General features: G+C 68.0%; 192 protein-coding genes, 2 tRNA genes and 27 pseudogenes (1 of these 221 cut by a window edge). 122 read left to right on the forward strand and 99 right to left on the reverse strand.

The genetic code is table 11. The features are described from left to right. Positions 1-202 (forward strand): transglycosylase SLT domain-containing protein (locus tag ACIF83_RS35195; protein ID WP_399733077.1); only part of this gene is annotated, 202 nt, incomplete at its 5' end. Between the two features lie 308 nt (positions 203-510). Here ACIF83_RS35195 and ACIF83_RS35200 read toward each other — a convergent pair. Further along, positions 511-1139 (reverse strand): annotated as a pseudogene (locus tag ACIF83_RS35200) (SDR family NAD(P)-dependent oxidoreductase); the annotation flags it as partial. 255 nt (positions 1140-1394) lie between these two features. Here ACIF83_RS35200 and ACIF83_RS35205 point away from each other — a divergent pair. Then, positions 1395-1598, forward strand: a complete 204-nt coding sequence (locus tag ACIF83_RS35205) for a cold-shock protein (protein WP_381659069.1) — start codon at positions 1395-1397, stop codon at positions 1596-1598. 324 nt (positions 1599-1922) lie between these two features. On the opposite strand, the gene ACIF83_RS35210 is transcribed toward ACIF83_RS35205, so the two are convergent. After that, complete coding sequence (locus ACIF83_RS35210; protein WP_399733081.1) at positions 1923-2981, reverse strand: GlxA family transcriptional regulator; 1059 nt, start codon at positions 2979-2981, stop codon at positions 1923-1925. Between the two features lie 133 nt (positions 2982-3114). On the opposite strand from ACIF83_RS35210, the gene ACIF83_RS35215 reads away from it, so the two are divergent. The 9 genes from ACIF83_RS35215 (at position 3115) to ACIF83_RS35255 (ending at position 10766) form a co-directional block, all read left to right on the forward strand. After that, the gene (locus ACIF83_RS35215) at positions 3115-4071 is read left to right on the forward strand and encodes a proline dehydrogenase family protein (protein ID WP_399733084.1); all 957 of its coding nucleotides are present in this window, start codon (positions 3115-3117) and stop codon (positions 4069-4071) included. A gap of 177 nt (positions 4072-4248) precedes the next feature. Next, positions 4249-4656, forward strand: a complete 408-nt coding sequence (locus ACIF83_RS35220; protein WP_399733087.1) for a transposase family protein — start codon at positions 4249-4251, stop codon at positions 4654-4656. A gap of 97 nt (positions 4657-4753) precedes the next feature. Further along, positions 4754-5131, forward strand: coding sequence for a transposase (locus ACIF83_RS35225; RefSeq protein ID WP_399733090.1), 378 nt, complete (start codon positions 4754-4756; stop codon positions 5129-5131). Further along, the gene (locus ACIF83_RS35230; protein ID WP_399733093.1) at positions 5119-5514 is read left to right on the forward strand and encodes a transposase; all 396 of its coding nucleotides are present in this window, start codon (positions 5119-5121) and stop codon (positions 5512-5514) included. The genes ACIF83_RS35225 and ACIF83_RS35230 overlap by 13 nt, the downstream gene beginning before the upstream one ends. Before the next feature lie 729 nt (positions 5515-6243). Then, on the forward strand, positions 6244-6786 hold the full coding sequence (locus tag ACIF83_RS35235) for a GNAT family N-acetyltransferase (RefSeq protein ID WP_393484918.1): 543 nt from the start codon (positions 6244-6246) through the stop codon (positions 6784-6786). Between the two features lie 402 nt (positions 6787-7188). Continuing rightward, positions 7189-7362 (forward strand): hypothetical protein, encoded by a 174-nt coding sequence (locus tag ACIF83_RS35240; RefSeq protein WP_393484917.1) that lies wholly within the window; start codon positions 7189-7191, stop codon positions 7360-7362. 431 nt (positions 7363-7793) lie between these two features. Then, positions 7794-8366 (forward strand): GNAT family N-acetyltransferase, encoded by a 573-nt coding sequence (locus ACIF83_RS35245; RefSeq protein WP_393484916.1) that lies wholly within the window; start codon positions 7794-7796, stop codon positions 8364-8366. Between the two features lie 67 nt (positions 8367-8433). Further along, positions 8434-9294: a haloalkane dehalogenase gene (locus tag ACIF83_RS35250; RefSeq protein ID WP_399733098.1), complete on the forward strand. Its 861-nt coding sequence runs from the start codon at positions 8434-8436 to the stop codon at positions 9292-9294. A gap of 992 nt (positions 9295-10286) precedes the next feature. Beyond that, positions 10287-10766 carry a hypothetical protein gene (locus ACIF83_RS35255; RefSeq protein WP_399733101.1) on the forward strand — a complete coding sequence of 160 codons (480 nt, stop codon included), beginning with the start codon at positions 10287-10289 and terminating at the stop codon, positions 10764-10766. 644 nt (positions 10767-11410) lie between these two features. Here the strand turns inward: ACIF83_RS35255 and ACIF83_RS35260 are convergent. After that, the gene (locus ACIF83_RS35260) at positions 11411-12046 is read right to left on the reverse strand and encodes a BlaI/MecI/CopY family transcriptional regulator (protein WP_393484913.1); all 636 of its coding nucleotides are present in this window, start codon (positions 12044-12046) and stop codon (positions 11411-11413) included. A gap of 249 nt (positions 12047-12295) precedes the next feature. Here ACIF83_RS35260 and ACIF83_RS35265 point away from each other — a divergent pair, with 249 nt between their 5' ends. Both ACIF83_RS35265 and ACIF83_RS35270 read left to right on the forward strand, forming a co-directional pair. After that, positions 12296-12874, forward strand: a complete 579-nt coding sequence (locus tag ACIF83_RS35265; RefSeq protein WP_393484912.1) for a hypothetical protein — start codon at positions 12296-12298, stop codon at positions 12872-12874. Between the two features lie 784 nt (positions 12875-13658). Next, positions 13659-14027 (forward strand): hypothetical protein, encoded by a 369-nt coding sequence (locus ACIF83_RS35270; protein WP_393484911.1) that lies wholly within the window; start codon positions 13659-13661, stop codon positions 14025-14027. Between the two features lie 339 nt (positions 14028-14366). Here ACIF83_RS35270 and ACIF83_RS35275 read toward each other — a convergent pair whose 3' ends face one another. Both ACIF83_RS35275 and ACIF83_RS35280 read right to left on the reverse strand, forming a co-directional pair. After that, positions 14367-15575, reverse strand: coding sequence for an ISAs1 family transposase (locus tag ACIF83_RS35275; protein ID WP_399733105.1), 1209 nt, complete (start codon positions 15573-15575; stop codon positions 14367-14369). Between the two features lie 215 nt (positions 15576-15790). Then, on the reverse strand, positions 15791-17203 hold the full coding sequence (locus ACIF83_RS35280; RefSeq protein WP_399733108.1) for a M1 family metallopeptidase: 1413 nt from the start codon (positions 17201-17203) through the stop codon (positions 15791-15793). Positions 17204-17469: 266 nt separating this feature from the next. On the opposite strand from ACIF83_RS35280, the gene ACIF83_RS35285 reads away from it, so the two are divergent. Together ACIF83_RS35285 and ACIF83_RS35290 are read left to right on the forward strand one after the other, a co-directional pair. Next, complete coding sequence (locus ACIF83_RS35285) at positions 17470-17595, forward strand: hypothetical protein (RefSeq protein ID WP_393484908.1); 126 nt, start codon at positions 17470-17472, stop codon at positions 17593-17595. 371 nt (positions 17596-17966) lie between these two features. Further along, complete coding sequence (locus ACIF83_RS35290; protein WP_399733111.1) at positions 17967-18281, forward strand: hypothetical protein; 315 nt, start codon at positions 17967-17969, stop codon at positions 18279-18281. 74 nt (positions 18282-18355) lie between these two features. Here the strand turns inward: ACIF83_RS35290 and ACIF83_RS35295 are convergent. The 4 genes from ACIF83_RS35295 to ACIF83_RS35310 all read right to left on the reverse strand — a co-directional run bounded on the left by ACIF83_RS35295 (position 18356) and on the right by ACIF83_RS35310 (position 22903). Beyond that, positions 18356-18432: transfer RNA gene (locus ACIF83_RS35295), tRNA-Met, on the reverse strand. 731 nt (positions 18433-19163) lie between these two features. Further along, positions 19164-19601: an ester cyclase gene (locus tag ACIF83_RS35300; protein WP_399733114.1), complete on the reverse strand. Its 438-nt coding sequence runs from the start codon at positions 19599-19601 to the stop codon at positions 19164-19166. Positions 19602-20282: 681 nt separating this feature from the next. Further along, positions 20283-21620, reverse strand: coding sequence for a carotenoid oxygenase family protein (locus tag ACIF83_RS35305; RefSeq protein ID WP_399733117.1), 1338 nt, complete (start codon positions 21618-21620; stop codon positions 20283-20285). A gap of 2 nt (positions 21621-21622) precedes the next feature. Beyond that, positions 21623-22903: an MFS transporter gene (locus ACIF83_RS35310; RefSeq protein WP_399733120.1), complete on the reverse strand. Its 1281-nt coding sequence runs from the start codon at positions 22901-22903 to the stop codon at positions 21623-21625. A 136-nt stretch (positions 22904-23039) separates the two neighbouring features. Between ACIF83_RS35310 and ACIF83_RS35315 the strand changes: the two genes are divergently transcribed. Next, complete coding sequence (locus ACIF83_RS35315) at positions 23040-25703, forward strand: ATP-binding protein (protein ID WP_399733123.1); 2664 nt, start codon at positions 23040-23042, stop codon at positions 25701-25703. On the opposite strand, the gene ACIF83_RS35320 is transcribed toward ACIF83_RS35315, so the two are convergent. Beyond that, a complete protein-coding gene (locus tag ACIF83_RS35320; protein WP_393484901.1) occupies positions 25665-26039 on the reverse strand; it encodes a DUF2255 family protein in 375 nt (124 codons plus the stop codon). The genes ACIF83_RS35315 and ACIF83_RS35320 overlap by 39 nt on opposite strands. 107 nt (positions 26040-26146) lie before the next feature. Between ACIF83_RS35320 and ACIF83_RS35325 the strand changes: the two genes are divergently transcribed. Both ACIF83_RS35325 and ACIF83_RS35330 read left to right on the forward strand, forming a co-directional pair. Then, positions 26147-26404, forward strand: a complete 258-nt coding sequence (locus ACIF83_RS35325; protein ID WP_393484900.1) for a hypothetical protein — start codon at positions 26147-26149, stop codon at positions 26402-26404. A gap of 649 nt (positions 26405-27053) precedes the next feature. Beyond that, positions 27054-27179 (forward strand): hypothetical protein, encoded by a 126-nt coding sequence (locus ACIF83_RS35330; protein WP_399733126.1) that lies wholly within the window; start codon positions 27054-27056, stop codon positions 27177-27179. A 10-nt stretch (positions 27180-27189) separates the two neighbouring features. On the opposite strand, the gene ACIF83_RS35335 is transcribed toward ACIF83_RS35330, so the two are convergent. Continuing rightward, positions 27190-27912 carry a dienelactone hydrolase family protein gene (locus ACIF83_RS35335; protein ID WP_399733129.1) on the reverse strand — a complete coding sequence of 241 codons (723 nt, stop codon included), beginning with the start codon at positions 27910-27912 and terminating at the stop codon, positions 27190-27192. Between the two features lie 368 nt (positions 27913-28280). On the opposite strand from ACIF83_RS35335, the gene ACIF83_RS35340 reads away from it, so the two are divergent. Next, complete coding sequence (locus ACIF83_RS35340) at positions 28281-28817, forward strand: hypothetical protein (RefSeq protein WP_399733132.1); 537 nt, start codon at positions 28281-28283, stop codon at positions 28815-28817. Between the two features lie 582 nt (positions 28818-29399). Here ACIF83_RS35340 and ACIF83_RS35345 read toward each other — a convergent pair. From ACIF83_RS35345 to ACIF83_RS35360, 4 genes are read right to left on the reverse strand one after another with little or no spacing between them, the layout of a single operon-like run. Beyond that, positions 29400-29597 (reverse strand): hypothetical protein, encoded by a 198-nt coding sequence (locus ACIF83_RS35345; RefSeq protein ID WP_398141931.1) that lies wholly within the window; start codon positions 29595-29597, stop codon positions 29400-29402. After that, positions 29597-29998: a hypothetical protein gene (locus tag ACIF83_RS35350; RefSeq protein WP_399733135.1), complete on the reverse strand. Its 402-nt coding sequence runs from the start codon at positions 29996-29998 to the stop codon at positions 29597-29599. The genes ACIF83_RS35345 and ACIF83_RS35350 overlap by 1 nt, the downstream gene beginning before the upstream one ends. Positions 29999-30049: 51 nt before the next feature. Then, positions 30050-31513, reverse strand: coding sequence for an ATP-binding protein (locus ACIF83_RS35355; RefSeq protein WP_398141930.1), 1464 nt, complete (start codon positions 31511-31513; stop codon positions 30050-30052). After that, positions 31510-32208 carry a response regulator transcription factor gene (locus ACIF83_RS35360; RefSeq protein WP_393484893.1) on the reverse strand — a complete coding sequence of 233 codons (699 nt, stop codon included), beginning with the start codon at positions 32206-32208 and terminating at the stop codon, positions 31510-31512. Before ACIF83_RS35360 ends, ACIF83_RS35355 begins: the two co-directional genes overlap by 4 nt. A gap of 372 nt (positions 32209-32580) precedes the next feature. On the opposite strand from ACIF83_RS35360, the gene ACIF83_RS35365 reads away from it, so the two are divergent. From ACIF83_RS35365 to ACIF83_RS35380, 4 genes are all read left to right on the forward strand, one after another. Continuing rightward, positions 32581-34224: a protein kinase gene (locus tag ACIF83_RS35365; protein WP_399733140.1), complete on the forward strand. Its 1644-nt coding sequence runs from the start codon at positions 32581-32583 to the stop codon at positions 34222-34224. Next, positions 34221-35108: a hypothetical protein gene (locus ACIF83_RS35370; RefSeq protein ID WP_399733143.1), complete on the forward strand. Its 888-nt coding sequence runs from the start codon at positions 34221-34223 to the stop codon at positions 35106-35108. The genes ACIF83_RS35365 and ACIF83_RS35370 overlap by 4 nt, the downstream gene beginning before the upstream one ends. A 56-nt stretch (positions 35109-35164) precedes the next feature. Next, positions 35165-36172: a hypothetical protein gene (locus tag ACIF83_RS35375; RefSeq protein WP_399733146.1), complete on the forward strand. Its 1008-nt coding sequence runs from the start codon at positions 35165-35167 to the stop codon at positions 36170-36172. 155 nt (positions 36173-36327) lie between these two features. Beyond that, entirely contained in the window at positions 36328-36579 is a 252-nt protein-coding gene (locus ACIF83_RS35380; RefSeq protein ID WP_399733149.1) for a hypothetical protein, read from the forward strand. Between the two features lie 59 nt (positions 36580-36638). Here ACIF83_RS35380 and ACIF83_RS35385 read toward each other — a convergent pair. Then, positions 36639-36715: transfer RNA gene (locus tag ACIF83_RS35385), tRNA-Met, on the reverse strand. A gap of 938 nt (positions 36716-37653) precedes the next feature. On the opposite strand from ACIF83_RS35385, the gene ACIF83_RS35390 reads away from it, so the two are divergent. Beyond that, positions 37654-38070 carry a hypothetical protein gene (locus ACIF83_RS35390; protein WP_393479998.1) on the forward strand — a complete coding sequence of 139 codons (417 nt, stop codon included), beginning with the start codon at positions 37654-37656 and terminating at the stop codon, positions 38068-38070. 14 nt (positions 38071-38084) lie between these two features. Here ACIF83_RS35390 and ACIF83_RS35395 read toward each other — a convergent pair whose 3' ends face one another. Beyond that, positions 38085-38258: a hypothetical protein gene (locus ACIF83_RS35395; RefSeq protein ID WP_399733152.1), complete on the reverse strand. Its 174-nt coding sequence runs from the start codon at positions 38256-38258 to the stop codon at positions 38085-38087. 250 nt (positions 38259-38508) lie between these two features. Next, positions 38509-39049: pseudogene (locus tag ACIF83_RS35400) on the reverse strand (winged helix-turn-helix domain-containing protein). A 334-nt stretch (positions 39050-39383) separates the two neighbouring features. Between ACIF83_RS35400 and ACIF83_RS35405 the strand changes: the two are divergent. After that, the gene (locus ACIF83_RS35405) at positions 39384-39947 is read left to right on the forward strand and encodes a hypothetical protein (RefSeq protein WP_393480003.1); all 564 of its coding nucleotides are present in this window, start codon (positions 39384-39386) and stop codon (positions 39945-39947) included. A gap of 465 nt (positions 39948-40412) precedes the next feature. Beyond that, positions 40413-40568: a hypothetical protein gene (locus tag ACIF83_RS35410; protein ID WP_393480005.1), complete on the forward strand. Its 156-nt coding sequence runs from the start codon at positions 40413-40415 to the stop codon at positions 40566-40568. 218 nt (positions 40569-40786) lie between these two features. On the opposite strand, the gene ACIF83_RS35415 is transcribed toward ACIF83_RS35410, so the two are convergent. Beyond that, positions 40787-42544: an NlpC/P60 family protein gene (locus ACIF83_RS35415; protein ID WP_399733155.1), complete on the reverse strand. Its 1758-nt coding sequence runs from the start codon at positions 42542-42544 to the stop codon at positions 40787-40789. Between the two features lie 692 nt (positions 42545-43236). Here ACIF83_RS35415 and ACIF83_RS35420 point away from each other — a divergent pair. From ACIF83_RS35420 to ACIF83_RS35440, 5 genes and pseudogenes are all read left to right on the forward strand, one after another. Then, positions 43237-43402: pseudogene (locus tag ACIF83_RS35420) on the forward strand (IS5/IS1182 family transposase); the annotation flags it as partial. 305 nt (positions 43403-43707) lie between these two features. Continuing rightward, positions 43708-45744: a S8 family serine peptidase gene (locus ACIF83_RS35425; RefSeq protein WP_393480010.1), complete on the forward strand. Its 2037-nt coding sequence runs from the start codon at positions 43708-43710 to the stop codon at positions 45742-45744. A 132-nt stretch (positions 45745-45876) separates the two neighbouring features. Further along, positions 45877-46305, forward strand: a complete 429-nt coding sequence (locus ACIF83_RS35430; RefSeq protein ID WP_393480013.1) for a hypothetical protein — start codon at positions 45877-45879, stop codon at positions 46303-46305. 308 nt (positions 46306-46613) lie between these two features. Further along, a complete protein-coding gene (locus ACIF83_RS35435; protein WP_399733160.1) occupies positions 46614-46850 on the forward strand; it encodes a helix-turn-helix domain-containing protein in 237 nt (78 codons plus the stop codon). A 317-nt stretch (positions 46851-47167) separates the two neighbouring features. Further along, positions 47168-47353, forward strand: coding sequence for a hypothetical protein (locus tag ACIF83_RS35440; RefSeq protein ID WP_399733163.1), 186 nt, complete (start codon positions 47168-47170; stop codon positions 47351-47353). Between the two features lie 642 nt (positions 47354-47995). Here the strand turns inward: ACIF83_RS35440 and ACIF83_RS35445 are convergent. The 5 genes and pseudogenes from ACIF83_RS35445 to ACIF83_RS35465 form a co-directional block, all read right to left on the reverse strand. Next, positions 47996-49240: an SUKH-4 family immunity protein gene (locus ACIF83_RS35445; protein ID WP_399733166.1), complete on the reverse strand. Its 1245-nt coding sequence runs from the start codon at positions 49238-49240 to the stop codon at positions 47996-47998. Between the two features lie 740 nt (positions 49241-49980). Then, the gene (locus tag ACIF83_RS35450) at positions 49981-50331 is read right to left on the reverse strand and encodes a hypothetical protein (protein WP_399733169.1); all 351 of its coding nucleotides are present in this window, start codon (positions 50329-50331) and stop codon (positions 49981-49983) included. Between the two features lie 275 nt (positions 50332-50606). Further along, positions 50607-51048: pseudogene (locus ACIF83_RS35455) on the reverse strand (nucleoside deaminase). A gap of 64 nt (positions 51049-51112) precedes the next feature. Continuing rightward, the gene (gene cynS / locus ACIF83_RS35460; RefSeq protein WP_399733172.1) at positions 51113-51583 is read right to left on the reverse strand and encodes a cyanase; all 471 of its coding nucleotides are present in this window, start codon (positions 51581-51583) and stop codon (positions 51113-51115) included. Positions 51584-51726: 143 nt separating this feature from the next. Beyond that, positions 51727-52332 carry a carbonic anhydrase gene (locus ACIF83_RS35465; protein WP_399733174.1) on the reverse strand — a complete coding sequence of 202 codons (606 nt, stop codon included), beginning with the start codon at positions 52330-52332 and terminating at the stop codon, positions 51727-51729. 126 nt (positions 52333-52458) lie between these two features. Between ACIF83_RS35465 and cynR the strand changes: the two genes are divergently transcribed. Continuing rightward, positions 52459-53367 (forward strand): transcriptional regulator CynR, encoded by a 909-nt coding sequence (cynR, locus tag ACIF83_RS35470; RefSeq protein ID WP_399733177.1) that lies wholly within the window; start codon positions 52459-52461, stop codon positions 53365-53367. A 354-nt stretch (positions 53368-53721) separates the two neighbouring features. Then, positions 53722-54600: an amidohydrolase family protein gene (locus tag ACIF83_RS35475; protein ID WP_398141714.1), complete on the forward strand. Its 879-nt coding sequence runs from the start codon at positions 53722-53724 to the stop codon at positions 54598-54600. A gap of 119 nt (positions 54601-54719) precedes the next feature. Here ACIF83_RS35475 and ACIF83_RS35480 read toward each other — a convergent pair whose 3' ends face one another. Further along, the gene (locus ACIF83_RS35480; RefSeq protein WP_398141689.1) at positions 54720-55424 is read right to left on the reverse strand and encodes a DUF4097 family beta strand repeat-containing protein; all 705 of its coding nucleotides are present in this window, start codon (positions 55422-55424) and stop codon (positions 54720-54722) included. A 582-nt stretch (positions 55425-56006) separates the two neighbouring features. On the opposite strand from ACIF83_RS35480, the gene ACIF83_RS35485 reads away from it, so the two are divergent. The 3 genes and pseudogenes from ACIF83_RS35485 to ACIF83_RS35495 all read left to right on the forward strand — a co-directional run bounded on the left by ACIF83_RS35485 (position 56007) and on the right by ACIF83_RS35495 (position 59545). Beyond that, entirely contained in the window at positions 56007-57986 is a 1980-nt protein-coding gene (locus tag ACIF83_RS35485; RefSeq protein ID WP_399733180.1) for a tetratricopeptide repeat protein, read from the forward strand. Between the two features lie 281 nt (positions 57987-58267). Beyond that, the gene (locus ACIF83_RS35490; RefSeq protein WP_399733183.1) at positions 58268-58630 is read left to right on the forward strand and encodes a hypothetical protein; all 363 of its coding nucleotides are present in this window, start codon (positions 58268-58270) and stop codon (positions 58628-58630) included. 45 nt (positions 58631-58675) lie between these two features. Next, positions 58676-59545: pseudogene (locus tag ACIF83_RS35495) on the forward strand (IS5 family transposase). Positions 59546-59590: 45 nt separating this feature from the next. On the opposite strand, the gene ACIF83_RS35500 reads toward ACIF83_RS35495, so the two are convergent. After that, positions 59591-59815 (reverse strand): hypothetical protein, encoded by a 225-nt coding sequence (locus ACIF83_RS35500; protein WP_393480033.1) that lies wholly within the window; start codon positions 59813-59815, stop codon positions 59591-59593. Positions 59816-60219: 404 nt separating this feature from the next. On the opposite strand from ACIF83_RS35500, the gene ACIF83_RS35505 reads away from it, so the two are divergent. Further along, positions 60220-60459: a hypothetical protein gene (locus ACIF83_RS35505; RefSeq protein WP_393480035.1), complete on the forward strand. Its 240-nt coding sequence runs from the start codon at positions 60220-60222 to the stop codon at positions 60457-60459. 276 nt (positions 60460-60735) lie between these two features. Here the strand turns inward: ACIF83_RS35505 and ACIF83_RS35510 are convergent. From ACIF83_RS35510 to ACIF83_RS35530, 5 genes and pseudogenes are all read right to left on the reverse strand, one after another. Then, positions 60736-61342 (reverse strand): annotated as a pseudogene (locus ACIF83_RS35510) (IS5 family transposase); the annotation flags it as partial. After that, a complete protein-coding gene (locus ACIF83_RS35515) occupies positions 61339-62190 on the reverse strand; it encodes a methyltransferase domain-containing protein (RefSeq protein ID WP_399733187.1) in 852 nt (283 codons plus the stop codon). The gene ACIF83_RS35515 and the pseudogene ACIF83_RS35510, both read right to left, overlap by 4 nt. A 184-nt stretch (positions 62191-62374) precedes the next feature. After that, positions 62375-63343, reverse strand: a complete 969-nt coding sequence (locus ACIF83_RS35520; RefSeq protein ID WP_399733190.1) for an IS481 family transposase — start codon at positions 63341-63343, stop codon at positions 62375-62377. A 149-nt stretch (positions 63344-63492) separates the two neighbouring features. After that, the gene (locus tag ACIF83_RS35525) at positions 63493-63945 is read right to left on the reverse strand and encodes a nuclear transport factor 2 family protein (RefSeq protein ID WP_399733193.1); all 453 of its coding nucleotides are present in this window, start codon (positions 63943-63945) and stop codon (positions 63493-63495) included. Between the two features lie 68 nt (positions 63946-64013). Beyond that, positions 64014-64724 carry an SDR family NAD(P)-dependent oxidoreductase gene (locus tag ACIF83_RS35530; protein WP_399733195.1) on the reverse strand — a complete coding sequence of 237 codons (711 nt, stop codon included), beginning with the start codon at positions 64722-64724 and terminating at the stop codon, positions 64014-64016. 103 nt (positions 64725-64827) lie between these two features. Here ACIF83_RS35530 and ACIF83_RS35535 point away from each other — a divergent pair, with 103 nt between their 5' ends. After that, on the forward strand, positions 64828-65670 hold the full coding sequence (locus ACIF83_RS35535) for a helix-turn-helix domain-containing protein (protein WP_399733198.1): 843 nt from the start codon (positions 64828-64830) through the stop codon (positions 65668-65670). Between the two features lie 234 nt (positions 65671-65904). Here ACIF83_RS35535 and ACIF83_RS35540 read toward each other — a convergent pair whose 3' ends face one another. After that, a complete protein-coding gene (locus tag ACIF83_RS35540; protein ID WP_399733200.1) occupies positions 65905-66441 on the reverse strand; it encodes a hypothetical protein in 537 nt (178 codons plus the stop codon). 557 nt (positions 66442-66998) lie between these two features. Between ACIF83_RS35540 and ACIF83_RS35545 the strand changes: the two are divergent. After that, positions 66999-67314, forward strand: a pseudogene (locus ACIF83_RS35545) (transposase); the annotation flags it as partial. A gap of 305 nt (positions 67315-67619) precedes the next feature. On the opposite strand, the gene ACIF83_RS35550 reads toward ACIF83_RS35545, so the two are convergent. The 4 genes from ACIF83_RS35550 to ACIF83_RS35565 form a co-directional block, all read right to left on the reverse strand. After that, positions 67620-68009: a hypothetical protein gene (locus ACIF83_RS35550; protein ID WP_399733203.1), complete on the reverse strand. Its 390-nt coding sequence runs from the start codon at positions 68007-68009 to the stop codon at positions 67620-67622. A 231-nt stretch (positions 68010-68240) separates the two neighbouring features. Further along, positions 68241-68627 carry a hypothetical protein gene (locus tag ACIF83_RS35555; protein WP_399733206.1) on the reverse strand — a complete coding sequence of 129 codons (387 nt, stop codon included), beginning with the start codon at positions 68625-68627 and terminating at the stop codon, positions 68241-68243. Continuing rightward, positions 68614-69417, reverse strand: coding sequence for a hypothetical protein (locus ACIF83_RS35560; RefSeq protein ID WP_399733209.1), 804 nt, complete (start codon positions 69415-69417; stop codon positions 68614-68616). The genes ACIF83_RS35555 and ACIF83_RS35560 overlap by 14 nt, the downstream gene beginning before the upstream one ends. Positions 69418-69642: 225 nt before the next feature. Further along, positions 69643-70548: a LysR family transcriptional regulator gene (locus ACIF83_RS35565; RefSeq protein WP_143611723.1), complete on the reverse strand. Its 906-nt coding sequence runs from the start codon at positions 70546-70548 to the stop codon at positions 69643-69645. Positions 70549-70687: 139 nt separating this feature from the next. Between ACIF83_RS35565 and ACIF83_RS35570 the strand changes: the two genes are divergently transcribed. The 3 genes and pseudogenes from ACIF83_RS35570 to ACIF83_RS35580 all read left to right on the forward strand — a co-directional run. Beyond that, positions 70688-71506 carry a 3'(2'),5'-bisphosphate nucleotidase CysQ gene (locus ACIF83_RS35570; protein ID WP_393480065.1) on the forward strand — a complete coding sequence of 273 codons (819 nt, stop codon included), beginning with the start codon at positions 70688-70690 and terminating at the stop codon, positions 71504-71506. Between the two features lie 41 nt (positions 71507-71547). Further along, entirely contained in the window at positions 71548-72144 is a 597-nt protein-coding gene (locus ACIF83_RS35575; protein ID WP_399733212.1) for an NADPH-dependent F420 reductase, read from the forward strand. A gap of 208 nt (positions 72145-72352) precedes the next feature. Beyond that, a pseudogene (locus tag ACIF83_RS35580) lies at positions 72353-73195 on the forward strand (helix-turn-helix domain-containing protein); the annotation flags it as partial. Positions 73196-73415: 220 nt separating this feature from the next. Here the strand turns inward: ACIF83_RS35580 and ACIF83_RS35585 are convergent. Further along, positions 73416-73817 (reverse strand): nuclear transport factor 2 family protein, encoded by a 402-nt coding sequence (locus ACIF83_RS35585; protein ID WP_399733214.1) that lies wholly within the window; start codon positions 73815-73817, stop codon positions 73416-73418. Then, positions 73814-74812, reverse strand: a complete 999-nt coding sequence (locus ACIF83_RS35590; protein WP_399733217.1) for an NADP-dependent oxidoreductase — start codon at positions 74810-74812, stop codon at positions 73814-73816. The genes ACIF83_RS35585 and ACIF83_RS35590 overlap by 4 nt, the downstream gene beginning before the upstream one ends. Before the next feature lie 56 nt (positions 74813-74868). Between ACIF83_RS35590 and ACIF83_RS35595 the strand changes: the two genes are divergently transcribed. Together ACIF83_RS35595 and ACIF83_RS35600 are read left to right on the forward strand one after the other, a co-directional pair. Further along, positions 74869-75810 (forward strand): LysR family transcriptional regulator, encoded by a 942-nt coding sequence (locus tag ACIF83_RS35595; RefSeq protein WP_399733220.1) that lies wholly within the window; start codon positions 74869-74871, stop codon positions 75808-75810. Between the two features lie 494 nt (positions 75811-76304). Next, complete coding sequence (locus ACIF83_RS35600; protein ID WP_399733223.1) at positions 76305-76541, forward strand: hypothetical protein; 237 nt, start codon at positions 76305-76307, stop codon at positions 76539-76541. Positions 76542-76589: 48 nt separating this feature from the next. Here the strand turns inward: ACIF83_RS35600 and ACIF83_RS35605 are convergent, their stop codons facing one another. Next, complete coding sequence (locus ACIF83_RS35605; RefSeq protein WP_399733225.1) at positions 76590-77060, reverse strand: hypothetical protein; 471 nt, start codon at positions 77058-77060, stop codon at positions 76590-76592. Between the two features lie 307 nt (positions 77061-77367). On the opposite strand from ACIF83_RS35605, the gene ACIF83_RS35610 reads away from it, so the two are divergent. Both ACIF83_RS35610 and ACIF83_RS35615 read left to right on the forward strand, forming a co-directional pair. Then, positions 77368-77736 (forward strand): hypothetical protein, encoded by a 369-nt coding sequence (locus ACIF83_RS35610; RefSeq protein WP_399733228.1) that lies wholly within the window; start codon positions 77368-77370, stop codon positions 77734-77736. A 387-nt stretch (positions 77737-78123) separates the two neighbouring features. Continuing rightward, a complete protein-coding gene (locus ACIF83_RS35615; protein ID WP_399733231.1) occupies positions 78124-78693 on the forward strand; it encodes a carbonic anhydrase in 570 nt (189 codons plus the stop codon). Between the two features lie 468 nt (positions 78694-79161). Here the strand turns inward: ACIF83_RS35615 and ACIF83_RS35620 are convergent, their stop codons facing one another. Beyond that, positions 79162-79557 (reverse strand): hypothetical protein, encoded by a 396-nt coding sequence (locus ACIF83_RS35620; protein ID WP_399733234.1) that lies wholly within the window; start codon positions 79555-79557, stop codon positions 79162-79164. 315 nt (positions 79558-79872) lie between these two features. On the opposite strand from ACIF83_RS35620, the gene ACIF83_RS35625 reads away from it, so the two are divergent. After that, positions 79873-80514 carry an RHS repeat-associated core domain-containing protein gene (locus tag ACIF83_RS35625; protein ID WP_399733237.1) on the forward strand — a complete coding sequence of 214 codons (642 nt, stop codon included), beginning with the start codon at positions 79873-79875 and terminating at the stop codon, positions 80512-80514. A 37-nt stretch (positions 80515-80551) separates the two neighbouring features. Then, positions 80552-81369, forward strand: a protein-coding gene (locus ACIF83_RS35630) for an IS5 family transposase (RefSeq protein WP_399733240.1) whose coding sequence is annotated in 2 segments (ribosomal slippage) — positions 80552-80900 and positions 80900-81369 — 819 coding nt in all. Because the reading frame shifts where the segments join, the coding sequence is not laid out codon by codon here. An 829-nt stretch (positions 81370-82198) separates the two neighbouring features. On the opposite strand, the pseudogene ACIF83_RS35635 reads toward ACIF83_RS35630, so the two are convergent. After that, positions 82199-82408: pseudogene (locus ACIF83_RS35635) on the reverse strand (transposase family protein); the annotation flags it as partial. Between the two features lie 130 nt (positions 82409-82538). On the opposite strand from ACIF83_RS35635, the pseudogene ACIF83_RS35640 reads away from it, so the two are divergent. Both ACIF83_RS35640 and ACIF83_RS35645 read left to right on the forward strand, forming a co-directional pair. Next, positions 82539-83268 (forward strand): annotated as a pseudogene (locus tag ACIF83_RS35640) (transposase family protein). 2 nt (positions 83269-83270) lie between these two features. After that, positions 83271-84059, forward strand: a complete 789-nt coding sequence (locus ACIF83_RS35645; protein WP_399733242.1) for a WD40 repeat domain-containing protein — start codon at positions 83271-83273, stop codon at positions 84057-84059. Between the two features lie 346 nt (positions 84060-84405). On the opposite strand, the gene ACIF83_RS35650 is transcribed toward ACIF83_RS35645, so the two are convergent. Further along, positions 84406-84843: a hypothetical protein gene (locus ACIF83_RS35650; RefSeq protein ID WP_399733245.1), complete on the reverse strand. Its 438-nt coding sequence runs from the start codon at positions 84841-84843 to the stop codon at positions 84406-84408. 120 nt (positions 84844-84963) lie between these two features. Between ACIF83_RS35650 and ACIF83_RS35655 the strand changes: the two are divergent. Beyond that, positions 84964-85197: pseudogene (locus tag ACIF83_RS35655) on the forward strand (hypothetical protein); the annotation flags it as partial. 35 nt (positions 85198-85232) lie between these two features. Here ACIF83_RS35655 and ACIF83_RS35660 read toward each other — a convergent pair. From ACIF83_RS35660 to ACIF83_RS35675, 4 genes are all read right to left on the reverse strand, one after another. After that, positions 85233-86747, reverse strand: a complete 1515-nt coding sequence (locus tag ACIF83_RS35660) for an MFS transporter (protein WP_399733248.1) — start codon at positions 86745-86747, stop codon at positions 85233-85235. Beyond that, positions 86653-87027, reverse strand: a complete 375-nt coding sequence (locus ACIF83_RS35665) for a hypothetical protein (RefSeq protein WP_399733251.1) — start codon at positions 87025-87027, stop codon at positions 86653-86655. The genes ACIF83_RS35660 and ACIF83_RS35665 overlap by 95 nt, the downstream gene beginning before the upstream one ends. Positions 87028-87909: 882 nt before the next feature. Beyond that, entirely contained in the window at positions 87910-88389 is a 480-nt protein-coding gene (locus ACIF83_RS35670; RefSeq protein ID WP_399733254.1) for an HIT family protein, read from the reverse strand. A gap of 356 nt (positions 88390-88745) precedes the next feature. Next, positions 88746-89480, reverse strand: coding sequence for an HAD family hydrolase (locus ACIF83_RS35675; RefSeq protein WP_399733257.1), 735 nt, complete (start codon positions 89478-89480; stop codon positions 88746-88748). 239 nt (positions 89481-89719) lie between these two features. Between ACIF83_RS35675 and ACIF83_RS35680 the strand changes: the two genes are divergently transcribed. Both ACIF83_RS35680 and ACIF83_RS35685 read left to right on the forward strand, forming a co-directional pair. After that, positions 89720-90223, forward strand: a complete 504-nt coding sequence (locus ACIF83_RS35680) for a hypothetical protein (protein ID WP_399733260.1) — start codon at positions 89720-89722, stop codon at positions 90221-90223. A gap of 126 nt (positions 90224-90349) precedes the next feature. After that, entirely contained in the window at positions 90350-91159 is an 810-nt protein-coding gene (locus ACIF83_RS35685) for a leucine-rich repeat domain-containing protein (RefSeq protein ID WP_399733263.1), read from the forward strand. 915 nt (positions 91160-92074) lie between these two features. Here the strand turns inward: ACIF83_RS35685 and ACIF83_RS35690 are convergent. Then, complete coding sequence (locus ACIF83_RS35690) at positions 92075-92803, reverse strand: hypothetical protein (RefSeq protein ID WP_399733266.1); 729 nt, start codon at positions 92801-92803, stop codon at positions 92075-92077. A gap of 230 nt (positions 92804-93033) precedes the next feature. Between ACIF83_RS35690 and ACIF83_RS35695 the strand changes: the two genes are divergently transcribed. The 3 genes from ACIF83_RS35695 to ACIF83_RS35705 all read left to right on the forward strand — a co-directional run bounded on the left by ACIF83_RS35695 (position 93034) and on the right by ACIF83_RS35705 (position 94598). Continuing rightward, a complete protein-coding gene (locus ACIF83_RS35695; protein WP_393480087.1) occupies positions 93034-93321 on the forward strand; it encodes a WhiB family transcriptional regulator in 288 nt (95 codons plus the stop codon). Positions 93322-93972: 651 nt separating this feature from the next. Next, on the forward strand, positions 93973-94137 hold the full coding sequence (locus ACIF83_RS35700) for a hypothetical protein (RefSeq protein WP_399733269.1): 165 nt from the start codon (positions 93973-93975) through the stop codon (positions 94135-94137). A 257-nt stretch (positions 94138-94394) separates the two neighbouring features. Then, positions 94395-94598, forward strand: a complete 204-nt coding sequence (locus ACIF83_RS35705) for a cold-shock protein (RefSeq protein ID WP_381659069.1) — start codon at positions 94395-94397, stop codon at positions 94596-94598. A gap of 296 nt (positions 94599-94894) precedes the next feature. Here ACIF83_RS35705 and ACIF83_RS35710 read toward each other — a convergent pair whose 3' ends face one another. Further along, positions 94895-95224 (reverse strand): DUF805 domain-containing protein, encoded by a 330-nt coding sequence (locus ACIF83_RS35710; protein ID WP_399733555.1) that lies wholly within the window; start codon positions 95222-95224, stop codon positions 94895-94897. A gap of 294 nt (positions 95225-95518) precedes the next feature. Here ACIF83_RS35710 and ACIF83_RS35715 point away from each other — a divergent pair, with 294 nt between their 5' ends. Next, entirely contained in the window at positions 95519-96040 is a 522-nt protein-coding gene (locus ACIF83_RS35715) for a hypothetical protein (RefSeq protein ID WP_399733272.1), read from the forward strand. A gap of 15 nt (positions 96041-96055) precedes the next feature. On the opposite strand, the pseudogene ACIF83_RS35720 reads toward ACIF83_RS35715, so the two are convergent. Next, positions 96056-96274 (reverse strand): annotated as a pseudogene (locus tag ACIF83_RS35720) (IS5/IS1182 family transposase); the annotation flags it as partial. A 232-nt stretch (positions 96275-96506) separates the two neighbouring features. Here ACIF83_RS35720 and ACIF83_RS35725 point away from each other — a divergent pair. Continuing rightward, positions 96507-96650, forward strand: a pseudogene (locus ACIF83_RS35725) (IS5/IS1182 family transposase); the annotation flags it as partial. Between the two features lie 15 nt (positions 96651-96665). On the opposite strand, the gene ACIF83_RS35730 reads toward ACIF83_RS35725, so the two are convergent. The 4 genes and pseudogenes from ACIF83_RS35730 to ACIF83_RS35745 form a co-directional block, all read right to left on the reverse strand. Continuing rightward, positions 96666-97811, reverse strand: coding sequence for an MFS transporter (locus tag ACIF83_RS35730; protein ID WP_399733558.1), 1146 nt, complete (start codon positions 97809-97811; stop codon positions 96666-96668). 81 nt (positions 97812-97892) lie between these two features. After that, positions 97893-98361 (reverse strand): annotated as a pseudogene (locus ACIF83_RS35735) (protein-tyrosine phosphatase family protein). Between the two features lie 45 nt (positions 98362-98406). Then, positions 98407-99981, reverse strand: a complete 1575-nt coding sequence (locus ACIF83_RS35740; RefSeq protein WP_399733275.1) for a trypsin-like serine protease — start codon at positions 99979-99981, stop codon at positions 98407-98409. 47 nt (positions 99982-100028) lie between these two features. Next, on the reverse strand, positions 100029-100478 hold the full coding sequence (locus tag ACIF83_RS35745) for a hypothetical protein (RefSeq protein ID WP_399733278.1): 450 nt from the start codon (positions 100476-100478) through the stop codon (positions 100029-100031). A gap of 307 nt (positions 100479-100785) precedes the next feature. On the opposite strand from ACIF83_RS35745, the gene ACIF83_RS35750 reads away from it, so the two are divergent. Together ACIF83_RS35750 and ACIF83_RS35755 are read left to right on the forward strand one after the other, a co-directional pair. Beyond that, the gene (locus ACIF83_RS35750; protein WP_399733281.1) at positions 100786-104784 is read left to right on the forward strand and encodes a polymorphic toxin-type HINT domain-containing protein; all 3999 of its coding nucleotides are present in this window, start codon (positions 100786-100788) and stop codon (positions 104782-104784) included. A gap of 17 nt (positions 104785-104801) precedes the next feature. Continuing rightward, positions 104802-105131 carry a hypothetical protein gene (locus ACIF83_RS35755; RefSeq protein ID WP_393480147.1) on the forward strand — a complete coding sequence of 110 codons (330 nt, stop codon included), beginning with the start codon at positions 104802-104804 and terminating at the stop codon, positions 105129-105131. A 294-nt stretch (positions 105132-105425) separates the two neighbouring features. Here ACIF83_RS35755 and ACIF83_RS35760 read toward each other — a convergent pair whose 3' ends face one another. After that, entirely contained in the window at positions 105426-106190 is a 765-nt protein-coding gene (locus ACIF83_RS35760; RefSeq protein WP_399733284.1) for an NACHT domain-containing protein, read from the reverse strand. A gap of 552 nt (positions 106191-106742) precedes the next feature. Then, positions 106743-106886, reverse strand: a pseudogene (locus ACIF83_RS35765) (cold-shock protein); the annotation flags it as partial. Positions 106887-107356: 470 nt separating this feature from the next. On the opposite strand from ACIF83_RS35765, the gene ACIF83_RS35770 reads away from it, so the two are divergent. Beyond that, the gene (locus ACIF83_RS35770; protein WP_399733287.1) at positions 107357-108262 is read left to right on the forward strand and encodes an oxidoreductase; all 906 of its coding nucleotides are present in this window, start codon (positions 107357-107359) and stop codon (positions 108260-108262) included. Positions 108263-108637: 375 nt separating this feature from the next. On the opposite strand, the gene ACIF83_RS35775 is transcribed toward ACIF83_RS35770, so the two are convergent. Beyond that, positions 108638-109057: a hypothetical protein gene (locus tag ACIF83_RS35775; RefSeq protein ID WP_399733290.1), complete on the reverse strand. Its 420-nt coding sequence runs from the start codon at positions 109055-109057 to the stop codon at positions 108638-108640. Positions 109058-109148: 91 nt separating this feature from the next. Between ACIF83_RS35775 and ACIF83_RS35780 the strand changes: the two are divergent. Next, positions 109149-109299 (forward strand): annotated as a pseudogene (locus ACIF83_RS35780) (IS5/IS1182 family transposase); the annotation flags it as partial. On the opposite strand, the gene ACIF83_RS35785 reads toward ACIF83_RS35780, so the two are convergent. After that, positions 109274-109660: a VOC family protein gene (locus tag ACIF83_RS35785; protein ID WP_393480155.1), complete on the reverse strand. Its 387-nt coding sequence runs from the start codon at positions 109658-109660 to the stop codon at positions 109274-109276. The pseudogene ACIF83_RS35780 and the gene ACIF83_RS35785 overlap by 26 nt on opposite strands. Positions 109661-109799: 139 nt before the next feature. Then, a complete protein-coding gene (locus ACIF83_RS35790; RefSeq protein ID WP_393480157.1) occupies positions 109800-110150 on the reverse strand; it encodes an antibiotic biosynthesis monooxygenase family protein in 351 nt (116 codons plus the stop codon). A 450-nt stretch (positions 110151-110600) separates the two neighbouring features. Between ACIF83_RS35790 and ACIF83_RS35795 the strand changes: the two are divergent. Then, positions 110601-110792: pseudogene (locus tag ACIF83_RS35795) on the forward strand (IS5/IS1182 family transposase); the annotation flags it as partial. Between the two features lie 73 nt (positions 110793-110865). Further along, a complete protein-coding gene (locus tag ACIF83_RS35800) occupies positions 110866-111195 on the forward strand; it encodes a hypothetical protein (RefSeq protein WP_399733294.1) in 330 nt (109 codons plus the stop codon). A 25-nt stretch (positions 111196-111220) separates the two neighbouring features. Here ACIF83_RS35800 and ACIF83_RS35805 read toward each other — a convergent pair. Beyond that, positions 111221-111970: pseudogene (locus tag ACIF83_RS35805) on the reverse strand (transposase family protein). A gap of 211 nt (positions 111971-112181) precedes the next feature. On the opposite strand from ACIF83_RS35805, the gene ACIF83_RS35810 reads away from it, so the two are divergent. The 3 genes from ACIF83_RS35810 to ACIF83_RS35820 all read left to right on the forward strand — a co-directional run bounded on the left by ACIF83_RS35810 (position 112182) and on the right by ACIF83_RS35820 (position 114427). Then, positions 112182-112541 carry a hypothetical protein gene (locus ACIF83_RS35810; protein WP_399733561.1) on the forward strand — a complete coding sequence of 120 codons (360 nt, stop codon included), beginning with the start codon at positions 112182-112184 and terminating at the stop codon, positions 112539-112541. A 381-nt stretch (positions 112542-112922) separates the two neighbouring features. Then, positions 112923-113567, forward strand: a complete 645-nt coding sequence (locus ACIF83_RS35815; RefSeq protein WP_393480164.1) for a hypothetical protein — start codon at positions 112923-112925, stop codon at positions 113565-113567. Positions 113568-113716: 149 nt separating this feature from the next. Continuing rightward, positions 113717-114427 (forward strand): hypothetical protein, encoded by a 711-nt coding sequence (locus tag ACIF83_RS35820; protein ID WP_399733298.1) that lies wholly within the window; start codon positions 113717-113719, stop codon positions 114425-114427. Between the two features lie 797 nt (positions 114428-115224). Here the strand turns inward: ACIF83_RS35820 and ACIF83_RS35825 are convergent. Then, the gene (locus tag ACIF83_RS35825) at positions 115225-118158 is read right to left on the reverse strand and encodes a BTAD domain-containing putative transcriptional regulator (RefSeq protein WP_399733301.1); all 2934 of its coding nucleotides are present in this window, start codon (positions 118156-118158) and stop codon (positions 115225-115227) included. A gap of 406 nt (positions 118159-118564) precedes the next feature. On the opposite strand from ACIF83_RS35825, the gene ACIF83_RS35830 reads away from it, so the two are divergent. Beyond that, positions 118565-119080 carry a hypothetical protein gene (locus ACIF83_RS35830; RefSeq protein ID WP_393480170.1) on the forward strand — a complete coding sequence of 172 codons (516 nt, stop codon included), beginning with the start codon at positions 118565-118567 and terminating at the stop codon, positions 119078-119080. 671 nt (positions 119081-119751) lie between these two features. Here ACIF83_RS35830 and ACIF83_RS35835 read toward each other — a convergent pair. Together ACIF83_RS35835 and ACIF83_RS35840 are read right to left on the reverse strand one after the other, a co-directional pair. Next, positions 119752-120075 carry a hypothetical protein gene (locus ACIF83_RS35835; RefSeq protein WP_399733305.1) on the reverse strand — a complete coding sequence of 108 codons (324 nt, stop codon included), beginning with the start codon at positions 120073-120075 and terminating at the stop codon, positions 119752-119754. A gap of 19 nt (positions 120076-120094) precedes the next feature. Next, on the reverse strand, positions 120095-120781 hold the full coding sequence (locus ACIF83_RS35840; RefSeq protein WP_393480254.1) for an alpha/beta fold hydrolase: 687 nt from the start codon (positions 120779-120781) through the stop codon (positions 120095-120097). 151 nt (positions 120782-120932) lie between these two features. Here ACIF83_RS35840 and ACIF83_RS35845 point away from each other — a divergent pair, with 151 nt between their 5' ends. After that, a complete protein-coding gene (locus ACIF83_RS35845; RefSeq protein ID WP_399733308.1) occupies positions 120933-121946 on the forward strand; it encodes a helix-turn-helix transcriptional regulator in 1014 nt (337 codons plus the stop codon). A gap of 2019 nt (positions 121947-123965) precedes the next feature. Here the strand turns inward: ACIF83_RS35845 and ACIF83_RS35850 are convergent. After that, positions 123966-124298, reverse strand: coding sequence for a hypothetical protein (locus ACIF83_RS35850; protein ID WP_399733311.1), 333 nt, complete (start codon positions 124296-124298; stop codon positions 123966-123968). A gap of 1412 nt (positions 124299-125710) precedes the next feature. Further along, entirely contained in the window at positions 125711-126025 is a 315-nt protein-coding gene (locus ACIF83_RS35855) for a helix-turn-helix domain-containing protein (RefSeq protein ID WP_399733313.1), read from the reverse strand. 327 nt (positions 126026-126352) lie between these two features. Between ACIF83_RS35855 and ACIF83_RS35860 the strand changes: the two genes are divergently transcribed. Continuing rightward, entirely contained in the window at positions 126353-126838 is a 486-nt protein-coding gene (locus ACIF83_RS35860) for a hypothetical protein (protein WP_399733315.1), read from the forward strand. Between the two features lie 257 nt (positions 126839-127095). Here the strand turns inward: ACIF83_RS35860 and ACIF83_RS35865 are convergent, their stop codons facing one another. Further along, positions 127096-127746, reverse strand: a complete 651-nt coding sequence (locus tag ACIF83_RS35865; protein WP_399733318.1) for a response regulator — start codon at positions 127744-127746, stop codon at positions 127096-127098. Then, positions 127734-129017, reverse strand: a complete 1284-nt coding sequence (locus ACIF83_RS35870) for a histidine kinase (protein ID WP_399733321.1) — start codon at positions 129015-129017, stop codon at positions 127734-127736. Before ACIF83_RS35870 ends, ACIF83_RS35865 begins: the two co-directional genes overlap by 13 nt. Before the next feature lie 135 nt (positions 129018-129152). Between ACIF83_RS35870 and ACIF83_RS35875 the strand changes: the two genes are divergently transcribed. From ACIF83_RS35875 to ACIF83_RS35890, 4 genes are all read left to right on the forward strand, one after another. After that, positions 129153-129668 (forward strand): hypothetical protein, encoded by a 516-nt coding sequence (locus tag ACIF83_RS35875; protein ID WP_399733324.1) that lies wholly within the window; start codon positions 129153-129155, stop codon positions 129666-129668. A 718-nt stretch (positions 129669-130386) separates the two neighbouring features. Continuing rightward, positions 130387-130653, forward strand: a complete 267-nt coding sequence (locus ACIF83_RS35880) for a hypothetical protein (protein WP_393480189.1) — start codon at positions 130387-130389, stop codon at positions 130651-130653. Between the two features lie 12 nt (positions 130654-130665). Next, on the forward strand, positions 130666-132021 hold the full coding sequence (locus ACIF83_RS35885) for a helix-turn-helix domain-containing protein (RefSeq protein ID WP_399733327.1): 1356 nt from the start codon (positions 130666-130668) through the stop codon (positions 132019-132021). Positions 132022-132435: 414 nt separating this feature from the next. Further along, entirely contained in the window at positions 132436-132627 is a 192-nt protein-coding gene (locus ACIF83_RS35890; protein WP_399733330.1) for a hypothetical protein, read from the forward strand. A 384-nt stretch (positions 132628-133011) separates the two neighbouring features. Here the strand turns inward: ACIF83_RS35890 and ACIF83_RS35895 are convergent, their stop codons facing one another. Further along, entirely contained in the window at positions 133012-133617 is a 606-nt protein-coding gene (locus tag ACIF83_RS35895) for a helix-turn-helix domain-containing protein (RefSeq protein WP_399733333.1), read from the reverse strand. A gap of 1682 nt (positions 133618-135299) precedes the next feature. On the opposite strand from ACIF83_RS35895, the gene ACIF83_RS35900 reads away from it, so the two are divergent. The 5 genes and pseudogenes from ACIF83_RS35900 (at position 135300) to ACIF83_RS35920 (ending at position 139985) form a co-directional block, all read left to right on the forward strand. Beyond that, positions 135300-136013 (forward strand): DUF4232 domain-containing protein, encoded by a 714-nt coding sequence (locus ACIF83_RS35900; RefSeq protein WP_393480199.1) that lies wholly within the window; start codon positions 135300-135302, stop codon positions 136011-136013. A 63-nt stretch (positions 136014-136076) separates the two neighbouring features. Then, positions 136077-136431, forward strand: a pseudogene (locus ACIF83_RS35905) (IS5/IS1182 family transposase); the annotation flags it as partial. 493 nt (positions 136432-136924) lie between these two features. Further along, positions 136925-137413: a GNAT family N-acetyltransferase gene (locus ACIF83_RS35910; RefSeq protein WP_393480202.1), complete on the forward strand. Its 489-nt coding sequence runs from the start codon at positions 136925-136927 to the stop codon at positions 137411-137413. 1105 nt (positions 137414-138518) lie between these two features. Continuing rightward, the gene (locus ACIF83_RS35915) at positions 138519-138731 is read left to right on the forward strand and encodes a hypothetical protein (RefSeq protein ID WP_399733336.1); all 213 of its coding nucleotides are present in this window, start codon (positions 138519-138521) and stop codon (positions 138729-138731) included. Between the two features lie 72 nt (positions 138732-138803). Then, positions 138804-139985: a helix-turn-helix domain-containing protein gene (locus ACIF83_RS35920; protein ID WP_399733339.1), complete on the forward strand. Its 1182-nt coding sequence runs from the start codon at positions 138804-138806 to the stop codon at positions 139983-139985. A gap of 73 nt (positions 139986-140058) precedes the next feature. Here ACIF83_RS35920 and ACIF83_RS35925 read toward each other — a convergent pair. Further along, a pseudogene (locus tag ACIF83_RS35925) lies at positions 140059-140379 on the reverse strand (NAD(P)H-dependent glycerol-3-phosphate dehydrogenase); the annotation flags it as partial. 221 nt (positions 140380-140600) lie between these two features. On the opposite strand from ACIF83_RS35925, the gene ACIF83_RS35930 reads away from it, so the two are divergent. After that, entirely contained in the window at positions 140601-140825 is a 225-nt protein-coding gene (locus ACIF83_RS35930; protein ID WP_399733341.1) for a hypothetical protein, read from the forward strand. A gap of 292 nt (positions 140826-141117) precedes the next feature. Here ACIF83_RS35930 and ACIF83_RS35935 read toward each other — a convergent pair whose 3' ends face one another. Then, positions 141118-141393, reverse strand: a complete 276-nt coding sequence (locus ACIF83_RS35935) for a hypothetical protein (protein ID WP_393480211.1) — start codon at positions 141391-141393, stop codon at positions 141118-141120. Positions 141394-141484: 91 nt separating this feature from the next. Continuing rightward, positions 141485-141778: a DUF1330 domain-containing protein gene (locus ACIF83_RS35940; RefSeq protein WP_399733345.1), complete on the reverse strand. Its 294-nt coding sequence runs from the start codon at positions 141776-141778 to the stop codon at positions 141485-141487. Positions 141779-141966: 188 nt separating this feature from the next. Here ACIF83_RS35940 and ACIF83_RS35945 point away from each other — a divergent pair, with 188 nt between their 5' ends. Beyond that, the gene (locus tag ACIF83_RS35945; protein ID WP_398141919.1) at positions 141967-142869 is read left to right on the forward strand and encodes a LysR family transcriptional regulator; all 903 of its coding nucleotides are present in this window, start codon (positions 141967-141969) and stop codon (positions 142867-142869) included. 486 nt (positions 142870-143355) lie between these two features. Here the strand turns inward: ACIF83_RS35945 and ACIF83_RS35950 are convergent. Continuing rightward, positions 143356-145575 (reverse strand): annotated as a pseudogene (locus ACIF83_RS35950) (Helicase associated domain protein); the annotation flags it as partial. A gap of 883 nt (positions 145576-146458) precedes the next feature. Here ACIF83_RS35950 and ACIF83_RS35955 point away from each other — a divergent pair. Together ACIF83_RS35955 and ACIF83_RS35960 are read left to right on the forward strand one after the other, a co-directional pair. Next, positions 146459-146725, forward strand: a complete 267-nt coding sequence (locus ACIF83_RS35955; RefSeq protein WP_399733348.1) for a hypothetical protein — start codon at positions 146459-146461, stop codon at positions 146723-146725. Then, positions 146722-146982 (forward strand): annotated as a pseudogene (locus ACIF83_RS35960) (sigma factor-like helix-turn-helix DNA-binding protein); the annotation flags it as partial. The gene ACIF83_RS35955 and the pseudogene ACIF83_RS35960, both read left to right, overlap by 4 nt. Positions 146983-147407: 425 nt before the next feature. Here the strand turns inward: ACIF83_RS35960 and ACIF83_RS35965 are convergent. The 6 genes and pseudogenes from ACIF83_RS35965 to ACIF83_RS35990 form a co-directional block, all read right to left on the reverse strand. Next, positions 147408-147668: a hypothetical protein gene (locus ACIF83_RS35965; protein WP_399733564.1), complete on the reverse strand. Its 261-nt coding sequence runs from the start codon at positions 147666-147668 to the stop codon at positions 147408-147410. Positions 147669-148529: 861 nt separating this feature from the next. Beyond that, positions 148530-148982 (reverse strand): annotated as a pseudogene (locus ACIF83_RS35970) (TniQ family protein); the annotation flags it as partial. An 83-nt stretch (positions 148983-149065) separates the two neighbouring features. After that, a complete protein-coding gene (locus tag ACIF83_RS35975) occupies positions 149066-150085 on the reverse strand; it encodes a TniB family NTP-binding protein (RefSeq protein ID WP_399733352.1) in 1020 nt (339 codons plus the stop codon). A 47-nt stretch (positions 150086-150132) separates the two neighbouring features. After that, positions 150133-152406 (reverse strand): transposase, encoded by a 2274-nt coding sequence (locus tag ACIF83_RS35980; RefSeq protein ID WP_399733356.1) that lies wholly within the window; start codon positions 152404-152406, stop codon positions 150133-150135. Positions 152407-152499: 93 nt separating this feature from the next. Further along, positions 152500-153210 (reverse strand): hypothetical protein, encoded by a 711-nt coding sequence (locus ACIF83_RS35985; protein ID WP_399733359.1) that lies wholly within the window; start codon positions 153208-153210, stop codon positions 152500-152502. A gap of 133 nt (positions 153211-153343) precedes the next feature. Next, on the reverse strand, positions 153344-154300 hold the full coding sequence (locus ACIF83_RS35990; RefSeq protein ID WP_399733362.1) for a TniQ family protein: 957 nt from the start codon (positions 154298-154300) through the stop codon (positions 153344-153346). 206 nt (positions 154301-154506) lie between these two features. Between ACIF83_RS35990 and ACIF83_RS35995 the strand changes: the two genes are divergently transcribed. Together ACIF83_RS35995 and ACIF83_RS36000 are read left to right on the forward strand one after the other, a co-directional pair. Further along, on the forward strand, positions 154507-156951 hold the full coding sequence (locus tag ACIF83_RS35995; RefSeq protein ID WP_399733365.1) for a Helicase associated domain protein: 2445 nt from the start codon (positions 154507-154509) through the stop codon (positions 156949-156951). Between the two features lie 858 nt (positions 156952-157809). After that, the gene (locus ACIF83_RS36000) at positions 157810-159189 is read left to right on the forward strand and encodes a hypothetical protein (protein WP_399733368.1); all 1380 of its coding nucleotides are present in this window, start codon (positions 157810-157812) and stop codon (positions 159187-159189) included. A 48-nt stretch (positions 159190-159237) separates the two neighbouring features. Here ACIF83_RS36000 and ACIF83_RS36005 read toward each other — a convergent pair whose 3' ends face one another. The 3 genes from ACIF83_RS36005 to ACIF83_RS36015 all read right to left on the reverse strand — a co-directional run bounded on the left by ACIF83_RS36005 (position 159238) and on the right by ACIF83_RS36015 (position 161911). Next, positions 159238-159708: a hypothetical protein gene (locus tag ACIF83_RS36005; RefSeq protein WP_399733371.1), complete on the reverse strand. Its 471-nt coding sequence runs from the start codon at positions 159706-159708 to the stop codon at positions 159238-159240. 773 nt (positions 159709-160481) lie between these two features. Next, positions 160482-161117, reverse strand: a complete 636-nt coding sequence (locus ACIF83_RS36010) for a hypothetical protein (RefSeq protein WP_399733374.1) — start codon at positions 161115-161117, stop codon at positions 160482-160484. 185 nt (positions 161118-161302) lie between these two features. Next, positions 161303-161911, reverse strand: a complete 609-nt coding sequence (locus tag ACIF83_RS36015) for a hypothetical protein (protein WP_399733377.1) — start codon at positions 161909-161911, stop codon at positions 161303-161305. Positions 161912-162525: 614 nt separating this feature from the next. On the opposite strand from ACIF83_RS36015, the gene ACIF83_RS36020 reads away from it, so the two are divergent. From ACIF83_RS36020 to ACIF83_RS36045, 6 genes are all read left to right on the forward strand, one after another. Continuing rightward, positions 162526-162789, forward strand: a complete 264-nt coding sequence (locus tag ACIF83_RS36020; protein ID WP_399733380.1) for a helix-turn-helix transcriptional regulator — start codon at positions 162526-162528, stop codon at positions 162787-162789. Positions 162790-162962: 173 nt separating this feature from the next. Continuing rightward, positions 162963-163832, forward strand: coding sequence for a DUF6083 domain-containing protein (locus ACIF83_RS36025; protein WP_399733383.1), 870 nt, complete (start codon positions 162963-162965; stop codon positions 163830-163832). A 3-nt stretch (positions 163833-163835) separates the two neighbouring features. After that, positions 163836-164312: a hypothetical protein gene (locus ACIF83_RS36030; RefSeq protein ID WP_399733385.1), complete on the forward strand. Its 477-nt coding sequence runs from the start codon at positions 163836-163838 to the stop codon at positions 164310-164312. After that, positions 164309-165772, forward strand: a complete 1464-nt coding sequence (locus ACIF83_RS36035) for a UvrD-helicase domain-containing protein (RefSeq protein ID WP_399733387.1) — start codon at positions 164309-164311, stop codon at positions 165770-165772. Before ACIF83_RS36030 ends, ACIF83_RS36035 begins: the two co-directional genes overlap by 4 nt. Positions 165773-165824: 52 nt before the next feature. Next, the gene (locus ACIF83_RS36040; RefSeq protein WP_399733389.1) at positions 165825-167102 is read left to right on the forward strand and encodes an IS701 family transposase; all 1278 of its coding nucleotides are present in this window, start codon (positions 165825-165827) and stop codon (positions 167100-167102) included. Between the two features lie 327 nt (positions 167103-167429). After that, positions 167430-168815, forward strand: a complete 1386-nt coding sequence (locus tag ACIF83_RS36045) for a hypothetical protein (protein ID WP_399733392.1) — start codon at positions 167430-167432, stop codon at positions 168813-168815. Between the two features lie 90 nt (positions 168816-168905). Here the strand turns inward: ACIF83_RS36045 and ACIF83_RS36050 are convergent. Continuing rightward, a pseudogene (locus tag ACIF83_RS36050) lies at positions 168906-169150 on the reverse strand (transposase); the annotation flags it as partial. Positions 169151-169449: 299 nt separating this feature from the next. Between ACIF83_RS36050 and ACIF83_RS36055 the strand changes: the two are divergent. The 5 genes from ACIF83_RS36055 (at position 169450) to ACIF83_RS36075 (ending at position 176541) form a co-directional block, all read left to right on the forward strand. Further along, positions 169450-170055, forward strand: a complete 606-nt coding sequence (locus tag ACIF83_RS36055) for a hypothetical protein (RefSeq protein ID WP_399733394.1) — start codon at positions 169450-169452, stop codon at positions 170053-170055. Continuing rightward, complete coding sequence (locus ACIF83_RS36060; RefSeq protein ID WP_399733396.1) at positions 170052-170711, forward strand: hypothetical protein; 660 nt, start codon at positions 170052-170054, stop codon at positions 170709-170711. Before ACIF83_RS36055 ends, ACIF83_RS36060 begins: the two co-directional genes overlap by 4 nt. Further along, entirely contained in the window at positions 170711-175435 is a 4725-nt protein-coding gene (locus ACIF83_RS36065; protein ID WP_399733398.1) for a putative T7SS-secreted protein, read from the forward strand. Before ACIF83_RS36060 ends, ACIF83_RS36065 begins: the two co-directional genes overlap by 1 nt. 59 nt (positions 175436-175494) lie before the next feature. Continuing rightward, the gene (locus ACIF83_RS36070; RefSeq protein ID WP_399733401.1) at positions 175495-175899 is read left to right on the forward strand and encodes an SMI1/KNR4 family protein; all 405 of its coding nucleotides are present in this window, start codon (positions 175495-175497) and stop codon (positions 175897-175899) included. Positions 175900-176250: 351 nt separating this feature from the next. After that, a complete protein-coding gene (locus tag ACIF83_RS36075; RefSeq protein ID WP_399733404.1) occupies positions 176251-176541 on the forward strand; it encodes a hypothetical protein in 291 nt (96 codons plus the stop codon). A gap of 178 nt (positions 176542-176719) precedes the next feature. On the opposite strand, the gene ACIF83_RS36080 is transcribed toward ACIF83_RS36075, so the two are convergent. Beyond that, positions 176720-176884, reverse strand: a complete 165-nt coding sequence (locus ACIF83_RS36080; RefSeq protein WP_399733407.1) for a hypothetical protein — start codon at positions 176882-176884, stop codon at positions 176720-176722. A gap of 295 nt (positions 176885-177179) precedes the next feature. On the opposite strand from ACIF83_RS36080, the gene ACIF83_RS36085 reads away from it, so the two are divergent. From ACIF83_RS36085 to ACIF83_RS36100, 4 genes are all read left to right on the forward strand, one after another. Continuing rightward, complete coding sequence (locus ACIF83_RS36085; protein WP_399733410.1) at positions 177180-177812, forward strand: HNH endonuclease family protein; 633 nt, start codon at positions 177180-177182, stop codon at positions 177810-177812. A 284-nt stretch (positions 177813-178096) separates the two neighbouring features. Beyond that, complete coding sequence (locus ACIF83_RS36090; RefSeq protein ID WP_399733413.1) at positions 178097-178660, forward strand: hypothetical protein; 564 nt, start codon at positions 178097-178099, stop codon at positions 178658-178660. A 348-nt stretch (positions 178661-179008) separates the two neighbouring features. Continuing rightward, a complete protein-coding gene (locus ACIF83_RS36095; RefSeq protein ID WP_399733416.1) occupies positions 179009-179545 on the forward strand; it encodes a hypothetical protein in 537 nt (178 codons plus the stop codon). A 159-nt stretch (positions 179546-179704) separates the two neighbouring features. Beyond that, positions 179705-179983: a hypothetical protein gene (locus ACIF83_RS36100; RefSeq protein WP_399733419.1), complete on the forward strand. Its 279-nt coding sequence runs from the start codon at positions 179705-179707 to the stop codon at positions 179981-179983. 20 nt (positions 179984-180003) lie between these two features. Here the strand turns inward: ACIF83_RS36100 and ACIF83_RS36105 are convergent, their stop codons facing one another. From ACIF83_RS36105 to ACIF83_RS36115, 3 genes and pseudogenes are all read right to left on the reverse strand, one after another. After that, a complete protein-coding gene (locus ACIF83_RS36105) occupies positions 180004-180339 on the reverse strand; it encodes a hypothetical protein (protein WP_399733422.1) in 336 nt (111 codons plus the stop codon). A gap of 127 nt (positions 180340-180466) precedes the next feature. After that, positions 180467-180564 (reverse strand): annotated as a pseudogene (locus ACIF83_RS36110). Positions 180565-180792: 228 nt separating this feature from the next. Continuing rightward, the gene (locus ACIF83_RS36115; protein ID WP_399733425.1) at positions 180793-181062 is read right to left on the reverse strand and encodes a DUF3761 domain-containing protein; all 270 of its coding nucleotides are present in this window, start codon (positions 181060-181062) and stop codon (positions 180793-180795) included. Between the two features lie 1485 nt (positions 181063-182547). Between ACIF83_RS36115 and ACIF83_RS36120 the strand changes: the two genes are divergently transcribed. The 4 genes from ACIF83_RS36120 (at position 182548) to ACIF83_RS36135 (ending at position 193285) form a co-directional block, all read left to right on the forward strand. Beyond that, positions 182548-185886, forward strand: coding sequence for a LamG domain-containing protein (locus ACIF83_RS36120; RefSeq protein ID WP_399733428.1), 3339 nt, complete (start codon positions 182548-182550; stop codon positions 185884-185886). A 157-nt stretch (positions 185887-186043) separates the two neighbouring features. Then, positions 186044-192526, forward strand: coding sequence for an RHS repeat-associated core domain-containing protein (locus ACIF83_RS36125; RefSeq protein ID WP_399733431.1), 6483 nt, complete (start codon positions 186044-186046; stop codon positions 192524-192526). Positions 192527-192549: 23 nt separating this feature from the next. Next, positions 192550-192861, forward strand: a complete 312-nt coding sequence (locus tag ACIF83_RS36130; protein ID WP_399733434.1) for a hypothetical protein — start codon at positions 192550-192552, stop codon at positions 192859-192861. A 244-nt stretch (positions 192862-193105) separates the two neighbouring features. Then, positions 193106-193285: a hypothetical protein gene (locus tag ACIF83_RS36135; protein ID WP_399733437.1), complete on the forward strand. Its 180-nt coding sequence runs from the start codon at positions 193106-193108 to the stop codon at positions 193283-193285. Between the two features lie 455 nt (positions 193286-193740). Here the strand turns inward: ACIF83_RS36135 and ACIF83_RS36140 are convergent, their stop codons facing one another. After that, complete coding sequence (locus tag ACIF83_RS36140; RefSeq protein WP_399733440.1) at positions 193741-194289, reverse strand: hypothetical protein; 549 nt, start codon at positions 194287-194289, stop codon at positions 193741-193743. Positions 194290-194539: 250 nt separating this feature from the next. Between ACIF83_RS36140 and ACIF83_RS36145 the strand changes: the two genes are divergently transcribed. The 3 genes and pseudogenes from ACIF83_RS36145 (at position 194540) to ACIF83_RS36155 (ending at position 196488) form a co-directional block, all read left to right on the forward strand. Next, a complete protein-coding gene (locus ACIF83_RS36145; protein ID WP_399733443.1) occupies positions 194540-195124 on the forward strand; it encodes a hypothetical protein in 585 nt (194 codons plus the stop codon). An 841-nt stretch (positions 195125-195965) separates the two neighbouring features. Then, positions 195966-196298: pseudogene (locus ACIF83_RS36150) on the forward strand (repressor LexA); the annotation flags it as partial. Further along, positions 196264-196488, forward strand: coding sequence for a hypothetical protein (locus ACIF83_RS36155; RefSeq protein WP_399733575.1), 225 nt, complete (start codon positions 196264-196266; stop codon positions 196486-196488). The pseudogene ACIF83_RS36150 and the gene ACIF83_RS36155, both read left to right, overlap by 35 nt. 100 nt (positions 196489-196588) lie before the next feature. On the opposite strand, the gene ACIF83_RS36160 is transcribed toward ACIF83_RS36155, so the two are convergent. The 4 genes and pseudogenes from ACIF83_RS36160 to ACIF83_RS36175 all read right to left on the reverse strand — a co-directional run bounded on the left by ACIF83_RS36160 (position 196589) and on the right by ACIF83_RS36175 (position 200128). Then, entirely contained in the window at positions 196589-196942 is a 354-nt protein-coding gene (locus ACIF83_RS36160) for a hypothetical protein (RefSeq protein ID WP_399733446.1), read from the reverse strand. Positions 196943-197219: 277 nt separating this feature from the next. Further along, positions 197220-198014: a hypothetical protein gene (locus ACIF83_RS36165; protein WP_399733449.1), complete on the reverse strand. Its 795-nt coding sequence runs from the start codon at positions 198012-198014 to the stop codon at positions 197220-197222. 57 nt (positions 198015-198071) lie between these two features. After that, positions 198072-198494 (reverse strand): annotated as a pseudogene (locus tag ACIF83_RS36170) (DUF4158 domain-containing protein); the annotation flags it as partial. Between the two features lie 188 nt (positions 198495-198682). Beyond that, positions 198683-200128 (reverse strand): pentapeptide repeat-containing protein, encoded by a 1446-nt coding sequence (locus ACIF83_RS36175; RefSeq protein ID WP_399733452.1) that lies wholly within the window; start codon positions 200126-200128, stop codon positions 198683-198685. A 150-nt stretch (positions 200129-200278) separates the two neighbouring features. Between ACIF83_RS36175 and ACIF83_RS36180 the strand changes: the two genes are divergently transcribed. After that, a complete protein-coding gene (locus ACIF83_RS36180) occupies positions 200279-200500 on the forward strand; it encodes a hypothetical protein (RefSeq protein ID WP_399733455.1) in 222 nt (73 codons plus the stop codon). Between the two features lie 33 nt (positions 200501-200533). On the opposite strand, the gene ACIF83_RS36185 is transcribed toward ACIF83_RS36180, so the two are convergent. Then, positions 200534-200749, reverse strand: a complete 216-nt coding sequence (locus ACIF83_RS36185; RefSeq protein WP_399733458.1) for a hypothetical protein — start codon at positions 200747-200749, stop codon at positions 200534-200536. 534 nt (positions 200750-201283) lie between these two features. Between ACIF83_RS36185 and ACIF83_RS36190 the strand changes: the two genes are divergently transcribed. Next, positions 201284-201505, forward strand: a complete 222-nt coding sequence (locus ACIF83_RS36190; RefSeq protein ID WP_399733461.1) for a hypothetical protein — start codon at positions 201284-201286, stop codon at positions 201503-201505. A gap of 119 nt (positions 201506-201624) precedes the next feature. Here the strand turns inward: ACIF83_RS36190 and ACIF83_RS36195 are convergent, their stop codons facing one another. From ACIF83_RS36195 to ACIF83_RS36205, 3 genes are all read right to left on the reverse strand, one after another. Then, the gene (locus ACIF83_RS36195; protein ID WP_399733464.1) at positions 201625-202215 is read right to left on the reverse strand and encodes a hypothetical protein; all 591 of its coding nucleotides are present in this window, start codon (positions 202213-202215) and stop codon (positions 201625-201627) included. Positions 202216-202327: 112 nt separating this feature from the next. Further along, on the reverse strand, positions 202328-203011 hold the full coding sequence (locus ACIF83_RS36200) for a recombinase family protein (protein WP_399733467.1): 684 nt from the start codon (positions 203009-203011) through the stop codon (positions 202328-202330). Positions 203012-203200: 189 nt separating this feature from the next. After that, a complete protein-coding gene (locus ACIF83_RS36205) occupies positions 203201-204466 on the reverse strand; it encodes a competence protein CoiA family protein (RefSeq protein WP_399733470.1) in 1266 nt (421 codons plus the stop codon). A 745-nt stretch (positions 204467-205211) separates the two neighbouring features. Between ACIF83_RS36205 and ACIF83_RS36210 the strand changes: the two genes are divergently transcribed. After that, a complete protein-coding gene (locus ACIF83_RS36210) occupies positions 205212-205343 on the forward strand; it encodes a hypothetical protein (protein ID WP_399733473.1) in 132 nt (43 codons plus the stop codon). Between the two features lie 26 nt (positions 205344-205369). Here the strand turns inward: ACIF83_RS36210 and ACIF83_RS36215 are convergent, their stop codons facing one another. Next, positions 205370-205867, reverse strand: coding sequence for a hypothetical protein (locus tag ACIF83_RS36215; protein ID WP_399733476.1), 498 nt, complete (start codon positions 205865-205867; stop codon positions 205370-205372). A 776-nt stretch (positions 205868-206643) separates the two neighbouring features. Here ACIF83_RS36215 and ACIF83_RS36220 point away from each other — a divergent pair. Both ACIF83_RS36220 and ACIF83_RS36225 read left to right on the forward strand, forming a co-directional pair. Further along, on the forward strand, positions 206644-207120 hold the full coding sequence (locus tag ACIF83_RS36220; RefSeq protein WP_399733478.1) for a hypothetical protein: 477 nt from the start codon (positions 206644-206646) through the stop codon (positions 207118-207120). After that, positions 207117-207734 (forward strand): hypothetical protein, encoded by a 618-nt coding sequence (locus ACIF83_RS36225; protein WP_399733480.1) that lies wholly within the window; start codon positions 207117-207119, stop codon positions 207732-207734. Before ACIF83_RS36220 ends, ACIF83_RS36225 begins: the two co-directional genes overlap by 4 nt. Positions 207735-208112: 378 nt before the next feature. Here ACIF83_RS36225 and ACIF83_RS36230 read toward each other — a convergent pair whose 3' ends face one another. Beyond that, positions 208113-208382, reverse strand: coding sequence for a DUF3761 domain-containing protein (locus ACIF83_RS36230; protein WP_399733483.1), 270 nt, complete (start codon positions 208380-208382; stop codon positions 208113-208115). Positions 208383-208503: 121 nt separating this feature from the next. On the opposite strand from ACIF83_RS36230, the gene ACIF83_RS36235 reads away from it, so the two are divergent. The 6 genes from ACIF83_RS36235 (at position 208504) to ACIF83_RS36260 (ending at position 215149) form a co-directional block, all read left to right on the forward strand. Beyond that, on the forward strand, positions 208504-208707 hold the full coding sequence (locus ACIF83_RS36235; RefSeq protein ID WP_399733567.1) for a nucleotidyltransferase domain-containing protein: 204 nt from the start codon (positions 208504-208506) through the stop codon (positions 208705-208707). Then, positions 208631-208807 (forward strand): nucleotidyltransferase domain-containing protein, encoded by a 177-nt coding sequence (locus ACIF83_RS36240; protein ID WP_399733486.1) that lies wholly within the window; start codon positions 208631-208633, stop codon positions 208805-208807. Before ACIF83_RS36235 ends, ACIF83_RS36240 begins: the two co-directional genes overlap by 77 nt. A 261-nt stretch (positions 208808-209068) precedes the next feature. Then, positions 209069-209746 carry a hypothetical protein gene (locus ACIF83_RS36245; RefSeq protein WP_399733489.1) on the forward strand — a complete coding sequence of 226 codons (678 nt, stop codon included), beginning with the start codon at positions 209069-209071 and terminating at the stop codon, positions 209744-209746. 394 nt (positions 209747-210140) lie between these two features. After that, positions 210141-210479, forward strand: coding sequence for a hypothetical protein (locus ACIF83_RS36250; RefSeq protein ID WP_399733492.1), 339 nt, complete (start codon positions 210141-210143; stop codon positions 210477-210479). Between the two features lie 32 nt (positions 210480-210511). Further along, positions 210512-214327, forward strand: a complete 3816-nt coding sequence (gene fxsT, locus ACIF83_RS36255; RefSeq protein WP_399733570.1) for an FxSxx-COOH system tetratricopeptide repeat protein — start codon at positions 210512-210514, stop codon at positions 214325-214327. Positions 214328-214546: 219 nt separating this feature from the next. Beyond that, positions 214547-215149 (forward strand): DUF6000 family protein, encoded by a 603-nt coding sequence (locus ACIF83_RS36260; protein WP_399733495.1) that lies wholly within the window; start codon positions 214547-214549, stop codon positions 215147-215149. Here ACIF83_RS36260 and ACIF83_RS36265 read toward each other — a convergent pair. Continuing rightward, on the reverse strand, positions 215124-215690 hold the full coding sequence (locus ACIF83_RS36265; protein WP_399733578.1) for a hypothetical protein: 567 nt from the start codon (positions 215688-215690) through the stop codon (positions 215124-215126). The two genes, ACIF83_RS36260 and ACIF83_RS36265, sit on opposite strands and share 26 nt — an antisense overlap. Next, positions 215612-216808, reverse strand: a complete 1197-nt coding sequence (locus ACIF83_RS36270) for an ISL3 family transposase (RefSeq protein WP_399733498.1) — start codon at positions 216806-216808, stop codon at positions 215612-215614. Before ACIF83_RS36270 ends, ACIF83_RS36265 begins: the two co-directional genes overlap by 79 nt. Positions 216809-216987: 179 nt before the next feature. Here ACIF83_RS36270 and ACIF83_RS36275 point away from each other — a divergent pair, with 179 nt between their 5' ends. From ACIF83_RS36275 to ACIF83_RS36290, 4 genes are all read left to right on the forward strand, one after another. Then, entirely contained in the window at positions 216988-217425 is a 438-nt protein-coding gene (locus tag ACIF83_RS36275; protein WP_399733501.1) for an NUDIX pyrophosphatase, read from the forward strand. A 1024-nt stretch (positions 217426-218449) separates the two neighbouring features. After that, positions 218450-222001: a LamG domain-containing protein gene (locus tag ACIF83_RS36280; protein WP_399733573.1), complete on the forward strand. Its 3552-nt coding sequence runs from the start codon at positions 218450-218452 to the stop codon at positions 221999-222001. Between the two features lie 149 nt (positions 222002-222150). Further along, positions 222151-229083 (forward strand): polymorphic toxin-type HINT domain-containing protein, encoded by a 6933-nt coding sequence (locus ACIF83_RS36285; protein WP_399733504.1) that lies wholly within the window; start codon positions 222151-222153, stop codon positions 229081-229083. Continuing rightward, entirely contained in the window at positions 229080-229559 is a 480-nt protein-coding gene (locus tag ACIF83_RS36290; protein ID WP_399733507.1) for a hypothetical protein, read from the forward strand. The genes ACIF83_RS36285 and ACIF83_RS36290 overlap by 4 nt, the downstream gene beginning before the upstream one ends. A 423-nt stretch (positions 229560-229982) precedes the next feature. Here ACIF83_RS36290 and ACIF83_RS36295 read toward each other — a convergent pair whose 3' ends face one another. Then, positions 229983-230686: the 3' portion of a TIGR01777 family oxidoreductase gene (locus ACIF83_RS36295; RefSeq protein WP_399733510.1), read on the reverse strand. It continues 265 nt past the right edge of the window; the window shows 704 of its 969 coding nt (coding positions 266-969); its start codon lies beyond the right edge, outside the window — the gene reads right to left on this strand; it ends in the stop codon at positions 229983-229985.

The raw sequence follows: 230686 nt of genomic DNA on the forward strand, positions 1-230686 counted from the left end.
CGCCCAGAACAACTGGGACGTCAACGCGCAGAAGGGCACCCCGTCCAAGGGCCTGCTGCAGGTGATCGACCCCACCTTCAACGCCTACCACGTCGTCGGCACCGCTCACAGCGTCACCGACCCGGTGGCGAACATCACCGCGGCCGCCAACTATGCCGCCCACCGCTACGGTTCCATCGACAACGTCAACTCCGCGTACTGACGCGACGGGTAACAGCGCCGCGAGGCGTGCGCATCCAGCGCGTTCAGCGCAGTGGACAGGGATTCGCCTCGGCCACGGTGAAAGCCGGGCCAGGGCGCGCCGTCACCAACGTCATAGCGGCGGGGGAGCCGTCATCGACGCCGTCGCAGTCTCTCGAACGCCCCGGACGACGTGTGCGTGCTGTGAGGCTGTCCCGGAAATGTGCCGAGGCCGACACCAGCCAAGTCGCAGCTCGCCTCCCACAACCGCGCAGCGGTCCAGGCGTCGGCGAGGCCGAAGTACATCTGAGCCGGCGTGGAGCGGCCCTAGGCACGCTTGGGCTGGTAGTCCTTCCGGGACTGCAGGTCGGCAAGGTCTAGCCGCTCGGACTTCGCCGCGAAGCTGCCCATGGTCACGACGCGGGTCGCCGACGCGGCCGTCAGCAAAGGCATGAGCCAGTGGGGCAGCGTGAAGTGCCCGAGATGGTTGGTGCCGAACATGGGCTCGTGACCGGCCCGGTCTCCTTGCGCGGCGGGTCGTCGAGTGCGACGCCGGCGTTGTTGACCACCGCGTCGAGGCGATCCACATCCAGTGATTCCACCGCTGCCCTGAGCGACGAGAGGTCGGCGAGGTCCAGCCGAACGGCCCGTACCCCGTGCGCCGGGCACGCGCGAGCAGATCGAGCCCGTGGCGACTTCGGCCTTGGCGGGATCCCGGGTGCCCAGCACGACAGTGGCTCCGGTTCCGGACAGCTGCTCCGCGACGAAGTACCGATGCCGGCGTTGCCGCCGGTGACCAGGAAGACGCGGCCATCGGCACGCGGAAGCCGGCGGAGATCCCAGGGCAAGGGGGGAGGAGATGGACGACACGGCGGCTGGGCTCCCTTGCAGTCGAAGGCGGGACGCGACTGCTCATCGGGGCAGCTCGTGGTCCACGGTTTCAGCGGCCACCGACACATCGCCCATCGATCACCGACAGCCCCGCCGCACGTCCGACATCCTGCCCACAGGGCGATTCACCGAGCGGCGCGTTCCGATCTTGTTCTGTTGCTCTCTGGTGAGAGCCGGTTTCGCCGTGTAGCGTCGCTGTCAGATGTCGTGGTTCGCATTGCCCGCCCGCGCTCCGGCGTGGGCGTTTTGCTGTGCAGCGCGGGACCAGAACATCACCTTCGGGTCCGCGCGGTGCGGGTCCGATATCGACCGGAGGGCTCAGCATGGCCAGCGGAACCGTCAAGTGGTTCAACGCCGAAAAGGGTTTCGGCTTCATCTCCCAGGACGGCGGCGGGCCGGACGTCTTCGCGCACTACTCCAACATCAACGCCTCCGGCTTCCGTGAGCTCCAGGAGGGCCAGAAGGTGACGTTCGACGTCGGCCAGGGCCAGAAGGGCCCGCAGGCGGAGAACATCACCCCCGCCTGACCTCGTGCGGCTGCAGGTCCCGGAGTTATTCCGGGACCTGCAGCCGTATCCGCACCTTTGGGCTAGCGCCGCCGACCGCCGGGAGCCGACCCCGCTACGGGTCAGGGCATGACGGCATGACGGCATGACGGCATGACGACCGGAGTCTGGGTGATACCAGGCACGCACACCACGTCATCCGCGGCCAGCGGCCCGCGCACGACGAACTCCTTGTCATAGGGCATCTTCGATCTTGAGCCGTGCGCATCGCCTGGGCCGCTGACGTGCAGTCACGGCTGGTGACGGGCTTGCCGACCTGGTTCTGTTCACAAGACCGGACAGTGATCAGTCAGCACCTCGGGAGCTGCCACTCTGATGCGCTGTTCGACGTTCACGAGGACCGACAGCACTGCGCGGCGCTTGTGGGGCTGTGGGGGGTGCGGATCGTCGGCTGGTAGGCAGGGCTCTGAACGTGCGCCGGTATGCCTGGGGCGTCGTGCCGAGGTGTCGGGCGAAGTGGTGGCGGAGGTTGTCGACGGTACCGAAGCCCGTGCGGTGGGCGATCGCGGTTACTGGGGCGTCCGTGGTCTCCAGGTGGTGCTGCGCGAGCAGGACCCGCTGTCCGGTCAGCCATTGCAGCGGTGTGGTCCCGGTCTCCTGCCTGAAGCGTCGGGCGAAGGTCCGTGGGGAGAGGTGGGCACGGGAAGCCATTGCGTCGACGGTCAGGTCCTGGTCGAGGTTGGATTCCACCCAGGCCAGGACAGGGGCGAGAGACCCGGTCCCCTCCCGGGGGAGCGGGCGCTGGCGGTACTGGTGCTGGCCGCCGTCGCGGTGCGGGGGTGTGACCATGCGGCGGGCGATCGCGTTGGCGACGGCGCTGCCGTGCTCCTTGCGGATGAGGTGGAGGCAGGTGTCGACGCCGGCAGCGGTGCCGGCGCCGGTGATGACCGGGTCCTCGTCCACGTAGAGCACGTCCGACTCGACGTGGGCGCGCGGGTGGCGGCGGGCGAGTTCGTCGGTGTAGCGCCAGTGGGTGGTACAGCGTCGGTCGTCGAGCAGCCCGGCCTCGCCCAGGAGGAAGGCCCCGGTGCAGATGCTCAGGACACGAGCGCCACGCTTCACAGCGGCCCGCAGTTCCTCGGCCAGGCGGTCCGGCTGGCGCACGCGCGGGTCGTAGGCCGGGATGCAGATGAGGTCCGCCGAGGCCAGCCGCTCCAGGCCGTGACGGGTCCGCACCTCGAAGCCGTGGCGGGTCGGCACACTGTCGCCGGTGGCCGAGACAAGAGCGAAGTCGTACACGGGCAGCGCGTCGTCGCTGCGGTCAATCCCGAAGACCTCGCAGAACACGCCCAGCTCGAAGGCGTGGGCACCCTGGAGAGCCAGGACGGCGACGTCGTGAAGCATCGGTTCCCGATCCCCTCTTACGACGGTGGCAGGAACTTCAGCTTACCTGTCGTTTCTGCCACTCGCGGGTGGTAGGACCAGCCTGGAAGGCTCGCAGGCGTTCATCCATCCCGCGAACAGCTAGGCACAGCGCATGACTACGCAGACCCCTGCCACAAACGCCGCCCTCTCGTCACAGGTTGCCCAAGTCCTGCGTGGGCTCGCGCTCGACGAGGAGCTGAAGTGGCGCATCCCAGGTGACCCGGTTCTGGGCCCTCTGGCCCGCAAGGTCGCGCGGCGGTACGTGGCCGGTGAAACCCTTCCCGACGCCCTGGATCGGGCGCAGCAGGTCCTGGCCGTCGGCCACCGTGTGAACGTCGAGTACATGGGCGAGAGCTGCCGCGACCCGCAGCGAGCCACGGAAGAAACCGACACGTTCCTCTCCGCGGCCCGGCTGCTGCCACCCGGGTGCTCGATCTCCCTCGACCTGTCTCACATCGGCCTCGCCGTCGACGCTGAGCTTGCCCTTGCCAACGCCTCCCGCATAGCCCAAGCCACCGCCGACACCGGGCGGGAGATGGTGATCTCGGCTGAAGGCTCCGACCGTACCGACGAGGTGCTTGCCCTGCACCGCAAGCTGTGCAAGCAGTTCGACCATGTGGGCATCACCGTCCAGGCACGCCTGTATCGCACCGCAGACGACCTGCCGGAGCTGCTTTCCCGTCCCGGCCGCATCCGCCTGGTCAAGGGCGCCTTCCTCGAACCTGAGGCCATCGCCCACCGGCACGAGGCCCCGGCCCTGACCGCTGCCTATCTTGCGTACGCGAAACAGCTGGCCGACTCGGGCCATCTATGCTCCTTCGCCACCCACGACTGGGATCTGATCAACCGTATTGACCAGCACCTCGGCGGGAAGGGCCACAATTCCGCCCCTTGGGAGTTCGAGACCCTCCTCGGCCTCGGGCCCGACCACCTGACCGCCATGGCCGAGCGCGGCCACCCCACCCGGGAGTACATCGTCTTCGGCACGGAATGGTGGCTCTACGTCTGCAACCGCATCGCCGAAGACCCCCAGCGCCTGCTCCAAGCCCTCGTCGACGCGGCCGCATGACCAGACCACCTGATCCGGTCCCACGTCATCACGCCTCAGCTCACTGCCCTGCGAAGCGCCAGCTACCCGACGGTCAGAGTCGATCCACCGCAGCGACAGCCCCGGCCGCTGCTGCCTCGCTATCGATAGCGTGATCATTTCTGATCTCCGGGGCGAGATTAAGCAGGACCCACGGGCTTGCCCAACGAAGCGACATTGCTGCTCGGACTCGACAGGGTGTCCGTCGTACGGATCGAGCGGCTGGCCGACGGAACCCGTCGGGTGCACCTGGCCACGGCCGACGAGGCAGCCAGGGCCTGCCCGTCGTGCGGGGTATTCGCGACCCGGGTGAAGGACACGGCTATCACCCGGCCCCGCGACCTTCCCTACGGCGAGAGGGATCTGCAGTTCCGCTGGCACAAGCGCCGCTGGTGGTGCCGCGAGCCACTGTGCCCAAGGAAGTCGTTCACCGAGCAGCTCCCGCAGGTACCAGCGCGCGCCCGCCTCACCACCCGGCTGCGGCAAGCGGCCGGCCGACGCGTGGGCGACGCCGGCTCCACGGAATCCAGGCGGCCCGCGGCCTGCGACTGTCCTGGCCGGTGGTGATGGACGCCTTCGGCACCGCCGCCACCGAGGTCACCGTCGCCCCTCTGCCACCGGTTGCGGTGCTGGGGATCGACGAGACCCGCCGCGGACGCACCCAGTGGCGCCGGAACCCCGAAACGGGACGTGGGAGCTCGCCGCGGACCAGTGGCACACCGGCTTCGTCGACGCGAATGGGAACGGCGGCTTGCTCGGCCAGGTCGAGGGCCGCGCCCCCTCCGACGTGCTGGCCTGGCTCGCGACGACCCCACTTCAGTGGCGCACGCAGATCCGCTACGTTCCCATCGACATGTCCACCAGCTACCGTGCCGCGATCCGCACCGGCCTGCCGCAAGCCACCCTCGTTGTGGATGACCACTTCCATGTGGCCCAGCACGCGAACAAGATGCTCAACATTGTGCGCCGCCGCACCACCGCCACCCTGCGCGGCCGCGAAGACCTGACGGAGAAGCAGTTCACGCAGATGTGGACGCCCTGATGGACGCCGGCGACATCGGCATGACCCTGCTCACGAGGTGGATCGCGAAAGAGCGGCTGCGCGACCTGCTCGCGTTCGCACGCAGCGGTGCCGACCGCGAGCACGTCGGTCACGTGCGCTACAAGTTCCTCACCTGGTGCGCGGACTCCGGCATCCCCGAGGGCCGGCAGCTCGCCATCACGGTCGACTGCTGGTGGCCCGAGATCGCAGCGTGCATCGCCACCGGCCACAGCAATGCCACCAGCGAGGGCGTCAACCGCATCATCAAGCTCTGCGCGCGCAACGCCCACGGCTTCCGGAACCCGGCCAACCAGCGGCTACGCACACGCTGCGTCACCACCCGCCGGGTCCGCGGACACCTACGCACCGCTCAACTTCGATGACCCGTCATAGGGGAAGGGCAGGGCGTGCGTGAGGCTGTGCCACCAGGCCACGCCGTAGTACTTCGTGCCCAGGGCGTCGGTTGGCGCACATACCGTGGGTTCCGTATGACCGTCCAACAGGCCTTCAATGGCAGTGAGTTTGGGGCACAAGTCCGCGTCGGTCGGATCCTGCTCGTGACCGTGGCCGGCCCTGAAACGCCATTGCCGTCAGTCGTGGGTAGGGAAGCAGGGGAGACCCTTCGCCCGTACCGCGACCAGAGAACACCGTCTAGAGTCGCCGGGCATGCCGGCGCCCACGAGACGTGCTCCCCGATGTGGACGCTGGCCCAGGCCCCGGCGCAACTGGTCTCCTGTCCCCGCAGTCGCGCACCTCTACGACGCGCGCCGCGACAGCGGCTACCCGCACGAGCACGGTCCGTTGACCTTCGAGCAGCGGCGCAGGGGAGAGTACTCCTGCGAGGACTGGTCGGTGGGCGGCTACAGCCGGCTGAAGCCCGGCTACGGCGCGGCTCCGACTGCCGGCTGGAGCCGGGTCAAGAAGCGTTCCAGGTGTGCAGTTGACGGCCGATCAGGCCGACTCCGATCGCGCCGGACGCGGCGGACCAGAGAGACTGCCCCCGCTTCGCGATCACCGGCACCCGGTTCCCGCCAGCTGAGGCCAGCAGCCCGTGTATCGAAAGCGCCTGGTGAGGATGGCGGAGAGCCCATTTTGTGATCCAGAATGATTGGATGGTCACGCTTGAGACTCCCCGTTTGATCCTGCGTCGCTGGCGCGAGGAAGACGTTGCGCCCATGGCTGCCATCAATGCCGACCCCGAGGTCATGCGGTGGATCCGTGACGGCAGCGTCCGTGACGAACAGCAGACTCGCGGCGGGATCCAGGCATGGGAGAGCGAGTGGGAGTCACAGGGCTTCGGCCTGTTCGCCGTAGAGATCCGGTCTACTGGCGAGCTGGCCGGGTTCACCGGCCTTTCGGTGCCCGACTTCTTGCCGGAGGTGCTGCCGGCGGTTGAGGTCGGCTGGCGGCTGGGACGTTCACACTGGGGGCAGGGCTTGGCCACCGAGGCCGCTGCGGCCGCTATACGGTTCGGATTCGAAGAGCGAGGGCTGGAGCGGATCGTCAGCATCACTCAAGTGGGCAACGACGCCTCCGAACGGATCATGACCAAACTGGGGATGCATCCGGTCCGTGAGACCGTCAATCCCACCGGTGGTCGGCGAGTACGGGTGTTCGAGTTGTCGTCGGACCAGTACGTCACAACCACTCGTTGATGGCGGCAACGAGGACGGTAGCCTCGTAGCGAACCGCGGTTTTGTCGTACCTGGTGATCGACCGTCCGAGGCCGTCTCCTTCGTAGGTGACGCTGGGGTCGATGTCGGGGAGTCGGTCTCCGGGTTCGTCGGCGGCGAGCGGGGTGGAGGATTCGCTGCACGCGGTCGTCAGGTAGAGCCGTCCGTTCGTAGGTGGTGGGGCGGGTGCGCCGATCCACTATCCGTTAGCCGCCTGCCACTTGGTCAGGAGTCTTCTTCCCGCAGGGATGTCATCTGAAGCGGTAAGGCCGCTCGAACGTGGCTGTCCCACCAGACGGCCGGATCCCTGCTGCTGGAAAACCGTGCATGCCGTCCGCCCGTACACTCGCTACCCGTTTGGATCAACGGGAAAGGGACACAGCAGTGAACCAGCAGGACGGCATCTGGCCGACGCGCAGTGATGCGCCGATCTACGACAGGCTGGTGGCGGAACGCGGTGACATACCGGCTGAGGTGAACGCTGCAGCCGCACGGATTATGAGAGAGGCTGGCCGGACCACGGACTTCGGTCCGTTGCTGGGCATAGCGGCGGGCTGAGCAGCGCTCGAAGTGGCGCGGTCGCCGGAGCGCAGAGGTGTTCGCACATACATCAGTGTGTGAGGACACCTCTTCGAGTTCTGGAACTCTGGTGATCAAGTCCGAGCTGACCAGACCTGGTGACCGTCGTGCCCACCTCTCCTGCCCGGCTCTGAGAGGTCGTTAAGTCCGTTTCTGGTCGTGTCCTCGCCCGGATTGGGCGAGGACGCCTTTGCGGGTTAGACGTCCGAGGCTGCTTCGGGTGACGTTCGGGCTTGGGTCGCCGGTGGCCAGGCCGAGCAGTTGTGCCATTCGCGGACCCTGAATGCCTGGTCAGGGTGATGGTTGAAGGCGTGCACGATCTGCTGGTAGGCGGAGCCTTGGGTCGTGAGGACCGGATCGGGATGGCAAATCGGTGCTCTGCCGCCTCGTGAGGACGCAAGATGGTGCGCATGACTTTGGCCACCCCCATACTGCACACCGCTCGCCTGCGACTGCGCCCCTTCACCGACACCGACGCGGACCCCCTCTTCGCGCTGCACAGCAGCACCCACGTGATGCGCTACTGGGACTCCCCACCGTGGACCGAACGGGCCCGCGCCGAGCGCTTCATCGCGATGTGCCGGAAGATGGCGGACGAAGGCACCGGGGCACGGGTTGCCATCGACCGTGCTTCCGACGGGGCCTTCGTCGGCTGGTGCGTGCTGACCGGATGGAACCCGGACTACCGCAGCGCATCGTTGGGCTACTGCCTCGACGAGGCGATGTGGGGCCACGGCTACGCGACGGAGGCGGCGCACGCCTTGCTGCAGTGGGCATTCGACACACTGGACCTGAACCGAGTCCAGGCCGAGACCGATACGCGCAACGTGGCATCCGCCCGGGTACTCGAGAAGATCGGATTCGTGCGTGAAGGGACGTTGCGGGAAGACTGCGTCGTGAATGGCGATGTATCCGACTCGTGGGTGTTCGGATTGCTCAGGCGAGAATGGCGACCGGCGGCCGTGCCGATCCCAGCCCGCTAAGTCATTTCCGTGAAGGCCACGCGCGCTCGGGCACTACACATGTAGTCTGGCATCGGAGGGGGGACCAATGCTGATCGACTTCGTTCCCGACAGGAGTCTGTACCCTTTCGAGTCGCGCTGGTTTGACTCGTCCGTCGGCCGGGTTCACTACATCGACGAGGGGGCCGGGCCGCCACTGCTGTTCTGCCATGGCGCTCCGACGTGGAGCTTCCTATACCGTCAGATCGTGAAGGACCTGCGTGACCGGTACCGGTGTATCGCCGTCGACTATCTGGGTTTTGGATTGTCCGAACGCCCTGCGGGTTTCGGCTACACGATCGCCGAGCACACCGCGGTCCTCGGTGAGCTGATCGATCACCTGCAGCTCGACGGCTTCGTTCTGATGGGACAGGACTGGGGCGGACCCATCGGTCTGGGCGCGGTCACCGCCCGCGCGGATCGCGTGAAGGGCATCGTGCTGGGCAACACCTTGTTCTGGCCGACCGAAGCGATGGCCAATCGGGCGTTCAGCATGATCATGAGCAGCCGCCCGATGCAGCGGCGGATACTCGAACAGAATTTCCTCGTCGAGCGCGTCCTGCTCGCAGAGCTGGGGCGCAAGCTCGCTGCGGCCGAGGCCGACCACTATCGCACGGTGCAGCCCACCGCGGAAGCCCGGCGCGGACTCGCCATGATGCCCAAAGAAATTCGTGCCGCGCGCCCCCTGCTGGACCAACTCGCCCGAGACGTGCCCGTCCTGCTCGGCGACAAGCCTGCCCTGCTGGTGTGGGGGATGCGGGACATGGTGTTCCGTCCGAACGCTTGTATCCCGCGAATTCGTGCCGCCTTCACCGATCTCGACGTAGTCGAGTTGCCACGCGCGCGACACTTCATTCAGGAACACGCACCGGACGCGATCGCCGAGGCGATCGCGAAGCGGTTCCCGTGATTTTGATGGACGAACGCCACATTGATGTGGTGAAGCTCGACTCACCTTGGATCGAAACGACTGAAGGCGCACCTTGTGATCAGGCGGACTATACATCCCCCTGGTCTTCCGGCGCCCTTTCACACCCACGGCAGGGGATTGAATACAGCTTCTACTGAACTTGAATGCGTGATGTCGGTGAGTCCCCCGTGATCAGGCCGGTGCCTGCGAGGCGGCCGTCGACCAGGTCCGGGCGGTACTGGGTCTGTAGCAGGTGTCGTCCCATCCGGCTTCGACGGCGCGCCCGGGGCCAGGCGTTCGAGGGGTGCCAAAAACGAGAGCATCGCCCCCGGTGGCAGACATATGATCGGGTCGGTTGTCGGGGCGGAAGCTGAGCCGGGCTGTCGGATTCAATTCGAAGGCGCCGGCGCTCGCGCCTGACGTTGCGTCTGAGTCGAGGAGGACGGTTGACTCTGCGGAAGAAGGGCACCCGCCTGATCACCGTCGATGGCGTGGCCTACCGGTGGCGAGTGTCCGGCGGAGCCCGTTGCTGCACAGGGTGCGCGTCGGGGCGGTTCGACTTCGTGGTTGAGCAGGCCGATCAGAAGGGTGCGGTGTTGATGGCGGCGACATCGGCCTTTCCAGTGGTGCCGTCCATTGTCGGGGCGGGAGTTCGCGCCGCGCTCGATCACGGGTGGCAGCCGGCGCGAAGGGGACCGGCTTTCCGACTGACCGGGCTGGTGTAGACCGTCTCCAGGCCGCCGTAGGCCCGCGAGCGGATGGCGCATCCTGGTTACTGACACTGCGGCGACTGCCGGCGAGGCAGCCGCGTTTGAAGGTGCCGGCATCGTCGTCAAGACCGTCTGACACCGTTTCGAGGGTTGTGCCGTAGCGCGGACCAGGAAGGACCCGTCCGTCATCGGCTTGCCGGAGCAGGCCGGGTTCGCGCATGGGCACCGCCGTACCGCCGACTCTCGCGTTGCGGCTGTCGCAACGCGCGTGGGGTGCTGGTCATGCCGGAAGCGGAACAAGAAGCCACGCTGGGCTGGATCCGCTCGCTTTTCGCGGGCAGACGGGAGGCCGCTTGCGGTGAGTTCACCCTCCCGGTGCTGACGGGCGTGCTGCGTGTCCGGTGGCTGCGAGGCATCACGCCGGCACCCGAGTCTGACGTACGGTCGCGTGCGGGGATCTGCCGCGGTGAGTGTGCTGAAGCGGTGGAGACGGTCGGGGCGGACGCGGCCGGCCCGGCCATGCCGTCGGCCCGTAGTGTCGCCGTGGTCTGCCAGGCGGTGCCCGCCCAGGGCCTTGATGTTCAGCGGGGTGGCTGTCTGGATCGTCACCTCGCCGTTCGATGTCTGCATGTCGATGTCGCCGCCCTTGGCGTCCTTGCCGTTGACGTCACCGTTGGACGTGCGCAGTTTCACAGGGCCGTCGCGTTGTTCACCGCGATCTCGCCGTTGCTTGTCTGCAATCGACCGCGCCGACATCGGTGAGTGTGAGGCCATTGGTCGTAGGCTCGCGCCCACGACCTCAACTGCGATACGCCACACACCCCGCACGCGACCGTACGTCAGACTCGAGGAATGGCTGGTCGCGGGTGAACTGTGCTGGCTTCGACCGTGCCAGTCTCGCTACCAACCGTGCACCAGCGTGTGCGACGCCGAACACTCAAGGTAACGTCCAGGTCCAAGACGGCATTCCGGCGGTCCTGACCGGCATCCACACCGGCGACGCCGACGTCACCGTCGCCTTCCACGCCGACGCACCTCAGCCCGAGGCTGCTGAGCGGGACGAGATCGTCGAAGTCTCACTGCACTCGGTTACGGGAGTCCTCGTGGTGCGAGGTCTGATGGCCGACCTCGACGAAAGAGTTGCCTGCGCTGTCCTTTAACGGACCGGATGACTATCGGCTGCGCATCGATGCCCGTAGCCGGGGCACCGCCACCGACCTCGCCCCGGACGAGATCACCGAGTGGTACCTCAGCCAGGTATGGCCCGCACCGGCTCAGGGCGTGGTGGTGCTCCGCCAGACCGACAGCTACGGGCTACCGACAGCTACGGGGCTTCCGTCCGGGAGGGCTGACCAATGCCACACGACAGGCGAGCATGCTCACGCGAGCAGCCACGGGGCCGCGGACTATCCGGCAGCTTCGGGCTGGACCTCGTCTGTGGGTGCCGCTGCCGGCTCCGGCGCATGGGCGGCGGTGTAGAAGACGGAGCTGCCCTGCTTGGTCCGCTGGGCCAGGCTTTTGGCTACGAGGCTTTCGAGGGTGGTGCGTACGACAGTGGTCTTGATGTTGCGGTCGGGGTGCGCATGGCTGAGTGCCTCGGCGATTTCCGCCGCGGAGCGGGGTTCGCTCTGCTCGGTGAGGTGACGGTGGATGAGGTCGACCAGGGTGGTCGCTGTCCTTTTCGTGGCCGCCTTCTTGGCAACAGGATTCTTGACGGACTGCTTCTTGGCGGTGGGCGGCTTTGCGGTGGCAGTCTTCGCCGGTCGGCGAGTGCTGGGCGCAGCCGCGGGCCTCTTCCTGGGGGAGGGCACGGTGGTGCTGTCGGCTTTGGCGGGTTCAGAGGTCGGGGCCGTGACGCCGAGTGCCTTCTGCATGCTCACCAGCACGGTGTGGTCGCGCTGCAGCGTGGCCAGCTGCTTTTGGAATGCGGTGAGTTCTGCAGTGATGCGCTCTTGTTCCTTGACGTTGGCTTCCAGGTCGTTGGCCACTTGGCTGATGTACTGCGAAGTCAACTCGGTGTTGATGGTCGTGTCTTCGGACATCTGTCTCTCCTCGGTCGGTGGCCGGGTCGAAGCTCTGGCGAGCGGTTGCGGCGGGTCAGAGAAGATGTTCCGGCCGCAGAGTGCCCTGGTGCGGAGATGATACGGGTGGGAAGCCCTGTTTTTGCTGCTCGAGCAACACCTTGTTACCGCTGCCGCAGATAATGGGCCGTTATCCGTGGCCACTTGGGCTCGGCGAAAAGGGCGTCCGCGCAGTGGCGTCGCAGTGGACAGCAGGGGGAGCGAGGGGACATGGACGCAGCGGCAGTGGCCGGGATGGTGGGGGCGGTGGGCGGCAGCATGGCCGGGGCGATCGGCGGAGTCCTCGCCGCCAGGGTCACCGGACGCCAGACCGTCAGGGCTGCTGTCGAGGCTGCGAAGTCGCAGGCTGCCGCTGAGCATGCGCGCTGGGCGCGGGACCGGCGCAATACAGCATATGAACGGCTGCGCTCCGCGACCCAGGAACTCAGTACTGCCTATTGGCGGTACGAGAATCTTGCCGACGATTCCCCCGCGGACCTGCTCCGAGAGCGTGCCGGAGCCGTTGAAGACGCGTACTTGAACCTCCGGGCAGCGGTGCAAGAGGTGCGCGCTGCCGGACCCGATGACACCTGGTTCGTAAACGTCCTCCTTGCTCTGCTGGATGCGGCGAACAGGTGCCACTACGCGGCCACAGGCAGGGGACGCGTTCGCCATGAGAATGTGGGCGACTGCGGGGCAGACCTGGACACTGCCCTTGGTGAATTCGCCTGGAAAACCCACGTCTTCCTGACCGACCCGGACTTCGTGGCCCCCGACGAACCTCTGATCGGCGCCGACACGGACGGCTGACGACGGCGCCGGGGTCCCGTGATCTCACGCCGTGCCCGGAGTCGGGCCGGCCGGCCGCACGGCCGCATACGCGGATGACGGATGGTGGATGAGCCAGCTCACGACGGACGACACCCCGCGCCGGTCCAGAGCTTCGATCGCCCGACGGATCAGCGCTCGGGCGTCGGCCCGGTATACGGCCATGCTGCATAGTTGCTGAGGCGGTCGTCGTACACGTGGACGTCTCCCGCAGCCGTTGCTCGCGCGTGGGCGCGTCCATGGGGACGACGCCGAGGGAGACCTGGGGGAGGGCGTCGGCGGTCAGTGGGGCCGAGTTGCGCGGTCATGGCGTCGGCGCCGCACACCTGGGATCGGAGTGCTGCCTCTTCGACGACGAACACGAAGCGGCGGCCCGGCTCGTGGATGACGCGGCTGCGCTCGACGCCCCGCGTGCCAGTCCTCGGTGATGACGAGTCGGTCGTCCAGCACCCAGAAGGCGTTGGCCGTAGGGACCTTCAGGCGCCAGTGCGTGAAATCGGTGACCCTCCCCCTTACAGCCACTGCTGGCGGCGTATCCGGGACCGGACAGCTTCGTCGATGTGTCGAGGGTCCGCCTGTGGAGATCTGCGGAGCGGAGGAAGATCGCCCGAGCGCCCCCCGACCGGCCGCTGCGTTCCTTCCTCGGGACCGGCGGTGTCTGCAACGGCATGGACTGACCCAACTGCATTACAGCGCGCTGCCCGGACGGCTGACCTGGCGTCCCGGCTGCGCCGCGTTGTCAGTGCCCCCTGCGACGGTGGAGGACATGACGCCCACCACCGTGGAAGCTGTCCCCGACGTGCTCGTCGCGATGCTGCGCCGGCCCGTGTGGAACACCCTCGCCGAGCGGGCCGACGGTATCCGCCGCTCCCTGCCCGCATGCCCGGAGACGGCTGTGGAACGCCTTGCCTGGCTGCGGTCGCTGAGCCCTGAGCAGGCGCGTCGCGCCGCCCTCCTTGACCGCCTGGACGCTCTTTGTGAGCACCTCGCCGGCCGCCCGGCTCTCGGCCATGGCGCCGACGATCCGATGCCGGAGGCGGCCCTGCAGGAGGCCGAGGGGTTCAACCCTCAGCTTACGGCCCTCATCGCCGCCTACCGGGCCGCTCGTGGAGTTCCGGTTACCGCAGCCGAATAGTGCGGCCACCGCATGCCGCGTGGCGCCGACAGCAGTCGGCGATCTGAAGCGAGCAGTTCGCCACCCGCAGCATCGTCCGCTACGGGGCGGATCCCGGCGTGCATGGCGGCGTCGCGGCAGAAGCAGCAGCACTGTGTGGGGTGAGGCGGTCAAGGTTGGCGAGGAAGCGGGGCGGCACAGTCCACGACATCGTGCGCACCGGATGGAGAAGTGAACGACATGCGGTGCGCTCGACCCGGTGGGGGAGTGCCTTGCATCGTGCACAACTCATCGCGCCGCGCGCCCAGTACGCACCGGTACGCCCAGGGCCGCGTCGTTCAGGTGATGTGTCCTGGTTGATCACATGATGCCGAGGGTGATCAGTGGACGGTTGGCGTCGCGGGTGTGGTGGCGGAGTCCAGCGGCGATGTTTGTCTGGTTGCCGAGTCGGAGAGCGCCGATGGCCAGGTTACGCAGGGATGCCATGGCACGTGGAGCGGTGCCGGTGCGTACGCGGGAGGCGTCCTCGGCGTACGTGGTGTCCCTGACGTGGTGGATCTTGTTCTCGATGCCCCAGTGGCCGCGGACGCGGCGGGCGATCTCGGTTGCGTCGGCCTGCTCCGCGGTCAGGTCGGTCACCCCGTAGATGCGTTCCAGGGTGACCTTGCCGGTGGTGACGATCCGTCGGCGGCGCACGATCTGGACGGCCTGCACCGCGTGTGGGAACGCGATCCCGGCGACGGCGGCGGCCTTGATCCGGCGGATCTCGTCGCGGCCGTGCGCGGTGGCCCGCGTCTTGTCCAGGAGTGGCACTTCCCGCCATGGCAGGGCCTTCAGCCACTGGTGCAGGGTGGGCTGATTGCCCTTGATCAGCGCGATGTAGTGGGCGTGCTTGTCCTCGACGAGGAAGCGCGCGTGGGCGGTCTGCGAGTGGAGGGCGTCGAAGGTGACCACCGTGCCGTGCAGGTTGAGCGGGGCAAGCAGGGGCTGGAAGACGGTGATCTCGTTGGTCGTGGCGTCCACCTCGCGCTGGGCGGTGACCAGACCGGCCCCCGTCATCGCGGCGAGCAGATGGACCTGGGTGCCGTCGGTGCGGCGGGCACCGCGCACGGTCTTGCCGTCCACGGCGAGGGAGGGCAGGGGCCGCCGGTCGCTGTCGTTCTCCTCCTGGCCGGCGGCGCGTTCGCGCCCGGCGAGCCAACTTCCGACGGCTGTATCCAGCGCGTCGCCGTCGATGCGTTGGAGGACACGACGCACGGTGGCCTCGGCCGGGGCGACGGGGCCGCGGTCCGGCTCCCGGCATGGGCCACCGAGCCGGGCCAGGACGTTGGGCGGGGCGTCGGCGGCCCACTCCGCGATCGCGGCCAGGGACTTCGCTCCGGCCAGGACCGCGCACGCGGCCAGGGAGAGGACGAAGGCGAGCGAGTGGCGTCGGCCCTGGTCCCGGCGGGGATCGGGCACCTGAGCCAGGCAGGTCAGCAGGCCGGGGAGGTCATCGGGGACGGTCGGCGCGGTGTCGGCGAGTTGGCCCAGAGGGCGCGGGATGAGCGAGGATGAGCAGGCAGGCACGGTCTTCCGTCGTGGTGATCAGGGACTCGACACCTCATGATCACCGGAAGTCGTGCCTGCCTCCGCGTCAGCCCCCGCAGTCCTGCCCCAGCTCCTGAAGCCCAATCAACCCGGATGCACCGCCGGAACGACGCCGCCCTGCCCGCGTACCCCGTCGGTCACCGTCATCGTGGCGCCGACGGGGTACGCCCGTCACCCGCGAGCGGAGTGCGACTTCAGCGGATGCGGTGCTTCCGCCAGAAGGGGCCGAGGTCCCTGTGCGTCATCGACTGTGCGGCCTTCTTGAAGCCGGCGGTGGTGGAGACGCCGTACCAGTGGTCGTGGGCGTACTTCTTGATGAGGCGCGCCATGGTGCCGGCCCCGAGGACGTGCTCCAGGTCGGCCAGGACGCAAGGGCCGATCCCGTACACGACCTGGAAGTACTCGTCACGGTGTGTAGACCAGTAGGCCATCGAGTTGGTGAGCGCGGCGGTGGCGCTCGGCCAGGAGTCGTCCGGCGAGCACTCGAACCCGTCCCAGCGGTAGTAGCGCGCGTTGGCGTACTGAGCGAAACTCTCGTCCAGCCAGGGTGAGTTGTACTCGTCGTTGCCCACGACGCCGTACCACCACTGGTGGGCGATCTCATGGACGGTGGCGCCGCCCTCCTCCTCGGTGCCGAGGATGACCAGGCCGGGGTACTCCATGCCGCCGGCGAACCCGGGGGTCATCACGAGGTCGATCTCGCCGTACGGATAGCGGCCGAACTCCCTGCCGAACCGGTCGATGGCGGCGACGCCGTCCTTGCGGTTGAGGCGGACACCGGCGGCGGGCGTGTTCGGCGACCAGTACGACTTCACGCGCACGCCGTCGGGCGAGGTCTGGGTCGCGGTGCGGAACGGGCCCGCCGCCCATGCGAAGTCCCGCACCCGCTTGGCGACGCTGTGGGTGACCGTACGTCCGGTACCGCCGGGGCGGGTCCATGTGCTGCCGGTCGCCGGGACCTTGAGGGCGGACGGGTGGTCAAGGCGCACCCGGAAGTCGCTCGCCAGGGTGTAGAAGCTCTCGCCGTACGACACATACGGATCGAGGTGCCATCCCCTCGCGTCGTGCACGGCGAGGACCGGCAGCGCGTTGCCCAGGAAGCGGAACGCGCCTTCGCGGCCGAAGCGGTTGTTGAGTGCGGGCACGGTGAGGGCCAAGTCGAAGGAGACGGCCGTCCGCTCGCCGCGTGCGAGCGGCCTCGGCAGAGCGATGCGCAGCGCCGTGCACTTCACGCCGGGGCGGCCCGGAGTGCCGCCGCGCACGTGGGAGACGCGGACGGGGGACGGTCTTCCGGATGTCCCGCAGCCGTCCTCGCCATTGCCCCACAGGCGTATGTACACCTCACGCAGGGGCCGGCTGGAGGCGTTGCGGAAGGACACCGTCTGCCGGCCCGCCCAGTGGGAGCCGTCGGCGTCGGCGCGCAGCTTCACGTCGTAGCTGGGGCGGTCGGGCGTCGCGGGTTCGGCCGCTCTCACCGCGGCGCCGGGCGCCGGGCCGGACGGCGTGCCGGCCTCGGCCACGGTGGAGCCTGCTGTCGCGAGCAGCGCGAGCAGGGCGACCAGCAGACGGCGACCGGTTCTTGAGGGGCCCGTGGGCGACGAAGGCATGGCTGACGACATGACAGATGACATGCCAGCGGATCTTGTCACAGGGTTCCCCACGGCCGACACAGGCCCGCGCGAAGAGGGGAGGTCGGCTCCGCTTGGGCGGCGAAAATGCCAGGGTAGGCAGGGGATGTTCGCTGTACGTTGGCGCACAGTAAGGATCCCGGTTCAACCCATCCGCAGTTCATCCCCTTCAATGAGGCCTGGTCAGGGACACCACGTACGCCGAGGACGCCTCCCGCGTACGCACCGGCACCGCTCCACGTGCCATGGCATCCCTGCGTAACCTGGCCATCGGCGCTCTCCGACTCGGCAACCAGACAAACATCGCCGCTGGACTCCGCCACCACACCCGCGACGCCAACCGTCCACTGATCACCCTCGGCATCATGTGATCAACCAGGATACATCACCTGAACGACGCGGCCCTGCCGGTACGCCGCCGATCCCGGCGCAGTGAGCGTGGTGCGCGTCTGTCGGCACCCGGCGGTCTACGATCCGCGCGTGGGAACGCTTGCCGATCGCGCGGATGATGGTCGATTGCGCCCACAGGCAGGAATGGCGCATGCGCCGCACCCTGGAAGAAGCCGGTGTGGGCTACGTCCTGACGGGGCGAGGAGCGGTTGGCTCCGCGGCACAATGAATGCCCGCAAGGGACGGCCGCAGCACTGCGGGAGCAGGTGGCCCAGCGGCGGCATCGCACTCTTTCGGACAGTACTGGCTGGTAGGGGCAGTGCGGTGGGTGGTCCAGGGCATGATCGCAGTCATGTCCCGTGAGAGTGATGCTGCCTGCCTGGTGTGGGAGGTCCAGCTGTACGAGCCGTTCAGCCGTGTGTGGATCAGCAAGGGCTACGGACGTGCGACCACCGACGCGGACCCGGCCGAGTTCTGCCGTGCTGTCTTGGCCGGCCATCTCGCGCGCGGTCCGGTCCGATGTGGGGAAACGTTCCGCGCACTCGTCCGCACCGGCAATGGTGAGAGCCTGACCGTCACAGCGGACGAACTCCCCACCAGCAGTTGGACGGTGGATCCAGCACTCTGCCAGATGCTCCCCACCTACCTCCGCGACGCCCTCACCTGATCGCGTTTCACAGGCCCGGCGCCCCACATGCTTCCGGCCCTCCTCGACGTTGGTGTCGAGGAGGGCCGGTGCGTTGGTAGCGGGGACAGGATTTGAACCTGCGACCTCTGGGTTATGAGCCCAGCGAGCTACCGAGCTGCTCCACCCCGCGTCGGTACGCCCCAGCCTACGTCATGCGCCAGGCATTACCGGACACGGGCCGGGGCTCGACAGCCTCCCCGCGCCGCATCGACAGCCGCACTGACCGTGGGGAACGCGCGGTAGAACGCTTCCCCTGTGTGCGTATGCCGCACGCGGCCGCGCTGCGGTCGTCACCGTCTCGGTCCCGCGACTGCGTACGCCGCGGTGCCGGCAACCGTGAGGACCAAGGCCGTCCAGGTGTCCGCTGAGGGCCGGACGGCAGCAGTATCCAGCTCGCCGCCTGCATCGGCGTACTCGTCTGTGGCGGGGCAAAGAACGAGAACGAGAGCCAGGCGAAGGGCGGTGTTCAGGCGTACTCGCCGCCCGAGATCGTCGTGCTCAGAGCGACCAGTCCCATCAAGCCCGGGCTGTCCCGGACGACGAACGAGGTGGTGGTCATGTCCTCGCCCATCGCCTGCACTGTCAGCAGCACCGTGCCGACGACCGCGCCGCAGAGCAGCGCGTGTGCCGCTCTGCGGGGAACCCAGCGGATCGCGTCCGTGCGGCCCAGCGCGAGGTCCTGCCCGCTGAGCCCGATCGGGGCTGCCGTCGCCTCCGTGCGGCCGACTGGACCTCCGCGTGGTCGCCGCCAAGTCCGACGAACGGACCGCCGGACCATCGGATGCCCGGGGCCGGCCCCTGCCCGCGCCGCACCGGTGACAGTGCGGCGCGGGCGGATGAGGCAGACGGGCTGCCCGCTGTTCAGGACAGTTCACGGACCCCGAGTTGCTGTACGAACAGCAGGCTGTCGGCGTTGGCCCAGTACTCGGCGAGCATGCCGTCCTTGATCAGCAGGGTGTCGGTGCCGGTGAAGTGGACGCGGTTGCCCACGGCGTCGTCGGACGCGCCCGGGAAGCCTCCGGCGTAGGTGCCTTCGGCTGCCCAGCGGACCACCAGGAAGTCGTCAGTGGCGATCGGGCCGACCGTGATCTCGAAGCTGAGGTCGCGCAGGATGGTGTGGATGCCGCTCACCCAGCCGTTGAGGCCCTCGCGGCCGTGCACGGTGTCGTCGCCAGACCCGGTGATGGGGGCGGCGTGCGCGACGAAGTCAGGCGCGATGATCTTGTCGGTCTGGGACAGGTCGTTGTTCCACAGGTCCTTCCACGGCTCGGCGAGCGAGGCGTTGGCGGAAGCGGACATGGCAGTTCTCCTTCGTGGCGATGGGCTTCTTGCAGGACATGCGGTGCGCGGACTTTGCCGTGAGCCACAGGCTGTGGGCTGCCGCGACTGGCTGCGGCTCCAGTTGCGCCCATCGGCGCAGCGGGTGAGGACCGCGTCGATCCAGTCGAGGGCGAGCTGGTGGAAGGCGAGCATCGCGCCCTCGTGCCAGTGTTCGCCCGCGCCCTCGGCGTCGGTGAGCAGGATGTTTCGGTAGGGGCAGGTCGGGCTTCAGTGAGGCGGTGCGACTCGCCGTGGAAGGTCGCGTCGTTCTTCGGTGGCCGCCGCCGCGAAATAGCCCTCTTCCAGCACCGAGTCGTACCGGCCGTGGTAGATCAGCGTCGGCCGCGGCTCACCGAAGGCGTCCGGACCGAACAGGTAGCCGGGCAGCCTGGTCCCCTCGAAGGGGACGGAGACCGGTTCGGCTGGTGGTCCAACAGAGCAGTGGCCGCCGCGAAGGAGAACGCGTCGTTCTCGAACTGGCACTTCATGGAGGCTCCAGAGCTTGCTGTTGATGGAGGGCCCGGCGAAGCCGTCGAAGTCGATACCGGCGCCGTCTTCGGGTCGCCCGGCGGAGTTGCTGCTGACACGGCTGCTGCGGTGGGGTCGGAGCCCGGGCCGAAGCTGTGGGGGATCAGCGGCGGCCCGGGCGGCTTGGGTGGGTCAGGCAGGCAGTTCGGAATCGGGGATCCAGTGGCCGTGGATGCCGGCGGGCACCCTGCGGGGGAGTTCGACGGCGGCCACGGTGCTCAGGTCGCTCGCGTCCAGGACGAGCAGCTCCGAGGCGTCGGCCTTGAGGTCGCTGACGATGGTGAGCAGGTAGCCGTCGTCCTCGGCGGTCCCGCCCTCGGCGGGCGCGAAGACGGCCTCGCCGGGCATCCGGCCCTCGCCGTGCGCGAGCAGTTTCTCCTGGCCGGACCGTGTGTCGAACTTGACGGTGTGGTAGCCCGACAGGCCGGCGCCGGGGAACGCGATCGCGTAGCTGTAGCGGTAGGCCGAACCGGTGTGGGCGTCGTTGATCGACGGGAACTCGGTGGCCAGGTCGTTGAGGGACTCGGTGGTGACCTTGCCCCTGGCCGGGTCCATGATCCACCGGTAGAAGGTTGAGCCGGCGTCCGGGCTGGTGCCGTAGCCGGGAGCGCCGACCCACCACTTCCACGAGCTCTCCCAGGCGGAACGGTCGAAGCACGGTGCTTCGAGGACGATCCGGCCCTGCGCGTCGGTGTAGGCGTTGGTCACGTGCAACAGCGCTGCCTGGTCGGCCACTTCGAACCAGGTGGTCCTGCCCCCGGCGCGCGGCATCACGCCGATGCGCAGTGGGACGTCGTCGTGCCAGCGGTAGGGGATGCCGGACTGCTCGGCGTGGTCGAAGACCACCGGCGAGTTGATGAAGACGACGTGCTCGCGGGTGATGGCGAAGTCGTGCATGAGCGAGGGGCCGGAGCCGTCGATGACCTCCGAGCTGACGATGTCGCCGGAGGCGTCGGCCACGTAGTAGGTCAGGTACGGCGGGAAGGGGCTGTAGCTGAAGAAGTGCAGCTCGCCGGTCTCCGGGTCCTCTTTGGGATGGGCGGTCATCGCGCTGGTGAGCTTGCCGCCGAAGTCGTGGACGCCGATCGTGTCGAGGTCGGCGCTGACCTCCCAGGGCAGGTTGGCCTCCTGCAGGGCCAGGTAGCGGCCCCCGTGGAAGATGATGTTGGTGGCGGCGGCGCTGACTTCGAGTTCGGTTCCGGTGAAGGGCACGCCGTCCAGGTAGGGGGTGCGCACCCAGCGGTTGCGGTACCACTCGGCCCGGCCGCCCGTGAGGCGGACGCCGTGGATCATGCCCTCGCCGCGGAACCAGTGCGTGGGGGTGACGCCCGGTTTGGGGTTGTGACCGTTGCGGAAGTAGCGACCGTTCAGCTCAGGCGGGAGGGTGCCGCGTACCTTCAACTCGTGGCCGGTGATCTCGTCGGTGACGGGGGTGAAGTGGCCGCTGACATAGGGCTTGTCGAGAGTCATAATCATGCCTTTCGGGTCGAGAGAGCCGAGATGAGGAGGGTCAGGGCGGCGCAGGCCAGGAACGCCGCGGCGGAGGAGGGGAGCAGGGTCAGGAAGGACAGGCCGATGGCTCCGCCGATCTGCCGGGTGGCGTTGACCAGCCCGCCGGCCAGGCCGTTGTCAGCGGCCGGGACGCCCGTGGAGGACATCGCGGTGAGCCGGACGAAGGCCACCCCCAGTCCCATGCCAATGAGGAGCGTCGGGCCGAGCAGGTCCGCAAAGAAGGTGCCCTCGGCGGGAGTCCGGGACAGCCAGGCCAGTCCGGCCGCGAGGACCAGCAGGCCCGCGGGAAGCACAAGGCGGCCGGCGACCTTACCGGTGACCCATGACGAGACAGTGATCGTGAGGGCGAGCGGAAGCTGGGTCAACCCGGCCACCAGGGGCGAGTAGCCGAGGGCGCGCTGCTGATAGAGGGGCAGGAAGTAGAAAAGGCAGAGCCAGACCGCGCCCAGCAGGGCCATCAGCACGTTGGGCACCGCCACCACGCGCATCCGCGCCGGTAGCAGAGGGTCGGTGGCACGCCGCTGGAGCACCACGAACAGGCCGAGCAGCGCCACACCGGCCACGGCCAGCGGCCAAGGGCCTGACAGGCCGTAGGTGAGCGCGACCAGACCCGCCGTCACCGTCACCGCGCCCGGCGCGTCCAGGCTTCCGCCGCGCGGCCGGTCGGCCCCGACAAGCAGCCGGGTGGCCACCAGGACGGCCAAGGCGAAGGGCACCATCACGACGAACACCGCACGCCAGCCGTACAGGCTGGTGAGCAGCCCGCTCAGCAGCACGCCCGCCGCCCCGCCGGCACCGGAGACAGCGCCCCACACTCCGAGCGCGGTGCCACGCCGCTCCCTGTCGGGATAGATCGTCAGCACGAGGGCCAGTGCCGTGGGCGCCAGCAGCGCGGCGCCGATTCCCTGCACCGCCCTGCAGGCGATCAGCACGATCGCCGTGGGCGCCAGTGCAGCGCCCAGGGAGGAGAGTGCGAACAGGCCGATGCCGAGCAGGAACACACGGCGAAGGCCGTATACGTCGCCTGCGCGTCCGCCCGGCAGCAACAGCGCGCCGAAGACCAGTACGTAGGCGTTGACCGTCCAGGCCTGGCCCGTGTCCGACGGTGCGAGCCCGGCCCGGATCTGGGGCAGGGCGACGTTCACGATCGAAGTGCTCAGCACGACCAGGAACTGGGCCGTGGCCAGAACCGCCAGCGATGTCCAGTCGGTGGCGGTCGGTTGCTCTGCGGTGCGGGTCATGGCTCGACACTCACAGCGTGCGGTCGCCGCTCGCGTCGGTAGTTATTGCCTATACGACTCCTTGCGGGACGGCTTCTGGGCCACTGGGGTCTGTTCTGGATTCCCCTGCGGCACACAACCGCATAGGTTTTCGAGCATGCCCGAGACACACACGGATGAGCTGATCGGTCGTCAAGACGACATACGACAGCTCGACGCCCTACTTCAAGCGGCACGGGAGAGCCGGGGCGGCGCCCTGGTCCTGCGCGGTGAGCCGGGCATCGGCAAGAGCGCGCTGCTGCGTCACCTGGACGAGGCCGCGACCGGATTCCTCGTCATACAGGCGTCCGGTGCGGAGTTCGAGACGGAGCTGCCGTTCGCCGCGCTGCACCAGTTGCTCGCGCCCGTCGCCGACCGGTTGACGGCACTCCCTGCGCCGCACCGCAAGGCGGTGGAGATCGCTTTCGGCCTCGACACCGGCAGACCCGATCCGTTCCTGGTCGGCGTCGCGTCGCTGGGCCTCCTGGTGGAGGCAGTGCGGGAACGCCCGCTCCTGTGCGTCGTCGACGACGCACAGTGGCTGGACCAAGCATCGGCCAAGGCGCTGGCCTTCGTGGCCCGCCGGGTCGCGGCCGAGCCGATCGCCCTCGTGTTCGCGGCGCGCGAGCCGAGTCGCCTGCCCGAGCTGGACGAGCTGCCCGGCCATTGGCTTCAGGGTCTTGGCGAAGCGGATGCCCGCGCGTTGCTGGCCGCGGCGGTTCGCGCCCCGTTGGACGAGCGGGTGCGCGACCGCATCCTGGCCGAGGCGCGTGGCAACCCCCTCGCGCTGGTGGAGCTTCCCAGGACCGCCGGACTCGGCGGGATGGCGGGCGGATTCGCCCAACCCGAGTCGGTGCCCGGCGTGATCGAGCAGAGCTTCCGGTCCCGGCTGGAGCTCCTGCCGGCGGCGGCCCGGCTGCTGGTGACCGTCGCCGCCGCCGACCCGATCGGCGACCCCGGCCTGCTGTGGCGTGCGGCCGAGCTCCTGGGCATCGACGCGGCTGTCGCCGCGGAGTCTGCCCCGCTGGTCGAGTTCGGCACCCGGATCCGATTCAGTCACCCCCTCGCCCGCTCGGCCGCCTACCGCGCCGCGACGCCGGAGGAGCGGCGCAGGGCACACGAGGCCCTGGCCGCCGCGACCGACCCGGTCGCCGACCCCGACCGACGGGCCTGGCATCGCGCCCAGGCCAGTGCCGGCCCGGACGAGCAGGTCGCCGCCGAACTCGAAGCCTCCGCCGCTCGCGCCCGGGAACGTGGCGGTGTCGCGGCGGCGGCGGCGTTCCTCGAGCGCTCGGCCGCGCTCACGATCAGCCCGGTCCAACGCGCCGAGCGGGTCCTCGCCGCGGTCCACAACAAGCTCTCGGTGGGCGACTTCGACACAGCGGCCGAACTGCTCACCACCGTCGGGACCGACGATCCGAGCCAGGCCGCCAGGGCCGACCTGCTCCGCGGCAGGCTGTCGTTCGTCCGCCGCCGGGGAGACGAAGGCCCCACAAAACACCTCCTGCGCGCCGCCGCCCGGCTGGCGGCCACCGACCCCGCCTGGTCACGGGAGTGCTATCTGGACGCCGTCGAGATGGGCGTCCTGCTCGGCGGCCTCGATCACGTGGTGGACGCCGTCAGGAAGGCCCCGCCGTCGGGTGAGCCGGTGTCCGGCGCGGCGGCGGTCCTGACCGGCCTCACCAGCCTCGTCGGCGACGGACATCGGGCAGCGGGGGAGATCCTGAGGCCGATCGTCGGTGACGCCGGCCACGAGGTGTGGGCCAGACGGCCGTCACTGGGCTTCATGGTGGCCGCCGAACTGTGGAACCGCGACGCCATGTACGGCATCGCCACCCGTGCCGTGGCGGCCGGCCGAGAGTCGGGCTCCTTCCACGAACTGCCCATCGGACTGGCCATGCAGGCCACCGCGACCGTGCACACCGGCGACTTCGGTACCGCGACGGAGCTGATCTCCGAGGAGGAGGCGATCGCCGACGCCACGGGCGCGGCACCGTTGGTCTATCCGCGCCTCCACCTGGCCGCGCTGCGTGGACGGCGCAAGGAAGCCGTCGAACTGTTCGCGTCGGTGGACCATCGGATGAGCCTCAGCGTGCAGTGGGCGACGGCCGTATTCAGCAATGGCCTCGCCGACTACCCGGCCGCGCTGAAGGCGGCAAGGCAAGCGGTCGAGTACGGCGCCGTCGGCACGTCGAGCCTTGCCCTGCCCGAGCTGGTCGAGGCGGCCGTGCGATGCGGCGAGACCGAGATCGCCGCCGCGGCCCTCGCCTCCCTCCAAGAACGCACGCAGGCGGGCCGACAGGCGTGGGGCCTTGGCGTCGAGGCCTATGCGCGGGCCCTGGTGACCGAGGACGAGTCCGCCTACCAGGAGGCGATCGCTCTGCTCGACGACGGCGCACTGGTCGTCTACCGCGCGCGGGCGCAACTGCTGTACGGGGAGTGGCTGCGCCGCCAGGGCCGACGGCGTGACGCCCGGTCCGCGCTGCGGCCGGCGCACGAGGCGCTGTCCGACCTCGGTGTGGAGGCGTTCGCCGAGCGTGCCGCCGGCGAGTTGCGCGCCACGGGCGAGCAGGCTCGCAGCCGCACTTCGAAGGCATCGGACCAGCTGACGATGCAGGAGGTGCACATCGCACGCCTGGTTGCCGACGGCGCCACCTCCAAGGAGGTGGCGGCGAAGCTGTTCCTCAGTCCGCGGACGGTCGACGCGCACCTGCGCAACATCTTCCGCAAGCTCGGGCTCACCTCACGCAGGCAACTGCGAGACCTGCCCGACATTCGTTAGCCGCATGGTGGTGGCCGCGGCCTCGGGCCCGTTCATCGACTCCACGGGGCCGGGCCAGTTCGACCCGTACTTGGCCCGGTAGGCACCGGAGACGCGCTGGACGAGCTCGGGATCATCCACCGGTCGGAGGGTGACGGACAGCCGGACCCCGGCCACCTCCACCTCCGTGTCCGCATGCCGCAGGACCCGGCGGTACCAGGCACTGCGCCGGCCGAAAGCCGAGCGGACATACGCCTCCTCGTCGAGCACCACCACCCAGACCGTCCTGGGCGACCACCGGCCGTCCGCATGCCGTACCCACAGAGCGATCTCCGTGCGATCCATATAGGCGTTCATGGACGAACTTTCACCGTGCCGGCACTACGTACGCGTCGGTGGTCTTCACCTAGATAGGCGGGCTTCACCGACGCGAGAGCGGTGCTCTCGCGAAGAAGCTGAGTGTCATGACGAACATCGACATGACGAAGCCCGAAATCGCAATAGACACCGACACGCACACCCTTGAGGCGACCACTGACGTCGGGGCGCTTCACCACAAGGGCACCAAGAAGAACAACGGCGCGAAGAACAAGGCCAAGCGCCGCGTCGCCAAGGCACTGGCGTACTTCGCCCTGATCTTCTCCGGGCTCCTGGTTCTGGCCGAGCCGTGGCTGCTGATCCCGGTCGTCGCCCTGGTCCTGGCGATCTCGCTCTGGGACTGAACTCGGCGCCGCCGGGCCCGCCGCGCTGGCACCTGCACCTGCACCTGCACCTGCACCGAAAGCCCATCTGCCGCAAGATGCGCCAGGTCTGTGCTGGGCTGAAGCGCACATGTAAGCGCCGGGCGATCACGGTGGCCACCCGGGCCGGCAGTGCCCCCATACCGCCGTCCCGCCAGCGGGCATGCCAGGCATAGGCGGACTCTCGAGGAGTACGTCGACGGTCTCCCACACGGCTAGAGCCGACACAACGCCACAGCAACCGGACGGTGTGGCAGCCAATGCGTCCGAACCGCCATGAGCCGCTGCACGTCTCAGCGCACCGGCCGCAGCCCGCACACTGAATCACCAGTGCGGCCCCAAACGGCCAGTCCAGGACCGCGACCTCGCTGGTGTCCGGTCCGGCGGTCACGAGGATCCTGCGTCCGGTGTGGTCGCTGACTGCACACGTTGCTCTCCGCCGAGGAGGCCAACCGACGGAACGCCGCTCCCGAGGTGACGGAATGACCAGAACGGGGACAGCGGGCCGTGCGGCCGCGGCACGCGGTGTCCTTGGACAATGAAGCCGGTCACCCTGTCATCCGATCGAGGCGTTTGACACCGAACCCAGGCGTCCACGCCCTCGCGCCGCCCCGACCGGCCGGTACCGCCGATGGTCGGCACCGACGCGATCGGGGCGGTCGTGTATCTGCCGGCCACCGCCATCGAGGAGGGCCGGGACCTGTCCTCGTTGAACGGCACCCTGGCCTGCGCCGCCTACCGTCTGCTGCCGGCCTGACGTTCCGGCCTCACTGCAGGTGCCGGCCGAAGAACCGGTCCCCGTCCTCCACCTCGAACCACGGGGTGCCGACGTGTCCGCCCAGGTTGGCGTGCAGCGTCTTCTCCTGGGTGCCGAAGGCGTCGAAGAGGTCCAGGGCCCGCTGCCGGGGGTTCCCTTCGTCGTCCCACTGCAGCAGGAACAGCAGCGGAATGGTGACCTGCCGAGCCTCCTCGCGCTGGGCACGGGGCACGTAACCCCCGGCGAAGAAACCGGCGGCCGTGATGCGTGGCTCGACCACCGCCAGCCGGATGCCGACGGCGGTCCATCCCGAGTACCCGACCGGGCCGCCGATCTCGGGCAGCGCAAGGAGGGCGTCCAGGGTGGTGCGCCATTCCGGGACCGCCTTTTCGACCAGCGGGCCGATGAAGGACTCGAAGATCTCGTCGACCGGCTCGCCGGCCTGCATCGCCCGGCGGAGGTCGGCGCGAGCCTGCTCATCGGCGGTTGAACGGGGCCGGTCACCGCACCCGGGGGCGTCGATGGAGGCCACCGCGTAGCCGCACGCCGCGGAGTGCCGGGCCCGGGCCACCAGCCGGGATTGCCCCTTGGGCAGGCCGTTGTTGTGGGCCATCAGGATCAGCGGGGCCGGTGCGGCGGATTCAGGCGTCCACAGGGTGCCGGGGATCTCGCCGAGGGTGAATTCGCGTTCCAGGACGCCGTCGTCGAGGCGCTGTTCAGAAGTGAATCGCATGGTCGTGCCTTTCGGGAGTGCGCTTGAACGGCGCTCCCGGACGACCTACCGTCCGACCGTGACCCCGGAGGGGAGCACCCATGTCGATACTGCGTTCACGGGTACCACCTCCTCGTTCTGTCGCACGGCCTCCGGAAAGGTAACAGTGGTCGCCGTGGTCCGCCAACGGGTTTTGCGGAGGTGCCCTGGCCGGAGCCACGGAGCCACGGAGCCACGGAGCCACTCGACTAAAGGCCAGGACCGTGCGGTTAAGGGCGAGTGATCATGGCTCCTCTTCTGACCGGGGCGCAGAGCCGGTGACACCCGTACGTATGCCACGCTCTCGGAGGTCGGCCTAGGATGCCGAGCGGTCAGCGGAGGGCGGGGGTATGGGCGGGAGTCTGCGCAAGATCTTGCTGTGGGGGCGGGCCCTGCAGGGGTGGTGGTCGGATCGTCTGGGCAAGGAGATCGTCTCCACATGGGCTGCGGGCGTCGTTTTGGGCGTTCCCGTCTGGATCTTCATCGAGATCTTCTGGCACCCGGACTCGATCCTCGGTGACGGCGGGCTCGGCGCCATCGGGCTGCTCATGATCCTGGCTGTCGTAACGCTCTTCGCGTGGACGGGTGTCATGATCGTCCGAGAGACGATCGCCGAGTGCCGCGCGACCACAGGCCACGCTCGGCGCTCTTTGCTCACAGTTCAGGTACTCACGGCCGGGACGGCCGGATGGGTCGCCCTGCGGGCGATCTTGGTCTTCGGTCATGACGTGTCGCCGACCGTAGGCCTGATCTCGGCGATTCCGCTGGCGACTCCGTACACGCTCGCGTTTCTGGCACTCGTCATGCGCGAGGACGTTCGGTGGCGCGTGGTGCGAGCCGTGCTCCCTGCGCCGATTGCCCTGGTGGTGCTGCTCCGGTTCGTGTGACCGGGTCCAAAGTGGTCAGACACCAGCCGCTGCCGGTGCGGATGACGGCGTGGAACGTTTTCCCCGTAACGGGCCGGACCGCGAGCGAGATGTCCGGCCGGCACAGCACGGTGCGAATCCCGGTGGGACTTCTACGTCGTCACGGCAACCTGTCCGCGCACAACAGCCTGTCCACCCGAACCTGGCTGGAGGATCACCCGAGGATCCGCCATCTCGTCATGCCTGTCGGCGCCTGCAGACTCAGCCTTCAGGAAGACTGATGGCGCATCTTCCGCAAGGCCGACCTCGCTGGGCAGTTCTTGGCAGGACACCCCAGATCGAGCAAGCCACTCGTCTCGCAACAGCCCAGCTCAACGTCCGAGCCGGGTCCTGGGTAGGGGGAAGACCCGGACCTTCAACCCACGTCTTACGACGCGGATGTGTACACCGTTTGAGGAAACCAGCACGAGGACCCGTCCGGGCGGCGTTCATGTCATCGATGCGAGTGACACGGTTCGGCCGAGCCGCGATTTCGGGCACGACAGCGGCCGGACAGTGCCCGTCGGGGGCCTGCCCGGCCGCGATGCGCTGCCTCCCCTCGGGTCAGCGGTCCGCGTTCGAGGCCGCGTCCCGGTCGGCCGCGGCGGCGGCCGACTCGGCCGCGTTCACCTTCTGCTGCATCTGCGAGTAGCCCGACGGCGTGGCCGCCGGGGCCTTCGGAGACGCCCCGTCATGACCGGAGCAGCCGACGGCGAGGGCCGCCAGCAGGACCACCGGCACCGTTGCGGCCCGTGCGCGCATCAACTTGTCGCCTTGCCGCCGTCGTTGTCCCGGCACCAGGTCCTGACCTGGTCGAGGTCCTTCTGGCCCTGCTTGAGGGTGGGCACCAGCGCCTTGCGGGTCTTCAGCCGGTCCTGGAGAAACGTGGCGATCTCGGTGTGGCCGGCCTTCTCGGCGTTGGCCACGCGACGTTCCAGCCGGGCGACCGAACCCCGGGTGTCTGCCCCGGCGTCCAGCCGCTTCAGCGCCCGGTCGATCCGCCGGTCGATCCTCGGCACTCGCTTGCACAGCGCCTTGGCCCCGTCGCCGGTTGGCCCCGGCGCGGGGGAACTGTCGGCCGTGGCCGCGCCGGTGCCGCCCGCCAACAGCGCTGCCGTGGCGAGCCCGACCAGCAGGTTGCGCCGCCTTCGCCGGATGTCCATCACATTCCTCCGTTCCCGGGCGGACCACTCGTCCGCCCGACCCACGGCAGGCTAGGAGTCCTCTTTGGGGAAACCTTGTGACCGGTATGTCCCGGCTGTCCCGATCAACCAGTCGCGGCGGTCGGGCAGTTCTCCCTCCCCGGCAGGCAGGCGCACCTCGAAGCGTGCCCCCGTGCTGCCGGGTGCGCCGCCGACCGTCACGGCGCCTCGGTGCAGCGCGGCCTGCTGGGCCACCAGCGTGAGGCCGAGCCCGGAGCCGGCGCTGAGCGGGCCGCGCCGGAACCGCTCGAAGATCCGCTCCCGGTCCTGCACCGGCACACCCGCTCCGCCGTCGTCCACCGTGAGCACGATCCACTCTCCCACGCGCCGCAGCCCCACCGTCACGCTCACCAGCCCGCCCGCGTCGGCTCCGTGCGCCACGCCGTTGGCCAGCAGATTGTCGAGCAGCAGCCGCAGTCCCGGTTCCCAGCCGCGCACGGTGATCCCCGCCGGGGCGTCCAGCACGATCAGCGCGCCGGGCGCATGGCGCCGGGCCTCGGCGACGGCCGCCTCCGCGATCTCCGTGAGGTCGGCGGTGCGGAACGCGTCCGCCTCCACCAGGTCCCCGCGCCCGAGGTCGCGCAGCATCACCAGCAGGCCCAGCAGCCGCCCGTGTTCGCGGCGCAGATCGGCGACGACCTCCGTGCGGTCCGGTTCGGGGAGCCCGGGGTGACCGGCCAGGATGTCCAGGTTGGTGCCTATGCTCATCAGCGGGGTGCGCAGTTCGTGGGCGGCGGCCGCCGAGAACGAGCGGGCGGTGTCCAGGGCCTCGGCGGTGCGGGCGGCCTGCTCGTCGTAGCGTGCCAGCACGGTGCGTACGGTGGCGGCCAGTTCGTCGACCTCGGTGACACCGGTCCGCTCCAGCGGCAGGCGCACGCGATCGGAGCGCGGGTCCAGCCCGGCGGTACGGCGGGTCAGCCGGCGCAGCGGCGCGGCGGCACCCGCGGCCATTCCCCAGGCCAGCAGGCCGGACAGGGGGGCCGCGAGCAGAGTGCTGACCAGCACCCGGCGCCGGACCAGCCGCTGCTGACCGCGATCGGCGGTGTCCGACGTGAACACCCACAGGGTGCCGGAGGCGAGCGGCGTGCGCACCGGACGGGCCAGCGCCCGCCAGCTGGCGCCATCTGCGCGCACGGTGACCGGTGCCCCCGTGCGCGCGGGCAGCGGCACGCCGGAACCGGGCTGCGGGCCGCCGCTGAAGGAACCGTCCGGTCCCACCACCCGTACGCCTACGTCGAGCGCCGCGCTGTAGAGGGCGCGTTCACGGGTGTCCGCCGCCTTGGGCCGACCCGCCGCGCCGGCCCGCAGCAACGCCCGGGCGTCCGGGAGGACGGCCGCCGCCCGTTCCCGCAGGTGGTCGTCCTCGGCGCGGTGCAGATCGCGGGCGACGAGCTGGAGCAGCAGCCATCCGGAGGCCAGTACCAGCAGCGGCACCGTGCAGCCGACCGCCAGTCCGATCCGGGCCGACAGCCTCACGGCTCCTCCCTCAGCACGAAGCCGACCCCACGCACGGTGTGGATCAGCCGTGGTGCGCCGTCGGCCTCCAGCTTGCGCCGCAGATAGCTGACGAAGGTGTCGACGGCATCGCTGCGCACGTCGAAGTCGTAGCCCCACACGCGCTCCAACAGCTGGTCACGGGTGAGGACCAGCCCGGCGTTGCGGGCCAGCACCTCCAGCAGCTCGAACTCGCGCCGGGTGAGGTCCAGCGGGCATCCGCCACGCCGTACGGTGCGGGCGGCGGGTTCGATCAGCAGGTCCGCCACCCGCAACGCCTGTTCCTGGGCGGCGGGCGGCCGGCGCCGCAGCAGCGCCCGCAGCCGTAGCACAAGTTCCTGCAGGGCGAACGGCTTGACCAGGTAGTCGTCGCCGCCGGCCTGCAGGCCGGCTATCCGGTCGGCGGTCTCGTCGAGCGCGGAGAGCATGAGCACCGGCAGATCCCGACCGTCGGCGCGCAACCGCGCGCACACCTCGATGCCGCTCATCCCGGGCATCGACACGTCCAGGACGAGCACGTCGGGTGGGCCGTCCGCGACGGCGGCGAGCGCGCCGAGCCCGTCGGGCGCGGTGCGGACCGCGAAACCGCTCAGCCGCAGCCCGCGCTCCAGTGACCGCCGGATGGCCGCGTCGTCGTCCACGACCAAGACCGTCCCAGGGGGTGCCGTCCCGCCCATGCGCGCCTCCCTCGCTCGCCGTCAACGCCCGGCCGGCGTAGGGGGTACACGTCCGCCGCCAGCGCCCGGTCAGCGTAAGGCCCGGCTCCCATCTGTCGGCAACCTCGGTGGCCTGTGCCCTCGTCGGCCGGAGCACGTACGTCAGCGAGCTCTGCCCGTGGACGGCCGCGATCCACAGGGCTCGCCAGCGGGGGTCCACCGGCGGCCAAAGAGACCGCCGCGCTCCGCGGTGCCCCTGCCAGGAGTGGTCAAGCCGTGACGTCCGCGGCGCCGCACCGCAACCGCAGTGGCCGAAAATATGTCTCTCAACGCGTGCCGGAAGCGCCGGAACGAGTGGGATCTCGGTCGGCACAGCGGATCTGGGGGGACGGAATGAACGCATGGGCGGTGCCCGGATACACCGAGTCGCTGGAGCTCGGATCCGGGGCGAGCGGACGGGTCGTACTGGCCGTGCACGAGGGGACCGGCCTTCCGGTCGCGGTGAAGTACCTCAGCGAGTCACTGCGCACCCGGCCGGGATTCGTGCACGAGTTCAGGTCCGAGGCGCGGCTGCTCGGCGGGCTGGAAAGCCCGTACGTCGCCGGGTTGTACGAGTACGTCGAGAGCCCGGACGGCGCCGCCATCGTGATGGAGTTGGTGGACGGTGTCTCCTTGCGGGACCTGCTGGCCAGGCGGGGTCCGCTGGATCCCGAGGCCGCGCTCGTGATCCTCAAGGGTTCGCTGCTCGGCCTGGCCGACGCGCACCGCATCGGCGTCGTCCACCGCGACTACAAGCCGGAGAACGTCCTGGTCGTGCCGGACGGTTCGTCCAAGCTCGTCGACTTCGGGATCGCGGTGGATACCGGCACCAGTGTCGGCGTCGCGGGAACCCCCTCCTACATGGCCCCGGAACAGTGGACCGGCGCGCCCGCCTCTCCCACCGCCGACGTGTACGCGGCCACGGCCACATTCTTCGAGTGCCTGACGGGCCACAAGCCGTACTCGGGTGACAACATCGCCGAACTCGCGCTGCGGCACGTCGACGCGCCCGTCCCCGCCGACGAGGTCCCCGAGCCGGTGCGTGCACTGGTGCGGCGCGGCCTGGCCAAGGACCCGGAGGAGCGGCCCGAGCACGCCGAGGCGTTCGTCTCGGAACTGGAGTCGGCCGCCGGCGCCGCCTATGGGCCCGACTGGGAGGAACGCGGCCGGGGACGGCTAGCCGCGCTGGTCGCACTGCTGCCGCTGCTGCTGCCCTCAGCGCGCAAAGCCCCGCAGACCACGACGGACACCGCACGCACGGTCCTGGCCCAGGCAGCGGGCCACGGCCCGGCTCGGTCGTGGCTCCCTGGCCGGGCGGGGATGCTGGTGTCGGTGGCGGCCGTGCTCCTGGGCATCCTCCTGACCTACACCGCCCAGCACGCCCGGGCAGCGGATCCGCAGCAGACGGCCAAGGCCCTCGCCACCACCAGCGCCCAGCCCGGCGTGACGTCGCAGGGTCCCACCGCATCGACCTCGCCGGCCCACGCGTCCCCGTCCCCGACCGCCACTGTGTCCCCGAGCCTGTCGCCTTCGGGCCCACCGTCTCCGGACACCACCGGCACCAGCGACCCTTCGACGTCCGCCACCATGACGCCGTCCGGGGAGACGACGTCCGGCGGGGCAACCACCGACGCGACACCGACCACCGCTTCCCCCACCGCGCCGGCCGCTCCCGCGGTCAAGGACGTCGCGGTGTCGGCGTTCCGGCAGACGGGTCCGTCCACCGCCTCGGCGACCGTCGACATCACCACGGACGGCACCGGGCCGATCTCCATCACCGTCTCGTGGTTCACCAGCAATGCCGCAGGAGTGCTCGGCATCCCGGACGGTGCGCCCCAGACCTTCGAACGCAGCGGCGCCGCCCATTACTCGCTCGCCGTCGACCACACCTTCCAGAACACGGGGTGCTACTGGGCGGTGCAGGCCACGACGACCCCGGCCGCTGCCGACGGCGGCGCCTCGCAGCAGCTTCTGACCAGGCAGTGTGACCTCCGATGACCGCTCAGAACGACCGCACCCCGGCACCTGCCGACGACTGCGAGTCCACGCGCGTGCTCGATCCCGCAGGCGAGTCCACGCGTGTGCTCGATCCCGCAGGCGAGTCCACGCGTGTGCTCGATCCCGCAGGCGAGTCCACGCGCGTGCTCGATCCCACCGACGAGCCCACCCACGTAGTCGACCCCAGCGACGAACACGCCCCCACAACCCACCTCGCCCCCACCACCGAACACCCCCCGGCCCACGAAACCGGCCCGAACGACGCCGAGTACAGCGCCACAGTGCTGGCCAGTCACTGGATCCAGCGGCCCGAGCCCGACGACACCGACACTCTCGTCGCACCGCCCGGCATGCAGATCACACCGACCGCACCGCCGCAACCCGATCGTGTCGAAGGCACCGTGCTGCGTTTCGGCCCGGGAGTGACGGCCGCCGTCGCGCACCGCACCGATAGAACGCTGCCCACCGTGCCACCAGCCCCCGCACCTCCGCCTCGGCGCATGCGCAGACACGCTCTGCCCGCGCTGGTGCTGGTCTGCGTCATCGCGTTCCTGGCCTGGCAGCACCTCCAGCCGTCCGTCGGGGTGCGCAGAGTGGCAGTCGCCGTCCGGCCGACGACCGTCGGCTGCAACGGCACCGCGGACATCGTCGGCCTGGTCACCACGAACGACCGGCCGGGCACGCTCTCCTACCGCTGGAGCCGAAGCGACGGCACCACCTCGACCGTCCTGCGGGAAACGGTGGCCCGGGGCCAGAGGCAGGCACGGCTCCACCTCCTGTGGACCTTCCAGGGCAAGGGCCACTACAGGGCACGAGCCGAATTGCGCATCCTCACTCCCACCCACCACACAGTGACCACGCACCTCACATACGACTGCCCCTGACCACCCGTCAACCGTCGGCGTGGACATGTCCCGAACGACATCGGCAACTTGACCCGATGCGCCGCCCCGAGCCGCGACTGGCTGCCGTGGAGGGCAAGGCGTACATGCGGAAGGAGATCGGTGAGCGGGACGGTTGGGAGTGCGGGCATTGCCTGACGCTTGTGTCACGCGAGGCCGATCCGCGTGACCCGCGCGCGCCGCAAGTCGACCACATTACGGCGATAGTCCAGGGCGGGGCGGATACGCGGGACAACGTGACGATTGCACCGGTGCTGCAATGCGGACCGGTGGGGGTTGGGCCGGCGGTGTTCGCCGGCGTAAGCGGCGCAGCGGCTGGCGCTGGCCGTGATGGCGTGCGAGGCCCGTCGCGGCGAGGCGCTCTCGCCGGCCGTGCCGCCGCCGGGATGTGCCCCGGACTCAACCCGTTCCTCCCCTTGATCGTCATCCTGCTGTCGTGCGACTCGCCCCTCGCGCAGTGGCAACCCGACGACCCGGGGGCGCCCGGCGGCCCGCTGCGCTGGCACAACTCGGCCTGTCCGGGGCTGTGCCTGACCGGTCTGGGGAATGAGCAGCAGGTCCTGGCCCTCGCGTGCGACGACAGTCCCTCCCAGCGGTGGTGGGACAATTCCCGCGAGGTCTCCGACCGCGCGTGGGAGCCCGGTGACGGGCGATTCCGGCTGCGCGCGTGGAACGGCCTCTACCTGGACCAATTCGGTGAGCCCGGCCGTGACGGCACCGCACTGACCACCCGTCGGCGCAATGACGTCAACACCCAGCGCTGGGACATGGAATACGCCGGCCTGGGCGACAACATCGTCCGGCTCAAGGGGCTCGGCAGCGGCGGACGGTGCGTCGACATCCTGGACACCCACGAGCCCCGGCCCAGCGAATGCTCCCTGCTGCACGACTGCACGGACCGCGGCGTCAGGGACGACGGCACACCGCTGGCAGGCGGAGATGTACGGGGACGGTTCCCTCCGTTTTCGCAACGAGGCCGCGCACCTGTGCCTGGTGCCCTCGGCGCGGGAGGCGGCCTACGTGACGATCGAGAGCTGCAGCGATGACGCCTGTCAGCGCTGGACGATCGTGCCGTAGCCGTGACTCCGTAGCCGCGGGGTGAACCGGGCCTGGGCCGACGCACGGCAATCGGCCCAAGCCCCAGGGGCCGGCCTCCGCCTCCTCCTCTTTCAGCTTGTTCTCGGCTTAACCGGCCATCAGTGTGTCTGTGGTCCTCGGCGGCGAGGACTCGGCAGCGCTGGAGCAGTGGCTCGGCGAGCACGGGTGGGAGGTCGATCCGACGGTGTTCATGGCCGGCGCGCGGGGTCCGGCTGTCCAGGTCCGCCGGATCGGAGGGGCGTGGCAGGACGGGGAGGCGGGGTTGTTGATCCTGCCCGGTGAGGTGGCGGAGTACGACGGTGGCTGGGTGCGCATCGTCACCCGGCCGGCCGCGGCAGCCTCGCCCACCCCGTAGGCCCAGCGCTTCACATGCTTCCGGCCCCCTCGACGTGGGTGTCGAGGGGGCCGGTGCGTTGGTAGCGGGGACAGGATTTGAACCTGCGACCTCTGGGTTATGAGCCCAGCGAGCTACCGAGCTGCTCCACCCCGCGTCGGTACGCCCAGCTTACGGCATACGCGCGGGCTCGGCGGCCACCACCCCGAGTGAGCCGGGAAACGGGACGCGCGGGGCGCCTGCAGGGGAATCGAACCTCTCGGTGGACTCCGCCTGTGACTCAGCTCCCGTGTGGTGCGCAGCGCCTTGAGCATGTTCAGGTTCCGGTGCCGGGGCGGGAGTCATATCGGCTTTTGGTACCGGTTCGGGGGTCGCCCCCCGCGAGCGTGGACTCCGAGGAGGAAACCCGCCGACCCCGACCCGGCCACCGACCATGAGACCCCGACCAAGGTCACGATGGCGACACGAACTCCATGGTCGCCGTCATGGTCGGCCCGTCCACCGGCCCGACCACGAGCCAGCCGTGCACCAAGGCCAGGACATCGTGTCCGGCACACGGTCCCCGGACCGAGGACCGCCGGGCGACAACGTGGCGCTCGGACACCTGCCCCGCACCCCGATGCGCAGACGGAAGCCGACCGGACCCTGGTCGGACTGCCTGTGCAGTGCATCATCCCAGCTCGCGCACGAGCAGATCGGAACCTCTCGGGGCGGACTGCGCAGCCGCGCCGCGCAACCCGACAGCGCAGACCCTCGCCCGGTTGCGCAGCCTCACTCCGCAACATGCGGCCTCCGGAGCCCGAGCGACCAGTTGAGCCGCCCCACCCTCATGACTAGGCGCAAACAGCCGGACTCCTCCCGCCCTCTGCCCGGCTCTGATCGCCTTTCGTGCCCTGCTTAGCGGGAGCCAGTGAACTTGAATGCGTGATGTCGGCTACTGTGGTCGGTCACCCGCCCTGGTGGCCGACGGCCCACACGGACCATGACTCGACGCGCATATTTCGACACCCATGGAAAGGCGCGGCGTTCGACCGAAGGGCGTTGGAGGGGGCCGATAAGGTACGGGCCGGGCCGGACGATCAAGGGGGACCACCGATGGACATCCAGGAGAGCTTGCGCCGCTACGGGCTCCGCCCCGCAGGCGTAGACCTCGACGAGATCCGGGCACTGCTCGAGGAGCGCACGGAGCGTGAACGACGCGTCCAGGGCGAAGGCGACACCGAGCTCATGAAGCTTTGCTGCGTCCAGCTGTTCAACAGCGGCCACATCGACGACGCTCTCCTCGTCTGGAGCGCGAAGGAAGCCAGCTTCGATGCGGCCTGCTCGATCGACATCCAGCTCCTGCTCGGACACGGACTCGATGCAACGAAGGCCCACCTCTCGGCTCACCCTGCGCCTTCTGCGGCGGCGGCGCTGCGCCGACTGATCGAGGGCGAGGCTGTCGGTGAACTCGAGGGCTTCTCAGTCGAGGAACACTCCGCCTTCTACGACAGCTACTACGGCGTCCACTGAATCTGAAGCATCGCTCAGTGGTCGGTGATGAGCCCGGCGCCCGGAAGGCAGCCGTCGACGAGGTCCGGACGGTACTGGAACTGCTTGAGCCTCCGTTTGACGGCCCGGGTGATCTGGCCGAGGTCGGCGGCGGCGAGGTTGCCGATGTCGCGCTTGACCAACGCCCAGATGTCCTCCTGCGGATTCAAGTCCGGGGACGATCGGGCCGCCGAGCTGCATATGCGCTCTGACCAGGAGGTCGCGCAGGTCGCGCCAGCCGATGCCTTTCGGCTCTCCCTTGCGCGCCCCGGTACTCGCGGATCGCGTAGACCATTCGGGACCGCTCGCCCGGCTTGTAGCAGGTCATACCGGCCATGGACACACAGCCCGAGCCCCGGGCGCGCACCCGGACCACCGGAGTGCAGCCCCTGCGTCCCGAGCTTTTCGCACGCGGCGGCGTCATCGACTGTTCGGCTTCGTCCTCGAAGACGATCCAGCCGTGGCACGCCGCCGCGGTTCTCTTACCAGTGCCCAGGTCTCCTTCTTCCAGGCCTCGACCGCCTGGTCGTCGCGTTCGATTGCCCGCCTGGCCGACTGCTGCCAGGACCAGCCATGCCGCTTCAGCAGCTGCCAGGTGCCCTCCACCGTGTAGCTCACCGTGGAACAAGCGACCGATCAACGTCTTGATCCGCGCGAGTGTCCACCGCTGGTCGGCCCAACCGTGAACCACCGGGCCGCGATCCAACTCCCGTGCCAGCCTGGTGATCTACGCTTCGCTGAGCCTCGGCCGGCCCGGCGATCCCTTCGAGAGGACCCCGGCTTCGCCGCGCTCGCGCCACTGCCGACGCCATCGCTCCACGGACCGCTCGCTGACCCGCAACGCGGCAGCGATCTCCCGGTTCTTTTGCCCGCCCTCGAAGCGTTCCCCAGCGTGAAGCCGGACCCGCTCCCTCGCGGCCCTCCCAGCGTCGGTCAATCCGTCGGCCTGCGTGTATCTCACGCCCCCAGGGCTACCGGAACCACCCAGCAGCTGTCAGGCGAACGGCGCCGACATCACACTCAATCAAGTTCGGTAGTGCCGCATCAGACAATGTTCGCTTCGTCGTGACGTGTCGCCCGGTCACAGGCCGGATGCCACCGGACGGAATGATCACGTGACTGAATGTGTGCGACTCCCTGGATAATCACCGGGTCATCAAAAACGGGTCGTTGCGAGCGCCGCTTCACTGAAATGATGCGCGGGTCTGGTCCTCGCCAACGTTGGCCTCCTGCGCCCGGGCGGAGATCCGTGCATCTACCACGAGGAAATATTGAACAGCGAACAATGGGCCGCGATGGCCGCCGAACTCCGCGCCCAGCGGGAAGCGGCACGGGAAGCGGCACGCAGCCAGGGTCTGCCGTATGCGAGCGTGCTGGACCTCGGGATCCGTTGGAGCGCAGGCGCTCCGATGCCGCACCTCTTCAACTCCAGTAACCGAACCATGGTCTTGTTCTATCGCCATGTGCCCAGACCCGACTGGGACGGATCCTGGGCCACGATGGTCGACCCTCGTGAACCGGCTCTGGCAGCCTTGGGCCTGATCGAGTTCATCCGGCCCCACTCGGTCAGGTTCGGAGGGCCCAATGACGAAGCCCTCCACGGTCACCCGTTGTCCGACCACGGTCTGGAAGCCTACGAGGCCCACGAAGTCCACAACTCCCAATGGATCGCCGAGGCGGAGCGAATCAACTCCGTACACCCCGCGCACCAGGGCGGCTGGCACGACAGGATGCGTCACTACATCCTGAGCTTCCATGACGACACACTCGAATGCCTCGCCCATGATGTGCGCGTCGAGCAGTTCGAGTGCCCGTTCCCCGAGGCGGTCGCGCGGGTGGCCCGGCTGCTGCTGGCGTAACTGGCGCCGCTTCGGTCCGCTGTCCGGCCCATCAGGATCTCGAACGCCTCCTGCCAGCGGGCAGGGTCTACGCTGTGACGCGCGGCTACCGCACGATCTTCAGTCTTCACACACCAATGATCATCGGCGGGCGCACCAATCTGCGTCCCGCCCGACTCCGGGCGCTCTGGCTGGCGACTCCGAGGGTTCAAGTTGGCATGGAGGTCCTGCTCGTCTTCTTCGCCCGCGCCTTCTTGCGCCCGACCCTCCTAAGAATCAACGGCACTCCCATGGCGGCATACCAACCGTAGCCGTCCGGCACCCCACACGCGCTACGTCGGCCGTCGTAATGCCAGTCGCACCCGCCTTCGACAAGCCCGGTCGCCCCCCAGCCGAGCGCGACAGCGAAGCACAGCCCGTAGAGGGCTCCCCACCCCTTGCTGTTCATGCCCGGATCCCGTCGACGGCGTCTTCCACGCCGTGCAGGTGGCCTACGAGACCGCGGCGATCAGGACGAACCTGAGTACTCTCCAGGCCATCAGGACAGGCCTGGACAACGCGCTGGCCACCGCCGCCCGCATCAACGCCAAGGCCCCGGAGCAGGGCTCTGCCGGTCGCAGTCACCGGCCCTCTCCTTCCTAGTTGTCATCAGGGAGACGGGCACGCTCAGGCTGCCGGGCGATCGGAGTGATCAGGAGGGCCGAGAACGCCGCGGGCGGCGTACGCCGGCTCGGTGTCGGAGTACGCCGCCCTGGGGCGGGAAGAGCCGAGGGAGTCCGGCAGGTGCAGTCGTTCCCGTGCTTCGGGATCCGCACCCACCGCTCCCTGTGGGACGTCGGCTGATCGGCTCCTGACCCGGCTCAGATACGGCGCACGGTGTGCAGTGTCTTGGCGTACGTCCCCGAGCCGTCGAGCAGGGACGCGCCGCCCAGGTCGGACATGGTGGGCCCGTTGACCGTCTTGCGGCTGGAGAAGAAGCGGCGTTTGCCGCCGCTGTCGAGACCCAGGTAGATGCCGACGTGGTCGACGGTCAGGCTGACCGCGTCGTCACTGGAGTCGGCGTTGAACAGCACCAGGTCGCCGCACTGGAGCAGGGCCGCGGCGGGCGGGGTGGTCCCGGAAGCGCGGTCGACGACCACTCCCGGCCCGTAGTCGGCGATGTGCCGGGACTTGCGCGGGATCCGGGTGCCCGAGGTGTCCTCCTCGGCGGCCAGGGGAACGCCCAGGTGGTAGCCGTAGACCATGCGCGTGTAGCCCGAGCAGTCAAGGTTGCCGACCTGCTTGCTGGACGGCCCCTTGTACGTGCCGTCCGGGAAGGTCCAGCCCACCTTCATGTACTCGTGGAAGTCGGCGCCCTCGAGCCGGTAGCCCTGCGCGTCGAGATAGCCGTACCCGGCCTCGCCCAGCACTTGCTTGCCCTGCGCCGGTCCGGCGCCGGCCGTGACCGTCGGAGCGCCGCCGAGGAACATCGCAGCGTACGCGAGTACGTCCGGGACGGTGGATCCGGCCCAGCCGCGGATCGTCTGCTCCAGCTCGGCCGTCCAGGTACCGTCGAACGGCTCGGGCAGCAGACGCAGCCAGTCGCCGTGGGTGACGGTTGGCAGGACCGCCCAGTTTGCGGCGTCCACCTCGAGACGGCCCACAGACAGTCGGACCGGCAGGTTGGTGCAGCCCTCGTTGGCCAAGGCGCGCAGGCCCACCCGGCCCTTGGTCAACGTGGGCGTGGAGTCGGTGACGTCGAAGGCCCACGAAGACGGTTCCGCCGACGCGGACAGCCAGGCTTTCGCCTGGATGCGGGCGTTCTCCCGCCGCACCCGGATCGTCCAGTCGGTCTTCGCCGGCACACCTGTGGCCAGTGTGACCGCCGTTCCCAGCGGGGTCACGTCGTTGTTGACCTCCTTTTCCAACCGCATCTCGACCGCCCCGGAGGTGAGGAAGGACAGTCGCGCCCGGTAGTGGTTCTGGGTGCTGGCGTAGCCGAAGGTCAGCGCGAACGAACAGGCCTGACCCGTTGGGACCTTGTCGAACCTGGCCGTGCAGCGCACGTCGACGTCGGTGATCTCGTCGTCGCGCAGGCTGGCGTGCCGGCTGTACCCGGCGGTCGTGAGGTCGATGATCCCGGTGCCCGGCACCACCGAGAAATCGGTCTTGAAGGTTTCGGACGTGACCCACTTGCCGCCGCCCGGCGAGGTTCCCCAGTACACCCGGTCCTCCTCGTCCAGCGCAACGTCCGGCAGTGTTCGCTGGAAGTCGTCCACGAAGGGCCGCTTGTTCTCCGCGAACGTCCGCTGCGGGCCGGGCAGTACGACGGTTCGCGCGCCGTGTGTCAGCAGCGCGACGCGCTTGCCGTCGGAGGTGACCTCGGTGCGGGCCGGGGCGCTGGAGAGCACGGTGGTGGTCAGTGGGATGGTGAGGGCCACCGGGGTGAAGTACGAGGCGCCCAGCGGCGCCATGGTGACCCACGAACGGGCCGAGGACAGGCCGGCCGGCCCCGGGAAGGCTGGCACGTCCGCCGCTGCGGCGGCGCGCGCCGGGGCGGCGGCCAGACCGGTGAGCGGGGCAGCCGCGGCAGAGGCCGCGAAGGTGGCGAGGAGCCTTCGTCGAGATGTATGAAACATATGTTTCATGATCCATTGCAGCTCGCCGACGAGTCACGACACCCCCCAACTTCGGTCAGCGTCAAGCGAAATGGGTGATTCAGCGGGGTATGACACGCGGCCTGACAGTCGGGTGTCCGCCCAACGTGGCCACCTCTTTCGACGGTCAAGGACACCCCTGGGGATGGGTGTTGGTGTGTCGCGGCCGGGGAGCTCGTACCCGCCGAACGTCCAGCCAACGACGTCCCCGGCGCCTCACCCCACCCCCAGCACATCACTCCTGAGGGGAACCCTCCTCATGCCCGCGCCCGAACCCAGCCCGGCTGTCCGCACCCCGGGCGTCTACCTGCTCATCGCACACGAGCCGTACTACCCCGGCCCAGTTCCCAGGAGATCAACACCAATGTCGTCGCCGACTCCCTGCTCCACCCGCAGGGGCGCCGCCAGCCCGACAGCGCCCGCATCCACGATCTCCTCACCCAAGGACGCCAGCGGGCGAGATCATCCCGCTGGCCACCCTCACCCACGAACTGGGCGCAGGAGCCGACTGGCCGGCCGTCGGCGACTGGGAGCGCGTCACCACCGACTTGCTGCACCTCCTTCGCTCCGGGGATTGCGATGCCCTCAGGAGAGGGGGTATCCGCTACCCCGACGAACTGGCCGTCCTCACGTGAACCATGCCCGAGCACGGGCAACTGGAGACGTGCAGTCATCAGGGCGGCGGCACGCCGGACACGCCTGACGCAGACGCTGTTCGCTGCGATCGTCTCTGTGCTGGTCAGTGGCTGTGTCTGTCGGGTCCTACCGCCCTGCTCCGGCATCTCGAGGCCGACCGCGCAGCGCGGGTTCCTCATCTGGTCCAGGGCGGGGGAGTGGGGCCTGATGCGGGGCGTGACCGACGTCGCCGCCGGCCCCGCGTGGACGTGTCAGGCGCAGGCGGACGCTGCTGTCGAGGTGCTCTTCGGGGTGATAGCGGGCCCGGATGGGGGTCTCCATCCAGGCTCGACGTGCAGGTGGACAGTGGCCCGCCTAGCGTGTTGGCCGAACGGAAGTAACCACGCAGCCCGGCGTGCCACCGGCTCAGACGGGCTTCGGTCCTGTAGGCGTCGGCACAGGCAGTGCCGGGGCGCCGCGGCTGCCTGCCCGGTGCGCGCCTTCCTCCACCCCCCCTCCGGGAGTTCGGCATGGCCCGTATCACTATCAATGGCGTCACGGTGGACCCGCTGGTCCAGGCTGACGAGCTGGCCACCGCATCGCTGACGTCCGAGGACGCGTCCGCGTCCAATTACCTGCTCGTGCAGACCACGCACCCGCCCACAGCTGAGGAGAAGGAACAACTCGCTGCGCACGGGGTGGTGGTCCACGAGTACGTTCCGCAGGACACCTACCTGTGCGGCTACCGGGCCACGGACCTGGACGCCGTGCGCGCACTGCCGTTCGTGGCCTGGGCGGACGTGTACTTCAACGGCTTCAAGATCGGCCGGTCGCTGCAGTCGACCCAGCTGCGTTCGAGTGTCGCCGCGCTGGCCGATCCCATGGAGGCGGCGGGTGACGGGAGCCGCACCGTCGACGTCGTCCTGCACGAGGACGTCGATGCGAGCGTGGACGGCGTACGGGATCGGATCGCGGCGGCCGCCGGAGTCAGCCCCGGCGACGTACGGCCCAGCCGCGGCAAGGTGCGCATGACGGTCCGCAACGAGGACCTGCCCGCACTTGCCGCGCTCGACGAGGTGAAGGAGATCGAGGAAGTTCCGGAGCGGGTGCTGTACAACACCGTCGCGGGGACGCTGATGCACGCCCAGGTGTCCCTCAACGGCACGAAGTTCCGGGGTGAGGGGCAGATCGTGTGCGTCGCCGACACCGGCTTCGACAAGGGATCGACGACCAATGTGCATCCTGCCTTCACCGGCCGGGTCAAGCGCCTGATCGCCCTGGGACGCACGAGCCCCGCACGGACGGACGACCCCGACGGGCACGGCACCCATGTGGCGGGCTCGGTCCTCGGAGACGGGACGTCGCAGTCCATGGGCGGCGCCATCACCGGTACGGCTCCCGAGGCGCGACTGGTCCTCCAGTCCGTGATGGCCGAGAACGGATCTCTCGCCGGCATCCCGGACAACCTGGTCGACCTGTTCGAGCAGCCCTTCCTCGAGGACGGGGTACGGATCCACACCAATTCGTGGGGTCCGGGCACCCCCGGGCTTCCGTACGGCCCGGCCGCAGGCGAGGTCGATCAGATGGTCTGGGACAACAAGGACTTTGTCATCTGCTTCGCCGCGGGTAACGACGGCACGGACCGGGACGGGGACGGCCGCATCAACCTGAGATCCGTCAGCGACGAGACGGCGGCCAAGAACGTCATCACCGTCGGCGCAAGCGAGAGCAACCGCCCAGAGATCCCCTTCACCTACGACGGCACGCTGCTCCACGGGTCGGTCAAGTTCCCCGCCCCGCCGATCCACGGGAACAAGATGGCGGACAACCCCGCCGGGATGGCGGCCTTCAGCAGCCGCGGTCCCACCGCGGAGGGCCGGATCAAGCCCGATGTCGTCGCCCCCGGCACGTCGATCCTGTCGACGCGCTCGCGGGTGGCGCCCGACGACGGGAGCTTCGGTGTCTCTACAGACTCCGCGTTCATGTTCGACAGCGGCACCAGCATGGCCACCCCGTTGGTCGCCGGCTGCGTGGCGGTACTGCGCGAGACGCTGGTGAAGAACGGCACCCCGAAGCCGAGCGCCGCGCTCATCAAGGCCATGCTGATCAACGGTGCCGATGAGCTCAAGGGCCAGTACGTCCCCACCGAGGCGGGCCCTTCCCCGAACAACAGCTCCGGCTTCGGCATCGTCAACCTCCAGCGCGCCGTCGTCCTCCCGACCGATGGCGACCGGGCAGGCTTCACCGACGCCACAGAGCTGGACCAGGGAGAGGAACGTGAGTTCCGTATCCCGATTCCGGAGGGGGCGGGCCATACCCTGAAGATCACCCTCGTGTGGACGGATCCCCCTGGCCCGGCCCTGCAGAACGACCTCGACCTGATCGTCCGCGCAGGCGGTCAGGAACGCCACGGCAACATGGGCACGGATCCCGGTTTCGACCGGACCAACAACGTCGAGCAGGTCCAGTGGCAGGACATCCCCGCCGGGGACGCCGAGGTCGTCGTCCGCGCCCACCGGATCACCCGCTTCGCCCAGCCCTACGCCGTTGCCTGGCGCATTCTCTGACGCATATACGGGCAATGTCCCGGCCAGTCGGTCGGGCCGGGACGGTGGACACGGGTCGAGCGGCATCCCCCCGGCAGGCTTCGTAGTCGGCCGGGCGGCGGCTGTTGCCGCTACCTCGGCGATCACTTGCCGGTGCCCGTCATCGACGCCGCAGAGACTGCCGCGGTGCGTGGCTGTGACGAGGTCGAAAGTTTCCTGCGCGAGCCGATCAACGGCGCGTGTGTTCGGCGTGGTCTCCGCGATGTGGCGCAGATCTTTGTTGTGCAACGCGCCATCTCAGCCAGGCCGGCACGGGACCTGATGGTGTACGACTCGGCAACCGTATCGAGCACATCGAGCTGCACCTCCGAGCCGAGGCATCGACGACTCCCTGCGCACCCCGGCGTAGGGCCTGAATGTCGCGCAGCTTGTTGGTTGCCCACCCTGGGGCCTCGAACCGGCGGCGAGTTGCCGAGCCACGATGCCGAGCAGCTGTTGCTCGTTGTCCGCGTACAGATCGTGGATATCGGCGGACAGATCCTCGACCATTTCGGGGTGAATTGTCATGATCGCCATCTGTAATCTCGTGTAGGCGTTCCATGACACGGAGCGAAGTGATCCGCGATAGTGAAGGAGGGAACTAGCCTCTTCCTTTGATTGCTAGGCTGCGGCGACCTGGCTCGTGGACGCTGGTCTCCAGGTAAGAGGTGTTGCGCGCGCTCTGTCGCTATCTCGCGCCCAGCGCGGGTCTGCCTTCAGGGAGCACGGTGGAGTGAAGAGCGATGAGTCAGGACGCTCGTCAACTGGTTCGCCAGCTGAGCTAGAGATCTTTAACGGTCTGGGTTACGCCGGGTCGTGACGGCTGTCGTGGGCCGCGCTATGCCGGGAGGATGAGGTATCCCGGTGGCGGTGGATTGGCGGCCGAGGAACGGGCTCGGCGTGAGCAAGTCCGGCTCGCAGCCGCTGACCTGATCGAAGCCGGGGCCAGTGACCGGGATGTGGTCCGGCGGTTCAGTGTGACCCGGATGTCGGCGAACCGCTGGCGGCGGGCGTTGGCGTCAGGCGGTCGGCAGGCCCTGGCGGTATCCGACGGACAGGAAGGTTCCCGGACATCGGTTGGGCCTTGACCCCGAGTTCTTTGCCGCAGCACCCGTCGCCTTGGGCGCGGGACGCATCCCGGACGGGTGAGGAACGAGTCACGGCAGCCCAGGCGCTGGTGCTGGTGAGGGCACGCCTGCCCGAATGGGAGCGGCCCTCCGCGCAACAAGCCCTCCGTGAGATCCAGGCGGCCGCTCCGGACGAGGTCTCCTGGGAGCCAGACGCCGACGCGGTGGAGACAGCAATCCCAGGTCAGCCGGAACTTCGCCCTTCCGATGACGCATGGTGGAAGGCGCCACTTGTCGCTTCCCTGCCAGGCCTGCCGCTTCTGGAGTGGAGTTTCAGCATGTTCCACACGGCCGGTCCCGGCGCCGTCGACACGGCCATTGTGTTCACCGTGGTTCTGCTCGTGATTTCCTGGCTGTTGCCGCACCGTCAGTCCATGCGCCACTGGCGGGCTCTGATCGCCGGGGCAGCAGTCTGTCTGGCGATGCTGTTCGCAGTGCTGGGGTTGACGACCGTGTCGGGATGACTGGCGCGTCGTGTGAGAGCCCACCCTGAGGATGTGGCGACTGGCGCCGTGGCTTGCCCTGGCGGCGTGAACAAAGCCCGTGCGGCCGTCCGCTCGCGTTGACAAGAGCGTCCTTGGCCCGCCAGTGAGAGCGGGCCAAGCACGCTATCTCGCTGCAGTCTTCCAGGAGCCTTCCACCACAAGGAGGACCATCTCGATGCTCCTCAGCGGTACATCGAGGCCTTCGCTGGCCAGCCCCGTACGCCTCGTGCAGTGGATCGGCGACGCCCCGACGCTGCCAAGTCCGACGTCGCCTGCAGCGCTCACGTCCCCCCGGTCGCCGATGCCGGCGGGTGCCCGCATGGGTACAGGACGGTCTGCCGCCACTGAGTGGTGTGCATCGTGAAATCGCAGGTCACGGTTCTGGCGTGAGTCACGATCCGGGTACTCGTGCCGGTCGGCGGCTGCTGGCCATGGCGTAGATCATCGGGCAGGTCCAGTTCCGACGGTCTGCCGGGTTCGGCTGCGCCCGTGACTGACCCCCGCCTACGATCCGTCAGCAGCTCGGCACGCCATGAGACCGCGGGAGGCTTGCGGAACCTGGTGCACCCTGCGCTCGGGCCGGCATCGCCGCCCGGCCGTCCGGTGCCGGGTCGTCTGGTGTCAGAAGCCCCATGGGCTGAGTTCGACGATGGCTGCGAACAGGTGCCCCCAGACGTCCTGCGCGGGCGTTTCCTCGTTCACTGAGAGCGGCTCGAGGGCGGTAACTTCGCTGAGGAAGTCCCGCTTGCCGTACTCGCCCGGGTACGGGTTCCAGCAGGCGCCCATGAACCGGTACACGGTCTCCAGCAGCCGCACGAAGGTCTCGGTGTCCCGGGCGAAGGGGAACGGCCCCTGGCCGTTGCGAACCATCGACACCGCGCCCGTCTCGGGGTGGACGAGCACCCGGCCGGTGTCGGCGTACGCCAGCTCGAAGGTGCCCAGGTGCAGCAGGCCGTTCTCGTCGGGCTCCAGCCCGTGCGCCTTCCCGTCGTTCCAGGCCAGGGTGAACGTGGCGACTCCTGCAGCGAACCACGTCGGCAGCCCCGCAGTGACGGCCAGCTCCCGTGTGGGCTCGTGCGTCAGCGCGGCGGGCAGTTGATCCTGGGTCAGCAGCACCATCCCGTCCGCATCGAACGCCTCCTCAAGGCGGGCGGCGTCCAGGGGGGCTTCAGCTGCCGTCGGCCCTGTGAACCACGGTCCGCCCGCGCCCCAGGAGATGGCCCCGGAGCCTGTCGGCCCGTCGGCCGCCGCGCCGTTGCGCTCCAGTACCACGACGCCGCGCGGCTCGAAGAACATGACGCGGTCGCCTCCGAGGGGCGCGGGCTCCTCCCAGGTGTCGGGCTGGTGGAGGCCTTGGTCGTCGTCCGGGTCGAAGAGGACCGGCCCCTCGACGGGCACGTCGTAGGGCCGCTCGGCGAACTCGCCGTCGGCAGGGGCCGGGATGCGCTTGCCGGTGGCCGGATCGAGCCAGTGCTCCTGGGTCCACTGCGACCACAGCTTCAGCAGGAGACGGCCGTCCGGCGCCTCGTGGACCTCGACGTTGGCGTCCCCGCTCAAGTTCGGCTTGGCCCGATAGGCGCCGACCGGCCGCCACCAGGCCCAGACGGTTCGCCACGGCATGTCCGGCTCGGCTTCGGCGACCAGCTCGGCGTAGGCGTCGTGGCCCAGGACCTTCGCGCCGAAGTGCAGCCACGAGGCGAACTCCGCCCGCGGCACCTCGGCTCCGTCGAGGATCGTGACGGCCTGGGCGTAGGCCTCGCGGCCCACTCCACCACCCGCGGCGGGCAGGTCCCGAACGGCCTCTGGGCCGGCGGCGAGCAGGGCCGCGGGGGAGGCGAACAGTGTGTCAAGATCGTCGCGAGTCATGCGGACATGCTGCCAGCCGCCGCTGACAGCATCGTCCGTAGGGACGGGCCGGGCCGATCGTGAGCGGAAGAGCGACGCGGCGTTCTGGCGCCCAAGACCCGCGCCTTGATCCGAGCGCGGCTGTCTAGCGCCCCCCGGGAGCCTGCCAAGGAGCAGCGGGGTCCTCGGCATTGTTCAGATGGAATGTCACCTGTCCCGTGAAGTGGATTGCTGCCTCGGCACTGTCGGGCACGGGCTTGGGCACCAGTTCGACGAGTCGCCCCCTGGGGGCCGTCGGCGACTTGAACACGATCCTCACCGGCATCGACGGCGCCACCGCCCCTGCAGCCATCAAAACGGCCGCCGTGTTCCCTGCAACCTTGACCCTCGCCTGTGCCGTCACCCCGTCCCTCGCCTCCGTGCTCCGCTGACCATGGCCGAGTCCGAGGAGGAAGCGACTGCAGGAAACCGACGGGGTCAGCCGATTGTCGGCCGAGAAGTCTGAACGCATGGCGCCTCGTCGTGTCCTGCGCCACTCAGTTGCCGTCTCTCGTTGCGTCTTTCGGTGCTCCACGAGCAGTGCTGATCCCATGGCGATCAGGCCACCGGTAAGCGTGGCAAGCAGTTGCCCCAACGCCCGTACTGACCGGCAGGAATGGTTCAAGCCGCTCCCACTCCGCACCCGTCAGATCACCCCGCCCCATGCTCAGTTCAACGACCCAAGAATTCAGCAGTCGCATGATCGGACGGGCAAGTCGTAGCTAGGTCGTCGCTTTCGGATCGCCGCCGCGCGAGCCCCACACGCTGGATACACGCAGCATTCCGCGCACGTCCTCGTATCGGTCCACGTGTGCTCGGACCTCCCGTTCGGTGCCAGAAGTGAAGATCACCCATGGCCCGTCCACCAGCACAGGGCTACCCCACCAAACCTCGACGTCGGGTTCGGGGGGCGGTGGCGGTGTCCAGCCAGGATCCACCGTGGTGATGGTGGCGAACAACCGTTCCATGTCGCGAGTGACAGGTCCGTTGAGCAACATGCCGTTGCTGGCAGGCTGCCGGATCACAGTCCCCTCACCCCATACGATCCACGTCTCGGGCTCGTCGTCCGACATCCCGTCCCATCCCATTCCTCGTGGCGTTCTGCCTCTATCAGCTCGTTCGAACAACAGAGGCTGGGCAGCATCATGCTGCCACCAGTGCCCCTGGTCACCCGAGTCCGCACGTGATCGCTTGGACAAGTCCCGGTTGTATTGACCTGCAGCGTTGCTCACACGATTGATCGGTGGCCGGCCGCCGAGTGGCGGTGTGGCGGCGGTGGTGGCTCGGCCGTCAGTCGCGTCTATTTCCGAGATCAGTGCTCGGACGCGCCTTTCGATCACCTTGGGCATCATGCGGTGGTGGGGGCACCGGCGACGCGGTGCTCGCCGTTGTTGCGCTCCTGCCAGGGCTTGGCGAACTCGCCGTGGAAAGTGGTGAGTTCGAAGTACTTGCAGGTTCGTCGACGTGGTGCGGTTCGTAGGCGTCGCGGGTGGTGAGGAAGACGACCTCGTCCGGAGAGCAGTAGTACAGGGAGCCCAGGCACATAGGGCAGGGGTGGGCAAGCACGTAGATGGTGGTGCCGGTCAGGTGCTCGGTGCCCAGCTTCGTGCAAGCTTCTGGATGGTGAGGAGCTCCGCGTGGGCGGTGGGGTCGCCGGTCTGGGCGACCTTGTTGGGGCTTTCGGCCAGGATCTTGCTGTCCTTGACGATGACGGTGGCGAACGGGCGGCCGCCCTCGGTGACGTTCTGGCGGGCGATGTCGATGGTGCGCTGGACGAAGTCCGTGGAAATGTCCTCGTGGAGCAGGGGCGGGCCGGTGCGGCCCGCCCCCTTGTCACAGGTGATGCCGCATGGGTCAGAAGGGCTTGGTCGGCAGGTACTTGCCGTCCAGGGTGATGACGGCGCGCTCGCCGCCTTCGGGGTCGGCGACCTTCTTCACGTCGAGCTTGAAGTTGATCGCGGAGATGATGCCGTCCCCGAACTGCTCGTGGACCAGTGCCTTCAGAGTGGTGCCGTAGACCTGGAGCATCTCGTAGAAGCGGTAGATGGTCGGGTCGGTGGGCATGCCGCCGGAGATCGAGCCGCGGGTGGGGATCGTCTGGAGCAGCATGGCCGCGTCCTGGTCCAGGTCCAGAAGCTCCGCGACGGCCTTCGCGGACGCTTCGGGCAGGGCGTGCTGGCCCAGGACGGCGGCGGTGGTGAAGGCCACCGACAGCCCGGAGACGTCGGCGATCTGCTGCCAGGAGAGGTTCTTGCGGGTCTTGGCCTCGACCGCGGCGGCGGCGAGCACCTGGCGGGCGGTGGGGTCGAACTGGGCGTGCACCATGAGACGGGATCCTTTTCTGGGGGTGCCGGTCCGCGCGGGAAGACGGACCGGCGAGTTGTTGGGGGTGGTGGTCCCGGGCGCCAGGCTGCGTACGAGCCTGTGTCAACGGCTCGGGGGAGGGGCGGGCGTGGGCCTGGCCCTTGTCAGGACGCGAGGGCGGGACCCGTGCCGGCGGCGTCGAGTCGTTCGAGGCGCCCGGTGGCGATGTCGAAGACCCAGCCGTGCAGCGTCACCCTGTCCTCCGCGAGCGCCCGGGCGACAGAGGGGTGGGTGGCCAGGTTCGCCAGTTGGGCATACACGTTCTGGCGCGCCAGGGCAGCTGTCTTCCGTGGGCCTGCCGCCATGCCGGCAGTGCGGGCCATGGCGGCGTCCGCGTGCCGCAGCCAGTCGGCGACCACGGGTGCGCCGCTGAGGTCGTGGCTCTCGGCCAGGGCCGTCATCGCGCCGCAGGCGGAGTGCCCGCAGACGACGATGTCGCTCACGCCGAGCACGGCGACGGCGTACTCGATGCTCGCCGTGACCCCGTTGGCGCCGGGGCTGTAGGCGGGGACGAGGTTGCCGGCGGTGCGGATGACGAACAGCTCACCCGGCTCGCCCTGGGTGATCAGCTCCGGTACGACACGGGCGTCCGAGCAGCCGATGAACAGCGTGTGCGGCGTGTGATGCGCGGCCAGGTGGGCGAAGAGGTCCGCCTTGGCCGGGAAGACGTCCTGCTGGAAACGCGCGACGCCGTCGGCGAGGTCGGGCATGGGTTCACATCCTTCGGTGGCTGCCGGCCCCCGTGGGCTGGCGATACCCACCATGCATGACCTGTAGGTATAGCGTCCAAGAGCTGATACCCATAACTGCTATTGATCTCATCTATAGTGGGTGACATGGCCGCTCTGGAATTGCGTCACCTGCGCTATCTGCTCGCCGTGGCCGAACACGGCAACTTCACCCGCGCCGCCGAAGAGCTGTACATCTCCCAGCCCACGCTGTCCCAGCAGATCAAACAGCTCGAACGTGCCCTCGATGTGCAGCTGCTGGATCGCACCGGTCGCACGGTACGACTCACGGACGCGGGCGCCGTCTACGCCGACCACGCCCAGCGCGCACTGCGCGACCTGGCCGCCGCAGAACGCGCCATCCACGACGTCCAGGACCTCTCCCGCGGTCACCTACGCCTGGGCGTCACCCCCACCTTTACCGCCTATCTCGTCGGCCCGCTCATCACCGAGTTCCACACTCACCACCCCGGCATCGGTCTGACCATGACGGAGACGACCCAGGACCGGATCGAAGCGGCCCTGCTCGCCGACGAACTCGACCTCGGCATCGCCTTCACCGGTCCCCATCTGCCCGGCATCACCGCGACACCGCTGTTCACCGAAACCCTCAGCCTGGTCGCCGCCACCCAGCACAACCGGACACCGCCTGAACCCCTAGGCGTTCGCGCCCTCCAGGAAAGCCAACTCGCCCTGCTCAGCGGCGACTTCGCCACCCGCGGCCACATCGACGCCTACCTCGCCGATCATCGGGTCGCCCCCCGTATCGCAGTCGAGGCCAACTCCATCCAGGCCCTCACCGAAATCGTCCAGCGCACCACGTTGGCCACAGTTCTCCCCGACGCCATCACCCACGACCACCCCCACCTCACCCCCATCCCGCTCGACCCGCCCCTGCCCACCCGCACCGTGGCCCTACTGCGGCGCGAAGGCGCCTACCGCAGCGCCGCCGGCCGCGCCTTCACCCAACTCACCCGCAGTCTCGTCCGCACCCGTGGATACACCCCGCCTTCCTGACGTGCTCGCCAGTCCACGCAGCTCGCTCGCGTATCCAGACGTTGATCCGTGTGAGCGGCCTCGCTCAGCGACACATCTGACGCAGGAGTCGTTCGATGGGAGTCCGCCGCGATCGCCTTCATCGTGATTGTGGTGTCAGCCCTGACTGGCCGTATGTCGTCCTGCGCGTGAGGGCAACGACGAAGGTTGCGGGAGCCGCTATGGTGCCCGCCGGCCTGGCACTGCTGTCCGAATGTATCCTTCCGGCGCTCCGGCACCACGGCACGGCGAGGTTCGTCAGCACTTCCCGGTCTTGTGACGGCTGCAGGTCGTTCGAGAGAGAGGCGATACCAAGTGAGTTCCGCCCGCACGGCTATGGGTGAGGAGGCCGGTGAGGTCCGCCGTTTCTGGGGCGGGCTCGGTCTTCCCGGGTTGATCGATGTCCACACCCACTTCATGCCCCAGCGTGTTCTGGACAAGGTCTGGGGCTACTTCGACGCCAACGGGCCTCTGATCGGTGGGCTGAAGTGGCCGATCACCTACCGGAAGCAGGAGGCGGAACGGACGGCTCTGCTAAGGGAGTTCGGGGTTAGGGCCTTCACCGCGATGCTCTACCCCCACAAGCCCGGCATGGCCCGGTGGCTGAACGGATGGGCGGCCGACTTCGCCCGCCGCACCCCCGACTGCCTGCACACCGCCACTCTCTACCCCGAGCCGGATGTAGACGCGTACGTCCGCCAGGCCGTCGAAGCGGGGGCACGCGTGTTCAAGGCTCATGTTCAGGTGGGAGAGTACGACCCGGCCGACGAACGTCTCCAGCAGACATGGGGGCTGCTGGCCGAGGCCCGGATTCCTGTGGTGATGCACTGCGGCTCCGGCCCCGCGCCCGCCAAGCACACTGGCCCCGAGCCCATCGCGCGCGTGCTGGCACGCCACCCGAAACTGCGCTTGATCGTCGCGCACATGGGCATGCCCGAGTACGAGGAGTTCCTCGAACTCGCCGAACGATACGACCAGGTACGGCTGGACACGACGATGACGTTCACCGACTTCACCGAAGGACTCATGCCGTTCCCCCGCCGGGCCCTGCCACGGCTCGCCGCGCTTGGCGACCGCATCCTGCTCGGCTCCGACTTTCCCAACACCCCCTACCCCTACCTGCATCAGCTTCATGCCCTGGAACGGCTGGGGCTCGGGCAGGAGTGGCTTCGGGCTGTTTGCCACGACAACGCGGCGAACATGTTCGGCCTTTGACGGATTCCCTGGACTAAAGTCCAGGGAATCCGGCCTGGGCCGGCTGACCGTTGCGGGGGGCTTCCTGCTTCGCCGCGCTGTGCCGGGACTTTCGTCCTGCTCCGACCGGCCCTTGGGGTTCAGCCTGCCGACTGCACAGTCAAGTCACCGTTTGTTGTCGACAGATCCAAGCGGTACTTGCCCGAGGGGTCGTTCTTGAACGCCATCTTCTTGTCGCCGTGGGTGTCGTTCGCCGAGATCTGGTACTTGGCGGGCGGGGCCGTGACCGTGAGGCTGCCGTTGGTCGTGCGGGCCTTGATGTTCTGAGGGGTGGCCGTCTGGATCGTCACCTCGCCGTTCGACGTCTGCGTGTCGATGTCGCCGCCCTTGACGTCCTTGACTTTGACGTCACCGTTGGACGTGCGTAGCTTCACCGGGCCCGTCGCGTTGTTCACCGCGATCTCGCCGTTGCTTGTGTGCACGTCGACCATGCCGACATCGCTCAGTGTGAGGCTACCGTTGGAGGTGCCTCCCGTCACTGGAAGACCGGCGGGCACCTTGACGACGTAGTTGACGCTGCAGTTCCTGCCGCAGCCGGAGAGCACCAGGACGCCGTTCTTGACGCTGAACGACGTGCCACTCGGCTTGTCACCACGGTAGTTGACCTTGCGGTGCACGGAGACCTTCGAGATGTCCGCCGAAGCGTCCACCTTCACCCCGCCGTTCCCGCTGTCGAGACGGATCGAGGTGATTTTGTGGGGCACCTTGGCGTCGTCCTCGAAGGTCTTCTGATCGAGGGCCGAGCACGCGGAGAGCCCGCCGACGGTGAGGGCAGTCAAAGCCACTGCTGCAAGGAAGCGCGTCTGTAGGCGGCGCATGTAGTTCCCCCGTGTGGAGCGAGTTGAATCGGTGATCAGTCACTGTGACTTTACGTAGCCACAGTCCCGCCCGCGATGGGGAGAACCCCCCAATGCCAGGACTGGGCCGACCTTCATGGCGACCACGGTCGCCGGCATGCCGGCTTGGGCAGCAGGTTCTCGGATCGGATGACGTTGCGGATCGGCGAGTGCTCGGCTTCCGGGTGGCATCGCGCTTCTTGTTCCTTCGCACTTGTGCGAAGTCGAGGTACTTGCGGGACTTGCTTCCGGGCTCTACCGGATGGGGGCTGCTGCGACTGGCTGTCCCGCCGAACCTCCTCCTGCCCCGCCCCCGCCGAGCCCGGACGCGGACCGAAGGTGGTCTGGCCCCTGTGGCGGCGGGGTTGGTCTGTTGGATGTGTTCGTGGGTCTGACGCCGCGTTTGGCCTGGGTGCGGTTGTCCTGGCGGTGGGCGCTGGTTTTGTTGAGGGGGCTGCTGGGCGGGTGTTCGGTCGTGATCTGCCGTTGAACGGGAGGTGAGTTGAGCGATCGGACGGTAACGTCGGTCTGGTGCTGGCTACGGTTCTAGGGCTGATCGGTGGCATTGCGGCCGCAATCATCGGTGCGTGGGCGGCGCTTCGTGCGCGGCGCCTGCCGAAGTCGCAGGTCGAACTCGTCGACGTGACCATTGTGCGACCGTCGGGTTCGGCCCCGGGTTCGTCGGGCCCGCGGGATGCGTCTCCCGTGCTCGATGTGAAGGTACGCAACACGGGGGGCCAGTCGGCCGTACTCAAGCGACTCGTAGTGCGCGTGCACCGCGCTGTCCGGTGCGGGAGCATGTTCGCCGACATGCGGTTGACCCCCTTCCGTGCCCTGTGGGTCGGCGCGGTCTTGCCGGTGTCCGCCACGTACGACGTCGCGATTCCGCCGCCGGAGGATGCCGGCGGTTCCCGGTTCGTCATCGACCTCTCCCAGGTGGTGGCACAGGGAGAGGCGGACCGATTCGAGGTCCGGCTCGGCATGGAACCCACATTCGACACGTACGTGTACGCGTTGGACCTGGAGATCGTCTACGACGGGGACGATCGCCTGATGACCTCGCCGAGGGTGGCCGTCGCGTTCCCTCAGCATGGTTTCGTGTACTCGGCTGACGAGATCCGGACCGTGATCAGTGGCTTCCTGGACGACATGGGGAAGGTCCGCGATGCGATCGACATAGAGATGACCGAACGCGGGCTGCCCGTGCCCGACTGGGAGTCCGCACCGCCCCGGCGCCGCTCCGACCTGCCGGACGGCCTCGTGTCGGTGGACGGGAACGGCGACCTGTTCTCCTCCGGTGGAGGAGGTGTCTACGAGGTCACGGAGGCATTCTGGGACCCGGGACGTGCGATCGCGGGCCATCTGCAGGGCTTCGAGCGGATGTATCGCGAAGCTGTCGAGATCACCGTCGGTGCGGCAACCGCAGATGATGTCCTGACGGCGTCGCTCCCGCGGGCCGAGGCTGTCTTGGCTCAGCTTCCGGCTCTGTACGCGGAATTCGGGATCCCGGCCTCCGCAGAGGCCCTGCCTGCCGGCGAACCGGTGGGCACGAAGCAGCCGGCCAGGCTGATGGCGGAGATCCTCGATCACGACGGCGCATCCACAACGCGGGATTCGGCGCTTGAGGAACTGCGCAACCGTATCCGTGCCCGTGATGAGGGAACCTTCTGGTTTCTCGGCCGGTTGGCGGCAGAGGAAGGCGGCCTGGACTCCTGGCTCGCCTGCATCGGCCTCGGCAGCATGCCGAACGCTGCCTCGGCGGCCGAACTACTGGACGAGTTCCTCCGGCTCCGGCGTCCGGACGATCGGGACTCCCTCAACACCCGGCGCCGTATGGCCAGACGCCGAGGTGGCGGTGACGCTGCGGGAGCTGCGGCTACGCTCGAAACGCTCCTGGACGACGCGTCACGGGCGCTGGGGCCACAGGACTCCGACACATGTGCCACGCGCATCGAACTCTTCCATTTCCTGCAAGAGGCGGGCGACATGGCAGCAGCCGCCACAGTCGCTGCCGATATCGTCGCCGACCAACGCCGGACGCTGGGACCGGATCACCGAAACACCATCCTCTACCGGCATACTCTTGGATTCTGCCTGGGCGAGGCGGGGGATCCCTCGCGCGCAGTCGAAGTGTTCACCGGACTTCTCGGCGACGCCGTGCGGGTACTGGGTCCCGACGATCCCGACACCCTCAACGTCCGTCATGAGCTGGCCCGATGGCGGGGGAGAGCGGGGGACGCCGCCGGTGCCGCCGCCGCGTTCGCCGAAATCGTCCCTGATCGCGTCCGCATCCAGGGACCCGACCACCCTCATACACTTCTGTCACGGCACAACCTGGCGCTATGGACAGGCGAGGCCGGGGACGCCGTGGGCGCCGCCGCCGCGTTCGCCGAACTGGTAGCCGACCGGCGCCGAGTGCTGGGGCCGGAACACCCCGACACGGTCAAGAGCGAGCGCGCCCTGGCCCACTGGCGAGAGCAGCCTGGCCCGCACCGTCGAACTGTCCAATGAGGGCATGTCTCACGTGGTGATGGCATGAGCTGCGGCATCAATGCAGTGTCCGAGGCCATGCACGCCGAGGGTGGCCCGTGTGGCTTTGTCGAGCAGTGGTGAAGCCACTCGTCGATGGGTCGGTGGAGGAACCTCGATCCACAGACGTGTGATGTCGACGAATTTGGGAGGCGCTCGGGTACTTGCCGGGGCGGCATCGGGGAACTCCTGGTGAAAGGTGCTGGTCATACAGCCAGGACGTCTGAGCCGACGGACCGCCGGAGAAGAGCCGGGTCGGTCTCATGGCCGGAATCATCGGCGGGGTCTTCCTGCTGATCGTCGCGCTCCTGGCGACGCTGGTGCTGGTCGGCAAGGAGATCGACAGCAGCTATCCCCGGGCCGAGTCCACGCTGACCGCGCCTGGGACGCTGCTCGGCGACCATTACAAGCTGGCCAAGGACGACTCCCCGACCCCGGGACCGCCGCTGGAGAAGAGTTGGCGCCTCAGCAGGGACGCCAAGGCCGTCCACGGCGTCGTCGTGGGGTACCACCCGAGCGGTGGCGACCAGGGCGACCTGGTCGTGACCGGCATGTACGGCCGATTCAGGAATACCGCCGCGGTGCGCTCGCGGGTACTGGCGGGCAACGGCACCCAGCACACCTAGGGCGCGTGCCGAAAGTGGATCTTGGCCATGAGCTGATCTTGGTTCGTGGCGCGTGGAGATGTGACAGACGAGCAATGGGCGGTTCTGGAGCCGCTGTTGCCCAGGGGTAAGAAGGCCGACCGACCGCCGATATGGACCAGGCGGCAGCTGATCGACGGCATACGGTTCCGGGTCCGCACCGGCGTCCCGTGACGGGACGTGCCGCAGCAGTACGGGCCGTGGGGCTGGGGGTACGACTTGTTCCCGCGCTGGCAGCGGGACGGCACCTGGCACCGGATCTTCACCGAACTGCAGGCCCGGGCCGACGCCAATGACCTGATCACCTGAGACCTCAACGTCGACTCCACGGTCGTCCGGGCCCACCAGCACGCCGCCAGGCACGGAAAAGGGGGACCTGCAGAAGGAGCCGCCCGGAGGCGTCGCGGTCGAACCGGCCGACCACGGACTCGGCCGCTCGCGCGGCGGTCTGACCGCCAAGCTGCACCTGGCTGTGGAGCAGCGGCAAAAGCCCATGTCGGTTGTTGTCACGGCCGGGCAGCGGGGCGACTCTCCGCAGTTCGAGGTCGTCCTGGGCCGCGTCCGGGTTCCCCGCCTCGGTCTTGGCAGGCCCCGTACCCGGTCGAGGCGGTCCGCGCGGTTAGGGCGTACGCCTCCCGTGCAAACCGCGCCTACCTGCGGCGGCGTGGCATCGGCTGCACCATCCCGGACAAGGCCGACCAGGCCAACCGCAAGAAGCACGGCTCGTTCGGTGGCCGGCCGCCGAAGTCCGCCCCGGTCGACTACCGCGAGCGCCACGCGGTCGAGTGTGGCATCAATCGCCTCATGAGGCGCCGGGCCGTGGCCACGCGGTACGACAAGTTGGCGGTCCGCGACGAGGCAACCGTCCTCCTCGCGGCCATCAACGAGCGGCTGTGACGAGCACATTCGATCCAGCGGCCACTCGCTCGGACGGCGGGCAGATCAGCGATTGTTCCCGTTCGAGTTACAGTCCCAGTAGCCCTGGTGCCAGTGGTGGTAACTGTCGTACCAGCCGCTGTGCCACGAGCAACCGGCGGGAACCGAGACGGTCGTCGTGGCGGGGGCGGCTGCTGCGGCCGTGCCCGCCACTCCGATTGCGGTGCCGCCGGCCAGCAGGAAGCCGGCCGCGACGCAGGCGAAGGCACGCTTGGCGCGATGTACTCGCATGGCTCTGCTCTTTCTTCCACATTCTCGCGCTGTCCCAGCACGAGAGGGATGGCCGCGGCCTCACGCCGAAGCGTGGGGTCCGGCGATGGCTGGATGGTGCCGCTCGAAGACCGATGCGGCGCTGTCGTCGAGGTCGCCACGTGAAAGCGAGGGACGCACGTCTACCGGCAGCAGGCCCACCGTTGCGGGAGCGCGTCGTGGGACGTGTCCTGAATCGCGACCTCACCTCTTTCGACGGTAGCGGTCAATCCGCTGACAGGCACCTCGGGCCCACAGCGCGAGAACCCCTCCGGCAGGTTCAGCTGCCGGAGGGGCTCTACCTGTCGTTTGGCCGATGGCCGTGACACTGCGCCCCTGGTAGCCCGTCCTCCGTCCGTTGAGAGCCGTTGGCCGGACGCCGACCTTTGGCAGGACTTCGAGGACAGCGCGCCGCACGCCCTGATTACCCCGCCAACCGCAAGAAGCCCGGTTCGCACGGTGGCCGGCCGCCGAAGTTCGACAAGGCCAACTACAAAGCGCCCCACGCGGTGGATTGCGGAATCAGTCGCCCCAAGCGCTACCGCGCGGTCGCCACGAGATACGACAAGCTCGCCGTCCGCTACGCGGCGTCCGTACTGGTCGCCGCCATCAACGAGTGGCCGTGACCAGCACTTTCGAAAGGCACCCTATAGGTGAAGTGATCGTGCCGCCGATGGACGTCACCCCGTCCGGCTCTCGCATCAGGGTCAGCTGCGGGGAGGTGAAGCGGAGCTGGGGCGACGGGAAAGCGGTCAGCTACCTGGTCTGTGCCTGGGCGGACGACAACACCTGGACCCGAGTCGCGTACATGACCGTCTACAGTGCGGGGAGCCTAGTACTCCAGTCGTAGATGCTGATCTTGTTGGTCGCGGGCGGTTCGGGCATGGGTACGGCCACCGTGCGGTGCGCGGCCTGCCGAGGCCGAGTCGCGGGACTCGGATGTCTCGCAGTAAGAGAGGGAGGACCTGCGCGTCGTGCACCTGACCCGGGTGACTATGACGGCCGGCGGGCGGCCGTTGCCGTGCACGGCGTGATGGATCCTGGTTGTCAGGCCGCCGCGGGATCGGCCTCTTGCGTGGGCGGCTGGTTCGCCCCTGGTGGCCGGAGCTTCCCTCTTGCTATGGCAGGTGGCGGCGCCGGTGTCCTTCTCCGGCCGGGCCGTGTTCGTGGCGTGTTGGTGAGCCCGGTTGATTGTCGAGTCGACCGAGACCGTCCAGTCGATCTCGTTGATCGAGTCCGCCTGGGCGGTCAGTTGGGCCAGAACCATGTCCAGGTGCCGTCAGCCGCCCATCGGCGGTGGCGCTTCCATACCGTCTGCCAGGGACCGAATGCTTCGCGGGGCAGATCTCTCCAGGGGATGCCGGTGCGGTATCGGTAGATGATCCCTTCGATGATGCGACGGTGGTCGGCGAACGGGCGCCCTGCCTTCCCCGCTCTGCGGGGAAGGCAGGGCGCCAGGCGTGCCCATTGCTCGTCGGCCAGCAGGCACATGCGCCCGCTCGTGGTCACCGAGGCTGGTAGGCGGTGGCCAGCACGGAGACGGTGACCTGATGGGGCAGGAGGCCGTTGTCGTTCAGGTCCGCACGGCTCACGTGGCGTGCGCTCGGCGTCATCGCCACCAGGTCCAGGACTTCCAACCCGGACAGGGTCGCGGGGTACTCCACCTGCTGGGTGACGACGGCATCGAAGAAGGGGTTGAGCGCCCGGTGCAGGCGCTGTTCCTTGACCGGGTCGATCGTGACCATCGCAGGCACCTGGCCGCGCAGCTCGGCCAGGTGCTGACCGGTGGGACGAACCACGATCAGCCGGCCGGTAGGGCGCAGCACGCGGTGGAACTCGGCCGGGTTACGTGGGGCGAACACGTCCAGCACGACATCGGCCGCCCCGTCGGCCAGCGGGAAGGGACGGAAGACGTCCCAGGCCACCGCGGCGGCTCGGTGGTGAGCACGGGCTGCCGAGCGCAGCGCGCGCACCGATGTGTCCAGCCCCAGACCACGGCCGCCGGGCAGCTGGTCGAGTACGCCAGCCAGGTAGTAGCCCGTGCCGCATCCCACGTCCACAACCGTGGCTTGCTCGGACACGGCGTCGGCCGCCAGGAGAGCCCCCACTTCGCGGATGGGCGCGTAGGAGCCGGTGGACAGGAACCGGTCCCGGGCCTGGACCATGGATGCGTCATCGCCGCTGGTGGCGCGGGTGCCCGTCAGCAGGCTGGCGTAGCCGTGGCGAGCGACGTCGAAGGTGTGGCCCACCGGGCAACGCAGTGCGCCGCGACCGGGGTGCAGGCGGCGCGTACGACACGTCGGGCAGCGCAGCAGGTCGAGGGACAGTTCGAGGGCAGGGGGAAGCGACACGGGCACGAGGCACTCCTGGCAAGGATGAAGGGAAGAGACCGTGCCTGCACGCGCGCTCAGAGCGTCACTGCCTCAGGAAAGAACGGCAGCATTGGGAAGTGGTTCACGCAGCAGACACACCAAGGAGGGCGACGCCGTCTGACATCGCCCTCAGCGCCTTCCGATCACAGGAAGCAGCAGTGCGGGGTGCTCATGAATGCCACGTCATGAGTCTACGAGCAGCGAAGTCCCTCATGCCTCCGTGGCCCCACAAGAGTTGGGAGACACGCTCTCCGGCGAGGGCGCCGTGGGGGCGATGGTAGTTGTAGCAGTCCTCCCACTCCTGCAGTTTGCTGTTGAAGAGGTTGACGTCGTCGATGACCTGGCCTTCTAGGAGGCGATAGAACTCTTCGGAGCCGATGCGGTGGGATCGCTCGACCTTGCCGTTCAGCCGCGGGGTTCGGGGCTTGATCCGAATGTGCCCGATGCCCTTGTCGAGCAGGTGCCAGTGGAAGGCCTGGCCGAACTCCTGGCCGTTGTCGGTCTGGACCTGCTCGACCGCGAACGGGAGCTTGGCCAGGACGCAGTCGATGAACTGGATCGCGGTCTTCTGGTCGTAGCGGGGTTGGGCGCGCAGCACCCTCAGGCGGGTGCAGTCGTCGATGGCGGTGTACTGGTAGTAGCGCTTCTTCCGACCGCTCTGGCCTAGCGGCTCGATGAACTTCACGTCGACCTGCAGCTGGTGACCGGGGCGCTGCTTCTCGTAGAGCTTCCAGCGGATGGAGCGGCGTCTGTAGCGCTGCGAGGCCGGCAGCCGGTTCAGACCCATCTTCTTCAAGATCCGCCAGACGCCGGACGTGCTGATCGCCACGTCGTGGTAGCGCTGCAGATACATTGCGATCTTCGCCGGCCGAAGCGGTACTGCCGGCGCAGCCAGAGAATCTTCTCGACCACGTCGCCTGCCGTGGCATGCGGCATGCGGCGTGTGGTGCGGGGCGCAGGAGCGGTCCTTCAGGCCGTCCAGGCCCTCGGCTTCGTAGCGTCGGCACCAGGTGTAGAAGCATTGGCGGCTGATGGCGTAGTAGCGGCAGGTCGCGGCGATTTTGCCGCTCACCTCCTCCGCGTGACGCAGCACAGCGAGCCGGTGCCGGGCGCGTCTTGCGAGCTCGCGTTCAGTCATGGGGGTCTCCTAGGGACGGGAGACCCACCTGTCAATAACGTCCGTCAGTTCTAGATCTAGTTGGTCAGTGAGCGCGGTAGTTGGTCAGTCCTGGCTGCTCGTGCAGCGAGGGAGAGATGGCATTGTCCCGGGGGAAGCTGATCCGTGGATCAGTGGGCCTGGGCGGCGGCTTCGGCCTCGGAGTCGGCGATGCCGAGGTTGGCGTAGGCGACGGGGTTGGCGTACTCCCACACCTTGACGATGTGACCGTCGGCGACGTCGATGCGGAAGATGTAGACGTTGTTGTAGACGAGCTTCTCGGCGTTGGACAGGATGTCGCCGTTGGCCTGCAGGAACACCGAGCGGGCGTCCTCGCTGACCGTCCAGACCTTGTCCAGGAAGGTGACGTGGTCGAACTTCGCCGCGACCGACTCGATGTAGGCGAGCACGGCGGTGGGGCTGTCGAAGACGTACCAGGGCTCCGGGGTGCCCGCGATCGACAGCGGGATGACGAAGATCGCATCCTGCGACAGCAGGGACGCGACGGTGGCGGGGTCGCGGTTCTCGAACGCGGTGACGAACGCCTGGGCGGTCTCGAGGGTCTTCTGGTGAACGCTGTTCATGATCATTCTTTCGTGGTGGTGCGGTACGGCCGCGGGCTGCGGCCGCTGGGGAGGGGAGGTCGGAGGGGTTACCAGGGCAGGGGACCGGTGGCGCCGACGAAGGCGGGACTCGGCGCGCCGGGGCCGGCGAGGGCGGCTGCGACGATCGCCGCTGCGCCTTCCTCGACGCTCTGGGTGCCCTGGTGGCCGTTGAGGTCGGTCGCGGTGAATCCGGGGTCGACGGAGACCACGCTGATCTGCGGGAACGCCTGCGCGTAGACGGCGGTCAGCATGTTCAGTGCGGCCTTGGAGGAGTTGTAGGCCAGCAGCGGCGCCCACGCGGGCAGCAGTTCGGTGTGGGCGACCGGGTCGGCGTTGATCGTCAGCGAGCCCAGCGCGCTGGAGACGTTCACGATCGCGGGCCGGTCCGCCTCCTGGAGCAGGGGCAGGAAGGCGCGCGTGGTGCGTACCGAGCCGAAGACGTTGGTGTCGAAGACCTGCTGCAGGTCGGCGGCGGTCAGCTCACCGGCCGAAGCGGCCGGACCGGCGACACCGGCGTTGTTGACCAGCACGTCCACCCGGCCCGCCTCGGCGCGCACCTGGTCCGCGGCTGCGGCAACGGAGGCGTCGTCGGTGATGTCGATCAGCAGCGGGCGGGCCCCGAGGGCCTTGGCGGCCTGCTCGCCGCGGTGGGCGTCGCGGGCGCCGGTGTAGACGGTGTGGCCCGCCTGGATGAGGCGGCGGGCCGTTTCGAATCCGAGGCCCTTGTTGGCGCCGGTGATCACGGTGACTGTTGTCATGCCATTCAGCCTGCGCGCCGCCGGAAGAGACAGGGAGAGCTCTCCTCAGCGGGGGGTCGGGCAGTACCAGGCTGTTCGCGCAGGACCGGCGGACAATGGAGGGGTGAACGACGATCCCGTAGCCCTCGGCCAGGCCCTGCGTCACTGGCGTGACCGCACCAGCCCCAAGGACCTGGGCTTTCCCCTCGGCGGGGTGCGCCGCGCCCCCGGGCTGCGCCGCGAAGAGCTTGCGCAGATTGCCGGGCTCTCCGTCGACTACGTCGTCCGCTTGGAGCGGGGTCGCGCCACCTCACCCTCCCCGCAGGTCTTGGCCTCCCTCGCCCGGGCCCTGCGCCTGACCGAAACCGAGCGCGACCACCTCTACCTCCTTGCCGGCCAGGCACCGCCCACCACCGGCCAGGTCTCCCCGCACGTCCCGCCCAGCGTCCAGCGCCTCCTGGACCAGCTGAACGGCAGCCCGCTCAGCGTCCACGACGCCGCCTGGAACCTCATCTCCTGGAACCCCCTGTGGGCCGCGCTCATGGGCGACCCCTCGCCCTGGCGCGGCAAGGACCGCAACATCGCCTGGCGGCACTTCACCCACCAGCCCACCCGCGTCACCCACACCCCCGACCAGCAGACCCGGTTCGAAACGGCCCTCGTCTCCGACCTGCGCTCCTCCGCCGCCCGATACCCCAAAGACACTCACCTCACGGCGCTGATCAGCAGCCTCCGCAGCACCAGCGACCGCTTCGACGACCTGTGGGACTCCCACACGGTCGGGTTCCACACCACCGACAGCAAGACCGTCCACCACCCCGACCTCGGCCCCGTCACCGTCGACTGCGACACCCTCACCATCCCCGGCAACGACCTGCGCATCGCCATCTGCTCCGCACCACCGGCAACCACCACAGCCGACCAGTTCGCCCTGCTCGGCGCCATCGGCACCCAAGCACTGACATGAGGCCCCCTTGGCGAGGCCGCTGAATCTGAGCTGGCCGTGGCGTGCTCTCCCCGCGAGCGGGCGGCATGCGCTGCCGGGAGCCAGCGGACGGGCCCGCACCGCCCGGCTGCAACAGCGAGACGGGCACAAGGCGATCAGGGGGCCAACAACGCGGCTCAGATTGGCCGACTACGGCGCTCAGTCACACCAACATTGAGCCGAAGCACGACAGGTGTCACCAGGGCTGACTTGTTGTCACTTCGGGGCGGTGTCCGGCTCTGCCGGTGAGGCGGTTCCCGCAACGCCTGTGCAGTCCAGTACTGCGGTGGCGTCGGGAGTGAGGAAGATCATGAACGTCCATGACGTGTCCGCCGCACGGATCATGCCGACGCGGAGGGGTTCCTGTGCTGCCCGGAGGTGGTCGACGGTGGCGGCGAGGGCCGACGTCGGCTGGCCGCGCCTTTGGGTTGAGCGCAAACGTACGACCTTGGATCGGGCGCGGGGAGCATCGAGGTGGAGCTGGTGCCTGAAGGTGCGAAGGCGATGGTGGACCCGGGCCCGCCGGAGCCGGACCTGTCCGGCCTGCGGGTCCATGCCGAAGGCCGCCACGGCGAGCTTGGGGTCCATCGTGTTCACTAGGTCGAAGAGGAGGGTGCTGCGGATCATCTGGGGCGGGAATGTTGATGCCGGGTTTCGCCCGGCCTTTGTTCCCTTGGCGGCTGGCGCATGCGGGTTGTCCCTCCGCCATGCCTCGCGATGGGTCAGGCACCGCTGCAGTCTCGCCTCGGCCACCGGCACACCTTCCTCGTACCTGAACGGTCAAGGCAGCACCTGCAAAACCGGGGTGCTACCACGTGAATCAACGAGGAGCCCAGGACCGGGAAAGGGCCAGGTGGCAGCGGCAACTCTTGTGAGGGAACGAGTGCCAGCCCCAGATGAATGGGGGCAGGTGTTCGGCGACGAGGTAGATCAACGTTCTTGTCGATGCACACACGAAGCACGGCTGAAAGCCGCTGGGCGTCCTCGATGTGACTCTCCATGCCTGCATCGAGAGGTTCTGACATCCAGTGCCCGAGGATCGCCTCCAAACTGGGGCGAGCAGCGGCGCATTCCTGGGGGGCAGATCCTTGCTGCGATCGTCTGGATGATTGAGGAGCGGTTCCAGCTCGGTTGAGACCTGTGTCCATGGCCGGTCTCCGCACCGCTTCTTTCTGGATGCACATGATCGGCGCCCGTGGGCATCGATGGCAACGGGGTATCGGGCGGCCTGCCGTACTGACCGTCAACTCGCCGAGCCTGGTGCAGGTATCTCAGTACTCCGTGGAGCACTCAACGGAGTACGCCGACACACGGCCTGGCGCCGTCTGCGGGACTGGACGGAGGCTGGCGTCTGGCCCCGCCTGCACGAGGTGCTTCTGGCTGAGCTGCGGGCAGCAGGCCTGCTGGATATGGATGATGCGGGTATCGATGCTTCATGCGTGAGGGTCTTGAAAGGGGGCTCACGTTGGGCCTTTGTCGGTCGAGCGTGGCCGCCCGGGTTCCAAGCACCACGTGATCGTCGATCGCCGAGGCACCCCACTCGTTGTCTCGCTGACCGGCGGAAACCGCCACGATGTTACGCAGCTCATCCCGCTCCTCGACGCCGTACCCCGGACGCGAGGTAGATGGCGTTCCGTGGAGTGGTGGAGCAGGAATCTTGGAGTAAACCCATGGTCATGGGGAGGTCATCCGCCGCAGCGGGGCGTCCGCAACCCGCGCACGAACAGCTGGCATTCGCCCGCCCGGGCGGTCTGCACATCTCCGGGTTGACCGGACGGCAATTGTTTCCTGCGGCCCCGGGGGCCAGGCCGTCGGCGCTCCGGACCGCCCGAGTGCAGGCGCCCCGACCCGCGCTTGGCAGCAGGTCGGGCTCCACGCTCTCGTCCGCGCCGAGAGGGCCCCGCTCCTGGCAGCTCGGGGCTGCACGCTGCTCAGGCGGCCCGGACGCGGGTCGGGTGCAGGTGCAGCTCGCAGGCCGTCCAGCAGTCGGCCAGGAGCGTGCCCACCTCGGCCCCGCAGGGGCAGATGCGGTTGATGCCGAACAGGCCCTCCGGGCCGCAACAGCCTTCCGACCGGCGCTCGTCCGGGTGCTCCAGCAGCCCTACTGCGTCCTCAGGGTGAAGCACGATGTCACCAGGGAGACCCGGCACCTGCCCGTGAGTAAACGGCTCGGGGTCAATCGCGTAGCGGCCGCGAGGGATCGTGGCCTCCGGCATCTCGCCCGGCCCCACCTCGTCGGCGTGATGCGCCGGCAGTTGCGCGAGCAGTTCGACGTCTCGGCTGAGGCGACGACCGCACTCCGCACACTCAAAAACCGTCATCCGTCCACTCCCCTCGACCCGGCAGGTCTTTGAACACCGGTCCGCGAATTCACGCCGCCCCGGCTGTCTCTCCGGGCAACCTGACGAAAGCATTAGGGGCACCCTATGGGCCGCCGCCTGAGTGATCGACGGAATTACTTACGCGCGGATCAGGCCCGGCAACAGCGATCCCTGACCCAACTTCTCGCCCCGACGGTCAGTCAGCACACCGGCGTTCCACCACTACAGGGATCAGAGCCTCCGAAGCACCACGCCACATGGGTCGTTGATGCAGCGACGGTCGGTGCTCTCGAAAAGGAGGCCTTCTTCTTCCTCGTTGTAGCTGCCGGGGTTTCCGAGCGTCACGGCGACGAGGTTGCTGAAGTCGCTGACGGTGATGGTGATGTGGTCGCCGCTGGCTGTCGCGATGGTGGGGATGACGATCGTCCCCTGGTGGCTGGCGTCCTGTGCACCTCGGTCGACGCTGCAGGTGCAGCGGAACCGCTGGTCCAGCATTGCTGCGAGCTGGTCGAATCGGGCTCGCGCCGCGGCGTGGTCGTAGTTTCGGGGGAACTCCATGTGATCGGGATCATCGAGGCCCCTCAACAGAGCCCAGATGCGTTGGTCATCGAGGGGCATGGTCTCCGTCTCCGTGTTGGTGGGGTTGGTTGATGCGCTGGCTGACCTGGGCGGCGTAGTTGGTCCAGTCGCCCGCGGAGAGCCGTTGCCAGGCGACGGCGACGTCAGTGTGGATGCCGACGGTGCGGACGAGGATCGCGGCGGGGATCTCGGTGGCGAGCTGGGAGAGAGCGATGCTGCGAGCCTGTCTGGAGGATCTGGGCGGGCAGGGCCGCAAACAAAGGATCACGGAGGCCGAACGCTCCCGGATCATCGGCCTGGTCAAGCAGACCCCGCCCGGTCGGCTCGAGGTCCAGCCGTCGAATGACATGTGGGCGCCCGCCGAGGCCGTGGCGGGGATCGGTTGCCGTTCGTAGGCCAGCAGGACGGTCAGGGCGCTGAAGTGGTCGGCGGCCAGGCGTGGGTTGTCCGTGTCCAGGAGTCCGGCGCCGGCGAAGTGGGCGATGCGGTCCGCCAGGTCCTGCGACGCCGCGTCCGTCGCGAGATCGTCCGTGGTCGTCGGCGTCTGCAAGCGCTGCTGGGCGACGAGGGCGAAGGCGGCGGCGTAGTCGGCGGAGCCGACGATCGACGTGCCCTCTGTACGGAGATGGTCAGCCGGTCGACGCGTTGTTGAACGCCAGCAGGTTCGGCTGCCCACTGGCAGATCGAGCAGGCGGTCGGGGACAGCCAGAATGGTGATGGCCTCTCCGACGGTCGCGGGGGTCAGATCCTTTGACGTGGAGAGCAGGTAGGCGGCGAGTCCCGCCACGTGTGCCGCGGCCTGCGAGGTGCCGACGGCCGTTGTGTTCACTCTATGGTCCCTCGGCTTCGGGATAGGGGCGTGAGTAGTTGAGGTCCAGGAAATCCCGGTGAGATTGATCTGCACACCGGCGATCCGCGATTGTGAGCCGCAGGCGTCGGTCTGGCCGCCTCCACGGCCAGCACCCGCACGGACAAGCCGCTGCTGACGTTCAAGCAGATCGCCGTGGTGGACGCGTGGACCGTGGACGTGGGTGAAGCGGCCGGACGGCGCCGACTACGACGCTCCGCACATGGCCAGCGCGGTTCGGGCCAGCCCGCGCAGCCAGGCGTGGGCGTGGTCGGTGTCGTAGCGCTGATGCCACGACAGGTATATCGGTGCCGACGGCAGTTCGAGTGGGAGGGGGAGCACGACCAGGCCGAGGTCGGCGACCGCTGACCGCGTGGTGGCTTCGGGAACGCTGATCAGGATATCGGAGCCGCGCGCGAACTCCAGCGCGGCCGCTTCCGTGGGCGCGGTCGCCACCACGCGGCGGGTGAGGCCGAGCCGCGCGAGGGCGTCGTCGAGGGCATTGCTGAGGTTCCCACGTCGCGAGACGGTGACGTGTTCAGCGGCGGCGTACCGCTTTGCGGTGACGGTCCTGACGCGGGTGAGGGGGTGCCCCTGCCTCACGACGATGACGAGGCGGGTCTCGCCCACGTTCTCGGCACGGATGTCCGGTGCGCTCGGGCGGTTGGCGTTCGCCTCCAGGTCGACCTCGCCGCGCCGCAACTCGGGGGTGTCGATGCTCGATTCCGCGACGAAGCGCAATCGCACGCCCGGCGCCTGTCCGCGCACGGCCGCGAGCAGTGCGGGACCGCTCAAGGCGACCAGGGAATCGTGCCAGCGGAGTGTGAAAGTGCGCTCCAACGTTGCCAGATCGAGTTCACGGCTCGGTGCCAGCACCCCCTGGACCTGGTGCAGCAGCTCATGCACCTGTTCCCGGACGGCGATCGCATACGGCGTCGGGGTCATCGTGCGGCCGGTGCGCACCAGGATCTGATCCCCGGTCGTGCGCCGAATCCGGCCCAGACTCCGGCTCATCGCGGGGGCGGTGACATGCAGGCGCGCCGCCGCCCCGGCCACACTGCCCTCCTCCAGCAGCGCGTCGAGCGCGGCGAGCAGATTCAAATCCAATTGCATGCGAGTAATCCTAGGCGTGCCTGACATGCATTTGAAGTTAATTGCAGGGCTGCATACCGTTGAGGCGAAAGCGCAAGAAGTAGCGCGCAGTTCGGCCCTCGACCGGCCTCAGCACCCCTCCTCAGACGGGAATACCACCATGTCCGAAACGCTTCAGACCACCGCAGTCGCCGCCTCCGACGCCGACGTGCTCGCCCAGATTGCGAACGCCGTGCGTGAGGCGGGTTCGGCGCTGCGCGAGCGCTTCGGCGAGGTGGTCCGCTACCAGACCCGCGAAGAGCTGATGCGCGCGCTCGCCGCCAACGACGACACGGCCCTCGATATCCTGCGCCCCCGCCTCACGCGCCTGCGCCCGGACGCCGGCTGGGTGGAGGACGAACTGGACGGCGGGGCGCTGCCGCCCGGCGAATGGTGGGTCGTGGATCCGGCCGAAGGCAACGTCAACCACCTGCACGCCCTGCCGGAGTGGGCGGTGACCGCCACCCTCGTGCGTGAGAACCAGCCGGTGCTCACCGCGGTCCACCTGCCGTTGACCGGCGAGACCTACACCGCGCTCACCGGCGCGGGCGCCCACCTCGACGGCCGGCCGCTGCACGTCTCCCAGACCGCGGACCTCGGCCTGAGCATCGTGGCCACCAGCCAGGCCCGGCCGGACGAGGACGAAAAGGTCGTGCGGCGCGTCGGCTCCTCGATCACCGCGATGCTCTTCGACGCGCTCGTCGTCCGCGCCGCCGTGCCCGCGACCCTGCACCTGCTGAACGTGGCCGCCGGCCGGATCGACGCCTTCTGGCAGTTCGCCGGCGCCCGCGCGGACCTGCTGCCCGGAGCGCTGCTCGTCACCGAGGCCGGCGGACGGATCTCCGACGCCGAGGGCCGCCCCTGGACCCCACAGAGCCAGAGCTTCCTGGCTGCCGCGCCCGGCGTCCACGCCGAGGCCGTATCCACGCTCTCGCGCTGACCGCGCACGACAACCCGCACGCACGGAAGGATCAGATCATCATGACCACGATCGCAGTTCTCGGAAACGGCCGCGTCGGCGGCAACCTGGCCGCAGCCCTCACCCGGGCAGGACACGAAGTGACCGTGGCGGACCGCACGCCGGGCGCCGCCGCCGACGCCGCCCGCACAGCCCGGATCGTCATCAACGCCACCCCGGGCGACGGCTCGCTGGACCGGCTCGCCGCTCTGCGCGAAGAACTCCGGGACAAGATCCTCGTCGACGTCTCCAACGCCACTACCGACGGACCGGACGGACTGCCCGCCGATCTGATCTACCCCGGCTCGAGCCTCGCCGAACAGCTCCAGGAAGCGCTCCCCGAAACGCGCGTCGTCAAGACCCTCAACACCATGCTCTTCCCGGTGATGACCTCGCCGGCCACGCTCACCCAGACGCCGACCGCGTTCCTCTCCGGCGAGGACCCGCAGGCCAAGCAGACCGTCCGCGAACTGCTCACCCACCTCGGCTGGCACAAGGACTGGATCACCGACCTCGGCGGGATCCAGACCGCCCGCGCCACAGAGGCCGCGATCCTCTTCGTCCCGCACGTCATCCGGTCCATCGGATTCACACCCTTCGCGATCTCGATCGCCCGCTGACTGTCGAGCTGCGCCGGCTGGAGGCAGCCGGAGCCGGCGCGTGGCATGGATGGTTCCCGGTGGGACACGATCGTGGCATGTACTGTCCGACTTGGTGGCGGAGTCGACGTTGACCTAGTGCTCTGACCGGAAACGATCACCGTAGTGGTGCAGATCGTCCCTGCGCCGATTGGATGTGACGACACATCTGTTCGGGGCGGGAGGTGGGATGGCACAGCTGGTCAGGGTCCGGCGGTTGTCGGACGCGGAGGGGCAGAAGCTGCAGCGGATCCTGCGCCGCGGCAGCACGAACACGGTCCGCTATCGGCGGGCGGTGATCGTGCTGGCTTCGGCCGGCGGAAGCACCGTCCCGGTCATCGCCCCGCTCGTGCAGGCCGACGAGGACACCGTCCGCGATGTGGTCCACAAGTTCAACAAGAGAGGGCTGGCCTGTCTGGACCCTCGGTGGGCGGGAGGCCGTCCCCGCCTGCTCGACCGTGACGACGAGGACTTCGTCATCCAGACGGCCACCACCCGCCCCAGTCTGCTCGGCCTACCGTTCACGCGCTGGTCGGTGCGGAAACTCGCCTCCTACCTGCGCAGAGCCCCGGGACGGTGCATACGCATCGGCCGGGAGACCCTACGGTGCCTGCTCATCCGACACCAGATCACCTTTCAACGGACCAAGACGTGGAAGGAGTCCACTGACGCGGACAAGGACGCCGAGCTGGACCGGATCGAGTACGCCCTCCACGAGCGCCCGGACCGCACCTTCGCCTTCGACGAGTTCGGCCCACTCGGCATCCGCCCGACCGCTGGGGCCTGCTGGGCCAGGCAGGGCAAGCCCGACCGGCCCCCGGCCACCTTCCACCGCACCCACGGAGTGCGCTACTTCCATGGCTGCTACTCGGTCGGCGACGACACGCTCTGGGGTGTCAACCGGCGTCGCAAGGGCGAGAGCTGCAGTATTCGCCCGCAGGGCGGGCAGCCCCGCACCCGGCCCGGTCACGTCAGCGGTGACAAGGCGTACAGCTCTCGCCGCGACAGGCGCTGTCAGCCAAGACACCGGATCTGACCCCTGCGACCGTCGGAGAGGCCATCACCATTCTGGCAATCCCCGACCGCCTGCTCGATCTGCCAGTGGGCAGCCGAACCTGCTGGCGTTCAACAAGGCGTCGACTTAGCTGACCATCCCCTACAGAGGGCCGTACCGTTCGTCGTCGGCCCAATCGGTACCCGGGCGCCGCCGGCAGGCACCCGATGATCCGCCGGACACACTGCCTAGCCCCGCCCTAAAAGGCGTTGTCCAGCGTCAGGGTGAGCTCGGCGATCCGCCACCCACCGTCGGACCGGCGCAGGAAGAACTTGTAGACCCCGGTCGAGATCACCTGGATGCTCTCGCCGGTGTTCCCCGTCTGCACCAGATAGGCCCGCACCTCAGCGGTGACGGCGTCCGTCGTCGTGACCACGACATTGCCCAGGTGGTGCCGCACCCTTCCGGTCTGCGCCGTGTGCCCGTCACGGATGAAGTCGAGCACCGCCGCGCGTCCGGCGACCGGGCCGATCACTCCCTGTCCGGGCATCGTAAAGGTCCAGGTGGTGTCTTCGGTCAGGACCGCTTCCAGCTCGGGCACATTCAGCTCGTCCAAGGCGTGGGCGTAGTGCGCCACCGCCTGCTGGAGTTCGGCGATCACGAGACGACCGTCAGCACGATCTTGCCTTGGATGTGGCCCTGCGCGGCCCGCGTGTGTGCGCTGCCCGCCTCGGGCAGCGGGTAGGTGCTGTCCACCCCGACCTGCAGCTTGCCCTCGTCGAACAGGCGCCCGATCTCGGCGAGCTGGGGGCCGTTGGAACGCACCTGAATGTTCGAGACTGTGATGCCCAGACTCGCCGTCTCTTCCGGGTCGTACTGGGCGAAGAACACCGGAAGCATGGTGCCGCCGCGCTTGAGCACAGTCAGGAAGCGTGAACTGTCCGGGCCACCGACGGTGTCGATCACCAAGTCGACACCGCTGACCACGTCCGCAGCCTGCGTCCTGGTGTAGTCGATGAACTCATCGGCGCCGAGCTTGCGCAGGAACTGCTCGTGCCGCCCAGAGGCCACCGCGATTACGTGTGCCCCCTTCCATTTCGCCAGCTGCACCGCGAAGTGACCCACTCCACCGGCGGCCCCGTTGACCAGCACGGTCATCCCTGGCGTGATCGGCACCGGCTGGTGCACGTGACCGGTGAAAACAGACGGCACGTCGTGGCCGAGATCAACCAGGTACTGCCAGGCCGTAAGTACGGCCATCGGCGCCCCAGCCGCCTGCACGTGGTCGATACCGGCCGGCTTGTGAGCCAGGTCCGAAGCCGGCGCGGCCACGTACTCGGCGTAAGTCCGGCCGTCGAATCCGGGGAACCGCAGCATGCCGAAGACCTCGTCACCGACGGCGAACCCCAGCACGTCCGGAGCGACCGCCTGGACCACGCCCGACATGTCCGTTCCGGGGATCAGGGGGATCTCCAGGGCCGGCCTCATCTCGGCCGGCATGACCTTCATCCCCTCACGCAGGTACCAGTCCGGCGGGTTGATGCCCGCCGCGTGCACCCGGACGAGCACTTCGCCCGGGCCGATCTCGGGCACCGGCACCTCGTCATACTGCAAAACTTCCGGACCGCCCGCTTCGTGGAACTGGATCGCCTTCATCGCGCCTGTCGCTTTCTTGGGGAAACGTTGCTCCTTAAGTCAAGGCCCAGGACCGCATGGCCGTCCAAGACCGGTTCGGCAGCCTGATCATTCCGAAACGGCATGACGCGTACGCTGCAAGGGTGAACGATCTCGGACAGGACCTGGAACTGCGGCTGGTGCGCTACTTCACCGTGGTGGCGGCGCACCAGCACTTCGGCCGGGCCGCCGCCGACTTGCACGTGGCCCAGCCTGCGCTGAGCCGCCAAATCCAACGGCTCGAAAAGTATCTCGGCACACGACTACTGGACCGCATACCCCAGGGCACCCGGCTCACTCCGGCAGGCCAGAGGTTCCTCCCCCGGGCCCAAGCCCTGCTGCAGGCCGCCCGCCAGGCCGAACTGGCCGTGCGTGAACAAGCCGAGATTGAACGAATCGCCATCGGCTACGTTGAAGACCTGGTGATCACTGCCGCCGTACGGGAACTGCGCCGCCGTTACCCGGACGCCGAGATCACCACCCGGTACCTGAGCTGCCGCGACGTCGGGGCGCTGTCCGACAAGCGCGTCGACGCCCTGATCGCGCGGGCCCCGCTGCCGCTCGCCGCCGACGACGTCTTCACCACCCCTCTGTACGAGGAGCCCCGGATGCTCGTGGTCCCGCGCGGCCATCCCTTGGCCGACCGCCCGTCGGTGACCGCGGAAGAACTGGCTGGCGAGGAGGCGGCGCCGTGCCCATTCGAGACCGCGGACTGGACTTCCTACCGGATCCTCGGGGCCGACGTGCCGCCGATCGAGAGCTACGAGGACAAGCTCGAACTCGTCGCGAGTGGCGGGGCGATCGCCGTGCTACCGGTCGGCGATCGGCGTAGCTCTCTGCGCCCCAACCTCGTCACCGTCCCGATCGAGGGCGCTCCCCCCAGCCAGGTCGTCCTGGCCAGCCGCAAGGGCGACCCGAATCCGATGATCAGGAATCTCCGACTGGCGGCCAAGGCGGTCCTGACTGCCCCGGCAGCCTGACCGGGACCAGCCGGCCCGCTTGGCGCTGAACTGCACCAAGCGGTGCTCACGCGCGCCGTGTTCGTCGCGCATCTGCCGGTATCGCTCGGGGTTAGGTTGTGCCGGCTCAGCGTCCGACGCGTGCACGGTGGTGGGCTTGACCTCGGAGGCGTTCTTGAGCAGTCCCTCGATGATGTAGACGGCCTCCCACACGGTATCCGGGGCAAACGGGTGAACGGGGCCGTCTGTGCAGGTAGAACGCTCGCGGTCGCGTCCGCAAGAGATCGGCAGCGTTCACGAGTGGGCCTGAAGTACGGCTTCTGCTCCTCGTAGATCGTTTCGCGCGTTGTCGGCGGCCTCGATCCATCGGTTCGGAGCCCTTTAACAAATCGTGGCCGGTTATGGGGCGGGGAAGGGACGGGAGCTGGTCGAGACCGCGACGTAGGCCAGCCCGTCGTACGTACGGCCAGTGGTGCGTCGGCTGCTCGGCGGAGGTCCACGAGCCGGTCGCCGGGGTGGCCGGTGGCCAGTTGTGCTTCTACGGTGTCCGCGCGGGCGGGGCCGATCCGGTTGGTGACGACAGCGCCGGCACGGGGACGGTGCCAGGGGCCGGGCCACATGCGGCGTGCGCGGAAGGTACCGCTGCCGAACAGCAGACCGAGTGCGTAGTAGGCGTGCTCGCCCAGGTCTACAAGAAGAACCGCATCATAGACGGCATGGACGACGGCTTCCTCATCAAGATCACCTCATAGCCGGTCTTCGTTGGGCCAGGACCTCCAGGAAGGGGACCTGGCCCAACGTCATTTGCTGGCCGACCAGAACTGCACCAGGTAGTGCTCGATGCCCTCAGGAACGCCCTCCTGTGCCAGGCGCTGCACTTCCTGGCGGCCCTCGCAGTACACCCGGACCTGCCACGTGACATCCTTCTCCGGCAGCTGCAGGTAGGTCTCACGGGGCCCGCTTGTGACACCCCACAGGGCCAGCTCCCCCGACGGGCAGTGCAGAACGGCTTCTCCCCGCTCCTCCCAGTCCCCGCGATCGTCAGCGACCGGTGGCTCCGTGTCCCACACCTCAGCGGCCAAAGTGGCGGTGTGGGTGTGCCCGGCGCTCTCGATGTCCAGACGCGCTTCGTGGGCGGTCAGGAACGCGCCCCCGGGTTCACGCCCCTCCGGGAACTCGAGGGGCACTAGCGTGTCATCGACGTCTTGCAGAGCGAAACCGCAGAAGTCCACTTCCACGTCCGCATCCTGCTGGCGGATCAACTCGGCCACGCCGGCTCCCCATACCGATCAACGCGTTGAGATCCGTACGGTGGTCGTACGCCGCCGTCCGTGTGCTTGGGTTTCAACTTCCCGGAGTGCACACGGGAAACTGCCCTAACGCCCTGGCACCTGGCCTCGCACTCGCAGGGCCTTCGCCCACTGTGCGACAGGGACGCCGTCGACGACAAGTGATCAGGTACGTCATCCCCGGCCGCGACCAACTCCAGCACAGGTGTGTGGAGACCGGCCGCGACCGCGCGGGGAAGGAGCCGTACGGGTCGCCGGTAGCGCGTCCTGCAGTTCCTGCCGGCCTGACGTGTCCAGCGGGCTCAACGGTCTCGTCCAGGTCGAAGACGGCACCGCGGTGGTCCTCACCGGGATCCACACCGGCGATGTCGATGTCACCGTCACCTTTCACACCGAAGCCCCGCAGTCAGGGGACACCGGGTGGGAAGAGATCGTCGAAGTGTCACTGCACTCAGTGTCGGCAGAACGCAGGGTGCGAGGTCTGATGGCTGACCTCGACGAAGAGTTGCCCGTGCTGTCCTTCAACGGCCCAGGCGACTACCGGCTGCGCATCCATGCCCGTGGCCGGGACACCGCCGTCGACCTCGTGGCTTTGTTCGCGAGTTTCGGCAGCGCTTGTTCATCGTCTCGGGAGGCACTCGGATCGGGTGGAGGTTGATGTTCACAAGAATAGGCAGCACCTGGCCGTCGTCACTCCAGTCGGGCAGGGCGGGATCCCGGATCAGAGGTTTCACGCTGCCGCCCCAGCCGGTCTGTGGGCTGTCTGTGGCAACGTAACGCCCGCCCGCTTGCGCCTGCTCCATGCCACCCACACCACGCTGAACAATTGCCCTAGTCAAGACGCAGGGACGTGTCTGCGCGGCACCGAGGGGAACGACCGATGGACAGAGCAGAACGTCTGGATCGTAGAGCGCTGCTCGCCGGCGGACTTGCGGGCGCCACCGCCGCGCTCTCAGGGTGCTCATCGCCGAGGGCATCCCCGGCGGCGGCCAGCGCTTCGCCGAGCCCGCGCCCAGCCACACCTTCCGCGGCATTCGCGAGACTGATGGAAGGCAACGAGCGCTGGGTGAGCGGAGACCTTCAACACCCCGACCGGGACCCGAACCGGCGTCAGCTCGTGGCCCAGGAGCAAGAGCCGTTTGGGGCGATCCTCTCGTGCATCGACTCCCGAGTACCGCCTGAACTCCTCTTCGACACCGGGCTGGGTGATCTTTACGTGATGCGCACGGGCGGAGTGACGGTCGGCCCGGTGGTCATCGGTTCTGTCGAGTACGGGCCCATGACCAGTGGTACCCCGCTCGTCGTGGTCCTCGGGCATCAGCGCTGCGGCGCCGTCAAGGCGGCGTACAAGTCCCTTCGTGACGGCAAACCGCTGCCCGGCAGTCTGCAGGCGATCGTCAAGGCTCTGCAGCCGGCATACGATCAGGCAGCCCAGGAAGGCGGCACCGACCGGGTCGAGACCATGGCCCGTGCCCAGGTCAAGTTGACCGCCGCCGATCTGCGTTCCAACCAGGACCTCGCCCCCCTCGTGGCAAAGGGCGCCCTGGCCGTGGTCGGCGCCTACTACTCGCTCGACACTGGCAAGGTGGAAGTCCTGGCAGGCGCGCCTTCCTGAACCGGTCGCACGAGACTGATGGCTTTGACAGGTCAGTGACGGGCGACCGGACCGCCTCCCCGATGCGCCCCGAAGCGGCTGACAGTCGGCATCACAGGCAGGACCGACTACGGCGAGGCCGCGGTCGCCCCCACCCCACCCGGATTCGATGTGGTCCTGCGGCAAGCCATCAACGAGGCGCTGGACGGCCCCGGGCTGCAAGGACGGCCCGATGCTGTCGAAACACGTGAACATTCCGTCCTGGCTTTGTTCATGAGAACGGACAGCAGATGTTCACGGCTACGGGAGACGTCAGAGCACACCGAGGATTCAAACGCGGCTTGAGTTTCGACCCGAGAGGCAGCCACCGAGGCTTGGCAGGCGGTGTGCGGCGGCCCTGCCGACATCCGTCCGAACATAGTCGCGACGTTCCCGCCAATTAGTGTGCGGCGCCGACTGTGTCAGAGTCGCACAGGCAGCCTGGACGGTTCAGTGGTCGCCCATGGGCGGGCGCACGAGGCGTGGCAGTGGCTGATGCCAGTCGCCCAGCCTCGTGAGGAGGAACTGGCGAGCGAGGGAACGAATGTCGTCCCACGCCGAATCTGTGGCCAGAGCGTTGTCCCAGGGGCCGGCGCGGCGGGTGGCATCGATCTCGCCGAGGCGACGGCCGATGGCCCGAAGATGACGCTGATCCTCAGGCTCGAACGCTCCGCGCTCCGCGAGCCCTTCGGACACGCGGCACATGAGCTCCGCCTCTTCAACGACGTCCTTCGTCTCCAGCTCACGCTCGCCCAGCCAGGCAAGTTGATCTTGAGTGTCGGCCGCTAGGAGGGCCGTAATGCGCAGCGTCCAGGTGCGCAGGTTCGCGTCGCCGAGAGGGTTCATGCATGCATGATCGCACCCAGCTCCCGCAATCGTGTTCGGGTGTCCGGAGGGCGGCAACGGGCTGCGTGGCGGTCGCGGAGGGCTGAAGCGGAATGAGTACTGCTGCAATCGAACAGTGCCATACGGCGGCGCCTCCCATAGTCGTGAACATCTGCTGTCCGTTCTCATGAACACAGCCACTCGAAGATCTACAAGCCGGAGAACAGCCAGCAGACTTGCGGGCTTGCGCCGACGGAGTCGGCCCGCTACCAACCAGGCCTGCCGCTCCCTCACGAATGCCTCAAGCCGACCGACGACACGACCGGCCTGACCCATGTGGGGGCCCGCGAATACGACCCCACGATCGGCCAGTTCATCAGCGTCGACCCCCTGCTGGAACTCGACAAGCATCAGACCCCCAACGGCTACAGCTACGGGGCCCAGAACCCGACCACCCAGTCCGACCCCAGTGGCCTGGGGCTCAAATGCGGTGGCAGCGAGCCGGCCTGCCCCACGAGGCCCGACGGTACGAAGGGCAGCGGACGCCCCGGCGAAGCCGTAGACCCGAGCAAGCCGCGTCCATCGCACCCGTGTAACAGCAGCTGCGGCACGGCGCACGGCGGCAGTGGCAACTCTGGTGGCGGCGGCTTTGGCTGGCTCGGGGGTGTCGTCAGCACCGTGGTCGACGAGGCAATAAACACCGGAACCTCTTACCTCCAAGCCTCTTACCAGCAGGCCCTCACGGAAATGGGTTGCGTCCTCCATAGCGACGGCTGCGAGGACGTGGTCGGTCTTCTGCTTGCCACCAACCCGGCCGCCGCTGGGGATATGGGGTTGACCTCCCGTGCTGCTGAAATATACGGCGACTACTCGAACGGAAGGAGCGCTGAGGGCACCGGGAAGCTACTGTTCGACCTGGCCCTGCTGTTGGGGACGCGAGGTGAAGGCGCCGCCGCAGCTGAGGCCGACGCGCTTTAGACCGTGTCCTACGTGGTGAGGCGGACGTTGACCCGGTATGGGGCGGGGAACGTGGAGCTGGATCGTGCCGGACGGCTTGTGGGAGATCGCCAAGCCGCTGATCCCGGAGCAGCGAGCGCGGCCGCAGGGCGGCGGAACGGTGAACACTCCTGATGAGACGCTCTTCGCGGCCGTCATCTACGTACTGGTCAGCGGTTGTGCCTGGCGTGCGCTGCCGCCGTGCTTCGGTATCTCGAAGTCGACTGCTCACCGCCGGTTCCTGATCTGGTCTCGTGCTGGGGTGTGGGGCCGGCTGCACCAGGCAGTGCTCGACAAACTCGCAGCCAAAGACCTACTCGACCTCTCCCGCGTGGTCCTCGATACCGCCCATGTAAGGGCGAAAAAAGGGGCGAACTCGCAGGTCCGAGCCCCGTGGACCGGGGTAAGCCAGGTTCCAAGATGCATGTCCTGTCCGACCGGTCGGGACTGCCTCTCGTGGTCGGTATCTCAAGTGGCAACACCCACGACAGTCAGGGGCTCAAGCCCATGATCGCCGGGCTCCAATCGAGACACGACCCCGATCGGGGCCGACATTACAAGCCCCGCAAGCTCCACGCCGACAAGGCGTATGACCAGCCCGACCTGCGTAAATGGGTCCGCGGCAAGCGAATCGGCGTGCGCATCGCCCGCAAGGGGATCGAATCCAGCGAGCGTCTGGGGCGTCACCGTTGGGTGATCGAACGCACCATGTCGTGGCTGTCCGGCTACCGCCGACTCAGCCCCCGCTACGAACGAAACCCTCGCAACTACCTGGGCCTTCTGGGGCTCGCAGCCGCACTCTGCTGCTACAAGCGATACATCCGCCTCACCACGTAGGACACGGTCTAAAGCGCCGGGCTGTCACTCTGACAATTCCGGACTCGGCCCACTGCTTGGCGTCAGCGCGCCCACGCCCTCCGCTGAGAGATCGCCTCTTATTGTGCATCGGCCGCGGACGGCCGCAACTGGTTGCGATCCGTCCGCGGCGCCTTCAGCACACGAGTGGGTGCCGTGCTCCCGGGTTCAGCCGTGACGTTCCGCCGAATCACGCAGTCGGCGAGTGGCGAGTTCCCCGGTGTCCGAGTCCTGAGGCTCTGCCATTGGGCCTCCGGTCAGCGGAACCAGAAGGTGCCTACACCCAGGTTGCAGTGATACCGGACTTGCCACACATTGGAAACGAAGGTTCCATCACTCAGGTCATGGAGACGTGAGCCGACGCAGAGGATCGCAACATGACCCAACCCACCCCTCGGATCAGAGGCGTCCATGCCGTCAACGATATCCCCGGCGAAATCCCCCACCTTCATCCTGTCACTTCACTCATAGTTGATGGTGAGGACTTCACGCCGGGCGGAAAGGCTCATTTTGTGTTCAGGGCAGGGGGAAGGACCTTGACGCAGGGGACGGCGGACGTGAAACAGAACGGATTGGTCAGTTTTACTGCAACAGTAAGGCCCACACTTGAATGCGAGAGTTCGGTGTCCGCAGTGGGAGAGGATCTTAGTTCCGGCAAGAGGACCGATCATGTGTCCGCCGAAGTAGTGTGCCCCCAGGGCCCGTTGCAAGATTGAAGATCGTCCGGTTCGCGGAAGACGTCGCGAAGCAGGGTTAGTGTCCCGGTTCGGGCAGGGGGAACGTAGTACAGGCACGGTCTCAGTGAGCATTTTCAGCGTTGCCTCTCCAGGGTGAGGACGGCCTTGGTGATGACGGTCATGCCGTTGGGGCTGATGCGTGACCTGCGGAAGTTCTGCCAGGACTTCAGCCGTGCCATGCCGTGTTCGACCGGTGCCCTCGCCACAGCCAGGGCTCGGTTGACGGTGCGCTGGGTGAGGGTGAGTTCACCGCCCGGTGTCCGTTTGAGTCCGGTGGTGACCCAGTGAGCGTTTTCAGCGTGGCCACTGATCGGGGTGACGCCGGTGAGGTTGAGGTGAGGGCCGCAACGTACGAGGCCCCCGTGCCGTTGGGGGAGGTGTTCGAAGTCTCAACCCACCGGCACAGGAGCCTCGTTGGTTCCCTATCCTGCCCCACTCGACCTTCCGCATGCCCTCGTCGAGTGGGTCACGATGCTCATCGTCACCCGTGAGGGTGACCGACGGTGCAAACTCCCACCGCACCAGCGGGCGCTCGTCGCTCTGTGTACCTACGCCGACACGACACCCTCACCCGGATCGCATCCGGCTTCGGGATATCCGTCGGCACCGCCCACGCGTATGTCACCGCCGTGACCGGCCTGCTCGCCGAACGGGCCCCTGGCCTGCTCAAGACTCTGCGCGAGCACTGGACGGGACCCTGGCCGAGTGCGACCGCGTCGGCGACAGCCGAGCCGACTACTCGGCCAAGCACCGCCGGCACGGAGTGAACCTCCAGGTCGTCACCGACCCCACCGGTGAGGTCCTGTGGATCTCGCCCGCGCTGCCGGGCCGCATCCATGACCTGACCGCAGCCCGCACCCATCGCATCATCCGGATCTGCGAGCGTCAGGGCGTCCCGATCCTCGCCGACCGCGCCTACCAGGGCGCCGGTCACTGGGTCACCACCGGACTCAAACGGCCACCGGGCGGTGAACTCACCCTCACCCAGCGCACTGTCAACCGAGCCCTGGCTGTGGCGAGGGCACCGGTCGAATACGGCATGGCACGGCTGAAGTCCTGGCAGATCTTCCGCAGGTCACGCATCAGCCCCAACGGCATGACCGTCATCACCAAGGCCGTCCTCACCCTGGAGAGGCAACGCTGAAAATGCTCACTGAGTGGCGGGGCGGCGAAGTGGACAGTGTCGCCGCATTGCAGGGCAGCGAGATCGTTCTGTTGACGGTGAAGGGTAGGCTCGCCCGCGTCGACGCCGCCGACTCGGGCATCCGCACCCAGCCCTTCCTTGTCCACCCCGCACCGAACTGGGCCGGCACCGGCCTGAACAGCGACCTCTTTGCACACGTCCAGCTGATCGCCCGACCAGGGCACCCCGGACAGGTTGCCGCAGTCACGATGACGGGAAACCAGCGCGGCGAGATCCTGCTATGGGACGTTCGTACACCCCGACACATCGCAACCCTGCCAGGGCCAGCCATCAGCGTTCCGTCCAGCACCGACTCCTACACCAGTGCGCTTGCCTTCGACACGGACGGCTCGCATCTCGCTGTGCAGAACACTGACGGGCAGGTCCACGTCTGGGACGTCGACCGAAGGAAGCAGCTGGTCAGCAGCGTGCCCCGCGGCACCAACGACACCCTGGTCGGGATCGGCCCCGGCGACAGAGTCGTCACATGTCTGGAGGCCAAGAAGCAGGTCCAGATCTACGACCTGACTAGCGGCGACTCCAACACTGTGCCAATCGAGGGCGGAGACTGGATCACAGGCTTCGTACACGGTCACCGCCTGACCATCGACACCGGCCGCTTGCGCCAGACCTTCGACCTTCGCCCCGACATCCAATTCCGCACCCTGTGCGACGCCGTAGGACGTGACTACACCAAAGCCGAGCGCAAGCTGCTGCCGAAGGGAACCCCGTCGAAGGCGCCCTGCACCTGATAGGCCCCGCTGGCATCGTCGGGGGCTTCCGGCTCGGTATCGGTGGTGCACCCGGCTCCGCCATGTCGTCGACCACGAGACCGACCGGCTGCTCCTGTCCCGCGGGGCCTATGGTCCCCGGGCCGCGCCTGGCCGTCCGGGTCCCGTCAGGGGCCCGGTCTCAGCCTCTGTCGAGCCCCCGGAGAGGGCGTGCTTCAGCCGGGCCAACGGCCGGCCCTGGGCGTGGTGTGTTGCGGTTGGGCGGGCAGGCTCTCGTCAGCGGGCGCGATGATGCGACGCATGAGAGATGACACTGTGCATGATCAAATCCGGTACCTGCGCGAGTGTATCGAGGCTGAGGAGATGATCAAGCTGGGGTTCGGAGGGTCCGGTGGGCGAGGTGGTAGAGAAGCTTCGCGTACACGGTTGTTGCCGCCGCGGCTACTGACGGTATGACCGCCAGCGCGAGGATGCCCAGCAGGGTTGGCCACTGGTGCAGGTGGTCTGTCTGGCAGATGTGGTTGTCCGGCCAGGGGTTGAGGAGCGGAGCTTGGCACAGGGATTCGCTGCCCCGGTCGGTCGTGACCTCGGGGCCGTAGTCCGCGGCCAGCAGGAAGTACAGCAGTGCCCACATCGCCGCGGCCAGGACGTACCAGATGGTTGACCACCAGGAGATCCGTCGCGCGCGCACGCGCAATGCGGCGTGCGGGTCCGCAGAGCCGTCTTGGTTTTCTCCAGTGTCGGATGACATGGTCGCCGATTCACCGGCCGAGTCGGCGGCTGTCATCTCGTTCGCGTGGTCCATGAGCTCTTCCCCCGGTCCATGATCGTCGGCTTCTGGAGATCGTAGGCCGCTGTGCCCCGTTCTGTGCGGCGAACACTGATGGACGGCCTGTGGCGCTGCGCGCCACAGGGTGCCGGCACGTACGACCACCTCATCTCTCTTCAGCTTGGCGGTGACCCGAACGACGCCCGCAACCTCTGGGTGGAGCCGGCCGACCCGGGCCACAAGCCGGGCTCTGGGGTCAACAACAAGAAGGATCCGGTGGAGACGAAGCTGCACACTGCGGTGTGTTCTGGCAAGGTGACCTTGGCCGCCGCGCAGCAGGCCATCGTCTCCGACTGGACCACCGCGCTCACCCGGCTCGGTCTCAGCTGACGCGCGGATCATCTTTGCCTACTGCCGATGCCCTCTCAGGCCTCTTCGGTCGAGGCGGCCGCAGCCGTTTCCGGCGTCAGCGTCCCCCGCCACGTCGCGACGCTGCCCAGGAAGATCGCGAACAGGCCCACCGCTGCTCCCCAGAACAGGAAGCGTGGGCCCTGGGAGGCGATCAGGGCACCACCGATGGCTAGTCCCAGGGGTTCCACGCCGAACGAGAGGGTGCGGAAGGCGCTGTTGACGCGGCCTTGGAGGTGGTCCGGTGTGGCCGTCAGTCGGTAGGTCACCAGGGACACCGCGAAGATCGGCCACAGCAGATTCGTGATCAGGACGCCGGCGGCGAGGGGGACGATCGACGGTGCGGCGGCCATCATGGCTGCCGCGACGGCCCACAGGGCGACGGAGCCGAGTGCCATGGTGCGCAGGCTGATGCGCTCGCGCAGCCATGACGCGGCGAATGCGCTGACCACCGTGCCGAGGCCGACCGCGGCGAGGATGAGGCCGATCAGCCCGGCGTTGAAGTCGAGGTCCTTGGTGGCGAGAACGATGGTGGCCAGATTGAGCGGCGCCTGAAGGAAGTTGATCAAGGTGACCATCACCATGAGCAGGCGCAGCAGCCGCTGCCGCCAGAGGAACGACATCCCTTCCTTAAGGTCGGCCATCACGGAGCGCTGTTCGTCGGCCGGCCGCTCCTCCTGGAACGACTTCCGTACGAACAGCAGCGAGGCCCCCGAGAGCAGGTAGGTGACGGCGTCGACGGCGTAGCTGTAGACGGCGCCGAGCGTGGAGTTCCTGGCCAGGCCGATCAGAGCGCCGGAGAGGGCGGATCCGCCGACGCCTGCTGCGGAGTCGGCCACCTCGTTGAGGGCGTTGGCGGAGGCCAGCTGCTCCTGGGGGACCAGCTGCGACAGAGCGGACAGGTGGGAGACGGCCGAGAAGACGTGCCCGACGCCCTCCAGGAAGGCGACCGCTGCCAGGTGCACGATCGTCAGGCTGTCAAAGGTGTAGGCGATCGGGATCGTCGCCAGCGCGGCGAAGCGGCCCAGGTCCGCGACGATCATGACGCGGCGGCGGTCCCAGCGGTCGATGAACACGCCGGCCAGGAGGTTCAGCAGCAGGTAGGGCGCGAGCCGGGCGGCTCCCACAAGGCCGGCCATGCTGGGTGAGCCGGAGAGGCCGAGCGCGAGGATCGGCACGGCCAGGTTGGAGAGCGCCGTGCCCACCGACGAGACGGTGAACCCGCCCCAGACGATCATGAAGTCGCGGTTCGTCAGCAGCCGCGCCAACGCGGTTCGGGCGTCGAGTCCGGCGCCGGCTCCGCCACCGACGTGGCGTCCTCTGTTGCCATGGCTACGTCCGTCCGTTCCTTGTTCTTCTGTCGAGCACTGTCCGGCCCCCCCCCGCAACGCTTCATCAGTGGCCCGCCGCACGCCCCAGGAATGGTTTGCGCACGCCTCAGGCGTGGTCCACCAGGAACGTGCGCAGTGCTTCGATCTGGGCCTCGAAGACGGGCCGGTCGCTGGCACAGGTGATCCGCAGCCAGTGGGCACCTGCGGGGCTCTTGCCCGCGGCCAGCTCGGTGTCGGCGGTGAAGCAGGCCAGGGGAAAGCAGGAGACGCGGCTCTCGTCGTAGAGGCGCTGGCCGAAGGCGAGGGGATCGGCGTCCGGGCCGGGTATGCAGGCGAGGTAGTTGAAGCCTGCATGGAGCGGTGTCGCGGCGAGCTGCCACGGCGGGAGCGCCTCCTGTGCGAGCTGCCTGTTGTCGGCGATGGTCTGGTAGATGTCCCGCAGTTCCAGCCGGTACTCCTCGACCTCGGAGGTGTCGCTCACGGCCGGCAGCTCGCGGGAGGCGTCGTTGAGGCCCTTGAAGCGTTGCCAGAGGGCTTCCGAGACGCCGCCTCCCCCGAGCTGTTCTCGCCGCAGTGCGCGGAGTAGGCCAGGTCGCGGGTGATGCCCGACACGGCGACGAGGGGCGGACACCCGCCGAAGCGCTGGTTCTCGATGAATTCGACGAATTCTGAGGAGCCCATGGCGTAGCCGAAGCGCAGGCCGCTGACCGCCCGCCGTTTCGCCAGTCAGTGGACCACCAGCGTCCGATCCCAGTAGTCGTGCGGGTCCAGTGCCGCGCCGTAGTTGAGGACCCGGATGTCCGGATGGGCCGCGAAATCGGCGCTGAGTGCACCGGCGCGAACGACGTGGTCAGGTTCGTGGTGTATCCCGTCGGCGATGGAGATAGGCGAAGAATATCGCCCCGACCTCCAACAGCGGACAGAGGACCTTCATCAGCATGTTTACCGCACCGATGTGTCCCTGAAAGACCCAGACGACACCCCCGAGAACCCAGACGCAGATGCCGACGGCCGCGAAAAGGATCGACATCTTGCCGACGAACGAGGACCTGAGCAAGGCGAGCGCAGCTCTGAGAGGTTGGCGCTCGCGGGCTGGTCTACTGGTGCCAGGTATAGGTGGGTGCCAGAACGAAGTTAGGGGTCTCACGGTCTTCGTGTCTCTCTCCAGATACCGCTTGAGTAGCTTCTCGTAGTACTTCCCCGGAAGCCGCCTGCCGTTCTGTCCCCACGCGCCGAGGACTATCTGAGGTCCTACGACGGCAGGGACGTACCCGACATCGTTCCGCTGTAAAGGACTCCGTGACGTCCATCGAAGGTCACTGATCAATGGGCCCGCCGACCTGCGGTCGGCGGGCCCACACCGTCAGTCCCTCGAACGCAACCGGTCCAGTTCGCTGCCGATCGCATCCCGCAGCGCATCGTGCTGCGGGCCGAGCCTGAACCGCTCGTCACTCCACCGCTCACGCGGATACAGCCACACCGGCTTGCCCACCAGCTCGGCCGGCTCCCACTCGAACCGCGGCCAGACATGTGCATGCAAGAGCGGGTCCGTGTTGCCGAGGATCTCCAGGTTGACCCGGCGGAACTCGGGGTCCAGCCGTCGGCAGGCCCGCTCAACCGCTTCTCCGAGTTGGTCCATATCGGACAGAAACGACAGCCGCTTCGCCTTGGGCAGGTCAGATAGCTGTTGAACGCCCGGCTCGTCCGCGAGGAGAACTGAGTACCCGGGCAGGAACTGAACGTCGCCGATCACCGCGAAGCCAGAATCAAGTTGCCGCAGCACAGTCGGATTCTCGCCCCGCAGAGCAGCCCCGATCCGGTCCATCCGCCAGTCACTGGTCATGGCCTGAGCCTATCCGCAGGTGATCAAGGCCTGCTCTTCGGTCCCCATCCTCCCCACTCGCTTCAAGGACCAACCAAGCGAGGCGAAGAGCGGCCCCAGCCGTTTTCAAGGCTCCGGCCGCAGTTCCGTGAAGCACTGGCTTTGTATCTCAGTGGGGGCTCCGTTTCGAGGTGATGGTGGGAGTCACCTTTCTGGCCGAGTTGCGATGTCGGTTTGTTTTGACGTCACCGAGGGGCTTGCGGTGGGACGGTGGGGTGTGCTTCTGCCGCTGGGGGTCTCATGGGGACGTCGCAGTCGAAGGTCGATCTGTACGCCGCGGCAGACCTGAGTACCTGGAACTGCAAGCCCGGAACACCTCACATCATGAGCTGATCAGCAGCAAGCAGCGACGCCAGGTGACTCTTGGCCTCGGTCAAAGAAGACACACAGACGTCCGCGTCGGCCAGTTGCGGGGCGCTATGAGTGCTGGTGATCGCGATAACGGTGCAGCCAGCCGCCTTTCCCGCGGTGACTCCCGCCGGCGCGTCCTCGACGACGATGCAGCGTTGGGGCTCTGACCGCAGGCGGGTCGCCGCCAGCAGGTATGCGTCTGGGTGAGGCTTGGCGTTGATGACGTCCTCGCCATAGACCTGGACCTCAGGAAGAGGCAGCCCGCCGCGACCGAATCGCTCGTGAACAGGCTGCCGGCTTCCTGAGGTCACGAGCGCCCAGGCACCGGGTTGGAGAGCGTTCAGGAGATGGGCAGCGCCCTCCATTGGTGGGAAGGCGTCTCCCTCCTTGCGCATCAGGCCGTTGAGTACCTGCCGCTCAGCGGCGGGATCCAGGTCGGGGGCGACTTGTCGCACGGTGTCTTCCGGGCGTCGGCCGAATGTGTGCTGCCACACGTCCTCGGCGTCCAAACCGCGCAGCGTCGCCCAGGCGTTCCATATGCGGTGATGCGCGGCAGCGGAGTCGAGTAGAACGCCATCGACGTCGAACAGAACAGCACTGAATGTCATGGTGACCACGATGCCAAACGTCCGCGTCGTGATCTGCTGCTGTCCCGAAGTGCTACAGAAGGCCGAGCACCGACGTCCGGCGTCCTCGGTCACCTCACCAAGCCACGGCCGCCGACTACTCAGAAAATCCGGGATCGCGAACAGGCTCTGACGGGCTGCTGCAGCGACCAAGTGACATCAAATCTCGCCAACATTGATCACGAGAAGCCGATGTCAGTGACTCCCGAACCCACGTCGAAACGACATCCCCGGAGAGTGACACAGCCAAACCACGTAACAGCAGAGAGACGCACCGAAGGGCCGTGGTCCGGACAGTAGGGCATGCTGTGGCGGTGAGTGATCCTCAACCAGCATGGCAGGAATGGCTGAACAGCTTGGACCTGCCGCAGAAGGCGGCCGCAGAGTTGCTGCGTGCCCAGTTCAGCGTCCTCGGCGTGGCCGATCCTGTCGATCTGATCAAGTCGGAGGTCATGGAAGACCTTCCGCACCTCGCGCGATTCGTGCTGCTGCGGAGCCTGTGGCGCGGCGCGATCGATGGCTGGTCCGACTCGGGCTCGCTCGATCAACTACCCGCCGCCCAGAGGCTTCTTGACGCGGGGGCGGACAGGGAGGACCTTGCTCGCTTGGCCCGAGCCGTTGCCTATGAGGCGGTGTTCGCGACGCTCGACGAGTTGGATGCCGGCGGCGACGTAAACGTGTCGGGTGTGGAGGCTGGCTGGGTGGTCATGGAGTCAGGCGAAGATGGCTCCCCGACCGGGCGAGCCCTGTCGGGCTTGCATGAAGACTTCCTGACAATGGATCCCAGCGGGCGCCACAGAGCTGACCTCTGGCAGTGAGGGCAGACCTTCGGGCTGGTACGACCAACCCGAGTCGCCGGCGCACCGTTGGAGGCGGCGTTGGGAGCGGGTTTGACGGGCCATTAGGCACTGGAACGGTCAGATGAAGATCCGTATCTTGGGCTCATGGTGGATGGGGGAGAGCCGAGACTCTTTGTGAACCAGTGGGGTGACGCATCGGACCCGGCGCTGGGGGGCCGCGGTTCCTACCGGGATGTGTGCGTGTGCTTCGACCAGGTCAAGCCGCATCCGCGAGCCCGTGTCGGTTTCCACGCCGAGCACCAGGACACTTCGGCCGCTGGGTGGCAGCGTCTGCTGGAGTTGATCGACGAGGCTGCGGACGACGGGCGGGAGGAGTTTCGTCCTCTGGTTGAACTCAGCGCCGGGGAACGGCGGCAGGTGATCACTCTGCCGCCGAGTATCGCCAAGCTGACGGCGGTCAAGCGCTTCGTGCTTTATGGCAGCAACTTGGTCCGAATACCGCCCGAGATCGGTGGAATGAGCAGCCTGGAGGAGTTCACCCCCTACACCTCATACCGGCTGCACTGGTTCCCCTACGAGATCACCCGATGCTCCCAGCTGGCCCGGAGCACGGTGAGCACCCGCGCGCTGTTCGGAAACTTCAAGCTCCGTCCTCCCTTCCCCCGGCTCCAGCCCTCGCAGGACTCCGTTGCTGATCTCGACCTGACAGAGCTTGATGCCCGGCGCTGGGGAACCACAGTCATCCGTGGGTGCAGTGTTTGCGATCGGCCGATCGAGCAGAGCGGGCTCCACCAAGTGTGGGTCTCTATGCGGGTGGCCACCGACGTCTTGCCGCTCTTGGTCAATGCCTGCTCGGCAGCTTGCGTTTCCGCGCTTCCCTTCGGCGCTGAGGAGTACGTGCAATTGCCGCATAAGGGCGGCAGGGTGAGGCAGCCGCCGTCCGACTGGGACTGATCTCGTTCATGTACGTGCCGACGTAGTGGCGCACGGCTTCATCAGAGACACCTGCGGGGCCGCCGCGCCAGGAGGACCGCGCAGAACAGGTCTATGCCGTCTATCCGGCGCTGCCCCAACGCGCCGAGTAGTAGGTGCAGGGCAGGTGGTGCACCGCTCAGCAGCAGCCGCCGGGACCTGTTCGACGCCCAGGGCGCGGGCCGCGTAGTAGACAACGAGCGGGAGGAGGATGCCGACGGCATGCAGCGGCCGTAGCCCCTCCAGGTTGGCTTCTCGGCCGTGGCAGACCGTTGCGCAGGTTCCATGTCCGTCATCGCTGTCCCTCCTCGCCCCAGTACGGGCCCTGAGCCTGGGTGGCTCGGCCACCGGGGCACCCGGCTGCCTGACCTGCGGCCGGACGGCGCCAGCCTGCGGAAGCACGGTAGGTGCGGGGGGCAGGCGGATCGGAGCAGGGGTGGACAGCCACGTGAAAGAGAGGTGGAAGCATGGGACTGCGATCTCCACCAGTGCACCGCACCCCAGGATGGAGTAAACAAGCAGCCCTCCTCCCAGACAGAGGGGCCGTGTTCAGAGAACTGGGGGCCACCACCTCGAGGACGACGTATCGGCGTCTGTGCCGCCCGAGCCCTCGCGGAGCGGCCGCGCCTCTGTCGACGGCGACCGCCCGCGCAGAGCTGGCCGGGCTCACCGTGACCGTCCCGCATTCGATGGACGGCTACGCTCGGGACAAGTTCGGCATCTGGACTACCCAGCCGGACGGCTGCACCACCCCCCAGGCCGTGCTGGCGCGTGATGGCAAGGATGTGCAGGACAAGCCGGGCAGCTGCCAGCCTGCGAGCGGTTCCTGATTCTCCGTCTACGACGACACCACCGTCACCGACGTCGAGACACAGACCGCAGACCACTGTCGCGGCGTCAGGCCTGCGCCACTGACTTCTCGCTCTCCTCGACCGCCGAGGTACCAGCCATCTGGCCTGCCGGCGACGGGGTGGTGTCTGCCTCCTGCTCGGCGGACCCGGACTGTTGTTGCAGTGTGTAGTACACGGTCCTTCCCTGCCTCGCCCGCTCGATGCTGCTCTTGGCGACGAGGCGCTCCAGGGTGTTGCGCACGGTGTTGACGTCACGGGCCCGCTCGGGGAACTGCTGCTCCAAGGCGGCGGTGGCTTCGGCCGCGGTGCGCGGTTCACCGGAGGCCTTGTCCAGGACGCGCAACAGGAGAGCGCCCAGGGGAGCCTCACCGGTCTTGGCCGTGGTCTTCTTCGCCGCCGTCTTCTGGGCGGCCGCCTTCTTCGCAGTCTTCTTCGCAGTCTTCTTCGCCGGGGGCTTGGCGGTTGTCTTAGCCGCCGCAGCCTTCTTGGCCCTGGCCGTCTTCTTCGTCGGGGCCTCAGGGCCGCTGGTTTCCTCCTGCCGCGGCTGCGGGACGGGCGCCTCGTTTGGCGCGGCGGAGGTCTGCGCCGTGTCGGCAAAGCTGGCTTGCGCAGCCGGCAGGGAGACCTGCACGCTGCGCAGCCACGCCTCCTCCGCCCTGAGCCGCTCCAAATGCGCCTGCAGCTCTTCCTGTTCGGCGAGGTTCTTCTCGAGGTCGGCGGCAAACTGCGACGCGTACCTGTCCTGGATAGAGATACTGGCGGGCTCGTCGGCCACGGCAGTTCACGCTCCTTGTTCCCTGGTGTGTTGCGCCGGATGCTACCCATCCCAGCCACACACGGCTGAGTCCCTGGCAGAGCACACCCGTGCGAGAACACACCAGCAGCGGGCTCACCCCCCGGGCCCGCCCAGGCGTTTGCTCCCCACCTGTGTTGAGCGGACCGGAGCCTATGAGCGTTGTTTCTGGTGGGCGGCGTAGGGTCGTAGCGGGAATTTGAGGGGGAGCCATGACCAGCGTGCAATGGGTTGAGCTTGCGGCTTGCCGGAGCACCGACCCCGAGGAACTCTTCGCCCAGGGCGCTGAGCAGCACCGGGTGAAGACGGTGTGTGCTGGGTGCGCGGTGCGCACCGAGTGCCTGGCCGAAGCACTCGATGAGCGCATCGAGTTCGGCGTGTGGGGTGGCATGACCGAGCGAGAGCGCCGGTCTTTGCTGCGCCGCCGACCGGACGTGGTCTCCTGGCGGACGGTTCTGGAGGACGCGCGTCAGGCGTTCGAGCGGTCGGCTGCCGGTTGACTGCCCGGTGTGCACAATCGGCCCGCGCCCGACGGGCGCCCACCCACGGCCGGTCCCCGCGGCTTTCGCAGCTCGCACGCTGGGAGGCATCCGCACGTGCGCCGGGAGGCAGACGAGCAGGCCGCACCGGCGGGCGACGGTCACTCTCCTGTACCGATGAGCGTGCGAACCGCACTGCTCTTTCGTACGGTTCCAGTGCCCGGCTCAGACAGGACAGCAGGGCTTGGCGGTCCCGCGCTCCGATCGCACGCCGCGCGGGACCGTCTCAACGCTCTTGTCCGCCCCCGCAGGCGGTTCTGCTCCACGACCGTTCACACACAGCCTCCCAGCACCAGTACTGACGGCAGACGTAGGCTGATGCATGCCGATGTGCCAGGTCCTCCTGGCCCTGCGGGGCCCGGCCAGTGAGATCTGGGCGCCACACACCGCAGGTCATCGGCGCAGGCGCGCTCCGTCGAGTCAGCGGTGCACTATCGACAGGTCCTGGCCGGAGAAGCACCGTCGGGCTTTCCCCGGTCCGCATACGCGGCCTTCGGCGATCAGCAGACAACCTGCTCTCCAGGCGTAACCGCGCAGTCCTCTACGGTCCTCGCTATACAGATCCGGCTCGGGCTCCTCGGCGATCATCCGGCGATCAGGTCCTCTCCTCGCGTGCTTCGCGGTGTCTTCGGTTGTCTGCGGGGTTGGGCGCCGGGCGGTGGCGTCGGGCTGCTGGGCCGGGTGCCCGTGGTCCGGGTGCGGCACCACACCACGCTGCCGGTGGTGACCAGGACGGGCAGCGGCCGCAGGAAGCGAGAGCGGGCGGTCGCGCTTTGAAAGGGACCCCGGTGCTGCTGCTCCCGAATACGGCGGGCGCCCAGCGCCCCGTCGACGCCCAACCGGCGTACCCCTGGCGGATCTCGCCCGTTGCTCTCTGGTGAGAGCCGGATTCGCCGTGTAGCGTCGCTGTCAGATGTCGTGGTTCGCAGTGCCCGCCCGCGCTCCGGCGTGGGCGTTTTGCTGTGCAACGCGGGACCAGAACATCACCTTCGGGTCCGCGCGGTGCGGGTCCGATATCGACCGGAGGGCTCAGCATGGCCAGCGGAACCGTCAAGTGGTTCAACGCCGAAAAGGGTTTCGGCTTCATCTCCCAGGACGGCGGCGGGCCGGACGTCTTCGCGCACTACTCCAACATCAACGCCTCCGGCTTCCGCGAGCTCCAGGAGGGCCAGAAGGTGACGTTCGACGTCGGCCAGGGCCAGAAGGGCCCGCAGGCGGAGAACATCACCCCCGCCTGATCGGTCCGGCTGCCTCGTGCGGCTGCAGGTCCCGGAGCACCTCCGGGACCTGATCCGTGTCCGCACCCGTCACCCTGGTGGCGCCCGCTCCCGCTCCGCTAGTGAGTGTTGGGCCGTTCCCTTCCCATCACGGCTCTGTGGAAGCCGGTCAGAGGGTGACTGCGGAAGCATGCCCATGCTCCGGACCGTCTGCGGGAGTGCCGCCGTCGCCCATCTGGCAGGCGAGGTTGGCGACGGGGTGATGCGTGAGGCCGCTCGACAACATCGGCCGGACGGCGGATACCGAAGGCGCGGCGTTACGCGAACGCCGGGACTTCCTTCGGGTTCAGGCCGTACTTGTTCACGCCCGTCTTGCCGTCCTCAGAGCAGATGACCAGCAGGATGATGGCGCCGAAGGTCGGGATGAGGTGGATGAGGATCCACCAGCCGGAGCGGCCCGTGTCGTGCGGTCGGCGGACTGTGACGCCCCAGGTCGGCAGCAGGAACGCGACCACGGCGATGCCGAGGCCGGCCAGGAAGGCCGACGAGTGGATCGCGTCGCCGATGCCGCCCAGCCCGCCGTAAGTGATGATCGTGAACAGCACGAACAGCCAGAATTCGCTGCCCGAGGATCCCTGCGTCCACAGGGAGCAGCTGGTCGCGAAGCGCCGCCAGGCCTGGTGACTGGGACCATCTCCGCGTGAGCGGAGGTGAGCAGTTCCTGGCCGACGTGCGTTCCCTAGGGTCTGTCCGATGGGCCCGATCTTGTGTCGAGGCGGGGGCCGTCTCGGTGTGCACTCCTCCGCTTCGCGGTCCGGGCCTGTCGATACGGCTGGCTCGCCTCCACCATGGGCGTGTGGCGCACGCTCGCCGCGCGGTCAATGCCGCTCTCGTTAGGGTTGGTCAGTACGTGTGACCAAGCTCGTCGAGGAGATCAACGGGTGTCCGATCTGGACTTCTACGCTCACGTCGCCACGCGCTGCGACGTCCTCGGGGCCGGAATCGGATCCGGCCTCGCCGCATGGGAAGCCTCGGCGGGGCCGGACTACCTCGACGATCCCGGCAAGGGGCTGCTGCGCCGGGACTACGGGCTGGTGGAGCTCTCCTTCTCGGATGCCGACGGGCCCTTGTCCTGCTTCGGGGTCAGTGTGCAGGTCCACCGGTTGGTCCACGGCCTCTGTGTACCGCCGCCCCTGGAACGGGAGTACGGGGCGTTCGCGCCCCGTGCCCGGTTCGAAGAGTTGCGGTCCTTGATCGTGTCCTTGGGATGCGCGGTCGAGCCCGATGACCTTTCAGGGGACATCCACCGCTATCGCGTGCCCGAGTCCGGTGCGCGCATCTTCGTCATCGCCGATCCCGACCCGCATGGGGCAGGCGACTACGATGTCGACGACCCGGAGGTTCACCAAGCTGGCGACGTGTGGGCGTTGAGTATTTCCCCGGCCTGGTGGGGGCCGCGCTAGGAGGTATCTGGCGGGTCAGGGGCGGAACCACAGGCGAATAGCTGCGGCGGTCACGGTGCCGTGAAAGACATACGCTCGTTTGTCGAAGCGCATGGCCACTGCCCGATTGATCTTCAGCTCGTTGATCACCCGCTCGACTTCGTTTCCCGGACCGGCCGGCACTGAAGCCGGTAGCCACCGGCGAACTCGCCGGCGCCCCTGCGTATCGTCCACCGCCGTCTCCGGCTCGGGGAGGTCCTCATGCGGTGGCCCGGTCTGTAGGCAAACCGGTCATGGCGCTGACGGCAACAGCCAGCCCGGTGCCGCCGCCTCCGGCCCCGGGCTACAACCCGGCCTCGCTACCTTGCTGGCGTGCAAGGGCGGAGCGATACGCATTCGAGTGGTTCGGATCGGCGGCGGGCGTCCCCGCACGCGACCGGTCACGAGGAGGGCTCCGCCGCGGCAAGGATGGCCAAGATGCCGATGCCTGTGGTCTTCCCTTAACACCGTCGAGCGGTGCATCAACCGCCTGAAGCAATGGCGAGGCATCGCCACCCGCTACGAGAAGACCGCCACCATCTACCTGGCCGGACTCCACATCGTCGGCATCTTCCTCTGGTCCGCCCCGTGATCCAAACGAAACTGCCTAGCCCCGCCGTCCCCTCGAGAACACGGCCGTCACCAGGTACGGCAGGGCGGCCCAGGCGAAGGCAGCGGCGTGCGAGGTGGCCGAGCTCACGGCGGCGTACGCGCCGTACACCGCGATCGTCGTCAGATCCGTGCCTAGGCTCGCGACCGAGGTGAGGGTGGCCCGGCGTTCGGCGTCGATGCGGTCCTGGAGTCGGGCGTCGGCCAGCACGGTCGCCAGCTGGAAGCCGCCGAAGGCGAGGGCCACCAGAGGGAGGCCGGCCGGTGTCCGCAGCAGGGCGCCCGCAGCCAGGGCGAGCGCGGCGCCCGCCAGCAGTACGGCGAGTCCGGTACGGCCCAGGCGGGCGCAGGCTCCGGACAGCAGGCCGCCGGCCGTGGCACCCGCCCAGATCAGCAGGAGCAGGTAGGGCACGGTTCCGTCCGGTACGCCGGTGCCCCGCACCAGCAGCGGGGTGTACTCGTCGAGCGCGCCCCACACGGCGCCCACGGCCGGGACCAGCAGCAGGGCATCGCGCACGGGCCGGTCGGCGCGGGCATCGGCCAGTCCTGCCCGCAGCGTCGCCACCCAGCCCTCCTCGCCGGGGGCGGCGGGAGTCCGGTGCTCCGGCAGCCGGGTCGCCGTCGCCGCCGCCAGCAGACAGGCGAGCACGCTGGCCGCACCGACGGCCGGGTAGCCGCCCAGGGCGAGAACGGGGCCGGCGAGCCCCATCGCCGCCACCACACCCACCAGACCGGCCGCGCGGACCCGGCCCATCACCCGGGCGTACCGGCCCTCCGCGCCGAGCCGTCCCAGCTCGTCGTGCGCGAGCGCCTCCAGCGCACCGGACCCGAGTGCTCCGCCAGCTCCCCACAGCAGGAACCCGAGCGCGAAGGCGCCGTACGACGGGAGGAGCACCCACAGGGCCAAGCCGGCGGCGGTGAGCAGCGGGCCGAGCCACAGCAACAGCCGCCGGGAGACGGTGTCGGCCCAGGCACCGGAGGGGACCTCCAGCAGGACGCCGGTGACCGACCAGAGGGCGAAGAGCGAGGAGATCTGCCAGGACGACAGCCCGGTGTCGCTGAACAGCAGCGCGTACACGGGGTAGAGCAGCACGAAGTCGCCGAGGAACGCGTACGAGTACAGCGTCCATGTCAGCCGCCGGATGCCGCCCGCGGGCGTGGAGGATCAATGTCGCCAGGTCATGACAGACAGGGTAGGCGCCCGAAGGCGTGCGGCGCAGGGGAATTACCCACGCACCGGCCGCGGCGGCGGGGCGAAGTCGCGCACGTACCGCTTCTGCCAGGGCGTCTCCACGGCACGCGGGTCGTAGTGCGCGCGCACGTACGCGACCGCCTCGTCCGCCGGTACGCCGTCCAGCACCGCGAGGCAGGCGAGGGCCGTCCCCGTGCGTCCCCGGCCGCCCTCACAGGCGACCTCGACCCGCTCGGAGGCGGCCCGCTCCCACGCCTGCGCGAGCACGGAGCGGGCCTCGTCCCGGTCCCGCCGGCAGCCGGAAGTCGGGCCAGCGCAGCCACCGCGACTCCCAGGGCACGGCGGGGGGCTGCCTGCCGAGGAGGTAGACGCCGTAGGAAGGGACCGGCGCCCCGGGCCCGAGCGGCCGGCTCAGGCCCCGCCCGCGCACGAGCCGTCCGGAGGACAGCCGCAGCACACCGCGGTCGCGTTCGTCCCACGGCGGCTCCGGCTGCCCCTTCATACGCGTGACCCTACCGACCGCGCGGGGCGGTCGCGGCGGAGCCGGTCAGTTCGCGGGGGCGAGCCGGATCTCGTCGTGAAGGCCCTTGGCGTCGACGCCGGGGAAGAGGGAGACGTGGCCGTCGGCCCATCGCGTGACGAGGTCGTCGGGCTTGGTGTTGTGGGTGAAGGCGCCGGCGGTGACGACGGTGGCGTCGGCCCAGTTGGACTTGGCGGGCCGGATCTTGATCTCGCCGGGCAGGGCCTTGCCGATGGTCAGGCCGGGATAGACGGTCGTCTCCCCGTCGCTCCAGCGCACCAGCAGGTCGTCGGTGTCCTTGCCGGTGAAGGAGCCGGTGGTGAGCTGGCGGGCGTAGCTCCAGGTGTTGTTCTTGGCGACGAGCTGGGTCTGCTTCTTCAGGCCGTTCGCGGCGAGGTCGGCGAAGAGGGAGACGTGGCCGTCCTTCCAGTCCACCAGCAGGTCGTCGCGGTGGCCGCCCGGGGTGAAGCGGCCGGCGACCAGGAGGCCGGCGTCGTCCCTCCACAGGGGGGTCTTGGCCGGGGCGAGCTGCTTCTCGCCGTGGAAGCCCTTGGCGTCGACGGAGGTGTACAGGGTCATCTCGCCGTCGATCCACCGCACGACGAGCCCGTCGCCGCCGCCCGCGGTGTTGACTCCGGTGACGTCCACGGCCTTGGCCCAGATGCTCCCGCGGGGCGCCAACTGGTGCTCGGCGGCGAAGGGGTGGGCGGGGTCGTCGGCGTCGCCGCCCTGGTAGAGGGTGACCTCGCCGTCGTCCCAGACGACGATCAGGTCCATGTGGCGTCCGCCGCCCGCGGAGCCGCCGGTGTAGTAGCCGGCCGTCATCCGCACGGCGTGCTTCCAGGGGGCGCCGGCGAAGGCGGGGCCGTAGGCGATCTGTTGGACCCAGCCCGCCAGGTCGTCGACGCGGGCGGCGACCGCTGCGGTGCGGGTCTCGGACGGGTCGGTGCCCAGGCAGCCGCCCTGCCAGGACAGGCTGTTGATCCCGACGACGCCGGTGCGGCCGCCGGCGGTGGCCAGTGCGGGGCCGCCGGTGTCGCCCTTGCAGATCGCCGCGTCGTCCGTCTTCGCCGTCAGGCTCAGGGTGGTGGCGTCGGTGCCCTGGACGGTGAAGGCGGCGGTGTGCGCCTGGTCGGGTACCCATGCGTCGTGGGTGCGGCCGTATCCGACGGCCTGGATCTCGTGCCCGACGGCGGGCGCGGTGCCGGTGACGGGTATGGGGGTGATGCCGGTGACGGGCTTGGCGAGTTGGGCCATCACCACGTCGCGGTCGGTGCGCGGCTGGAGGTCGGTCACCTGCTGGGTGGTGCCGCCTAGGGTGGCGGTGGTCTTCAGTTTCGGCGCGCCGGGAGTCAGGGGGTGGCCGGGGGCGTCGGTGAAGCAGCTCGCGGCGGTCAGCAGCCACTGCGGGGCGACCAGGACGGCCGAGCAGCCGCGTTGGCCGCCGCCGATGTCGAGGCGGGCGGTGGCGGCGGCGGTCGCGTCGGGGGCCGTCGGGCCGGAGACGGCGGTCGCGGAGGTTGCCGACAGGGTCAGGGCGGCAAGCGTCACAGCGGCGGCCAGGCCACCGGTCCGCACGGTACGCGGACGAAGGGAAGACATGGGGTTCCTTGCAGATGTGAGGGGTTGTTCTGGTCCGTCGGAGACGGTCAGCCGGTGACGCGCAGCTCGACGAGGACGGAGCGCTTGCTGGTGTCGCCCGCTTCGCCGACCGGCGTGTAGTCGTTCTTGGCGGCGTTGACGACGGTCTGCTTGCCGTCAGTGGTGAGGGTGGCCCGGACCGGGTGGTCCTGGGTCCAGATGCCGTAGGCGTCGGGGAGTTCCATGGTCAGGTACCCCTGCTTGCCGCTGACCTTGAAGCAGTAGTACATGTCCGCGGTGCGGGACTCGACCTTGATGTCGAAGGCCGAGGCGCAGTCCGTGAGCATGATGTGGCCGTCGCCGCGCTTCAGGGTGATCTTGCGCTCCGCCTGGATCTTCGCCGCTCCGGGGTAGTCGAACGTCTCGACCGCGGACGGCATCTGGGCGTCACCGGGCCCCGGATCGGCGGGCGAATCGCCCACCGCCGACGCCAGTGTGACAAAGCCCACGGAACTCATGGCAGCCATCACAGCTCCAACAACAAGGGTCCTTCCGGCGCGAGAGGTCAACGCGGGTCCTTTCGGTGAGTGAGTGCTTGATCATCCCCAATGGGTAGCAACAGTGAAGCATATGTAAGGTGATCGTGAAGTACCCCCCCAATTCCTTCACGATTCAACCTAGTTGCGGCTTCTGCCCTGCCCGCTTCGCCCAACCAGCGAATTGCAGGCGCAAGGTCCGCCCTTCGACGACGACACGGACGCGTGAGCGCGCCGGTGTGGCCGCGCCGGGAGGTCGTGGAGGCCATCAGGCACAGAAGGACTTCGTATGAGAAAGCGTTGGCGCCCCGCACGGGCGCCGCACGGCCGGGCCGCCCAGTGCATACGGACCCGGACCCGCACCGCCCTGCGCGGGACGACCACCGGACTGCTGGCGCTCGCGCTGGCGGCGGGACTCCTCGGAGCCTCGCCGGCCGGGGCGGTGGACGGCGACTCGGAATTCCCCGTGGACCGCGGGCTGGTGGTCGAGTACTGGCGTGACGGCGGCAGCGGTGTCAAGGAAGCCGCCGAGCGGGCGCTGCTCGGCGGTGACGACGACATCCGCGCGTTCATCCGTGACCAGCCGGCTCTTCAGGCGGTCGACGACCGGGTGGATGTCAGCCGGGTCCTCAACGCGGGCGGCCCGGCCGTGCGGGAGGCGGCCAAGACCGCGCTCGCGTCGCAGAACCCCGACGACGTGACCGCGTTCCTGCGCGGCGGCTGGAAGGCTCCCTTGGAGCAGGACCAGCGCGTGGAGGCGTCCAGGGTCATCAACCTCGGCGGCCCCGGGGTGCAGGACGCGGGCAAGACGGCGCTCAAGGGCTCGCCGGAGGACGTGTCCAAGTTCCTGACGGACGGCCAGTACACGGCACGCGAGGCGGACAACCGGGTCCAGGTCTCGCAGCTGATCAGTTCGGGCGGTCCGGCGATGAAGGCGGCCGGCAAGGTCGCCCTGCAAGGAACGCCCGAGGACATCGTGGAGTTCCTGGAGGTCGGGCAGTTCACCGCCCGCAGCCGTGACCAGGAGCACGCCACGATCGCGCAGTTGACCGAGCAGGCCAAGCAGGCCGGCGCGCAGGCCGACGACGCGACCAAGACGGCGCAAGAGGCGTCGGCCAAGGCGGTCGCCGCCTCGGCACTGGCCAAGGCGGCTGCCCAGACGGCCGCGAAGGAGACCGCGGCCGCGAAGAACGACTCGCTCAGGGCCGCGGCCAAGGCCCGGCAGGCGGCCGAGGCGGCCAGGGCGGCCGCCGAGGCCGCGCAGACGGCGATCAGCGCGGCGAACGCCGCAGACCGTTCGGCACGTATCGCGGCGCTGGCCGCCGCACAGACCGCGGCCGCGGCGACCGCCGCCGCCAATGCGGCCTCAGCGGCCTACAAGGCGGCCGCCGACGCGGCCAACGACAAGAACAACGCCGACTCCGCGCGGGACTCCGCCAAGCAGGCGCGCGCCGCCGGCGCGCTGGCGAAGTCGTCGGCGGCGGCCGCGGAGCAGGCCGGTCGGGCCTCTCTGGCCGCCGGTGCGGCCGTCAAGGCGTCACTGAGCGCGACCAGCGACGCCAACGCGGCCGCCGACGCCGCCGACGACGCCAACCGGGCCGCGGACGCCGCCGGTGTCCACTCCGGCGAGGCGCAGGCCGCCGCCGCCGAGACGCGCCGCCACGCCCGCGAGGCGAACCGGGCGGCGAACGCAGCGCAGTCACTGGCCGAGGAATCCGCCCAGGCCGCCTACGACGCCCGCGACGCGGCGAACTCGGCGGCCACGCACGCCGACAACGCGGCGGACGCGGCCGAGGAGGCCGCCAAGCACGCGGGCGAGTCCTCCAAGGCGGCCGCCGAGGCGGCCAAGCAGGCCGGCCGGGCCAAGGAGGCCGCCGACACCGCGACCAAGGCCGCCGCCACCGCGCACAAGGTGTTCACCCTCGCCCGCAAGACCGAGGCCGAGGACCTCGCCACCCGCACCAACGCGGCCATGGAAACCGCCCAGTCGCACAAGGATGCCGCCGACGCCTTCACCTCCCAGCTGGCCCAGGTCGCCCTGGAGGACAAGAAGATCGGCGAGGACACCGCTTCGCTCGCGGCCGAGGCCAACCAGCCAGGAGCCGACACCAAGGTCGTGGCCGCCAAGGGCCGCGCCGTGGCGCTGCGGGCCATGAAGCAGTACGGCGCCTGGCGCCAGGAGTCCGCCGCCCGAGCCCTCGCCGGTGACGACGACGCCGTCCTGGACTACCTGCGCACCGGCGCCAAGCAGGCCCAGACCGACGAGATCCGCCAGCAAGTCAGCGACCTCGCCCAGACCAGCCCCTACGAGAGAGTGCGCACCGGCGCGACGCAGGCGCTGAGCGGCAGCGACGAGCAGATCCTCGACTTCTACACCACCGGCCAGTACACGGTGGCCACCGCCGACTACCGGGTGCTCGTCTCCCAGATCAACAACGCCGGCGGCCCGGCCGTGAAGGACGCCTCCAAGGCGGCTCTCGCCGACGGCGGCCCGAAGGCAATGCGAGAGTTCCTCAACGGCGGCCAGTACCAGGCCCGCAACCAGGACGAGCGCGTACAGGCCTCCAAACTGGTCAACGACGGCGGCCCGGAGGTCCAGGCGGCCGCGAAGATCGCCCTGTCCGGCCCCGCCGACCAGCTCCACGAGTTCATCCAGGTCGGCCAGTACATGGCCGACCGCAAGGACAAGCTCGCCCAGACCCACGCCGCGCAGATGCAACGGCTGCTCAACGAGGCCGACGGCGTCGCCGCCTCCGCACGCAAGGACAGCTGGCTGGCCGCCAAGGCCGCCGCGACCGCCAAGAACGCCAAGGACGAGGCCAACAAGGCCGCCGCCGAGGCCAAGAAGAACGCCGACCAGGCGGGCGAGTACGCCAACGAGGCCAAGAAGTCCGCCGACCAGGCACAGGACAGCGCCAACCAGGCAGCCAACTCCGCCAAGACCGCCCGCAACGCCTCCGACCGAGCCGACCAGGACGCAGCCGACGCCGACGAATCGGCATCCCAGGCGGAATGGTCCGCGAACTACGCGCGGGACTCGGCTCACGCCGCCGATAATTCAGCCGACGCCGCTCGGGCGTCCGCCTTCGAGGCGGGCAAGAGTGCCGCTGACGCCAAGTCCGAGGCTTCGAAGGCCTGGTCCGATGTGGCGTCCAAGCGCAGGGCTGAAGAGGCCGCGGCCCGCAAGCAGGCCGAGGAACAGCGCAAGCAGCAGCGCGAGCAGGAGAAGCAGGCCAAGAACAAGAAGCACTGCGTCGCCTACATGACGCGGGACAACCTCCCGCCCTGCGCGCTGGCCGGCCAGCCCCTGGAACTGCCCACGCCTTCCCCCGACCTGGCCAAGCTCCTGATCGAAGGAGGCATGGAGGTCCTCGGCGTCACCGACCTCCTGGACTGCGCCAAGAACCCCACACTCGGCAAGTGCACCCTTGCCGTGGCCGGCGTACTTCCCATCGGCAAGCTGAAACTGCTCAAGAAGGCCGCCGACGGAGTCGAGGACCTCGCCAAGGCCTCCCGCGCCGCGAAGGCCGCTGAGAAGTGCTTCGAGTGCTTCCTCGCCGGCACCAACGTCCTCATGGCCGACGGCTCGACCAAGAAGATCGAATCCGTCAGGGTCGGCGACTCTGTTCTCGCCACCGAGCCCCTGACCGGACTCACCGGGCCGCGAAGGGTCACCAACCGGATCGTCACCGAACACGACAAGCGATTCGACGAACTGACCCTGCACACCCCCAATGGCTCGGAACACCTCACAGCCACCGACGAACACCCCTTCTGGTCACCCTCCTCCCGGAGCTGGGTGGAAGCCCGGAACCTGCGGACAGGGGCAACCCTCCGCACCGTTGACGGCAGTGCCGTCACCGTCCAGAACAACCGCTCCTTCGAGAAGTCCGCCCGGACATACAACCTCAGCGTCGCCGAGCTCCACACGTACTACGTGATGGCCGGCCGGACACCGGTATTGGTGCACAATTCGGAGGTATGCCTGAAAGGCGTCGAAGACGCCTGGCACGCAGGCACTTTCGAGAACCCCGGCAAGAGCTTCCAATACCACTGGGAAAAGCACGGCGAACCGCTGAACATCACCCCGGAGAAGTACCTGAAGGATTCGAGCGACTGGGCAAAGCGACTGGCTGAGCCGGGAGGCAAGAAGGGCTACAATGCAAAGAGGATGCCATTCGACGACGGCAAGTGGGGCGTGAAGTATTCTGATCCCCACGGGGGCGTGGGCGGGATCATCGGGCCGGACGGACGAGTCGTCTCATTCTGGTACGACGAAGCTCACTAGGAGCCAGGGAAGATATCATGCTCGATTTCATGGACGCCTACACTCTCTGGCGCAACCTGCCGTTCCCCCGGAGCGGGTCAAACGAGGAACTAATTCTGGCGCACAGCGATCTCGCGGAAGTTGACGAGTACGTGACGACAGTAATCCGATTCGTGGAGCGCGGGATTTTCAAGCCTGCGCCGGTCGACGTCCTCGCAACGCTCCAGGAGTTGATGCAGCGGATCGATCGGCTCGATGAAACGGCATCGTATTCCGACCGGCCAGTCGCCCGCTCGCAACACGCATACGCGGCGCTGCTCGACCTGCTTTATCGGCAGTTCCTTGAGGTGGGGCATTCGCCTACCTAGCAGAGTCGTCCCAGTGTCCGCAGCGGCTGGCACTCGGTGAAGGGGGACGGAGCGCCGAGGGCCTTGCAGCTACGCCAGGCGCAACCTGTCGCTCCGACGAATCTGTTACGGCCGCCCTCGCCAAACCACGCTTGGCGAGGACGGCAGCGGCCCCGGCCTCACCGCGTACGGGATGGCCGGGGCCGTGGTCGTTCGTGCACCGGGTCCAGCGCAGGTTCGATCCTGCCGGGGGCGCCTTGGATCAGGTGCCCAAAGGCCCCGGCCTCAGCGGAAACGCTGAGGCCGGGGCCTTCGCTATGTGCAGGCGTATGCCGCTCGAAGCGGCTGGGCCTCGTTGATGCGGTGCAGGGCCAGCGCCCCCATCGCAGCCGGGAGCTCGTCGAACCCGTCGAGCACCGGCAGGACCAGTCGCCGCTCCAGCAGCAGGCCGGCCAGGGTGACCCGTCCCCCATAGACATTGGACGCGGGAGTACCAAGCTCTGGGTGGTCCTGCACGAGCCGACGCTCCATCCAAGTCCGCAGATCCAGCGCGGTGGGGTCCCAGGAGGCCAGCGAGAACAGCACCGGCACCGGCTCGTCGGCCTGTCGTCTTTCGATCAGCGCCAGCACGAGCCGCACCAGTAGGAGGGTCTTGCCCGACCCTGGCTCGCCCAGGACAAGCAGCCGCCGGGCCGTGACGCGCCGTGTGAAGACGTCGGCGATCTCATCGTCCCGGCCGGCGAGCCGCTGCGGGTCCGAGGCCTCGGCCAGGGCGCGGTCGGTGCCCTGCCAGGCGACGGGCAGCGGATACGGGTCGGCCAGGCGCCGTATCGCCGCCTCGGCCTCCCACTGTCGTCGTACGGCGTCGGCCAGGCTGTCGGCCGCCTCGGCGGGGCTCAGTGCCACAGCCGCCTCGACCCGATCGGCCCGGTAGGCGCTCCAGGCCAGATAGGCACCGGCCCAGGTCGGCAGGAGCGCCGCGAGCACGGACGCCGGGTCCTCCAGGTGCGGGGCGACCAGGAGCGCTCCTGCGGTGCCCACGGCCAGCAGGATCAGGTACACGATCCCGGCACGCCGCACGCGTGCTCCAGGGACAACACCGCTCATCCAAGCAACAGTTGACTACGCCAGCCGCGACGGGCATCCGTTCGGAGCGGCGTCACACTAGTGGGTGAAACTGGATAGCAAGAAGATCCGCGCAGAGCGCATGCTGCGTAGACCACACCCTCGAATTCTTCGCCTCCAGCCAGTTCCCAATCTGGGGACCTGCACGGAGCACCCAGGCCGACGACGCCAACGGATGGAAGTTCACCCGGGAACCTTCACACCCCAGCACGGGACATCCACACAACAAGGGTCACGTTTCCGCAGGTCAACGAATTACGTCGGTAGCCCTGGACGGCGAGGACTTTGAGGCGGAGCGTCGCCGGTGGCGTGCGGCCGCCGAGGCGTTCCAGGCTGCGGTGACGGATTACGCGGGCCGGGAGGACGTGGACCTGTCGCGGTACGAGGTGGAGCAGGAGGCCAAGCGGGCTGTGCGGCATTCGCAGGAGGACCCGGCCGTGGAGTAGTAGCCGTGCACGAGAGTGTCCCGCCAACTTTGGCTGGCGGGACGGGGGAGGCTGCTGGTCAGAAGCCGGTGCCAGTGATGGAAGAGAAGTGAACGAACACGTCCGGTCCGCCGCCGTCCTGCTGGATGAAGCCGAAGCCTTTTTCGGCGTTGAACCACTTCACGCGGCCAGTTGCCCTTGCTGTAGATCCTTCTTGATGTCCCACGGCACCGAGTCGCGGTACCGACCGCAGCCGTGCAGGGCTTCGGCTCTCCAAGTTTCCATCTGCTGCAGGAGCTCGGCCCGCATTGCAGCTGTTCCACACTGATGGGGCTATTTGAAAATCCCCAGCCTGTACTCAGGCATGGGACGGACCTGCTGGCCTCGTTCCCCACTGTCTGATCGCGGGCAGGGCGCGTTCCGTCTCGCTCGTCTGAGCCGCATCCCACCGGCGGAATGGTGATCGCCTCGCACGGCCGCGCTGACACAGCCACCCCCGTCTGCCGCCTCAGCAAGACAGGAGCACAAGGTCTGAAACTTCGTCCTGATCGACGCTCTCTCGTCAGGTCCAACGGCTTTGCAGCACTGGTTAGTTCCCAACAGGGATGTGACGTTTCGCCCAGGCCGTTGACCTGTCGCAACACACCGTGACGGCCCCATACTCCAGGATCTGACGAACCAACGGGTAGGAGCACGGTGAGCGCAGCGGCGGCAGCAGGGACCTGGAAGCTCGGGGACCTGGAGATAAATCGCATCGGCTACGGCGCGATGCGGCTGACGGGCAACGGCATGATGGGGAACTCCGACGGCACGCCAATCGACCGCGATATGGCCGTCGGCCTACTGCACAGCGCGTTCGAGCAGGGTGTCAACCACATCGACACGGCCGCCTTCTACTTCTCGCCACTACGGTCCGCGAACGAGCTCATCAACCGAGCCCTCTCATCCTGGTACAGCGACGTGGTCGTGGTGACCAAGGTCGGCCCCGTGCGCGATCCCTCCGGCGAGTGGCTCCCCATGGCCCGCCCCGACCAGCTGCGCGGCCAGGTCGAGGAGAACCTGCGCCAGCTTGGCCGAGACCACCTGGACGTGGTGAACCTGCGCGCCAACGGCCCAGGCACGGCCTCGATCGCCGAGCACTTCGGCGCCCTCGCCGAGCTGCGCGAGGCCGGCTTGATCCGGCACCTCGGGCTCTCCGCTGTCCTGCCTGAGCACGTGGCCGAGGCCCAAACGATCGCGCCCGTGGTCTGTGTGCAGAACTCCTACGGCCTGGACTGGCGCCCTGCGGACGAGAGCGGGCTGGTGCACCTGTGCGGGGAGCAGGGCATCGCCTTCGTTCCGTTCTTCGTGGTCTCTGGACTGCGGCGCGAGGCAGCCGCAGCCCAGGAGCACGACGCGCGCGTCAACTCCGTCGCCGACGCCCACAATGCGACGCCGGCCCAGGTACGGCTCGCCTGGACCCTCCACCGCGGTCCGCACGTGCTGGCCATTCCCGGCACCACGAACCCGGCGCACCTGGCAGAGAACATCGCCGCCGGACGCCTGCGCCTGACCGAAGAGGAATTGGCCCTCCTCGACAAGCCTGACGAGGGCACCGTCTGAGCCTCTGCTCGCGATGCTCGGTGAACTCCCCAGTCGGTTGGGAATCGGACCGAGTGGGGCGAGGAGCGTCCCTGGCCGTTTTCAGGAATCGCCATCAACACGGAGACCTGGAATCGCTCGACGAAGCGACGGAAGCATCGGCTCACGACGAAGAGCTACGGATCCTCGCCTACCGGCTGATGGACGCGCCGGCTTACAGTGCGCCCGGCTGACCGGCATCTCCCTCAAGGGCGAGGGCCTCTTCGATGCCACCAGGTCGCCTAGCAGATCAGCCTCGATGAGGCTCGCGAGTCCCGGCTCGGCCGAAGGAGCCATGGACCGGATCCGTGCCAAATTCGGCCCCGGCTGACCGGCGGAGGCACGGCCATCCGGGTGTCAGCTGGCTTCGGCCTCCAAACGCTCAGCGGCTTGGGAGAGTTGACTGGTGCTGTCCCTGAGCAGGCTCCAGTTGTGGTCCTGGGCTGCTTGGAGGCACTGCGTGAGGTGAAAACGCAGCGCGCCGTGTGCGTCGACGGGATGCCCTTGCCCGGCCATCTGCTGGTCGGTGTCGGCCGGGAGCGGTGCTGTAGATGTTGGCTCCCGGCGTGCTGCTCGACGCTGTTCGGCAGCACGGATGGACTCCCTGAAGCGTTCTACCTCGCGCAGACCCGCGGCACGCGCGGCCTGACCGCCGGGACGGATGGTCTTCGCCCGCCGGCCTTTGGACTTCTTGTCCTTCGGCCCGCCGTGGTCTCCGCTCGTCAGCTGAACGCGCTTGGACGAACCGTCTCGACGCTGCCTTCGCCTGCCGGTCATCCCCACACGCTACCCACGCCAGAGAGGAGTAGAACACGATGCAGGAACAGCTCCGGCCTGCCTTCAGAAGCTGTGTCTGAGGCCTGCATGACTGCCCTGCAGATGGGTCGTGGAACGGACGGCTGACGCGGCTGACCGCGCATCGCCGCCTCGCCCGCGACTACGAACGCGATCCCCCCACCAGCGAAGCCATGATCCGCTGGGCCGCCATCGGTCTCACGACCCGGCGCCGCCCGGAGTGAGGATTTCCATGAGATGTCCGTCGGGGTCGTGGAAGTAGGTGCCCTTACGGCCTAGCGTGCGCTTACTGTGATAGATCTGCCCAATTTCTTGGCATGCGGGATCGCCGTAGTGGGTGATTCCGCCGTGCTGGATGCGGGCGAGGGCGGCGTCGAACTCCTGCTCGCTGACCATGAACGCGTAGTGGTGTGGCTCGAAGTCGTCCAGCTGGTCGTAGTCCAGGCTGACCTGGTTGGCCAGCGTGACCGGCGTGAAGTGCGCCACCGGCGGATCGACTCTCAGGCCGAGGATTTCGGCCAGGAACTGCGCCGAGGCTTGCGGGTCACGGGCGGGGACGATGGTGTGATTCAGTTCCACGGTCATAGTGACTCCTCTTCGGGGACGGGGCTACGCGTGGTGGGTGCTCGGCGGCCTTGGCGACCCGGCATGGTGCATGGATGGGTGACTTCCCGGGTGAGGGCGGGGCTTCTCCGGCTGCCCTCACCCGGCTACAGCTGCCGTGTCATACGTCGATCTGCTCGAAGATGTGCGGGTACGACACGATGTCGTCGGGGAACTCGGCCGCCATGCGCTGGAAATCCGGGCTGCCGAACGCCGTGGCGAGCGCCTCGGTCGACTCCCAGACCGCGACGTTCATCAGGAGTTGGCTGTCCGCCGTTCCCTTGTGCATCTGCAGGGAGACGAATCCCGGCTGAGCCTTCATGAACTCCGCCTGCCTCCGAAAGAGGGTCAGGAACGCTTCAGTCCTCTCCTTCGGAACGAAGAAGGTGTTGGTCAGGACGATGGGCCCGGTCTTCTCCTTGAACTGCGCGAACATCGGCGTATTCGGGTCCAGGCTCTGCAGCTTGGCCACCTTCGGTACTTCCTCTCGCTGTCGGTTGTCCCACGGCACCGAGGCGGACACCGCCGTAGTGGATCCGGCGACGCTCACGACGCTCGCTTGTCCGTAGGTGTTACTGCCTTCTGGGGACCGTTCCATCGTCTCGGCGCGAGCAGGCCGTGAAGTCAGCCGCAGTTCCCGTTCCGATGGGCGACTTCGGTCGGACCGCGCGAAGCAGTGTCAGACCTGGGGATGACACCGGACCCTGAGGGGCGCGGGCCCGCGGCCATCACGGACGAGGTGAGACTCCGTCAATCTGCAGGAGCACAGCCGCAGATCGCCGGGCCCGTATCCCAGACGGGCACCAGCCCCGGAAGCTGCGATGCTCATTGCTCACGACCAGATACGCGCCCCCTAACGACCTCCTGCATGGATAGCGGTGACGGCGGTCGGGCTTGATCGTTGGGCTGTGTGTGGTCCGGCCACCGCAAGCGACAAGGGAAAGCCGGCGGTCGGCCTCCGGCCTTCGACCGCGAGGACTACAAAGCCAGTCACGCAGCGGAGTGCGGGAGCAACCGTCTCAAGCGCAACCGGGCGGTGGCCACCCGGTTCGACAGGCTCGCGGTCCGCTTCGAGGCCACCGTCCTGGTCGCCGCGATCGCTGAATGGCTGTGACCTGCTGAAGATGCCCCCACCCATGCCATGCTGACCGCGACCAGGTTGAGCAGGGCGAGGGGAGAGGCCGCCGATGGGGGCTCGTTACTACGGCGCCGACAGCGAGAGCGGTGACCGGGTCGACGACCCGTCCGAGGACGCGCTGTTCATGCTGATCAGCGATCTCAACGACTCCGACAACACCTTCGTCGTCATCCAGCCCGACGAGGACGACCCGGTCTGGTTCGCCTCGGTGGCCGTCCTGGACGAGGGCGGCTACGAAATCGTCCGGCGCGACAGCACCCGCAATGAGCACGAGGTCACCTCGGCGACCAGCATCAACGACATCGCCCACGACCTCACCATCTGGATGGCCGCCCGCACCTTCCCCGGACGGCCAACCAGCCAGGTCACCAACTTCTGAAACACGGCCTATTCACTGAGCCTTTTCAGCGTTGCCGCTTCAGGGTGAGGACGGCCGTAGAGATTGACGACATTCGATTCGGGCTGCATCGCGCCCTGCGGAAGATCCGCCACGACTTCAGTCGTGCGACCCCGCGTTCGACCGGTGCCCGTGCTGCGGACAGCGCGCGGTTGACGGTTTGCTCGGTGGGTGTGAGGTCACGGCCTGGCGGGCGTCCGAAGGGTGTCGTCACCCATGGTCCGGCTCCCATGTAGGCGCGGTCAGCGAGGATTGGGACGCCTTGGCGTTCGCAGATCCGGATGATCCGGTGGGCGCGGGCTGCAGTCAGGTCGTGTGCGCGGCCGGGCAGTGCGGGCGAGATCCAGAGCAGCTGGCCGTCCGGATCGGTGACCAGCTGCACGTTCACACCGTGCCGGCGGTGCTTGGCGGAGTAGTCGGCCCGACCGTCACCCGGGCGGTCGCACTCCGCGAGAGTGCCGTCGAGCAGGACATAGTCGGGACCGGTGTCACGCAGAACCTTGAGCAGGCCCAGTGCACGGTCAGCGAGCAGGCTGATCACCGCGGTCGTTTAGGCGTGACGGTGCCCACCGATGATTCCGAAGCCGACGGCGATCTGCGCGAGCGTGTGGTGCTTGCGCAGGTACGTCAGGCCGATGAGCGCACGCTGGTGCGGCGGAAGTTTGCACCGTCGGTCACCGTCACGGGTGACGATGAGCATGGTGACCCACTCGACCAGGGCGTGGGGCAGGTCGAGTGCGGCAGAATACGGAACCAACGCGGCTCAGGTGCCTGTGGGTTGAGACTTCGATCACCTCCGCCAACGGCACGGGAGCCTCGTGCGTTGCGCATCCCGCTGGCGTCACCCGATCGGTGGCCATGCTGAAAAGGCTCACTGCTAGGGGCTGTGGATTAGGCCGTGTACGCTCGGCTCAGTGCCCCGCCATCCGAAGAAGCCCCGTCGGCTGATTGTCGACGGGCGCGTCTATATGTGGACGCTCCGTCACAGCCACAGCGTGGCGGACAGCGGCCGGTCATGCTGCGAGACCCTCACGCTGTACCCACAGCCAGCCGGCGCTGGCGGCCCACTGCGCATCGTGTTCACCAAGGGCCCGGGCCGGTACGTCCCGGGCGGGGCTCCTCTGGGTTCTGGAGACGTGGGGTACGTCCGGGGTGCCTCCCTGAACCTGCACGAACCCGGCGCCGTCCGAGCCCTGCTCGATGCGGCGTCGAGCCGCGGGTGGCATCCGGAGGGGCGGTGGGTGGTGGAGATCGACGGCTGGTCCCTGCTGGAGGCTGCGGCCGCTGCGCGGGCCGGGGCCACCGGCCCCGCGGACCTGAAAGAGTGACTCCAATGACTTCGTTGATCCTCGAACCGGTCCCGTCGGGACCGAACAAGCTTTGTTGAGACTGGTCAAACTCCGCTGAGACGGGGCAGGGGCGCGGCGCCTGGCAGGGTGGCGTGCAGGACCGGCGCACGGGCGTCACGAGCCCTACTCGGCGGGCGTGTCCATTGTGGGCAAGGCCGGCAGGAAACGGCGCGCAGTACGACAGCAACCGGCCAAGAAGAGGGGCTCCATGCTGTACTGGGAGATCCCGCTGCCCGTCAGCGAGGTCCTGCGAGGACGTCCTCACCACCTACACCGGCGGCCGGGTCCCGGCCTGCGACGCCGCTGGGCTGCCAGGCTGGAGGCGATAATCTACGCCGAGGCCGCCGCGCGCTGGAAGCCGTGGACCTCCTGACCGACCGCCACGGGCACAGCCACGACCTGCTGTTCACCGCGCTCCTGGAAGAGGAGACCTTCACCGACCTGGCCCCGGCCATGCTCCCCCTGCTGCGGTTCCTGCGCGGCCGCCGCGCGGACCAGAACCCGGTACTGCTCCTGGCCCCCGACGCCCCCATGCCGGCACTCACACTCCTGCTCATCGTGGGCCACGCCCTGCTGTCCGCTTGTGACGACCGGCCGGGCAGCCCTGCGGCCCACGACGTACTGCGCGCATGCCTGCGCCGCCTGGCCACCGGCCCGCTGGACGACCGCACGTCTATGGGCGAGCTGGCCTTCGCCCTCACCGAGGAGCAGCAAGAGCAGGCCGACGACGAGACGTTCGTCCGCGACCAGGTGCGCCGGTTCTTCAGCGAGGCCGTCCCCGTCCGCCGTGCCGCTGCGCTCACCGACCGGCCGCCCCTGCTGGTGCTGGACCTGGCCGCCCGCCCGGACATCGAGGACCTCATGCGGGTCCTGCACAGCGCCTCTACGGCCGACGGCGCGGACACCGTGACCCGGTGGCGAGCCCTGGCCGGCGCGGACACGGTCCGGCTGGAAGTGGACTGGATCGAACCGGTCCGCGCCTCAGCGGTCCCAGGTGAGCAATAGTCCCTGAGTTCCGCGTTCGTCCGCAGTTCCCTGGCACGACTGAGAGTGCCTGGACCTGGGCCTGTTACCTCGTTCGGGTGACCGCAGGCTGTTCTGACCCAACCTCGCTGACGGTGCGCAACCCTCATTCCTGTCGGGATTCCTTCAGCTTGGATGAAGTCGTGGAGGCGTGGGTTGGCTCTGGCCACACCGCCGCCGACGTCACGGCCGCGCTGTCACCCCTGCGTGGATGGCAGCGTCGCAACGCCATCGCGGCACTGCGCTCACTGTTCCGCTTCGCCAAGAAGCGCGGCCTGATCTTCGCCAGCCCCACCACCCGTCTCAAGGCGGAAGACATTCCACGCAGCCTGCTGCCGATGACCGACGCCGAAGTGCTCGCCGTCCAACGGATCGCCGCCACTCCGGCGCAACGGCTGATCGTCGCCCTGGCCGCCGTCCACGCCGCCCGCGCCACGGCCATCCGTCACCTCACCCTGGACGACCTCGACCTTCCCAACCGCCGGATCACCATCGCCAGGCACACCCAACGACTCGGCGAACTGCCCCACCAGACCGTGTTGGCCTGGCTCTCACAGCGCCGCACCGCCTGGCCGAAGACCCCTAACCGGCACGTTCTGATCAATGCGAAGACCGCCCTGGGAACCGGACTAGTGAGCCCCGAATACCTCAAGCGGCACCTGCTGCACCGAGGCGTCCACCTCGAACGCATCCGCGGCGACCGGGTACTGCACGAAGCACTGACCGTCGGCGCCGACCCGCTCCATCTCGCCCTGGTCTTCAACCTGTCCCACACCACCGCAAGCCGCTACGCGGCTATCGCCCAGAAGCTGCTCGACGACCAGTCTGCTGGCACTCTTTGATCTCGGCTCTGCCCCCTTCTCGGATCAGTCGGATGCCTGTAGCTCTGCGCGTCCCAGCATGTCGGCGAGGGGAGTGCCCGTTCGTGCTGCTTCGACTCGGCGGGCGCGCAGCTGAGCTCGGGTGCGGGGACGGAACTTGGGTTCCTTGCCGCAGCCGCACGGTTCTCGGCCCTCGTAACGCAGTCCGGCGTTGAGAACCGCGGCCACGACGGTCCACGCCTTGGTGTCCCGACGCCGTGGCGCCGCGAAGTCGTGGCCGGCACAAACCATTGGCTCTGAGCATCGAGGGCATCGGTGCTCACCGGAACCGGGATGCCGCTTGAACGCTACGCGGCAGAGCACGCACGCGTAATGCAGCTTGTAGGGCTTCTCGGCGTAGTAGCACACAAGGTGAACGTACCCGGCAGCGCGGGGGTGGGCGAGATGATTTTCCTGGCCCAGGTCATGGCTGTGTGAGGATCCGGTTTTGGAGATCGGCATCAGACGAGCAGACCGCCGAGAGCGAATAGGTATCCTGCCGATTGAGAGGCGACGAACCCACCGTACCTTCGAGCCTGCCCGCCGAAGACGCCATGGGTTCCCGGTGAAAGCTCCTCAGTCACGCTGAACTCACGGCCGACTCGACGTTAACGAAGTCGTCGTCACCCGTCGCAAGGGCCCAAGAGCGACCTTGATTTCGAGGGGGCTGTCGAAGTGTTGGCGGAGTCCGAAGCTGATGGCGGAGTGCATGCTGGCCCGACGGTGCCTTCGAAGCTCTCGGGCAGCGCACGCGGGACGGCACCGTGAACCCAGCCGGGTCACGGCGATGATGGTGGCGCTGTAGCTTTCGTCTGGTGCATGTCACCGATCGTCTGCCATAACCGCTGCGCCCGCCCGCGGTGCTGGCGCGCCAGGTCGTGGACGCCGGCGGCGGCGTCCAGGTCGCCGATCAGTTGCCAGCACGCGGCCTCGTCCTGGCGGTCGCCGTGCCGGTGGAACAGGTCCGCCGCGCGTTCCAACGCCGGGCTCGCCTGGTCCCGGTCCTGCTGACCGGCGTAGACACGGCCGACTTCCAGCAGCGTGTACGCGGCGCACCGCTCGTCGGCCAGTTCCTCGAAGGTGGCCAACGCCTGCCGCAGGCAGCGCAGCGCCTCGTCCGGATCACCGCGTTGATCGTGCAGGCGGCTGAACCGCCGCAGCACGACTGCCACTCGATGCCCGTCGTCGAGCGCCCTGGCCTGGCGCAAGGCCTCGCCGAACCAAAACTCCGCCTCGTCGAGTTCGCCGTGCATGAGCCGCATCACGGCCATCGAACAGGACAGCTGCGCTTCGAGGTGCCGGTCGCCCTCACCGACTGCGATGGCCAGGGCCTGCTCGACACGATCGGCGGCTTCGTCGTAACGGCCCTGCACCCGGCTGACCGTGCCCAGCATCGCCACCGACAACGCCTCTCCGCGCTTGTCCTGGCTGTCCTGGCACAGCTCGACGGAGGACTGCAGAGCACGGGTTGCCCCGTCGAACTCGTCCCGGTAGATGTGCAGCTGGCCAAGTCCGCGCAGCAGCACCGATGCGCCGCGCCGGTTGCCAGCGGCCTCGGCTGCCTCCAACGCGAGCCGGTGTCCGTGCTCCCAGTCCTGATACAGGCACCGGTGGTCGTAGTAGGTCACCGTGCTGGCCGTCAGCTCCCAGGCCAACTCGTGAAGTCCCCAGTCCACGGCCAGTTTCACCGCGCCGAGCAGGGTGTCGCGTTCCGCGTCGAACCAGCCGACCGGGTCGGCCATCAGCCGGTCCACGACCGCGTCGGGCAGCGACAGGCGTGGCGCCGAACCGGGCTCGCCGACCAGCAGCCCGGCCGGCAGCCGATCGGTGCCGCGCCCGGCCAGATCGAGCCAGGCGGACAGCACCCGGACCATCGCGTCCCTCTTGTCCGCCGCCGGCAGCTGGGCGGCGATCTCCACGGCACAGGTCCTGATCAGGTCGTGCAGGCGGTAGCGCGGCTGGCCGATGGCGTCGGTGGCGGTGAGCCGCACCAGACTGGCGTCAACGAGGGTATCCAGCACCTCCTCGGTGTCTGGGCGGTCCAACAGCGGGCCGAACACCCAGCCGGGCAGGGTGTAGGGGCCGAGCAGGCCCAGCAGGCTCAGCGCGCGCACCGCGTCGGCCGGCAGCAGCCGCAGGCTCAGCTCGATGCTGGCTCGCACGCTGAGATCCCCGATCCTCAGCTCGGCCAGCCGCCGGGACTCGTCCTCGATCCGTTCCCGCAGGACCCGCAGGGTCCAGGCCGGGCGGCCGGTGAGCTTGGCGCTGGCGATCCGGATTGCCAGCGGCAGGTTGCCGCAGCAGTCGAGGATCGCGTCGGCTTCCGCCGGTTCCCGCTCGACCCGCCGCCGCCCGACGATGCCGGTGAACAACTCCCGCGCCTCTGCCGGGCTCAGCACGTCCAGGTCGATGTGCCGTGCGCCGGGAAGTTGCGTCAGCAGAGTACGGCTGGTGATCAACACGGCACAGCCGTCGGCCCCCGGTAGCAACGGCAGCACTTGATCGGCCTGACCGGCATCGTCCAGCACCACCAGCATGCGGCGGTCCGCCAGCAACGACCGGTAGAGCGCGGCCCGTTCGGACAGGCCGTTCGGGATCGCGCTGCCGGCGATCGAGAGTGCACGCAGCGCCTCGGCCAGCATCAGCGCCGGGTCCCGCGGCTCGTCCGATGTCCCGGCGAGGTTGAGGTAGAGCTGGCCGTCGGGAAAGGCGGCGCTCGCCAGCCGCGCGGCGTGCGTCACGAGACAGGACTTGCCGACACCGGGACCGCCCACGACGACGGCCACCGAGGCCCGGTTCGGCGCCGACGCGTCGAGTAATCGGGCGACCTCGGCCAGCGCGTCGGCGCGGCCCACGAAGTCAGGCACATCGAGCGGCAGTTGGCGCACCGGCATAGCCATATCCGGTTCCGTGGCCGCCACACCAGGACTTTCCGGTCGTGTCTCCGAGGGACCACTCGCAGGGGCACAGGCCGCCAGGGCGGGATCGGCGACCAGGATGCGCCGATGCAGCGCCTGGATCGGCGCGGTGGGGTCGACGCCGAGCTCGCCTGCCAGTGTCTGGCGCAGCCGCTCGTACACCTGCAGCGCCTCGCCTTGTCGCTGGCAGCGGTAGAGAGCGACCATCAAGTGTTCGGCGACGTGCTCGTCGTAGGGGTGCTCGCGTCGCAGGATGGTCAGCTCCTCGATGACCTCACGATGACGCCCCAGGTCGAGTTCGATGCTCAGACACATTTTGTGCGTGGCAGCGCGCTTCTCGTTCAGCCGTGCCGCATCGAACTCCAGGACCCGGCTGGAGACGTCGACCAGGGCGTTCCCGCGCCAGCAGGCCAGCGCGCGCCGCAGCGCGACAGCTGTCTCGAACGGGGCCTTGTGCCGTTCGGCGAGGTACCGCTCGTGGTCGAACTCCAGTAGGTCGAGCTGATCCGGGGCCAGGTGAATCTCGTAACCGCCGCGCCGCGTGCTGATCAAGGAGCCAGGTGCTCCGCACGCGGCAAGGTTGCGGCGCAGCCCGGAGAGCGCGTCCTGGACCTGACGGACCGCGGTGGCGGGTGCTTTCCCGTCCCACATCACGGCGACGAGCCGTTCCATGGCGACGACGTTGTTGGCGTCGACCAGAAGCGCGGCCAGCATCTTGGCCTGCCGCGGTCCGTCGAGCCGGACGTCGCGCCCGGTGATCTGGGCGCATAACGGCCCCAGCACGCCAAATCTCATGTTCCCCCCTGGCACTTCACGCTCAGCGCCGACTCCCTGGCTGACCTGGCACTAGGACGAACCTAGGACGGCCGACGGACCCGTGTCCATAGCGTCACCGTGGGTCACTCAGCCGTCCCGCGCAACGAAAGGAACAGTAATGAAACGTTCACTCAAGGCAGCAGTGGTGGCCGCGACGACGGCAGTCGCCACTGCCACCTCCACCGCAGTGGCCCAGACCCATGGCTGACCGATGGGTTAGTAGGGCCGCAGCTTCTCACCGGCCAAGCGGCCACGCCCAGCCGAGGCAGCACGGTCGATCTGAGCCGAAGTTCGTCACCGACACAGGAATGCGCCGGATGAGGAACGAGGCTCACGCTCACTGGTCTCGCGAACTACGCGAAAACGTCGACACTGGAAGGTACCTATGAGTTTCAAGAAGGCACTCACCGTCTCGGCAGCCGTTGCGGCCTCCCTGGCCGGCAGCCTCCTCACGGCGTCCGGCGCCCATGCCGCCACCCCGTCGTCCAGCACCCACGTCGTCTCCCCGGCGTACAGCGCGTACGCGTGCCGGTCGTGGACCACGCACAACTACGCGTACATCACCAACAACATCTCGATCGACTCCTGCTACTGGGTCGAGAACAACGGCTACACCATCTCCGCCACGATCCCGTTCCAGAACTACTCCGGCACTGGGGTGGTGTACTGCGCGCACGCGATCAACGTCAACACCGGCGGCTGGGCTCACGACTTCGGCTGCGGGTCCGGGGTCTCCACCGGACAGGGCACCACCGTCGCGGGAACCGGTGGAGGGGCGCCCGGGTACAGCGAATACTGGGATGCCCCGGCGGGCACCTACGTGGTCTCCACCGGGTTCTGGCTGAACGGCAGGTACTACGGCGACGTACAGAGCCCGAGGACCACCATCGGAAGGCACTAGCCCTACCAGGGCCGAGCGGCCGCCGTTCCGAGGCACAGGGCTGGTGGCCGCCCGCCCGTTCCAGGCCCTGGCCTGAAGATGCCGTCCCAGCGCCGCTGTCGAGGCGATCGGCGAGAACCTCCACAAGGGGCTGACGCCCCGCCCCCTACACCCTGCCCCGTGACCACTGTGCTCTATCGCCACGGCAACCGAGTCGGCGAACAGACGGGGCCACGCTTGAGTTCTCTGCCGAGCCCCGTCTGTCGCGCTGGCGCCCCTCTATGCCCAGTGCATGCCGATGGCGGACAGCTGTTGTCCGGTGGCGGTCTTTCTGATCAGTGGGTGGCGGGCTGGCCTGGGTTCAGAGGCTGTTGCTGTTGCGATCGTGACGTGCACTTATCGAACGGGGGTCTCAATCGGGCCATTGTGGAGGTACCGCGCCTGCCGCTTCAGGCTGGATCCACGTGTCTACTCACGATCCATGCGTGCTTGCCAACCTGGCGGACACGGGTGAATCCGTAGTCTTCGAACAGCTCGGCCGTCCCGCTGAAGAGGAAGCGGCCTTGGGCCTGGCGGCCGAGAGTGGCTTCGGTGATGGCCTCGACCAGGCCACCGCCGGCCTGGACGATCTGGTCGACGGCGCCCTCCAGTGCTGTGTGGGCGATGCCTTGGCCGCGGTGTCGCCTGTCGACCTAGATGCAGGTAATCCGCCAGTCCGGGAGCGGGGGCGCGTACTTGTCGTACGCGCGGCGGTGCTTGATGTTGGGTAGTTCGTCGCAACTGCCGTACTGGCACCAGCCCTGGGCGGTGCCGTCCTCGTCGAGAACGAGTGCGGCCTGGGCCTGGTCCGTGCGGACGCGCTGCTCTTTGACGACGCGGTGGTCGATTCCCGGCCGGCCGCACTCGGGGTGGTAGCCGATGCACCAACAGCCGCCGAAGATGCCGTTGTTGCGTTCGACGAGTTCGGCGAACGCGTCCCAGGTCGAGGTGTTCAGTTGGCGGACGGTATGAGCCATGGTCGCAGTCCCTGCTCGGTCAGTCCCGGGACGCTGCCCCGTCGAGGAGACGGGCGAGTTCGGCCGGCTTGGTGAACATCGGCCAATGGCCGGAGTCGATGTCGACGAACTCGACGTGCTTGGCGCGGGCGAGTTCCGGCGCCTCGCCGGCAGCGATCCATTCGCGGGCCTGATCAGGGCCAAACTCCGGGCAGACCACCACGACCGGAACCTCATAGCGGCGCTGATCCGTCAGCCGGACCACGCCCCTGGCCACCTGCTCGGGGACGGGGATGGCATCGGCTGCGATGCGCCGCCGGAGTTCCTCGTCGAGGTCGGCACTGTCCGCTCCCGCGAACGGGCCCCAGCCGGGGAAAGGCATGGCGCCGTCGCGCATTTCGAAGAAGTCGGCGTACGGCTGGCCGTCCTCGTTGGGGAAGCCTCCGATCAGCGCCAGCTTGGCCACCCGTTCCGGGCGCGCGTCAGCGGCCAGCCAGCCGAGGGTGCAGGCGGCTGAGTGCGCCACGAGCAGGGGCTTCTCCACCGTTGCATCAACGGCGGCGAGGATTGCCGCCACCTGCTCGTCGAGTGTGGCGGATGAGCGTCCGTCGCCCTGGCCCGGAAGGGTCACAGGCCGCGGGCGGTGCCCGAGCGCCTCAAGGGCCGGTATCACCTCGTTCCAGGCGGTGTCGTCCAGCCACAGGCCGCCGATGAGCAAGATTTCCACAGTGAGATCCACTTCCATGTCGAGGTCGAGGCAGAGGTGGCCGAAGGCGTCGCGCAGTGGACGCGGCCTGCCCGACCGGGTGTTCCCATGCTAGGAGCGGTTCAGGACGATCTGCTTCCTGATTGCCCGGCGGCCGCCTATGCTGTCCGACGTGCAGACCGGAACGAGTCCCACCGCCCGTGCGCTGCGCACCCTTGAGATCCTGCGGAGCCGCCCTGGCACGACCGCCGAGCAACTCGCCGAGAAGCTTGGGGTGACCGATCGCGCCGCACGTCGCTACGTCGCGATCCTCCGGGAGGCCGGCATCCCCGTGGACTCCGTGCGCGGCCCGCACGGCGGATACCAGTTGCGTCGCGGGACCCGGCTGTCCCCGGTGAGCTTCACCCAGAGCGAAGCGCTCGGCCTGGTCATGGCGGTGCTCGACGGCAGGCCCGCTGCCACCGATCCCGGGGACCTCGTCGGCGCCGCTCTCGGCAAGGTCATCCAGGCGCTGCCGGAGGGGATCGGGCGTCAGGCGGCCGCGCTGCGCGAGCATGCCGCTGCCGCGCCCGATCCGAGTGCGGCCTACGCCGATCCCGCCGTCACCAGCGCCCTGGTGGACGCGGTCGCTTCCCGGCGGCGTGTGGTGATCACTTATCGGAGCGAGGCCGGCAATCAGTGGCAGGCGGAGGTGGACCCGTGGGCGGTCGTCGTACGCCGGGCGCGCTGGTACCTGCTCTGTCATTCCCATCGCGCGGACGCCGTGCGCACCTACCGGGTCGACCGTGTACTGGCGGCCCAGGAGACTGCGGTCGGGTTCCGGATGCCGGAGGACCTCGACCCGGTCGCGGTGCTGGAGGAGAACCTGGGCACCGGATGGGCCTATCCCACGCGCGTGCTCTTCGACGCACCGGTGGAGCGGGTCGCCCCGTGGGTCGGGCCGCCGATGGGACAGCTCGAACCGGCGGGGGTGGCGGGAGAACGCTGCGTGCTCGTCGGCAGCACCCGCAACCCGGCGATGTACGCGCAAGAGTGGCTGGCGGCGGTCCCTTTCGCCTTCCAAGTCGTAGGCGGGACGGAGCTTCGGGACGCGGTTGCCACCCTGGCATCCCGCCTTGGCGCGGCCGCGTCCGGACCGGTATCGGGGGCGGGACAGGGGTGGATCCGGGGCGTCGGCGGTGAGTGAAGGCACCCCGGTGGCTCCGGCGGGGTCTACCTTGATCGCATGCGTGATCTGCGCACCGGAGAGCCCCTCGGACGGCCTCTCACCGGCCATAGCAGCTCGGGATTCGGCGAGCGCCCGGTCTGCTGCCTGCCTGTTGCCGGCCGCCGCATGCCCGAGGGTCTCAACGGACGACAGCCATGCGTGACGGCTGGGCGCCGTTTCCGGCATGTGCTTCGAACTGGGCGAGGCTCCCCGCCTGGTAGGCGGTGAGGAGCGGGTCACGGCGGAGCGGGCGGCTTTGATCGCTGCGCCGTACCAGGTGCGTGCTGAACCGTTGTCGCCCATGTCCCAGGCCAGCCATCCGGCGAGGCTGGCGGCTTCGCTGCCGACCGCGGCGAGGCGTGGCCGTGCGGCCTCGGAGGCATCCCGTGTGACGTTCTGGATCAGCCGCATGTGCGTGTGCACGGCCTCGGACAGGTCCCTGGCCGGCGTCGAGCCGTCGAGTCTCCTGTAGGCGATGGTGGGACGGCGTAGTGCCGCGGCCTGGCTGCTGCCGGGCTCGTGGTCGGGTAGGGCAGCAGGACCGGAGCCGCCGCCGCGGCGACCACCCCACCAAGGAGCGTGCGTCGGCGCATGTCGTCTTCGTCTCTCGTCCGGCTCTGCGGGCGGTGGCTGCCCGAGAGCCCGACGGGCGCTGGCGGGATCTCCAGATGTGCAGCCGCCGCAGCTAAGACGTCTGTGCTGTATGTCCTCGAGTCGCGCCTTTCCAGACGGGACACGGCCGACTACGACAGCCCCAACGCCTCGCCGAGTTGGAGCTGAGTCATGTGCCGGTCCCTGCGATCCAGCTCGCTGACCCTGCCGTAACCGCCTGCCCGGGATGCGTCCCGGATCTCTCCCGTCTGGTGCACGGCCTTACCCCCCAACGCTACGAGCCCGCACGGCTCTGGGCGCCTGCCCGTACCCGCTGAGCGCATATCTGTACGCGCATGCCGTATGCGTGATGGTGCCAGAGCGCAGGGTGATCTTTGACTGTGCATCAGCACCAACGGGCCGCGGCCCCAGAGCTGTTGGTGCTGGAGCCGTCCCTCGTTCCTGGCACGGGATGGCCGCGGTCCCCGTCCACGGCCCGTTGAGGCGATGAAGATGATGACAACACAGGAGCAGGAGCGCCCCGCACCGCCGCACCGCCCCATTTCGCCGTGCTGTACGTGTGCGTTGAGCGCGGGAGGCTGACGCCGCTTGTCCCGGCGCAGCGCGCGGAGAAAGAGGGTCGCGCGTACGCGGAAGCTCACGGTCTGGTCCTGGTGGATGTTGTCACCGACCCGTACGGCGAAACCAACCCCCGCAACCGGCAGGGCTGGACGCGTGCGCGAGATGGCCGAAGTCGGTCAGATGACCGTGGCCATCGTCCGTGGCCTGCGGCCAACTCCCCGGATCGCGCCCACGAGTACCGGCACCACGAGACCGGTTGGCTCCGGGATCGCGGCGTAACGGTGCGGTACTCGTGGGCACCGCTCGCTGAGCGGGGTGAAGCCAAGTGAGTGCGGCTCGGGGGCTCATGCACCGTGCGCACAAGTGGCTCGGCAGAGTCGTGACGGACACAGTGACCGGCCGTCGGGGGACACTTTGGGCCATCGCACCCGATGGCAACAGGCTCAAGCCGGTTGCATGGCTGCGTCCCGAAGGCGGCGGCGTGGAGTGGGCCACTGACCCGCGCGCCCTGCGTGACCCGGCGCCGGTCACGCCGGACACGCACCCCGGGGCGGCCTCGTGACCGGCGTGCACGCGGCCCCCAGCCGTCCCGGACGCGTAGTGAGCGTCCTCGGTGCGTTAGGCGCCGCACCCCTCCTGCTGATCCTCGGCCCGCAGTGGATCCGCGCCCAGGCCCCTGCCGAGCCGACCAGCTCGTCCGGCATCGAAAGGCCGGACCTCTCAGAGCCGTCCGCCGGCGAACTCGCCGAGCGGTCCGAGCCGAACACGGACCGAATCGGCTACCCCACCCACTTAGACGGCCGAACGACGCTCCCCTGATCCCCGTCAGGACGTGGGCGCGTCCAGCTTCGGCTTCCGCTTCACATCAGTCACGTTCACGTCCTCCGTCTCCGGAGCCCCGAACGCGTCGACGGTTACCCTGCCACTGGCCCCGGTGACCTCCAAAGCCAGGTGGCTGCCGATCATGCGCAAGTCCAGCCTTGCCCGGGGCGCGCCCGCTTGGTTCGGCATCTGGTGAATCCGCGACGCCGGGTAGTCCAGGTCCGTGAGCTTCCTACGCATGGTCTGGTAGCTGGTCGTCTTCGCGTCCTTGAACGCCTCGCTGATGCGCTTTGCGTGCTTGCTGCCGATGCACTTCTCGACACTGGTCAGCGGCACCTCCTCGACCGGCTTGGCCTCAGTGGGGTCAGGGGGCCGGCTTCGTCGGCGCGGTACCATCCACGGGAACAGGTATGTCTCCTGCGGCGTTCGGAATACCCGACGGGGTCTCGCCCGGCCCGTATCTCGGTGAGGGCGCGCCCTCCCAACCCGGCAGATCCTCGGGCTCGGGCACGCCACCGCTGCCCTTGTCGCCGGGGGCATCGGGAGTGCAGCTCTGTGTGATGTGGGCCAGCAATGCAAGGAACCGCATCTCCGTATCGTTGACGCTCGACGGAGCATCCAGCGGGGTTGCTGCCGAGACGGCGCTGCCTGCCGGGGGCTGATCGGTAGTGCTGTTCTGAGTGCCGCAGCCGGACAGGAGCGTGCAGCCGAGGGCGGCCACCAGCACGAGCTTCGGGAGGGATATTGATCACATGCACGCAACATGCAGGATGCTGATGACTGCGCACATGAGTGCTCATACTCACCTCACCCTGAGCTAGCTGCCCGCCATGCCCCCGCAGCCAGCCCGGCACCGGCAACAGCGGCCGGATCACCGCCCACTCGCTGTCCGACATGTCGGTGGGAAAGCGGCGCTCACGCTTCGTGGTCGCCGGCGTTCCCGAGCCGGTGAGCCAGGCAGTCACACGCGAGGGTGGCCGAGCTGGACTCCCACTTGTCGACGGCGTAAAAGTGCGGCAACAGGGCCTCCTGGACAGCTCGTTGGCGTAGACACCCTTCGAGCTACCAACAGGCCCTGTTCTCATGCACGGCAGCCGCCGCAGTCACCCGATTGACTGACGCTCCTCGAGATTGGAACGACAACAACCGCGTCGCTCCCAAATCGCTGGGATGGGCAAAGTGGCCTTGCCATACTGGTGCTATGTGCTTTCGTGGGGGGACTCCGAACCGGCATTACGTGTGCTTGCCCTGCCGTTCTTCGTTCAAGAAGCGCGGCACGTGGGCAAGCCGATGCCCGCGCTGCGGTGGAAAGTTGATCGACGCGGGTCAGGACCTCGCTGTGCCGAAGCGGAGGGACACCGCTGGGTGGCGGACGTTGGCTGCCCTACTGAACGCGGGTGTCACGTTCCACTCTGGCTGCTGTGATGGGCCTGGCTGGCGGCCTCGAACACCGCGCGAAGTACGCGAGCGGTTGGCCGCCGCGGCTGGCACCGGTGTGCCGTTGAGCGTGGCGCTGACGACGGTCGACACTGACGTGCTCCGTTCAGGGCACACCGCACGCTGAGCCGTCGACATGGCCCGTCCCATACTCGGCGACGCGCGCTTGAATGAGACCCTCGTTCGACTGCCACACTTCAAGATCGGAAAGGCAACGGCTTCTCACACAGCCCGGACGCCCCCACCACTTCCAGCTCAGGCACTCACCGCAACTGGCCCAGACCGGGCCGGCGTTGCTCACGACCATCGGGTCAGGACGGCGGCAGCAAGCGCGGCCCGCCCGTCCGGCGCCGGGGCACCGGCCTCGCCGCCCCGGCCACCTCGCCCCCGGCCGCCCGGCTGGCGGGCTCCGGCACCGCCTGCTCGACGATGACCGGCTCGGCCTGCAGCAAGTCGGCCACCGCGCAGTCCAAGGCGGCGCAGATCATGTCCAGATCGTCGAGCCGAAGCGTGACCGGCATACCTCCCCACAAGGCAGCGACCTTGCTCGAGGGCCAGAATCCCACCGCCCCAAACGCCTCCAGCATCTCGGTCGGCCGCCACAGGCCCCTCTGCGCTGCCACCATCCGCAGGTTTCACTTCACCGCAAGCTCCCCTTGTCCATCACCAGCCGCGCTGCCGCCCGGGCACTTGAGGCCACCTGCGCGACTGCCGGATCAGCCTGCGCGGTCGCTGATGGTGGGCTTGGGTATTGGAACTCTCGGAATGCCTCTGCTGAGGACACCGCAGGCGGGGATCACAGGTAGTCGAAGAAGCGGATCCACCACGTCGGGGGGTGCTCGGGCGGGTAGTAGGAGACGAGGTCGCTGACGCCGTCGTATCTCGCCCAGAGCAGATGCTCCGAAGACCTCTCCCAGCGCCTGCCGCTCGCCTACAGAGTGCCGGGACCGGACATGCAGCACCTGTCCGGCGCCCTCACCGAGCTCGCCACGCTGCTCCCCCTGGTGACCGCCCAAGGCCAGGACGTCCGTGTGGCTATGGCCGCCGGCGCTCCGACTGCCCGCAAAGCTCACGCCCGTACCGCGACGGACCTCGCCCACACCGTCGCCACCGCCGGCGGCGCGATCAACGCCCTCGGCGGCGCCCAGGCCGATCAGCTCTTCATCGACCACTTCACCTCGGCCTACGCCAACCCACGCGCCAACGCCGACTTCGCCCGGAACCGGATCGCCACCCACCTCACCGCCGCCCGCACAGCCCTGGCCGAAGCCACCAGCATGCTGCGCAGCGGCGCCAAGAGCGCGGACCTCGACGAGCAGCGCGTTCTCGCCGCACGAAAACGCAGCCCGCAGACGGTCTCGGCCGCTCCCGGCCAATCCTCCCCACCTCCGGCCGAATCCCCCGCACCGGCGCCGCCGAACCCGGGACGAAGGCGCTGACGCGACGACCGCCCTGACATCACGTCTGCTCCGGACATCGGCCGACCAGCCCGAGCCACCCCGCCCAACCCCCGAAGACTGCGAATACACCAGCGCTGACCGGCCCCACCCATGCCGTGGCCCTGCGCACCACGGCCACCGCCTTCGACGCCCACCGCGGCATAGCCTGGTGAAGAGCACGTGTCCGAAGACGCCGCATTCCCCACCAAATGGCGATCAGCACCGTTGTCGACTGGGCATACGGGCAGGATCGCGCACTATGCGGTCGCAACGCCCAGGAAGCGCAGCACCGCCAGGACGCGGCGGTGGTCGGCGTCGGCCTTGGGCAGGTCGAGCTTGGTGAAGATGCTGTTGATGTGCTTGGCGACCGCGCTCTCGCTCACCACCAGCTCGGCGGCGATGCCGGAGTTGGACCGGCCGCCCGCCATCAGCTCCAGCACCTCCCGCTCGCGCGGCGTCAGCCGGTCGAGCGGATCGCTGTGCCGGCGCACCAGCAGCTGCGCGACGACCTGCGGGTCGAGCGCGGTGCCGCCGGCCGCCACCCGGCGTACCGCCTCGGCGAACTCCTCGACGTCGGCGACCCGCTGCTTGAGCAGATAGCCGACGCCCGAGGTGTTGGCGGCGAGCAGATCGGCCGCGTACCGCTCCTCCACGTACTGCGACAGCAGGAGCACGGCGGTACGCGGGTACTGGCGGCGGATCACCAGCGCGGCGCGCACTCCCTCGTCGGTGAAGCCGGGCGGCATGCGCACGTCGACCACGGCGATGTCGGGCCGGTGCTCCTCGACGGCCGCCAGCAGCTCTTCTGCGTCGGCGACTTGCGCGCACATCTCGAAGCCGGCCGCCTCCAGCACCTTGACCACACCGATGCGCAGCAAGAGGGAATCCTCGGCGATCACGGCGCGCACGGCAGCTCCACGGTGATGACGGTCGGCCCCCCGGCGGGGCTGCGGCAGGAGAACGTGCCGTCGACGGACGCGACGCGCTTGGCGAGCCCGGCGAGCCCGGTGCCGCCGGCGCCCGCGAGATCCGCGCCGCCTGCTCCGTCGTCCGCGACGACCACCAGCAGTGTCTCCCCGATCCGGTCCACGGTCACGTCCGCCCGGGTCGCCTGGGCGTGTTTGACCACGTTCGTCAGGGCTTCGGAGACCACGAAGTACGCGACGGCCTCGACCGTGGGTGAGGGGCGCTGCGGCAGGTCCACCGTCACGCGCACCGGGATCGGGAGGCGGGCGGCGACCCCGGACAGCGCGGCGTCGAGGCCGCGGTCCTCAAGGACGGCCGGATGCAGACCGCGCACCAGGTTGTTCAGCTCGGCGATCGCCTCCTTCGCCTCGCGGTGCGCCTCGTCGATCACCTTGCGGGCGTCCTCCGGCAGGTGGCCGAGGGTGGACCTGGCCAGGCCCAGGTTGACGGCGAGTGAGACGAGGCGCTGCTGCGCGCCGTCGTGCAGGTCGCGCTCGATCCGCCGCCGCTCGGCGTCGGCGGCGTCGAGCACGCCGGCCCGGCTCTCGGCGAGGTCGGCGACCCGGCGGGCCAGCTTCTCCGTGCGGCTGGGGCCGAGCAGGACCTCGGCCGCCCGGGTCTCCAGCCGCACCAGAGCGCCGGTCAGTCGGGGCCCGAGGAACAGCAGGGCGAGACCGCCGGCGGTGATGTATGCGGCCTGCGTGGTGTACCCGACGTCGGTGACCCGCCACTGCGGGGGCAGCGCCCAGATCCACACGTAGATGGAGGCGGCCACGAGAGCGACGGCCCAGACGGCGAGGACGGCGAGGTCCAGGAGGGCGAGCAGTGGACCCGCCACGGCGTGGTAGCAGACCTGCCGCCACAAGGCCCGCGTGGTCAGCCGGCGCACCGCCGACTTCCAGTTGCGTCCCGGCCCGGGTACGGCGGGGCGCGGGAGGTCCTTGCCGACGAGCGCCCGGTAGCGCCGCCGCTGCCCGACGGTCAGCAGGGGTGTCACCACGAGCGTGAGCAGCACGGGCGGCGCCACGAGCGTGAGCAGCACGGGCAGCGGAGTCTCGGCCGGCACCAACGCCGCCATCGTGCCGACCAGCCAGAGCCACAGTGGCACCACGGCGAGGTGGAGCGGCAGGCCGGCGGCGACGAGCGCGGTCCGGTGTCCCGCCCTGCGGAACGGCCGGCCCAGCACCAGCTGCAGCCACGTCGTGAGTTGCATGCGTCAAACGGTAAAGCCGCAGGCCATCCCCGTGCCATGACGCTCCCGCCCGGTTCGGGGGTGCACTTGTCTCCACCCCGGGTCGGAACCCTGCGTGACTGACGGCGTCCTGGTGTGCGGCGGAGGGTGGAGCACGTGAAGGGGAGAGCCGGCGGGGAGCGGGGGAAGACGATGCGTCAACTGGGCTTGTGCGATGAGGAAGTGGCCAGCGCCGAGGACTTCGACCGCGCCGAGGTCATCCCGCTCCACGAAGAGGCGGAGGAACCGCGCCCGGCGCGGGGCATGCGGCGGGCCGGGTGGCTGCTGGTCGCCTGCGGGCTCGCCCTGCTGCCGTGGCTGTACGTGCTGGCCACCGGCCTGCCGGCCACCGCGACCGCGGCGCACTGGCCGGTCGCCTGGGTCGGGCTCGACGCGCTGGAGGCGCTCGGCCTGATCGCCACCGGCCTCCTCGCCACCCGCGGCGACCGGCGGCACGCCCTGGCAGCCGCCGCGACCGCGACGCTGCTTGCGGTGGACGCCTGGTTCGACACCACGACCGCGGCCCCGGGCGGCGACTTCGCCACCGCGGTCGCCATGGCGCTCGGCGCCGAGCTGCCGCTCGCCGCGCTGTGCGGCCGGCTGGCGCTGCGGGCGCTGAGCCGGCACGCGTGACGCCGACCGCCCGACTACGTACCACGGACCGAATCGATCCACCGGAGAACACCATGCACCGCATCACCATCGCCCCCGTCGCCCCGATCCCGACCCGGACCCGATGGGCGGTGAGAGGGTCTTGGACGTCTCGGAGCCGGAGAACAGCTACGAGTGCGCCTTGCGCTTGTTGGATCTCCCGGCGTCTGCAACGCCTGTTCCGTCCGCCTGGCTGCGCGGGGCCGTGCTGCTTTTGCGCTGCCGGTACTGTCCAGGGTCGTGTACGCGGATGAGTGCGAGCGGAAGGAAGGCTGCGGAGCCGCTCGGGGGCGGCTCCGCAGCAGGCCAGGACACGCGCCAACATGCCCTGCAACCCCGTGATCAGCCGTGTGGAGTCAGTAGCAGCCGGGGGTTCGGTGCCGATTATGCGGAACGTGGGCCGGAGGGCCTCATCTCGCGGGGGGTGTGACGGCGAACCGGGACGAATATGAGACGGCCCGGCTGGGGCGTCCGGCGCTGTCGCTGGCCTTCCTGCGGCGGACTTGTCCGCGGTCGCCGGCGTGATCCTCTGGGTACGGGACAGTTGTGAAACAGCCTTATCCGACGCCGTCGCGGGGGCGCAGGTAGGTGGCATGCTGACCTCAGGCCCCGCTGGACAGGCAGCGCCAACTGCCAGGCGGGGCACCGGAGTCAGTAGCGGACTTGCCGGTCGTAGCGTAGGCCGGAGTCGGGAGTCACCGTGTCTAGGTCGAAGAAGCTGTCGTGTGTCGAATCCGGCCCCTCGGGCAGGCGACTGGGTGGCTACGAAGCCGCCGTTGTCATCGTCGTCATCGTCACCGCCTCCACGCTGGTACTCACCGGCGTTCCGCTGATTGTGACCCTGCAGGTCCTTGGCCAGGCTGGGCTGCTGTCGGTAGTCCTGCTTGGGCTGCTCACCCGCGGCGGGTGGGTGGCACGCGGGGCGCGGATGGCTCTGTGGGCCCTGGACAGCCCTTCGGCTCGCTGACGAGGAGGGCGCATGAGTCGTCCGGTTGCCTCCGCTGCCGCGAGCAGGGCACGAGGAGAGCTTGCCAAGTGGCTACTGGAACAGCGTGCTCATGCCGGGCTGTCGTACCGGGCATTGGCCGAGCGCACGGGCTACTCCCCGGCCACCCTGCAGCGGGTCGGCTCGACGACGACCGTCCCGCAGGAGCGTGTGGTCGTCGCCTATGCCGAGGCCTGTGGTGCATCGGGCGCGCGGGCCCGGGAGCTGTGGCGGACAGCCCGCAGCGAGGCACGGCGGGCGACCCGGGGCCGCACGCTTCCGGCTCCCCTGCCGGGACTGGTCAGGGACTTTGCCGATCTGAGTGCAGCGCTGAAGCACTTGTACGAAAAGGCTGGCGCGCCTTCCCTGCGGGAGATGGAGCATCGTGCCGGCGGGCACGGCATTCTGCCGCGCAGCACCTTGTACCGCATGCTGCGGAAGGAGGCGGGCGTCCCGCGCCACCGCCGCCAGTTCGAAGCGTTCCTCAGAGCATGTCAGCTGCCCGAGCCGGAGTGGAGCGTTTGGCTCGAGGCCTGGGACCGGTCCTGGAAGTGTCAGCAGAACACCTACGCGCTGGACGCTGCACCGCAGCAGTCGCTGCAGGTGCTACCCCCCAGTCTGATCCGTAACCTCGCGGATCTGGGTCTCGCCCTGCGGGCCGCCCACGCGGCGGTGGGCCAACCCTCCCCGGCCGCCATGGCGCAACGGGCGCGCGCAAAGTCGATGACCCTCCCGCCGTCGTTCATCGCCGAAGTGCTGGATGACCGGCTGTGGTTCTTCTCCAAGAGGTACCTGCGGCCGTTCCTGTACGTGTGTGCCATTCCCAAAGAGCAGTGGTCCACGTGGAACGACGCATGGACCCGCGCCTGGCAGCACGAGCAGGAAGCCTTCCGCGAGGAACGCCTGCGCAGCGAGCGCGCGCTGCATTCGAACGAAGCCACCAACTCCTTCCCCGTACCGGCGGCCGACCCGGAACCCGCCGCGAAGCCACGCCGGCAGCGCCTGGCACCGCCCGATCCTATGGCGAGCGAGCTGAAGCAGATCCAGCGGGACATGCTCTCCAACTCCCACCCGCCGCCGGGGCAGGACCAGCTTGTGACCATGCTGGGCAAGAACCGCGCCGTCGTACTACGGGCCATCCATGAGTACCCCCACAACAACCCCGCGGCGATAAACAGCATCCTCAGCCTCGCACCGGGCGGCGTGAGTTGGCATGCCGAGGCGTTGGAGGAGGCGGGACTGATCACCATCACCGTGCATGACGGAAACGTCAGGTATGCCGTGACCCCCCTGGCAATCGCCATGATCACCGCAGTGCCGTTGCGGGGCGGGAGCAGGTCGACGGTGTAGGTATCGTCACCGAGATCACCGGTGACGGTGCCGTACGCGCCCCGGTGCTCGTGTGGGGCGAGACGTACTGGACGGTCGTCCCCTGCTGATACATCAGATGCCTGCCGTTTGCTCGTCTACGCCGCCCAGTCCAACCCGAGGTCGGCGAGCTGCTGGATGTCCGGGGGTGGTGTTTGTGATCAGAGGCGAGTGTGCTGGCCTGGGCTGATCAGTTCGGTGTGGGGCTGCGGGTGAGTCGTGCTCGGGTTTCCGTGGCCGTGGTGTCCACGTGTGCTGGCTCTGGGGGTGTTCTGATCTGCAGGTCCTCAGGCGTCGGGCCGTGTTGATCAGGTTGTGTCCTCTTCTCTGTGCGGGGTTCGGGTTGAGTGATGGTTGGTATCGGTGGTGCAGGGATGAGCTGTTCGCGTGTGGGGGATGGGTATCACGGGGGATGTGGGGCCGGCCGTGTCCCGGCCTGCCCAGTGTCTGGCCGGCGCCGTGACCGTTCGCTGGGAGCCCCGCATCCGCGCGGCAGTCAGGTTGCAGGCCGAGACCGGCACCGGGACCACCATCGAGACCCGCGCCCGGTTCGGCTTCACCGCCGCCCCCCGGCAGTACCGACGATGACCGGCCGCGCCGCCTGACCGTCCGCCTCCCACCCGCCCACGCGCAGCGCCTGTTCGACGCCCAAAGCGAGGGCGTCGGTCATCGCAGTGGTCGTCACACGCGGTCGATCGAGCCGTGACGGGGTCCGTGGCGGGAGGCGGCGCGTCGGCCTTGCCGGGAAACCGTACGCGTGGCCTGGTTGTGGGTATGGAGCACGCCGCCCCCTTTCCCGCGACCTGATCGAGCTCCAGGCGGACTGGCGGCGCACGTACACGGCGCTCGCCGTGCCGTGGCCGATGCGCCCCACCAGGGGTGCCGGGCAAGAACCCTGTCATCAGCCGTGAACGTTGGTGATCGTGGCCCGTTCATGAGAGTTGTCCTGACCGTGCCGAGGCGTACTGTTGATCAAATGCGCCACATGCGCTCAAGCCCAGGGTCTGGCACCTCCATGGACACCTTCGCCCACGCGTCGGACCACATCGGGTCTTGATCCCTGGAGATTCCACAGCCATGGATGAAGGCCAGGAGCTGGCGTTTGTCAGCCGGAGTTGTCTTGCGCGCGACGATCCTGGCGAGGGTACTGGTGGGAAGCGAGAGAGGATCTTCGCTCCTTTCCCGGATCTCCCGCAATGTGGGTGCGCCGGCTGCCTCGTAGATGTACTCCAGAGCCCGGCTGAGGTCACGCAGGTCGCTGATGGGGCGAGGGTGCAGTGCGTTGAGGTGTCGAAGTACGCCGCGTTCCTCGATGCGCGCCGAGATCCTCAGGGCCGTCAGCTTTGCAGCCTCGTGACGGCCGAAACCGCAGGCGTGCACGAAGGCGACCACCGTCTTCTCCTTTGGCACGCACGTGCCCGAAGCGGCCCGCTGGGGGGTGACCCTTGAGATGCCGGGAGTGTGCTCGGCGAGCTGCTCGTACGTCTTGCCGGACGCCTTGAGGAGGGCTCGCAGCTCATGGGCCGGCTGTGCCCTGAACTTGTGGCGCGTGACAATGGGCTTGGCTTTGCGTCCCATGGCCCGTCACCTCAGCCGCGCTTGTCTGCGGCGGCCAAAATCATGCGGGAGATGGCGCTCCCGCCGGCGGATGCCGTGCGACGGCCGCCGGTCGCGACGACCGTGACACCGGCTCCGATCCCGCCGCAGCCCCCCCAGGAGTTCGAGTACCTCGGGGAGCCGGACATGCCCGACGAGATAGAGGATGCAGCCGAGCACCGGGAAAACAGTGATGAGCACAGCGGGCCCGGTGGCCAGTCGGACGGGTCCGGTCGCAGAGGCGTTACGGCCCGGCTCCTTCTGCTCCTGGACAGCCTCGAGCCTTTCCTCGGATACGCGGGTGCCGTTGATGTTCGACAGTGGAATATCTGACATGTTGAGCGTTATTTGTTCAGTGCCGCTTCAGATGGGCGTGGGACCGTATCTCGGCGGCATGAAAAAGCGCAAGCGGGGCCTGAGGATTTTTCGAAAAGGGCGTGACAGGGACATGTGGCGAGGCTTTCGGCCTTCAAGGCGCCCCCCTGCCTCCGTGGACTATCTCCCTTGCTGTCACCGGAGAATGGCAACAAATTTGTTCATAGGGTTCCACGTCGTCGTTGCGATGGGCGGAGGTACCGATGCACTGTAGTCACGCGGCCGAGCCCGTGAGGGCTTGGAGTCCTGCCACTGGGTGCAACCAAAACCAGGACTGTAGGCGGTATCCCGTGTTGGCGCACGGTTTCCGCCACGTGGGGGCCGGCGCCTGTCAGGCACCGGCCCCCACGCATGTGCACTGACCGGCGGCCACTCCAAGCGCCCGGGCAGGATGCCGTTTGCGGCTGGTGTTGGCGCGGACGTACGACAACACTCCCGACCCCGGCTTCGGGACGGCTGGTCGCCCCCCGACCCCTGGATGCAGCTGCGAGGGAATCGACAGCGGGGCCGGACAGGATCACCCTGCCGGCCCCGCACCGCGCGGGCTCCACTTCCGGCCCACCCCACCCGATGTGCATACGGAACGTGACGAACATCGGATGTAGTGCACTCGGTGCGAACCCCTTGTCCAGGTGCGCCGGTCGGCACACGGGCTGCCGCCCCCCCGGAAGAGCAGCCCTTGTCCAGCCACGTGTTTTCGGTGTTCTCGCTTGACCCACGCTCGCCACCGTCCCGGCGATGCCGTGCACCGGCCCGCGAGGCGCTTCAGTGGAGGGGAGATCTCTCCCTTCCGCACTGCCACTGTGCGTAGATCCGGTGCGCGGTGCGCAGAGTGGCGTGGACTCCCGCACCCGGTGCGCACCGGATGGGAGCGGACGCTATCGGGTGTGCAGCGGAGCCGAATCGGTTCGCACCGTCGGGTGGGGCTGTGCGGTGCAGTGTGCGCAGCTCATCGTGCCGCGCGCTGGTGCGCGTTTGTGCGCCGCCGTCCCCGGTGGCCGGTGCGCGGGGGTCGTGGTGGTCTGTTGGCGAAGTGTTTGGTGGGTGGGGTGGGAGCGGCTGGTGGCTTTGCCTGTGTTGCGGGGGTTGGTGGTGGTGTATGGCTGGCGGGTGGGGCGTCAACGCCGGTGTGTCTGTGTCGGGTCGTCTTGTTACCGGATACGGACATATCTGGGGGAACAGGTCTCGTCCTGGCGTCATCTGATGGGGTGCAGTGAAACAGTCGATACGGTCTGTCACCCTGCGGGTGCAGGGGGTGCCGTGTCCTGACCGATCATGGGGGAGTTTTGATGATGACCACGTACCGTGCCCGTCGTTCTGCCCGTTTAGCCGCCCTGGCGGCCGTCACCGCCGCGCTGGCGCTGGGCCTGACCGCCTGCGGTGGCGCCGGCGACGCCTCGAAGGCGGCGGGCGGCGACCACGCCGCCGGTAGCGCGCAGGGCCGGTCGGCGTCCAGCGGAGCTGGCAAGGGCAGCGCGGAGCAGGCAGGCAGTGGTGGCGGCACCAAGGCGGGGGTGCGCTCGGCGTCCGCTCGGGGCGGGACGGACAAGGGTGCGAGCGGGGGCGCAACGGCCGGCGTCCAGCAGTGTCGCGGAGACGAGATGCTGGTGACTGCGGTGCACCGGTTCGCCGGTCAGCAGGGCGACCACCTGCTGGTCACCGCGTCGAACGAGGGCACCACGCCGTGCTGGGTCACCTCGTACCCGGCCGTGAAGCTCGGCGAGGACGTCGATGGCCCCGTACTGCCGCACTCCAAGAAGGACGAACCGGGTGGCGGCCAGCGCATCACGCTTGGGCCCGGAGACAAGGCATACAGCGCGGTGGACCTCTTCGACTACGGCTCGAAGAACCACACGGCGCACTCGTTCGCCATCGCACTGCGCGGCGCGGACGGTCACGACGGCCCCTTCTACTCCGTCGACGTCAAGGGGCAGAAGCCGCAGTTCAACTGGAACGAGGCCGACGTGCTGAACTGGAGCACGCACAAGCCGTACGACTTCTGACGGCCTGTCGGCCCCTGTGTGCGTCACCGCCTCCGCGACGCCTGCTGATGGCGGCTGTTGAACGGGTGCCGCCCGCTCGGGTTTGTGATCACGCCCGGCCGGTGGGGGGAGGCACCGCAGAGGGTCCCCGGGTGGGGGGAGGAGGTCCGGGTGCCGCGGCAGGCTGGTGGGTGACCGCGCCCCCGGCCCGACCATGTCGGGGTGACAAGGCGTACTGGTCACGCCGTGACCAGCGTCATCTGCGAGGCGCCGGATCAAGCACACGATCCCTGAGCCGGGAGGCCGGCGGGCCAACCGCCGGCGCCGCGGCAGCCGAGGTGGCCGCCCCACAGGGTTCGACACGACGGTCCACCGACGCCGCAACGAAGTCGAGCAGACCGTCAACCGGCTCAAGAACTTCCGAGCCACCGGAACGCGCCGGGGGAGAGTCCGGCCGGCCAGGGTTTTCGGGGTGCGTGGCGGGCGGGGGTCAGCAGCACGGTCCGGCATGTCGGTTCTCCCCGGCGAGGTCGGTGAACGGGATGGGGCAGCAGGGGCTGTCCGCGGACGCGGACAGGGCGTTGCAGCCGGCCTCAGCCGCCGCTGCCAGGGCGGTGCGGATGGTGGTGAGGGCAGCGATCTTCGCGTCGACCTCGGCGAGCTTGGCGGCTGTACGCTGCTGCAGCCCAGCGGCCGGGTTTCACCCTGGACGAGGTAGCCGAGCTGCTCGAGGCCGGTCGCCACCGCCACGACCACCCGTTCTCCAGCTCCTCCGCAGCGGTTCGGGCGTCCAGTTGCTGTCGGCGGGCGACGCGGCAGCGACGTGGACGAGTGGGGCTTGGGCGGGCGGTTTCGGGGAGCGGTGCAGGAACGCCTGCCCGAGCAGCCGACCTGCCGCACGCAGGCACTTCCCGGTGCGTAATACTCTCCCGATGAGTTCACGTACGTCTCCGATCAGTCAGCCGATCACGATACGGAGGGCCGTGGCGCGGGATGCCAAACGGCTCACGCGGCTCGTGCGTGGCTCACGCGCCTACGAGGGCAAGTACGCATCCGCAGTCGCGGGCTACCGAGTCGGTCCCGATTACATCGAGGCCCACCGCGCCTTCGTAGCCGTCGACGCCGACGAGCCTGGAGGCCGGGTCCTCGGGTTCTACTCGCTCGTCCTCGCTCCACCGGAGCTCGACCTGCTGTTCGTCGCCGACGAAGCGCAAGGACGGGGTATTGGACGGCGGCTCGTCGCGCACATGCAGTCCGAAGCCCGTGCCGCCGGGCTCGACCGTCTCAAGGTCGTGTCGCATCGTCCCGCCGAGGACTTTTACCACCGCGTCGGCGCCGTGCGGACCGGGACCGCGCTCGCGAATCCGCCCGCCGTACCGTGGGATCGTCCCGAATTCGAGTTTCGCATTCCTTCGGAATGACGCGGTGTGCCGGTCCGCAGAGCACCGGCTTCGCCGGCATGGCGCGCTCCGTGTGTGCCGTCGTCTCTGCCCTGGCCGGGGGATCGCCTGCGCCGGCGGCCTCTCCCGGCGACTCCCTGACCTCCGGCACTCCCAGAGCCGGGCGGCCTTGTAGTTCGTGGCCCATTTGTCGGCTTGGCTGCGGCGCGGGGGCGGCTCCTCGTCCTCGCTGGCGGGCTGGATGCCGAGGACGTGTTCGCATATCCACCGCTGGACGGTGGTGAGCCCAGCCCAGCCCAGCCCAGCCGAGCCGAGCCGAGCCGTACTGACCGCACCCAGCGTCCCAGGTCTTCGCCCCGGTGCACGGCGTTGCCCGGAGGAGAGATCTCCGGAGGGGGGCTGGCGGGAACACATTGGCCATCCATACCGGCGCGATGTCGACTCCCTTGCTGCGCGCGGCCACTTCGGCTGATGTGCCGGATGTGCTCAGGCTCCTCGTCCAGGTCCCGACGTGGAAGGAGACGAACGAGGACTTGGTGGGCTTCCGCGATTCCGCGTGGGCAGAGCGGGGCGGTCTGGGCCGATGGCAGCTGGGCGTCGTGTACGGGCAGGGGGCTTTCACGATGAGAGGTCTGCGGGTGTGTCGTGATCGCAGCCGACGTGAAGTCGGTGAGGGTAGGTGGTGGCCCAGTTCCCCAGCGGGCCCACACGGGGCCCGCTGGCAGAGGGGAGGGTGCTGCGGCAACAGACAGCCTCCGGAACTGTGCGCGGTGGACCGTCCGGACCAGGGACACGTCTTCCGCTGTCGGGTTGACCGACACGTCCACTATCGGCACGCGGAATTACTTGCACCACCCGCAACAACTATCGGGACGGAGCTGGAACAATTCGCTTCCGAGGTGACGTGGTCAAACGCCATCTTCTAGACGAAGTGTTCCGTTGTTGCCTCATCTGCAACATTAATGGGGACGTGCTGCGAACAACTCTCTTCGCCCCCCGTGGTGGACGATTGCGAACAACGAGCGAGCGGTAACCGTGGCTCACCCACGATCCGACGTGCCATCGTGAAAAGCGCCGGGGGCGGCAACCTCCGGTGTCACTGACCGTCCGGACCAAGGAAGTTGCTATGACCGCTGTGTTCTCCGCCGTGCAGGGCCGGCTCCCTGCCGGAGCGCTGTGTGTGCCGCTCCCGCATGATCGAGCTCTGGTAGTGCCCGCCCACGTGCCGGTATCTGTTGTTGTGATCGTGTTGCTCGTTGTCGGCCACGACCTGTCAGCTGCTGTCACCGCTGTCACTGCCATCGCAGCCACCAGCCGCAGCATGTCGACGGCCTGCTGAATCCCGGAGGAACCACGGACCTGTGCCGTGCCGTTGGCACGGCACAGGCGTACCCGAGGGAGGGCGGACCCGATGGCACGACCAGCACGAGACATTGATCCTGAGGCCCGCTTCGCGGTGTTCGCACAAGCCCTGCGAGGTCTGCGCACGCAGGCAGGATCCCCCACCTATCAAGTCATAGCAGCCAGAGCAGGCTACTCTAAGGGCACGGTGTCCGAGATCTTCGGCGGCCAAAGGCTCCCCACCTGGGACGTACTTTGCGATGTCATCCAGGTCTGTGGCGGAGATCCCGTGTACTGGCGCGAGCAGTGGATGCTGGCACGGCTCGGCGTCACGGCCAGGGCCGCCAATACGCCTGTTCTGTCCATGGACCCGCCTGACCCCGGCACCGCAAAGGACGTGCAGGATTTCCTCCTCCACCTGCGTACGCTCAGGACATGGGCCGGCGATCCATCGCTCAGCCGCATCGCGCGGCGAACCGAGCTCGGCAAGAGCACTGTTGGAGCCGCTCTGGCAAGCAGCAGAAAGACATTGCCGACCCTATGGGTGGCCCAGCAGATTGTGCACTGCCTGTTGGCTGAAGGTCCCGAGATCACGGAACCTGCAGAGGACTACTTTGCTCGATGGAGCAAGACCTGGCGTCGACTGCGCACCGACAGGGCCCGCTCAGAGCCATCCGAGCCGGTTGCAGCAACCACGAGCACGGATACTCCTGCGCAGCGGATCACCGCACGGCCGGGACGCCCGTACGCTCCGGTATCTCCATACGTACCTCAAGCTCGGCAGGAACTGGCGGAAGCGGCGCGGAAGTTGCTGGAGCTGTCCGGACACTCTCTGCGGGACTTCAGCCGCGCAGTGCATCGTGATGCCAGCACCGTCTCGCGATACCTGTCCGGACAGCGATTGCCGGACGAAAGGTTCTTGCGTGAGCTGCATGCCTTCGCCGAGCACGCCACAGGAGGGAAGCTCACCGTTCCCCCCGCAGAGCTGATGGACCTGTATAGGCGGGCGCTCCAAGCAGACGGGGCCTCCAGCTCCATGTGGCGCAGGCTCGAGTACAGGGTGACAGCGCTGAGTGAGCTATTGGCCAGCGCACAGGAAGAGCTGCAACGTCTGACAGAAGAACGAAACGAACAACGGGCATCACGGCCCGCTGCCTATCACGAGGAGGCTACTACCGCTGGGGCAGAGGATGGATTCGCCCGCCAGTTCCCCTCCTGGCACAGCGCACCAGCGCAGCCGACTGCCGGGTAGGGTGGCGATCCAGGTCACCAGGGTGAGGGGTGAGCGGTCGGCCTAGTGGGCCTCCGGGGATCAGCGCCCGGGTTTGGGGGGGCCGCTGCATCAGCGCCCCCGCAGCCTCGACCAGGCTGACCTTCTCGTGGAGCACGGCGGAGACCACGGATGTGATCGGCATCTCGACATCGTGAGCGTGGGCCAGGGCGAGAACAGCTTCCGCGCTTTTGACGCCCTCGGTGGTCTGCCGGGTGGCGGCTGCTGCTTTCTCGATGTTCAAGCCGCGGCCGAGGTGGGTGCCGAAAGTGCGATTGCGGGACAGGGGCGAGGAGCAGGTGGCCACGAGGTCTCCCAGGCCGGCCAGCCCGGCGAGGGTGGCGGGGTGGGCTCCCATGGCGGCCGCCAGCCGCATGGGCGTTGTCGTCGCCTGCCGTCCGGTTGGCATGGAGCACTCCGCAGCCCGTGCAGCGGTGGACGAGCCGTTGATGGTCTGCGGGGGAGTGCCAGTTGACCGTCGTTGTCTGAGCGTCAGTGGTGCAGGCGCGGTGACCTAGTCGTTGACGCTGACGGGTGGTGCTCGCTCGTTGCTGGCCCGCAGCTCCCCTCCGGCCCAGCCGCCGGCTCGTCACCACCGTGGCCGTCGTGGTCCTGCTCATCGCTGGGATAGCCCTGGCCATCCGGGGCGGCGCCAGCGGCGGGAGGCTCGAGGCCGCTGTCGACCCGCTGGTGGTGGAGATCCGGCACAGTAGTGAGGGCAGCATCGCCTTCCGCATCCGGGCGGCGGGCAAGGCCGAGCTGGAGCGTGCCCGGCAGGAGGCGGACGGGCGCCGCGCGACGAGGCGGGGGCGGCGTGGATGAACAGCAAAGGGCCCAGCCTGCCCAGGCGCTCGCGGCCCTGGTCGCCGAGCGGCGCGGGCAGAGCGCGTCGACGAGGGTGGCGCGCAGACGTCGGATGGAAGCCGTACGGGCGGGGCGCGGCGGCCACATGTGGCGCAGCAGGTACTCTCCGCCGATGCAGCGGTGCGGACGGTCGACGGTGCCGGGGTCCACGCCCGGGCCGGTCGGTCGTACGACCCATTCGGTGACGAGGGAGCCCCAGACGAGCAGGTCGAGGGCGATGCCGCCCCTCCACTCCTCCGTCCCGCTGCCGCTAATCGACCCATTCGCAGTGCTGACGATGGCTCCAGCCACCGGCGGCCTCGGTGTCGCCGCACAGCATCCGGCCCCCACGTTCCAGGTGGAACCGGCCGTCGTCGCCGGGCAGCGCGAGGGTCCTGTCCGGTGGCCCGGGTGGAGCAGACGGGAGGCTGCAGGGCCGGTTCTCGGCGTCGCGGACCAGGTCCTTGACGCCCGCGAGACCCTGCTCCGCCCAGAGCCACAGCAGTTGAGCCCGTCGGTACGGGGGCAGTTCGTCCAGGCCGGCCATGGGGGGATCCTGGCGTACGGGACTGTGAGTCGTCGTTCAGCACCGTGTGCGTATCAGGTGACGGATGCTCAGCGATGGCTGGGCCCGCAGGTCAGTCGATGCCTTCGATGATGCGGAAGTCGCGCTCGACGCCGTCGGGGAGGGCCACCAGCGCCTTCTGGTATGCCTCGCTCTCGTATGCCGCGACGGCCTGTTCAAAGCTGTCGAACTCGATCAGAACGACGCGTTGCGTGATTCCTGCCTCGTGGGCGACGACTCGACCGCCACGGGACAGGAGGCGCCCGCCCCCAGCCCGGACAGCCGGACGGGCCAGCTTGTTGTAGGCAGTCAGCCCCTCAGGGTCGGAAATGGCGGGGTAGACACTGACCCAGTAGCCCTTAGCCATGGAAACCTCCTGTGTTCGGCCGGACACGTCCGACTTCGAATTGACACTCAGATCGATCGATCCCGGCGACGGGTACTGCGGTCAGTTGAATCGCCATATGCGCAGGTTAGGGCTTGATGTGCGGTCGAGGGAAAGACCGGTACGGGATAGACTCAGAACGGATCGTTATCAATCGGCAGGGAGGGCACGTGGCGCCGGATACGGTGAGCCTGCGGTACTTCCTGGTGCTGGCACAGGAGTTGAACTTCACCCGCGCGGCCGCACGGATCGGTATCGCACAGCCCGCACTCAGCGCCCGGATGCGCCGATTGGAGGCGGAACTCGGTACGGCCCTGCTGGTCCGCAACACGCGTAGCGTCGTATTGACCACGGCCGGTGCGGCCTTGGCGGAGTCCGCGCCGCCCGCGCTGGCGGCGCTGGACCGGGCATGGGACACCGCCCGGAGCGCGGCGGCCGGTGAACTGGGCACGCTGCGCATCGGATACAGCCTCAGCGCCGGGGCCGAGACGGCACCGGCCCTGGTGGACAGGCTGATTCGCGGCAACAGCGGACTCGAGGTCGGCGCGGTCCCGATGGCGACACCGGAGATCTCCCCCGCGGTCGCCGACGGCCGCATCGATGCCGGGATCACCCGCGGTGAACAGCCGGGCCGTGGCGTGCGCCGGTTCCTGCTGCGGCGTTTGCGCGTCGGGGTCCAGCTGGCGCAGCACCATCCGCTGGCCGAACACCCGGAGATCGAGATCGCCGACGCGGCCGCGTATCCGCTGCGACTCCCGGACCGTGCGGCCAACCCCGTGATCCACGATCAGCTGTCCGCACTGTTCCGAGACACCCGACCACACCCCCGACTCCACACGCCCGCAGTCTCCTTCGACATGTCTCAGCGCGACCTGCGCGACGGGGTCACCCTCGCCCCGGCCGGAGAAGCCGCGGTCACGGCACAACCGGCCGGTCTCACCTGGCGACCGCTGCGGGGCGCGCCCAGCCTGACGATCCACCTGGTCCTCCCACGCGAGCAGTCGCCGCTACACCGCCGCATCCGTGCCGTCGCCAAAACCCTGGCGCACGAGCTGCACTGGCTGCCGGACTGACGCGCAAGAGGTCAAGCGAGACGGACGCCTGCGGTGGCGAGGCCGAAGACCTTGCGCCCGGCGGACTTCGCGGTGATGACGACGGCGGTCTTGCTGAATGTCCGACACGACCTCGCTACGCCGGCGGATCAGCATCCGATGATGGCCCCGGGTCCGGTCCGAGTCGTACACCGCGGCGACGTCCTCGCCCAGCCCGAGATCTCGGCGGATACCGCGCCTTCGCCGACGCCGAACCGGACAAGCACGGGTAACCGGCGGGACGCCCGCCGTCAACGGCATCCATGACGTCGGTCAATGCTTAACGCCAACCACTGTTCCATTGCTCCCCGAGGCCGCGCTACGCCCGTCGTCACGTGCTGGGGCCTCGTTCGCGACCGCGGTCGGGACCCGCCGATGCCGCAGGTGCGGGGGTTGTGACAGGCGAACCGGCGGTTGGTAACAGGAGTGGGCAGCTGATGTCGGGGACGCCCCGGCAGCGGATGAACGTCAGCTGCGGCCGGACTGCTCTGCGGCCCAGGGCACCCCAAGGGCGGCGAGTGCGGCCAGTTGCTCCTGGGTGAGTTTGTCGCGCCTTGACTTGGTGTTGGAGATCCATACGCCCAGCCGTACCTGTACCGGCTCTGCCTTGCCTTCGACTGCGATCTCCACGACGGCGCCGCGGGGTACGGGCCGCGAGCCTTCCCGTTCGACCCATTGCGCGAGGGCCGCAAGTCCCCGCTGGAATGCCTGCTGCGTCTTACTCGGCCCCTTCGCCGCACCCGCGGCGGTCGGCGCCGGAGACGGCGCCTCAAGCGGAGCGACGCCCAGCTGCGAGAGCCGTTCCTGCTGTTCGGGTGACAGTTGCGCCCAGGTGCTCGGCTGTTTCTGCCGCTGGAGCCACTTGCCCAGATCATCGCCGTCCATGAGGACGCCGGGTTGGATGTCGGGGAGCCGGCCGCCCGGCTCGTCGGCGGCGAGGTCGGCGAGGACGCGGTGGTGGCGTTGCCAGTCCAGTGGCCAGGGGCACTTCCAGTCGGGGTCGATCGCGGCGAGCTGCTCGGCCCGGGCCTCAGCAATCTTCGCGTTCTTGCCGAGGCCGTGGGGGCGGCGGAGGTTGGCCATCAGCTGCCCGATCGCGACCGGCCGGCCGTCAGGGTCGTCCCACACGGCGTCCTGCCGCGGGGCGAGGTGCCCCATGGCGCGCCGGTACGACCGCAGGACGGCGAGCTTGGTTTCCCAGGCTTCTTCGCCGGGCTCCCACACCATCCCGGCGTCGGGGGCATCCAACAGCTCCTTGCGATGGGTGTCGAGTTCCCCGGCCCGCCGCGCCTTGCGCTGCTGATGCACCCACCTGCCCAGCGGGAACGCCTTCGTCACCCCCACCTCGACCTCGACGTCATACGGCACGGCATACAGCCCACTGATCTTGTTCTGGGCCCGCCACCGCAGGAGGGCCTGGTACCCCTCGAGCCACACCAGCGACTGCGGCCGGTAGACGCGGGTGCGCAGGAACGCGGCGATGGTGGCCGGGTCGCGGGGACTAGAGAACTGCAGCAGCTCCGACTCCGCCACGCCGCTCCCCGAGTCCCGCTCGTCATGACCGGCGCCGCCGCCGGCCGCGATGATGCGTCCCTCCTCGTCCCGCTGGACATGTACCTTCCGCATCCCTCTGGTCAGGGCTCGGCTGGCGAGCTGTTCGGTGAGGTGTTCGGAGTGGGAGCGCAGCCCTTGGAGCACGGCGACGAGGGGGGCGTAAGAGGCGCTGGCGATCATGTTGGTGGGGTCTTCACCGGGCTGGAGGAAGACGGGCACGACGATCCGGGCGATCTTGACGGTGCCGTCGAGGTTTGGGCGCAGCGCCCGACCGATGTTCTGCACGATCTCGACCTGGGAGCCGCGGGTGTCGGCGAAGCAGACGGCCTCCACACCCCGCTCGCCGCGCACGTCGACCCCTTCGCCGAGGACGCGGCAGCTGGCGAGGAACGCCCGGTGCACCCGCCGGCCGACGGCGTCGATGCCATTGGCGAACTGGCGCAGGACCTTGCGGCGTTCGGTGACGAGGTGGTCCCCGCACAGCCATGCCGACCACACCCGGTCCGCGGGAACGTGCCGGCCGGCAGCCTCGACGTCCCCGGGCTCGGCACCGAGGGGAGACCGCGGCCGCGCGGCGGCCTCGTCGAGAACGTGGGCGCTGACCTCGTCCGCATACAGGTCCGCAGCCGTCTGAGGCAGATGGACCGCGAAAGCCTCGGCCTCCTCGACCCGGCTGTGGAAGGTCATCATCGTCTTGATGTTGCGGGCACAGGCGTGCTCCAACAGCGCAGCCTGCAGCAGCGCGAGGCGCCGGCCACGCCGCGCCTCGTCGGACAGCCCGACGCAGTAGTCAGGGTCTTCGATCTCCAGAACGTCGATCTCGAACCCGGCGAGGACGCCCCGCTCCACCGCCTCCGAGAGCCCGAACTCGGCCAGCCACGGACCGAAGGTGGCTGAGTCCCGGCTCATCGAACAGAGTTCCAGTTCGCGCCCGTCCTTCCCGCGCTGCGGTCGGGGCGAGGCCAGGATCCGCGGAGTGGCGGTCAAATAGAGCCGGAAGTCCGCGGGGATACGGGTGTTGTCGTGGATCGCCGCCCACGACCGGCCAAGATCACCAGTAGTGCCATGGGCCTCATCGATGACCGCGAGGTCGAACGGAGCCATCTGCTGCCCGTACAGCCGCTCCCCGCCCGCCTATGTCGTCTCAACCAGATCGCAGGCTGAAGGTTTTCTGATAGCTCTCTGAACTGCGGTGCTGCAGAAAGTGAGAATGTGATCAAGTGGAGTCTAATCCGCAAGTCAGTGCTGTGACCTGCGAAGCTTCAGGGACTGAGACGGGACTGCATTTCCAGTGAGACGATCTTAAGTGAGGCAGAGGATCGGCTGCGCTGTGACCATATCCGGCGGTCACTCAGGGCGAGCCGCCAGCCTCCTCGTCGTTTGGGTGCGGGCTCGCAGTTGACCGGGCCGGGTCCGGCTGACGTAAGAGGTTCAGACCCTGCTGTTGCCGAGAGCTGACGTGGGGTCAAGGGGAGGAAGAGCATTGGGAGTTGCGGAAAGGACGTGTGAGGGATGCGGCGCCCCGATGCTCCCGGGGAAGCGGGCCGATGCGCGGTTCCGCGGCGTGTTCCAGCGCCGGAAATCCGGATCCGTGAGCCCGCGCAGCCAGGCCGCGAGGTCGATGTCGGAATCCGCGTCCAGGTAGCGCAGATGGTCGCCGGCGCCGAACAGGTTGGGGAAGGGGGGATGTCGGACTGCTTGCCGGCTGGGGCCATCGGGTCATCGAATACCGCGAGCCGGGCATGTCACGAAACTGGTAACCGGGGGCCCCTTCTTGTTCGGCATTTGACGCCCCTCGCACGACCTGCGGAAACGTCGCGGTCACCCCTTCCTCGGTCTTCCAACTCTCGCCTGACAAAGTGAAGTTGATCAGCTAGAGTGGGGTGTGGCGAGGGGATTAGTGTGCCCTCGTGACGACATAGCTCCTGTCCTGCCGGATGGGAGCTTTTTTCATGCCCATGAAGGCCCTGCGCTCCTCCGCGCGGGGCCTTTTGTGTTTTCCGCGCCGAGGAGTCCCGTGTCCGTCCTGCTGTCATCGCTCGATCCGCACGTGCTGCTGCTGGTCATGAGCGGCCTGTTGGGTGTCACCCTGATCAAGGCCTGCCTGAAGTACGCCATCACCCGGATGGTGCTCAAGAAATTCACCGACGGTCAGGACCTGGCGCGCGTTCTCATCGCACTCGCCCTGCTCTTCGGCGTTCCCGCCCAGCCGGATCCCCAGCCACCGACGCCGTCGGCGGAGCAGAGTGAGAACCAGGACGGGACTTCTGGAGGTGCGGCATGACCCGGCGCAAGGCAGTGCCCGACACGTTCGCGGAGGACCGGGCCGTACGAATCCTGTTGGCCGAGCAACTCGACTCGGTGCTCGACACTCTCAGCGAGCGCGAGGCGCACGTGGTCACCGCCCATGTCGCGTTGTGCGTCCCGGCCCATGTGATCGCCCAGGAACTGGGCCTCACCATCCACCGCGTCCTGCAGATCAGCTCAAAGACGATGTCGAAACTGCGGCATAGGTCCCGCAGCCAGGTGCTCGTGGATTATGACCTTGGAGGCGGGGGCAACGGCCCCCTCTCCGCACCCTCCAGAAAGGTGAAGGAGATCGCCGGTACATACGGCGAGAACGCCCTCATCCCCTGTGCGTATGCACCCTGCAGGATGCGGTTTCTCGGACGGCCGCCGGGACAGGTCGGCCGCCCCAGAAAGTACTGCTCGGACGCCTGCCGCCAGAACGCATGCCGAGCTAGGAGGCGGGCCGGAAGACAGGAACCGTGACGCCGTGGGCCCCGTCACCCAGACCACGGCGCCACCTCATGCCCCCTCCGACGTCGCAATCCCGCACGGTCAGAACGCCTTCAAGACAGTCATCGGAGGCTAAGAGCGCAGAGCAAAGCCTCCGGATACCAGCCGCCGGTGCGCTGGTGCAGATATCGATGTTTACTACGGCAGCCCGCAGGAAGCGGACCCGGTCACGAGGTTTCCAACCCCCGGCGCGCCAGCTGTTCGGCAGCTCGCTGTACCCGATGGTGATCGGTGCGGCTTGTCTCGGAGGCGAACGCAGCACCGCTCCGGTCCATCGATTCCTCGAAGGCTTTGAGGAAGCGCTGTTCCACCGCCGTCGCGCGAGCGTACGCAGCGGAGAGGATGTACTCCTGCATGCTCACTCCCTCGCGCCTGGCGGCAGCTGCGATCGCAGCAAGCTGCTCCGGGTCTCGGAAACGCAGATTCATGGCACGCGGCGACTCGGACACGATCCTCACAGTTCCGTTGGAGAGCCGGGCCGGCGAGGTGGCTGCCCGTCCGGCGTTGCTTTGCCCCGATGGGCGCTTTCCTACTCCCTGAGGTACTGTCCCGGGCTGGCGTACGGCGGCGGCCCGTGGCTCGGCACTTGCGGACGAGTCTGCGGGGGATACCCCCGTCCTCCTGGCCTGGGACGTGCTCGCACTCGCCGTGGCGCCGGGCAGGGAAAAACAGGACACCCTCTCCAAGGGCATGAGCCGGTCCGCGCTTTCGTGAGGTTCCCGCAGCCGCAACCGGCGATGACGGTGAAGCTGTGTCCAGCGATGAGGATGACTGAAGGAGAACTTATACAGTTTGCGCAGTGGCCTTCCAGAAGGATTGTGATGGGCGATCCAGGCGTCGATGGGTTCCCTCGCCTCATCTGTATCTGTACCTGTCCTCACAGGCCATCCTGAGGGCGCGTCCCATTGGACCACTGTGCGCGCGAGCTGCCACCACCACTCGTGCTCCTTGAGCGTGCCTGTGATCCGCTGACGTTCGTACTGGCCGAACAACTGCGCCAGCTCGACCGCTTCGGGGTACATCACCACTGACGGCAGCATGGCGCTGATGCTGTCGCCGCCGCCCTGAAGGGACTGCAGCCGTTCGAGCCATCTAGGCAGCATCCAGCCCTGCTGCTTCCAGGTCATCAGGGTCATGTAGGCGTCGGCGAAGAGGGGCCGACCCATCTGTCCCAGACGCTGCTCGAAGACGAGACGACGCCGATGCGCCGGGAGGATCCACGCCATGGCCTCCGCCGACTGCGCCCAGGAGTCCCGGCCGTGCTGGGCGTCCTGCCAGGTTTTGTGACGGAGACACACCTGCCACGGCATGTCGGACCAGACGTGCACCGTCTGCAGAACTCCTCGGGCTGCGGCACACAGTCTGCAAGCCCTCACCAGGTACTGCCGTCCACTCTCCTGAGGGAGCCAGCGCCAGGCGGGATAGGTACGCACGCTTGGCAGCAGGTGCTCCGAGCGCGCAGCCGGCAGTGCCCACTGGAGCAGCTCCCGATCGCGGCCGCTCAGTACGGACAACCGCGAGAGCGCCGTCGTGTTCAGGTACAACTCAGCGGAACCCAGGGCTGGCAGCGCCTTGCGGCCTCGGCCGATCCGGTCCAGGAGCTCGGCGAACTCTAGCCCGTTGGCGGACGCCAAGCGGTACACATAGGAGCCGGCCGATTCCGCGTGGATGAAACGGACTTGCTGGGGCAGAGCACGGTGGAGAGGCACACTGCACGGCCTCGGCCCTCTTGGTGGTGCCATGCGTCGGTCAGCCTTTCAACTCTCCTGGCGAGAGACGGCCTGACCGTGGTGCCGTCGGGCTCTCCACCGCGACTGCTGGCTGGTCATCGGCTGTCGCCGCGGCCGATGCGGATGTCGTCCAGGAGCTGCTTGGTGATGGCTTCCGGTGCACTTGCGGTGGCGGTTTCGATGGCCTCTTGTGCGGCCTGGCAGATCAGGTCGTTGAGGGAGGCGATGTAACCGCCGGTGCGCTGGTGCAGGTAGCGGGAGAGCTTCACCAGTGTGCCGGGCTTGTGGTCGTACAGGCGCAGATCTTCTTCGAATGCCTGGACGACACTGTGCCAGTCGTCGCCGTAGGGGATGACGCCTGCCCACAGGACGGGCAGGTCGCTGAAGTAGGTCTTGCCTTTGACCACGTCGGGGAGGTTCTTGCGGCGTTTGTCGTAGCGGGCTTCGTGGACGATTTCGCGAGCGCCGGTGCCGCAGTAGATGAAGGTGACGTTGGTGCGGTCCTGCAGGGCTTCGAAGTAGTCGAAGGCGGCCCTGATCTCGTTGTCCTGGACGCGGTTGATGCCGTCGACGAGGACCAGCCGGGTGCCCGCCTGCTTCATGACATGGGCGACGGGCTCGGTCATGTCGACGGTACGGCGTGTGCGGTCCTGGGGGTTCAGGGTGTGGTTCAGGGCGAGAAACTCCGCAAAGGGCAGTGACCAGTGCAGGTTGCTCTCCCTTTCCGGTGGAACGGTGATGAAGACGACCGGGATCCGGTTGGGGTCGGGGCCGAAGTATTGCTCGATCAGCGCCTGGAAGCCGCGGCCGATCTGGATCAGCATCGTGCTCTTGCCTGTGCCACGGTCTCCGTCAAGGACCAGGTCCGTGCTGCGGCCGAGCGTGCTGAACAGGCTCTTGCGCAGCAGACGCCTGGCATCGAGCAGCCCCCGCCGCAGCGCCGGCGTGATCACAGGAAGCATGTCGCCGTGGTACATCAGGCGGGGATCGAGCAGGCCGACCTGTGTGCCCTTGGGGGCGCAGTCGGCCAGATCAGGCGCGGCCAGCCGGCGCGAGGCCTCACGATTCCAACCCTCAAGCGTGGTCAGCAACGACACGTCGATGGGCGCGGTCACCGCACCGGCCACGTTCGGGCCGAAGGAACGGATCAGCTCTTCCCGGCTCACGTCTCTTCTCCGTCTTCCTCGTCGTGTGCGTCGTCCAACGATGGATGGCTGTCGGCGGACCAGCGCTCGATGGGGGTACGGGGATGGAGGCGGTCGAAGACATCGGCAGCGCTGCCGTGCAGGCTGAGGGAACCGTACCGCTCGACCGGCCCCGCCGGTGCAGGATCCCCCTCACAGGTGTCCTCGACGGCAACCTCCCCATCCGGCCGCGATGCCGCGGCCATGAGGCCGGGGCCGGGCCAGCCTGCAGAGAGTATGCGTGCGGCATCCCCGGGCAGAGACGGCGCACGCACGACGACGGCCGGGTCAGGATCGGGCACCCCCTCATACGGGTCTGCCTGGGGGACGTCCAGGTCCAGCACAGGCCCGGTGAACAGGCTCGGAACGCGAGGGCGTTGTACGTCGGGGCCCTTCCGGGCCCGCTCGCGCAGCGCCGACACCTCGCGGGCGATGCGCCGCTGGTCTTCCTTGTGGCCGCCGTCCTCGAGCACGGTGAGCGTGGCCTGCTCCCAGGTCCACTGGGTCCATTCGTCGCTGATGAGGCGCTGGTGGATGAATTCCGCCTCCACCCAGTCATCCTTCGTGTGGTCCCACAGCCACACGAACCGCGGCGCATAGGGGCTGTAGCGGATCTGCCAGCGCTTTCCCTTCCCGGGGATCCCGGAGTGCCGGTTCTTGTACTCCTGCAGGGCCTCGCTGTTGTAGGTGCGGTTGCCGATCCTGACGCCCTTGTCCGTCACCCTCAGATAGTTGAACGGCAGCAGCTTGCGGTTCTCGTGCGGCGTCAGCGCCAGCGGCACATGACCCTCGGCGGCCACCAGCGTGGCGTACATGCGGTTCGGGCTGATCGTCAGGCCGGGCAGGAACGGGCTGCGCAGCCCGTCATGCGGTTTTTGCTGCCAGTCCAGGGCGATCCACTCATCGAGCAGGTCCTGCAACTCGTTCAGGCTCCACAGCGGCCCCTCGGCGACGTGTTTGCCGCGCCGCTTCAGATCGGAGCCGGTGTAGCCGGCGACGTACTGCGAGAACCGGCGCTTGATCGCGTTGAAGGTGCTCTCGATGATGGCCTTGTCGGTGGCGGTACGTTCCCGGGCCAGGCGGACCTTGATGCGCAGCATCCGGCACACATCGTCAAAGTGCTCGCTGTTGAAGATCTTGCCGTGGTCGACAACGACCATCCGCGGGCGGATCACCGGCCGGGCGGCCGCACCGGCCATCCTCGGATCGCACGCCACCAGATCCGCGTACGGCATCTCGGAGTTCTCCGCCAAAGCCTGCGGCGACCAGCCGGGCCGGGCGGGCATCGGGGCCAGGGCCTGGGCCAGCATGAGTACCGCGTCGAAGGAACGGGTGGCGCGGCCGCCCAGCCGCCGCCCCCGGGGGCCCCGGCCCGGCACCTTCGGCACGATCATCGCCCCGATGATGGTCCGGGACGCCACATCGATCGCTGCGGTCAACTCCACCTGCACCGGCCGCCCGTCGTCGCCGATCGCGATGATGTCCAGGCCGGTGGAGTCGATCTGTACCTGCTCGCCCAGCCGCCGCGCGAAGGTCGGCGTGTACGGAGGCACGGCGCCGTTGGCCTCGTCCAAGCGCCGGTCGGTGGGCCAGTGCAAGGAGGCGGCCTTGATGCCCAGCCGTCCCAGCAGCCGGTAGAAGGTGGCCCGCGAAATCATCAAGTCGTCGTACTCGGCCTTGTGCTCGCGCCGGACAGCTGCCTGCAGCCGCTCATACAACCGGCTGCCGTCCCCGTCGGATTCTCCGAGCCCCGCCTTGACCTCCGCCAGCAGCAGCCGTACCACCCGTTCGTCGGTGCGTCCCCAGGGCGAGCCGGGCACGATTTCACGGATCAGCCCGAACACGCCACGCGCCTGATACGCGCGCCTGCGCCGTTCGATCGTGCCGGCCGAGGCATGTCTGAAGCCCAGCGCCTTCATCTCGGCGGCCTTGGCGGCAAGTCGCTGGCGCACGGTGAACTGGTCGGGGTCGTAGCCGGGGCGCGGCATCGCGCCCTCCTCGGCGTCCGGCGGCACCCCGTCGTCGATCTCCCGCAGATGCCGCTCCCAGTCCCGCACCAGCTTCAACTCGGCCTCCGACAGGACGGATAGACGGCTGGTGTCCGCCACCTGCTCCTGCTCGAGTTCCTGGAGATCCTCGTCGAGGAGAGCGAAGTCGTCGGCGCCGACCACGGCCGAGACCAGGGCACGGGCGTCTCGCCCCTCCTCGTCCAGACAGCCCAGCTGCACTTCCGCGCCCTGCAGCACCAGCACCCGGTAGGTACCGCCCTCCCAGCGCAGCCTCGCCCCCAGCCGCAGCCCGGCCTGCTCTCCCGTATCCGCCTGCATCACGGCCGTCGCCATTCCTTACGCCTCCCCGGCAGGAGCCGCCTGGCTGGCCCACACCGGCGAGGTCGGCAGCAGCGGCTTGGTCCAGTCCCACGTCAGTTCACCCGTCCACACCAGATGCCAGGCATAGCCGGACGCCTTCAGCCCAAGGCCCGAAGCCGCCGCGCCCGCCTGCAGCGGCCGCGGCGTGGCGAACACATCCAGCAGCGCCCGACGGGCACGGTCGTCGGCAGCGAACTCGGCGCCGCGAAAGTGCGCGGCGATCTCCAGCGAGCACCGCAGCAGCCCCTGCGGTGCCTGAAGCGGGCGTATCTCCCAGCCCGCCCCATCGGCCGACTGCCGCAGCACCCGCTCCTCCACGCCCGCCCCGTCGCGCGGCGGATGCGCAAAGACCAGCCTGCGTTCGTCGCGGGTGCGGGCGACGAACGCAGGCTCCACGGTGCCGCGTCGGCCGTCCAACTCCCAGTGCACCTGCACCACCCGGGACTGGAAGCACGCGATGTCCGGGTCGAAGTCGAGGAGCATCGCCGCGTCCAACTGCACCGTACTCGTGCACCACACCACCTGCCCGGTGGCAGAGACCCACTTGGTCAGGATGGAGCGGCGACCCTTGTACGCGCGCGGCTCGGACAGAGGCTCACGCTCCTCGACCGGCACCCCCCGCAGCCCAGCCGGCTCGTCGCGGCAGGTGCGGCCTGCCGCGCTGCGATACTGCACCTGTATGTCCATCGGCCAGGGCATTCCCTTCCGCGCCTGACATCCCCCAGGCCCCAGTCGGCCCGGCAGTGCTGACCCCGATGCTAGGCGACACTCTGCGGCGCCGGGGCGACAGCTCCAGCCGCCCCGGCGCCGGACCAGCAGGTCAGCCATAGGGCCGCGGGCCGCGGGCCAGCACCTCCCAGGGGACGCAGGTCAGCTTGTCGACGGAAGCCATTTCCGGCACGTCCTTGTGCGGGGCGGCCGACAACAGCTGCCAGCGCTGCTGCAGGCGTTCGGCCCCCTCACGCCTGAGCGGCGGATGCTGCCGGCTCCACGCGTCCAGGGCCGTCCCCAGCCGCCATCCCAGATCCTTGCTGGCCTGGTCGCGCCAGCGCTGGTGCTCGTCCGGCCCGAGCCGGCACTCCAAGCGGCGCCGTTCCAGGGAGGCCATCCGGGAGGCGACACGGACCACAATGGGCAGCAGACGCAATGGCGTGGTCCGCCCGCCGCCCAGACGCAGCAGTGACACGGCCTCGTGCGCCAGGACACCGAAGGCATCAGCGACCAGCAGCCGGCCTACCGGGCCCGAGCCCACCAGCCGGAGCCGACACCGCTCGGCCTGGAGGACATGCGGGCCCGGCGAAAGGTCGATGAAGGGAACCCGGTCGTCGCGGGAGTCGTCATAAAAGCGGCCGTGGCGCACGCAGATGTGCCACGGATCCGGTCTGATCAGCCACACCGGATCCAGCACACCGCGACGGGCCGCGCACAGCGCGCACCCGCGCACCAAGGACCCAGCGTGCGGCCGCCACGGCCACTTCCATGCCGGCACGCCGGGGGAGTCGGGCAGCAGGTGCTCATCGCGCAGGCTCACCAGCGCCCGTGTCAGCTGGACCAGCGGCCGTCCCGTCATCGCCGCCAGCCGCTGGCGTGCGGCCCGGTTGAAATACAGTTCGCTCTCCCGCGCAGCGACGTCGGCGGCGGACAGCCCCTCGCCCACCGTGGCCAGAAATTGGCTGACGGACTGTCCGTGACGGGCGGCCAGCCGCGTCACATAGGAACCGGTCGACTCGCTGTCGAGCAGAGGCGTCCGGTAAGGCAGCGGCCGCACACGCTCCACCACTCACCTCCACCGCGCACCAGCACGTCCACGCCCGTTCGGTGCCCCGGCTCGTACCGTGCGCTGTGATCTCGGTAACGACTTTTCGTATCAGCTTTGAACGGCTGACGCGGCTGACGCAAGGTCGACTCAGCGTCCGCCGCACCGTCAGTGGGATGCGGCCGGACAGCTGCTGCCTGCATCGTCCCGCGAAGGGAGCCCCGGCTGTGGCGGAGAGCGGTGTCAAACAACTGCGGGTTCACCAGCGTGAAGCGTACGACGCCGCGGTGCGGGCCCTGTCCCGCATGCCCCGGGCCACGATCATCTCCGCGACCGGCACCGGAAAGACGATCACCGCCATCCGGATCGCCGAGCACTTCGCCGGCCCGGGACACATCCTTGTCGTCGTCCCTTCCCTGAACCTGATCAGCCAGACCGCCTGGCACTGGCACGCTGACAGCCACATCACCCGCATGCTCGCCGTCTGCACACTCAAGCCGACCACGGTGAGCTTTTCCGGGGACCGCCTCGCCGCCACTACCGACCCGGCCCGCATCGCCCGCACCCTGGCCGCCTTCCCCGGCCCGGGCGTCGTGTTCACCACCTACCAGTCTCTCCCCGCGATCACCCGCGCCCACCGGCACTACCGGCTCCCTCCCTGGGCCATCGTGATCATCGACGAGGCACACCGCAGCAGCGGCAGCAGCAACAAGCAGTGGGCCACCATCCACCACGACCGCGAGATCCCCGCCGAACGCCGCCTCTACATGACCGCCACCCCCCGCATCTGGAAACCCGAGGACCCCACCGCACCACGCCGCCGCCGTCGTTCACCGGAGCCCGACGAAAAATCCGAACCCCTGGCCTCCATGGACGACGCCTCCATCTACGGGCCCGTCGTCTACAACCTCGGCCTCGCCGACGCCATCGACCGCGGCATCCTCGCCGACTACCGCATCGTCGCCCCAGTCATCACCGACGACGACCTGCGCGACATCCTCACCATCGACGGCATATCCCGTCACCCCAACGGACTGCGGCTGGCCGCCCTGCAGGTCTGCCTGCTACACGCGATGAGAACCCACCGGATCCGCCGGGTCATCAGCTTCCACAGCCGCATCGCCTACGCCCGCCAGTTCAGCGACACCCTGCCCCACACCGTCCAGGCCGCCGCTGCCAACACCCGCATCCGCCGCCTGTGGGCCCACGCCCTGCACAGCGGGCAGCCATCCCGCCTGCGCGCCCAGTTCCTGGCCGAATTCGAAAGCATCCCCTTGCTGCGCCGCCGTACCGGCCCCGCCGACTCCGTCGACGGGGCCGTGCTGTCCAACGTCCGAGTCCTGGGCGAAGGAGTCGACGTGCCCGACGCGGACGCCGTCCTGTTCGCCGACCCCAAACGCAGCGCCTCCGACATCATCCAGGCACTGGGCCGTGCCCTGCGCCAACCCCCGGGCGCCGGCAAGATCGCCGTCCTGATCGTCCCCGTCTACATCGGCCCCCACCAAAGCACCGAACAGGCCATGCACTCCTCGGACTTCGCCATCCTCTGGGAAGTCCTCAACGGACTGCGCACCCACGACTCACGCTACTGGCGGCGCCTGGGCGGCGACCACACCGACTTCCGGCGCACCATTCCCCGCCCCCCGGCGCCCGAGCGAGCCGGGGAAGTCGCCACCGTCACCGAGCTGCGCACCCACCAGGTCGACACCGGACTGTGGCAGGTCGGCTGGGAGGCCGCCATCCGCTACTTCGAACGCCGCGGACACCTCGACGTGCCCAGCGAGCACACCGACCGCACCGGATACCCCCTGGGGCTCTGGCTCGGCCAGCAACGCTCGCTGTACGCCCACGGCAGCCTCATCCCGGAGCGCGCCCTCGCCCTGACCAGCCTCAACATCTCCTGGCCCCACCCCGAAGGCAGCTTCGAAGCCCGCCTGGAACAGGCCATCGCCTTCGCCGCCCACCACGGCACCCTGGCCGTCACCCGAGCCCCCTCACCCAACGACGGGCCACTGGTGCGCTGGCTGGCCCGGCAGCGCCGACTGGCTGTAGACGAAAGGCTGCACGACGACCGCGTCGATGCCCTCAACGCCGTCGACCCCTGGTGGAACCCGCCTTGGGGCGTGCCCTGGCAACACGACTACACCCACCTCGCCCTCACCTCCCGCGTCTCCGCTACTACTCCCACGCCCGCCTCCGGCGAGGAGGCTGCGACCTGGCTGAACCACCAGCTGACCAACCTGCACACCCTGCATCCCCAGCAGGTGCGGCTGCTGGCCCAACTCGCCGCCCAGCATCCCCACCTGCACCCCCACACCATGCTGCTGCTGGCCGATCCCGCACCCCGCGCCCGCGCCTTCAGCCGCGGTCTGACGGCGGCCCGCCAGTTCCAGCAGCGCGAAGGCCACCTTGATGTTCCGCTGGCCCACCGCGAAGACGTCCACGGTGACGAGGTCCTCCTCGGCCAGTGGCTGCGCAGATGCCGCAGCGACACCGCGCAGATGACCACACCCCAAGTCACGGCCCTCACCGCGCTCGGGATCGACCTGGACCCCGTCTTCAGGCCAGCCCCCACCCACATGGGCCCCACGGAGGATGTCCTCGGCGGCGACGCCTGGTGGCCCGAACCAGATCTGTCGTGGACCCGGCCAGCTCACCTCCCCCTCCGATGAGAGACCGGACCCGATGCACCAGCGTCCATGGGGCCGACCGGATCCTGCGCTGGCTCTGGCCCTGCTAACAGCTGGAATCAGGGGATTGATCGTGTGGAAGAAGAGCACAGCGGCTCCCACGCCTCGTGCGCGGCAGCCCCAGCAGGTCCGCCGCGAAATCCGCAGCAGTGACCTTCCCGTTCCTGCCGGTGCCGACCGGCAGACGCTGCGGGGCAGCCGAAGGATCACTCAGGTTACAGAAGACCACGCCCCCGGCGGCCCGTTCCCGGGTTGCGGACCAGCGTGCGCCGGCCGCACGGAAGACCAGTCGCAGTGCGTCGCAAGCCTTGACCGGCGGCATCACCGTCACCTGCCTGGCCCTGCCCCAAGCCAAGCACATGGAACGCGTCTCCAGGGCTGTGGAGGTCCCCGAGCCCTCCGGCCCTGTGAGCGCGGTCATTTGTGCCGTGAACCTACGCTCCCGCCACTGACCGTCCCGCAGGAACTGAAGCCTCTACGAGGATTATCGGCCCCATTGGCCACCTTCCGGCCGGTCCGGTCATGCCGCATCCCCAACGACTCGTACTGCACGGGGTGATGCCTGCGTCAGCGTTCCGCCGATCGAGGCACGATGCGGCCGATGTCTTCTCACCACCTCCGGAACACAGCCCTCCCATGGATGTTGGGGCGGTCTCTCGGCCAGAGTCGGGGGTGATCACGCCACTTCCTGGACCCCATCCGATGGTTGGAGCGTTTGTTCGATAAGGGTGGTGGTGAACAGGCGGCGGGGCAGCCCGTTGCCGTGTATGACCGGGGGTTTCGTTGAGCCACAGACCATGGCTTCGTCGTGTCCGCGTCCGAGCGGCTGTCTTGCTGACGATGGGGGTGCTGACGGGGGCGGCTGCTCCGGGAGCTGCTGCCATTCCGGGGGAGGGCCTGCATGCCCAGACTCTCATGCTGCCCATGAGCACTCCGGTGCCGACTCTGAAGCAGCTGAGCGATCCTGCCACGCGCACCCAGCTGGGGGAGCAGAGCCGTCGGCTGGCGGCCGGGCAGACGGCGCTGGAGACGGTCGGACCTGCGGCTAAGTTCGGCACGCGGATGTCGGTGCCTGCATCGGTTCCGAAGCCTTTGCCGCCGCGGCGGGTCAAAGCGACGGGCCCGGCGGCGGTGTCGTATCCGACGCCGGCGCACACCATGTCGCTGGCCGACTGCGAGAAACACATGCGTGGGGATGCCGCGATCTACATCAAGTCGCGGTTCGCGGTGTGCACCGGCATCCACGTCATCACGATCTGGATGCGCACCCACGACAAGCCCATCGGCACCAGCTCCTTCGACCTCTACGTCCGCGGGACGGTCAAGGAGAACGACCGCACCATCCACTTCGACTACGACGCGGTGAACTTCAAGAAGCAGAACACGACCGCGACCAGTGGCCTGAAGATCAAGCTCGAGGGGACCATTCCGAAAGACTGGCCCTCGCGCGCCAACCCCAAGATCGCTGGCGACCTGCCCGTCACCAGGACGTTCGACCAGTTGCAGCGGATGCCCGCCGCCCATTTCACGCACACCGTGCGCTATAAGCCCGGTCAGGGCACCGGCTCGGGCAAAGCGGACGTGGTCTTCGCCGTGTACCAGCCGCTCGTGACCCTGACCCTGCCGCCCGGCTGGGTCGGTGACAGCCCCGCTGTCGGCAAGCCCGCGATGTTCGCACCCCGCTGGGACGCCGGGAAGTACCTGAGCAACCCGACCGGCGGCGCCAACCCCGACAACCGGGGCGCCGCCTCCTTCAGCTACCTGGCAACCCTCGTCTACAGCACCAACGCCTCCGCGCCCGAGCGTGGAGTGGCCGCGCACATCAAAAAGGCCTACACGAACCCCGGCGCGACGAAGCCGACGAACCACAACAAGAAGATCGCCGGACAGACCCCCGCCGACCCGCTGTTCCGCCTGTTCCTGGACGACCGGCGCCGCAAGGCCAACCATTCAACCGCGGTGAGCAACTGCCGCCGCTACTTCGGCGCCGGATACGCCGATCACGGCACCAAGGACTGCGACGAGTTCCCCTTCCAGAGCACCTACCAAGGGTGCGCGCAGCCCCGGTTCGATCCGCATGCGGAGAAGAACAACTTCTCCGTCCTGCCCGTCAAGGCTCGGCAGAACCAGGACGCCGGGATCCTGCTGGGCCAGTTCTACAAAAAGAACCGCATCATCGACGGCATGGACGACGGCTTCCTCATCAAGATCACCTCATAGCCGGTCTTAGTTGGGCCAGGACCTCCGGGAAGGGGACCTGGCCCAGCGTCATTTGCCGGTCGGCCAGAACTGCACCAGGTAGTGCTCGATGCCCTCAGGAACGCCCTCTTGTGCCAGGCGCCGCACTTCCTGGCGGCCCTCGCAGTACACCCGCACCCGCCACGTGACGTCCTTCTCCGGCAGCTGCAGGTAGGTCTCACGGGGCCCGCTTGTGACACCCCACAGGGCCAGTTCCCCCGACGGGCAGTGCAGAACGGCTTCTCCCCGCTCCTCCCAGTCCCCGCGATCGTCAGCGGCCGGTGGCTCCGTGTCCCACACCTCAGCGGCCAAAGTGGCGGTGTGGGTGTGTCCGGCGCTCTCGATGTCCAGACGCGCTTCGTGGGCGGTCAGGAACGTGCCCCCGGATTCACGCCCCTCCGGGTACTCGAGGGGCACCAGCGTGTCATCGACGTCTTGCAGAGCGAAACCGTAGAAGTCCACTTCCACGTCCGCATCCTGCTGGCGGATCAACTCGGCCACGCTGGCTCCCCATACCGATCAACGCGTTGAGATCCCTACGGTGATCGTACGCCGCCGTCCGTGCGCTTGGGTTTCAACTTCCGGAAGGCACACGGGAAGCTTCCCTAACGCCGTGGGACCTGGCCTGGCACTCGCGCGGCCTTCGCCCACTCTGCGACAGGGACGCCATCGACGACGAGTGATCAGGTACGTCATCTATGGCCGCGACCAACTCCGGCACAGGTGTGCGGAGACCTGCCGCGACCGCGTGGGGAAGGAGCCGTACGGGTCGCCGGTCGCGCGTCCTGCAGTTCCCGGCGGCCCTGACGTGTCCATCGGGCACAACAGTCTCGTCCAGGTCCAAGACGGCATTGCGGCGGACCTCACCAGCATCCACGCCGGCGATGTCGACGTCACCGTCACCTTCCACACAGACGTACCGCAGCCCTAGGCTGCTGAGTGGGACGAGATCGCCGAAGTCTCACTACGCTCGGTGACGGGAGAACTCGTGATGCGAGGTCTGATGGCAGACCTCGACAAAGAGTTGCCTGTGCTGTCCTTCAACGGCCTGGTGACTATCGGCTGCCCATCGACGCCCGCGGCCGGGACTCCGCAATCGACCTCGCCCCGGACGAGATCACCGAGTGGTACCTCATCCAAGTATGGCCCGCACCAAGTCAGACCGTGGCAGTGCTCCGCCAGACCGACAACTACAGAGCTTCCGTCCGGGAGCGCTGACCAACGCCGAACGACAGGCGAGCACGAGCCCGCGGACAGCCGTGTAGGTCCGCGGGTTATCCGGCAGTTTCGGGCTGAACCCCGTCTGCGGGTGCGGCCGTCGGCTCCGACGCGTTGACGGCCGTGTAGAAGACAGAGCTGCCCTGCTTGGTGCGCTGGGCCTGGCTTTTGGCCACGAGGTTTTCGAGGGTGGTGCGTACGACCGTGGTTGCGATGTTGCGGTCTGGGTGCGCGTGGCCGAGTGCCTCGGCGACCTCTGCCGCGGAGCGGGGTTCGCTCTGCTCGGTGAGGTGGCCGTGGATGAGAGTGACCAGGGTAGGCCGCGCACTCTTCGCTGCCGTCTTCTTGGGAGCGGGCTTCGTGCCGGGCTGCTTCTTGGTCCTGGGCTGTTGCCCCGTGCCCGTCTTCGCCGTCCGACGAGTGGCAGGCGCTTTCGTTGTCTTCTTCCTGGGGGAGGGCACAGAGGCGATGTCGGCGTCGGCAGGCTCAGGGGTTGTTGTCGGGATGCCGAGGGCCTGTTGGATGCTGACCAGCACGGTGTGGTCATGCTGCAGTGTGGCCAACTGTTGTTGGAGTGCGGTGAGTTCTGCCGTGATCCGTTCCCGCTCCTTGATGTTGCGTTCTAGGTCGCTGGTCACTTGACTGGTGTACTGCGAAGTCAACTCGGTGTTGATGGCTGTGTCTTCGGACATCTGTCTCTCCTGGGTTGATGGCCGGGCCGAAGCCCTGGAGGGCGGTTGCAGCCGGTGAGGGGAGATGTTCCGGCCGCAGCGTGCCCTGGTGCGGCGATGATACGGGTGGGAAGCCCTGTTTCCGCTGTGCATGCAACGCCTTCCGGTGTCAGGGCTTTGGCGTGGGATCTCCGGCGAGAAGTGCGCTACCGGATGATGGGCCGCGGACGCCGTGCTGCAGGCCCCACCCTTGAGTGCTGCACGAACGGTTGCCACAACACCTCGTCGGTGTACCGATTGTGGTGCCAGGCTGCGAGTGCGTGCACGGCGACCAGCCGGTCGAGTAGTTCTTCGAGTTGATGAGTTGAGTGCCCGCTCAGGCGGGTGAGCACGTCCATGTCGACGCTGTGCACAGTGCGGTCGCCTGTGTGTGCGGCCAGGACGAGTGTGATCAACCGCAGTGCGGGCGGCGAGGCCGCGGACAGGTGCAAGGGTGTGGGGCGCAGCGCCCAGTGGGCGGCTCGGCAGCGCGCCCTTCGACCCGGGACCTGCTCCAGGATCGCGGCGTCGAGCAGCTGCACCTCCACCGGCGTTGACCTGAGGTCGGGGGAGTGCAGCCAGGCTGCGTGGGCGAGTTCCTCCCAGATTTCCGTGCGTCCGTGCAGGCGCATGCTGCGTAGCAGTCCTGCGGGCAGGCGGGCGTGGCCATGGGTGTCGGCGCGCAGGGCGCACTGCAGGGCGAGCATGCGGGCGGCGGGGGAGGTGAACCGGGGCAGGGCGGTGGCGAGGTAGGTGAGCGCCTCCTGTACCCGCATGCGTTCTTCCGCACCAAGCCGGTGAGTGCCACGTGGAGGCGCCGGCAGGGTGGGGGAGTGCGGCCTGCCAAGCTGTGTGTCGGGGACGACGGCTGTGTGGCTGGTGGCGGCCGCGCAGGCTGCGCAGGTGTCTGCCAGCCGCCAGGTGCGGCCGCTGCGGTCTCGGGTGAGGGCGAGCAGTACCGGGCCGGCGCAGCCGCGGTGGCGCGGATGCCAGCGGCAGCCCTGAGCCCGGCACTGACATGTGCGCAGATGCCCGGGCAAGGAGTCAGCACGCGCGTGACAGGCCAGATGGGCCAGGGCGGCGGACCGAGCGGATGCGGCCTCACACGCAGATGTGCGGGCGGTGCAATGGGCGCAGACGAGGTTCGGCCCACCTGCCCGTGGACGCAGTTCCACCGTCCAGATCCGCCGCACCGCGGCACCGCCGAACCTCATCGGCCGACCGTCCTCCTGTCTGTCCACGCCGAAGAACCGCAGATGCCTGCAGTCGGGCGTCCTGGGACGGACGCACGGTAGTGCAGATCTCTGCACCGTGACCGTGGCACTCCTCCGGACAAATAGTGCAGAGGTCTGCACTGACAGGGCAGATGTCTGCACCGTCGGATGGTGGGGTGACGATCTTCCCGCCCGACCCCAACCTCATCGCGCTGCGCGTCGAACTCGCGCGGCTCAGGGGCGAGCGCGGATGGACCTTCGACGAACTCGCCGAACGCAGCGGCCTGGCCAGGCGCACCCTCATCGACCTCGAACACGGCCGGACCACCGGCAGCCTCACCACCTGGCATGCCCTGGCTCATGCGTTCGGCGTCCCCATCGAACGCTTCCTCACCTCCCTGTGCGAGGGGCATCCCGCCCCCGACGCGCCACAGCCTTGACCCGGCAATGCCGCTGGCCACTCGCGGCATAGGAGAGATCACCCGCACAGGCGAGACGGCATCGAACGACAGATCCACGTTTCGGGCGCGTGTTCCCGCCGGTTGGGCCGATCGCGTGACATCCCCGAAAGCCGCCACCAGCCATCGGCGCGGCACCTGGCACGGTCGCCGCCATGCGCTCCCACCCCGCACACGCTGACCACCATTGGGACGGCAGCCCCCGTCACATCCCTCCCCGCCGCTCCCTGCACATCGCCCCAAACAGTCCCAGCCGCCTGCTGCGCGCCGGGCAGAATGGCCGCTGCCGCTACTGCGGCAACCGCGTCGACTGGTACCCGCGCCCCGACGACCGGCCCATCGCCCTGCACCCCACGGAAGTAGCCACCGCCGACGTCTCCCAAGCCTGCCGCTGGCACCTCAGCGGCGGCATCGCCCACCCCCACGACGACGGCAGCGGATGGTGCCGCATCCCGCACGCCGCCCTCTGCCCGCAGCAGAGCCCCCACACGCGAGTCAGCAGCCCCCGCCTGACACCACTGCGCCGCCAACTGGCCCTTCGCTCCCGGCGCCTGGTCGACACCGGTGCCTTCACCCCGGCATCCCACACGCCCGCCACTACCGTCCCGGAAAGCGGTGACAAGCAACCCGCCCGGCCCGTCGTCCGCATCCTTCTCGTCGCCTACCTCGGCGAAGATCCCATCGAAGACATCCGCTGCGTCGCCCAGACCCGCCAAAGACGCCGCTGCACACACCCCGTCCTCAACCAGACCAGCCCCGCAGGACGCTGGATGCTGCTGCCCACCCAGCCCCGACGCGGACAACTCACTCTGCCCGACACACACATCGCCCTCTACGACCTCGGCCACCTGCCCTACGCCGAGCAACTGCGCTGGCGGGCCCAACGCTGCACCATCCACGCAGCCACCCCCACCGCAGCCGAACTGGCCCTGGCCGGCTGGCAACCCTTCGACCCGCTCCTCCACACCGCCCACATCCACACCCAACTGCCAGCCCCTGCGCCGCACCACCACCACCGCCGGTGACAGATGCCGCACCATGCCCTGGAGATCACCCTCACCCGCCCCCTCAACCAGGCCGAACTCGACACCGCCTGCCGCAGCATGCCGCTCGCCGCCAACCACGACACCACCCGCCTGATGGCCCTCGTCAAAGCCGAGACACCCGACCAGGCCGCACGCCGACTGAGGCGACGACTCAACGACCGGCTGCCCATCGACGTGATCACCACGCACTACCCCGACGCAGAGCACAAGGTTCTGCTCAACGTGGCTCTCCCGCCCGCCACACACGCCGTCCTCACCGCCGAAGCCGGCCGAGACGGCCTGACCCCGGAACGCTTCCTGGAACTGGCCGTGCACCGGGCCCTGGCCGACCACGCCATGCAGGAGATCGACCGCCTCCACCAGGAGGTACTCCAACTGCTGGCCCACTCCGCCCCCGCACGCCTGCTCGCTGTCGTCGGGCATGCACTTACCCGACTCCCCAAGGACCCCACCCCGTGAAGCCCACCGACGAACAGACCGCCGCGGCCGACGCCTTCCACGCCGGAGAACACCTGGCTCTGCAAGCCGGAGCCGGCACCGGCAAAACCACCACCCTGGCCCTGCTCGCCCGCACCACCCCACGCCGCGGCCGCTACCTCGCCTACAACCGGGCCATCGCCCACGACGCCACCGCCCGCTTCCCGCGCACCGTCCAGTGCAAGACCACCCATGCCCTGGCCTACGCCGCCGTCGGCCACCGCTACACCCGCCGCCTGAACGCACCCCGCCGCCCCGCCTGGCAGACCGGACAGGCCCTCGGCCTCACCAAAGCCATCCGCATCGACGAACGCGAAATCTCCCAACGGGCCCTGTCCAACGCCCTCCTGCGCACCGTGACCCGCTTCTGCCACACCGCCGACAACCAGATCACCCGCCATCACGTACCGAAACTGCGCGGCCTGGAAGACAAAGACCTCCACCGCGAACTCGCCGCCCACATCGTCCCCATCGCCCGCAAAGCCTGGGCGGACCTGCAGAACCCCGACGACGGCTGCGTCCGCTTCGAACACGACCACTACCTGAAGATCTGGGCGCTCACCCAGCCCAAACTGGACGCCGACTACCTGCTCCTGGACGAAGCCCAGGACACCGACCCCGTCGTCGAACAGATCTTCCTTAACCAGCGTGACCATGCCCAGCTCGTCATGGTCGGCGACTCCGCCCAGGCCATCTACCACTGGCGCGGGGCCAAAGACGTCATGACCGGCTTCAACGGCACCCACCTGACCCTGTCGCAGTCCTTCCGCTTCGGACCCGACCTCGCCGAGGAAGCCAACCGCTGGCTGCACCTGGCCGACGCCCCCATCCGCCTCACCGGCACCCCCGCCGTACCGACCGAAATCGGCCCCGTCACCAGCCCCGACGCCGTCCTGTGCCGCACCAACGTCGGCGCCATGGCCCACGTCATGACCCTCATGGCCGCTGGACAGCGGGTCGCCCTGACCGGGGGAGGAAACAGCCTGCGCGCCCTCGCCCAGGCGGCACACGACCTGAAAGAAGGCCACCGCACCCACCACCCCGAACTGATCCTCTTCCCCTCCTGGGGTGACCTGCAGGACTACGCCGCCCACGACCCCGCCGGACGCGACCTGCAGCCGCTGGTCAACCTCGTCGACACCCACGGCACCGACGCCATCCTCGCGGCCGTCGGCCAACTCGTCCCCGAACCACACGCCCTGGTCACTATCTCCACCGCCCACAAGGCCAAAGGACGTGAATGGCCTCGCGTGCTGATCGCCGACGACTTCGCCCGGCCCAAAGATCAGCAACCGGGCGGGCAGAGCGGTTCCGCAACGCTTCCCGATCCGATCGACGATGCCGAAGCCCGCCTGGCCTACGTAGCCGTCACCCGCACCCGCCAGCGCCTGGACCTCGGAGGGCTGTCCTGGATCCACGACACCCCCGAAACATCTGACTAGTAGGACTCCGTTAGGTCTGTCTCGCTGTCGTGTTTGGGGGCATGTTGGTGGTGTGGACGCACATGAAGTGAACCGTGCTCGGGCGAAGTTGGCGTTATTCGTGGCTGACGTCTTCGCGTCGGTGCCGCGCAAGGATCAGCGGGCGAAGGGTGACTGCTATCTGCGGGGGCTGATGCTGGACGGGCGGCGCAAATCGATCCAGCCGATGGCGGAGCGGCTGCCGGACGGCAACGAGCAGAACCTGCAGCAGTTCGTGAACCAGTCGACCTGGGACCCGCTGCCGGTGCGGCGGCGGATCGCGGAGCGGATGGTGCCGCAGATCGGCCCGGATGCGTGGGCGGTCGATGACGTCTCGTTCCCCAAGGACGGGAAGATGTCGGTGGCGGTCGCTCCCCAGTACTGCGGAGCGCTGGGCAAGCAGGCCAACTGTCAGGTCGCGGTGAGCGTGCACGCGGTCTCCGACACCGCCTCCTGTCCACTGCAGTGGCGGTTGTTCGTGCCCGAGGAGTGGGCGCACGATGCGCCACGGCGGCAGAAGACCGGGATACCGCCAGAGGTGGGGCACCGGGAGAAGTGGCGCCTGGCCCTGGACACTCTCGACGAGCTGGCCGGGTGGGGTCTGGTGCCGCCGGTGGTGGTGGCCGACGCCGGCTACGGGCAGAACGCCGACTTCCGCGACGGCCTGAGCGCGCGGGGCATCGGATATGTCGTGGCGGTCCGTGCGGACGTAACCGTCCACCCGCACGACGCGCGGCCTACCAGCCCGGCCTGGTCCGGGAACGGTCGCAGGCCGCAGCCCCGCTACCGGGACAAGCCGTCCTCTGTGTCCGTTTTAGCCGTTGGTCACGGACGGCAGGCGTTCACCGAGGCAACCTGGCGGGAAGGCTCCCGCGGACCGATGCGCTCACGCTTTCTGGCACTGCGGGCGCGGCCGGCCGGGGTCCGGGCCCGCCGCCTGGCCCAGGCCGCCGCCACCGCCGAAGACGGCCACTGGGACGGTGTCCTGCCCGAGGTCACGCTGCTGGCCGAATGGCCCGAAGGCGCCGAAGCACCCATCGACTACTGGCTGTCCAACCTGCCCGCCGACACCCCGCTGGCTGAACTGGTCCGACTCGCCAAGATCCGCTGGCGCATCGAGCACGACTACCGGGAACTCAAGCACGGCCTGGGCCTGGACCACTTCGAGGGACGATCCTGGAACGGCTGGCATCACCACGTCACCCTGGTCACCGCAGCCCACGCGTTCCTCACCGAGCAGCGGCTGGCCCCAAAAGCCGATACGGCGGGCTCACCCTCTACCAGATCCTCGACGCCGTCCAGGACCTGCTGAACTGCTGGACCGGCACCTGCACCACCTGCCACCGCCCCCTGCCCAAAACATCCGCCACCAGCCCAAACTCAAGAGCCAGAGCAACCTAACGGAGTCCTACTAGGGCTCTGACCGGGAAGGTTCGCCGGGATGGCGATTCCGGCGCAAACGCGAGGTTAGTCCCCGCGATGACCTGGCCTTCGACGTTGGCGCCTGCGTTGGGAGCTGTCCGGTCTCTTGATACGGTCGGCGGTCAGATGGTCACCGACGGTCCGACGGATCCGTCACGGGGGCAAAGGGGACGTACACGGCATGCGCGTTCGGGCAGTGACGGGAGCGTTAGTACTGGTGGCGGTATCGCTGGCGGGCTGCAGCGACCCGGCAGGCGGCGGCCACAAGGACAGCAACGGCAGCCCTCTGAATCCCTTTCACCAGGCGAAGTCACTCGCCAAACTGAGACTGCCTGCGGCCTATGATCCGGGCGAGGGATGGGACACGGCACTCGGCGGGGTTCCGAAGCGGGCGGCCAACGTACCCGTGGTGGCAGTGCCGGGCGCCGGTGAGGTGGCCAGCATTCAGGGGGCTGCAAACGGCTACACCACCATCGTGCGGGCCGCTGACACGGGGCGGATCAAGTGGTCTTCAGCGCCATGGGACATACCCACGCCCAGCGATGCCGAGTCGTCGCAGACGCCAGGTGTGACCGTTGTTGATCAAGAGGGCCGCGAGTACATCGTCACCTACGCCCAAGGCGTGCAGGGGAAGGACGCACTGCACGACGGCTCCGCGGTGGTCAGACTGGCGGTGTACGCCGCTGACGGGCAGGGCACGTCGGTGAAGCCGCTACGGCAGATCGATCTGCCGGTACAGGGAGAGCCCGCGGTGCGGGTCTCTGCGTACGGTGGCCGGGTGCTGGTCGGCCTGGGCAATATGGTCGACTCGGGCCTGTACCCGGAACGTTCGTTTGCGGTGAATGTGGTGACGGGTCAGAGCACCGCCTACGACCATCCCGATGACCTGCTGTCCCCGTGCGGCCAGGCCGACTGCGCGGGAGGCCGTGTCATCGCGGCCACCCCGGAAGGCCCGTTGGTTAGTGTGGACAACGGAGGGTTTGGCCTGGCGGGCCACTGGTTCAGCGACTCCGTACGCCCGAGCGGTACCGAGCGGACCGGCGACCTCGCTCCTTTCAACGGACTGGCCTATGGCGTCATCGACGGCCACGTGCTCGCCGGCTGGCAGACCCCGGACAAGGAGGACGGCACTGCCGCCAATCCGGTGTGGTCCGTGCACGATCTGGGGACAGGACGCCTTCTGGCATCCATGACCTGCGGCTACGACCTGAACGACGACATTAACGCGGGCAACTACGGATCGAACCGTGAGTACGGCGCGGTCGCATCACCCCACGGCCGCTATCTCGCCGCCGGGCCCATCGTCTTCGACCTGCAGCGCAAGAAGGGCATCTGTCTGGCCAAGAGCGGCGACCGGAAAGACATCATGCTCGTCTCAATCCGCGACGACGGAACCGCCTACGGAGCGGTCCAACAGGACTCGACTGCCGAAGGCACTGAACCTGCCGCCGTGCAGGTAGATCTCAACGAGGGCCCGGATACTGCGAAGGTCCTCGACCGCGGCACCATCGTGCCACTCGTGACCAACGTAAAGGGCACGGGACTCTTCCTGAGCCGGGACGACAATGGGGCCCTGCGCGTCTCCCTGCGTCGCGAGCGCTGACGTTCACCGACCCACCCCCACTCCTCACAAACCGCCGAGCGCCCGCCGACGCGAGGGCCGGCCGCCCGTCGGCAGCGTGACCGGACGGAGCCGCTGATCACCTTGGGTGAAGAGTTGTCCGAGCTTGACGGTGCGGGTGGTGGCGTCTGGACGACGAAGTCCACGTCGTCAGTGCTGAGCAGGCGGGGGCGGCCTCCCGCCCACTGAGGGGCCAGGCAGGCCAGGCCGCTTTCGTTGAAGCGGTGGATCACGTCCCGGACGGTGTCCTCGTCTGCCTGGACCAGCTTGGCGATCACCGTCACCCGGTTTCCGCCGGCCGAGGCCAACAGCACCATCGCGCGCCGGTAGCACACCGAACTCGTGCTGCCCCGGCGAACGATCTGCTGCAGCCGCTGTCCATCCTGGTCGGTGAGTCTGCGCACACGGACAGGCTCAGCTACCGCGCCTCCAGCGGTCAGATCGGACGCCACCGCACATCCAACCGCCACGACCACCAGCCCGGCGAACCTATGCGGTCACGGCACTAGCTGCGCCAGATCTCCGTCCGCCGCCTACATTCGGGGCTGACACGAAAGCGACGACTCCTCCTCCGGATGTTTGCGGCATGCCGTGTGCAGTTGTGATGATGTGTTTCATGTCTGAGCACGGGGGTGCGGCCGACAAGCCGCAGCGGATTCCACGGTCGCGACTTGCGGACTACATCGAGATGGGGGAGGCGTCGGAATCCCGGGAGCCGATGACGCCTTCGCGTGAGCGCCAGGAGCGGGACACGCAACAGACTGACCAGCCGCCCACTTCCGAGCCTGTCCACAAGCCCAGACTCGATGATCCCGAAGTAGCCGCTCGCAGACGCGAGTTCGCGAGCCTCCTCGGCGAGTTCCGCCGCACTCCCGTGCTCGTCCCGCTGGGCGACGGCTCCGGCCCAGACGAGGAACGCGGTTTGCTGACCGCGGACTTGGACGGCATCCGCTTCATCCTGGCCTTCTCTGACGAGCAGGCCCTGGCCCGCTACGCCGTGGCACGCGGCGAGGCAGCGCGCGAGTGGAGGTACCAGACCGTCCTCGGCGCACGCCTGTTGGATGTGGCCGTCCCCGCGGCCGGGGTGCCCTGCGGGGTGGCGCTGGACTGCGCGGACGGCGAGGAAGGCATGGTCTTCCCGCCGGTGCGCGGGATAGTGCCGGACGAGGCGGCATTGGACTTCGACATCGACGCCGACAGGGACGCGGGGGACAGGCCATGAGCGGTGACGGCAAGGACCTGAGGACCGATGGGCTCGCTCTGATCGCCAAGGGGCTGACCGAGGCGTTGGGCGAGCTGAAGGAGCTGGGCATGGTGGGCGAGGCCGGGGCCGGGCGCGGCTTCGGCGACATCGCCCTGTCCGGGCTGGAACTCGGCCACGAAGGGCTGATGGGGGAGTTCAAGTCGTTCTGCGAGCGCTGGGAGTGGGGCGTGCGCTCGCTGATCAACGAGGGCAACGGATTCGCCGTGAAGACGGGTCTGTCCGCGGGCACGTACTACGAGAGCGACAAGTACGTCGAGGGCACCTTCAAGGTCGTCACCAACGCGGCCATCGGCAATCCGTACGCCTCCGAGGAGGACGTCGAGAAGATGGGCTGGGGCGACATCGCCAAGTCCGGTGTCTACGGCGGCAATGTGGACTACAGCAAGGAGTCCTTCGACCAGGCCATGGACAAGAGTGGGCAGGCTTGGAAGGACGCGGGCCGGGACGTCATGACCTCGCACACCATCGGGGCGGTGCCGGGCCTGAACCCGGAGGACCTCCATGGTGCGTTCGGGGTGTCGGACGATGAGTACAACCAGTACCTGGACGGCACTTTCGGACCCTCTCCCGAGGCCCGCGCCAAGGCGGCCGAGCAGCAGGGCGGTGAGGGCTGATGGGGCTCGGCGACGTCACCAACTCGCTCCTCGGCGGCGCGGAGAACCTCTACGACAAAGGCAAGAAGAAGCTCGGCGAGGCTGTCGACTACGGCACCGACAAGCTGGGCGGGGTCCTGGACCACGCCGGTCTGCACGACTGGGCCGACAGTGTGGAGGACTGGGGCGACGAGGTCGCCTCCGACCTGGGCGCCACCCCTGGTGAGCAGCAGCTCGGACAGACCGAGGAGGCCAACGAGCTCGTCCACGGGAATCCGGACAAGATCCGCGAGAGCGCCAAGCACCTGAAGGACTTCCACGGCGCCTTCGACAAGGTCAGCTCGGGCCTGAAGAAGGTTGACTCCTCAGGCTGGCAGGGCGAGGGCGGCGATGCCTTCCGGGAGAAGTTCGGCGTCCATCCCACCAAGTGGGCCCGGGCAGCCGAAGCCTGCGCATCGGCGGCGGGGGCACTGGAGTCCTACGCGGACACCGTCAAGTGGGCACAGGGGCAGGCCAAGGAGGCCGTCGAGCTCTACAAGAAGGGCGTGAAGGCGTCCAAGGACGCGACCGACGCGTACAACAAGAAGGTCGACGCCTACAACGCCAAGATCAAGGCGAACGAGGACCCGGGCCCCAGGCCTGAGCCGTTCCAGGACCCCGGCAAGGCCGACGTCAAGGCGGCCGCCGAGAAACTCGCCGAGGCCCGCAAGCAGCGCAACACGGCCGCCTCCGAGGCGCAGGGCAAGGTGAAGGCGGCCCTCGCGCACGCACCCGCCGAACCGGCACCGCTGGAGCGCCTCGGCAACGACTTCAAGGACGGCTACCAGGCCGTCAACACCGAACTCACGCACGTCGTGGGCGGCGCCCTCAAGGGCACTGCGGGCCTGCTCAACTTCGCCCGCGGCCTCAACCCCATGGACCCCTACAGCCTGACCCACCCGGCCGCCTACGCGCAGAACCTCAACATGACGCTGGCCGGCCTGGTCTCCACCGCCTCCCATCCCGAACGGGTCGTGCAGGCCGCCGTGGACGGTTTCAAGAAGGACCCCTCCGAGTTCATCGGCCGCCTCATCCCAGAACTCATCGGCACCAAGGGCGCGGGGCTCGCGCGGGGCGGGCTGCGGCTCGCACTGAAGGAAGGAGTCGAAACAGGCGCCGAGAACGCCCTGCGCCGTGAAGCCCGCCAAGCAGCCGAACAGCGTCCCAACGCCACATCCCGACAGCCCCCCGAGATCACCTGCGAAGAGGACCCGGTCGATGTCGCCACCGGCAGCGTGCTGCTCTCCCAAACGGACGTCAGCCTGCCAGCCGGGCTACCACTCGTCTTCAAGCGCGAGTTCTCCTCCACCTACCGCTCGGGACGGTGGTTCGGCCCCACCTGGTCCTCGACCATCGACCAACGCCTGGAGATCGACACCGAAGGCGTCATCTTCGTCGGCGAAGACGGGCTGCTGCTGACCTACCCCCACCCCGCCCCGGGCGTGCCGACCCTGCCACGGCACGGCAGCACACGCTGGTCACTGGATCGCACCGACGACGGCTACCTGATCACCGAGCCCGACAGCGGCCGCCGACTGCACTTCGCCGACGCCGGCAATGACATCGCCCTGCTGGAACTGATCGACGACCGCAACGGCAACTGGATCCAATTCGAATACGACGAGCAGGGAGCCCCGTGCGCCCTCACACACAGCAGCGGCTACCGCCTCCAGCTCACCTGCTCATCCGGACGCATCCGCACGCTTGCCCTGGCCGGCGCCGCAGCGGACGGCAGCGACCAGGAACTAGTCAACTACGGCTACTCCACCGACGGGCATCTCACCGACGTCATCAACTCCAGCCGCCGGCCGACCCAGTTCGGCTACGACGAGCGCGGACGGATCGTGTCCTGGACGGACACCAACCAACGCACCTTCGCCTACACCTACGACGAGCACAACCGCTGCACTTACCAGGCCGGAGAAGCCGGACACCAGCGTTCGGTCTTCACCTACAGTTCCCCAGACGACCCATCCGGGCAGCACACGACAACGATCACCGACTCGTTCGGCCACGACACACGCTTCGTCATGAACGAACGCGACCAGGTGATCGCCCGCATCGATCCCCTGGGCAACGTCACCCGCTTCGTACGCGACCGCCACAACCGCCTGCGGCAGCACACGGACCCGCTCGGCCACACGATGACCCTCGACTACGACGCGGCCGGCCAGCTCACCACCGTGACCCGCCCCGACGGGCACACGGCACGCGCCGAATACAACCACCTCGGACTCCCCACGAAGGTGGTCAACCCGGACGGCACCGTCATCCGACGAACCTACGACGAACGCGGCAACTGCACGTCGGACACCAACCCGTCAGGACAGACCACCCACTACCTCTACGACGAGGCGGGCCGCCTCACCTCCGTCACCGACCCGATGGGCAACACCACCACCATCGACCCCGACCCAGCAGGCCTGCCCCTCGCCGTGACCGACCCGCTCGGCGCAGTAACCCGCTACGAGCGCGACGCATTCGGACGCATCACCACAGTCACCGACCCGGTCGGGGCCGTGGCCCAGATGGACTGGACACTCGAAGGCCATCTCACCCGCTACACCGCCCCCGACGGCACCGTCGAATCGTGGACATACGACGGCGAGGGCAACTGCACCAGCCACACCGACCCGCTCGGCGGCAAATCACGCTACGAGTACACCCACTTCGACCTGCTCACCTCCCGCACCGGGCCAGACGGCGTACGCCACGAGTTCATCCACGACACCGAGCTGCGCCTGACAGGGGTCGTCAACCCACTCGGCCTGACATGGAGTTACGAATACGACGCCGCTGGCAACCTGGCAGCCGAAACCGACTTCGACGGCCGCCGCCTCACCTACACCCACGATGCGGCGGGCCACCTCGTCTCGCGCACCGACCAGACCGGCCAGGTGATCCGTTACGAACGGAACTTCCTAGGCCAGGTGACCCGCAAACAAGCCCAAGGCCACACCACCGAGTACGCCTACGACCTCACTGACCAGCTGACCCAGGCAACCAGCCCCGACTGCACCCTGACCCTGCTGCGCGACCAGTTCGGCCGCCTCCGGTCCGAAACCGTCAACGGCCGCACCCTCTCCTACACCTATGACCAGTGGGGACGCCTGAGCAGCCGGACCACACCGACCGGTGCCCTCACCACCTGGCGCTACGATGCAGCCGGACGCCCAGCGCAGGTCGTCGCCGCAGGCCGCACCATCGACTTCGCCTACGACGCGGCGGGCCGCGAAGTCTCCCGCCGTATCGACAACAGCCTTACCTGGGCTAACCAGTTCGACATAGCCGGCCGGCTCACCGCCCAGACCATCACGGCAAACACCCGACACCAGCCCATCCGCCAACGCGGCTACTCCTACCGAGCCGACGGCAACCTCGTCCAGATCGACGACCCCGCTGCCGGACCACGCTGTATCACCCTGGACCCTGTCGGCCGCGTCACGGCCGTACAAGCCGCCAACTGGAACGAAACCTACGCCTACGACGAGGCAGGCAACCAGGTCTTCGCCTCCTGGCCCTCAAACCACCCCGGACACGAAGCAACCGGCCCCCGCACCTACACCGGCACCCGCCTCACGGGCGCTGGCACGGTCCGCTACGAGTACGACGCCCTGGGCCGCGTCACCCTGCGGCAAAAGACTCGGCTATCCCGCAAGCCCGACACCTGGCGCTACGAATGGGACACCGAAGACCGCCTTACCTCAGTGATCACCCCGGACGGCACCCGCTGGCGCTACACCTACGATCCGCTCGGCCGCCGCACCAGCAAGTCCCGTTTGGCCGCCGACGGCGAAATCGTCCTCGAGCGCACCGAATTCACTTGGGACGGCACCACCCTGTGCGAACAGACCACCGTCTCAGCACATGCCCCGCATCCCGTCACGCTCACTTGGGACCACCACGGGCTGCACCCGATCACTCAGACCGAAAGAATCACCAGCGGGGACGCTCCCCAGAGCGAGATCGACGCCCGCTTCTTCGCCATCATCACCGATCTCGTCGGCACGCCGAGTGCCCTCGTCGACGAACACGGTGACATCGCCTGGCAGACGCGGCGCACGCTGTGGGGAACCACCGCATGGGCCGTCGACAGCTCCGCTTACACCCCTCTGCGGTTCCCCGGTCAGTACTTCGACCCGGAAACCGGCCTCCACTACAACCACTTCCGGCACTACGACCCGGAAACAGCCCGCTACCTCACCCTCGACCCTCTAGGCCTGGCACCCGCCCCCAACCCATCCTCCTATGTCCATAACCCGCACCTGTGGGCCGACCCGCTGGGCCTCACCCCCTGCCAGACTGCGGCGCAAAACGCCAAGGACAACAAGACGACACCACTCGGTGAGGAGATCCCGACCCGAGAAAAAGCCTCCGTCGGCAGCACCAAAAATCACAACTACAAACAGACATTCTTCAACGAACACCCAGAACTCAAAGGCAAGGTGGTCGTCCACCATGCCATCGAACAACAAGTTCTCAAAAAGTATCCCAACCTATTCAAGGCGGACGAAATCCACTCCCTTGAAAACCTGCGCGGAATCCCCAAGGGGGACATTAATAGCAGAATCCATCTCAGTGAAATACGTGTCTCCTGGAACGAGTTCTACCGAACTCACCCCACTGCAACACGACAGCAGGTCCTCGATCACGTCACCAAAGTGGATGATATGCTGGGGCACTGGTTCAGTCCCCGCATCAGGTAATTCGCACGAAATGGAGAAAGTGCCTCATGTGGCGAGAGCTCGCCTCAGAATTCCCCGACGTGGAGTTGCAGGACCCGGCGGCTCCCGACGCCCTGAACGCACTCGAGGAGCAGCTCGGCCAGTCGCTTCCCGTGTCCTTGCGTGAGCTCCTGACCGAGACAGACGGGATCGAAGCCAACTACGGGACCGAGGTGGTCTGGACGGCCGAGAAGATCCTGGAGGAGAACCAGTCCTTCCGCACCAACGAGCAGTTCCGCAACCTGTACATGCCGTTCGGCGCCCTCATGTTCTTCGGTGACAACGGTGGCGGCGACCAATTCGCCTTTGTTCGCACTCCGGCTCGCGATGAGATCTTCGTATGGGATCACGAAACGGACAGCCGCACCTGGATCGCCTCGTCCCTGGAGAGCTACCTACGCAGCACGCTCGGCAGCAACGGCGAAGACTGGTACCGCTCGCTGTGATTGGTGTCTGCGGCTCGGCCGCCAGGCACGGGTGATGGCTGCGGGCGGGCAGGACCTTCGCGGTGTGGCACACCCCGGCGGCGGCACGATGCGGCTGCGTTTGAAACCGCGCTGTGGGAGCGTGGTGCCTGGCCGGGTCCTTCGCTTTCCCCCGTGGTGAAGGGCCCGGCCGCTCCTTCAGTGGGAGAGGGCGACGGTGATGGGCTGGTCGGGGCAGCGGGCGAGACCTTCGGCGACGGCGGTCTGCTCGCCTGAGTCGATGGTGAGCTGGTAACACATTTTGTCGGCGGCCCAGTTGGTGAGTTAGGTGCACCAGTAGCCGGCGTACGGGGGCAGCCAGGTGGACGGGTCATGGTCGGCCTTGGAGCGTTGGAGGCGGCGGAGACTGCGGTCAGGGCGCGCTCGTCGTTGAGGTCGGACGGCTTCGTGGCCCGGCTTGCCTATCAGCAGACGAAGATCACGGGCAGGGATCCGCCGACGATCCCGGTCGACCAGGAGATCGTCGACATCATCCGCCTCCAGCAGGAATGGGCCAGAGAGTTCGACGCAGCTTGGGCGCCTCGGCGGGAGCGGACCCCCGCTACCTCTTCTTGCAAAATTGCCGAGGAGCTGAAGCAGCACATTCAGGTAGTCGAGCGCTGACCGCCACCGTGATCGCTTGTTGGCCGCCTTGGTTGATGCCAAACGCCACGACTTTCCAGGCCGCCCACCTGCCCCAGCCTTCAGTGCGCGCGGGCTGCTGGGCTGCCGCTGACCGGCGGGCACACACCAGCCTGGCATCGGCGCAGGTTGCCAGCCGCAGCCCTGACTTTGACGTCGTTCAGACGTCGCGTGAAGGGACGCGGGCTGCGAGTTCGGCCGCGAAGTGCTGTGCTTGTGCTCCCCAGTCGTGGTCGGTCGTACCGAAGTGGTGGAGGACGTCCAGCAACTCGTGTGCTTCCGAGAGAGTGAGCAGAGGCAGACGTGGTTCGTGCAGTTCAGGCATGCCGGCTACGGGGTCGACGAGTTCGTCCATGCCGGGCGTAACGGGCACCGGCCGTGCTGGTTACGGGGCGCCCGGCCAGCCTGGGCAGGGTCTTTGCCGACCTCGTGCCCTGGTGGAAGCCAAGGGACGGTCTGCAGGCTGGCGCACCGGGCCGCTCCGAGCTGGGGCGGGTGACCGTGGGGTGAGGGCTGCGTGGGGGAGTTGTCGCATCTGGTCAACGCGCGTAGCGAACCGTGCCAGGACTGCGGTTTTCTCGTGTGTGCATCTCCAACCCCCCACCATCATTGGAGACTTCATGCGCCGCGCCTTCTACGGCCTGCCCGCAACCAGCCTGCTCCTGATCGGCATCTGTGCCGCCCCGGCCCTCGCGGAGCCGCCCGCGCCACCCTCGACGGCAACCGCACGCGCAGAGCTGGCCGCGCTCACCGTGGCCGCCCCGCATTCGATGGACGGCTACGCCCGGGACAAGTTCGACATCTGGGCCACCCAGCCGGACGGCTGCACCACCCGCCAGGCCGTCCTGGCCCGGGACGGCAAAGACGTGCAGGACAAGCCGGGCAGCTGCCAGCCCTCGAACGGTTCCTGGTACTCCGTCTACGACGACACCACCGTCACCGACGTCGCCCAGGCCACGATCGACCACATGGTCCCCCTGGCCGAAGCCTGGCGCTCCGGCGCCGATACCTGGACCGCGGACCAGCGCAAGGACTTCGGCAACGACCTCAAGGACCCCCAGCTGCTGATCGCCTCGGAGTCCGCCAACTCCTCCAAGTCCGACAGCGGGCCGGCCGACTGGAAGCCCACCAACCACGCCTTCTGGTGCACCTACGCCAAGGACTACACCCACATCAAGTCCGTCTGGAAGCTGACCACCACGGACGCGGAGAAGTCGGCCCTGGCGACCATGCTCGACACCTGCACCAACTGACCGCGCCCGGGCCCCGCCGGGTGCTAGTGCCGCATCGGACGACGTTCGCCTCGTCGTGACGTGCCGTCCGGTCACAGGCCGGATGGCGCCGGACGGAATGATCACGTGGCTGGACATGTGCGGCTCCCTGGACAACGACGGGGGTATCAAAATGGAGTCGCTGCGAGCGCCGCTTCGCTGAAATGATGCGCGGGTCTGGTCCTCGCCATCGTGGCCTCCTGTGCCTGGGCGGAGATTCGTGCATCTACCACGAGGAAATATTGAACAGTGAACAATGGGCCGCGATGGCGGCCGAACTCCGTGCCCAGCGGGAAGCGGCACGGGAAGCGGCACGCAGCCAGGGTCTGCCGTATGCGAGCGTGCTGGACCTCGGGATCCGCTGGAGCGCAGGCGCTCCGATGCCGCACCTCTTCAACTCCAGTAACCGAACCATGGTGTTGTTCTATCGCCATGTGCCCAGACCCGACTGGGACGGATCCTGGGCCACGATGGTCGACCCTCGTCATCAGGCGCCGGCAGCCTTGGGCTTGATCGAGTTCATCCGCCCTCACTCGGTCAGGTTCGGGGGGCCCAATGACGAAGCCCTCCACGGTCACCCGTTGTCCGACCACGGTCTGGAAGCCTACGAGGCCCACGAGGTCCACAACTCCCCATGGATCGCCGAGGCGGAGCGAATTAACTCGGTGCACCCCGCGCACCGGGGCGGCTGGCACGACAGGATGCGTCACTACATCCTGAGCTTCCATGACGACACACTCGAATGCCTCGCCCATGATGTGCGCGTCGAGCAGTTCGAGTGCCCGTTCCCCGAGGCGGTCGCGCGGGTGGCCCGGCTGCTGCTGGCGTAACTGGCCCCGCTTCAGGCAAGGTTCGCCTTTGTCCGTCACGTTGCGCAGGCATTCGTCGGCGGTGTGCTTGTTCCGTCAGCTGATGTAGCAGCGGATCATGCTGCTCTGGGGCCTTGTGGCTGGGATGGTTGGTGCCGTCGAGGGCGAAGTAGCGACGCCGACCCGGTCCATCTCGTCCGGCTCTTCGGCAGCCACCCCCGACTGCCGGCGCCTACATCGTCGCTACGGGCAAGGCCGAGCACTTCCTCGCGTTTGTATCGGCATCGCTGCAGCGCTCATGGGCTAGCGAAGACACATGAATTGAAGCGCCATCAAGTGCCACCTCCCACGGCGATATACCGTGTGGCCATGTCGGTGTTCATACAACAGCTACCCACACTGATCGGCGTGGTGATCGGTGCCCTTGGATCGTACTTGGCGAGCACCCGAGGCGATCAAGCCCGCTTCCGTCGCGAGCAGGCGGTCCGTTGGGACGAGCGGCGGCTGACGGCCTACGCCGACTACGCCAGGTCGCTGAAGAAGAGTGTCACCCTGGCATACCGGATCGCGGCACACCTCGGCAACGACCCTCACCCGCACCCCTTGTCACCCGAGGAAGCGGCGCCTCACCTGGCCGATGCCAGTGATGCTCGGGACCCAGCCGGGGAGGCACTGTTGATGCTTGGCACCCCGGACGTGGTAGAGAAAGCTCGCGAATGGGTCGTCGTGGTGATGGAGATGGAAGGATTCCTGCGAGACCAGACCCATAGCCCGGAAACCTGGTCAACCATGCTCAAGCGCCAACGCGCCGCGCGTGAGAGGTACTACGCGGCCGTCCGCCGTGACCTGGCGCTCCCACCTGGCCATTCCGGGGAATGGCGACTTGTCGCACCCCAGACGCCCTGAGTACTCACTGCCACGGCGGCCTGGGCTGTCGAGCTCGGGGGCCGTCAAGCCTGAGTATTTTCGGCCTTCGTCGCTGAATGGGGCGCAGTGCTCAGCAGCACCTCTACCTCACCAAGTAAAACGACATCGTCGTGATCGGCTACATCCATGGGAGGACGCATGCTGGAGCGAGCGCAGGCCTTGCAGATCGCGGCTGCGTTCCTGGCGCGCAGCCAGCGCGACTCCGAACCACCGCTGGCCGTAGATGCAGGACGAGTTCGCGAGAACAACGGCCTCCTGATCGCCCCCTGCAACTCCGTGCAGTACCTCGCCTCGCGCGATGTAAGGCATCAGTTGCTGGACTGCTGGCCCATTCTCGTCGACCTCACCAGTGGAGACGTACGGTTCGGCACCCTGGACGGGCGGCATCTCTGGAAGAACCGATGCACCGGTACTTGACGCGCCCGGCCATTCGGAGGTCAGGAGGGCGGATCGTCTTCGTAGGCCCACGAGCGGATAGACCAGGGCTCGTCCTGATCGCCCCGCTCAGCAACGTGACCAGGCGGAAGGCTGGCCAACGTCGCGATGGAGGGGTCGAGCCCGAGTACATGGTCCAGGTGGCAGACGATCGACGCTCCGTCGGCGTTCGGATCGTGTAGCCCATCCGCGAGAAGCCAGTCCTCGTCATCATCGTGGGTCACCATCAGTGCCGGATGACTGCCGTCGGCTACTGTCCGCTGCACGATGGCTAGTAGTCCCTGAGGAAAGATGCCGTCGGGATACGGCCACGTCACATCCGGTTGCATCGAGCCCATGTGTGGATCATGCATGTCGACGCCGGCGCCGCAGGAGGCGGGGCGGCGAACGGCTACCGGGCTGCACGGAAGTGCGGACAGAGTTGGAATCGGGCGATGCTGCTGTCTGGTGTTGCGGCATCCTGCCTGGCGGAGAGGGCAGGATTCGAACCTGCGTGGGCCTTGTGGGGCCCGACCTTGAGGCGTGCTCGCTGGTCCCCGATCAACCACTCCGGGCACCTCTCCCTGCTCCCGGCTTCGGGGTGGCCCGTGCCGTTCACAGGAACAACACTGCCAGGGCTCTCTGACGGCGGCCTGATGTGCCTCTGATGCGGCCTGTTCGGGACGGAGCCGAGCCGCCCGGCGGCGGCGGGTCTGTTTCTCGGAGGTCCGGGATGCCCTGGGTGTCGATCCAGCAGTGCGCGCGGGCGGGTTGCCTCATCCGGGTGAGGAGGCAACCCGTGGTCAGACGATCTACTTGAACCAGTACCTCACGCCGTGGTGGTGCGAGCAGGTGCCCTGCGAGTGCCGCGAGTACGACAGGGAGGCGTCCTTGCACTTCGCCGTTTCGTACTTGTCCTTCGGCCTTTGATGGTGCGTCCAGCCACACACCCCGGTGGTGTGAGAGATGCAGTGGCGGGCCGTGTTGGTGGACGGCAGTGTCGCCGCCGCAGCGGTCGGTGCGCTGAAGAAGATGCCGGCCAGGGCGACAGCGACGGCCGGGACAGCAAGACGTGCGCGCAAAGGAACCCCCCTTTGAAGTGGAGCAAGTGCAACGGGAGTTTATAGCCTTTTGACCCAACAACGATGCCAAATCGACTGATGCCTGGCGGAGGCCGCTGTGTGAGACCAGGTGCACACCGTGATGGTCAAGCGACCGTGGATTTGTCGGCCAGGGCCCGGAGTCTGGGTGTGAGGTCGGGGTGGTCGCCGCGGGATGCGGATTGGAGGAGTTCGACGCAGACCACCAGGAGGGCCGCGCGGCCGGAGGCGCTGTCCAGGAGCGGGGCGAACTGATGATGGATGTGTGCGGCGGTGTTCGGGGCGAGTTGGGCGTAGGCGTACAGGAGCGCGATGCAGCCGGGGGGGCGAGGCTCCAGCCTTCCCAGTCGAGCACGGTGGCCCCTGTCGTGAGGTTGGCAGTGCGGACGTCGCCGTGTGCGCAGTCCCAGTGCTCGATGCGGGGTGCTGGGTGGCCGGTGTACTGAGGGACGGCGCGGGTGATCCATTCTTGGCGTACGGCCGTGCGGTCCGTGGAAGTGCCGGCGATGGCCGACAGCGTCATGCGGATCGTGGCGAACCAGCTGTCGCGCACGCTTAGGTGGGAGTCCCCTCATGACGTCATGCGCGCGCTGTTGATTCAGGCCTTGTCTGCGTTGTGCGGGTGTATCCGTCCTGCTGAGGCCGGGCTGCGCGAAGGATTCCCTGGCCCACGGCAGCCAAAGTCGCGCCGCCATCGGCGAGATCACGGACGGTCTGGAAGTGGGCACCTGCGTCTTGGTCAGCTCGTAGCCCTTGCCGATCTCGTCCTGCCGGACCTCACGGTCCTGGATGTTGGATGCCTGGCACGCTGACACCGAGGCGTGACCTGGAGCGGACGGCTGAGGCGGTGCGCCGGTCAGTGCACCTCGGGTGCGACTCCGCGTCTGTTATGACGATTCGTCAAAAATGCTTCTGCGTAGGGCTGGACGCCTTGCGGCAACCTGTGCGTGAGCTGTGACACATGTGGTTGACCGTGACTGTTTGGTGAACATTTACTGGCCATGACCATTTACAAATTCCATATATGGGGGAGACTCCGTGAAATCGGAGTGGGGTTCCGTGGCGCCCGTGGGCAAGCCGCGAAGCACCAGACGCGGCCTCGTCGGAGGCGTAGCCGTTGCACTGGTGCTCTCCGTGCTGCCGGTGTTGCCCGCAGTGGCACTCAACTCGGCGTCCGCAACCGAGGTCTCGACCGGACCGGTGGACGCATCGACTGCTTCGGTTCGGGCCAAGGCGTCCGGCGCCCCAGTGGAGGTGACGGCAGACCGCACGGAGTACTCCACGACCCAGGCGAACCCGGACGGCTCGTTCACGCTGACGCAGTCCACGACGCCCCAGCGTGTGAAGGAAGAGGACGGCCGGTGGGGTGCCGTTGACCCGGTCCTGGAGCACCGGGCTGATGGCCGGGTTGCGCCGAGGGGCGCGGTGGTGGATCTCTCGTTCTCCGGCGGTGGTGCGGGATCGGACATGATCCATCTGGGACGTGATGGACGATCCGTCACTCTCGGCTGGGCAGGGGCCCTTCCCAAGCCGACGCTGGACGGGGCGACGGCGACCTACGCGAACGTGTTCGACGGTGTGGACCTGCAGCTGACGGCGACAGCCGAGGGCTACCGCGAGGTGTTGGTCGTCAAGACGGCTCAGGCGGCCGCAAACCCTGCTCTGGATCAGGTGAAGCTCACGGCGTCGGGCGATGGGCTGACGGTGGTGCCGGGCGCGGGCGGAGGCCTGCGCGCTCTCGACGAGGACGGCAACGCCGTCTTCAGAGGCCCGGCCGGGCAGATGTGGGACTCCGCTGGTGACGCCGGCTCGGGTCCTCAGACGCAGCTGTTGCGTACCAGTCCCACCGCACCGAGTGCCGGGCAGGCCTCCGCCGGTCCGTCGCAGCCGGATGAGGGGTCGGCCACCGCAGCGCTTCCGGTCAAGGTCGACGACGACGCAATTGCCGTGCACCCTGATCTGGATCTGCTGCGCGGCAAAGACACCGTCTATCCCGTCTACATCGACCCGTCGGTGGGCCTGGGCGTCTCGGAGCGTACGAAGATCTCCTCCGACGGCGACAAGTTCTGGATGTTCGACGGGGACAAGGGCGTCGGCAAGTGCGGCAATGCTGACGGCTATTACTGCGGTGGTGGCTATGTGGACCGCATGTACTTCGAGTTCGCGCCGACGAAGCTGGCCGGCAAGCAGGTCCTGGACGCCACGTTCCGGGCGAAGGAGACCTGGTCGTTCAACTGCGACGCGCACATGCTCGACCTGGTGCGCACCGACAACATCTCCGAGGGCACCCACTGGCCCGGACCGAAGCAGCTGGATCTGATGGGGGACCAGAACGTGGCGGCGGGCCGCGGCGATCTGTGTCATCCGGATCAGCCGGACAAGTGGATCGAGTTCAACGACAGCGCCAAAGAGAAGGACGAGAACCTCACCAGGACCGTCCGCTCCTTCGCCGACGGCAAGTTCAGCCGGCTCACCTTGATGCTGCGCGCCCACGACGAGGGCGACCCGCGGGCCTGGAAGCGGTTCGACGACAGCGCCGAGCTGCAGGTGGTCTACGGCTACAAGCCGGGCATGCCCAAGGATGTCGGTGTCATCCAGGGAGAGGGCCAGACGGCGCACTGTCACAAGACTTCGTCGGACCCGCAGATCGCCACGGTCGACGAGCCGATGGTGCAGGCCAGTGTCCAGACGCTGGTGGCCCCGAAGAAGGGCGAACCGGCGGCGAGTCTTCAGGCGGAGTTCGTGGTCGAGCGAGGGGATGACGCGGACTGGCACCAGGTGTGGAGCGGTCACTCTCCCGATACAGGCTGGCATCCGGACAACAAGCTGGAGAAGCAGCAGCTGACCCAGCGTGCAGAGGGAGGCCTGTACCGGTACCGGGCCCGGACACAGTCGCACTGGTCCCATGACGGCAAGCCCGGAGATCTGTGGTCGTCCTACAGCCCATGGTGCTACTTCAAGATCGACGCGAAGGCTCCGAAGGCGCCTCGTATCACTGCGGTCTCCCCGTACACCGAGTGCGCACAGGAGTGTGAAGGAAAGGGCGGGCCCGGCATCGCGGGAACGTTCACCTTCCAGCCGAACACGGCCGACATCGACTCCAAGGGCCACACGGACGTCACTGCCTACGAGTACAAGCTGCTGACGACGCCAGCGAAGCAGGTTCCCGGTGGTTCACGGGTTCAGGTGAAGGACGTGCGGCCGCCACTTTCCGGATTGCAGGTGCTGTCGGTCCGCGCCAAGGATGTCCGGTGGGGTGCGTGGCAGGACTTCGCCTTCAAAGTGACGCCCGCTCAGGGTGCGGTAGGCCGCTGGCATCTCGACAGCCCACCCAACTCCGGCAGCATCACGGCCAAGGACACGGCCACCGACGGCACCCGCCACGACGCCACCCTGGTGGGCGCGGACGGGACCGGCTGGTCCACCCGGGCGCGCCGTGGAGATGCCGACAACTCGCTGCGCCTGAACGATGACACCACTGACCCGGCGAAGCAGAACGGGTACGCGGCCACGGACACGCCGGTGCTCGACACCCGGGACTCTTTCACCGTGTCTGCGTGGGCGCAGCTGACCAACGCGTCCGCCAACCGGGTCGTGCTGTCCGAGCCCGGCACCAACGGCAGCGCGTTCGCTCTGTACTACGCCGCCTCCTTGAAGAAGTGGGTGTTCAATCGTGCGGACACCGACGCGGACAAGCCCGTCTACATCCGTTCGGTCGCCGATCAGGACAACCCGCCGCTGAACGTGTGGACACACCTGACAGGAGTGTTCAAGACCGAAGGTGACGACGGGATCGCGGACAACGACCCCTCCAACGACACCGTCCAGTTGTTCATCAACGGCCGGCCGCAGGGAGCGCCGGTCCAGCTTTCCAAGACCGCGCCGTCCTATACACCCTGGATGGCAACGGGGGGCCTGCAGCTGGGCCGTTCCAAGGCCGGGGGCACCTATGGCGACTACTACTTCGGTCTGATCGACGAGGTCGCGGTATGGCAGCGTGCCCTCGGTCCTGATGAGGTCATCGAGGAGGCTCGCGCGAACGACAACGGCGCTCCCGCCAACGAACTCGTCGCGCAGTGGGACGCCACGTCCGCCAAGGGAAGCGAGATCGCCGAGAGCACGGCCTATCCGCCGGGTGCAATGAAATTGTCGCCCAGCGGGAGCACTGTCAGCGAGGACGACAACGCTCTCGTGCTGAACGGCACTTCCCAGTACGCCGCCGCGACCGGCCCGGTCGTCGACGAGACCGGCTCGTTCACGGTCTCCGCGCGTGTCAGCCTGAACGCCGAGGCGCTCGCGGCGAAACCGGTCGGCTATCAGGCGCAGGTGGCAGCGCAGAAGATGGGCGGAGAGTCCTCCTGGGCGCTGTGGGTGGTCAAGAGCGACGCCGACAAGTACCTGTGGAAGTTCACCCGTACAGCAGTGGACTCCGCTGGGAAAGTCACGCAGAGCGCTCAGGTCCCGGCCACCGACTGGGCCCAGACCGGCACATGGGTGCAGCTCACCGGAGTGTTCGACGCCCAGGAGCCATGGGAGTGGACGGACCCGTCCAACGACTCGACCGAGACCCGCTACGGCAAACTCCACCTGTACGTGGGCGATGACGAGCAGTCCCCCGAGAACACCACCGCCACCTTCACCACACCCCAGCAGGGCAGCGGTGAGCTGAGCGCGGGCCGGGGCACCTCAGCGGGAAGCACGGGCAACTACCTGCCCGGCAGTCTGCAGGACCTGCGGATCTGGACCGGAGCGATGACGTACGACCAGATCCAGACCCAAGTGACGCGCACTGCCGACGGCGAGTGAGTCCAGGCGCGTCATCTCCCGAGCGGTCCGCGTTCTGAAGCGGGCCGCTCGGGCCCAGGCACTCATGGGTGCCGCCTTCCTTCCGTTCCTCGTTCTCCTCGACAGCGTGGCGTCCGGCGTGACACAGCCGGGCGCTACGCAGGAAGCACCTTTCCCAATGAATTCCTTTGGCATACCCAGACCCTCGCCGGGCCAAGAAGGCAGGGGGAGACGGTGGTCCCGCCGTATCGCGGTCATCACCGGCCTGGCACTACTGCCCGGTCTGCTCACCCCCGTCGTCTTCGCGGACGGCACAGCGCCCCTGGGGCGCCCCGATGTGAAGCCTGCACAGGCCACGAAGGTCCGCCCGTTCATGGCACGGGTGAACAAGAAGGCGGCGGCCGAGGTGAGGAAGGCAGCCGCAGCTGACCGGGCCGCGGCCGCCCGAGCACGTCACGATCAACAGCGCCACGTCACCTGGCCGAAGGCCGGCAAGGCAGCGCTGACGGTCCCGGACAAGGGCATGGCCACGGCCGCCCCCGGTTCACTGCCTGTCACCGCGGCCGCCACCGGCAGCGGCAAGCAGGCCGACACGGTCAACGTCGAGGTCCTCGACCAGCGCACGGCCACGAAGCTCGACGTCAAGGGCGTGGTCCTCAAGGTCACCGGCCCCACGGCCGGCGGTAAGGCCCGCCTCGGCGTCGACTATTCGGCGTTCGCCTCCGCCTACGGGGGCGACTGGGCCGGACGCCTTCAGCTGCAGCGCCTGGACGACTGCGCCCTGAACGACGCCGACGCCGCGAAGTGTGGCCAGCGCACCCCGCTGGATGCGGTGAACAACCGGGAACAGGACACCATCTCCGCCCCGGTGGCCTTCGGCGCACACAGCCGCCCGATGCTGCTCGCTGTCGCGGCAGGTTCGAAGTCGGGCGCCGGTGACTACAAGGCGACACCGCTTTCCGCATCGTCGACCTGGGAGGCGGGCGGTTCCTCCGGTTCGTTCACCTGGTCCTACCCGCTGCGCGTGCCGCCAGCCGCTGCCGGACCGAAACCGGATCTGTCGATTTCGTACGATTCCGGTGCGGTAGACGGGCAGACGGCGAACTCCAACAACCAGGGCAGTCAGATCGGCACGGGCTTCGACCTGACCTCCTCGTTCATCGAGCGCAAGTACGGCTCCTGCGACGACGACGGCCAGGACAAGAAGTACGACCTGTGCTGGAAGTACGACAACGCCTCCCTCGTCCTCAACGGCAAGGCCACCGAGCTGGTCAAGGACGACGAGACGGGCAAGTGGCGGCTGAAGGACGACGACGCCTCCACCGTCACCCACTCCACCGGCGCGGACAACGGTGACGACGACGGCGAGTACTGGACCGTCGTCACCGGCGACGGCACGAAGTTCGTGTTCGGCCTGAACAAGCTCGACGGCGCTGGCAAGGACGACCGCACCGACTCCGTATGGACGGTGCCCGTCTTCGGCGACGACAAGGACGAGCCCGGCTACAGCAGCGGTGACACGTTCGCCGAGCGCGCCAAGACGCAGGCCTGGCGCTGGAACCTCGACTACGTCGAGGACACCCACGGCAACGCCTCCACCTACTGGTACGCGGCCGAGCACAACAACTACGACAAGCTCGGCGACGACAACACCGGCACCGACTACGTCCGCGGCGGGTACCTGAAGGAGATCCGCTACGGCCAGCGCGCCGACAAGCTGTTCTCCGCCTCCCCGGCCGCCTCGGACAAGGTCGTCTTCAGCTATGACGAGCGGTGCCTGGCCTCCGGCGACGGCTGCGACAAGCTGACGAAGGACACCCGGGACAACTGGCCGGACGTGCCGTTCGACGCGATCTGCAAGGACGGCGACAAGTGCGACGGCAACGTCGGACCGAGCTTCTTCACCCGCAAGCGGCTCACCACCATCACCACCTACGCGTGGAACGCGGCAGCCTCCACCCCCGCCTTCGAGCCGGTGGACGCCTGGGCGCTCAAGCAGCTCTACCTCGACCCCGGCGACACGGGTGACTCGACCGACCAGTCGCTGTGGCTCGATGAGATCAGACACACCGGCAAGCGCGGCACCGACCTCTCCCTGGACCCGGTCAAGTTCAGCCACGTCATGATGCCCAACCGGGTCGACGGCAAGAGCGATGACATCCTGCCGCTGAACAAGCCCAGGCTGAAGACGGTCACCTCCGAGACCGGCGCGCAGACCATCGTCTCCTACCTGGACGCCGACTGCACCGCCAGCGGCACCAAGCCCAGGGTGGACGAGAACACCAAGCGCTGCTACCCCGTCTACTGGTCGCCCAACGGCGAGAAGGACCCGCGGCTCGACTGGTTCCAGAAGTACCCCGTCAGCTCCGTCTCCACCAGCGACCCCCAAGGCGGCTCGGAAGACGTCCAGCACTCCTACCTGTACACCGGTGGTGGTGCCTGGCACTACGACGAGGACCCGATGACTCCCGCCAAGGAGCGCACCTGGTCCGTCTGGCGCGGCTACCAGCAGGTCACCCACCTCACCGGAGTCTCCACGGGCACGCAGAGCAAGGAGACCACGGTCTACCTGCGCGGCATGAACGGCGACCGCGTTCTCGGCCCGGACGGCAAGACCCCCGACCCCGACAAGCGCAAGACGGTCAGGGTCTCCGGGATCAAGGCCGACGAGATCACCGACTCCGAGCCCTACGCCGGCTTCACCCGCGAAACGGTCACCTACAACGGCGCGACCGAGGTCGGCGGCAGCATCAGCGACCCGTGGTCGAAGCGGACCGCGACGCAGCACAAGTCCTACGCGGACACCGAGGCGTATTACGTCCGCACCGCCGCCACCCACACGCGCACCAGCATCACCAGTAGGCTCACCTCCACCGACCGCATCCGTACGGTCAAGACCACCTACGACGACTTCGGCATGGCCGAGACGGTCGAGGACGAGGGCGACGACGCGGTCAAGGGCGACGAGAAGTGCACCCGCACCTGGTACGCCCGCAACGACGACAAGGGCATCAACTCCCTCACTTCCCGGACCCGCACCGTCGCCGAACCGTGCGCGACCGCGGACTCGGCGCTCGATCTGCCCGCGGACGTGAAAACGCCGGGCGATGTCATCTCCGACACCGCGGTGGTTTACGACGACACGACGGACCCGGCCTGGTCGGCGACGCAGAAGCCCACCAAGGGCGACGCCACCTGGACGGGCCGCGCCAAGGGCTACGGCAGCGCCGACGCCCCGCTCTGGCAGAAGGTGTCCACGACGTCGTACGACACCCTCGGGCGTCCGACGACCGTCAAGGACACGCACGACCTCGCGGTGTCCTCGACCTCCTACGTGCCCGAGGACACAGGGCCGCTGACCGCGACGTCGGTTGAGAACGCCAAGAAGTTCAAGACGACCTCGACCCTGGACTTTGCCACCGGCGCGGCGCTGAAGGTCACCGACCCCAACGGCAAGGTCACCGAAAGCGAGTACGACAGCCTGGGCCGTGTCACCAAGGTCTGGCTGCCCAACCGCATCCGGCTGATGGACAAGAGCCCGAACTACGTCTACGACTACCACCTCACCAGCAGTGGCAAGGAAATGTCGTGGGTGTCCACCGGGGTTCTCAGTAACAACGGCTCCGGTTACAACACCTCCTACGAGTTCTACGACTCCCTGCTGCGTTCACGCCAGACCCAGACCCCGACCCCGCAAAAGGGCCGACTGCTCTCCCTGACGCGCTACGACACGCGCGGTCTGGCGGTCAGCCAGCAGGCCGACATCTGGGACAGCACCTCGCTGCCCAGCTCCACACCCCAGGAGATCGACGGCGGCGCCGCCCCGATCCAGACGGACACCACCTACGACGGCGCCAGCCGGCCCAGCAAGGCGGTGACGAAGGTCCACGGCGTCACCCGCTGGAGCACCGACACCACCTACACCGGCGACACCGTCGCGACCACTGCTCCCGCCGGCGGCCAGGCCGTCGCACAGGTCACCGATGCGCTCGGCCGACTCACCCAGCGCCGCGAATACGCAGGCCCGCAGCCGACCGGCACCGACTACACGACGACCGACTACACCTACACCCCCGCCGGCCAGCAGAAGACCGTCACCGGCCCCGACAAGACCAAGTGGTCGTACACCTACGACCTGTTCGGCCGACAGGTCAGCTCGACCGACCCGGACAAGGGCAAGGCCGCAACCGAGTACAACGACCTCGACCAGGTCGTCAGCACCACGCCGAACGACGACGCGACCAAGAAGCTGCTGTTCGGCTACGACCAGCTGGGCCGCAAGACGGGTCTGTGGCAGAAGGAGGAGACCGACGCCAACAAGCTCGCAGCCTGGAGCTTCGACGAGCTCGCCAAGGGGCAGCAGGACACCGCCACCCGCTACGTCGGCGGTGTGAAGGGCAAGGCCTACACCCAGAAGGTCACCGCCTACGACGCCATGTACCACGTGACAGGCAGCGATCTGCTCCTGCCCGACACCGAGCCCCTGGTCTCCGACGGTTACGTGAAGAACAAGCTGTCGTTCAGCACGGGCTACAACCTCGACGGTTCGATCAGTCAGTACTCCGCCCCGGCCGTGGGGGGCCTACCGTTCGAAGGCATCTCCTACACCTTCAACGCCCTCGGGGGGCAGCTCACCGCCAAGGGAACCACCGGCTACCTGCAGGGCGCCGCGTTCTCCCCCGAAGGGGACCTGCGCCAGCTCACCCTGGGCATGGACGGCGCCTCCTCGGCGAAGAAGGCGTACCTCAACTGGGACTACGAAGAGGGCACTCGTCGCCTGACCCGCTCCTACGTCACCGATGACGTGCACGGCTACATGCCGCAGGAGCTGAAGTTCACCCAGGACGACGCGGGCAACGTCACCTCGATCTTCGACGCGACCACCCAGGGCGGCACGGCCAAGGCCGACTACCAGTGCTTCGCCTACGACGGCAACCGCCGCATGACCGAAGCCTGGACCCCGAAGACCGCGGACTGCTCGGCCTCCGGCCGCACCGTGTCCAACCTCGACGGAGCCGCCCCCTACTGGACGTCGTACAACTACACCGGCACCGGCCAGCGCAAGACGGAGACGCAGCACACCACCTCGGGAGACAAGGCCACGTCGTACACCTACGACGATCCCGCCGACACCAAGCCGCACACGCTCGACAAGACCACCGGCGCCCGTGCGGCCACCTACTCCTACGACAGCACCGGCAACACCACCTCACGCCCCGGACCGACCGCCCAGCAGACCCTGGCCTGGAACACCGAAGGTGACCTGGCCAAGCTCACCGAGGGCACCAAGGGGACGAGCTACCTCTACGACGCGGGCGGCGACCTGCTGATCCGCCGAGCTAAGGGAGACGGCGAAACCGTCCTCTACCTCGGCGCTGACACAGAGCTCCACCTGACGACCAAGGGCACCACGAAGACGGTGTCCGGCACGCGTTCCTACACGGCCAACGGCCAGACCATCGCAGTCCGCACGGCGACGTCCGGAGTGTCGGGCTCGAAGCTCAGCTTCCTCGCAGCTGACCACCACGGCACCTCCAGCATTGCCCTGGACGCCACCACGTACGCGATCACCAAGCGCTACAGCACCCCGTTCGGCGCCCCGCGCGGCACCAAGACGACGTCCTGGCCCGATGACAAGGCCTTCCTCGGCAAGCCGGCCGACGACACGACCGGCCTCACACATGTGGGTGCCCGCGAATACGACCCGGTCATCGGCCAGTTCATCAGCGTCGACCCCGTCCTGTCGGTCGACCAGCACCAGTCCCTCAACGGCTACAGCTACGCCAGCAACACCCCCGTCACCGCATCCGACCCGACCGGCCTGTGCCGGGCAGACCAGTGCGGCGTCGGCACCCCCAAGGGCGACGGCTCGGGCGACATCATCACGGACGGCCCGATCGACCCGGGCAACCCCAGCGCCGGCAGCTGCCACCACGGCCACTGCGGCAAGACCCACTACAACAACACGGGCACGTCCCACACCAGCAGCTCCGGCCACACGTCGGACGGCGTTGGTGGTGGCGTTGGTGGTGGCGGCGGCTGGAGCAAAGGTCCGGGCGACTCGAAGATAATCAAGACGGACGGCGATTGGCTGTATGGTCCACAGCCGGAAATGGGCTTCAAGGAATTTTTCAGGAAGCTAGTCGAAGGTCCGGTATGTAATCCTGGTTACCCCTGCGAGGATATGAAGATCGCAGTGGTGCCGGTAGGTGAAGGGCCACTTGGCGGCCGTCCCCCCATGCCCGGCCCCAGAAGAATTCCCATGGGATTTCCGAATGGTGTAGAATTCACAGCTTTCAAGTCCGAGCTGGCCGCAGGTTTGAAGCAAGCGGGATACGAAGACGTTACGCCCATTATGCAGGGAAGCTCTGTAACCGGTAAGAGCTTTAGAACCGGGCGGCCGTTTGGCTCGCATAGTGACTTCGACGTGGCTTTGGCGAGTTCAGATTTGCTGAGGCGCGCCAAGCAGGCGGGGGTTGAACTACGTTCGCAGGGAACCCGAACTGGGCCCCTCGAACCCGCCGATATTGCGGCTCTGGGGCTTCGTGACTTGAGTAAATCTCTCAGTAAGCGAGCAGGGGGCCGTGATGTTCACTTCATGGTGTACGGAACGGTAGAAGGTGCGACGAGTCGTGCGCCGAGTATCATCATGGAGCCATAGCGGTATTTCAGGGAGTAGGGCAAGTGAAGTATCTGGTGTATGGAATGCGATCTGTGGCGATATCGGATGTGGTGTCTGTCATCGGTCGAGTGTTGCACGCTTCTTTTGAGGAGCGGGACAGCTCCTATAAGGGAGGGGTTTACTATCGATATAGCGACAAAGATGGCTGGAGTGTTTCCGTCGAGTCTCACTGGCGAGATGAGGATGGAATTCTGGCCAAGCCGGAATTTTCCGAATACTCTGTACTCGTTTATCTGAATGAGGCTCCTTCGGTGGTGGAGGAAAAGATGGACGCCATCCCTTCTCTGTCACTGCTGCAATCCCGAGAGTTCTAGGTCCGTAAGGTACGCACAAGGCGGGGCATGGCTGGCTATGTGCCCCGCCTGGCGCAGCGGGTCGTGAGGTATCGCATGTCGCGGCACCCTCATTCGCTATTGGCGGCTCGCCCGCTGATGTGAGCGTCCAGCAGCTTCGCCGCGAGGTCGTGGCCGTAGTGATTGGCCGTCTCCATCGGGGTGTGACCGTCGGGATCTGCGAGCTCAGGATCAGCCCCGAAAGCCTGCCGCACGATTTCGCACCGTGGGAGACGGTCTACGGCTACTTCGCCGCCTGGCAGAAGGAAGGCGTCTGGAAGCCGCCGCCGGCGGCCAGGTCGACTTCGTTGAACAGTTTCAGGGCGAGCAGACGCTGACCGACCTGTCCTGGCACATCTCCGACCACTATCCCCTGTGGGTCGAGTTCGCCGTGCCCGCCCAGTGACAGGCCGAGACCGCTCGCGGCGTTGGCGGCAGCATGGGTGTACGGATATCCGGCTTCAGAGCCGGGGTGGGGGAGCCGCTCCTACGGCGCCTGCAGGACGCTAGCCGGGGGTACCCGTAGCGGAGGGCTCTGCCTTCCCCTGGTGCCCTTGGAACGCCCATTCCTCGTTTGACAGTTGCACGCGTGTCATGAGCAACGATCTACCTGAACGTCCCGCATGACATGGACAAGTCCCGCAGATTGATCACGACTCGATACGCGCCCTAACACCGGGAATCACGACCTGGTCGGCTTCCTGCGGTTCCTGAAGCAAGTTGGTCGATCGCCCCGGACTCACGAGCCCGGGGCATCTTCACGTCCAGGCCGCCGTGGGCGCGGGCCGGGCTGGTGGGCGTGGCCGTCCCGGCCTACGCGTGCACTTGACGCACCCGGTCAACGAGCAGCTGTCTGACGGGTCACTCCGACCCAGGACGTGGCGCCGTCCGCATCACGTCACCCGCCTGCCTCACGAACACACGGCGCTGCTCATCAGCGCGCTCCAGAAGCCCCCGATAGGCCACCCAGTCCGGCTCGGCCCGGTCAAAGCTCCTCCACAGAACATCCTTGAGCATGATGAGGGCGTGGTTCATGGCTACGGCACCCAACTGAAGATCGGTGGGACCGAGGATGAAAACCCGCTCCTGGAAAGGCCTGAGTTTGTTGATCGGCCGGGACACCGCTTCGTCGAACTCCTTGTAGTACGGCTCCGGATCCGCGTCCGGCGGCACCTGGAACCAGGTGTCGGACTGTTCCTGGAACTGCGCGTAGTGGGCCAGTGCTTTCTCCCACGCTTCCAGGAACTTGATGTACGCCTCCTGGCGCTGGCCGCGGAGCCACTGGGCATGCTCCACGCTGGCCTGGTCGGTGGTCTGGCGGCGCCCCACCAGGATGCCGGCAAGGATGCCGATGATGCCGAACACGCCTGCGGCGACCGCGGCGACGACTGCCCCCCATGCTTCGTTCATGCCGAGCATCCTGCCGCGACCGGGCCGGTGTTGGGGATCCCGGAATCCACCGGCACGAACCGGACCGCAGCCAGCACCGATGGCCGTCCGGCGATCTTTCCGCGAACCTCAGCGGACCCTCCGGCCGGCGTGCTAGCCGACCATGATCGTTCTTACCGGGATTTCCTGTACCTCAACTACTCACACCCGGATACGGACCGGAGCGCGGCCCGCAGCTCCCCTCCGGCCCAGCCGCCGGCTCATCACCACCGTGGCCGTCGTGGTCCTGCTCATCGCTGGGATAGCCCTGGCCAACCGGGGCGGCGCCAGCGGCGGGAAGCCCGAGGCCGCCGTCGACCCGATGTCGGTGGAGATCCCGCACAGCAGCGAGGGCGCCCAGTGCGCGGCCGCGAAGATGGCTGCCGTCCTCGGCAGCGAGCGAATGTTCGACCCCATCCGGCGGGGCGACATCGTCCAGCGGATCGTGGTACCGGAGCGGCGCTTGGCCGTGCAGAAGGCCGTCGACGCCGACTACACCACCGCCTTCAACGAAAAGCTCGGGCTGGACGAGAACGGGAAGCCGCCGGCCGGGGCCACGTTCGTCTCCCGGGCCATGCCCGCCGGCGTGACCGTGCGCCACTACGACTCCCGCGAGGCCACCATCGACGTGTGGTGCGCTGGCCTGCTCGGGCTGACCGGCAAGGGCGCCCCCAAGCAGCTCCCGGTCACGACCAGCTGGTTCACCCAGACCCTGACCGTGCGCTGGACCGACGAGGGATGGCGGCTGGCCGAGTTCACCCAGCAGGACGGCCCCGAGCCGACCGCAGGCGAGTACGGGCAGACCCCGCAGCTGTAGGCGTCTCGCGCCATGGCCGGGCTCGCATGCCGGTAACAGTTGGAGACGCCGCCATGCCGGTTGACACCGCCCGTGCCGAGGTGTCGTACGATGCAGGGGACTCACCGCAACCTGAATGTGGCAGGCCCGGACGCCCGTCCTGGGAACCACGAGGGGGCCCGAAGTCGGCGGCAACCGGCAACAGACCCCCTGCGGCGAGTACTGCAGTCACCGGGCCCGGCCGTCTAAGCATCGGCCGGGCTCACTGCTGAGCACAGGCCTTGCGGCGGGGCTTTCCGGCTTTCTGGTCACGACCAGAAAGACCGCAGTACTTCGATGGCCGGGCCGATCACGGGCGCTAATACGATGAACGCCTGACGTAAGGTCAGTATGCGCTCATAGCAGGCGCAGTGCTCGTGCTGGTCCATCGGTGCGTCACCTCACTCAGCCCCAAATAGCCCTTGGGGAAGGGCCCTTGCCTCCGACAGGCAAGGCGCTTAGGGGGCCCGTGTGGTGAAGCAAGCCCAAGCATAGGTCCTGTCGGAGGCCTCTCAGACCCGGGGGACCACAACTTGTGGGCTGCTGCAGCAATCCAACCACTAGATGTGGGGATTGGCTGATAGAACTACAGCTCGCGCGTGTCACAGACGTACACCGTCGTACGGCCCAGTCGGCCCGCCACCTGTGAAAACAGGCGCGCGCGGACGTCCGCCAGAACACTTGCGGAGATAATGCGGGCGCCGCACGGAGGACGCGTAGCAGCAGGGAGACATCGAGAGGGGCCGACGAGGCCACCATCGAAGGCAGTGCCACCATCACTGCCCAGGACCGCTCCCAGGGCCGAGTCGAGTCGGTACATGCGATGAACGAAGCCACGAATCCTGAGGGGCACAAGCGCTCCCTGCCGGGCCGACCTCCAGGCATCAGGGCGGACAGCTCCGGACTCACCGACCGGCAGCGCCGGGTGATCGAGGTCATCAGGGACTCCGTGCAGCGGCGCGGTTACCCGCCGTCGATGCGTGAGATCGGCCAGGCCGTCGGCCTCTCCAGCACGTCCTCGGTCGCGCACCAGCTGATGGCACTGGAGCGCAAGGGCTTCCTGCGCCGCGACCCGCACCGCCCGCGCGCCTACGGGGTGAAGCGCCGCCTACGATGCCCGCGTGACAGCCCGCCGCATCCTTGGCGCCGGCCCGCAGACCTCGCACAGCATCCGCGCCGCCCAGGCCGACCTTCTCGACGCACTTCCCGAAGTCCGTCTCTCCGACCTGGACGAGCTGCGGGTTCGTGGAGTGCTCGGCGCCCACCCGGCGACGGCGACAACCCCGCGGCGGACCCTCGGAGCCGGCGGCCGCGCCGACGAGGAACTGCCTCACCGCACCGCTTGACGCGCGCTCAGCATCAGCTGCTGAGGGCCCAGTAGGGTCTCTCCGGTGTCACACCGATAACCGTGACGCGGGACGTCCGAGATACGAGGACTTCCGCAGGTCAAGCAGCGGGTAACAGTCCGCCCCGTTCGTCATCCTTATCGGTGTCGACGGCAGCCGGGGCGTGCAGCGGGCGCAGGTCCCTACTGGCCGTCGCGGTGATGCGTAGCCGCGCCATGCGCTCCCGGTGGTGGAGCCAGTCTCGCCACACATCACGTCGGTGTTCCGACTTCTGCGGCAGAAGCGCCGGCAGGACACGCGCCACGGTGCTCACACCACCGCCGAGTGCGGCGCCGAGCAAGACGACCCACATGGGAAGGCCACCGGAGGACTTGATGACCAGTGCCAGGGCGCCGAAGCCGAGTGGCGGAACGGTCCAAGCGCAGAGGCGGCGGGTGGCCGGGCGGATGGTCATGACGGCGATCCTTCGGGCTCGGAGTGGACGCGCGGTAGTGCGCGTGCGGGGCGGAGAGTGCAGCAGTCCCCAGCCCTTAGGTCGCGGGCAGCGGATCTGACAGTGCCGAAGAGTGGGCGAGCAGGTAGTTAGCGGCGCAAGTTCCGGACGGCAGCCTCGACACTGCCCATGGAGAGATCCGTATTCAAGCGCCTTGACCTGCGCATTTCTTCGCTCTCGGGGCTTGAATGGCGGCCCCTACACCGCTACAGGGCTAGCGGTGCAACCCCCGGGTGTCTCACCTAATCCGGGCCGACGAACCCGACTTGACGGAGCACTGCGCGAGGCGGCGGCGCTGCTCGGCGGCCAGCCGCTTCGTCTTGCGGCGGACTCGTTCGCCGAAGGCTTCCGGCTCTGAGAAGCCGACGACGGCCGCAGCCTCCGTCCACGTGGGTGCCCCGTCATACGCGCGGGCGAGGACGACCCGCCGCTCCTCTGGAGTCAGGCCGCGCAGCACAGCGTTGAGCCGCTCGTCCTCGAAGACGCCCTCCGTTACCCGCGCGAGCAGGTCGACGTCGGCGGCGACCAGGTCGTACAGCGACAACCCATCACCGAGTTCTGCGTCGAGAGACAGCACTCGTCCGTGCCGGGTCCGCCGTCGCCAGACTGGAACCAGCTGCCGGTGCAGCATTCGTGCCTCCGCCTTCAGGGAGCCGATGGCGGTGTGGGTTAGGTGGCCAGTGCTGAACAATGGTTCGCACCAGTCGCCAAGGAGCGCTGTGGATAGTGCCTGCCTCCATCGCTCGCTGCGCGGCATCGTCAGCGCGTGGGCGGCGAAGCGGTCCACCGACTCAGGGTTGAAGTCGGCGGCAATCATTGTTGTGTTCGCGAAGAATGGTGCGGTTTCTGCCATAGCGCCGCGGCGGAGTTGCAGCGCCCATAGCAAGTCCCATGAGTGGAAGACGCCCGCCTGGTGAACGTCCGTCTCCGACCCGGCCAGATGGACGCCGCCGTCCGAGGCCGTAGCCACCATGAGCAGACCGCGGTGGACAGTGTTTGCGCAGGACTGACCATGACTGGACTGGGGTTCCACGGTGGGCTTCTCCTTCAGTAAGTGGGGGTGCTCACCTCTCGGTCCTGGGGGGCAGGTCTACCGGCAAAGAACTTGCCGACGCTGTTGCGTGACGTCAACCACGATTCGCTCGGGCTTTCCCCCCAAGGAGTGCGCTCTCCCGCCGGGTGGCGCCTCACACTCTGGCCCGCACTTTCGGAGCAGGGCGGAGCGGACCATTCGCGTGATCCGGTCCGGCGCCGGCGGCTCGATGAACTCCTCCCGGCACCGCTTCAACAGCTCCTCGCGCAGCCGGTCCGCGTTCCGCTCGGCGTGCGCGACGTTGCCGGCCAGCCAGGCCGTCAGCTTCTCCGCGTCCTGCACCGAGCACACCCGAAAGCCCAGGTGCTCGCGGATCTGGGCACGGTGGTACTCGATCGTGCTACCGGTCCACTGGTAGGACTCGAAGTCGGCGGCAGGCACGTTCATCTGCCGGGCGACGAACTCCACCACCTCGTCCGGTGAGGCCGCAGCCGCAGCCCAGCGCGCCGTGGCCTGGCGGCCGCGGTGCGGACGGCGGTCAGCGCGGTGTTCGGATCGTCCGGGTTGGCCACTGTTACCTGGTGCTCCGCCATGAAAGCTGCCTCACCGGCCGGGGACGCGGTGAAGCACCGGATCCCGCCAGCCTCATGAGCCCCGGACAAGCCTTCTCAGACTGAGGCGGGGTACCACGCACGAGGCAGGGTGAGCCCGGTCGGCAAGGGTGACCCGTTCGGCGGGACCAGGCCAGTGGGCGCCCCACCGTCCGCATCGCTGAAGGCGACCGTGCTGCCGGAGAACCGCGCGTCGTCGAAGTGGACCGTGTCGCCAAAGAACTGCGCACGGTCGAAGTGGACCGTGCCGCCGGAGAACTGCGCACGGTCGAAGTGGACCGTGCCGCCGAAGAACACCGCACGGTCGAAGCGGACCATGCTGCCGGAGAACACCGCGGCGACCCAGTCGACCGTGCCGCCGGAGAACCTCGCGTCACACCACACGACCGTGCCGCCGGAGAACTCCGCGAAACCCCCGACCGTGCCGCCGGAGAACTCTGCAAGGTTGAAGTTGACCGTGCCGCCGGAGAAGTCTGCAAGGTGGAAGTTGACCGTGCTGCCGGAGAACTTCGCGCCCACCCAGCCGACCGTGCCGCCGCAGAACTTCGCGCCCACCCAGCCGACCGTGCCGCCGGAGAACACTGCACGTTCGAAGTTGACCGTGCCGCCGGAGAACTCCGCATGGCCGAAGTTGACCGTGCCGCCGGAGAACACCGCACGGTCGAAGTTGACCGTGCCGCCGGAGAACACCGCCTCGCTGAAGGCGACCGTGCCGCCGGAGAACTCCGCAAGGTTGAAGTTGACCGTGCCGCCGGAGAACCGCGCGCCGTCGAAGTGGACCGTGCCGCCGGAGAACACTGCGCCGGTGAAGTCGACGGTGCCGCCGGAGAACTGCGCGCCGGTGAGGTCTCCGCCGTCGAACGTGACCTCTGTGAGGTCGAAGTCGTGGCCCTGCCAGGAGTGCGGGTCGTCGGGGGCAAGGCGGAGGTGGTCGCGGATGAGGCGGATGACGGTGTGCCGGACTTCCCGCAGGGACAGGTAGGCGTGCCGGGCTTCCGCGTCGTCCGCCGGCAGGTCGGGTTCGGCGGTGTAGGGCAGGCGGAGGTAGGCGCACAGGACGTCGATGCAGGTCTGGCGCAGGGGGCGGGTGGGGGCGTCGTCGGCGAGGCCGGCCAGGGCGTGCACCCCGCCCAGGCGCACGGCGGGGGAGCCGTCGCCGAGTTGGCCGACGGCGGTGGTGGAGCGTTCGGTGTGCAGGCGGGTGGCTTCGCGCAGGGCGCCGTCCTCGTCGACGCGCTGGCGCCGGTAGGCGACCACCAGGGCGACCAAGGCGCCGGCTCCGGCGACCACGCCGAAGGACAGCTTGACCAGGTCGAACAGGGTCTTGGAGTCGATGCGGTGCTCGGGCTTGAGTCCCCGGGCGCTGAGCAGGTCCCATCCGGTGTAGAACACGGCGGCGGCCACCAGGATGGCCGCGGTGAAGGTGAGGGCGAGGACGGGGCCGACCGGCCACAGGCGCAGGCCGCGCCGCTCCGTTTGGCGCCGGGGCAGATGTGCGGTCACATCCTCTTGAGACACTCCCCCGCCCGCCGCCGGTTGCGGTGCCCGTCCTCCCGGGGCGACCGCCGCGGCCCGCCTGTCATGGTTCCCGGATAACCTCCCCATATCTGGGCTACATGCTGAAGCAGTTGAAGCGCCGCCTACGATGACCGCGTGACAGCCCGCCGCATCCTTGGCGCCGGCCCCCAGGCCTCGCACAGCATCCGTGCCGCCCAGGCCGACCTGCTCGACTCCCTCCTCGGAGTCCGTCTCCCCGACCTGGACGAGCTGCGGGCCCGCGGCGTACTCGGCACCCACACGGCCGCGGTCCCGGCCCCGCGGCGAACCCTCGGAGCTGGCGGCCGCGCCGACGAGGCGCCTCACTCGATCGCCTGACGCCGGAGTCGACCAGGGCGACCGCTCACAGTGCTATCGCCGGGCCAAGGCGATGGCGAGCGTAACGAGCAGGGACACGCCCATGAACGCCGTTCCCAGAGGCGTGCCCAGGGACGGATGGCTCCACGTCAGGTAGGCGAGCCCGACGAAGACGATCAGGAACACGAGCGCCAAGACCAGGATCAGCAGCGGCCAGACCGCGGGGCCCTGAGGCTGCGGCTCCCCAGGGGGAGGCGTGGGTGCAGACATTTCACTTCCTTGTCTGAGCGTGACGGAGCCACGCGTGAACTGGGCAGTGGAACCGTGGGCCACCGAGGTGTTGGCCCCGCAAGCCCCGGCTCGGGGGCAGTCTCGAAGTCCTCAAGCGAGTCGAACGCCCGGTACACGGAGGCGAACCGCAGATAGGAGAAGTGGCCGAGTTCCTGCAATGGGTCGAGCATGTCCAACGGCACCTCTGCAGGGGATGCCGAGGACGTGACACGACCTCAGAGACTCGGGCCCCGGTAGGCTCCTACGGCGTCACAGTTATCGCTGAGGCGCACTGCCACGGTCGCCGAAGTTTCACGCCGCGGTATGGCACCCTTGAAGCAGCTCTCGACCGGGACCGCCCGGCTGGCGGCTCATGACCGCCGGAGAGTACGCAGCGACGGACCCCTCCGCCCAAGACTGCTCCGCCGGAGGGTGAACCGGCCGACGATCCAAGATCGCCGGATCGGGCGCTGTCTGCTGCGGTAAGCCGCCCCGTCAGTGCGGAGATTGCTCTGGCACTTGATGGGGGTCGCCGTGACGGCGTTTCTGCCGTTCCTCGCCCGGGTTCCGTTGCTCGTATGGGCCCTGCTCGCGGTCGCGTTGCTCTACCTGCTGCTGATCGTCCTGCTGTCGCTCACTGCGGTGTACGCGAAGAAGCCGGCACGGCGCCGAGCGGCGACGGAGATGGTTCGGATTCTGTGGTTCACCCAGGGGCGGAAGGACGACCAGACGCCCGACCCCGACCCGCGGGCGTGACGTACCCGGGCCTGTCGGATGCGGTGAGGGGCGCCAGCTCGGCTGGCGCCCCTCACGGACTCTGCCCCGTCGGCGACCCGTGACGGAGGGATCCGGCCTACATGCCGCGCCACCAGCACCTATGCGCGCGGTAGGCGAAATGCTTTGCGTAGCCGAGTCATCAGCCCTGTGGTGGGCTCTTCAGCGAGCGCAGAGACGCGTACTAGTTCGCGGTTGTCTGTGCGCACCCACCGGAGCCCTGATACATCCGTGATCACGAAGGTAGCTACTGGTAGCTCACCCTGCTGAAGCGACTCACGCATGAGATCACGCAGATCCTTGGGAACCTTCCATGACCAGGTATCGCCAGGCTGGACGGTGTCGCTGGTCGGATAGTCGCGGGGTACGGGGGTGATGCTTCCTGAGCCCCCTTGCTTCCTGTACTGCAACGCCGCGACTTTGACCTGCAGCACCGGCATGCCGCTTCCATTGAAGACCCGAAATTCGAGTCGTTCGGGCTGACTCTTGGCAGGTACTGCGGGGGCGTAGACCCATTGAGAGGTGACCAGCCGGGCCTGCGCTGCCTCGCGCTCCTGCCGTTCGACATCCCGTTGCCGACTGTCGCGAATGGCGACCCATCCGGCAGTGGCCGCGACTCCGATCGTGCCTACCGCCACTGCGATGTTCGTGCCAACCAGCGCCCACTCTGTGCTGCTTGCCAAGCGCTCCATAAAGCGATCTTTACACGGTCTGCATATGTAGATGATGATTTGTCGGACTTGCCCATTTCGAAGGCACGTCTTGGATGAGGCGGCAACCCTCACATGTAGACATCAATCACCGTTAGCGTGGCGCCGGCAATCCCGGGTGAGGCTCGTTCCCTACTAGGGAGTCGCGCCCCGTCGCCAGTTCGGGCACGTACTTGTACAGGGTTGTGCGGGAGACCCCGAGGAGCTTCGCGATCGAGGTCACCGTGTTATCCGGCTGTGCGAGGAGGGCCCGGGCGTGGCGGATCTGCTCGGCGGTCATCGCCGGCGGCCGCCCGATGCGCTCCCCACGGGCGCGGGCCGCCTCTAGGCCCTCGTGTGTGCCCTGCACGATGAGCTCGCGGATGAACTCCGCCAGCGCCGCGAACACGTGGAACACCAACCTCCCGCCTGGGGTGGTGGTGTCGAGCGCTTCGTGGAGCGACTGGAAGCCGATGTCCCGCTTGCGCAGGCCGGACACGATGGCGATCAGGTCTTGGATCGAGCGGCCGAGACGATCAAGGGAAGGCACCACGAGGGTGTCGCCGGGTCGCAGGTAGTCGAGGCACTTCCACAGTTCCTCGCGTTCCGCGTTCTTGCCCGACTTCTTGTCGGCGAAGACCCGCGCGCAGCCGGCCGCGGTCAGTGCCGCGATCTGTCGATCAAGCAGCTGCCCCTTCGTGGACACGCGTGCGTATCCGACCCGGGCACCGGATGGGTTGGCGGGGAGGGCATCCAGAGCGCTGTCGGCGTCCGCCCACTCTGCAGGAGTCGTCGTCATGCTCTGCACCGTACAGAAAAGGGCCCTGACACGTTGTTGGACGCTCCGAATTATTGAACACCCTTTTTGGACAATGAAAGCCGCTCCCAGGCGTGCATGTCGACGTTCACGTCCCGCTGTTCAAGAACCGATCGGTTCATGAACAGGGGTTGAGGAACATCGGCGTCAGCCCTCCAGAGGGGCGTCGGGCTACGGGGTGGCGGTCGTCGGCAGCACGCGTTCCTGGTCCATCTCGCCAGTGTCCGGGTTGAGGACGTAGACCTGGAACGGCGCCCACGCCCGGCCGGCGAGGGTGTCGAGTTCGCTGTGGGAGGGGACCAGCAGGGCCAGTTCTTCCGCCCAGGCCCTCAGCCGGCTCGGGTCCGGACAGGCGACTCCGACCAGCGTCCACTGCTTGCCATCGGGACCGCCGCGTTCATAGACCGGCCTGCCGTCGCCGTACCGGGAATCCGGCGCGCCGAAGATCAGGTTCCGGTCGAAGAACAGCTCGGCAATGGCCCGGAAGTACCTCCACTGCTGCTGGTTCAGGCCCGTGCGACCCCAGAACGCGGCATACGCGTGGTCCTTGGCCGCCTTCTTCCTGGCCTTCTCCTTCTCCTCGGTCGCCTGCCGCCGCGCCGCGTCCTTCTCCTCCGCCTGCCGCCGGCGCCTGGCCTCCGCCTCTTCCCGGGCGCACTCGGCTTCCAAGGCCGCGTAGGCGGGGGCCGTCCACCACAGACGCCACACGTCGTTCCAGGACCTGGTCCAGCCCTCTGCCCACTCGTACCAGTTGCCTTCGTCGGTGACCCGTCGGGCGCTGGACAGGGGCTCGTGCGGCACGATCCGGCCTGTCAGCATCCACGACACCGCGTCGCTCAGCGATGTACCGACCGGCGACCAGCGCATTGGCCGCGTGGATAAGCGAGCCAGGCCGGCGGTCACCATCCACTCCTGCCCGCGTTCCTCGGGAGCCTGAACCAGGAGCGTGGGCACGGCACCCACCCAGGGGCGCGGCCGGAAGCCGAACCAGCACACCCGCACCCCGTCCCGCTCGTACAGACCGGTGCGTGCCGCGATGTCCTCCACGGTGATGGGCGACAGCTGCGCCTCCAGCGCCATCAACCGGGCACCGTCCGGGCTGAAGACCATCACATCCGCCCGCCATTCTCCAGTGGGTGCGGCGACCTCCAGTTCGGCCCGGAAGCCCGCGGCACGCGCACAGGTCACCAGCTCCAACTTGAGCAGGTGATGCTCCAGCGACTCGTTCGCCAGCGAGCACGACGCCGGCTTGGTGCGGTGGTAGAAGTGCCGGGTGTCCAGCTTGGAGAGACGGGCGTGGACCTGGCTGCCGCACTCCGGGCACGTCAGCTCCACACCACGCACCCGGTGGATCTCCTCCCACGATCTGCCACAGCCCAGGTCGTCCAAGGTGACGTCCAGCCGCCCCCACTCGGCGTGATCGGCAGTCAACTGCACTGGGCCCCTCCCCAATGGTCCCCGGCCTCACGACCATGATGCGGCCGGGCACTGACACGGCACACTGCGGAACTCGGACGCGTGAACACTTGCCGCACAAACGCATGGGCACCAGGTCCTGGCCGCCATCCAGCACCTGACCTCACACGACGCCGGCCCCGCCGAACGGGCCGCGGTCTACGACCGCAAGGCCGCACTGTTGGAGCGCATCGCCGCCGAAGATGGTCGGCCCGACGCCGCCGAACAGGCCGCAGACGTCCGCGCCCGCGCTGCCCGGCTCTGTTCTCAGGCCGACGCCAGCTGAGCACCCTTCCCCTTCATGAACACGACCGACAGGGATGCCAGACAACGCGGCGTCCCTGGCTTGTTCAGCCGATCGGTTCTTGGACAGGGCGTTCTGCAGCCCGCAGGGTCGATACGCGACAGGGCCCCGGACGGTGTGTCGTCCGGGGCCCTGAGGTCTGGCTACCGGGGTAAGTGGTGGGCGGTGTGCGAGCTGGCCGGAGGCGTCTTGCCGGGGGTTCCCTTGGAGTGGGTGCCCCCGCCGCCCAGGAGGGCCAGCACCAGGAGTATCAGCAGGATGACGCCAGCGCCTCCCCCTGCCGCCGCTGCGCGCTGGCCGTGCGGGTCTCGGCCGCGGCGGCCAGCAAGAAACTGCCCTCCACCACAGCATGATCCGCCAACCCTGTCCCCCGCTCATCCGGCCGAGCGCCCGACCGCTGTAACAGCAATCCAGGATCACCACATGCCGCTCCGCATGCGGCAGATCATCGCCGACGGGTTCAAGGAGATCTACTTTCAAGACGGCGGAGGCCGTGTCCTGGAACTCTCGGACGTTGAGATCCAGGACATCGACTGCCTGGACTTGAGCTACTGAATCGAGAGCCGCTCGTACCCGGCCGCTCACGCCGACGGGCTGCGCCGGTGTCGGCGCCATCCGGGATCGAACCGTGGAGCCGGCTGGGCAGGGGGCTCGCTCTGGTCGCGGTCGTTGACCGTCATCATGTTGTCGAGGAGCCAGAGCATGCGCAGGAACCTCACCACGGCCAGCGCCATGACCGCCTCGAAGAGATAGCGCGCCGAATGCGTATCGGCCTTGTTGTCCAGGCCCTGGGCGGCGAGGCACCCCATGCAGATGAGTGCGGTGGCGGTCAGCAGGGCCTTCCAGTTGCGACGCAACTCCTGCTGATAGTGCCGGCGCACCGCACGGATGCGTTCGCCGTTGCTGGACAGGTAGATGGAGATCGCAATCGAGCTCAACCCGCCGATGGCGGAGACGACCCCGGCAGCGGTCCCGTACAGGGAGACACGCGGTTCGGAATCGATCCAGGCCAGCCAGTCGCCTCGTCCTGTGGCCCGCACTGCGGCCACATGCCCCGACAGCAGCACAAGGGTGATCACGTAGTCCCACCACACGGCTTCCGACCACCGGTCGACGAGAGACTCCCGTACGCTCACGCATCCCCCTATCGCATGTCAGCCCAGGTCAGCCCCCACAGCTGCCCGCCTGCGCTGCCCAATGGGGCGGCCCCGGTCGACGTCCGTCTACCGGGCGAGGGTGACGGTGATGGGCTGGTCGGGGCAGGCGGCGAGGCGTTCGGCGAGGGCGGTCTGCTCGGTGGGGTCGATGGTGAGCTGGTAGCGGGTTTTGTCGCGACCCACTTGGTGAGGTAGGTGCACCAGTAGCCGGCGTACGGGGGCAGCCAGGTGCTCGGGTCCCGGTCGGCCTTGGACCGGTTGGAGGCGGCGGAGACCGCGATCAGGGCGCGCTCCCTGAGATGCAGCCGGGCCGGGTGCTGTCCCACTCCTGCAGGATCTCGCACAGCGTGGCAGCGGCGCCGGCAGGGTGTTGTTGCGGGCGGCGAGCCAGCCAGGTACGGCACCGCTCCCTGCAGTGCCGCTTCCATTCGCCATCAAGGGCCCTGGTGTCACCGGCGAGCGGGATGTTGCTGCGCCTGATGGCTGCTCGTCGGTCGCTGTCCAGACGCCGCCTGCCCATCCTTGGCTGCTCGTCGGTCGCTGTCCAGACGCCGCCTGCCCATCCTTGGCTGAAAGCGATCAAAGTGGGATGCAATCTGTGCGTCGAAGCTGCTTGTATTCCGTCAACACGATGGAGCCATACGGGAGTTGACCGCCCCGTCCGCCTTCTCTGACGTGATCAACACAGGGGGTACAACTTGAGGAAGATCACCGCGATCGCGGCCGCCGCTGTGGCTGTGGCCACCATGCTGTCCGGCAGTGCTCATGCCGCCTCGAAACGTCCGTTTCCCGCTGATCCGCATCCGTGGGACAAGAGAGTCAAGTGCCAGCAGACCGACCCGGATGGGAGGCACGTTGTCACCCGGAGGGGGAACTCCGAACTCGGCTGGTACCACTTCTACTCGCGTCACAACATCCGCACGTGTGAGATCATCAACGACGCCATTCAGGGAAATGTGGACCATGACGACCATCACGGACGTCTGGAATACGATGGCGTCGCTTTCGAGACCGGTCCGCGTCCGCGTCAGGTCAAATACACCGTCTACGTCCAGTACACGCAGAAAACCAAGGACGGTCGGTATGACGCCGGCCGAGGACAGAAGATCGGCGTCTTCAACGCGTTCTGCCACAACCAGCCCCGCAACAAGTGCCCCGACTGGATGAACAGATGACAGATCCCGAAGACCGCGACTACCAGGCAGACGTCTGCCGCGCGCTCGCGTACTACCTGAACGCCCCGCTGTCGGAGGGATGCCGCCTGCTCGGCGTTTTGCCGGTGGCAGGTGCGGCAAGGGTTGCGGTGCGGGCCGGGGATGATGAGACGGGCATGAGCTTCATCTACGAGATCCCCGTGAGCGCAGTGGCACCCGGGATGGTGTCGGCGTTCTTGCGGTCGGTGCTGTCGGGCCCTCAGTTCTACAGCAGCAGCGATGTGGACGAGGTCATGGGAATGACGCTCATCCGGCTGCGTCCCGAGAAGATCGGCGCCTTCGAGGAGCTGGAGGGGGACCTGGCGCTCGCGGTTCTGCGGTCGCTGGCCGCACCGCCGCCCGCGGACGAGGAGGAACCGTTCCTGATCGGCTTCCTGATGCGCGAGCAGGGGGTGATGCGCCTGTACGTTCACTCCGACGCCCGCCCCGGGATCACAGGGGTGGACATCAGTCTTACCGGTCCACTGACAGCGCTGGTCGGTTCGATTCCTTCCCTGCTGGGGGAAGAGCAGTACATAAGGTCGGCTGAAGAGGACCCGCACTGTGACGTGCTGATGGATCTAACCGATTGGTAGGACGCGGGCGCGCGACATGCGCTCCGTTACAACGACGAGCCGACCGCTGTTTGGGCACCCCTGATCTCGATGGCAAGGGCGGATCACGTTGCCGCACCAGCGATCACGATCGGCATGGGGGTCGAGCGGCGCGGCTGCGTTTCTCCCGGGCAACCCGAAATCCCGTACCCCGTCGGGGGTCGTCTCTGGCGAACCGCTCGGCTAGGGCGAGGCCTCGGGCTTCCAAATGTCCTCGTGGCTCACACCTCTTCCGCGACGTCGCACGCCTCGGTGACAGTGAAAAGCTGGTGCCGGATGATGTCGTGATCTGCTGCGCCCGGTGAGTCCAGGCAGGTCGCCTTCTCTGGGCGCGGAGGAGGCGACCTGCGTTGAGGCGGTCTACTTGAACCAGTACCTCACGCCGTGGTGGTGCGAGCAGGTGCCCTGGGAGTGCCGCGAGTACGACAGGGAAGCGTCCTTGCACTCCGCCGTCTCGTACTTGTCCTTCGGCCTTTGATGGTGCGTCCAGCCGCACACCCCGGTGGTGTGGTGGATGCAGTGGTGGGCTGTGTTGGTGGACGGCAGAGTCGCCGCCGAAGCAGTCGGTGCGCTGAAGAAGACACCGGCCAGGGCAACAGCGACGACCGAGGCAGCAAGACGTGCGCGCAAAGGAAACCCCCTCTTGATGTGGAGCAAGTGCAGCGGGATCCTATAGCCGTTTGAACCACTTACTGGGCGGTATGGGGTGATCCCGGGGAAGTACCTGCCCAGAAGACGCCTCGACTCCGGCGTGACCTGCTGGTGGCGCCCTGGCCGCATCGAACGAGACCGGTGTGGAGCGCGAGTTGTGTGCGGTGCAGTACAGGTCCTTGCGGAGCTTTCGGTCAGGGCCTGGATCGGTGGGGGCTGGGTGATCGATGCTCTGGCCGGCGAGCAGACCAGAGTTTGTGACCGGCACCAACAACGAAACGACGGTCCCGTGTGTGCCCGCTGAGCAACAGGTCTACTTCCACCAGAAGCATCAGCGACCGAGCGGGGACCGGTACGACATGGCTCAACTCCGCTGTGTGTTCGGGATCGCCACCCCTTTGTGATCCACGCCAGGGCGTAGGTTTCGGATCTTCGAGGTCCGATCACAGGCACGCGTTCCTGCATTCTTCGCAGCAAGCACGTCTCCTGAAGGCATGGCACAGCGGTCGCCTCAGGCGTAGGAGACGGCCCTCGCGGGACATCTCGTCGGATCGGCTCTCCGCACCCGATACGCACCTGCGCTTTCGCGCCCGGCCCTGCGTGGTAGGACGGTACTCGGGTGGGGGAGTATATGCCCGGGTGTCACGCCATCGTGAGAGGTCGTCATGGGTTCCATCCGCCGCGCCGTGCCGTCGGTGCTGCTCTCCTGCCTGCTGCTGGCGGGCTGTTCGTCCGGTTCGCTCTCCGGCTCGGAGGGATCCGGGAAGAACGGGAGTCCAGCGGCCGGGCCGTCGGGTGCCGCCACGCCCACAGCTTCGTCGGGGCAGGGCATCGCGGTGGGTGCCGGGCCGCAGACGACATACACGGTGCAGCAGCAGCCGCCGGCGGGCAGCTGCCACTACCGATACGAGAACGGGGAGCCGCTGGAGGACCCCAAGTGCACGCCGGGCGCGATCTCCCCGGCTGTCACCCAGACGAATCTGAAGTCGACGATCTGCCGCAAGGGCGGCTACACCGGGGACATCCGGCCGCCGGAGTCCATCACCCGCAAGGAGAAAGCGCTGAACGCCGCCTCCTACGGCTACACCGGCCGCCTCGGGGACGCGGAGTACGACCACCTGATCAGTCTTCAGCTCGGAGGCGATCCCAACGACTACCGCAACTTGTGGGTGGAGCCCGCGGACCCCGGCCACAGGCCGGGAGCGGGTGTGAACAACAAGAAGGACCCGGTGGAGACGAAGCTCCACACCGCGGTCTGCAACGGCAAGGTCTCCCTGGCCGCCGCTCAGCACGCCATCGTCACCGACTGGACCACCGCGCTCAGTAGCCTCGGTCTCGGCTGAGCACGGGGGGTTCGTCGCGTCGTCGTATGCGCCCGGGTTCGGTTCGGTTCACCACCATGACGGGAACACTGGCGACGCCCGTTGCGGCCTGTACGGGATCGCAGGAAACCCCCAGGACCGTGCTTCATCGAGGTCATGCGCTGGCGGTATCGGCCGTCGGCCATCGACCGAGGGTACCTCCCATGACCACCTGGCTGCAGATGCTTGAACTGGTCCATCCGCGGCATGTGCTCGCTGTACTGCGGATCGCCGACCTCACCCTCTCCTTGCTCCGTCAACTGCAGGTTGATGCCCAACGCGTCGCCGGTATCCCCGCAAGATGCCCCTCATACGGCCCATAAGCTGTCCGGATATGCGCTATCTTGCCAATCGTCGGCCGTGAAGAGGGGGGCTCGTGTCTAGTGTGATTTGGATTAGCGCGGACGACGCGGAAGAGGACCTCCTTTCCTTCTATCAATGGCTGCAAGACGAGCCAGACATCCGTCGCCATGCGGTGATCTCCATGGAGGCTTCAGCCGCAGGTGAGGGCGAGATGGGGGGAGCTCTCGATGTCGTGAAGCTAGTGATCGACACTAATTTTCAGATCTTGAACTTCGGCCTCGCCTACGCCGCCTGGCGCGGCACCCGCAGGCAGCCCTGCTCACTGTCCGTCGAGCGTGATGGTGTGAGGATCACCCTTGACGGTGGCGACCCGGACGCCGTCGCCCGAGTTCTCAGGGCGCTCGAGGAGTGAACGCCGTTCCCAACCCCACCGCATCCCGTGCGGTGCTCATCGGGACCAGCCACTACACCGGCTCACTGCAGAACCTTCCCGCAGTCGCCGCCAACCTCGAAGCGCTCGCTGAGGTCTTGTGCTCTCCAGACGTGCTGGGTTTACCCGCACAGAACTGCGTCGTCGTCGCTGATCCGGACACTCCGGCGCAGATGATCGACCCGATCGTTCACGCTGCCACAGAAGCCACAGACACACTCCTGGTGTACTACGCCGGACACGGGTTGCTCGCCCGGCAGGCTGCGGAACTCCATCTTGCGCTGACAGGCTCGGACCAACAGAGAGCCTCATACACCGCCGTCCCATACGGAGTGATCGGCGAGGAGATGGCCAGAACCCGCGCCGAGCGGCACGTCGTCGTCCTGGACTGCTGTTACAGCGGACGCGCTCTGGGCCGGATGGGCAGCAGCGACCCCGCGACAGCGTTGGCCGACGAGGCGGCGATCGAAGGTACCTATGTGATCGCCGCTGCCGGTGAGACCAAGACCGCACTGGCCATACCCGGTGAACGCCACACCGCATTCACAGCCGAACTTCTCACCACCCTCCAGCACGGGATCACGGGCGAAGGGCCCCACCTCAGCCTCGACACCATCTACAACGAAGTCGCAGCGTCTCTCAGAGCCAAGCAGCGACCCCGTCCGCAGCGCCGCACCCGAAACACCGCAGGCCAGCTGATCCTTGCCCGCAACAGGGCCTATCGTGAACGCGCCGAAGACCCCAAGCCGGCCGCCCCGTCCCCACCGCACGATTTCGAGCCCACACATGTGAGGACATTGGTCAGGAAGGCATTCGACCACACTGTCGCGTTCACCCCCCACCGCACGCGTCCGAGCCCTGCGGGCGCGGCCGCGAGTGTCTTGATCGTCTACGCCGGTCATCACCAGGCCTGGGCGGCGTGGATCGCGCAGTGCCTGGAGCGCCACGGCCACCGGGCAGCGCTTCAGCGCTGGGACCCTCCGCGTGAGGCGTCGTTGGATGACTCTCTCGGTGACCTGCTGCTGTCCGGCGGGCAGGTGCTGCTGGTCCTCGATGACTGGTTCTTCAGCCTCGGCCCGCGCCCCGCGGGTGATTGGAACGAAGCGCTGAGCGGCTTCATCGCCGCACACGCCGACCGCTTTGCCGCCGTCAACCTCACCAACCGGCCCCTGCTCCCGGCCACCGCAGTCCTGGAACCGGCCAGCCTGTGGGGACTGAGCGAGGAGGCCGCCGAGGAGCGCCTGCTGAGCCGACTCGGCCTGGAGCGCCAGCGCGTCCCGAGGCCGTCCGCGGGCCGAGCCCGCTACCCCGAGACCCGCTGCGAGATCTGGGGCGAGGTCCCGCGCCGGAACCCGCGGTTCACCGGCCGCGACGACCTGCTCACCACCCTCCACCAGCGGCTTGCCGACGCCGAGCGTGGTGCTGCGGTCTGCACCCTGTTGGGCATGTCCGGCATCGGAAAGACCCAGCTGGCAGCCGAGTACGCGTACCGCTTCAGTACGGACTACGACCTGGTGTGGTGGGTCAACTCCGAGGACCGCAACATCCTGCGCGACCGGCTCGGCGAACTCGCCGTGGGACTCGGCCTGCGGATCGGCAGCGAGCTGGGCGAGCGCATCCGCGCGGTCCGCAACGCACTGCGGCGCGGGGAGCCGTACGCCAACTGGCTGCTGATCTTCGATGGTTGGGAAGACACCGATGGCATCAACGCGCTGCTTCCACAGGGCCCCGGCCACGTCCTGATCACCTCGCGTAACCGGGCCTGGAGCAAAGATACCGACATCTTGGATGTTCCGGCCTTCCATCGTGTTGAGTCCACCGCCTATCTGATGCGCCGAGCCCCGCACATCACCGCCGAGCAGGCCGACGAGGTGGCGGCCGAGTGCGAAGACATCCCACTGCCGCTGGTGCAAGCCGCCGGCTGGCTCGGCGGGTCGGGCATGGAAGCGCCCGAGTACCTGCGCATGGTCCGAGAGCGTGGGCTTTCCACGGTCGACGCTCCCGCCGCCGGCGACGGATTCCCGCAGTCGTCCATGACATCCTGGTCGGTACTGCTCAACCAGCTCAGCCGCGTCCAGCCCCAGGCCGTCGATGTCCTCAGCCTGTGCACGGCCTTCGCGCCGGGCTGCATTCCCCTCGGTCTCATCCGTTCCTGCCCACAGGCCGAACTCCCCGAGGAACTGCGATGGATGGCCACCGACTCGCGAGCCTGGACCCTGGCACTGGACGCGCTGGTCAACTACTCGGTGCTTACCCGCGAAACCCGCGGACCGGATGGCGCCGAGATGGGCCCGTACCAGGAGTCGGTGCACATACACCGGCTGGTCCACGACATCGTCTCCAAGCTGACCAGTGAGGACAGCCGAGTTGTGCACCGCCAGGCAGTCCGCACCCTGCTGGCCCATGCCGACCCTGGCAACCCCCTCGACAGCCGTAACTGGCCCCGGTACGCGGAGCTGCTGCCCCACCTGGAGCCCTCGGGCGCGCTGAGCAGCGCCCAGCCCCGGGTCCAGGAGACCGTCCTGAACTGCCTGCGCTACTGCTTCCGCAGCGGGGAGTACCAGAGTGGCCTGGACCTCGCCCCTCGCGTCCGTGACCGCTGGTCCCGGACCATGGACCCGCTGGACCCGCCCATGCTCGACCTGACCATGCAGGAGAGCAACATCATGCGGGCGAGCGGCCGGTTCCGTGAGGCGTACGACCACGACCGCGGCGTCTTGCAGAGGCTGAGGGCCGCCGACCAGCGCAACGAGCTCGGCGAGTTCAACACCGAGGGAGCCATGGCCAACAGCCTCCGTCTCCTGGGGCGGTACCAGGAGGCCCATGAGATTCAGCGTGAGGTCCTCGATGGCATGCGACGGCTGCTCGGCCTGGATGAGCTCACCACGATGGCCGCCCAGCACGACCTCGGTGTCGGTCTGCGACTTCTCGGCAGGTACGCCGAGGCGTGCGAACTCGATCTGGAGACTCTTGCCCGCCAGGAGAGCGTCTTGCGTGCGAGGCACATGGACACCCTCCGTTCGGGCAACGCCCTTACCAACGACCTGCGCCTACTGGGCCGTTACCGCGATGCGCTCGCCCGCCAGGAGCCGGTGGCCCGCCTCCATGTTCAGGTGCTGGGCCCACGGCATCCGCAGACCCTGTCGGCCCGCGGACTGCTGGTCATGTGCCGCCGTCGCGAAGGCGGCCAGAGGCAGGACGTGGGGCCCGAGATGGCAAGTCTCCTCGACCAGGTAGCCGAGGTGCACGGCCGCGAGCACTACCGCACCCTGGCCCTCATCACCAACTACGGCAGCTACCTGCGGGAACACGGCGATCTCTCGCAGGCACGGGAGCTGATCGACGAGGCCGAGGCCGGCTACCGAGCCCTCCTCGGACCCTCCCACCCTGTAGCCACCGGCATGCTCTCCAACTCCGGGCTCGTCATGCAGGTCGCCGGTGAACGCGTCGAGGCCATGTCGACGCTCGAGACGTCCTTCGTGGGCCTCACCGCCACCCTCGGTGCCGACCACCCCTGGGTCCTCGGCTGCGCCCTCAACGCGGCCAGCGCCTGCAACCTGAACGGCCGGATCGCCGACGCCGTCGAGCTGAGCCGGGACACCCTGCGCCGGGCCCGGCACACGCTCGGGCAGGAGCACCCGCTCACCCTCTCCTGCCAGGTGGCGCTCGCCGCGGACCTGCGGGCCGGCCGTGAACGCGAGGAGGCGGGAAAGCTGGAGGAGGACGCTCTGCTCGGGCTCACCCGCACTCTGGGCGCCCAGCACCCGCACACCGTCTCCGCCCGCCAGCGCACCCGCCCCTACTGGGACTTCGAGCCTTACCTGGATTGACGGGCAGCACGAGATCGGCCCGGCCCCGAGTCACCGCCATGTGGCTTTGTCCATGAGAACGGGCTCTGGCTCATCTTCTGTGGAGCAGTGACGCTGCGTGCTGTCGAAACCCTGCTCACCCGACCTGGGTCCCAGGTGGCGTCCCACCCGTCTCGGGGCCACCGCAGGCGTATTCCGCCCGCGCCCTCAGCTGCGTGCTCGTCGCGAGAGGATGGGGTGGTGATCCGCTACGACCCCGAGATACAGGCCCTGTACCGCCGCTATTGCCTCCCTGCGCGCCGCTACCTGAAGCTTGGCGGAGCGGTACTTCGCATGTCGCGCGAGGAGTACGAGCCGTTCGTTCATGCCCTGGCCGCTGATGCGAGGGCTGTTACCGACGCCGAGCTCACCATCCTCTTCGAGGGCAGCTGGCGCGAGCGGCGCACCGCGGCATGGCTCGCCGCCGTCTCGCGCCGTGACCACTTCCGCGAGCGTCTGGGAGCACTGCTGCTGGAGAGCGAGGTCTGCTGCGCGGGTGGGGCCTACTGCGTGGCGTTGGCGAGTTTCGGCACCACGCGGGACGCCGACCTGCTCGCCGCTTACCTGGATCGCTACCTGCATCGGCCCGACCTCGCCTACGATCAGCCGACAGCCATGGGCGCCCTGGCGTACACCGACTCCGTCCTGCACAGCGACCGGGCCAGCCGTTTCCTCCAGGAGGGCGGCCTGTGGCGGCAGTGGTTCCAGGACGCGCCCCACATGCACGGCGATGACGGCATCTCCACCTACCTGGGCGGCATCCGCCTCGCCTGCGCCGTCATCGACGAATGCGCCGACACCTGACCCCATCGGTCTTGTTCGCGTCGAAGACTCTGGCTCGTCGCCCTTGACGCGGCGACCCTCCGTCATGCCAGTAGGACGCGTTTGCGGAGAAGTTGGAAGCCTGCCCGCCCGAACATCTGGCGCTTGAGCATCTTGATCCGGTTGACATGACCTTCGACCGCACCTGAACTCCAAGACAGAGTGAGTCCGGCGGTGATGGCGTCGAGGTCGCGTCGATGCCAGCAGCGAGGGTGTGGCAGCTGGGCAGGTCGTCCTGTCGGACGGCGTCGAGCCAGTCCGGGAGACGCTCGCCTTGGCGGTCGGTGAGCATGACCGCGAAGGACCGGATGTGTCGGGTGAGTGCGTCGAGTTCGGGGCACTGGGTGCGGACGGTCTTGAGCTGGAGTTGTTCGGGCTCGGTGAGGGTTTCCGGGCGTCTGAGGATCCATCCGGAGACCGTTCGGGGCGACGGCGGCCGGGCGGTCACCGGTCGCGGTGAGGTGCGCTTCTTGTACAGGTAGGCGCGAACGCGCTGGTGGCTGCCCTTGTAGCCGAGCGGCACGATCTCCTCCCACAGCTTCCAGGCGTTGGTGAAGCCCTCGTTCCAGCGGTCGTCCAGGTAGGGCTTATAATCGTCGAGTACCGAGGTCCGGTGCTGCCACTGGCCGGTGAACAGGTCCTCCGGCTTCGCAGCATCGGCAAACCGTTTGACGGTGTGTCAGGCCATGCCGAGCTGCCGCTGGACCGAACGCAGGCTGTCCTGCCTCCAGGAGTGCCGTGAACGGCGGCGTGCCGGGACCTGATGCGGTCGGCGAACCGGTGCCCGGTCGGCCATGGCGAACCGGACGGTTCTTCTTCCGGGGCGGGCTCAGGCTCGGGTTCGGCGGTGGCCGGGACAAGGGCTCGCAGGCAGCGGCGGTGCTGGGCGACGGTCCGTTCTGCGGCCTCGCTCAGGTTGTGCCAGAGGTGCCACCGGTCCGCGACCTGGACGGCCTGCGGGGCGCCGGCGGAGGCACCTTCGGCGAAGAACGGCGCACGGTCGCGGCAGACGACCTCAATGCCCGGCCGTTCGGCGAGCCAGGCCGCCAGGCTGGACGCCTCCCAGTCCGGCAGCAGATCAACGGGGCGGCGGGTCTCGATGTCGACGAGGACGGTGCCGTAGTGGCGGCCCTTGCGGGTGGCGTACTCGTCGACGCCGACCACCCGCGGCGCGGGGACATCGGGCTCGGGCAGCGCATCGACCAGCCGGAGCACCGTGCTGCGGCTGACGGACACCCCGAGAACGCGGGCGATGCGGGCTCCGGCCCGGCCCGCGAGGGCCAGGCCGACCGCGGCCAGGGTGGAGCGCAACCGCTCGGTCCGCTGACCGTGCCGACGCGTCAAGCCGGGTATCTGCTCGACGAAGGTACGGCGTGCGCAGCCCGAGTTCCCGCAGGTGAACCGACGGACCCTCAGATGGAGAACAACGCTTCGGCCACCGCTCAGCACATCAGCGGGAAACCGCAGGTAGGAACCATGAACCCGGTTCGACCAGACTCCGCAGACCGGGCACAGGGCACCGCTCGCGATGCATTGCGCGTCAACGCGCACTATCTCGATGTTCACGTCCACCGACAGCACCGCGACGTCCGCGATCGACGGGAACAACAACTCCTTCAGCCAGCGCGCGACCTCTTCCACGGCCCCGAACTGTTGGCCCAACTGTCTTGTCCACGGACCATTTTCGGGCGACTTCGCGCATGACTCGAAGGTGTCCGGATGCCACTCAGAGTAGCCGCGTCACAGAAGTTGAGCCAGAACCCGCTGAACAACGTCACAGCCACCCTGACCACGGCCCTGCACGCATAAGGTCGGACTCTGTGACGACCGAATACAGCATCGAGTGCTGGATCACCAGCCCTGACCAGGACGTCCTCCTCCTCCACGTACCGGCTCGGCCGGGCAAGCACGACGCCTTCTGGCAGCCGATCACCGGCGGCATCGAAGACGGTGAGGCTCCGCTCGAGGCCGCTCTCCGTGAGATCCGAGAGGAGACCGGGCTGGCGCTCATCGCCACGCAGCTCATCGAGATCGCCACAGACCTAACTGTCGTCATCTCCGCCGAGCTGACCATCAGTAAGACTCTGTACACCGCCAGCACATCGGACACCACGGTGCGCATCAACCCGCACGAACATCAGAACCACCAGTGGCTTCCGCCCGCTCGTGTCGCCGAGACCCTCTTCTGGGATAGCAATCGCGAGACCTGGAAGCTGGTCAGCCAGCACTACGCCAAAAGCCCCGAGCATGATGAGTAGGCAACCCCACGAGCGGCTCGAAGCCGCCGTCTGCTGCCGCCTCAGCCCGATCTCGCATAACCAGGCGTCGCACAAGAACACCCACTACGAGAGCGTCGCGTGCGTCATCACCACGAAACCGCTAGTCGACGCAGCGATCGCTGGAAATGGCTCGATGCGGCTTGACGCCAACCTCAACATCGATCCGGCCGCGATCTACCCTCGCCTCCCAGCCCCGACACACTGATCAGCTGTCCACCAGCCCGGACGAAGATTGCCCACCCAACAGGACGCCCTCGGATCATCCACCCGGACTTCTCAAAGGGTCGTTGCTATTCGGCCTTTGATGGTGCATCCGGGCTGTCTTGGTGGACGGCAGTGTCGCCGTGGAAGCCATGGGTGCACAAAGGCCAGGGCGACAGCGACGGCCGAGGCGGCAAGACGTATGCGGGCAAAGCCCCCCTTGAAGTGAGGCATCGCAGCGGGAGTTTGCAGAGGTTTGAGCGGCTTACTGGCCAACTCGGGGCGGGGGTGCGGGCGCTGGCGGCGGGAGCAGGATTTGGGTCGGTCGGGAGCGGGGTGCTGTACGGCCTGCCCGTGCTGTTGGTGACGTCCTGTCTGCGTGCTGCGGGTGTCTGAGTCCTGCTGGTCCGGGCCGCGTGATGTTTCTGTGAATGCCCTGTTTTATGTAGGCGAGTTCGGTGGCTGGATTTATCTGTGCAGGTCAGGGTGGCGCCAGAGTGGTCGTGTGATCGACCCCACAGATAATTGACTGCTGTGGGTAGCCGGATCTTTACTTTGCATGACCTTTACAAGATTCATATGCGGGGGGATTCGGTGAAGCCTGTGAGGGCTCGTGTGACGCCGATGAGGAGGGCACGAAGAGCACGCGCCTGCCTTTGGGGCGGTGTCGCGGCCACGCTCGTCCTGTCGGTGCTGCCTGGGCTACCTGCCGCAGCGCTGGGGATGTCGACGCCCACTGCGGCGGATACCGGGGTGTTGGGTGAGGCCACTGTCTGCGCGGGCGCAGGAGTCGGGGGAGCCGGTGGAGGTGACGGCGGATCGGACCGAGTACTCCACGACCAAGGCGAATCCGGACGGTTCGTTCACGCTGACGCAGTCCACGACGCCGCAGCGGGTGAAGGAGGCGGACGGTAGCTGGGGCGCGGTCGATCCGGTGCTGGAGCGTCGTGCTGACGGCCGGGTTGCTCCCAAGGGTGCTGTGGTGGACCTGTCGTTCTCCGGTGGTGGCTCGGGTTGGGACATGATCCGTCTGGGCAAGGACGGACGGTCCATCACCCTGGGCTGGTCCGGGAGCCTGCCGGAGCCGAGCCTGGACGGTGCAACGGCGACTTATGCGAACGTGTTTGACGGTGTGGACCTGCAGTTGACGGCCACGGCCGAGAGCTACCGGGAAGTCCTGGTCGTCAAGACACCCGAGGCGGCGCAGAACCCCGCTCTGGAGCAGGTCAGGCTCGCCGCATCCGGGGATCGTCTGTCCGTGGCGCCGGGCGCCGGTGGGGGCCTGCGAGCCATCGACGAGGACGGCAACGCCGTCTTCCGCGGCCCGGCAGGCCAGATGTGGGACTCCGCCGGTGACGCTGAGTCAGGCTCCCAGACCCAACTGATGCGCACCGACACCCCCGTGTCCGCGAACGGCCAAGCGCAGGACGATCCGTCGCAGCCGGGGGAGGGCGATGCCACCGCTGTGCTGCCGGTCAAGGTCGATGACGGCGCCGTCGCCGTGCACCCCGACCTCGAGCTGCTGCGCGGCAAAAGCACCGTCTACCCCGTCTACATTGACCCCTCGGTCGGGCTCGGCGTCTCGGAGCGCACGAAGCTGTCCTCCGACGGTGACAAGTTCTGGATGTTCGACGGTGACAAGGGCGTCGGCAAGTGCGGCTCGGCAGACGGCTACTACTGCGGCGGCGGCTACGTCGACCGGATGTACTTCGAGTTCGCTCCCACCAAGCTGGCCGGCAAGTACGTGCTGGATGCCACCTTCCGGGCCCATGAGACGTGGTCGTTCAACTGCGACCCGCACGGGGTGGACCTGGTACGCACCGACAACATCTCGGAGGGCACCCGGTGGCCCGGCCCCAAGCAGCTGGACCTGATGGGCGACCAGAACGTTGCGGCGGGCCGCGGCGATCTGTGTAGCCCCGACCAGCCCGACAAGTGGGTCGAGTTCAAAGACAACCCGAACGAGTCGGACGAGAACTTGAAGAGCACTGTCCGCTCCTTCGCGGACGGCAAGATCAGCCGGCTCACGCTGATGCTGCGTGCCAAGGACGAGAGTGACCCGCGGGCCTGGAAGCGGTTCGATGACAGCGCTGAGCTGTCGGTGGTCTTCGCCTACAAGCCGGGCGTGCCCACGAACGTCGGGGTGATTGCAGGCGAGAGGGGCACGGCCCAGTGCTACAAGTCGTCGTCGAACCCGCTCGTGGCGACGATCAAGACTCCGACGGTCCAGGCCATGGTGCAGACGCTGGTGCAGCCACACAAGGGCGACCAGGCAGCTGCGTTGCAGGCCGAGTTAGTTGTCGAACGCGGTGATGACTCGCCTTGGCACCAGGTGTGGACTGGATACAGGCCTGACAAGGGCTGGGCTCCGGACGGGAGGCTGGAGACGCTGGCCACCAGCGAGCGTGCCGATGGGGGCTTGTACCGGTACAGGGCTCGCACGCAGTCGCACTGGTCCTATGACGGCAAGAGTGGCGACCTGTGGTCGTCCTACAGTCCCTGGTGCTACTTCAAGATCGACTCGTCGGCGCCGAAGGCTCCACGGATCACTCCAGGCTCTCCGTACACGGAGTGCACAGCGAACCTCTGCGAGGGCAAGGGCGGCCCGGGCGTTCCCGGATCGTTCACCTTCCAGCCCAACGCCGCGGACATCAACGACGCCGGGCACACCGACATCACCGCCTACGAGTACAAGCTGCTGTCCACGCCCACGAAGACGGTCTCGGGCAGCCTCAAGGCTGATGCGAAGAACGTGACACCACGGCTGTCGGGAACTCAGGTGCTGTCGGTGCGGGCCAAGGACGTCCACAACCGGTGGGGCACACCCGCGGAGTTCGCTTTCAAGGTGGCCCCGGCCCCTGACGCTGTGGGGCGCTGGCATTTCGACGACGCGGCACCCGGCTCCGGGACGACGGTGGCCAAGGACAGCGCGACGGAGGGCACCCGGCACGACGCCACGCTGCAGACGGGCGGTACGGGATGGTCCACCCTTGCCCGCCGTGGCGATGCCGACTACTCGTTGTGGCTCAATGATGGTTCGGACGACACCCTGCGCTCGGGCTATGCCGCCACCGCCGTGCCGGCGGTGAACACCAAGGACTCCTTCACCGTCTCGGCCTGGGTGTACCTGACGGACACTTCGCAGAACCGCGTGGTGCTTTCAGCTCCGGGCACGTACGGGTCGGCGTTCACGCTGTACTACTCCACGTCCTACAAGACGTGGGTCTTCAACCGCACTGCCGGGGATGTCAAGGACAATCCGGTGTATCTGCGGTCGATCGCCGACGCGGGCCCTCCGCCGCTGAGGGTGTGGACGCACCTGGCGGCCGTCTTCGACACCAAGGATGACGCCGACAAGACGAACGACACGATCCAGCTGTACGTCAACGGCCGCCCGCAGGGCAAGCCGGTGGTGCTGAACGATCTGTCCACCGCCTACCAGCCGTGGACGTCGACGGCCGGTCTGCAGTTCGGCCGCTCGCTGGCCGGCGGCGTCTGGGGCGACAACTTCCGTGGCCGCATCGACGAGGTCGCCGTATGGCAGTACGCGCTCACGCCCGATCAGATCGTCGAGGACGCGAAGCTTGTGCAGGACGGCGTACGGGCCAACGAGCTCGTCGCGCACTGGGACGCCACTGCGGCCAAGGGCGGCGAGATCCCGGAGAACACGCCCTACCCGGCGGCGTCGATGAAGCTGGCGCCCAGCGGGACCACAGTGAACGAGGACGACAACGCCCTCTTCCTGGACGGCACCAGCCAGTATGCCGCTTCCACGGGCCCGGTGGTCGACGAAACCGGATCGTTCACCGTCTCCGCCAGCGTCCGCCTGGACGCACAGGCACTGAAGGCGAAACCGGTCGGCTACAAGGCCCAGGTGGCAGCACAGCGCATGGGCGGCGAATCCTCCTGGGCCCTGTGGGTGGTCAAGCCCGCCGAAGACACCTACCAATGGAAGTTCACCCGCACCGCGGTGGACGAGGCCGGCAAGGCGACCCAGAACGCGGAAGTTCCCGCCGGCGACGTGGCCGTCACCGACTCGTGGGTGCAGATCACCGGCGTGTTCGACGCTCAGGAGGACTGGGAGTGGACCGACCCCTCCGATGCCACCAAGACCGAGACCCGCTACGGCAAGCTCCACCTGTACGTCGGTGAACTCGACCAACCGGCTGACGACACGGCCACCTTCAACACCCCGCAGCAGGGCAGCGGAGAACTGAGCCTGGGACGAGGCACCACCGCGGGCACCACCGGCAACTACCTGCCCGGCGGCCTGCAGGACTTGAGGATCTGGACCGGAGCCATGAACGCCGACCAGGTGCGCTCCCAGGTCCTCGACAGCCCCGACAGCGCCTGAACAACCGCCATGACGGGCGGCCCGCTCACCGAGCGGGCCGCCCCGGACAGCCGCCCCCACGCCCGCCTGCTTCGATGCTCTGCATTTTTCGCTCCCAACGGCACGCGCCCGGCCGGCACACCCCCGGGCGCCTCGTAGGAAGACCCATCATGAATCCCTTTGGCATACCCCGACCTCCCGTAGGCCGCGGGTCCGGGCCAAGAGAGCGCTGGTTGCGGCGTATCGCCGCAGCAACCGGCCTGGCACTTGTGCCGGGGCTGCTGACTCCCGTCGCTTTCGCCGAGGACACACACCCGCTGGGTCGTCCGCACCTGGAGGCGCCGCACGCCACCAAGGTCAGGCCGTTCACCGCGAAGGTGAACAAGAAGGCCGTGGCCGAGGTGAAGCAGGCCGCTGAGGCCGACCGGGTGGCATCCGCCCGAGCCCGCCACGACCAGCAGCGCAAGGTCACCTGGCCGACAGCCGGCAAGGCATCGGTGAGCGTGCCCCGTACGGGAAGCCACCAGGCCAAGCCGGGCTCGCTGCCCGTCACCGTCGCCGCACCCGGCAAGGGCAAGACGGCCGACTCTGTTGCTGTTGAGATCCTGGACCAGAAGACGGCCGCCAAACTCGGCGTCAAGGGCGTGGTCCTCAAACTCACGGGTCCCGACGCCGGCGGCAAGGCCCGGCTCGGCATCGACTACTCCGCCTTCGCCTCCGCCTACGGCGGTGACTGGGCCGGGCGCCTTCAACTGATGCGCCTGCCCGACTGCGCCCTGAAGGATCCGTCGGCCGCGAAGTGCCGCAAGCGCATCGAGCTGGATTCGGTCAACAACCGCGAGAAGGACAGCATCGCGGCTCCCATGAGCTTCGCCTCCGGCGGGCAGACAATGATGCTGGCCCTGGCCGCGGGTACCAAGTCCGGTGCTGGCACCTACAAGGCGACGCCGCTGTCCTCCTCATCGACATGGGAGGCCGGCGGCTCGTCGGGATCGTTCACCTGGTCCTACCCGCTGCGGGTGCCGCCCGCGGCGGCCGGCCCTCAGCCGGACCTGTCGATCTCTTACGACTCCAGCGCAGTCGACGGTCAGACAGCCAACACCAACAATCAAGGCAGCCAGGTCGGCACGGGCTTCGATCTCACCTCGTCCTACATCGAGCGCAAGTACGGCTCCTGCGACGACGACGGCCAGGACGGCAAGTACGACCTGTGCTGGAAGTACGAGAACGCCTCGCTCGTGTTGAACGGCAAGGCCACCGAGCTGGTCTTGGACGACACCACGGGCGTATGGCGCCTGAAGGACGACGACGCCTCCACCGTCACCCATTCCACTGGTGCCGACAACGGCGATGACGGCACCACCGGCATCGACGGCAAGGGCGAGTACTGGACGGTCATCACCGGTGACGGTACGAAGTACGTCTTCGGCCTGAACAAGCTCGACGGCGCCCCTGATAGCGACCGCACCAACTCGGTGTGGACCGTACCTGTCTTCGGCGACGACCCCGTCGAGCCCGGCTTCACCAGCGGCGACACGTTCGCCGACCGGGCGAAGATGCAGGCCTGGCGGTGGAACCTCGACTACGTCGAAGACACCCACGGCAACGCCATGTCGTACTGGTACACCGCTGAGCACAATAACTACGACAAGCTCGGCGACGACAACACCGGCACCGATTACACCCGCGGCGGCTACCTCAAGGAAATCCGCTACGGCCAGCGCTCCGACGCCCTCTTCTCCGGTTCCCCTGCCGTATCCGACAAGGTCGTCTTCGACTACGAGGAGCGCTGCCTGGCATCCGGCGCCGGCTGTGACTCACTGACGAAGGACACGCGGGACAACTGGCCGGACGTTCCGTTCGACGCGATCTGCAAGGACGGCGACAAGTGCACCGGCAACGTCGGTCCCACGTTTTTCACGCGCAAGCGGCTGACGGCGATCACCACCTACGCGTGGAACGCGGCGGCTGCCACGCCCGGATTCGAGCGCGTTGATGTCTGGTCGCTCAAGCAGCTGTACCTCGACCCGGGCGACACCGGTGACTCCACCGACCAGTCGCTGTGGCTGGACGAGATCAAGCACACCGGCAAGCGCGGCACCGACCTGTCGCTGGACCCCGTCAAGTTCAGCCATGTCATGCTGCCCAACCGCGTGGACGGCACCGACAACATCCTGCCGCTGGACAAGCCACGCCTGAAGACCGTCACGTCCGAGACCGGCGCTCAGACGATCGTGACCTACATGGACGCCGACTGCACCGCGGCCGGCGCTAAGCCGAAGGTGGATGAGAACACCAAGCGCTGCTACCCGGTGTACTGGTCACCCAACGGCGAGAAGGACCCGATCCTCGACTGGTTCCAGAAGTACCCGGTCTACGCAGTGTCCACCAACGACCCCTTCGGCGGCTCGGAAGAGGTGCAGCACAGCTACCAGTACACCGGCGGTGGCGCCTGGCACTACGACGAGGACCCGCTGACCCCGGCCAAGGAGCGCACCTGGTCCATCTGGCGCGGCTACCAGCAGGTCACCCACGTCACCGGCGTCTCCGGGCACACGCAGAGCAAAGAGGTCACCTTCTATCTGCGCGGCATGAACGGCGACCGCGTACTCGGCCCGGACAACAAGGCCCCCGACCCCGACAAACGCAAGACCGTTGACGTGACCGGTATCAAGGCCGACAAGATCACCGATTCGGAACAGTACGCGGGCTTCACCCGTGAGTCGGTCACGTACAACGGCGACACCGAAGTCGGCGCAACCGTCAACGACCCGTGGTCGAAGCGCACGGCGACGCAGCACAAGTCGTACGCGGACACCGAGGCGTACTACGTGCGCACCGCCGCCACCCGCACCCGCACCAACATCACCAGCAAGCTCACACCGTACGACCGCGTGCACACGGTGAAGACGACCTACGACGACGACGGCATGGCCGAGACCGTCGAGGACGAGGGCGATGACTCGGTCACCGGCGACGAGAAGTGCACCCGCACCTGGTACGCCCGCAACACCAGCAACGGCATCAACTCCCTTGTCTCCCGCACCCGTACGGTCGCAGCCACCTGCGCGACCACGGACGGTTCGCTCGACCTGCCGGCCGATTCCAAGCGTTCCGGCGATGTCATCTCCGACACCGCCACCGTCTATGACGACACCGCGGCCACCACCTGGTCGGACTCGCAGAAGCCGACCAAGGGCGATGCCACCTGGACCGGCCGTGCCAAGGGATATGGCAGCGACGGCGCTCCGGTGTGGCAGAAGGTCGCCAAGACCACGTACGACACCCTCGGGCGTCCGCTGATCGTCGAGGACACCAATGGCCTGGCTGTGTCCTCGACCGCCTACACGCCGAAGGCCACGGGCCCGCTGACGTCGACGGCGGTCTCCGACGCCAAGACGTACACGACCACCACGGCTCTCGACTTCGCGACCGGCGCGACGCTGAAGGTCACCGACCCCAACAGCAAGGTCACCGAGAGCGAGTACGACAGCCTCGGCCGCATCACCAAGCTGTGGCTGCCCAACCGCAACAAGGTGCTGGGCAAAACCCCGAACTACGTCTACACCTACAAGATCACCAATGCGGACATGTCCTGGGTCTCCACCGCGGCCCTGAAGAACGACGGCTCCGGCTACAACACCTCGTACGAGTTCTACGACTCTCTGCTGCGCTCGCGCCAGACTCAGGCGCCCACCCCGCAGGGCGGCCAGCTCATCTCCCTGACCAGCTACGACGCGCGAGGCCTCGCGGTCAGCCGGCAGGGCGACATCTGGGACAGCACGTCACTGCCCAGCTCGAAGGCCGCGGAGATCTCCGGAGGCCAGGCACCGATCCAGACCGACACCACGTACGACGGGGCCGGACGCGCCACCAAGTCGGTGACCAAGGTCCACGGCGTCACCCGCTGGATGACCGACACCACCTACACCGGCGACACGGTCGCCACCACCGCCCCAGCCGGCGGCCAGGCGAGTGCCGTCGTCACCAACGCCCTGGGTCAGACCACCCAGCGCCGCGAGTACGCCGGCCCGACACCCACCGGCACGAACTTCACCACCACCGACTACACCTACACCCCCGCCGGCCAGCAGGAGACGGTCACCGGACCCGACCAGACCAAGTGGTCCTACACCTATGACCTCTTCGGCCGCCAGGTCACGGCGACCGACCCCGACAAGGGCAAGACCAGCAGCGAGTACAACGAACTCGACCAGCTCGTCAGCACGACCCCGAACGACGACGCCTCGAAGAAGCTGCTGTACGAGTACGACAAACTGGGCCGCAAGAAGGGCATGTGGCAGGTCGATAAGACCGACGCCAACAAGCTCGCCGCCTGGGGCTTCGACTCGGTGGCCAAGGGCCAGCAGGACACCGCCACCCGCTACGACGGCGGCGCCGTAAGCAGCGGCAAGGCCTACACCCAGAAGGTCACCGCCTTCGACGCGATGTACCACGTGACCGGCAGCGACCTGATACTGCCCGACACCGAATCCCTTGTCTCCGACGGTTACGTGAAGAACAAGCTGTCGTTCAGCACGGGCTTCAACCTGGACGGCACGATCAGCCAGTACTCCGCACCGGCGGTGGGCGGCCTGGCCGCCGAGACGGTCTCCTACACCTACAGCGCACTCGGAGGACAGCTCACCGCGACGGGAACCACCGGCTACCTGCAAGGCGCTGCCTTCTCCCCGCAGGGCGACCTGCGCCAGCTCACCCTGGGCAAGGACGGGACGTCATCGGCGAAGAAGGCCTACCTCAACTGGGACTACGAGGAGGGAACCCGGCGTCTGACCCGCTCCTTCGTCACCGATGACGTGCACGGCTACATGCCGCAGGAACTGAAGTTCACCCAGGACGACGCGGGCAACGTCACCTCGATCTTCGACGACACCACCCAGGGCGGCACGGCCAAGGCCGACTACCAGTGCTTCGCCTACGACGGCAACCGTCGCATGACCAAAGCCTGGACCCCGAAGAGCGCCGACTGCGCGACCTCCGGCCGCACGGCCGCCAACCTCGACGGCGCCGCCCCGTACTGGACCTCGTACACCTACACGGACGCGGGCCAGCGCAAGACGGAGACCCAGCACACCACGTCCGGTGACAAGAGCACGACGTACACCTACGACGACACCACGGACAACAAGCCGCACACCCTGGACAAGACGACCGGCGCCCGCACCGGCAGCTACACCTACGACAAGAGCGGCAACACCATGTCCCGCCCCGGTCCCACGGCCCAGCAGGCACTGGCCTGGAACACCGAGGGCGACCTGTCCAAGCTGACCGAGAGCGCGAAGGAGACGAGCTACCTCTACGACGCGGGCGGTGAACTCCTGATCCGCCGGGCCAAGGGAGACGGGGACACGATCCTCTACCTGGGCGCCGGCACGGAACTGCGCCTGACGACCAAGGGCACCGCGAAGACCGCGTCCGGTACGCGCTACTACACGGCGAACGGCCAGTCGATCGCGGTCCGCACGGCAACGTCCGGAGTCTCCGGCTCGAAGCTGAGCTTCCTGGCCGCCGACCACCACGGCACCTCTAGCATCGCCCTGGACGCCACCACGTACGCGGTCACCAAGCGCTACAGCACCCCGTTCGGCGCCCCACGGGGCACCAAGCCGACGTCCTGGCCGGACGACAAAGCGTTCCTGGGCAAGCCGACCGACGACACGACCGGCCTGACCCACGTGGGAGCCCGCGAATACGACCCCACCATCGGCCAGTTCATCAGCGTCGACCCCCTCCTGGAACTCGACAGGCACCAGACCCTCAACGGCTACAGCTACGGGGCCCAGAATCCCACCACCCAGTCCGACCCCACGGGCATGGGACTCGCCTGCGACGGAGCGGGAGGCCAACAGGAAGCCTGCCCCACGCGACCCGACGGAACCAAGGGCAACGGACGCCCCGGCGAAGGCGTCGACCCGAGCAAGCCGCGTCCATCGCGCCCGTGCAACAGCAGCTGCGGCACGTCGCACACCAGCAGCTCCGGCCACACCAGCAGCGGCGGTGGCGGTGGCTGGCTCGGTGCTGTCGTCAGCACTGTGGTCGACGAGGCAATAAACACTGGGCTCTCTTACGTCCAAGGCTCCTACCAGCAGTACCTCACGGAAAAGGGTTGCGTCCTCCATGGCGACGGCTGCAAGGACGTGGTCGGTTATCTCATCGGCTCCATCACGGGCGGTGGTGCGGCTGATGGGATGGCCTCGCGTGTAGCCGAGATATCCGGAGACTACGCAAACGGCCGGAGCGCCAAGGGCACAGGGAAGCTAGTATTCGACCTGGCGCTGCTATTGGGAACGCGAGGCGAAGGCGCTGAAGCCGAAGCCGATATGATGACATTGAGGGCCCTGAAAAGAGGGTGCAGCTTTACCCCAGCCACCCCGGTCCTCATGGCTCACGGCAAGACCAAACCCATCGGCGAGATCAAGACCGGGGACAAGGTCGAGGCCGCTGACCCCGCCAGCGGCAAACACAAAGGCCCGCGCAGCGTCACCGCCACCCTCATCAACCACGACTACGACCTCGTCGACCTCCGTATCCAGCGCGCCGACGGAACCACCGAAACCGTCCACACCAACGCTATACACCCCTTCTGGGACGACACCCTCCACACCTGGGTCCCAGCCGGCAAACTCCGTACCGGCCACGTCCTCACCACCGCGAGCAACCACCACGTCCACGTCGCCGCTGTCATCCCCCGTCCTGGCGATCGCGACATGTACAACCTCACCGTCGACGACCTCCACACGTACTATGTACTGGCTGGCGACACGGCGGTGCTGGTGCACAATTGCAACGGGCCTGTGAGCCTCTCAGATTACCAGATCGACACCCATATCCTGCCGAGGCACGGTCCCGGCTCGCCGGCATCGGGGAGCAAGTTCCACGAAGACATCGACCCAGACGACTACGAAGCCATCGCGAATGAGGTAGTGGCGAATGCGCCGGTGCCCGTCAAGGAGGATCCGGTGAGCGGTAACCATGCCCATGAGTACGACCTCAGACGGGTCGTCGGTGAGAACGGCGAAACCAGGGTCCGGGTCTGGATTGATGAAGATCGGAACGTCCAGACGATGCATCCAGTCAAATGATCGAAATTTCCTACACCCTTGGTAGTCAGGAAGGCCGTGGTGGATGGGAGATCCACAGAAACTGTGGGTCCGCCACGCGGGGTGAGCTGCTCTGGTCCTTCTTTCCGGCGAGCATCGCCATTCGGACGGATGATGCAGAGTGGCGGTGCGACAACTGCTGGATCCCGCTCCTGCACTTCGGCCTGTCGCTTCTCCATGTATGCGAACGCCTGCGGGACGAAGGGGAGGCTCGCTATGACTTCACTGAGGTGGAAGGGGAGATCGAGTTTCGTCGGCGAGGTGAGTGGGTGACCGTCGCGCCCTCGGACTCATTCCGGTCACTTCGGTGCACCTACGATGAGCTGTGTGCGGCCGCCGTGGCGCTCGCGCGTCGAGTGGTGTTCGATCTCGCCGAGCCCTATCCCGCGCTGCGGGAGACCGATGTCGCGGTTGACATGCTGGAGAGGGCGGCCAGGATCGGGCTGTCCAACGGCTGATTCGTGCCGCTCCGCCGCGGTGGCACAGGGGTCAGTTTCTTGGAGCGGATGGAGCTCGCCGAACTCCTTGTGGGCGATAGGGAGATCTTCCGCTTTTGTAGGTCTGCATTGACTGGCGGTGCCGATTTCAAAGTATGGATCGAGCCGACGTCGACGCAGGAGATCGCATCTATATATATTCCTGTCGGATGCGGACCATCAGAGGCCCCACCGGATTTTGTTTCCGGTGGGGCTCTGGGGCGTCTGACGGCAGTAGTTGACGGCAACGTCAGCGGGCGGGTGCTGCACAAAGCGGGGGATCGTCGCCGTCATCGGGCTCGGCGGTGCTGGTGCATCCGGCCAGGCGGAGGGCTCCGATGGCGAGGTTGCGCAGGCTGGCCACGGCCCGATGGGGCCGCCAGATTGGCCAGCGTCCCGGATCGTTCACCGGCGTGCCGGGGAACCGCCCCCGACCCGTCTGCGCATCCGACGCACCAGCTCGCCGGCGGCTTGCGGCCACTGGGGGTACTGGAAGTCGAAGTCTGCCTGAGTCAGTCGGCCCGGGACGACGCGGCGGCTCTTCAACAGCAGTTCGGTGTCGGAACGCAGAACGAACGCGCCGACCTCGGCCATCCACTTGGTCGCCGGGAGACCCACCGGTACACCCCACGCGGAGCGCAGAGTGCGCATGAATGCGCGCTGTGGCAGGGGATGGGGAGCCGCCAGGTTCACCGGCCCGGTAATGTCCTCCCGGTCAATCAGGAGCTCCACCGCGCGCACGAAGTCGTGTTCGTGGATCCACGACACGTACTGCGCTCCGCCGGCGACCGGGCCGCCGAGACCCAAACGGGCCAGTCCCAGCAGGACGGCGAAGACCCCGCCGGGGTCCGGGCTCATCACCATGGCCGAGCGCAGGGCGACCTTGCGGGTGGCCGGCGTTTCGGCCTGCTGCTGAGCCTGCTCCCAGGCCTTGGCGACATCGACGCTGTACGCCCAGTAGTCCGGCACGCCGGCTTCGGTGCCGCCGATCACGCCGGTGGCCTCGTCGTTGGGGGCGTCGAAGCGGTGCGCGTACACCGTTGCGGTGCTCATCTGCAGCCAGACCCGGGGCGGTTGGGCAGCGCCAGCGATCGCGGCGCCCACGACCC

The sequence above is a fragment of the Streptomyces sp. NPDC085866 genome (genome assembly GCF_044541035.1).
Classification (GTDB): domain Bacteria; phylum Actinomycetota; class Actinomycetes; order Streptomycetales; family Streptomycetaceae; genus Streptomyces.

Excerpts from the sequence above, each read along its gene's own strand:
- ACIF83_RS35205 (WP_381659069.1), top strand. The coding sequence starts at position 1,395 with ATGGCCAGCGGAACCGTCAAGTGGTTCAACGCCGAAAAGGGTTTCGGC.
- ACIF83_RS35210 (WP_399733081.1), bottom strand. The coding sequence starts at position 2,981 with ATGCTTCACGACGTCGCCGTCCTGGCTCTCCAGGGTGCCCACGCCTTC.
- ACIF83_RS35215 (WP_399733084.1), top strand. The coding sequence starts at position 3,115 with ATGACTACGCAGACCCCTGCCACAAACGCCGCCCTCTCGTCACAGGTT.
- ACIF83_RS35235 (WP_393484918.1), top strand. The coding sequence starts at position 6,244 with ATGGTCACGCTTGAGACTCCCCGTTTGATCCTGCGTCGCTGGCGCGAG.
- ACIF83_RS35245 (WP_393484916.1), top strand. The coding sequence starts at position 7,794 with ATGACTTTGGCCACCCCCATACTGCACACCGCTCGCCTGCGACTGCGC.
- ACIF83_RS35250 (WP_399733098.1), top strand. The coding sequence starts at position 8,434 with ATGCTGATCGACTTCGTTCCCGACAGGAGTCTGTACCCTTTCGAGTCG.
- ACIF83_RS35255 (WP_399733101.1), top strand. The coding sequence starts at position 10,287 with ATGCCGGAAGCGGAACAAGAAGCCACGCTGGGCTGGATCCGCTCGCTT.
- ACIF83_RS35260 (WP_393484913.1), bottom strand. The coding sequence starts at position 12,046 with ATGTCCGAAGACACGACCATCAACACCGAGTTGACTTCGCAGTACATC.
- ACIF83_RS35265 (WP_393484912.1), top strand. The coding sequence starts at position 12,296 with ATGGACGCAGCGGCAGTGGCCGGGATGGTGGGGGCGGTGGGCGGCAGC.
- ACIF83_RS35270 (WP_393484911.1), top strand. The coding sequence starts at position 13,659 with ATGACGCCCACCACCGTGGAAGCTGTCCCCGACGTGCTCGTCGCGATG.
- ACIF83_RS35280 (WP_399733108.1), bottom strand. The coding sequence starts at position 17,203 with ATGCCTTCGTCGCCCACGGGCCCCTCAAGAACCGGTCGCCGTCTGCTG.
- ACIF83_RS35285 (WP_393484908.1), top strand. The coding sequence starts at position 17,470 with ATGGCATCCCTGCGTAACCTGGCCATCGGCGCTCTCCGACTCGGCAAC.
- ACIF83_RS35290 (WP_399733111.1), top strand. The coding sequence starts at position 17,967 with ATGTCCCGTGAGAGTGATGCTGCCTGCCTGGTGTGGGAGGTCCAGCTG.
- ACIF83_RS35300 (WP_399733114.1), bottom strand. The coding sequence starts at position 19,601 with ATGTCCGCTTCCGCCAACGCCTCGCTCGCCGAGCCGTGGAAGGACCTG.
- ACIF83_RS35305 (WP_399733117.1), bottom strand. The coding sequence starts at position 21,620 with ATGACTCTCGACAAGCCCTATGTCAGCGGCCACTTCACCCCCGTCACC.
- ACIF83_RS35310 (WP_399733120.1), bottom strand. The coding sequence starts at position 22,903 with ATGACCCGCACCGCAGAGCAACCGACCGCCACCGACTGGACATCGCTG.
- ACIF83_RS35315 (WP_399733123.1), top strand. The coding sequence starts at position 23,040 with ATGCCCGAGACACACACGGATGAGCTGATCGGTCGTCAAGACGACATA.
- ACIF83_RS35320 (WP_393484901.1), bottom strand. The coding sequence starts at position 26,039 with ATGAACGCCTATATGGATCGCACGGAGATCGCTCTGTGGGTACGGCAT.
- ACIF83_RS35325 (WP_393484900.1), top strand. The coding sequence starts at position 26,147 with ATGACGAACATCGACATGACGAAGCCCGAAATCGCAATAGACACCGAC.
- ACIF83_RS35330 (WP_399733126.1), top strand. The coding sequence starts at position 27,054 with ATGGTCGGCACCGACGCGATCGGGGCGGTCGTGTATCTGCCGGCCACC.
- ACIF83_RS35335 (WP_399733129.1), bottom strand. The coding sequence starts at position 27,912 with ATGCGATTCACTTCTGAACAGCGCCTCGACGACGGCGTCCTGGAACGC.
- ACIF83_RS35340 (WP_399733132.1), top strand. The coding sequence starts at position 28,281 with ATGGGCGGGAGTCTGCGCAAGATCTTGCTGTGGGGGCGGGCCCTGCAG.
- ACIF83_RS35345 (WP_398141931.1), bottom strand. The coding sequence starts at position 29,597 with ATGCGCGCACGGGCCGCAACGGTGCCGGTGGTCCTGCTGGCGGCCCTC.
- ACIF83_RS35350 (WP_399733135.1), bottom strand. The coding sequence starts at position 29,998 with ATGGACATCCGGCGAAGGCGGCGCAACCTGCTGGTCGGGCTCGCCACG.
- ACIF83_RS35360 (WP_393484893.1), bottom strand. The coding sequence starts at position 32,208 with ATGGGCGGGACGGCACCCCCTGGGACGGTCTTGGTCGTGGACGACGAC.
- ACIF83_RS35365 (WP_399733140.1), top strand. The coding sequence starts at position 32,581 with ATGAACGCATGGGCGGTGCCCGGATACACCGAGTCGCTGGAGCTCGGA.
- ACIF83_RS35370 (WP_399733143.1), top strand. The coding sequence starts at position 34,221 with ATGACCGCTCAGAACGACCGCACCCCGGCACCTGCCGACGACTGCGAG.
- ACIF83_RS35375 (WP_399733146.1), top strand. The coding sequence starts at position 35,165 with ATGCGCCGCCCCGAGCCGCGACTGGCTGCCGTGGAGGGCAAGGCGTAC.
- ACIF83_RS35390 (WP_393479998.1), top strand. The coding sequence starts at position 37,654 with ATGGACATCCAGGAGAGCTTGCGCCGCTACGGGCTCCGCCCCGCAGGC.
- ACIF83_RS35405 (WP_393480003.1), top strand. The coding sequence starts at position 39,384 with ATGGCCGCCGAACTCCGCGCCCAGCGGGAAGCGGCACGGGAAGCGGCA.
- ACIF83_RS35415 (WP_399733155.1), bottom strand. The coding sequence starts at position 42,544 with ATGTTTCATACATCTCGACGAAGGCTCCTCGCCACCTTCGCGGCCTCT.
- ACIF83_RS35425 (WP_393480010.1), top strand. The coding sequence starts at position 43,708 with ATGGCCCGTATCACTATCAATGGCGTCACGGTGGACCCGCTGGTCCAG.
- ACIF83_RS35435 (WP_399733160.1), top strand. The coding sequence starts at position 46,614 with ATGAGGTATCCCGGTGGCGGTGGATTGGCGGCCGAGGAACGGGCTCGG.
- ACIF83_RS35440 (WP_399733163.1), top strand. The coding sequence starts at position 47,168 with ATGTTCCACACGGCCGGTCCCGGCGCCGTCGACACGGCCATTGTGTTC.
- ACIF83_RS35445 (WP_399733166.1), bottom strand. The coding sequence starts at position 49,240 with ATGACTCGCGACGATCTTGACACACTGTTCGCCTCCCCCGCGGCCCTG.
- ACIF83_RS35450 (WP_399733169.1), bottom strand. The coding sequence starts at position 50,331 with ATGTCGGACGACGAGCCCGAGACGTGGATCGTATGGGGTGAGGGGACT.
- cynS (WP_399733172.1), bottom strand. The coding sequence starts at position 51,583 with ATGGTGCACGCCCAGTTCGACCCCACCGCCCGCCAGGTGCTCGCCGCC.
- ACIF83_RS35465 (WP_399733174.1), bottom strand. The coding sequence starts at position 52,332 with ATGCCCGACCTCGCCGACGGCGTCGCGCGTTTCCAGCAGGACGTCTTC.
- cynR (WP_399733177.1), top strand. The coding sequence starts at position 52,459 with ATGGCCGCTCTGGAATTGCGTCACCTGCGCTATCTGCTCGCCGTGGCC.
- ACIF83_RS35475 (WP_398141714.1), top strand. The coding sequence starts at position 53,722 with ATGGGTGAGGAGGCCGGTGAGGTCCGCCGTTTCTGGGGCGGGCTCGGT.
- ACIF83_RS35490 (WP_399733183.1), top strand. The coding sequence starts at position 58,268 with ATGGCCGGAATCATCGGCGGGGTCTTCCTGCTGATCGTCGCGCTCCTG.
- ACIF83_RS35500 (WP_393480033.1), bottom strand. The coding sequence starts at position 59,815 with ATGCGAGTACATCGCGCCAAGCGTGCCTTCGCCTGCGTCGCGGCCGGC.
- ACIF83_RS35520 (WP_399733190.1), bottom strand. The coding sequence starts at position 63,343 with ATGACTGAACGCGAGCTCGCAAGACGCGCCCGGCACCGGCTCGCTGTG.
- ACIF83_RS35525 (WP_399733193.1), bottom strand. The coding sequence starts at position 63,945 with ATGAACAGCGTTCACCAGAAGACCCTCGAGACCGCCCAGGCGTTCGTC.
- ACIF83_RS35530 (WP_399733195.1), bottom strand. The coding sequence starts at position 64,724 with ATGACAACAGTCACCGTGATCACCGGCGCCAACAAGGGCCTCGGATTC.
- ACIF83_RS35550 (WP_399733203.1), bottom strand. The coding sequence starts at position 68,009 with ATGACGGTTTTTGAGTGTGCGGAGTGCGGTCGTCGCCTCAGCCGAGAC.
- ACIF83_RS35555 (WP_399733206.1), bottom strand. The coding sequence starts at position 68,627 with ATGCCCCTCGATGACCAACGCATCTGGGCTCTGTTGAGGGGCCTCGAT.
- ACIF83_RS35565 (WP_143611723.1), bottom strand. The coding sequence starts at position 70,548 with ATGCAATTGGATTTGAATCTGCTCGCCGCGCTCGACGCGCTGCTGGAG.
- ACIF83_RS35570 (WP_393480065.1), top strand. The coding sequence starts at position 70,688 with ATGTCCGAAACGCTTCAGACCACCGCAGTCGCCGCCTCCGACGCCGAC.
- ACIF83_RS35575 (WP_399733212.1), top strand. The coding sequence starts at position 71,548 with ATGACCACGATCGCAGTTCTCGGAAACGGCCGCGTCGGCGGCAACCTG.
- ACIF83_RS35590 (WP_399733217.1), bottom strand. The coding sequence starts at position 74,812 with ATGAAGGCGATCCAGTTCCACGAAGCGGGCGGTCCGGAAGTTTTGCAG.
- ACIF83_RS35595 (WP_399733220.1), top strand. The coding sequence starts at position 74,869 with ATGGCCGTCCAAGACCGGTTCGGCAGCCTGATCATTCCGAAACGGCAT.
- ACIF83_RS35615 (WP_399733231.1), top strand. The coding sequence starts at position 78,124 with ATGGAAGGCAACGAGCGCTGGGTGAGCGGAGACCTTCAACACCCCGAC.
- ACIF83_RS35620 (WP_399733234.1), bottom strand. The coding sequence starts at position 79,557 with ATGAACCCTCTCGGCGACGCGAACCTGCGCACCTGGACGCTGCGCATT.
- ACIF83_RS35645 (WP_399733242.1), top strand. The coding sequence starts at position 83,271 with ATGCTCACTGAGTGGCGGGGCGGCGAAGTGGACAGTGTCGCCGCATTG.
- ACIF83_RS35650 (WP_399733245.1), bottom strand. The coding sequence starts at position 84,843 with ATGGACCACGCGAACGAGATGACAGCCGCCGACTCGGCCGGTGAATCG.
- ACIF83_RS35670 (WP_399733254.1), bottom strand. The coding sequence starts at position 88,389 with ATGACCAGTGACTGGCGGATGGACCGGATCGGGGCTGCTCTGCGGGGC.
- ACIF83_RS35685 (WP_399733263.1), top strand. The coding sequence starts at position 90,350 with ATGGTGGATGGGGGAGAGCCGAGACTCTTTGTGAACCAGTGGGGTGAC.
- ACIF83_RS35695 (WP_393480087.1), top strand. The coding sequence starts at position 93,034 with ATGACCAGCGTGCAATGGGTTGAGCTTGCGGCTTGCCGGAGCACCGAC.
- ACIF83_RS35705 (WP_381659069.1), top strand. The coding sequence starts at position 94,395 with ATGGCCAGCGGAACCGTCAAGTGGTTCAACGCCGAAAAGGGTTTCGGC.
- ACIF83_RS35740 (WP_399733275.1), bottom strand. The coding sequence starts at position 99,981 with ATGTCTTCCCTTCGTCCGCGTACCGTGCGGACCGGTGGCCTGGCCGCC.
- ACIF83_RS35745 (WP_399733278.1), bottom strand. The coding sequence starts at position 100,478 with ATGAGTTCCGTGGGCTTTGTCACACTGGCGTCGGCGGTGGGCGATTCG.
- ACIF83_RS35750 (WP_399733281.1), top strand. The coding sequence starts at position 100,786 with ATGAGAAAGCGTTGGCGCCCCGCACGGGCGCCGCACGGCCGGGCCGCC.
- ACIF83_RS35755 (WP_393480147.1), top strand. The coding sequence starts at position 104,802 with ATGCTCGATTTCATGGACGCCTACACTCTCTGGCGCAACCTGCCGTTC.
- ACIF83_RS35775 (WP_399733290.1), bottom strand. The coding sequence starts at position 109,057 with ATGACCGGCAGGCGAAGGCAGCGTCGAGACGGTTCGTCCAAGCGCGTT.
- ACIF83_RS35785 (WP_393480155.1), bottom strand. The coding sequence starts at position 109,660 with ATGACCGTGGAACTGAATCACACCATCGTCCCCGCCCGTGACCCGCAA.
- ACIF83_RS35800 (WP_399733294.1), top strand. The coding sequence starts at position 110,866 with ATGGGGGCTCGTTACTACGGCGCCGACAGCGAGAGCGGTGACCGGGTC.
- ACIF83_RS35810 (WP_399733561.1), top strand. The coding sequence starts at position 112,182 with ATGTGGACGCTCCGTCACAGCCACAGCGTGGCGGACAGCGGCCGGTCA.
- ACIF83_RS35825 (WP_399733301.1), bottom strand. The coding sequence starts at position 118,158 with ATGAGATTTGGCGTGCTGGGGCCGTTATGCGCCCAGATCACCGGGCGC.
- ACIF83_RS35830 (WP_393480170.1), top strand. The coding sequence starts at position 118,565 with ATGAGTTTCAAGAAGGCACTCACCGTCTCGGCAGCCGTTGCGGCCTCC.
- ACIF83_RS35835 (WP_399733305.1), bottom strand. The coding sequence starts at position 120,075 with ATGGCTCATACCGTCCGCCAACTGAACACCTCGACCTGGGACGCGTTC.
- ACIF83_RS35855 (WP_399733313.1), bottom strand. The coding sequence starts at position 126,025 with ATGGTGGCAGCGCAGAGGGGCCTGTGGCGGCCGACCGAGATGCTGGAG.
- ACIF83_RS35860 (WP_399733315.1), top strand. The coding sequence starts at position 126,353 with ATGCAGCACCTGTCCGGCGCCCTCACCGAGCTCGCCACGCTGCTCCCC.
- ACIF83_RS35870 (WP_399733321.1), bottom strand. The coding sequence starts at position 129,017 with ATGCAACTCACGACGTGGCTGCAGCTGGTGCTGGGCCGGCCGTTCCGC.
- ACIF83_RS35885 (WP_399733327.1), top strand. The coding sequence starts at position 130,666 with ATGAGTCGTCCGGTTGCCTCCGCTGCCGCGAGCAGGGCACGAGGAGAG.
- ACIF83_RS35890 (WP_399733330.1), top strand. The coding sequence starts at position 132,436 with ATGGGTATCACGGGGGATGTGGGGCCGGCCGTGTCCCGGCCTGCCCAG.
- ACIF83_RS35895 (WP_399733333.1), bottom strand. The coding sequence starts at position 133,617 with ATGGGACGCAAAGCCAAGCCCATTGTCACGCGCCACAAGTTCAGGGCA.
- ACIF83_RS35900 (WP_393480199.1), top strand. The coding sequence starts at position 135,300 with ATGATGACCACGTACCGTGCCCGTCGTTCTGCCCGTTTAGCCGCCCTG.
- ACIF83_RS35910 (WP_393480202.1), top strand. The coding sequence starts at position 136,925 with ATGAGTTCACGTACGTCTCCGATCAGTCAGCCGATCACGATACGGAGG.
- ACIF83_RS35915 (WP_399733336.1), top strand. The coding sequence starts at position 138,519 with ATGACCGCTGTGTTCTCCGCCGTGCAGGGCCGGCTCCCTGCCGGAGCG.
- ACIF83_RS35920 (WP_399733339.1), top strand. The coding sequence starts at position 138,804 with ATGGCACGACCAGCACGAGACATTGATCCTGAGGCCCGCTTCGCGGTG.
- ACIF83_RS35935 (WP_393480211.1), bottom strand. The coding sequence starts at position 141,393 with ATGGCCGGCCTGGACGAACTGCCCCCGTACCGACGGGCTCAACTGCTG.
- ACIF83_RS35940 (WP_399733345.1), bottom strand. The coding sequence starts at position 141,778 with ATGGCTAAGGGCTACTGGGTCAGTGTCTACCCCGCCATTTCCGACCCT.
- ACIF83_RS35965 (WP_399733564.1), bottom strand. The coding sequence starts at position 147,668 with ATGAATCTGCGTTTCCGAGACCCGGAGCAGCTTGCTGCGATCGCAGCT.
- ACIF83_RS35985 (WP_399733359.1), bottom strand. The coding sequence starts at position 153,210 with ATGGACATACAGGTGCAGTATCGCAGCGCGGCAGGCCGCACCTGCCGC.
- ACIF83_RS36000 (WP_399733368.1), top strand. The coding sequence starts at position 157,810 with ATGGGGGTGCTGACGGGGGCGGCTGCTCCGGGAGCTGCTGCCATTCCG.
- ACIF83_RS36010 (WP_399733374.1), bottom strand. The coding sequence starts at position 161,117 with ATGTCCGAAGACACAGCCATCAACACCGAGTTGACTTCGCAGTACACC.
- ACIF83_RS36015 (WP_399733377.1), bottom strand. The coding sequence starts at position 161,911 with ATGCGGGTACAGGAGGCGCTCACCTACCTCGCCACCGCCCTGCCCCGG.
- ACIF83_RS36025 (WP_399733383.1), top strand. The coding sequence starts at position 162,963 with ATGCGCTCCCACCCCGCACACGCTGACCACCATTGGGACGGCAGCCCC.
- ACIF83_RS36030 (WP_399733385.1), top strand. The coding sequence starts at position 163,836 with ATGCCGCACCATGCCCTGGAGATCACCCTCACCCGCCCCCTCAACCAG.
- ACIF83_RS36055 (WP_399733394.1), top strand. The coding sequence starts at position 169,450 with ATGTCTGAGCACGGGGGTGCGGCCGACAAGCCGCAGCGGATTCCACGG.
- ACIF83_RS36060 (WP_399733396.1), top strand. The coding sequence starts at position 170,052 with ATGAGCGGTGACGGCAAGGACCTGAGGACCGATGGGCTCGCTCTGATC.
- ACIF83_RS36065 (WP_399733398.1), top strand. The coding sequence starts at position 170,711 with ATGGGGCTCGGCGACGTCACCAACTCGCTCCTCGGCGGCGCGGAGAAC.
- ACIF83_RS36075 (WP_399733404.1), top strand. The coding sequence starts at position 176,251 with ATGGTCGGCCTTGGAGCGTTGGAGGCGGCGGAGACTGCGGTCAGGGCG.
- ACIF83_RS36080 (WP_399733407.1), bottom strand. The coding sequence starts at position 176,884 with ATGCCTGAACTGCACGAACCACGTCTGCCTCTGCTCACTCTCTCGGAA.
- ACIF83_RS36085 (WP_399733410.1), top strand. The coding sequence starts at position 177,180 with ATGCGCCGCGCCTTCTACGGCCTGCCCGCAACCAGCCTGCTCCTGATC.
- ACIF83_RS36090 (WP_399733413.1), top strand. The coding sequence starts at position 178,097 with ATGGCGGCCGAACTCCGTGCCCAGCGGGAAGCGGCACGGGAAGCGGCA.
- ACIF83_RS36095 (WP_399733416.1), top strand. The coding sequence starts at position 179,009 with ATGTCGGTGTTCATACAACAGCTACCCACACTGATCGGCGTGGTGATC.
- ACIF83_RS36100 (WP_399733419.1), top strand. The coding sequence starts at position 179,705 with ATGCTGGAGCGAGCGCAGGCCTTGCAGATCGCGGCTGCGTTCCTGGCG.
- ACIF83_RS36105 (WP_399733422.1), bottom strand. The coding sequence starts at position 180,339 with ATGGGCTCGATGCAACCGGATGTGACGTGGCCGTATCCCGACGGCATC.
- ACIF83_RS36120 (WP_399733428.1), top strand. The coding sequence starts at position 182,548 with ATGATCCATCTGGGACGTGATGGACGATCCGTCACTCTCGGCTGGGCA.
- ACIF83_RS36125 (WP_399733431.1), top strand. The coding sequence starts at position 186,044 with ATGAATTCCTTTGGCATACCCAGACCCTCGCCGGGCCAAGAAGGCAGG.
- ACIF83_RS36140 (WP_399733440.1), bottom strand. The coding sequence starts at position 194,289 with ATGAACGAAGCATGGGGGGCAGTCGTCGCCGCGGTCGCCGCAGGCGTG.
- ACIF83_RS36160 (WP_399733446.1), bottom strand. The coding sequence starts at position 196,942 with ATGACCATCCGCCCGGCCACCCGCCGCCTCTGCGCTTGGACCGTTCCG.
- ACIF83_RS36185 (WP_399733458.1), bottom strand. The coding sequence starts at position 200,749 with ATGTCTGCACCCACGCCTCCCCCTGGGGAGCCGCAGCCTCAGGGCCCC.
- ACIF83_RS36195 (WP_399733464.1), bottom strand. The coding sequence starts at position 202,215 with ATGGAGCGCTTGGCAAGCAGCACAGAGTGGGCGCTGGTTGGCACGAAC.
- ACIF83_RS36200 (WP_399733467.1), bottom strand. The coding sequence starts at position 203,011 with ATGACGACGACTCCTGCAGAGTGGGCGGACGCCGACAGCGCTCTGGAT.
- ACIF83_RS36210 (WP_399733473.1), top strand. The coding sequence starts at position 205,212 with ATGCCGCTCCGCATGCGGCAGATCATCGCCGACGGGTTCAAGGAGATC.
- ACIF83_RS36225 (WP_399733480.1), top strand. The coding sequence starts at position 207,117 with ATGACAGATCCCGAAGACCGCGACTACCAGGCAGACGTCTGCCGCGCG.
- ACIF83_RS36240 (WP_399733486.1), top strand. The coding sequence starts at position 208,631 with ATGCTCTGGCCGGCGAGCAGACCAGAGTTTGTGACCGGCACCAACAAC.
- ACIF83_RS36245 (WP_399733489.1), top strand. The coding sequence starts at position 209,069 with ATGGGTTCCATCCGCCGCGCCGTGCCGTCGGTGCTGCTCTCCTGCCTG.
- ACIF83_RS36285 (WP_399733504.1), top strand. The coding sequence starts at position 222,151 with ATGAATCCCTTTGGCATACCCCGACCTCCCGTAGGCCGCGGGTCCGGG.
- ACIF83_RS36290 (WP_399733507.1), top strand. The coding sequence starts at position 229,080 with ATGATCGAAATTTCCTACACCCTTGGTAGTCAGGAAGGCCGTGGTGGA.